At 66.9% G+C, this 228,157-nt stretch carries 223 protein-coding genes and 2 pseudogenes (2 of these 225 only partly in view); 146 read left to right on the top strand and 79 right to left on the bottom strand.

The annotated features are described in order from the left end of the window. Positions 1–819: the 5' portion of a KPN_02809 family neutral zinc metallopeptidase gene (gene ypfJ / locus G6N43_RS19210; RefSeq protein WP_083149694.1), read on the bottom strand. The gene continues 72 nt to the left of window position 1, outside the view; the window shows 819 of its 891 coding nt (coding positions 1–819); it begins with the start codon at positions 817–819; its stop codon lies off the left edge, out of view. Positions 820–894: 75 nt separating this feature from the next. On the opposite strand from ypfJ, the gene G6N43_RS19205 reads away from it, so the two are divergent. Next, on the top strand, positions 895–2,400 hold the full coding sequence (locus tag G6N43_RS19205) for a carboxylesterase/lipase family protein (RefSeq protein WP_083149693.1): 1,506 nt from the start codon (positions 895–897) through the stop codon (positions 2,398–2,400). A gap of 54 nt (positions 2,401–2,454) precedes the next feature. Here G6N43_RS19205 and G6N43_RS19200 read toward each other — a convergent pair whose 3' ends face one another. Both G6N43_RS19200 and G6N43_RS19195 read right to left on the bottom strand, forming a co-directional pair. After that, positions 2,455–2,964, bottom strand: coding sequence for an SRPBCC family protein (locus tag G6N43_RS19200; RefSeq protein WP_083149692.1), 510 nt, complete (start codon positions 2,962–2,964; stop codon positions 2,455–2,457). 35 nt (positions 2,965–2,999) lie between these two features. Then, complete coding sequence (locus G6N43_RS19195) at positions 3,000–3,887, bottom strand: oxidoreductase (RefSeq protein WP_110810302.1); 888 nt, start codon at positions 3,885–3,887, stop codon at positions 3,000–3,002. Positions 3,888–3,963: 76 nt separating this feature from the next. On the opposite strand from G6N43_RS19195, the gene aspS reads away from it, so the two are divergent. Next, a complete protein-coding gene (aspS, locus tag G6N43_RS19190; protein WP_083149691.1) occupies positions 3,964–5,730 on the top strand; it encodes an aspartate--tRNA ligase in 1,767 nt (588 codons plus the stop codon). Positions 5,731–5,748: 18 nt separating this feature from the next. Here the strand turns inward: aspS and G6N43_RS19185 are convergent, their stop codons facing one another. Further along, positions 5,749–7,266 (bottom strand): aldehyde dehydrogenase family protein, encoded by a 1,518-nt coding sequence (locus tag G6N43_RS19185; RefSeq protein ID WP_083149690.1) that lies wholly within the window; start codon positions 7,264–7,266, stop codon positions 5,749–5,751. Between the two features lie 215 nt (positions 7,267–7,481). Between G6N43_RS19185 and G6N43_RS19180 the strand changes: the two genes are divergently transcribed. From G6N43_RS19180 to G6N43_RS19155, 6 genes are all read left to right on the top strand, one after another. Then, positions 7,482–8,453 carry a PDR/VanB family oxidoreductase gene (locus tag G6N43_RS19180; RefSeq protein WP_083149689.1) on the top strand — a complete coding sequence of 324 codons (972 nt, stop codon included), beginning with the start codon at positions 7,482–7,484 and terminating at the stop codon, positions 8,451–8,453. Positions 8,454–8,546: 93 nt separating this feature from the next. After that, positions 8,547–9,845, top strand: a complete 1,299-nt coding sequence (locus G6N43_RS19175; RefSeq protein ID WP_083149688.1) for a cytochrome P450 — start codon at positions 8,547–8,549, stop codon at positions 9,843–9,845. A gap of 45 nt (positions 9,846–9,890) precedes the next feature. Then, positions 9,891–10,289, top strand: coding sequence for an SCP2 sterol-binding domain-containing protein (locus G6N43_RS19170; RefSeq protein ID WP_083149687.1), 399 nt, complete (start codon positions 9,891–9,893; stop codon positions 10,287–10,289). Positions 10,290–10,315: 26 nt separating this feature from the next. Then, positions 10,316–11,467: an NAD(P)-dependent alcohol dehydrogenase gene (locus G6N43_RS19165; protein WP_407664804.1), complete on the top strand. Its 1,152-nt coding sequence runs from the start codon at positions 10,316–10,318 to the stop codon at positions 11,465–11,467. Between the two features lie 96 nt (positions 11,468–11,563). After that, the gene (locus tag G6N43_RS19160) at positions 11,564–12,829 is read left to right on the top strand and encodes a PucR family transcriptional regulator (protein ID WP_133056535.1); all 1,266 of its coding nucleotides are present in this window, start codon (positions 11,564–11,566) and stop codon (positions 12,827–12,829) included. 78 nt (positions 12,830–12,907) lie between these two features. Further along, positions 12,908–14,179 (top strand): LuxR C-terminal-related transcriptional regulator, encoded by a 1,272-nt coding sequence (locus tag G6N43_RS19155; protein WP_083149685.1) that lies wholly within the window; start codon positions 12,908–12,910, stop codon positions 14,177–14,179. A 32-nt stretch (positions 14,180–14,211) separates the two neighbouring features. On the opposite strand, the gene G6N43_RS19150 is transcribed toward G6N43_RS19155, so the two are convergent. Beyond that, on the bottom strand, positions 14,212–15,009 hold the full coding sequence (locus G6N43_RS19150; protein WP_083149684.1) for an SDR family NAD(P)-dependent oxidoreductase: 798 nt from the start codon (positions 15,007–15,009) through the stop codon (positions 14,212–14,214). 55 nt (positions 15,010–15,064) lie between these two features. Here G6N43_RS19150 and G6N43_RS19145 point away from each other — a divergent pair, with 55 nt between their 5' ends. Then, the gene (locus tag G6N43_RS19145) at positions 15,065–15,487 is read left to right on the top strand and encodes a nitroreductase family deazaflavin-dependent oxidoreductase (protein WP_083149683.1); all 423 of its coding nucleotides are present in this window, start codon (positions 15,065–15,067) and stop codon (positions 15,485–15,487) included. 52 nt (positions 15,488–15,539) lie between these two features. Here the strand turns inward: G6N43_RS19145 and G6N43_RS19140 are convergent, their stop codons facing one another. Then, positions 15,540–16,721, bottom strand: a complete 1,182-nt coding sequence (locus tag G6N43_RS19140; protein ID WP_163658153.1) for a thiolase family protein — start codon at positions 16,719–16,721, stop codon at positions 15,540–15,542. A gap of 94 nt (positions 16,722–16,815) precedes the next feature. On the opposite strand from G6N43_RS19140, the gene G6N43_RS19135 reads away from it, so the two are divergent. Beyond that, a complete protein-coding gene (locus tag G6N43_RS19135) occupies positions 16,816–17,286 on the top strand; it encodes a winged helix-turn-helix transcriptional regulator (protein WP_083149681.1) in 471 nt (156 codons plus the stop codon). Here the strand turns inward: G6N43_RS19135 and G6N43_RS19130 are convergent. Further along, a pseudogene (locus tag G6N43_RS19130) lies at positions 17,283–17,674 on the bottom strand (MmcQ/YjbR family DNA-binding protein). The gene G6N43_RS19135 and the pseudogene G6N43_RS19130 overlap by 4 nt on opposite strands. Before the next feature lie 52 nt (positions 17,675–17,726). Between G6N43_RS19130 and G6N43_RS19125 the strand changes: the two are divergent. The 4 genes from G6N43_RS19125 to G6N43_RS19110 are packed head-to-tail and all read left to right on the top strand — an operon-like array spanning position 17,727 to position 25,651. Next, entirely contained in the window at positions 17,727–21,044 is a 3,318-nt protein-coding gene (locus G6N43_RS19125) for a transglutaminase family protein (RefSeq protein WP_083149680.1), read from the top strand. Beyond that, positions 21,044–23,686: a circularly permuted type 2 ATP-grasp protein gene (locus G6N43_RS19120; protein ID WP_083149679.1), complete on the top strand. Its 2,643-nt coding sequence runs from the start codon at positions 21,044–21,046 to the stop codon at positions 23,684–23,686. Before G6N43_RS19125 ends, G6N43_RS19120 begins: the two co-directional genes overlap by 1 nt. After that, complete coding sequence (locus tag G6N43_RS19115; RefSeq protein ID WP_083149776.1) at positions 23,683–24,615, top strand: transglutaminase family protein; 933 nt, start codon at positions 23,683–23,685, stop codon at positions 24,613–24,615. The genes G6N43_RS19120 and G6N43_RS19115 overlap by 4 nt, the downstream gene beginning before the upstream one ends. After that, positions 24,608–25,651 (top strand): zinc-binding metallopeptidase family protein, encoded by a 1,044-nt coding sequence (locus G6N43_RS19110; RefSeq protein WP_083149678.1) that lies wholly within the window; start codon positions 24,608–24,610, stop codon positions 25,649–25,651. The genes G6N43_RS19115 and G6N43_RS19110 overlap by 8 nt, the downstream gene beginning before the upstream one ends. Before the next feature lie 3 nt (positions 25,652–25,654). Here the strand turns inward: G6N43_RS19110 and G6N43_RS19105 are convergent, their stop codons facing one another. From G6N43_RS19105 to G6N43_RS19090, 4 genes are read right to left on the bottom strand one after another with little or no spacing between them, the layout of a single operon-like run. Beyond that, a complete protein-coding gene (locus tag G6N43_RS19105; protein ID WP_083149677.1) occupies positions 25,655–26,434 on the bottom strand; it encodes an SDR family NAD(P)-dependent oxidoreductase in 780 nt (259 codons plus the stop codon). Further along, positions 26,431–26,910 carry a nuclear transport factor 2 family protein gene (locus G6N43_RS19100; RefSeq protein ID WP_083149676.1) on the bottom strand — a complete coding sequence of 160 codons (480 nt, stop codon included), beginning with the start codon at positions 26,908–26,910 and terminating at the stop codon, positions 26,431–26,433. The genes G6N43_RS19105 and G6N43_RS19100 overlap by 4 nt, the downstream gene beginning before the upstream one ends. A gap of 15 nt (positions 26,911–26,925) precedes the next feature. Continuing rightward, positions 26,926–27,717 (bottom strand): SDR family NAD(P)-dependent oxidoreductase, encoded by a 792-nt coding sequence (locus G6N43_RS19095; protein ID WP_083149675.1) that lies wholly within the window; start codon positions 27,715–27,717, stop codon positions 26,926–26,928. A 4-nt stretch (positions 27,718–27,721) separates the two neighbouring features. Next, a complete protein-coding gene (locus tag G6N43_RS19090; protein ID WP_083149674.1) occupies positions 27,722–28,303 on the bottom strand; it encodes a hypothetical protein in 582 nt (193 codons plus the stop codon). Positions 28,304–28,326: 23 nt separating this feature from the next. Between G6N43_RS19090 and G6N43_RS19085 the strand changes: the two genes are divergently transcribed. From G6N43_RS19085 to G6N43_RS19070, 4 genes are all read left to right on the top strand, one after another. Beyond that, the gene (locus G6N43_RS19085) at positions 28,327–29,163 is read left to right on the top strand and encodes a DUF3097 domain-containing protein (protein ID WP_083149673.1); all 837 of its coding nucleotides are present in this window, start codon (positions 28,327–28,329) and stop codon (positions 29,161–29,163) included. Between the two features lie 20 nt (positions 29,164–29,183). Beyond that, positions 29,184–30,512, top strand: a complete 1,329-nt coding sequence (locus tag G6N43_RS19080) for a replication-associated recombination protein A (RefSeq protein WP_083149672.1) — start codon at positions 29,184–29,186, stop codon at positions 30,510–30,512. 140 nt (positions 30,513–30,652) lie between these two features. Next, positions 30,653–31,012 (top strand): ArsR/SmtB family transcription factor, encoded by a 360-nt coding sequence (locus tag G6N43_RS19075; RefSeq protein ID WP_179967892.1) that lies wholly within the window; start codon positions 30,653–30,655, stop codon positions 31,010–31,012. Next, positions 31,009–31,482, top strand: coding sequence for an SRPBCC family protein (locus G6N43_RS19070; protein ID WP_083149670.1), 474 nt, complete (start codon positions 31,009–31,011; stop codon positions 31,480–31,482). The genes G6N43_RS19075 and G6N43_RS19070 overlap by 4 nt, the downstream gene beginning before the upstream one ends. Before the next feature lie 57 nt (positions 31,483–31,539). Here the strand turns inward: G6N43_RS19070 and G6N43_RS19065 are convergent, their stop codons facing one another. Then, a complete protein-coding gene (locus tag G6N43_RS19065; RefSeq protein ID WP_083149775.1) occupies positions 31,540–31,848 on the bottom strand; it encodes a GlsB/YeaQ/YmgE family stress response membrane protein in 309 nt (102 codons plus the stop codon). Positions 31,849–31,960: 112 nt separating this feature from the next. On the opposite strand from G6N43_RS19065, the gene G6N43_RS19060 reads away from it, so the two are divergent. The 5 genes from G6N43_RS19060 to G6N43_RS19040 all read left to right on the top strand — a co-directional run bounded on the left by G6N43_RS19060 (position 31,961) and on the right by G6N43_RS19040 (position 37,792). After that, positions 31,961–32,362, top strand: a complete 402-nt coding sequence (locus G6N43_RS19060) for a secondary thiamine-phosphate synthase enzyme YjbQ (protein ID WP_083149669.1) — start codon at positions 31,961–31,963, stop codon at positions 32,360–32,362. A 124-nt stretch (positions 32,363–32,486) separates the two neighbouring features. Further along, positions 32,487–35,177, top strand: coding sequence for an alanine--tRNA ligase (gene alaS, locus G6N43_RS19055; protein ID WP_083149668.1), 2,691 nt, complete (start codon positions 32,487–32,489; stop codon positions 35,175–35,177). 4 nt (positions 35,178–35,181) lie between these two features. Then, the gene (gene ruvX / locus G6N43_RS19050) at positions 35,182–35,727 is read left to right on the top strand and encodes a Holliday junction resolvase RuvX (RefSeq protein ID WP_083149667.1); all 546 of its coding nucleotides are present in this window, start codon (positions 35,182–35,184) and stop codon (positions 35,725–35,727) included. Beyond that, the gene (locus G6N43_RS19045) at positions 35,720–36,991 is read left to right on the top strand and encodes an endolytic transglycosylase MltG (protein ID WP_083149666.1); all 1,272 of its coding nucleotides are present in this window, start codon (positions 35,720–35,722) and stop codon (positions 36,989–36,991) included. The genes ruvX and G6N43_RS19045 overlap by 8 nt, the downstream gene beginning before the upstream one ends. 3 nt (positions 36,992–36,994) lie before the next feature. Then, positions 36,995–37,792 (top strand): shikimate dehydrogenase, encoded by a 798-nt coding sequence (locus G6N43_RS19040; protein WP_083149665.1) that lies wholly within the window; start codon positions 36,995–36,997, stop codon positions 37,790–37,792. Here the strand turns inward: G6N43_RS19040 and G6N43_RS19035 are convergent. Next, on the bottom strand, positions 37,737–38,639 hold the full coding sequence (locus G6N43_RS19035) for an EamA family transporter (RefSeq protein WP_234810010.1): 903 nt from the start codon (positions 38,637–38,639) through the stop codon (positions 37,737–37,739). The genes G6N43_RS19040 and G6N43_RS19035 overlap by 56 nt on opposite strands. Before the next feature lie 68 nt (positions 38,640–38,707). On the opposite strand from G6N43_RS19035, the gene G6N43_RS19030 reads away from it, so the two are divergent. The 9 genes from G6N43_RS19030 (at position 38,708) to G6N43_RS18990 (ending at position 45,135) form a co-directional block, all read left to right on the top strand. Beyond that, complete coding sequence (locus tag G6N43_RS19030; RefSeq protein WP_407664803.1) at positions 38,708–39,139, top strand: prepilin peptidase; 432 nt, start codon at positions 38,708–38,710, stop codon at positions 39,137–39,139. 44 nt (positions 39,140–39,183) lie between these two features. After that, entirely contained in the window at positions 39,184–39,567 is a 384-nt protein-coding gene (locus tag G6N43_RS19025; protein WP_234810009.1) for a nuclear transport factor 2 family protein, read from the top strand. Beyond that, positions 39,564–40,055, top strand: coding sequence for a DUF3237 domain-containing protein (locus G6N43_RS19020; RefSeq protein WP_083149664.1), 492 nt, complete (start codon positions 39,564–39,566; stop codon positions 40,053–40,055). Before G6N43_RS19025 ends, G6N43_RS19020 begins: the two co-directional genes overlap by 4 nt. A 31-nt stretch (positions 40,056–40,086) precedes the next feature. Then, a complete protein-coding gene (locus tag G6N43_RS19015; RefSeq protein ID WP_083149771.1) occupies positions 40,087–40,719 on the top strand; it encodes a TetR/AcrR family transcriptional regulator in 633 nt (210 codons plus the stop codon). A 47-nt stretch (positions 40,720–40,766) separates the two neighbouring features. Then, on the top strand, positions 40,767–41,978 hold the full coding sequence (gene aroC / locus G6N43_RS19010) for a chorismate synthase (protein WP_083149770.1): 1,212 nt from the start codon (positions 40,767–40,769) through the stop codon (positions 41,976–41,978). Beyond that, positions 41,978–42,625 (top strand): shikimate kinase, encoded by a 648-nt coding sequence (locus tag G6N43_RS19005; RefSeq protein WP_083149663.1) that lies wholly within the window; start codon positions 41,978–41,980, stop codon positions 42,623–42,625. The genes aroC and G6N43_RS19005 overlap by 1 nt, the downstream gene beginning before the upstream one ends. Continuing rightward, positions 42,618–43,694: a 3-dehydroquinate synthase gene (gene aroB / locus G6N43_RS19000; protein ID WP_083149662.1), complete on the top strand. Its 1,077-nt coding sequence runs from the start codon at positions 42,618–42,620 to the stop codon at positions 43,692–43,694. Before G6N43_RS19005 ends, aroB begins: the two co-directional genes overlap by 8 nt. A 7-nt stretch (positions 43,695–43,701) precedes the next feature. Continuing rightward, positions 43,702–44,133 (top strand): type II 3-dehydroquinate dehydratase, encoded by a 432-nt coding sequence (aroQ, locus tag G6N43_RS18995; RefSeq protein WP_083149661.1) that lies wholly within the window; start codon positions 43,702–43,704, stop codon positions 44,131–44,133. A gap of 108 nt (positions 44,134–44,241) precedes the next feature. Further along, positions 44,242–45,135, top strand: coding sequence for a DUF5995 family protein (locus tag G6N43_RS18990; protein WP_133056534.1), 894 nt, complete (start codon positions 44,242–44,244; stop codon positions 45,133–45,135). On the opposite strand, the gene G6N43_RS18985 is transcribed toward G6N43_RS18990, so the two are convergent. The 4 genes from G6N43_RS18985 to G6N43_RS18970 all read right to left on the bottom strand — a co-directional run bounded on the left by G6N43_RS18985 (position 45,136) and on the right by G6N43_RS18970 (position 51,168). Continuing rightward, positions 45,136–46,281: an oxygenase MpaB family protein gene (locus G6N43_RS18985; protein ID WP_163658151.1), complete on the bottom strand. Its 1,146-nt coding sequence runs from the start codon at positions 46,279–46,281 to the stop codon at positions 45,136–45,138. A gap of 74 nt (positions 46,282–46,355) precedes the next feature. Then, the gene (locus G6N43_RS18980; RefSeq protein WP_083149658.1) at positions 46,356–49,553 is read right to left on the bottom strand and encodes an ATP-binding protein; all 3,198 of its coding nucleotides are present in this window, start codon (positions 49,551–49,553) and stop codon (positions 46,356–46,358) included. Positions 49,554–49,664: 111 nt separating this feature from the next. Continuing rightward, positions 49,665–50,576 (bottom strand): hypothetical protein, encoded by a 912-nt coding sequence (locus tag G6N43_RS18975; RefSeq protein ID WP_083149657.1) that lies wholly within the window; start codon positions 50,574–50,576, stop codon positions 49,665–49,667. A 43-nt stretch (positions 50,577–50,619) separates the two neighbouring features. Further along, complete coding sequence (locus tag G6N43_RS18970; RefSeq protein ID WP_083149656.1) at positions 50,620–51,168, bottom strand: B-4DMT family transporter; 549 nt, start codon at positions 51,166–51,168, stop codon at positions 50,620–50,622. A gap of 33 nt (positions 51,169–51,201) precedes the next feature. Here G6N43_RS18970 and G6N43_RS18965 point away from each other — a divergent pair, with 33 nt between their 5' ends. The 4 genes from G6N43_RS18965 to G6N43_RS18950 are packed head-to-tail and all read left to right on the top strand — an operon-like array spanning position 51,202 to position 53,961. After that, positions 51,202–52,326: an aminopeptidase P family protein gene (locus tag G6N43_RS18965; RefSeq protein ID WP_083149655.1), complete on the top strand. Its 1,125-nt coding sequence runs from the start codon at positions 51,202–51,204 to the stop codon at positions 52,324–52,326. An 18-nt stretch (positions 52,327–52,344) separates the two neighbouring features. Beyond that, positions 52,345–52,908, top strand: a complete 564-nt coding sequence (gene efp / locus G6N43_RS18960) for an elongation factor P (RefSeq protein WP_083149654.1) — start codon at positions 52,345–52,347, stop codon at positions 52,906–52,908. Next, positions 52,901–53,407 (top strand): transcription antitermination factor NusB, encoded by a 507-nt coding sequence (gene nusB / locus G6N43_RS18955; RefSeq protein ID WP_083149653.1) that lies wholly within the window; start codon positions 52,901–52,903, stop codon positions 53,405–53,407. Before efp ends, nusB begins: the two co-directional genes overlap by 8 nt. Further along, a complete protein-coding gene (locus G6N43_RS18950) occupies positions 53,407–53,961 on the top strand; it encodes a hypothetical protein (protein WP_083149652.1) in 555 nt (184 codons plus the stop codon). Before nusB ends, G6N43_RS18950 begins: the two co-directional genes overlap by 1 nt. 1 nt (position 53,962) lies before the next feature. On the opposite strand, the gene G6N43_RS18945 is transcribed toward G6N43_RS18950, so the two are convergent. The 3 genes from G6N43_RS18945 to G6N43_RS18935 all read right to left on the bottom strand — a co-directional run bounded on the left by G6N43_RS18945 (position 53,963) and on the right by G6N43_RS18935 (position 57,858). Next, positions 53,963–55,180, bottom strand: coding sequence for an FAD-dependent monooxygenase (locus G6N43_RS18945; protein WP_083149651.1), 1,218 nt, complete (start codon positions 55,178–55,180; stop codon positions 53,963–53,965). A gap of 15 nt (positions 55,181–55,195) precedes the next feature. Next, positions 55,196–56,401 (bottom strand): serine hydrolase domain-containing protein, encoded by a 1,206-nt coding sequence (locus tag G6N43_RS18940; RefSeq protein WP_083149650.1) that lies wholly within the window; start codon positions 56,399–56,401, stop codon positions 55,196–55,198. A gap of 215 nt (positions 56,402–56,616) precedes the next feature. Continuing rightward, positions 56,617–57,858, bottom strand: coding sequence for an acyltransferase family protein (locus G6N43_RS18935; protein ID WP_083149649.1), 1,242 nt, complete (start codon positions 57,856–57,858; stop codon positions 56,617–56,619). A gap of 387 nt (positions 57,859–58,245) precedes the next feature. On the opposite strand from G6N43_RS18935, the gene pyrR reads away from it, so the two are divergent. From pyrR to pyrF, 7 genes are read left to right on the top strand one after another with little or no spacing between them, the layout of a single operon-like run. Continuing rightward, the gene (gene pyrR, locus G6N43_RS18930; protein ID WP_083149648.1) at positions 58,246–58,818 is read left to right on the top strand and encodes a bifunctional pyr operon transcriptional regulator/uracil phosphoribosyltransferase PyrR; all 573 of its coding nucleotides are present in this window, start codon (positions 58,246–58,248) and stop codon (positions 58,816–58,818) included. Next, positions 58,815–59,762 (top strand): aspartate carbamoyltransferase catalytic subunit, encoded by a 948-nt coding sequence (locus G6N43_RS18925; RefSeq protein WP_083149647.1) that lies wholly within the window; start codon positions 58,815–58,817, stop codon positions 59,760–59,762. The genes pyrR and G6N43_RS18925 overlap by 4 nt, the downstream gene beginning before the upstream one ends. After that, entirely contained in the window at positions 59,759–61,063 is a 1,305-nt protein-coding gene (locus tag G6N43_RS18920) for a dihydroorotase (protein ID WP_083149646.1), read from the top strand. The genes G6N43_RS18925 and G6N43_RS18920 overlap by 4 nt, the downstream gene beginning before the upstream one ends. Then, positions 61,060–61,557 (top strand): PH-like domain-containing protein, encoded by a 498-nt coding sequence (locus G6N43_RS18915; protein WP_083149645.1) that lies wholly within the window; start codon positions 61,060–61,062, stop codon positions 61,555–61,557. Before G6N43_RS18920 ends, G6N43_RS18915 begins: the two co-directional genes overlap by 4 nt. Then, positions 61,554–62,690, top strand: a complete 1,137-nt coding sequence (gene carA / locus G6N43_RS18910) for a glutamine-hydrolyzing carbamoyl-phosphate synthase small subunit (protein ID WP_179967889.1) — start codon at positions 61,554–61,556, stop codon at positions 62,688–62,690. Before G6N43_RS18915 ends, carA begins: the two co-directional genes overlap by 4 nt. Continuing rightward, positions 62,691–66,029: a carbamoyl-phosphate synthase large subunit gene (gene carB / locus G6N43_RS18905; protein ID WP_083149644.1), complete on the top strand. Its 3,339-nt coding sequence runs from the start codon at positions 62,691–62,693 to the stop codon at positions 66,027–66,029. Continuing rightward, positions 66,026–66,841 (top strand): orotidine-5'-phosphate decarboxylase, encoded by an 816-nt coding sequence (pyrF, locus tag G6N43_RS18900; RefSeq protein WP_083149643.1) that lies wholly within the window; start codon positions 66,026–66,028, stop codon positions 66,839–66,841. The genes carB and pyrF overlap by 4 nt, the downstream gene beginning before the upstream one ends. Here the strand turns inward: pyrF and G6N43_RS18895 are convergent. After that, positions 66,838–67,908, bottom strand: coding sequence for a DUF2330 domain-containing protein (locus G6N43_RS18895; protein ID WP_234810008.1), 1,071 nt, complete (start codon positions 67,906–67,908; stop codon positions 66,838–66,840). The two genes, pyrF and G6N43_RS18895, sit on opposite strands and share 4 nt — an antisense overlap. A gap of 578 nt (positions 67,909–68,486) precedes the next feature. On the opposite strand from G6N43_RS18895, the gene mihF reads away from it, so the two are divergent. The 5 genes from mihF (at position 68,487) to metK (ending at position 72,411) form a co-directional block, all read left to right on the top strand. Further along, complete coding sequence (gene mihF / locus G6N43_RS18890) at positions 68,487–68,801, top strand: integration host factor, actinobacterial type (RefSeq protein WP_014213586.1); 315 nt, start codon at positions 68,487–68,489, stop codon at positions 68,799–68,801. A 15-nt stretch (positions 68,802–68,816) separates the two neighbouring features. Beyond that, complete coding sequence (gmk, locus tag G6N43_RS18885) at positions 68,817–69,392, top strand: guanylate kinase (protein ID WP_083149642.1); 576 nt, start codon at positions 68,817–68,819, stop codon at positions 69,390–69,392. Between the two features lie 85 nt (positions 69,393–69,477). Then, positions 69,478–69,792: a DNA-directed RNA polymerase subunit omega gene (gene rpoZ, locus G6N43_RS18880; RefSeq protein ID WP_083149641.1), complete on the top strand. Its 315-nt coding sequence runs from the start codon at positions 69,478–69,480 to the stop codon at positions 69,790–69,792. Positions 69,793–69,835: 43 nt separating this feature from the next. Further along, positions 69,836–71,089 carry a bifunctional phosphopantothenoylcysteine decarboxylase/phosphopantothenate--cysteine ligase CoaBC gene (gene coaBC / locus G6N43_RS18875; protein WP_083149640.1) on the top strand — a complete coding sequence of 418 codons (1,254 nt, stop codon included), beginning with the start codon at positions 69,836–69,838 and terminating at the stop codon, positions 71,087–71,089. Positions 71,090–71,202: 113 nt separating this feature from the next. Beyond that, positions 71,203–72,411 (top strand): methionine adenosyltransferase, encoded by a 1,209-nt coding sequence (gene metK / locus G6N43_RS18870; protein ID WP_083149639.1) that lies wholly within the window; start codon positions 71,203–71,205, stop codon positions 72,409–72,411. Positions 72,412–72,469: 58 nt separating this feature from the next. Here the strand turns inward: metK and G6N43_RS18865 are convergent, their stop codons facing one another. The 3 genes from G6N43_RS18865 to G6N43_RS18855 form a co-directional block, all read right to left on the bottom strand. Beyond that, positions 72,470–73,951 (bottom strand): flavin-containing monooxygenase, encoded by a 1,482-nt coding sequence (locus G6N43_RS18865; RefSeq protein ID WP_083149638.1) that lies wholly within the window; start codon positions 73,949–73,951, stop codon positions 72,470–72,472. 126 nt (positions 73,952–74,077) lie between these two features. After that, positions 74,078–74,473, bottom strand: a complete 396-nt coding sequence (locus G6N43_RS18860; RefSeq protein WP_083149637.1) for an ester cyclase — start codon at positions 74,471–74,473, stop codon at positions 74,078–74,080. Further along, positions 74,470–75,420 carry an alpha/beta hydrolase gene (locus tag G6N43_RS18855; RefSeq protein ID WP_083149636.1) on the bottom strand — a complete coding sequence of 317 codons (951 nt, stop codon included), beginning with the start codon at positions 75,418–75,420 and terminating at the stop codon, positions 74,470–74,472. Before G6N43_RS18855 ends, G6N43_RS18860 begins: the two co-directional genes overlap by 4 nt. Between G6N43_RS18855 and G6N43_RS18850 the strand changes: the two genes are divergently transcribed. From G6N43_RS18850 to ribD, 8 genes are read left to right on the top strand one after another with little or no spacing between them, the layout of a single operon-like run. After that, positions 75,383–76,147, top strand: coding sequence for a lysoplasmalogenase (locus G6N43_RS18850; protein ID WP_083149767.1), 765 nt, complete (start codon positions 75,383–75,385; stop codon positions 76,145–76,147). The genes G6N43_RS18855 and G6N43_RS18850 overlap by 38 nt on opposite strands. Before the next feature lie 54 nt (positions 76,148–76,201). Beyond that, a complete protein-coding gene (locus G6N43_RS18845; protein ID WP_083149766.1) occupies positions 76,202–78,148 on the top strand; it encodes a primosomal protein N' in 1,947 nt (648 codons plus the stop codon). A 37-nt stretch (positions 78,149–78,185) separates the two neighbouring features. Beyond that, the gene (locus tag G6N43_RS18840) at positions 78,186–80,006 is read left to right on the top strand and encodes a DUF2207 domain-containing protein (protein WP_083149635.1); all 1,821 of its coding nucleotides are present in this window, start codon (positions 78,186–78,188) and stop codon (positions 80,004–80,006) included. Further along, positions 80,000–80,536 carry a LemA family protein gene (locus tag G6N43_RS18835; protein WP_083149634.1) on the top strand — a complete coding sequence of 179 codons (537 nt, stop codon included), beginning with the start codon at positions 80,000–80,002 and terminating at the stop codon, positions 80,534–80,536. Before G6N43_RS18840 ends, G6N43_RS18835 begins: the two co-directional genes overlap by 7 nt. Before the next feature lie 19 nt (positions 80,537–80,555). After that, positions 80,556–81,485 (top strand): methionyl-tRNA formyltransferase, encoded by a 930-nt coding sequence (gene fmt / locus G6N43_RS18830; RefSeq protein WP_083149633.1) that lies wholly within the window; start codon positions 80,556–80,558, stop codon positions 81,483–81,485. Further along, complete coding sequence (locus G6N43_RS18825) at positions 81,482–82,867, top strand: RsmB/NOP family class I SAM-dependent RNA methyltransferase (protein WP_083149632.1); 1,386 nt, start codon at positions 81,482–81,484, stop codon at positions 82,865–82,867. The genes fmt and G6N43_RS18825 overlap by 4 nt, the downstream gene beginning before the upstream one ends. Before the next feature lie 5 nt (positions 82,868–82,872). Beyond that, the gene (gene rpe / locus G6N43_RS18820) at positions 82,873–83,550 is read left to right on the top strand and encodes a ribulose-phosphate 3-epimerase (protein ID WP_083149631.1); all 678 of its coding nucleotides are present in this window, start codon (positions 82,873–82,875) and stop codon (positions 83,548–83,550) included. Next, on the top strand, positions 83,547–84,548 hold the full coding sequence (gene ribD / locus G6N43_RS18815) for a bifunctional diaminohydroxyphosphoribosylaminopyrimidine deaminase/5-amino-6-(5-phosphoribosylamino)uracil reductase RibD (protein ID WP_083149630.1): 1,002 nt from the start codon (positions 83,547–83,549) through the stop codon (positions 84,546–84,548). The genes rpe and ribD overlap by 4 nt, the downstream gene beginning before the upstream one ends. Here the strand turns inward: ribD and G6N43_RS18810 are convergent. The 5 genes from G6N43_RS18810 to G6N43_RS18790 form a co-directional block, all read right to left on the bottom strand. Then, complete coding sequence (locus G6N43_RS18810) at positions 84,529–85,536, bottom strand: ABC transporter ATP-binding protein (protein WP_083149629.1); 1,008 nt, start codon at positions 85,534–85,536, stop codon at positions 84,529–84,531. The two genes, ribD and G6N43_RS18810, sit on opposite strands and share 20 nt — an antisense overlap. Before the next feature lie 3 nt (positions 85,537–85,539). Then, positions 85,540–86,589, bottom strand: a complete 1,050-nt coding sequence (locus G6N43_RS18805) for an ABC transporter permease (protein WP_083149628.1) — start codon at positions 86,587–86,589, stop codon at positions 85,540–85,542. A gap of 60 nt (positions 86,590–86,649) precedes the next feature. After that, entirely contained in the window at positions 86,650–87,213 is a 564-nt protein-coding gene (locus G6N43_RS18800; RefSeq protein ID WP_083149627.1) for a type 1 glutamine amidotransferase domain-containing protein, read from the bottom strand. A 360-nt stretch (positions 87,214–87,573) separates the two neighbouring features. Beyond that, on the bottom strand, positions 87,574–89,280 hold the full coding sequence (locus G6N43_RS18795) for an MFS transporter (protein ID WP_083149626.1): 1,707 nt from the start codon (positions 89,278–89,280) through the stop codon (positions 87,574–87,576). Next, complete coding sequence (locus G6N43_RS18790; protein WP_083149625.1) at positions 89,280–89,972, bottom strand: LppX_LprAFG lipoprotein; 693 nt, start codon at positions 89,970–89,972, stop codon at positions 89,280–89,282. The genes G6N43_RS18795 and G6N43_RS18790 overlap by 1 nt, the downstream gene beginning before the upstream one ends. Positions 89,973–90,035: 63 nt before the next feature. Between G6N43_RS18790 and G6N43_RS18785 the strand changes: the two genes are divergently transcribed. The 5 genes from G6N43_RS18785 to G6N43_RS18765 all read left to right on the top strand — a co-directional run bounded on the left by G6N43_RS18785 (position 90,036) and on the right by G6N43_RS18765 (position 93,473). Then, complete coding sequence (locus tag G6N43_RS18785) at positions 90,036–90,527, top strand: GNAT family N-acetyltransferase (RefSeq protein ID WP_083149624.1); 492 nt, start codon at positions 90,036–90,038, stop codon at positions 90,525–90,527. Between the two features lie 9 nt (positions 90,528–90,536). After that, positions 90,537–91,157, top strand: a complete 621-nt coding sequence (locus tag G6N43_RS18780) for a riboflavin synthase (protein WP_083149623.1) — start codon at positions 90,537–90,539, stop codon at positions 91,155–91,157. A 65-nt stretch (positions 91,158–91,222) separates the two neighbouring features. Beyond that, positions 91,223–92,548, top strand: coding sequence for a bifunctional 3,4-dihydroxy-2-butanone-4-phosphate synthase/GTP cyclohydrolase II (locus G6N43_RS18775; RefSeq protein WP_083149765.1), 1,326 nt, complete (start codon positions 91,223–91,225; stop codon positions 92,546–92,548). Then, positions 92,545–93,027 carry a 6,7-dimethyl-8-ribityllumazine synthase gene (gene ribH / locus G6N43_RS18770; protein ID WP_083149622.1) on the top strand — a complete coding sequence of 161 codons (483 nt, stop codon included), beginning with the start codon at positions 92,545–92,547 and terminating at the stop codon, positions 93,025–93,027. The genes G6N43_RS18775 and ribH overlap by 4 nt, the downstream gene beginning before the upstream one ends. After that, positions 93,024–93,473, top strand: coding sequence for a PH domain-containing protein (locus G6N43_RS18765; protein WP_083149621.1), 450 nt, complete (start codon positions 93,024–93,026; stop codon positions 93,471–93,473). Before ribH ends, G6N43_RS18765 begins: the two co-directional genes overlap by 4 nt. Here the strand turns inward: G6N43_RS18765 and G6N43_RS18760 are convergent. Both G6N43_RS18760 and G6N43_RS18755 read right to left on the bottom strand, forming a co-directional pair. Beyond that, the gene (locus G6N43_RS18760) at positions 93,460–93,930 is read right to left on the bottom strand and encodes a GNAT family N-acetyltransferase (RefSeq protein ID WP_083149620.1); all 471 of its coding nucleotides are present in this window, start codon (positions 93,928–93,930) and stop codon (positions 93,460–93,462) included. The two genes, G6N43_RS18765 and G6N43_RS18760, sit on opposite strands and share 14 nt — an antisense overlap. Continuing rightward, positions 93,927–95,870: a gamma-glutamyltransferase family protein gene (locus G6N43_RS18755; RefSeq protein ID WP_083149619.1), complete on the bottom strand. Its 1,944-nt coding sequence runs from the start codon at positions 95,868–95,870 to the stop codon at positions 93,927–93,929. Before G6N43_RS18755 ends, G6N43_RS18760 begins: the two co-directional genes overlap by 4 nt. A 53-nt stretch (positions 95,871–95,923) precedes the next feature. Between G6N43_RS18755 and uvrC the strand changes: the two genes are divergently transcribed. The 4 genes from uvrC to whiA are packed head-to-tail and all read left to right on the top strand — an operon-like array spanning position 95,924 to position 100,822. Then, a complete protein-coding gene (uvrC, locus tag G6N43_RS18750) occupies positions 95,924–97,906 on the top strand; it encodes an excinuclease ABC subunit UvrC (protein WP_083149618.1) in 1,983 nt (660 codons plus the stop codon). After that, positions 97,903–98,829 carry an RNase adapter RapZ gene (gene rapZ / locus G6N43_RS18745; RefSeq protein ID WP_083149617.1) on the top strand — a complete coding sequence of 309 codons (927 nt, stop codon included), beginning with the start codon at positions 97,903–97,905 and terminating at the stop codon, positions 98,827–98,829. The genes uvrC and rapZ overlap by 4 nt, the downstream gene beginning before the upstream one ends. After that, positions 98,826–99,848: a uridine diphosphate-N-acetylglucosamine-binding protein YvcK gene (yvcK, locus tag G6N43_RS18740; protein WP_083149616.1), complete on the top strand. Its 1,023-nt coding sequence runs from the start codon at positions 98,826–98,828 to the stop codon at positions 99,846–99,848. The genes rapZ and yvcK overlap by 4 nt, the downstream gene beginning before the upstream one ends. Continuing rightward, positions 99,845–100,822 (top strand): DNA-binding protein WhiA, encoded by a 978-nt coding sequence (gene whiA / locus G6N43_RS18735; RefSeq protein ID WP_083149764.1) that lies wholly within the window; start codon positions 99,845–99,847, stop codon positions 100,820–100,822. The genes yvcK and whiA overlap by 4 nt, the downstream gene beginning before the upstream one ends. 75 nt (positions 100,823–100,897) lie before the next feature. On the opposite strand, the gene G6N43_RS18730 is transcribed toward whiA, so the two are convergent. Further along, positions 100,898–101,287 carry a hypothetical protein gene (locus G6N43_RS18730; protein ID WP_083149615.1) on the bottom strand — a complete coding sequence of 130 codons (390 nt, stop codon included), beginning with the start codon at positions 101,285–101,287 and terminating at the stop codon, positions 100,898–100,900. Positions 101,288–101,586: 299 nt separating this feature from the next. Beyond that, positions 101,587–101,692 (bottom strand): annotated as a pseudogene (locus tag G6N43_RS31090) (hypothetical protein); the annotation flags it as partial. 163 nt (positions 101,693–101,855) lie between these two features. Here G6N43_RS31090 and G6N43_RS18720 point away from each other — a divergent pair. From G6N43_RS18720 to ppc, 6 genes are all read left to right on the top strand, one after another. Beyond that, on the top strand, positions 101,856–102,566 hold the full coding sequence (locus G6N43_RS18720) for an ABC transporter substrate-binding protein (RefSeq protein WP_083149613.1): 711 nt from the start codon (positions 101,856–101,858) through the stop codon (positions 102,564–102,566). Positions 102,567–102,638: 72 nt separating this feature from the next. Then, positions 102,639–103,661 (top strand): type I glyceraldehyde-3-phosphate dehydrogenase, encoded by a 1,023-nt coding sequence (gene gap, locus G6N43_RS18715; RefSeq protein WP_083149612.1) that lies wholly within the window; start codon positions 102,639–102,641, stop codon positions 103,659–103,661. A 5-nt stretch (positions 103,662–103,666) separates the two neighbouring features. After that, positions 103,667–104,893: a phosphoglycerate kinase gene (locus tag G6N43_RS18710; protein ID WP_083149611.1), complete on the top strand. Its 1,227-nt coding sequence runs from the start codon at positions 103,667–103,669 to the stop codon at positions 104,891–104,893. A gap of 13 nt (positions 104,894–104,906) precedes the next feature. Further along, a complete protein-coding gene (tpiA, locus tag G6N43_RS18705) occupies positions 104,907–105,692 on the top strand; it encodes a triose-phosphate isomerase (protein ID WP_083149610.1) in 786 nt (261 codons plus the stop codon). Positions 105,693–105,722: 30 nt separating this feature from the next. Beyond that, positions 105,723–105,959 carry a preprotein translocase subunit SecG gene (secG, locus tag G6N43_RS18700; RefSeq protein WP_083149609.1) on the top strand — a complete coding sequence of 79 codons (237 nt, stop codon included), beginning with the start codon at positions 105,723–105,725 and terminating at the stop codon, positions 105,957–105,959. A 55-nt stretch (positions 105,960–106,014) separates the two neighbouring features. Further along, on the top strand, positions 106,015–108,804 hold the full coding sequence (gene ppc, locus G6N43_RS18695) for a phosphoenolpyruvate carboxylase (protein WP_083149608.1): 2,790 nt from the start codon (positions 106,015–106,017) through the stop codon (positions 108,802–108,804). Here the strand turns inward: ppc and G6N43_RS18690 are convergent. The 8 genes from G6N43_RS18690 to tkt form a co-directional block, all read right to left on the bottom strand. Further along, the gene (locus G6N43_RS18690) at positions 108,801–109,094 is read right to left on the bottom strand and encodes a hypothetical protein (RefSeq protein ID WP_083149607.1); all 294 of its coding nucleotides are present in this window, start codon (positions 109,092–109,094) and stop codon (positions 108,801–108,803) included. The genes ppc and G6N43_RS18690 overlap by 4 nt on opposite strands. Before the next feature lie 9 nt (positions 109,095–109,103). Further along, positions 109,104–110,414, bottom strand: a complete 1,311-nt coding sequence (locus G6N43_RS18685) for a cytochrome P450 (RefSeq protein ID WP_083149606.1) — start codon at positions 110,412–110,414, stop codon at positions 109,104–109,106. Then, positions 110,414–110,791 carry an ATPase gene (locus G6N43_RS18680; protein WP_083149763.1) on the bottom strand — a complete coding sequence of 126 codons (378 nt, stop codon included), beginning with the start codon at positions 110,789–110,791 and terminating at the stop codon, positions 110,414–110,416. The genes G6N43_RS18685 and G6N43_RS18680 overlap by 1 nt, the downstream gene beginning before the upstream one ends. Before the next feature lie 210 nt (positions 110,792–111,001). After that, positions 111,002–111,739 carry a 6-phosphogluconolactonase gene (gene pgl / locus G6N43_RS18675; protein ID WP_083149605.1) on the bottom strand — a complete coding sequence of 246 codons (738 nt, stop codon included), beginning with the start codon at positions 111,737–111,739 and terminating at the stop codon, positions 111,002–111,004. Continuing rightward, positions 111,736–112,647 carry a glucose-6-phosphate dehydrogenase assembly protein OpcA gene (gene opcA / locus G6N43_RS18670; protein ID WP_083149762.1) on the bottom strand — a complete coding sequence of 304 codons (912 nt, stop codon included), beginning with the start codon at positions 112,645–112,647 and terminating at the stop codon, positions 111,736–111,738. The genes pgl and opcA overlap by 4 nt, the downstream gene beginning before the upstream one ends. Further along, positions 112,644–114,170 carry a glucose-6-phosphate dehydrogenase gene (zwf, locus tag G6N43_RS18665; RefSeq protein ID WP_083149604.1) on the bottom strand — a complete coding sequence of 509 codons (1,527 nt, stop codon included), beginning with the start codon at positions 114,168–114,170 and terminating at the stop codon, positions 112,644–112,646. Before zwf ends, opcA begins: the two co-directional genes overlap by 4 nt. Further along, complete coding sequence (gene tal / locus G6N43_RS18660) at positions 114,167–115,285, bottom strand: transaldolase (protein ID WP_083149603.1); 1,119 nt, start codon at positions 115,283–115,285, stop codon at positions 114,167–114,169. The genes zwf and tal overlap by 4 nt, the downstream gene beginning before the upstream one ends. 20 nt (positions 115,286–115,305) lie before the next feature. Further along, a complete protein-coding gene (gene tkt / locus G6N43_RS18655) occupies positions 115,306–117,399 on the bottom strand; it encodes a transketolase (protein ID WP_083149602.1) in 2,094 nt (697 codons plus the stop codon). A gap of 177 nt (positions 117,400–117,576) precedes the next feature. Between tkt and G6N43_RS18650 the strand changes: the two genes are divergently transcribed. Next, positions 117,577–118,509, top strand: coding sequence for a heme o synthase (locus tag G6N43_RS18650; protein ID WP_083149601.1), 933 nt, complete (start codon positions 117,577–117,579; stop codon positions 118,507–118,509). 9 nt (positions 118,510–118,518) lie between these two features. Then, complete coding sequence (locus tag G6N43_RS18645) at positions 118,519–119,469, top strand: DUF1254 domain-containing protein (protein WP_083149600.1); 951 nt, start codon at positions 118,519–118,521, stop codon at positions 119,467–119,469. Here the strand turns inward: G6N43_RS18645 and G6N43_RS18640 are convergent. Continuing rightward, entirely contained in the window at positions 119,466–120,437 is a 972-nt protein-coding gene (locus G6N43_RS18640) for a quinone oxidoreductase family protein (protein WP_083149599.1), read from the bottom strand. The genes G6N43_RS18645 and G6N43_RS18640 overlap by 4 nt on opposite strands. Positions 120,438–120,454: 17 nt before the next feature. Between G6N43_RS18640 and G6N43_RS18635 the strand changes: the two genes are divergently transcribed. Next, positions 120,455–121,405 (top strand): ATP-grasp domain-containing protein, encoded by a 951-nt coding sequence (locus G6N43_RS18635; protein ID WP_083149598.1) that lies wholly within the window; start codon positions 120,455–120,457, stop codon positions 121,403–121,405. Here G6N43_RS18635 and G6N43_RS18630 read toward each other — a convergent pair. Together G6N43_RS18630 and G6N43_RS18625 are read right to left on the bottom strand one after the other, a co-directional pair. Continuing rightward, the gene (locus G6N43_RS18630) at positions 121,301–122,311 is read right to left on the bottom strand and encodes a COX15/CtaA family protein (RefSeq protein WP_083149597.1); all 1,011 of its coding nucleotides are present in this window, start codon (positions 122,309–122,311) and stop codon (positions 121,301–121,303) included. The two genes, G6N43_RS18635 and G6N43_RS18630, sit on opposite strands and share 105 nt — an antisense overlap. 105 nt (positions 122,312–122,416) lie before the next feature. After that, on the bottom strand, positions 122,417–122,995 hold the full coding sequence (locus tag G6N43_RS18625; RefSeq protein WP_083149596.1) for a TetR/AcrR family transcriptional regulator: 579 nt from the start codon (positions 122,993–122,995) through the stop codon (positions 122,417–122,419). 89 nt (positions 122,996–123,084) lie between these two features. On the opposite strand from G6N43_RS18625, the gene G6N43_RS18620 reads away from it, so the two are divergent. Then, positions 123,085–123,771: a hypothetical protein gene (locus G6N43_RS18620; protein WP_083149595.1), complete on the top strand. Its 687-nt coding sequence runs from the start codon at positions 123,085–123,087 to the stop codon at positions 123,769–123,771. Here the strand turns inward: G6N43_RS18620 and G6N43_RS18615 are convergent. From G6N43_RS18615 to G6N43_RS18600, 4 genes are read right to left on the bottom strand one after another with little or no spacing between them, the layout of a single operon-like run. After that, positions 123,685–124,458, bottom strand: coding sequence for an ABC transporter permease (locus tag G6N43_RS18615; RefSeq protein ID WP_083149594.1), 774 nt, complete (start codon positions 124,456–124,458; stop codon positions 123,685–123,687). The two genes, G6N43_RS18620 and G6N43_RS18615, sit on opposite strands and share 87 nt — an antisense overlap. Next, positions 124,455–125,363: an ABC transporter ATP-binding protein gene (locus tag G6N43_RS18610; protein ID WP_083149593.1), complete on the bottom strand. Its 909-nt coding sequence runs from the start codon at positions 125,361–125,363 to the stop codon at positions 124,455–124,457. The genes G6N43_RS18615 and G6N43_RS18610 overlap by 4 nt, the downstream gene beginning before the upstream one ends. 29 nt (positions 125,364–125,392) lie before the next feature. Then, positions 125,393–127,096 (bottom strand): polyprenol phosphomannose-dependent alpha 1,6 mannosyltransferase MptB, encoded by a 1,704-nt coding sequence (gene mptB, locus G6N43_RS18605; RefSeq protein WP_083149592.1) that lies wholly within the window; start codon positions 127,094–127,096, stop codon positions 125,393–125,395. A 16-nt stretch (positions 127,097–127,112) separates the two neighbouring features. Further along, entirely contained in the window at positions 127,113–128,120 is a 1,008-nt protein-coding gene (locus G6N43_RS18600; RefSeq protein WP_083149591.1) for an NADP-dependent oxidoreductase, read from the bottom strand. A 76-nt stretch (positions 128,121–128,196) separates the two neighbouring features. On the opposite strand from G6N43_RS18600, the gene G6N43_RS18595 reads away from it, so the two are divergent. Genes G6N43_RS18595 through G6N43_RS18565 form a run of 7 tightly spaced genes read left to right on the top strand, consistent with a single transcriptional unit; the run spans position 128,197 to position 134,329 of the window. Beyond that, positions 128,197–128,913, top strand: coding sequence for a helix-turn-helix transcriptional regulator (locus G6N43_RS18595; protein WP_083149590.1), 717 nt, complete (start codon positions 128,197–128,199; stop codon positions 128,911–128,913). After that, complete coding sequence (sufB, locus tag G6N43_RS18590) at positions 128,910–130,337, top strand: Fe-S cluster assembly protein SufB (protein WP_083149589.1); 1,428 nt, start codon at positions 128,910–128,912, stop codon at positions 130,335–130,337. Before G6N43_RS18595 ends, sufB begins: the two co-directional genes overlap by 4 nt. Continuing rightward, positions 130,337–131,521, top strand: coding sequence for a Fe-S cluster assembly protein SufD (gene sufD / locus G6N43_RS18585; protein ID WP_083149588.1), 1,185 nt, complete (start codon positions 130,337–130,339; stop codon positions 131,519–131,521). The genes sufB and sufD overlap by 1 nt, the downstream gene beginning before the upstream one ends. Further along, positions 131,521–132,291 carry a Fe-S cluster assembly ATPase SufC gene (gene sufC, locus G6N43_RS18580; protein ID WP_083149587.1) on the top strand — a complete coding sequence of 257 codons (771 nt, stop codon included), beginning with the start codon at positions 131,521–131,523 and terminating at the stop codon, positions 132,289–132,291. Before sufD ends, sufC begins: the two co-directional genes overlap by 1 nt. Before the next feature lies 1 nt (position 132,292). After that, entirely contained in the window at positions 132,293–133,537 is a 1,245-nt protein-coding gene (locus tag G6N43_RS18575) for a cysteine desulfurase (RefSeq protein WP_083149586.1), read from the top strand. Then, on the top strand, positions 133,534–134,004 hold the full coding sequence (gene sufU, locus G6N43_RS18570; protein ID WP_083149585.1) for a Fe-S cluster assembly sulfur transfer protein SufU: 471 nt from the start codon (positions 133,534–133,536) through the stop codon (positions 134,002–134,004). Before G6N43_RS18575 ends, sufU begins: the two co-directional genes overlap by 4 nt. Beyond that, positions 133,982–134,329 carry a metal-sulfur cluster assembly factor gene (locus G6N43_RS18565; RefSeq protein WP_083149584.1) on the top strand — a complete coding sequence of 116 codons (348 nt, stop codon included), beginning with the start codon at positions 133,982–133,984 and terminating at the stop codon, positions 134,327–134,329. Before sufU ends, G6N43_RS18565 begins: the two co-directional genes overlap by 23 nt. Before the next feature lie 76 nt (positions 134,330–134,405). Here the strand turns inward: G6N43_RS18565 and G6N43_RS18560 are convergent, their stop codons facing one another. The 5 genes from G6N43_RS18560 to G6N43_RS18540 all read right to left on the bottom strand — a co-directional run bounded on the left by G6N43_RS18560 (position 134,406) and on the right by G6N43_RS18540 (position 137,714). After that, the gene (locus G6N43_RS18560) at positions 134,406–134,753 is read right to left on the bottom strand and encodes a hypothetical protein (RefSeq protein WP_133056533.1); all 348 of its coding nucleotides are present in this window, start codon (positions 134,751–134,753) and stop codon (positions 134,406–134,408) included. Between the two features lie 92 nt (positions 134,754–134,845). After that, positions 134,846–135,523: a haloacid dehalogenase type II gene (locus tag G6N43_RS18555; RefSeq protein ID WP_083149583.1), complete on the bottom strand. Its 678-nt coding sequence runs from the start codon at positions 135,521–135,523 to the stop codon at positions 134,846–134,848. Further along, positions 135,516–135,950, bottom strand: a complete 435-nt coding sequence (locus G6N43_RS18550; protein WP_083149582.1) for a VOC family protein — start codon at positions 135,948–135,950, stop codon at positions 135,516–135,518. The genes G6N43_RS18555 and G6N43_RS18550 overlap by 8 nt, the downstream gene beginning before the upstream one ends. Continuing rightward, positions 135,947–136,825 carry a DUF427 domain-containing protein gene (locus tag G6N43_RS18545; protein WP_083149581.1) on the bottom strand — a complete coding sequence of 293 codons (879 nt, stop codon included), beginning with the start codon at positions 136,823–136,825 and terminating at the stop codon, positions 135,947–135,949. Before G6N43_RS18545 ends, G6N43_RS18550 begins: the two co-directional genes overlap by 4 nt. A gap of 19 nt (positions 136,826–136,844) precedes the next feature. Then, on the bottom strand, positions 136,845–137,714 hold the full coding sequence (locus G6N43_RS18540; protein ID WP_083149580.1) for an alpha/beta fold hydrolase: 870 nt from the start codon (positions 137,712–137,714) through the stop codon (positions 136,845–136,847). Between the two features lie 85 nt (positions 137,715–137,799). Between G6N43_RS18540 and G6N43_RS18535 the strand changes: the two genes are divergently transcribed. From G6N43_RS18535 to G6N43_RS30550, 10 genes are all read left to right on the top strand, one after another. Beyond that, a complete protein-coding gene (locus tag G6N43_RS18535; protein WP_083149579.1) occupies positions 137,800–138,315 on the top strand; it encodes a CGNR zinc finger domain-containing protein in 516 nt (171 codons plus the stop codon). Continuing rightward, complete coding sequence (locus tag G6N43_RS18530; RefSeq protein ID WP_083149578.1) at positions 138,312–140,027, top strand: MOSC and FAD-binding oxidoreductase domain-containing protein; 1,716 nt, start codon at positions 138,312–138,314, stop codon at positions 140,025–140,027. The genes G6N43_RS18535 and G6N43_RS18530 overlap by 4 nt, the downstream gene beginning before the upstream one ends. 28 nt (positions 140,028–140,055) lie before the next feature. Beyond that, positions 140,056–140,610, top strand: coding sequence for a hypothetical protein (locus G6N43_RS18525; protein WP_083149577.1), 555 nt, complete (start codon positions 140,056–140,058; stop codon positions 140,608–140,610). A 24-nt stretch (positions 140,611–140,634) separates the two neighbouring features. Continuing rightward, positions 140,635–141,279, top strand: coding sequence for a hypothetical protein (locus G6N43_RS18520; protein ID WP_234810007.1), 645 nt, complete (start codon positions 140,635–140,637; stop codon positions 141,277–141,279). After that, on the top strand, positions 141,276–141,911 hold the full coding sequence (locus tag G6N43_RS18515) for an RNA polymerase sigma factor (RefSeq protein WP_083149575.1): 636 nt from the start codon (positions 141,276–141,278) through the stop codon (positions 141,909–141,911). Before G6N43_RS18520 ends, G6N43_RS18515 begins: the two co-directional genes overlap by 4 nt. Continuing rightward, positions 141,908–142,147: an anti-sigma factor family protein gene (locus G6N43_RS18510; RefSeq protein ID WP_179967887.1), complete on the top strand. Its 240-nt coding sequence runs from the start codon at positions 141,908–141,910 to the stop codon at positions 142,145–142,147. The genes G6N43_RS18515 and G6N43_RS18510 overlap by 4 nt, the downstream gene beginning before the upstream one ends. Positions 142,148–142,225: 78 nt before the next feature. After that, positions 142,226–142,591 (top strand): thioredoxin, encoded by a 366-nt coding sequence (trxA, locus tag G6N43_RS18505; RefSeq protein ID WP_083149574.1) that lies wholly within the window; start codon positions 142,226–142,228, stop codon positions 142,589–142,591. Between the two features lie 18 nt (positions 142,592–142,609). Next, positions 142,610–143,467 (top strand): enoyl-CoA hydratase, encoded by an 858-nt coding sequence (locus G6N43_RS18500; RefSeq protein ID WP_083149573.1) that lies wholly within the window; start codon positions 142,610–142,612, stop codon positions 143,465–143,467. A gap of 12 nt (positions 143,468–143,479) precedes the next feature. Further along, positions 143,480–145,108 (top strand): ABC-F family ATP-binding cassette domain-containing protein, encoded by a 1,629-nt coding sequence (locus tag G6N43_RS18495; RefSeq protein ID WP_083149572.1) that lies wholly within the window; start codon positions 143,480–143,482, stop codon positions 145,106–145,108. Positions 145,109–145,207: 99 nt separating this feature from the next. Continuing rightward, positions 145,208–145,405, top strand: coding sequence for a helix-turn-helix domain-containing protein (locus G6N43_RS30550; protein WP_083149571.1), 198 nt, complete (start codon positions 145,208–145,210; stop codon positions 145,403–145,405). Here the strand turns inward: G6N43_RS30550 and G6N43_RS18485 are convergent. After that, positions 145,396–145,977, bottom strand: a complete 582-nt coding sequence (locus G6N43_RS18485) for a TetR/AcrR family transcriptional regulator (protein WP_083149570.1) — start codon at positions 145,975–145,977, stop codon at positions 145,396–145,398. The genes G6N43_RS30550 and G6N43_RS18485 overlap by 10 nt on opposite strands. Before the next feature lie 3 nt (positions 145,978–145,980). Continuing rightward, complete coding sequence (gene acnA, locus G6N43_RS18480) at positions 145,981–148,785, bottom strand: aconitate hydratase AcnA (RefSeq protein WP_083149569.1); 2,805 nt, start codon at positions 148,783–148,785, stop codon at positions 145,981–145,983. A gap of 160 nt (positions 148,786–148,945) precedes the next feature. On the opposite strand from acnA, the gene G6N43_RS18475 reads away from it, so the two are divergent. The 11 genes from G6N43_RS18475 (at position 148,946) to G6N43_RS18425 (ending at position 159,171) form a co-directional block, all read left to right on the top strand. Next, a complete protein-coding gene (locus G6N43_RS18475) occupies positions 148,946–149,503 on the top strand; it encodes an Rv1476 family membrane protein (protein WP_083149568.1) in 558 nt (185 codons plus the stop codon). 202 nt (positions 149,504–149,705) lie between these two features. Further along, a complete protein-coding gene (gene ripA / locus G6N43_RS18470) occupies positions 149,706–151,127 on the top strand; it encodes an NlpC/P60 family peptidoglycan endopeptidase RipA (protein ID WP_083149567.1) in 1,422 nt (473 codons plus the stop codon). Between the two features lie 53 nt (positions 151,128–151,180). Next, entirely contained in the window at positions 151,181–151,843 is a 663-nt protein-coding gene (ripB, locus tag G6N43_RS18465) for an NlpC/P60 family peptidoglycan endopeptidase RipB (protein WP_083149760.1), read from the top strand. A 175-nt stretch (positions 151,844–152,018) separates the two neighbouring features. Continuing rightward, on the top strand, positions 152,019–153,167 hold the full coding sequence (gene moxR1, locus G6N43_RS18460) for a chaperone MoxR1 (RefSeq protein WP_083149566.1): 1,149 nt from the start codon (positions 152,019–152,021) through the stop codon (positions 153,165–153,167). After that, positions 153,164–154,120 carry a DUF58 domain-containing protein gene (locus G6N43_RS18455; RefSeq protein WP_083149565.1) on the top strand — a complete coding sequence of 319 codons (957 nt, stop codon included), beginning with the start codon at positions 153,164–153,166 and terminating at the stop codon, positions 154,118–154,120. The genes moxR1 and G6N43_RS18455 overlap by 4 nt, the downstream gene beginning before the upstream one ends. A 28-nt stretch (positions 154,121–154,148) precedes the next feature. Beyond that, the gene (locus G6N43_RS18450) at positions 154,149–155,156 is read left to right on the top strand and encodes a VWA domain-containing protein (protein WP_083149564.1); all 1,008 of its coding nucleotides are present in this window, start codon (positions 154,149–154,151) and stop codon (positions 155,154–155,156) included. Positions 155,157–155,171: 15 nt separating this feature from the next. Beyond that, the gene (locus G6N43_RS18445) at positions 155,172–156,182 is read left to right on the top strand and encodes a VWA domain-containing protein (RefSeq protein WP_083149563.1); all 1,011 of its coding nucleotides are present in this window, start codon (positions 155,172–155,174) and stop codon (positions 156,180–156,182) included. A 43-nt stretch (positions 156,183–156,225) separates the two neighbouring features. Further along, positions 156,226–156,942 (top strand): 3-oxoacyl-ACP reductase FabG1, encoded by a 717-nt coding sequence (gene fabG1 / locus G6N43_RS18440; RefSeq protein WP_083149562.1) that lies wholly within the window; start codon positions 156,226–156,228, stop codon positions 156,940–156,942. 16 nt (positions 156,943–156,958) lie between these two features. Beyond that, positions 156,959–157,768, top strand: coding sequence for an NADH-dependent enoyl-ACP reductase InhA (gene inhA, locus G6N43_RS18435; protein WP_083149561.1), 810 nt, complete (start codon positions 156,959–156,961; stop codon positions 157,766–157,768). A gap of 8 nt (positions 157,769–157,776) precedes the next feature. Continuing rightward, positions 157,777–158,790, top strand: a complete 1,014-nt coding sequence (locus tag G6N43_RS18430; RefSeq protein ID WP_083149560.1) for a ferrochelatase — start codon at positions 157,777–157,779, stop codon at positions 158,788–158,790. A gap of 99 nt (positions 158,791–158,889) precedes the next feature. After that, the gene (locus G6N43_RS18425) at positions 158,890–159,171 is read left to right on the top strand and encodes a hypothetical protein (RefSeq protein ID WP_133056532.1); all 282 of its coding nucleotides are present in this window, start codon (positions 158,890–158,892) and stop codon (positions 159,169–159,171) included. Positions 159,172–159,190: 19 nt separating this feature from the next. Here G6N43_RS18425 and G6N43_RS18420 read toward each other — a convergent pair whose 3' ends face one another. Continuing rightward, on the bottom strand, positions 159,191–160,048 hold the full coding sequence (locus tag G6N43_RS18420) for an Rv1486c family protein (RefSeq protein ID WP_083149558.1): 858 nt from the start codon (positions 160,046–160,048) through the stop codon (positions 159,191–159,193). A gap of 59 nt (positions 160,049–160,107) precedes the next feature. Between G6N43_RS18420 and G6N43_RS18415 the strand changes: the two genes are divergently transcribed. Together G6N43_RS18415 and G6N43_RS18410 are read left to right on the top strand one after the other, a co-directional pair. Next, the gene (locus tag G6N43_RS18415; RefSeq protein WP_083149557.1) at positions 160,108–160,539 is read left to right on the top strand and encodes an NfeD family protein; all 432 of its coding nucleotides are present in this window, start codon (positions 160,108–160,110) and stop codon (positions 160,537–160,539) included. 31 nt (positions 160,540–160,570) lie between these two features. Beyond that, positions 160,571–161,803, top strand: a complete 1,233-nt coding sequence (locus G6N43_RS18410) for an SPFH domain-containing protein (protein WP_083149556.1) — start codon at positions 160,571–160,573, stop codon at positions 161,801–161,803. A 6-nt stretch (positions 161,804–161,809) separates the two neighbouring features. On the opposite strand, the gene G6N43_RS18405 is transcribed toward G6N43_RS18410, so the two are convergent. After that, positions 161,810–162,553: a TVP38/TMEM64 family protein gene (locus G6N43_RS18405; RefSeq protein ID WP_083149555.1), complete on the bottom strand. Its 744-nt coding sequence runs from the start codon at positions 162,551–162,553 to the stop codon at positions 161,810–161,812. 147 nt (positions 162,554–162,700) lie between these two features. Here G6N43_RS18405 and mutA point away from each other — a divergent pair, with 147 nt between their 5' ends. Genes mutA through lipL form a run of 4 tightly spaced genes read left to right on the top strand, consistent with a single transcriptional unit; the run spans position 162,701 to position 169,137 of the window. Beyond that, complete coding sequence (mutA, locus tag G6N43_RS18400; RefSeq protein WP_083149554.1) at positions 162,701–164,557, top strand: methylmalonyl-CoA mutase small subunit; 1,857 nt, start codon at positions 162,701–162,703, stop codon at positions 164,555–164,557. Position 164,558: 1 nt separating this feature from the next. After that, positions 164,559–166,817 (top strand): methylmalonyl-CoA mutase, encoded by a 2,259-nt coding sequence (gene scpA / locus G6N43_RS18395; protein WP_083149553.1) that lies wholly within the window; start codon positions 164,559–164,561, stop codon positions 166,815–166,817. An 11-nt stretch (positions 166,818–166,828) separates the two neighbouring features. Next, positions 166,829–167,806, top strand: coding sequence for a methylmalonyl Co-A mutase-associated GTPase MeaB (meaB, locus tag G6N43_RS18390; RefSeq protein WP_083149552.1), 978 nt, complete (start codon positions 166,829–166,831; stop codon positions 167,804–167,806). 59 nt (positions 167,807–167,865) lie between these two features. Continuing rightward, positions 167,866–169,137 carry an esterase/beta-lactamase LipL gene (gene lipL / locus G6N43_RS18385; RefSeq protein ID WP_083149551.1) on the top strand — a complete coding sequence of 424 codons (1,272 nt, stop codon included), beginning with the start codon at positions 167,866–167,868 and terminating at the stop codon, positions 169,135–169,137. Between the two features lie 11 nt (positions 169,138–169,148). Here the strand turns inward: lipL and G6N43_RS18380 are convergent, their stop codons facing one another. Then, the gene (locus G6N43_RS18380; RefSeq protein WP_083149550.1) at positions 169,149–169,886 is read right to left on the bottom strand and encodes a hypothetical protein; all 738 of its coding nucleotides are present in this window, start codon (positions 169,884–169,886) and stop codon (positions 169,149–169,151) included. Positions 169,887–169,929: 43 nt separating this feature from the next. Next, positions 169,930–170,301, bottom strand: coding sequence for a transcriptional regulator (locus G6N43_RS18375; protein ID WP_083149549.1), 372 nt, complete (start codon positions 170,299–170,301; stop codon positions 169,930–169,932). A gap of 137 nt (positions 170,302–170,438) precedes the next feature. Between G6N43_RS18375 and G6N43_RS18370 the strand changes: the two genes are divergently transcribed. After that, positions 170,439–171,104, top strand: a complete 666-nt coding sequence (locus tag G6N43_RS18370; protein WP_083149548.1) for a hypothetical protein — start codon at positions 170,439–170,441, stop codon at positions 171,102–171,104. A 281-nt stretch (positions 171,105–171,385) separates the two neighbouring features. Further along, the gene (gene ileS / locus G6N43_RS18365; protein ID WP_083149547.1) at positions 171,386–174,502 is read left to right on the top strand and encodes an isoleucine--tRNA ligase; all 3,117 of its coding nucleotides are present in this window, start codon (positions 171,386–171,388) and stop codon (positions 174,500–174,502) included. On the opposite strand, the gene G6N43_RS18360 is transcribed toward ileS, so the two are convergent. Further along, the gene (locus G6N43_RS18360; protein WP_083149759.1) at positions 174,480–175,511 is read right to left on the bottom strand and encodes a TIGR03617 family F420-dependent LLM class oxidoreductase; all 1,032 of its coding nucleotides are present in this window, start codon (positions 175,509–175,511) and stop codon (positions 174,480–174,482) included. The two genes, ileS and G6N43_RS18360, sit on opposite strands and share 23 nt — an antisense overlap. Further along, complete coding sequence (locus tag G6N43_RS18355; protein ID WP_083149546.1) at positions 175,502–176,257, bottom strand: hypothetical protein; 756 nt, start codon at positions 176,255–176,257, stop codon at positions 175,502–175,504. The genes G6N43_RS18360 and G6N43_RS18355 overlap by 10 nt, the downstream gene beginning before the upstream one ends. Positions 176,258–176,290: 33 nt before the next feature. Between G6N43_RS18355 and G6N43_RS18350 the strand changes: the two genes are divergently transcribed. Continuing rightward, positions 176,291–177,646 (top strand): DNA polymerase IV, encoded by a 1,356-nt coding sequence (locus tag G6N43_RS18350; protein ID WP_083149545.1) that lies wholly within the window; start codon positions 176,291–176,293, stop codon positions 177,644–177,646. 14 nt (positions 177,647–177,660) lie between these two features. On the opposite strand, the gene G6N43_RS18345 is transcribed toward G6N43_RS18350, so the two are convergent. After that, entirely contained in the window at positions 177,661–178,581 is a 921-nt protein-coding gene (locus G6N43_RS18345) for an asparaginase (protein WP_083149544.1), read from the bottom strand. A gap of 42 nt (positions 178,582–178,623) precedes the next feature. On the opposite strand from G6N43_RS18345, the gene lspA reads away from it, so the two are divergent. The 6 genes from lspA to G6N43_RS18315 all read left to right on the top strand — a co-directional run bounded on the left by lspA (position 178,624) and on the right by G6N43_RS18315 (position 185,702). Then, positions 178,624–179,235: a signal peptidase II gene (gene lspA / locus G6N43_RS18340; protein WP_083149543.1), complete on the top strand. Its 612-nt coding sequence runs from the start codon at positions 178,624–178,626 to the stop codon at positions 179,233–179,235. Continuing rightward, positions 179,235–180,164: an RluA family pseudouridine synthase gene (locus tag G6N43_RS18335; RefSeq protein WP_083149542.1), complete on the top strand. Its 930-nt coding sequence runs from the start codon at positions 179,235–179,237 to the stop codon at positions 180,162–180,164. Before lspA ends, G6N43_RS18335 begins: the two co-directional genes overlap by 1 nt. Positions 180,165–180,202: 38 nt before the next feature. Further along, entirely contained in the window at positions 180,203–181,048 is an 846-nt protein-coding gene (gene rarD / locus G6N43_RS18330; protein ID WP_234810014.1) for an EamA family transporter RarD, read from the top strand. 46 nt (positions 181,049–181,094) lie between these two features. Then, positions 181,095–181,277, top strand: a complete 183-nt coding sequence (locus G6N43_RS18325) for a hypothetical protein (protein ID WP_083149540.1) — start codon at positions 181,095–181,097, stop codon at positions 181,275–181,277. A 73-nt stretch (positions 181,278–181,350) separates the two neighbouring features. Continuing rightward, positions 181,351–184,893 carry a DNA polymerase III subunit alpha gene (gene dnaE / locus G6N43_RS18320; RefSeq protein ID WP_083149539.1) on the top strand — a complete coding sequence of 1,181 codons (3,543 nt, stop codon included), beginning with the start codon at positions 181,351–181,353 and terminating at the stop codon, positions 184,891–184,893. Beyond that, complete coding sequence (locus tag G6N43_RS18315) at positions 184,893–185,702, top strand: isocitrate lyase/PEP mutase family protein (protein ID WP_083149538.1); 810 nt, start codon at positions 184,893–184,895, stop codon at positions 185,700–185,702. The genes dnaE and G6N43_RS18315 overlap by 1 nt, the downstream gene beginning before the upstream one ends. Here G6N43_RS18315 and G6N43_RS18310 read toward each other — a convergent pair. Together G6N43_RS18310 and G6N43_RS18305 are read right to left on the bottom strand one after the other, a co-directional pair. After that, positions 185,699–186,532 carry a class I SAM-dependent methyltransferase gene (locus G6N43_RS18310; protein WP_083149537.1) on the bottom strand — a complete coding sequence of 278 codons (834 nt, stop codon included), beginning with the start codon at positions 186,530–186,532 and terminating at the stop codon, positions 185,699–185,701. The genes G6N43_RS18315 and G6N43_RS18310 overlap by 4 nt on opposite strands. Positions 186,533–186,567: 35 nt before the next feature. Further along, the gene (locus tag G6N43_RS18305; RefSeq protein WP_110810287.1) at positions 186,568–187,308 is read right to left on the bottom strand and encodes a hypothetical protein; all 741 of its coding nucleotides are present in this window, start codon (positions 187,306–187,308) and stop codon (positions 186,568–186,570) included. A gap of 29 nt (positions 187,309–187,337) precedes the next feature. Between G6N43_RS18305 and G6N43_RS18300 the strand changes: the two genes are divergently transcribed. Both G6N43_RS18300 and G6N43_RS18295 read left to right on the top strand, forming a co-directional pair. Further along, the gene (locus G6N43_RS18300) at positions 187,338–187,751 is read left to right on the top strand and encodes an SRPBCC family protein (RefSeq protein WP_083149536.1); all 414 of its coding nucleotides are present in this window, start codon (positions 187,338–187,340) and stop codon (positions 187,749–187,751) included. A gap of 136 nt (positions 187,752–187,887) precedes the next feature. Beyond that, the gene (locus G6N43_RS18295; RefSeq protein WP_083149535.1) at positions 187,888–188,127 is read left to right on the top strand and encodes a hypothetical protein; all 240 of its coding nucleotides are present in this window, start codon (positions 187,888–187,890) and stop codon (positions 188,125–188,127) included. A gap of 54 nt (positions 188,128–188,181) precedes the next feature. Here G6N43_RS18295 and G6N43_RS18290 read toward each other — a convergent pair whose 3' ends face one another. After that, positions 188,182–188,376, bottom strand: coding sequence for a hypothetical protein (locus tag G6N43_RS18290; protein WP_083149534.1), 195 nt, complete (start codon positions 188,374–188,376; stop codon positions 188,182–188,184). 155 nt (positions 188,377–188,531) lie between these two features. Between G6N43_RS18290 and ilvA the strand changes: the two genes are divergently transcribed. Beyond that, positions 188,532–189,812, top strand: coding sequence for a threonine ammonia-lyase IlvA (gene ilvA / locus G6N43_RS18285; protein WP_083149533.1), 1,281 nt, complete (start codon positions 188,532–188,534; stop codon positions 189,810–189,812). On the opposite strand, the gene treZ is transcribed toward ilvA, so the two are convergent. The 4 genes from treZ to G6N43_RS18265 are packed head-to-tail and all read right to left on the bottom strand — an operon-like array spanning position 189,800 to position 198,064. Next, positions 189,800–191,533, bottom strand: coding sequence for a malto-oligosyltrehalose trehalohydrolase (gene treZ, locus G6N43_RS18280; RefSeq protein WP_083149532.1), 1,734 nt, complete (start codon positions 191,531–191,533; stop codon positions 189,800–189,802). The genes ilvA and treZ overlap by 13 nt on opposite strands. Next, positions 191,526–193,739: a malto-oligosyltrehalose synthase gene (treY, locus tag G6N43_RS18275; protein WP_083149531.1), complete on the bottom strand. Its 2,214-nt coding sequence runs from the start codon at positions 193,737–193,739 to the stop codon at positions 191,526–191,528. Before treY ends, treZ begins: the two co-directional genes overlap by 8 nt. A gap of 3 nt (positions 193,740–193,742) precedes the next feature. Further along, complete coding sequence (gene glgX / locus G6N43_RS18270; protein ID WP_083149530.1) at positions 193,743–195,893, bottom strand: glycogen debranching protein GlgX; 2,151 nt, start codon at positions 195,891–195,893, stop codon at positions 193,743–193,745. Further along, positions 195,893–198,064, bottom strand: a complete 2,172-nt coding sequence (locus G6N43_RS18265; protein ID WP_083149529.1) for an acetyltransferase SucT — start codon at positions 198,062–198,064, stop codon at positions 195,893–195,895. The genes glgX and G6N43_RS18265 overlap by 1 nt, the downstream gene beginning before the upstream one ends. A gap of 23 nt (positions 198,065–198,087) precedes the next feature. On the opposite strand from G6N43_RS18265, the gene G6N43_RS18260 reads away from it, so the two are divergent. The 4 genes from G6N43_RS18260 (at position 198,088) to G6N43_RS18245 (ending at position 201,767) form a co-directional block, all read left to right on the top strand. After that, on the top strand, positions 198,088–199,383 hold the full coding sequence (locus G6N43_RS18260) for an adenosylmethionine--8-amino-7-oxononanoate transaminase (protein ID WP_083149528.1): 1,296 nt from the start codon (positions 198,088–198,090) through the stop codon (positions 199,381–199,383). Between the two features lie 61 nt (positions 199,384–199,444). Further along, entirely contained in the window at positions 199,445–200,593 is a 1,149-nt protein-coding gene (locus G6N43_RS18255) for an 8-amino-7-oxononanoate synthase (RefSeq protein ID WP_083149527.1), read from the top strand. Beyond that, positions 200,590–201,258, top strand: coding sequence for a dethiobiotin synthase (bioD, locus tag G6N43_RS18250; protein WP_083149526.1), 669 nt, complete (start codon positions 200,590–200,592; stop codon positions 201,256–201,258). Before G6N43_RS18255 ends, bioD begins: the two co-directional genes overlap by 4 nt. A gap of 2 nt (positions 201,259–201,260) precedes the next feature. Continuing rightward, positions 201,261–201,767, top strand: a complete 507-nt coding sequence (locus tag G6N43_RS18245) for a 2'-5' RNA ligase family protein (protein ID WP_083149525.1) — start codon at positions 201,261–201,263, stop codon at positions 201,765–201,767. A 3-nt stretch (positions 201,768–201,770) separates the two neighbouring features. Here the strand turns inward: G6N43_RS18245 and G6N43_RS18240 are convergent, their stop codons facing one another. Beyond that, positions 201,771–202,106, bottom strand: coding sequence for an MmcQ/YjbR family DNA-binding protein (locus G6N43_RS18240; RefSeq protein WP_083149524.1), 336 nt, complete (start codon positions 202,104–202,106; stop codon positions 201,771–201,773). Between the two features lie 81 nt (positions 202,107–202,187). Between G6N43_RS18240 and G6N43_RS18235 the strand changes: the two genes are divergently transcribed. Next, complete coding sequence (locus G6N43_RS18235) at positions 202,188–202,943, top strand: hypothetical protein (RefSeq protein WP_083149523.1); 756 nt, start codon at positions 202,188–202,190, stop codon at positions 202,941–202,943. Here the strand turns inward: G6N43_RS18235 and G6N43_RS18230 are convergent. Further along, positions 202,940–203,503 (bottom strand): TetR family transcriptional regulator, encoded by a 564-nt coding sequence (locus G6N43_RS18230; protein WP_083149757.1) that lies wholly within the window; start codon positions 203,501–203,503, stop codon positions 202,940–202,942. The two genes, G6N43_RS18235 and G6N43_RS18230, sit on opposite strands and share 4 nt — an antisense overlap. Positions 203,504–203,555: 52 nt before the next feature. On the opposite strand from G6N43_RS18230, the gene bioB reads away from it, so the two are divergent. The 3 genes from bioB to G6N43_RS18215 are packed head-to-tail and all read left to right on the top strand — an operon-like array spanning position 203,556 to position 205,381. Next, positions 203,556–204,551: a biotin synthase BioB gene (gene bioB, locus G6N43_RS18225; RefSeq protein WP_083149522.1), complete on the top strand. Its 996-nt coding sequence runs from the start codon at positions 203,556–203,558 to the stop codon at positions 204,549–204,551. 12 nt (positions 204,552–204,563) lie between these two features. Then, positions 204,564–204,755 (top strand): biotin synthase auxiliary protein BsaP, encoded by a 192-nt coding sequence (bsaP, locus tag G6N43_RS18220; RefSeq protein ID WP_083149521.1) that lies wholly within the window; start codon positions 204,564–204,566, stop codon positions 204,753–204,755. Further along, positions 204,752–205,381: a DUF2567 domain-containing protein gene (locus G6N43_RS18215; protein WP_083149520.1), complete on the top strand. Its 630-nt coding sequence runs from the start codon at positions 204,752–204,754 to the stop codon at positions 205,379–205,381. The genes bsaP and G6N43_RS18215 overlap by 4 nt, the downstream gene beginning before the upstream one ends. On the opposite strand, the gene G6N43_RS18210 is transcribed toward G6N43_RS18215, so the two are convergent. Together G6N43_RS18210 and G6N43_RS18205 are read right to left on the bottom strand one after the other, a co-directional pair. Beyond that, positions 205,347–206,684, bottom strand: a complete 1,338-nt coding sequence (locus tag G6N43_RS18210; protein WP_083149519.1) for a lipase family protein — start codon at positions 206,682–206,684, stop codon at positions 205,347–205,349. The two genes, G6N43_RS18215 and G6N43_RS18210, sit on opposite strands and share 35 nt — an antisense overlap. A gap of 43 nt (positions 206,685–206,727) precedes the next feature. Continuing rightward, a complete protein-coding gene (locus G6N43_RS18205) occupies positions 206,728–207,420 on the bottom strand; it encodes an NUDIX hydrolase (protein ID WP_083149518.1) in 693 nt (230 codons plus the stop codon). Positions 207,421–207,485: 65 nt separating this feature from the next. On the opposite strand from G6N43_RS18205, the gene nadA reads away from it, so the two are divergent. The 3 genes from nadA to nadC are packed head-to-tail and all read left to right on the top strand — an operon-like array spanning position 207,486 to position 210,930. Continuing rightward, the gene (gene nadA / locus G6N43_RS18200; protein WP_083149756.1) at positions 207,486–208,511 is read left to right on the top strand and encodes a quinolinate synthase NadA; all 1,026 of its coding nucleotides are present in this window, start codon (positions 207,486–207,488) and stop codon (positions 208,509–208,511) included. Beyond that, a complete protein-coding gene (locus tag G6N43_RS18195) occupies positions 208,508–210,064 on the top strand; it encodes an L-aspartate oxidase (RefSeq protein ID WP_083149517.1) in 1,557 nt (518 codons plus the stop codon). The genes nadA and G6N43_RS18195 overlap by 4 nt, the downstream gene beginning before the upstream one ends. Then, complete coding sequence (gene nadC / locus G6N43_RS18190) at positions 210,064–210,930, top strand: carboxylating nicotinate-nucleotide diphosphorylase (protein WP_083149516.1); 867 nt, start codon at positions 210,064–210,066, stop codon at positions 210,928–210,930. The genes G6N43_RS18195 and nadC overlap by 1 nt, the downstream gene beginning before the upstream one ends. Before the next feature lie 10 nt (positions 210,931–210,940). On the opposite strand, the gene G6N43_RS18185 is transcribed toward nadC, so the two are convergent. Together G6N43_RS18185 and G6N43_RS18180 are read right to left on the bottom strand one after the other, a co-directional pair. After that, entirely contained in the window at positions 210,941–211,903 is a 963-nt protein-coding gene (locus G6N43_RS18185) for an IS481 family transposase (protein WP_163658147.1), read from the bottom strand. A gap of 106 nt (positions 211,904–212,009) precedes the next feature. Continuing rightward, positions 212,010–212,579, bottom strand: a complete 570-nt coding sequence (locus G6N43_RS18180) for a TetR/AcrR family transcriptional regulator (RefSeq protein ID WP_083151024.1) — start codon at positions 212,577–212,579, stop codon at positions 212,010–212,012. Positions 212,580–212,644: 65 nt separating this feature from the next. Between G6N43_RS18180 and G6N43_RS18175 the strand changes: the two genes are divergently transcribed. Next, entirely contained in the window at positions 212,645–213,670 is a 1,026-nt protein-coding gene (locus G6N43_RS18175) for an alcohol dehydrogenase catalytic domain-containing protein (RefSeq protein WP_083151026.1), read from the top strand. 4 nt (positions 213,671–213,674) lie between these two features. Here the strand turns inward: G6N43_RS18175 and G6N43_RS18170 are convergent, their stop codons facing one another. Beyond that, on the bottom strand, positions 213,675–214,085 hold the full coding sequence (locus tag G6N43_RS18170) for a nitroreductase family deazaflavin-dependent oxidoreductase (RefSeq protein ID WP_083151480.1): 411 nt from the start codon (positions 214,083–214,085) through the stop codon (positions 213,675–213,677). Between the two features lie 83 nt (positions 214,086–214,168). Beyond that, a complete protein-coding gene (locus tag G6N43_RS18165) occupies positions 214,169–215,485 on the bottom strand; it encodes a hypothetical protein (RefSeq protein WP_083151028.1) in 1,317 nt (438 codons plus the stop codon). 653 nt (positions 215,486–216,138) lie between these two features. Here G6N43_RS18165 and G6N43_RS18160 point away from each other — a divergent pair. From G6N43_RS18160 to G6N43_RS18110, 11 genes are all read left to right on the top strand, one after another. Continuing rightward, positions 216,139–216,645, top strand: a complete 507-nt coding sequence (locus tag G6N43_RS18160) for a hypothetical protein (protein WP_083151030.1) — start codon at positions 216,139–216,141, stop codon at positions 216,643–216,645. A gap of 67 nt (positions 216,646–216,712) precedes the next feature. After that, positions 216,713–218,047: a histidinol dehydrogenase gene (hisD, locus tag G6N43_RS18155; RefSeq protein WP_083151032.1), complete on the top strand. Its 1,335-nt coding sequence runs from the start codon at positions 216,713–216,715 to the stop codon at positions 218,045–218,047. Next, entirely contained in the window at positions 218,044–219,174 is a 1,131-nt protein-coding gene (locus tag G6N43_RS18150; protein WP_083151034.1) for a histidinol-phosphate transaminase, read from the top strand. Before hisD ends, G6N43_RS18150 begins: the two co-directional genes overlap by 4 nt. A gap of 2 nt (positions 219,175–219,176) precedes the next feature. Further along, positions 219,177–219,785 (top strand): imidazoleglycerol-phosphate dehydratase HisB, encoded by a 609-nt coding sequence (gene hisB, locus G6N43_RS18145; protein WP_083151036.1) that lies wholly within the window; start codon positions 219,177–219,179, stop codon positions 219,783–219,785. Then, the gene (hisH, locus tag G6N43_RS18140) at positions 219,782–220,399 is read left to right on the top strand and encodes an imidazole glycerol phosphate synthase subunit HisH (RefSeq protein WP_083151038.1); all 618 of its coding nucleotides are present in this window, start codon (positions 219,782–219,784) and stop codon (positions 220,397–220,399) included. The genes hisB and hisH overlap by 4 nt, the downstream gene beginning before the upstream one ends. 67 nt (positions 220,400–220,466) lie before the next feature. Continuing rightward, complete coding sequence (gene priA / locus G6N43_RS18135) at positions 220,467–221,144, top strand: bifunctional 1-(5-phosphoribosyl)-5-((5-phosphoribosylamino)methylideneamino)imidazole-4-carboxamide isomerase/phosphoribosylanthranilate isomerase PriA (RefSeq protein WP_234810087.1); 678 nt, start codon at positions 220,467–220,469, stop codon at positions 221,142–221,144. After that, complete coding sequence (locus G6N43_RS18130) at positions 221,145–221,960, top strand: inositol monophosphatase family protein (protein WP_083151042.1); 816 nt, start codon at positions 221,145–221,147, stop codon at positions 221,958–221,960. Beyond that, positions 221,961–222,734: an imidazole glycerol phosphate synthase subunit HisF gene (gene hisF, locus G6N43_RS18125; RefSeq protein WP_083151044.1), complete on the top strand. Its 774-nt coding sequence runs from the start codon at positions 221,961–221,963 to the stop codon at positions 222,732–222,734. It begins immediately after the preceding gene. Next, positions 222,731–223,081 (top strand): phosphoribosyl-AMP cyclohydrolase, encoded by a 351-nt coding sequence (gene hisI / locus G6N43_RS18120; RefSeq protein WP_083151046.1) that lies wholly within the window; start codon positions 222,731–222,733, stop codon positions 223,079–223,081. The genes hisF and hisI overlap by 4 nt, the downstream gene beginning before the upstream one ends. A 9-nt stretch (positions 223,082–223,090) precedes the next feature. Beyond that, positions 223,091–224,092, top strand: a complete 1,002-nt coding sequence (locus G6N43_RS18115) for an alpha/beta hydrolase (protein ID WP_234810081.1) — start codon at positions 223,091–223,093, stop codon at positions 224,090–224,092. Further along, the gene (locus G6N43_RS18110; protein WP_083151048.1) at positions 224,092–225,081 is read left to right on the top strand and encodes an alpha/beta hydrolase; all 990 of its coding nucleotides are present in this window, start codon (positions 224,092–224,094) and stop codon (positions 225,079–225,081) included. Before G6N43_RS18115 ends, G6N43_RS18110 begins: the two co-directional genes overlap by 1 nt. On the opposite strand, the gene G6N43_RS18105 is transcribed toward G6N43_RS18110, so the two are convergent. Continuing rightward, positions 225,065–225,868 carry an ABC transporter ATP-binding protein gene (locus G6N43_RS18105; protein WP_083151050.1) on the bottom strand — a complete coding sequence of 268 codons (804 nt, stop codon included), beginning with the start codon at positions 225,866–225,868 and terminating at the stop codon, positions 225,065–225,067. The genes G6N43_RS18110 and G6N43_RS18105 overlap by 17 nt on opposite strands. Continuing rightward, on the bottom strand, positions 225,865–226,329 hold the full coding sequence (locus G6N43_RS18100) for a peroxiredoxin (RefSeq protein WP_083151052.1): 465 nt from the start codon (positions 226,327–226,329) through the stop codon (positions 225,865–225,867). Before G6N43_RS18100 ends, G6N43_RS18105 begins: the two co-directional genes overlap by 4 nt. 67 nt (positions 226,330–226,396) lie before the next feature. Between G6N43_RS18100 and G6N43_RS18095 the strand changes: the two genes are divergently transcribed. Further along, entirely contained in the window at positions 226,397–227,107 is a 711-nt protein-coding gene (locus G6N43_RS18095; RefSeq protein ID WP_083151054.1) for a phytanoyl-CoA dioxygenase family protein, read from the top strand. Positions 227,108–227,110: 3 nt separating this feature from the next. Continuing rightward, a protein-coding gene (locus G6N43_RS18090; protein ID WP_083151056.1) for an anthranilate synthase component I crosses the window boundary here: on the top strand, positions 227,111–228,157 show its 5' portion. 480 nt of this gene lie beyond the right edge of the window; the window shows 1,047 of its 1,527 coding nt (coding positions 1–1,047); its start codon is at positions 227,111–227,113; the stop codon falls past the right edge of the window.

Raw genomic sequence — 228,157 nt, 5'->3', positions numbered from 1 at the left:
CTTCTGCCGTTGCGCCGACGAACCGTGGGTCCACGCTTCGGGATTGACGCGTCCGGTCGCCGCCTTCTGGATGCGGTCGTCGCCCACCGAAGCCGCTGCCGACAACGCATCGGCAATATCCTGGTCGCTCAACGGTTCCAGATAAGGCACACCGGTGCTTTCCTGTTTAATGATGGCGGCGTAGTGCGCCCAGACGCCGGCATAGCAGTCGGCCTGTAGTTCGGTGCGCACACCGCCGCCGGTCGCGCCCTGCGGATCCCGCTGTGCGTTGACGAGCGATCCCTGTAGATCCTGTACGTGGTGGCCGAACTCGTGGGCGACCACGTACTCCTGTGCCAACGGTCCACCGCTCGAACCGAATTGGTCTTTGAGCACCTCGAAGAAGTCGGTGTCGAAATACGCGGTTTGATCGCCGGGGCAGTAGAACGGACCGACATCGCTCGTCGCGGGCCCGCAGGCGGTGTTCACCTGACCGTGGAAGAGCCTGGTGTGCGGTGGCGTGTAGCCGGGAAGAATCTGGCTCCACACGCCGTCAAGGGAATTCGTTGTCGCGGCGACCCGGCACTCGACGTACTTGTTGGCATCAGCGCCGGTCTTGCAGTGGCTGAGGTCGTAGCCGGGGGCTTCGACGCCGGGGTCGATCTGTTGCTGCTGCGGCGGCATGACCGAACCGGGGTCAACGCCGAGGAACAGCGCCACGACCAGAATCAGCAGACCGCCGAACCCGCCGCCGATCGCGATTCCACGGCCGGGGCCACGACCTCCTCCGCTGGTGGAGATGTTGCTCGTGTCGATCTGCATACCCTCGTTGAAGGTCATCCCACCGCTCCAAACGCACTCGCAACATGGGTCTGGCACCCAGGTCTGTCCAGCTTTGCACACTACGATTCAGACGTGTCAGTCGTCGTCGGACATTCTCCCGTCGTACATACCGACCTGGGCGATCTGCGTGGCACGACCGAGAGCGGCGTCGGGGTCTGGCGTGGTGTGCCGTATGCCGAGCAGCCGGTGGGGGACCGTCGTTTCCTGGCGCCTGCGCCACTGCGGCCCTGGACCGGTGTGCGCGACGTGCTCGAACACGGGCCGCTTCCGCCGCAGAGCAAGTCGTTCGTCGGCGGCGGCCGCGACGATCCGAAGGTCCGCGACGAAGCCTGTCTGACGCTGACGGTGTGGTCGCCGGACACCAACGCGTCGCTTCCGGTGATGGTGTGGATTCCCGGCGGTGCGTTCGTTTACGGCGCCGGGCAGTTCCAGCTGTACAACGGTTCACGGCTGGCGGCCAACGGCAACGTCGTGGTCGTCAACATCACGTACCGGATCGGGGTGTTCGGGGGATTCGAGCTTTCCGACCTGGGCGACGGATTCGACGACAACCTCGCGCTACGCGACCAGATGGCGGCGCTGCGCTGGATCCGCGACCACATCGCGGCGTTCGGCGGCGACCCCGACCGGGTGACGGTGTTCGGTGAGTCGGCAGGCGGCACGTCGGTGTTGGCCCTGCTGGCCAGTCCTGCCGCCAATGGGCTGTTCAGCAGGGCGATCGCACAGAGTCCCGCGCTGCCGCTGATCGCCGACCGCGAGACGCGGGCCAGACAGGCACACGCCTTCCTGAAACGGCTGGGCGTCGAGGCGTCCGAGGTCAAGGCCCTGCCGCAGCGCCAACTCCGACGCGCGGCGGGCATGCTGCAGCTCAAGAGTGCGTCGCGGACACCGACTCTCGCGTACGGCTTGACGTACGGGGTCGACCTGCTGCCGCAGCATCCGGTGGATGCCGCCCGCGACGGTGCGATCGAGCGGATGCCCTTGATCATCGGGACCAACAGCCACGAGGCGTCGATGTTCGCGTGGACGAAGCCGCCGATGCTCCCGACCACGAAGGCGTCCATCGATGCGTATTTCAAGCGCGCCGCACCGGATGCCAAATCCGAGGTGCTGGCCGCATACCCCGACTATCCGAGGCGGCGGGCGCTGATTGCGTTCGGCTCCGACGTGATGTTCGGCGGCCCGACGTGGGCGTTCGCCGACGCGTACAGCGCGATCGCCCCGACCCACATGTACCGGTTCGACCATGTCGGCTGGAGTCTGCGCGTGCTGGGCCTGGGCGCCACCCACGGCAGCGAGATCGTGCACATCCAGCACAGCTACGCGTCGTTCGTCGGGCGAAAGCTGCATCCGCTCGGACGTCGGCTGCAGCCGCCGGTCGGCAAGCGCATGCAGCGGGCCTGGCTGGACTTCGCGGCCAAGGGATGGGACACGGGGGAGATCGGGTGGTCGAACGGCCACGACTGGCCGGTCTACGACACCGACCGTCGCTTCACCCGCATCATCATGACGACCCGCGACACCGTCGTAGAGGATCCCGACGCCGCGCGGCGCAAGGCATGGGCGGGGCTGTACTGACCTCCGCCAACCTGAACCTACGCAGGCCGCTTCTCGGACTTTCGCTGTGTAACTTCAGTTTCGGCGCAGGGGATATCGCTCGTCGGTGTAGTCGCGCAGGTTGTAGAGGAACTTCTGGAAGGTGCGCGCCATGATCGGCTTGCCCAGCGTCATGCCGATGCGGCCGGCAATTCCCTTGGGCTTCATCGCCATCACCCACGTCAGGTGGCAGCCGTCGTCGGTCTCGACGACCCGGTAATCCTCGGCGAACGCCGCGATGGATGTGCTGGAGGCCTCGTTGAACCGAAAAGCCATGTGGGTGAAGGGTTCCCAGGCCAGGAACTCCTCGTCGCCGACGATCCCGCCGCGCATGTTCACGGTGCGGGTGGTGCCGACGCCGCGGGGCTCCGGACTGGTCCACGTGACCTTGGTGATCGCCGTCGCCCACTGCGGCCACGACTCCGCGTCCGCGAGCACCTCGAACAACTGCCCGGGAGTGATGTTCAGGTCGACGGTGCTGACGAACCGAAACGGTGCGCTGTCGATGAAGTCGAGGTCAACCAGCTCGCATGCGTGCATGGCCATACACGGTAGAACATTGTGTCTAGCCTGGGTCTGGATCAGCCGGGACCGTCGCTAGCCGCAGCCAGCAGCGGCACCAGGACGTCGCTGATTGGCGCGGCCAGGCCGTATTCGGCGGCTTTACGGGAAATGACGCCGTTGCGGATGTCCCATTCCAGCGGCTGGTGCGCCTCGCGGTCGGTGAGCATCGACGTCGTCATGTCCGGAGACAGGTTGACGAGCAGATTCATGATCTCGTCGATCACCTCGTCGCCCAGTTTCGCGCCATCCGCGCGCGCAACCGCGACGCATTCCGTGAGATAGCGCCGCGCCAGGGCGGAGACGTCGTCGCGCCGGAACATCCCCGCGCGTCGCCCGGCCAGTACCGGCAACCCGAACACGGCGTTGAGCAGGAGTTTGCGCCACGCAGCGCTGATGAAGTCGGGGTCGAGTGCGACCGAGATGCCCGCGCCGTCGAACAGCTTGGCGAGCTTCTCCGCGGCATCGGAGATGGGGAGCACGATGCGTACGCCGGTGCGCAACTGTACGAAGCCCTGTGGGTCGGGTTCCGCCGAGACCCACAGAGCCGCCGGCACGACCGTCGACGACGGGCAATACCGGCCCACCCGCTCCACCTGCTCGACGCCGTTCTGCAGCGCACATACGACCGTGCGATCGTCACACAGCCGGGCCAGCCACGCGCCTGCCTGCTCGTTCTGGGTGTCTTTGACTGCCACCAGCACCACGTCGACGGGCTGGTCGATGACTGCGGGGTCGGTCAGCACCGGCCCCGGTACGACGATCGGGTCGCCCTCGTGGGGTCTGACCTCGATGGACTCACGTGCGGTTCGCCCGCACAGGGTCACCTGATGGCCTGCGGCATACAGCAGGGCGGCGACCGTCGACCCGATCGCACCGGGACCGACCAGTGCGATGCCGCCAGCCACGAACGCCAAGCTACCGCCCCCGGCCGCCCCACTACACTGTGGCAGTCATCCCAACAGGCCATTCTCAGGAGAGTTCGTGCTGCGCAGTCATCCCGCCGGTTCGTTGCGGTCCGCCGACGCCGGTCAGAAGGTGACGCTCGCCGGCTGGGTAGCGCGTCGCCGCGACCACGGCGGAGTCATCTTCATCGACCTTCGTGATTCGTCCGGAGTGTCGCAGGTGGTGTTCCGTGAGGCGGATGTGCTGGCGGACGCGCACCGGCTGCGCGCCGAGTACTGCGTCGCCGTCGAGGGCGTTGTCGAGGTTCGACCCGAGGGCAACGCCAACCCCGAAATCCCCACGGGCGACATCGAAGTGAACGCGACGTCGTTGACGGTGCTCGGTGAGAGCGCGCCGCTGCCGTTTCAGCTCGACGAGCAGGCAGGTGAGGAAGCCCGGCTGAAGTATCGCTACCTCGACCTGCGTCGCGAGGGTCCCGGAAATGCGATTCGCCTGCGTTCCAAGGTGAATGCCGCCGCACGCGAGGTGTTGGCACGCCACGACTTCGTCGAGATCGAGACACCGACGATGACGCGATCGACCCCGGAGGGCGCGCGCGACTTCTTGGTGCCCGCGCGTCTGCAGCCCGGCAGTTTCTACGCGCTGCCGCAGAGTCCGCAGCTCTTCAAGCAGCTGCTCATGGTCGCAGGCATGGAGCGCTACTACCAGATCGCGCGCTGCTATCGCGACGAGGACTTCCGCGCCGACCGGCAGCCGGAGTTCACCCAGCTCGACATGGAGATGAGCTTCGTCGAAGCCGACGACGTCATGGCGGTGTCCGAGGAGATCCTCAAGGCGGTGTGGGCGCTCATCGGCTACGACCTGCCGACGCCGATCCCGCGGATCACCTACGCCGACGCGATGCGGCGATTCGGTACCGACAAACCCGACCTGCGGTTCGGTCTGGAGCTCGTCGAGTGCACGGAATACTTCTCCGACACCACTTTCCGGGTCTTCCAGGCGCCGTATGTGGGCGCGGTCGTCATGCCGGGCGGAGCGTCGCAGCCGCGTCGTACATTGGACGGCTGGCAGGAGTTCGCCAAACAGCGCGGCCACAAGGGTCTGGCGTACGTCCTGGTGGGTGAGGACGGCACGCTGGGTGGGCCCGTCGCGAAGAACCTCACCGACGCCGAACGCGATGGCCTCGCAACGCATGTCGGCGCGAAGCCGGGGGACTGCATCTTCTTCTCGGCCGGCCCCGCGAAGTCCGCGCGGGCACTGCTCGGCGCCACCCGCATCGAGATCGCCAAGCGTCTCGACATGATCGACCCGAAGGCGTGGGCGTTCACCTGGGTGGTCGACTGGCCGTTGTTCGAGCCCGCCGACGAAGCCGCGGCAGCAGGCGATGTGGCCGTGGGTTCGGGCGCATGGACCGCGGTGCACCACGCGTTCACCGCGCCACAACCGCAGTCGGAGGCCACCTTCGACAGCGATCCCGGCTCGGCGCTGGCGAATGCCTACGACATCGTCTGCAACGGCAACGAGATCGGGGGCGGTTCGATCCGTATCCATCGTCGTGACGTTCAGGAACGGGTGTTCGCGATGATGGGCATCGACCACGACGAGGCGCAAGAGAAGTTCGGATTCCTGTTGGAAGCCTTCACCTTTGGCGCCCCGCCGCACGGCGGCATCGCGTTCGGCTGGGACCGCATCACCGCGCTGCTCGCGGGCTTCGACTCCATCCGGGAGGTCATCGCCTTCCCGAAGTCCGGTGGCGGTGTCGATCCGCTGACCGGCGCGCCCGCGCCGATTACACCGCAGCAGCGCAAGGAATCCGGCATCGACGCCAAACCGAAGACGGACTAGGAGCGCAGGGCGGTACCCTTAGCGAAGCGGCTCGGACAAGAGCGCCCCGAAGATGTGCCGCTCGACCCGTTGCGTCAGATCGATGTGCACATGTTTGGTTTCGGTGTACTCATCGAGCGCGTGCTCACCGAGTTCGCGACCCACGCCGCTCTGCTTGAATCCGCCGAAGGGTAACGCCGCATCGATCTGATGCCAGTTGTTGATCCACACGGTGCCGGCACGCAGTTGGGCCGCTATGTCGATCGCTCGTTCGTAATCGGTGCTCCACACCCCGGCGCTCAATCCGTACTGGGTGTCGTTGGCCTGACGGACGGCATCGGCCTCATCGGCATAGCGAAGGACGCACAGTACCGGCCCGAATATCTCCTCGCGCGCGACTTCCATGTCGTTGCTGACCTCTGTGACGATCGTCGGCTCGATCCAGTACCCCTCGGCGAAGCGGCTGCCGTGCGGAACGCCGCCACCGAGGACGATCTTCGCCCCGCTCGCCCTGGCGCTGTCGAGAAAGCCCAGCACGCGGTCGCGTTGTCTCGCCGAAATCAGTGGTCCCACATCAGTATCGAAGTCAGTGGTGTCGCCCAACTTCAGTGCGGACGCACGGTCGACCAGGCGATCGACCACCAGGTCATACATGTCATCGGGCACCAAAAGACGCGTTCCGGACTCACAGATCTGCCCGGAGTACAGCATGCACCCGAACAGCGCCCCGTCGATGGCGACGTCGAGGTTGGCGTCATCGAGCAGGATCTGCGCCCCCTTGCCGCCGAGCTCGAGCGAGATCCTCTTGACCGTTCCGGACGCCAGGCGCATGATCTCGCGGCCCACCGGAGTCGATCCGGTGAAGGCCACCTTGTCCACATCGGGATGTTCGGCCAGCCGCGCCCCAACGGTCGGGCCGGGGCCGGTGACAAGGTTGATGACACCGTCGGGCACCCCGCATTCCTGGGCGATCTCACACAGCCGCAGCAGCGTCAACGGCGCCTTCTCGTCGGGCTTGACGACAACCGAATTGCCGGCAGCCAGTGCCGGCCCGATCTTCCATATACCAAGCAGCAGAGGAAAGTTCCACGGCACGATCGCGGCGCAGACACCGAGGGGCTCCTGCCGGATCACGTTCGTCGACAGGGTCGGGTAGGCCTGCGTCGGTACTTGGCGCTCCCACTGGTAAGAATCGGCGAGTTCGGCGAAGTGCAGGAGGTGTGGCGCCGCATAACCGATGTGAAAGGCCGTTGCCTGCCTTACCGTGGCGCCGTTGGCGTGAATCTCGAGATCAACGAGCTCGTCGAACTCCTTGCCGATCCGATCGGCCATTTCGCGCATCACCTTCGATCGATCAGCGGGTGCAAGGCGTGACCATGAACCGGCCTCGAAGGCGGTGCGGGCAGCCGAGACTGCCGCGTCGGCGTGTTCGACGTCCCCACGGGCAATCGTGGCGAAGACCTCCCCGGTGGCGGGGTCGCGGATCTCGTCAGATTCCGGCGAGTCGACATGCTTTCCGTTGATGAACATCTCATGGTGTCTGATGTGCGGCGCCATGGTGACTCCTTCGACTCGGTCGACATGTAGTCAACGGGCACGCCCCCAGGCCTCGCCATCGCCCAAAGGGAGGGTTCAGATCGCCCTCTTGTGAGATCGAACCCCCGTCAGAGGTGCGCGGCACCATTTCTGCGCTGTCCACCACCTCATTCGGAGTATGACGATCCACCCTCCGGCGGCTTGTCGTCGCGCCTCGCGCGTCGCACGCTCGCTCAATGCGGGTCGTGCAGAAGAATGAGCGCGCGATCGAACTGATCGTCACCGCCCGTGAAGACCTCGCGGACGATGTCGTGGGGCTGGTGCTGGAAGACCCGCGCGGCACGGAATTGCCGGAGTGGAATCCCGGCGCCCACGTCGACGTGGTGTTGACCGAGGAGTTGGTCCGTCAGTACTCGCTGTGTTCCAGTCCTGCTGATCGACGACGGTGGAAGATCGCCGTGCTGCTCGAGCCGGCAGGGCGCGGGGGATCGAAAGTCGTCCACGACACGGTCCACAGCGGCAGCAGAATCCGAGTTCGCGGTCCGCGCAACCATTTCCCGCTGCGGCGATCGCGGCGCTACCAGTTCATCGCCGGCGGAATCGGCATCACACCGATCATGCCGATGATCGAGGCTGCCGAGGCCGATGGCGCCGAATGGCACCTGCTCTACGGCGGTCGCCGGCGAACATCGATGGCTTTCATCGAAGAGCTGACGAAATACGATGAGCACGTTACGGTTTGGCCGCAAGACCAGGACGGTCTGCTCGACCTTTCCAGGGTGCTCGGCCGCCCGCGCGACGACACCTTGGTGTACTGCTGCGGACCCGAAGGATTGCTCACCGCGGTTGAGGCGGCCTGCGGCCCATGGCCGAGATCCGCGTTGCACTATGAACGATTCACCGCCAAGCCCGGCACGAGAGAACCCGCCGGCGGCGCCGTCGACAGGTTCGAGGTCGTGTGTCGGCGTTCGAGGATAAGTGTCGATATCGGACCCGGTGAATCCATCCTGGAAGCGTTGCGGGCGCGGGGAATCTGCACGTTGTCGTCCTGTATGGAAGGCATCTGCGGCACCTGCGAGACACCGGTGCTGGAGGGCAGACCCGACCATCGCGATTCGGTGCTCAGTGACGAGGAAAAGGCGGCCAACGACTGCATGATGCTGTGCGTGTCACGCTCGCTGTCGGACCGGCTGGTGCTCGATCTGTGATCGGCACCGGGTTTGTGGCCACCCCTAACGAGAGATGTACGTGCCCCGTGCGCGGGATCCTCAGGGGTCATTGCCGATGGCAACCTGCTCGTCATGAGCACCGTTGCCGAGCACCCCTTGCTGATCAGCGACCCCGAGCTGGACCTGTCGGCCAGGTCGTTCTGGGCCCAGGATTTCGAAGTGCGCGAAAAGGCCTTCGCCCGTTTGCGCACCGAGTGCCCCGTGTCCTACCACCGCCCCTACGAGTCGACACTTCTGCCGCCCGTGGAGGACACACCCGGCTTCTGGTCAGTGACCAAACACACGGACTGCCGTTACGTGTCGCGCAACCCGCAGTTGTTCTGCTCGCGCAGGGGCGTGCTGATGGAGGACATGCCCGAGATCGTCATCACCGCCACGGCAGGTTTCCTGGTGATGGACGGCGAGCAACACCGCAAGATGCGTGGCGTCGTCGAGCAGGCCTTCACCCCGCGAAACATCCGCAATATCTCGGAATGGATTGCGCAGCACGCCCGCGACCGCCTCGACGAGATCATCGACCAGGGTGAAGGTGACTTCTGCGAGGACTACGCGAAATACATTCCCGGACGCATCTTCGCGCACTTCTTCGGACTCGAACGCGACAGCGAGGAACAGCACATCGTCATGGAGGCGGCCGAACGCATGCTTGCGTGGGACGACCCCCGGATGGCACTGGGCCGCGATGCGCTTACGACGCACGCCGAGGAGGCCGAGCGGATTCAGGACATCGCGCTGAGGCTGGCCCCGCAGCGGCGCACGGATCCCAGGGACGACCTGCTCAGCTGGGTGGTCAACGCCGAGTTCGAGGGCAACAAACTCGATGACTGGGAGGTCGCGGCCTTCTTCTCGTTGCTGGGCTCGGCCGCCAACGACACCACACGACACTCGATCGCCCACGCCGTTCGCCTGTTCTCCGACAACCCAGACCAGCGCGACCTGCTGCTCGAAGACCTGCCTGGTCGCGTCGGAATGGCGGCAGAGGAAGTCATCCGGCACGCCAGCCCGGTGATGCACTTCCGGCGTACGGCCACCCAGGATGTGGTGATCGGCGATGCGGAGATCAAAGAAGGTGAGCACGTCGTCATGTGGTACTGCTCGGCCAATCGCGACCCCGAGGTGTTCACCGACCCAGCGAAGTTCGACATCCTGCGCAGCCCCAACGATCACGTCGGCTTCGGCGCTGGCGGCCCGCACTTCTGCCTCGGCAATGCGTTGGGTCGGCAGATGCTCCGATCGGCGTTGACCGAGATCTATTCCCGCATACCGGATATCACGCTGACCGGTGAACCCGATTTCCAGATCAACAACTTCATCCGTGGTGTGCATCGCTTACCCGTGCGTTGGACACCGCCCACCAAGAAGGCCGACTGACGGTCCTGCGACTAACGGAACCGGCTACACCACTGGAGAGGAATCATGGCCTACTACAACAACGCTGAAGAAATCTACAAGTACCTCGGCGGCGTCTTCCACGCCGCCAACGACACCGAAGTGGGGCCGAAACTCAAGGCCGCCGAGATCGATCTGCAGGTGTACTACACCGATCCGGATGCAGCGATGACGGTGCGGTTGCGGGAACCGACCATCGAGGTTGTGCCGGGAGGCGATAACAGCGACGCCGACGTGAAGCTCTATATGCCGGCCGACATCGGCGACAAGTTCTGGCGGGGCGAGTACAACCTCGGCGTCGGACTGGCCAAGGGACAAGTCAAGGCAAAGGGACCCGTCAACAAGATCCTCAAGCTGGTGCCACTCACCAAGCCGTTATTCCCCGTTTACCGCGAGCTCGTCGCCGAGAAGGATGCGTCCGTCTGAGACGGCGCGAACAACAGGAGCCTGCCTTGACCGATGCCGCAACCAGCGTCTCCGCAGCGGACCCTAGCGCCACCAACCGCACCGTACGGGCGGCGATTTTGCGCCAGGAGGGCGGGCCGCTGTCGCTCGAGGACGTCGAGCTCTCCGCGCTGGCCGACGACGAAGTGCTGGTACGGATTGCCGGCGTCGGCATCTGCCATACCGACATCTCGGCTTCCGAAGGACTGATACCCCTGCCGCTCCCTGCGGTGTTGGGCCATGAAGGCGCAGGCGTCGTGGAGGCCGTCGGCGCGGGGGTCAGCACCCTGGCCCCCGGCGATCACGTCGTGTTGAGTTTCGGCTTCTGCGGCGAGTGCGACACCTGCACAAACAACACTCCGGCCTACTGCGACCTGTTCGGGCCGCTGAACTACTTCGGCGAGCGGCTGGACGGCACCGTCACCATGCACTCCGGCGACGAGGACATCCACGGCAACTGGTTCGGCCAGTCCTCTTTCGCGAGCCTGGCGATCGCCAGCGCGCGCAACGCCGTCAAGGTGCCGAACGACCTGCCGTTGCATCTACTGGGGCCGCTCGGGTGCGGTCTGCAGACCGGCGCCGGCGCGGTGATGAATGTGCTGCGCCCGAGCGCGGGGCAGAGTCTGGCGGTGTTCGGGATGGGCGCGGTCGGGCAGGCTGCGATCATGGCGGGCAAGGCGCTGGGCTGCGACCCGATCATCGCGATTGATCTCAACACGGCGCGGCTGCAGACCGCTCACGTGTTGGGAGCCAGTCACTTGATCAACCCGACGCAGACCACCGACCTGGTGTGGGACGTGATGCATCTGGCGCCGACGGGTGTCGACCACTCACTTGACGCGGTCGGCTCGAATTCGGTTATCCGCCAGGCGTTGGAGATTCTGCGCTCGCCGGGGCATTGCGTCACCGTGGGGTTTGCGGGGATGCAGCACGACATCACGATCGACCAGGGACATCTGCTTCTCGGCCGGCGGCTCTCGGGCGTGATCGAAGGCGATGCTGATCCGCGAACCTTCATTCCCGCATTGATCCAGCTCTACCGAGACGGCAGGTTCCCCTTCGACCAGCTGATTGCGACGTTCCCGTTCAGCCAGATCAACGACGCGATCGCCGCCTCCCGGCGGGGCGACGTCATCAAGCCCGTCGTCGTCTTCGACTGACGGAGTCGGCCCTGCAAATCATGCCTCCGCACGGGGCCCGAGTTGCTACCGTCACCGTGTCTGGACGCGCGATCTGGGGGCGCAGTGGCTCAAGAGGTGTCTGACGGAGCTGCCGAAGTTGCGGCCTCGGTTGACGAAGCCGAGTTGGCCGAGCGTATCGGTGTGCGCGCCGTCACCGTCATCGCCGACCTGCACGACGCCAACGACAAGGACCTCGAGCAGCTGACGATCGAGGCGGCCCTCAGCAACGTGCAGACGGTGATGCGGGGCTTCGGGGCCTTGGAGTCGCCGTCGGAGGCCCAGGTTCCCAAGGTGACGTTGAACTGGGTCTCCGTCTTGGCGCAGCGAGGCATTACCGTCGCCGCGATACCGCGCTGCTATGTGATCGGGCTGGGCATATGCGACGCGGTGCTGCGCGATGCGATTTACCGTCGACAGGCGCCCGAAGAGGTCAAATGGCAGCTCGCCAGTTCGGCCTCGCAGTACCTGTTCGGATACTGCGAGAAGGCCTCCGGTGAACTGGTCGACCATTATCAGCGTGAACGCGAACTATGGGTGCGGGGCGCGGACTCGGTGCGGGCGGAACTCGTGCTCGCGATTCTGTCGGGACGGCCCGTCGACCTGCACGCCACCAGCGCGGCACTGGGATACAACCTCGACCGGCCCCACATCGCCATGATCGTGTGGAGCGATCCGCGCAGCCCGGACAACCCGCCGCTGCAGGCGTTGAAACGTGCCGCCGCCGAGATCGCCCACCGGTTGGGGGGCATCGAGCTGCTGGTCGTTCCCGCCGGCGAAGCGATGGTGTGGGCCTGGACGAGTGGGCCCGCCATCGGCGCACACCCGCCCCCGCACATCGACATCGACGCCCCGCTGATGGCGGCGGTCGGCGGCCTATGTCATGGGTTGGAGGGCTTCGTTGAATCTCATCGCCAAGCACGCGACGGTCGTCGCACGAGCCGGGTGTTCTCCCAGCGTGCGGGCACCGTCGCCCACCACCGCGACGTGGCGCTGGCAGCACTGATGACCCACGACCTTTCGGCGGCTCGACAATTCGCCAAAGAAGAACTCGGCGAACTCAGCTCAGACACCGAACGCAGCCGAAGGCTGCGGGAGACGCTCCTGGTGTTCTTCGAGGAGAACATGAGCTGGGTCAGGACCGCAGAGCGTTTGGGCGTGCACCAGAACACCGTGATGTATCGGGTCCAGCAGGCCAAGGAAATACTCGGATGCTCGTTCGACGGACGTCGCCTCGAGCTGGAGGTGGCGTTGCGGCTCGCCAACGCCGGTGCCAACCTCAGTCCGGGTGGACTGGCCAGTGCCGGGCAACCCGATTGGCCCGTTCCGCAAGACGGCCTGTGATGAGCTTCCAGTGCCCGGCCCAAGATTTGGAAGCCGCTTACATGTCGAAGTGACCGCCGTCTACTTACCGTCGATCACGTGAGCACTGCCACCATCGATATCGCAGGCGACGTCAGACTCTGGCCGACCCGCGCCCGCAATCTCCGAGTGGTGCCGATTCGCGCCCGGGATGAGGAGGAATGGCACGTCGTCGGTGAACCGTTGCGCGACAACGAGTTGCGCGACCGGATCGTCGCGGTGCTCCATGAGGCCGCCACACTACCGGGTCTCGGCGACGTGGCAGCGGTCGGCGACGGCCGCGACTTCACCCGCATCCAGTCGGCTCTCGGCTCGGCCCACGATCGGTTGGCCGCGCTGGCCTCGGGAGCCGAGATCCCGGCGGCACGGCTCATCGGGCTGCTCACCGAGATCGGGCAGCTGCGGGTTCAGGTCGGTCAGACACAAATCAAGCAACGCAATGACCGCTACGGCGCCGTACGCAACGCCCTGTCCCGGTTGCACAGCATCGACTCGATCGAGCAGATGCTCGAGCGGGCGCCGGCGGAACTGTGCCGCTGCGGGTTTGACCGCGTCATCATCTCGCGGGTCGAGGAATCGACGTGGTGGGTCGAAAGCGTCCACGTCACCGCCGACCCCGAATGGGCCGCCGAAATCGCCCGCGCCGGACGCGAACACCCGATGCACATCGACCACACGCTCGTCGAAAGTGAGATCCTGCGCCGCCGCGCCCCAGTTCTTGTTCGCGACGCCCAGCGCGACCCCCGCACCAACGCCGTCATCGGGCAGGCGTCCCTGTCTCGGTCCTACGTGGCCGCACCGATCATGCCCAACGGCCGCATCATCGGCCTGCTGCACGCGGACTGCTACAACAGCCGCCGCCACGTCGACGAAGAGGACCTGGCCACGCTCTGGATGTTCGCCGAGGGTTTCGGTTACGCATACCAGCGCACCGCACTCAGCGAGCGATTACGCCTTGCGCGCAACGAGATTCAGCGCATGGCACGGGACATCGCCACAGCTGCCGACGATCTGTGCACCTCCAGGGCGATACTGGGTCGCCCACAGCGACATCTAGACGAAAGACACGCGCCGGTGGCCGCCTCCCTGGCCGCCTGCACCAGCATCGAATCGCGATTGTCACCCCGCGAAATCGAGGTCGTGTCGCTGATGGCCGAAGGCAAGAGCAACCGCGAAATCGCCACCTGCCTGGTGATTTCCGAGGGAACGGTCAAGACGCACGTCAAACACATTCTGCGCAAGCTCAAGGCATCGAATCGAGCCGAAGCGGTGTTTCGCTACGTGCGGATCACCGCAGTACACGGAGCACCACCGACGACACCGCAACGCTAGAAGCGTTGCTCACCAACGGATCTCGCGATCGACTACGCAACCGACCAGTCGCAGTCCGTCAGCTCGGCGGACAACTCCCACAACCGGCGGGCCGTCACGCGATCGACCGCCTTGGGACGCAACTTCGTCACCTTCGGTGGGCCCAGCTGATTGAAGCGCGGAGCAATATACGTCCCGCTGGGCAGCTCGGTCGATACCGCCTGCAGGCTGGCGCGCGCACCCTGCGCGGGGGTGTGCAGCAGGCGCCGTATCCGACGGTGCTCACCCATGCCCATCGACCTGGCGATGTCGGTGTCGGTCGCGCCGGGATCGGACGCGTAGGCGCGGATGCCGCGGGCGGCGAGTTCGTTGACGAACAGCAGGTTGGCCAGTTTGGATTCGCCGTACGCGCTCCACTTCGAGTACCTGCGGGTATGCCAGTTGAGGTCCTCGAGGTGCAGCGTGGTCAACAGGTACGTCGCACTCGCGACGGACACGACGCGGTCCTTGATCCGGTCGCCGAGCAGGCAGGTCAACGCGAAATGCCCGAGGTGGTTCGTGCCCATGTGGGCCTCGAAACCGTCCGCGGTGCGGGTCAACGGCAAGCCCATCACACCGGCGTTGTTCACCAGCACGTCAACGGATTCCACCGAATCGGCGAACGCCCGAACACTGGCTAGGTCGGCCAGATCGAGCGCGGCCACGTCGACGTCACCGCCTATCTCGGTGGCGGCGGCGCGGCCCTTGCCGACATCGCGGCAGGCGATCAGCACGCTGTGTCCGTCGGCGGCCAATGCTGCCGCCGTCGCTTTACCCACGCCGCTGTTGCCTCCGGTCACGATCACTCGCATGGCTGTTGATTATGCGGTGCGGAATACCGGAGGCCGCGCGCGACTTGGATGAACAATGACCGAGATATCCGATTTCAAGGCGTTCAACGAAGGCATCGTCGAGGAGTTCCGCGCCAACAACGGCAAGGTCGGCGGCCCGTTCGAGGGCGCAGCGCTGCTGATATTGCACACCACGGGCGCGAAGTCCGGCCAGCTCAGGCTCTCGCCGCTGGCCTACTTCGAGATCGAGGGAAAGATCTATATCGTCGGCTCGTACGCCGGCGCCGACAAGGATCCGGCGTGGGTGCACAACCTGCGGGCCAACCCGAATGCGCACATCGAGTTGGGGACGACCGAGTACGACGTCGTCGCCCGGGAAGTGCCGGGTGCGGAGCGCGACGAGCTTTATCCGAAGGTGGTGGAGCACGCGCCGGTGTTCGCCGAGTATCAGGCCAAGACCAGCCGGATCATCCCGATTTTCGAGCTGCAGCGCGCGTGATTTCGGCGTGCTAAGTCACGCTGAGCGAGACCCAGCACGCCGAAACCGCCAATTAGAGCCGCTCGATGATCGTGGCGTTGGCCATGCCGCCGCCCTCGCACATCGTCTGCAGCCCGTAACGTCCGCCGCGCTGTTCCAACGCGTTGACGAGCGTCGTCATCAGGCGTGCACCGGAGGCGCCCAGCGGGTGGCCGATCGCGATCGCACCGCCGTTGACGTTCGTCTTCGACAGATCCGCGCCGACGTCGTGCGCCCATGCCATCACCACCGGCGCGAACGCCTCGTTCACCTCGAACAGGTCGATGTCGGCGAGCGTGAGTCCCGCTCTCTGCAAAACCTTTTCGGTCGCCGGGATAACACCGGTCAACATGTACAGCGGATCGGATCCCACGACCGTCGTCGTGTGAATACGGGCCAGCGGGCGCAGGCCCAGCCGCTTGGCGACCTCGCTCGTGGTGATCAACACCGCCGCGCTGCCGTCCGACAGCGGCGACGAGTTACCCGGCGTGATCTCCCATTGGATCTGGGGGAAACGCGCCTCGTAGGCGGGGTTGTAGAACGCGGGCTTCAGACCCGCCAGCGTCTCCACTGTCGTTCCGGGACGAATGATCTCGTCAGTGGTGAGCCCCGCGATCGGAATCAGCTCATTGTCGAAGCGGCCCTCTTTGGTTGCCTGCGCTGCCTTTTCGTGGCTGCCCGCGGAGAACTCGTCGAGCTGCTGACGCGAGAAACCCCATTTCGCCGCGATCAGTTCGGCGCTGATGCCCTGCGGCACCAGCCCTTCGGGATACCGCTGCGCCATGGCGCCGAACGGGTCGCTGCCGGGCAGCACGCTCGAACCCATCGGCACCCGCGACATCGACTCGACACCGCCCGCGACGACGATGTCGTACGCGCCGGCGAGCACGCCCTGAGCCGCGAAGCTGATCGCCTGCTGGCTGCTGCCGCACTGGCGGTCGACGGTGGTGCCGGGTACGGATTCGGGGAAGCCCGCCGCCAGTAGCGCGTTGCGCCCGATGTTGACGGCCTGATCGCCCACCTGGGTGACGGCGCCGGTGATGACGTCGTCGATCTGCGCCGGGTCGATACCCGTGCGGTTCACCAGTTCCTTGAGGCTGTGAGCCAAGAGGTCGACGGGCAGCACGTCATGCAGTGCGCCGCTGGCCTTGCCCTTCCCGATCGGTGTGCGTACCGCCTCGACGATGACCGCATCGCGGCCCGCATATCCAGCCATTTCAGCCTCCTGAACTCACCACTGAGTAATGCTTCCTATACCCAGCTATATCACCTGGGTATACTTAGAACAACTCAGAGGGAGGGGACATTCCGTGACGATGCTGCAGGGCCGGCTGGCCGACCGCGACGCCTGGTCCGCGGTCGGGCAGTGCCCAGTGGAGAAGACGATGGCCCTGCTAGGGACCAAATCGGCCATGCTGATCATGCGCGAGGCCTACTACGGCACCACCCGCTTCGACGACTTCTGGCGCCGCGTCGGTGTGACCAAGGCCGCAGCCGCCGCCCGGCTCGCCGAGTTGGTGGAGGCGGGCCTGCTCGAACGGCGGCCCTATCGGGAGCCGGGCCAGCGCAGCCGGGACGAATACGTGCTGACCGAGGCGGGCATCGACTTCATGCCCGTGGTCTTCTCGATGTTCGAGTGGGGTCGACGCCACCTGACCGACCACCTGCCGCTACGGCTGGCGCACGCCGGCTGTGGTGCCGAAGCCACCGTCGAGATCCACTGCGAGAAGGGCCATCGCGTGCCCGCCGACGAGCTGATTCTCCGGGCGGTGCGAAGCTAGCGCTCCTCGGCGAGGTAGGCCTTCACGAGCGTCTTCGGCGCCCGCGCCAGCCAGGCCTCGGTGACCAGCTCGGTGAGTTCGGCACGAGAGATCTCGGCCAGCCGGACGAGCACGATCGGGTAGCCGTCGAAGTGCGTTGTGGTCGCGATGTGGTGAAGTACACATCAGGGGAGTCGGCGATAAGCGCAAACTTCACCCCCTCGTCCGGAACGTGCGCCGCGAGGACGTCGCCGTCGGGTGCCTGATCGCCCAGCGCGGCATAGTCGGCCGTGCGCAAAGGCCGCTCCCAGACCATGAGTTTCTTGCCCACGCGCCATGACCTCGGTTCCGTCTCGGAGGCCTCAGGTAGCTTGACGGCGATGCGCTCGACGTCCGTCCAGGTGGCCACGGACTCGATTGTGCGCCATGCATACCCGGCCACCGTGTGATGGGATCGTGCGATGGGCATCAAGGTGGCGCTGGAGCACCGCACCAGCTACACATTCGATCGACTGGTGCAGGTGCATCCGCATGTCGTTCGGCTTCGCCCTGCCCCGCACTGTCGGACCCCGATCGAGGCCTACTCGTTCGCCGTCGAGCCCGCCGACCACTTCATCAACTGGCAGCAGGACGCCTTCGGCAACTTCCTCGCCCGGCTGGTTTTCCCGAACCGGGCACGTAGCCTGACGATCACCGTCGGCCTGATCGCCGACATGAAGGTGATCAACCCGTTCGACTTCTTCATCGAGGAGTACGCGGAGAAGTTCGGCTTCGCCTACCCCAAGTCCCTCGCCGAAGACCTCAAGCCCTACCTGCGCCCGGTGGACGAGCACGGGGAGGGCAGCGGACCCGGCGACCTCGTCAAGGCCTGGGTCGCGAACTTCTTTGTTCCGCCCGGGACCCGTACCATCGACTTCCTCGTCGCGCTCAACCGCGCGATCAACGCCGACGTGGGCTACAGCCTGCGGATGGAACCCGGCGTGCAGGCGCCCGACTACACCCTGCGCACCGGGATCGGCTCGTGCCGCGACTCGGCCTGGTTGCTGGTGTCGATCCTGCGCCAGCTGGGGCTCGCGGCCCGCTTCGTGTCCGGCTACCTCGTCCAGCTCACCTCCGACGTCGAGGCGCTCGACGGACCGTCGGGGCCGCCCGCCGACTTCACCGACCTGCACGCATGGACCGAGGTGTACATCCCCGGCGCTGGCTGGATCGGCCTCGATCCGACGTCGGGCCTGTTCGCCGGTGAGGGCCACATCCCGCTGTCGGCGACACCGCATCCGGAGTCCGCGGCGCCCATCACCGGCGCCACCGAGCCGTGTGAGACGACGCTGGACTTCACCAACACCGTCACGCGGATCCACGAGGACCCCCGGGTCACGCTGCCCTACACCGAGTCGGCCTGGGAGGCCATCTGTGATCTGGGCGCCCGCATCGACGAGCGGCTGGCCGCAGGCGATGTGCGCCTGACGCTGGGCGGTGAGCCCACGTTCGTCTCGATCGACAACCAGGTCGACCCCGAGTGGACCACCGACGCCGACGGGCCGCACAAACGCCAACTAGCATCCGCGCTCGCCGCCCGCCTGAAGAAGGTGTGGGCGCCGCAGGGGCTGATACATCGCAACCAGGGCAAGTGGTATCCGGGAGAACCGTTGCCGCGCTGGCAGATCGGACTGTACTGGCGCACCGACGGTGGTCCGCTGTGGCGCGACGACAAGTTGTTGGCCGACCCGTGGCCGTCGACGCCGGAACGAATCGACGTCGCGCCCGACGCCGGGCTTGAGTTCCTCGGCGCCCTCGCCGACGACCTCGGGCTGCCCGCCTCTCAGGTTCGGCCCGCGTACGAGGACGCGTTGAGCCACCTGGCCGCCGCGACGCGGCTGCCGGAGGGCGAACCCGTCAGCGCCGCAGACGATCTCGAGACCGACACCCCCGATGCCCGCGCAGCCCTGATGGCGCGGTTGGACGAATCCGTCACCGAACCCGCCGCGTATGTGCTGCCGTTGCACCGCACCGAAGACGGATCAGGATGGGCGAGTGCCAACTGGCGGCTGCGGCGCGGCCGGATCGTGCTCCTGGAGGGCGACTCACCGGCCGGGTTGCGGCTGCCGCTGAAATCGATCAGCTGGCACCCGCCGAAGCCGACGCCCGGGGCGGATCCCTTGGCGCAGCAAGGGCCGCTGCCCGACGAACCCGGCGCCGATGATGCGGTCGTCGTGGAGGCCGACGCCGTGCCGACCACCGCGGTCGTGGCCGAGATCCGCGACGGGCTGCTCTACATCTATCTGCCGCCGACCGAGGACGTCGAGCACTTCGTCGACCTGATTCACCGGGTGGAGGCCGCGGCGGCCAAGATCGCGTGCCCGGTCGTCCTCGAAGGCTATGGACCGCCGCCGGATCCGCGGATCACGTCGATGACCGTCACCCCGGACCCGGGGGTCATCGAGGTCAACGTCGCACCCGCCGCCAGCTTCGCCGAGCAGCGCAAGCAGCTGGAAACCCTCTACAGCGAGGCCAGGCTCGCCCGGCTGTCGACCGAATCCTTCGACGTCGACGGCACCCACGGCGGCACCGGCGGTGGTAACCACATCACCCTCGGCGGCAGCACCCCGGCGGATTCGCCACTGCTGCGCCGTCCCGACCTGCTGGTGTCGATGCTGACCTACTGGCAGCGCCACCCGGCGCTGTCCTACCTATTCGCGGGGCGGTTCGTCGGCACGACGTCGCAGGCGCCCCGGGTCGACGAGGGCCGCGCGGAGGCGCTGTACGAGCTCGAGATCGCGTTCGCGGAGATCGCGCGGCTGTCGGCGGGCGAGGGCGGGCCGCGGCCGTGGATCGTCGACCGGGCGCTGCGGCACCTGCTGACCGACATCACCGGAAACACCCACCGGGCCGAGTTCTGTATCGACAAGCTGTACAGCCCCGATGGTCCCCGCGGCCGGCTGGGTCTGCTGGAGCTGCGCGGGTTCGAGATGCCGCCGCACTACCAGATGGCGATGGTGCAGTCGCTGCTCGTGCGGTCGCTGGTCGCGTGGTTCTGGGATGAGCCGCTGCGCGCACCGCTCATCCGCCACGGCGCGAACTTGCACGGTCGATATCTGTTGCCGCACTTCCTGATTCACGATATCGCCGACGTCGCCGCTGATCTGCGAGCGCACGGCATCGACTTCGAGACCAGCTGGCTGGACCCGTTCACCGAGTTCCGCTTCCCGCGCATCGGGACGGCGGTGTTCGACGGTGTCGAGATCGAGCTCCGCGGGGCCATCGAACCGTGGAATGTGTTGGGGGAGGAGTCGACCGCGGGCGGGACGGCACGTTACGTCGACTCGTCGGTCGAGCGCATCCAGGTCCGGCTCATCGGCGCCGACCGCCAGCGCTACATCGTGACCGCCAACGGCTACCCCGTGCCCCTGCTGGCCACCGACAACCCCGACGTCCAGGTGGGCGGGGTCAGGTACCGGGCGTGGCAGCCCCCGAGCGCACTTCATCCGACCATCACCGTCGACGGCCCGCTGCGCTTCGAGCTGGTCGACATCGCCGCGGGGGTGTCGCGTGGCGGCTGTACCTACCACATCTCACACCCCGGTGGCCGGTCCTACGACACTCCGCCCGTCAACGCCGTCGAGGCAGAATCGCGACGCGGCCGCCGTTTCGAGACGACCGGCTTCACCCCCGGCAGGGTGGACATGGCCGACATCCGCGAGAAGCAGGCGCGCCAATCCACTGACGTGGGCGCGCCGGGGATATTGGACCTGCGCCGGGTGCGTACCGTTCTGCAGTGATGGTCCTACCCGCAGCGAGTCCACACGACATCGACAACCTGCTCTCCCGGTATCGCACCGCGCGAGCCCAGCAGGCGCTGTTCGACGTCCGCGGCGGGGCGGGCACCGGCTACGACGAATTCGTCGACGCCGCAGGCAATATCCGCCCGGCCTGGCAGGAGCTGGCCGAATGCGTAGGCGAGCGTGGGCGCACCGGCCTGGACCACCTGCGCTCGACGGTGCGCAGCCTGGTCGACAACGACGGCATCACCTACGTCCAGGTCGACCGCCACGGGGACGCCGTCACAAACGGCAGCGGGGCAGCCGAACCCGGCCCGTGGCACCTCGACGCGCTGCCGCTGGTGATCTCCTCGTCCGACTGGGACATCCTGGAAGCCGGTCTGCTGCAACGTTCTCGGATCCTCGACGCGGTCCTCACCGACCTCTACGGCCCACGGATGTCGGTCACCAGCGGTGTGCTGCCGGCGCCGTTGCTCTTCGCGCATCCCGGCTACATCCGGGCGGCGCGCGGTATCGAACTGCCCGGCAGGCACCAGCTTTTCATGCACGGCTGCGACATCAGCCGCACGCGCGACGGCAGCTTCCAGGTCAACGCCGACTGGACGCAGGCACCGTCGGGGGCCGGCTATGCGCTCGCCGATCGCCGGGTCATCGCACACGCGATTCCGGACCTGTACGAACGCATCGGGCCTCGGCCGGCCTCGCCCTGGGCGCAGGCGCTGCGCCTCGCGTTGATCGACGCCGCACCCGAGTCCGCGGAGGAGCCGGTGGTCGTGGTGCTCAGCCCCGGCATCCACTCCGAGACGGCCTTCGACCAGGCCTACATCGCCAGCGTGCTGGGCTTCCCGCTGGTGGAGAGTGCCGACCTGGTGGTCCGCGACGGCAAGCTGTGGATGCGCTCGATGGGCACACTCAAGCGCGTCGACGTGGTGCTGCGCCGGGTGGACGCGGACTACGCGGATCCGCTTGACCTGCGGGCGGATTCGCGCCTCGGTGTCGTCGGACTCGTCGAGGTGCTCCGGCGCGGTGCCGTGACGGTGGTCAACACGCTGGGCAGCGGCATCCTGGAAAGCCCTGGGGTGCTTCGCTTTCTGCCCGAACTCGCCGAGCGGCTGCTCGGGGAGACGCCGCTGCTGCGTACCGCGCCGATGTACTGGGGTGGCATCAACACCGAACGCTCGCATATGTTGAGCAACCTGTCGACGCTGCTGATCCGATCGGTCACGGGCGGCGACACCATCGTCGGCCCCGCGCTGACCTCGACACAGCGCAAGGAACTCGGCGTCCGGATCGAGGCGACACCGTGGCAGTGGGTGGGCCAGGAGCTGCCGGAGTTCTCGTCGGCGCCCAGCGACTACTACCCGGGCGGACTGTCGGCGGCCAACGTGGGCATGCGGTTGTTCACGGTGTCGCAGCGCAGCGGGTACGCGCCGATGGTCGGTGGACTGGGATACCTCGTCGCGGCTGGAAACGCCGGGTTCAGACTGAATAGCGTTGCCGCGAAGGATATCTGGGTGCGCACGCCCACGCGGGTGACCGCCGAGCGCATCCCCACCGCGCCGCCGATGGAGCTGCCCGCCATCACGCCGAGCCCCACCGGTGCGGTCAGCTCGCCGCGCGTGCTGTCGGATCTGTTCTGGATGGGCCGCTACTCCGAGCGTGCGGAGAGCATGGCCAGGCTGCTCACCGTGACCCGCGAGCGCTACCACGAATTCCGCTACCGCAGGGAGTTGGCGGGCAGCGAATGCGTGCCGGTGCTGCTCGCCGCGCTCGGTTCGATCACCGGGACCGGGTTGGGCGACGGTGACTACGACGACCTGGTGGCGACCGCGCCGACCACGCTGTGGTCGCTGACCGCCGACCGGAACCGGTCGGGTTCGCTCGCGCAGTCGGTCGAGCGTCTCAGCCTCAACGCCCGCGCGGTGCGCGACCAGATGTCCAACGACACCTGGATGGTGCTCGCGGCGGTCGAGCGCGCACTGCTGCACCCCGAGGAGAACGAGCCACCGTCGTCCAAGACCGAGGGCGACGCCTACCTGGCGGCGACAAGCAACCTGACGCTCGCGGGCATGCTCGCGCTGTCGGGGGTGGCGGCCGAATCCATGGTCCACGACGTCGGCTGGACGATGATGGACATCGGCAAACGCATCGAACGTGGGTTGGGGTTGACAGCGTTGCTGCGTGCGAACCTTACCACGGTCCGCAGCCCCGGCGCCGAGCAAACCATCACGGAGTCCACGCTGGTGGTGTGCGAATCGTCGGTCATCTACCGACGACGCAATCCCGGCACCGTTAGTGTTGCTGCCGTGGCCGACCTGGTTCTGTTCGACGCGGACAACCCACGGTCGCTGGCCTACCAGCTCGAGCGGCTCCGCACCGGGCTCAAGGCGCTGCCGGGATCGTCGGGTTCATCACGCCCCGAACGGCTCGTCGACGAGATCATCACCCGGCTGCGCCGCATCGAGCCCGCCGATCTCGAAGAGGCCACGCCGGACGGCCACCGTGCGGAGCTCGCCGCATTGCTCGACGATGTGCACGCCGAGATGCGCGAGCTGTCCGTGGTCATCACCGCGACGCACCTGTCGCTGCCGGGCGGCATGCAGCCGCTGTGGGGACCCGACGAGCGCCGGGTGATGCCGTGACGGCGTTCCCCGACGGGCCGACACCCTCGATCTCGAGCCGGTGCTATCAGGTGGCGCACCGCACGGTCTACCACTACTCGGACGTCGTGACCAGCAGTTACGGGCGCGGCTTCCTCACCCCGCGCGATTCCGCGCGCCAGCGCTGTCTGTCGCACGAATTGATCATCGAACCGGAGGCCGCCGACAGCTCGACCAGCCGCGATGTCTACGGGAACATCAGCTCGTATTTCCATGTCACCGAGCGGCACCGCACCCTGGCGATCACGAGCCGGTCGGTGGTCGAAGTCGATCCGCCGCCCCCGGACCTGTACGAGGGCGGGTCGGCGCGCGCGCCGTGGGAGATCGCCAGGCCAGTCGGCACCGACGGTGCCCTGGCGACAGAATTCACCCTGGATCTGCGGCCGCCCGAGATCACCGACGAGGTCCGCGAGTACGCCGCACCGAGTTTCGTTCCGGAGCGCCCACTGATCGAGGTGCTGCGCGACCTGTCATCGCGGATCTTCAACGACTTCACCTATCGGTCCGGTTCCACAACGGTGTCCACTCAGGTGAGCGAGGTTTTGGCGGCGCGAGAGGGGGTATGTCAAGACTTCGCGCGGCTGGCGATCGCCTGCCTGCGTGCCAATGGATTGGCTGCCAGCTACGTGTCCGGGTACCTGGCGACCGACCCACCTCCAGGAAAGGAACGCATGGTGGGCATCGACGCCACACACGCGTGGGCATCGGTATGGACGCCGCAGAATCAGTGGCTTGGTTTCGATCCCACCAACGACCAGATGGTCGACGAGCGCTATATCACCGTGGGATTCGGCCGCGACTACGCCGACGTGCCCCCGTTGCGCGGCATCATCTACACCGACTCCGAGAGCAGTGTCATCGACGTCTCCGTGGATGTGGCGCCGTATGAGGGTGGCGTTCTGAATGCGTGACTTCACCTGTCCCAACTGCGGCCAGCGGTTGGCGTTCGAGAACTCGCTGTGCCTGTCGTGCGGAAGTTCGTTGGGCTTCTCGCTGGAGGACATGGCGCTGCTGGTGATCGCCCCCGACGACGAGAGCGACCATGCGGGTGCGGTGCCATCCAGCGACTACCAGCTGTGCGCGAATCTGTATACCGCCCAGTGCAATTGGCTGGTCGAACGTGCCGCGACCCGGAGGCTGTGCACGTCGTGTGCGCTGACGCGGACGCGGCCCAACGACGCCGACACCAAGGCCATGGCGGCCTTCGCCGATGCGGAGAAGGCCAAGCGTCGCCTCATCGCCCAGTTGCACGAGATGAAGCTGCCGATAGTCGGACGTGATGAGGACCCGCAGTTCGGCCTCGCATTCGACCTGCTGTCCAGCGAGACCGAAAAGGTGTTCACCGGTCACGAGAACGGCGTGATCACACTCGATCTCGCCGAGGGCGACGACGTGCACCGCGAGCAACTGCGGGTGTCGATGGAGGAGCCCTATCGCACGCTGCTCGGCCATTTCAGGCACGAGATCGGGCATTACTACTACTACCGGCTCGTCGACCCGTCAGAGAACTACAAGGCTCAGTTCCGCGAGCTGTACGGCGACCCTGATGCCGACTATCAGGCCGCGCTGGACCGGCACTACAACGAGGGCCCGCCGAAGGAATGGCAGAAGGACTACGTATCCTCCTATGCCACCATGCATCCGGCCGAAGACTGGGCCGAGACCTTCGCCCACTACCTGCACATCCGCGACACCTTGGACACCGCCGCGGCGTTCGGGCTGGCGCCGGCCAGCGCCACCTTCGAGCGGCGGGTGTTGGGCCCCAGCGGATTCGACACGACCATCGATATCTGGCTGCCCCTCACCTGGGCGCTGAACATGATCAACCGGTCGATGGGCAAGGAAGACCTCTACCCGTTCGTGCTGCCTGCGAAGGTGCTGGACAAGATGCGCCTCGTGCACACGATCATCGACGAGATCGTCTCGGATCCCGCCAAATCCCGGTAGGCGCTAGCCGGCGTCGAGCTCGGGCGCCCACGGCGTGCCGTTGATGTGCCCGCCGCCGTCGACGAACAACGTGTTCCCGGTCAGGTACCGCGAGCCCTCGCCCGCCAGGAACACGGCCACGGGTGCGATGTCGTCGTACGGATCGCCCATGCGCCCCATCGGATTCGCGGCGTCGGCCATCGCCTCCAACTCGGGGTAGTCGCCGATGGCGCGAAAGAACGCCCGACTCTTGGCGGCCGGGCAGATCGCGTTGACCGTGACGCCCGTCGGCGCCCACTCGCGTGCCGCGGTACGGGTGAGCGCACGCAGCGCTTCCTTGGCGGCGTTGTACTCAAGCGTGCCCATATGGGCGTTGACGCCGTTGAGGCTGCACATGTTGATGACGCGGCCCCAGCCGTTGTCCTTCATGTGCGGGAAGGCGGCCCGCATCGCCCAGTACGGACCGTAGTAGCCGACGGCGATGCCCTGTGCCAGTTGTTCATCGGTCTTCGCCTCGACCCGGCCGATCGCCCCGCCGCCCCATGCGTTGTTCACGACGATGTCGATCGACCCGTACGTCGACACCGCGGTCTGCACCGCCGACTCGACCTGTTCGCGGTCCGACACGTCCACGCGGACGAACGTGCCACCGATCGCGTCGGCGACGGTTTCTCCTGCCGCCGTGTCGATCTCGGCAACCACCACCCGTGCACCCTCGTCGGCGAAACGCCGCGCGATGCCCTCGCCGATGCCGGCCCCCGCCCCGGTCACCAGTGCCACCTTGCCGTCCAGCTGACCACTCATGCGCCGGCCACTCCCGACGCCAGCAGGGCGCGCGCCTCGGCCTTGCCGTCCAGCGTTCGCGTCTTACGCTCCACGATCTGCCAGCGGTCGTCGATGTACTTCAGCCGGAAGTGGTTGGCGCCCGCCCGGGCGACGACGAAGCCGTCGCCGCGGTGCAGCAGGAGGATCGATTCGCACACCGCCACGGCGTCCGATCCATCCACGGTCACCACGGCCGGGCCGAGAAAATGGCTGGCGCCCCGGCTGATCAAGCCCTGATGGGCGTCGGAGCGCACCATCGCGGCCACGTCGTCGCGGCTGCGCATGGGCCAGCCCTCGACGTCGTAGCTGCCGTCTGTCGCCCAGAGCTGTGCGGCGGCGTCTGCCTCGCCCGCATCGACGAGGGGACCGTAGGACGCGATGATCCGCTCGATCGCGCGTTCGGCCTCGATGCGTTCCAGGCGGCGTTCCAGCTCGGCCAGTCGCTCGTCGGTCATCGGAAGTCCTTTCGGCTAGCGGGATCCCATCAACTTCTCCATGAACTTGTGGGTGCCGAGCACCACCTTGGCGCGGTCGGGGTCGTTGCGCCGGGCGACGTCGTCGCCGTTGCCGCCCGCGATGTGCACGGGACCGTGGGGCAGGTGTTCGAGGCCTTCGCGTGCGACGTCCGCTGGCTGGGCGACCCGCATGCCCGGCACGTCGAAGTTCAGGCCGACGCGCTCCATCGCGGGTGTGCGGGTCACGCCGAGCACCAGTTCGAGCACGTCGACGTCGTAGTCGCGCAACTCGAGCCACAGGCTTTCGGCGAAGATGCGTCCGAAGGCCTTGACGCCGCCGTACACCGTGTGGCGCATCGAGCCGAGGTAGCCGGCCATCGAGCCGACCATCAGGATGCCGCCGCGTCGGCGCTCCCGCATCGGGCGGCCGAAGTGCTGCACCAGCGTCAGCATGGTGTTGATGTTCAGGTCGATCACCCGGCCGAACTCGCTGAGCCCACCGTCGAGGAAATGCTCGCTGCAGGTGTTGGCGCCTGCGTTGTAGATCAACAGGCCCACCTCGATGTCGGAGGTGGCGTCGGCGATCTGGTCCACGGCGTCGGTGGACACCAGATCCACTGCGAGAGTGCGTACTTCGGCACCGAGCGCGCGACACGAATCCGCCGTCTCGGCCAGTGGTCCCGGCTTGCGGGCGATCAGCACGAGATTGACGCCGGCGTCGGCCAACTGCCGCGCGAACTCCGCGCCGACGCCCTCCGAGCCGCCGGCCACCACGGCCCACGGCCCATATTTCGATAGGTCTGTCACCGTCTCATCCTCGCTCAGACATTCGTAGGAACACCCGGCCCCGTGGGGACAGGCGGTAGCCGACCTCGAGGCTGATCGTCAGCCCGAGCGACTTGAGCTGTCGAACACGCCTCTTGAACCGTGGCACATCCAGCCCGACGCGCTCGGCCAGATCCGGTGCGCGCACCGCCTCGTTGGCTCCGATCATCGTCAGATACTGCCTCGTCCATGGCTCGGTCGCGGCATCCCATCGGTCCAGGCGCGCGGTGATCGCGGCCACGTCGTCCGCCGACAGGCGATCGTCGGCGGCAAGTTCGAGTCGTTCGTCGGGACCCAGGTAGGACACCGCGATGGCGTACGTGTGCCGCGCGGGTCGGCGGTCCAGATCCTTTTGCGCGGCTGCGGCGTCCGGATAGCCGGCGGCGCGGGCCTGCGCCGCGGTGACCCGATGGTCGCCCGGGTATTCGGTGACGTCGTCGATGCGGATCGTGCCCGCCGAGGTGCGTTGCGTGCCGCCCGCCTTCGCCCTCGGCGCGTCCCAACGCCGAAGCACGAGTGTGATGCTGCCGTTAACGATTCCCTCGGCCGTGTCGCGGTTCAGCAGCACGGTGCTGACCCTACGATCACCCGGTGGCTGACCGCTATGGCTCCGATGTCCTCGCATCCAATCCCCATCGCAAGGCTCCGCGCTCCGTCGAAGTCCCGGCAGAGATCGGGTTGGTCGTCGAGGACGCTGCGACAGGGTTCGTCGGCGCGATCGTCCGCATCGAATACGGCCGGATGGAACTTGAGGACCGCCGCGGCCGCCGGAAGCCGTTCCCTGTCGGCCCCGGCTATCTCGTCGACGGGAAACCGGTCATCCTCACCCCGCCCAAGCGGGCCGCGCCGAAGCCGTCGCGCACCGCGTCCGGATCGGTGGCGGTGCCCGGCGCCCGCGCGAAGGTCGCGTTGCCGAGCCGCATCTACGTCGAGGGCCGTCACGACGCCGAACTCGTCGAACAGGTCTGGGGTGACGACCTGCGCATCGAGGGTGTCGTCGTCGAATACCTCGGCGGCGTCGACGATCTCACCGCGATCGTCGAGGAGTTTCGTCCGGAGCCAGGCCGACGGCTTGGCGTGCTCGTCGACCACCTGGTCGCCGGTTCGAAGGAGGCCCGCATCGCTGAGGAGGTGCGCCGGGGCCCAGGCGGCGCGCACACGCTGGTGGTCGGTCATCCGTTCATCGACATCTGGCAGGCGGTCAAACCCGGCCGGCTGGGGCTGCAGGCCTGGCCCGTCATCCCCAAGGGCATGGACTGGAAGAAGGGCGTGTGCCGCAAGCTGGGGTGGCCGCACACCGAGCAGGCCGACATCGCCAGGGCGTGGCAGCGGATCAGGAGTCGCGTGCGCGACTGGAACGACCTCGAGCCCGCGCTGATCGGACGGGTCGAGGAACTGATCGACTTCGTGACGGCGCCAGCGTCATAGCTCCGTGGTAAAGAGGGTGCGTGGCGGACGGTCTGTTTGACGTCCCCGGCGACGAACTGTCGTCCGGGGTGGCACCCGTCGGCGCGTCGACCCCGCTGGCCGTACGGATGCGGCCCGCCACCCTCGACGAGGTCGTCGGTCAGGACCATTTGCTGCAGCCTGGTGCGCCGATGCGCCGCATGGTCGAGGGCTCCGGCGCGGCGTCGGTCATCCTGTACGGCCCGCCGGGGACCGGCAAGACGACGCTCGCATCGCTGATCTCGCAGGCGACGGGCCGCCGGTTCGAGGCGCTGTCGGCGCTTTCGGCCGGTGTGAAGGAGGTCCGCGCCGTCATCGACGTTGCCCGGCGGGCGGCCGCGCACGGTGAGCAGACCGTCTTGTTCATCGACGAGGTGCACCGGTTCTCCAAGACGCAACAGGACGCCCTGCTGTCCGCCGTCGAGAACCGCGTCGTGCTGCTGGTGGCCGCCACCACCGAGAACCCGTCGTTCTCGGTCGTTGCACCGCTGCTGTCGCGATCGCTGATCCTGCAGTTGCAGCCGCTGGACTCCGATGCCGTGCGCACCGTGGTGCGTCGAGCGATCGACGACGAGCGCGGACTCGGCGGCAAGGTCAAGGTCACCGACGACGCGATCGAACTGCTCGTTCAGCTGTCGGCAGGCGACGCCCGGCGGGCGCTGACGGCGCTCGAGGTCGCGGCCGAAGCGGGGGAGGACGTGACCGTCGGGGTCATCGAGCAGTCGCTGGACAAGGCGGCTGTGCGGTACGACCGCGACGGGGATCAGCACTACGACGTGATCAGCGCGTTCATCAAGTCCGTCCGCGGCTCGGACGTCGACGCTGCGCTGCACTACCTGTCCCGGATGTTGGTGGCGGGCGAGGACCCGCGGTTCATCGCGCGCCGGCTCATGATCCTGGCGAGCGAGGACATCGGCATGGCGGATCCGTCGGCGCTGCAGACCGCTGTCGCCGCGGCGCAGACGGTGCAGTTGATCGGGATGCCGGAGGCGCAACTCACGCTCGCCCATGCCACGGTGCACTTGGCGACGGCGCCGAAGTCGAATGCGGTCACCACCGCGCTGGGGTCCGCGATGGCCGATATCAGGGCGGGTAAGGCGGGGTTGGTGCCCGCGCATCTGCGCGACGGTCACTACTCGGGTGCCGAGAAGCTGGGCAACGCGATCGGCTACAAGTACGCGCACGACGACCCCGATGGTGTTGTGCCCCAGCAATATCCGCCCGACGAGCTGGTCGGCGTCGACTACTACCGCCCGACCACGCACGGTGCGGAGCGCGAGATCGCGACGCGGTTGGACAAGTTGCGTGCAATCATCCGCAGGAAGCGCTGACGCTATCCACGTTCTGCAGGCCGCTACTCGCGTCTTTCCCGCAGCTCATTGACAGCGATGTAGGTCCACCCCTTGACACCCCTCACGAACCTTCCTACCGTTGTAATCAACCAAAGTATTGATCAAATAAAAGGTTGATAATGGGGAGTGGTGACGATGAGGATGCGCGACTCGACCGCGCCTTCCTGGCGCTCGCGGACCCGGTTCGACGCGCCATCGTGGCGCGGTTGTCCAGGGGGTCGGCCACGGTCAACGAGCTGGCTGCCCCGTTCGACATCACCAAACAGGCGGTCTCCAAGCACATTCAGGTGCTCGAGCACGCGGGCCTTGTCACTCGGACCCGCGACGCGCAGCGACGGCCCGTCCATCTCGACGCCGCCGCGCTGGAGAGGCTGACCGCATGGATCGACCGATATCGGCTTGACGCCGAACGCAGTTACCGCCGGCTGGATGCGCTACTGGCCGACATGACCGACACACCGAAGGGAAAACAGAAATGACGAACGCATTGGACCTCAAGGCCCCGGTGGACACCCTGGCCATGGAATTCACCCGGGAATTCGACGCGCCCGTCGAGGCACTGTTCCGCGCACACGCCGAACCGGAGCTGGTGAAGCAGTGGCTGGGCCCGCATGGCCTCGAGATGGACGTCAGCGAGTGGAACTTCAAAAGCCATGGCGGCTACCGCTATACCCACACCAACGAGCGAGGGACGTTCGGTTTCAACGGCACCTTCCACACCGTGCGCGACAACGAGTTCATCCTGCAGACCTTCGAATTCGAGGGCGCACCGGACATGGTGAACCTCGAGTTCATGTGGTTCGACGATCTGGGCAACGGTCGCTCCCGGCTGCGGGGTCGCTCGATCTGTCCCAACACCGAGGCTCGCGACGCGCTGTTGTCGTCCGGGATGGAAGGCGGTATGACCGAGGGCTACGAGAAGCTCGACGTGCTCCTCAAAAGCCTCTAGAAAGGGGCGATCCCGGCCGCAGGGGTCTCAGCCGGGATCGCCATCGGGGGTATGAGGTCAGCGCAGCAGCCCTGAGCGCCTGCGGCCCATCAGGCCGGTGCGCCTGCGTCCCATCAAGGACGCCACCAGGGCGACGCCCAACGCGGCGACGACGACCTGAACCAGCAGTTCCAGCCAGTCCACGCCGTTGGTCGCGGTGGGGATTCCGATCGCCCTCGCGATCGCGGTGCCGATGAACGCGGCCACGATGCCGACGAGGACCGTCAACACCATGCCGATCGGTTGCTTGCCAGGCACTACCAGCCGGCCGAGGACGCCGACCACGATGCCGATGAGGATTGCGGTGATAACGCTGGTGATGGTCACGGTGTCTCCAAGCTCTCGGGTCTGATCACGTTGTGTGATCCGGGACATACCCGCGGCCCAGACCCAATAAACGCACGCGTCAATCAATGCTCGCGCTCGTAGGCTCGGTGACGTGGACACCGCCGTACTCGACATCGACACCGCCCGCCGCCGCATCGTCGACCTGACCGACGCCGTGCGCGCCTTCTGTAGCGGGCACGAGGACGGCCTGTGCAATGTGTTCGTCCCGCACGCCACGGCGGGTGTCGCGATCATCGAAACCGGCGCCGGATCCGACGACGACCTGCTCGACACGCTCGAACGCCTGCTGCCCCGCGACGACCGCTACCGCCACTCCCACGGCTCGCCGGGTCATGGTGCGGATCACGTGATGCCCGCGCTGGTCGCCCCGTCGGTGACGGTGCCTGTCCAGGGCGGAAAACCGCTGTTGGGGACGTGGCAGAGCGTGGTGCTCGTCGATCTGAACCGCGACAATCCACAGCGGAAGGTGCGACTGAGCTTCATTTCCGGGTAACCCGGCACCGGACGGCCCGCCGGTTCGTTGGGCTTTCAGGTGCGACAACCGCGACCGGTACTGTAGTGCGGTCGAATAGTCGCAGGTAATTGCAGACCACTCCCAGTGCGAGGAACAGTAGAACGTGCAGACACATGAGATCAGGAAGCGTTTCCTTGATCACTACGTGAAGGCGGGTCACACCGAGGTGCCCAGCGCCTCGGTGATCCTCGACGACCCCAATCTGCTGTTCGTCAACGCCGGCATGGTCCAGTTCGTGCCCTACTTCCTCGGGCAGCGCACCCCGCCGTGGAAGCGCGCCGTCAGCGTCCAGAAGTGCATTCGCACCCCCGACATCGACGAGGTCGGCATCACCACCCGCCACAACACCTTCTTCCAGATGGCGGGCAACTTCAGCTTCGGCGACTACTTCAAGAAGGGCGCCATCGAATACGCCTGGAGCCTGCTGACCAACCCCGTCGGGGAGGGCGGCTACGGCCTGGACCCCGAAAGGCTCTGGGCGACGGTCTATCTCGACGACGACGAGGCGATCGGCCTGTGGCAGGAAGTCGCCGGGTTGCCGCTGGAACGCATCCAGCGCCGCGGCATGGCCGACAACTACTGGTCCATGGGCATCCCCGGACCGTGCGGGCCGTCTTCGGAGATCTACTACGACCGCGGGCCCGAATACGGCGTGGACGGCGGGCCTGTCGCCAACGAGGACCGCTACATCGAGATCTGGAACCTCGTGTTCATGCAGAACGAGCGCGGCGAGGGCACCTCGAAGGAGAACTTCGAGATCCTCGGCCCGCTGCCCCGCAAGAACATCGACACCGGCATGGGCATCGAGCGGGTGGCCTGCATCCTGCAGGGCGTCGACAACGTCTACGAGACCGACCTGCTGCGTCCGGTCATCGACCTCGTCGCGGCGGTCGCACCACGGGGATACGCCCAGGGCAACCACGAGGACGACGTCCGCTACCGCATCATCGCTGATCACAGTCGGTCCTCGGCGATCATCATCGGCGACGGCGTCAGCCCCGGCAACGAGGGCCGCGGCTACGTCCTGCGCCGGCTACTGCGCCGGATCATCCGCTCGGCGAAGCTGCTGGGCGTCGAGCAGCCGATCATGAGCCAGCTGATGGCGACGGTGCGCGACACCATGGGCCCGTCGTACCCCGAACTCGTCGACGACTTCGAGCGCATCGAGCGCATCGCCGTCGCGGAGGAAACCGCGTTCAACCGCACGCTCGCCTCGGGCTCGCGGCTGTTCGAGGAGGCGGCGGGCGCGACGAAGGCGGCGGGCGCCAAGGTGCTGTCCGGAAGCGACGCGTTCACCCTGCACGACACCTACGGGTTCCCGCTGGAGCTGACGCTGGAGATGGCGGCCGAGGCCGGCCTGTCCGTCGACGAAGAGGGCTTCCGCAGTCTGATGGCCGAGCAGCGGCAGCGCGCCAAGGCCGACGCGGCCGCCCGTAAACAGGCGCACTCCGATCTGTCGGCCTACCGCGAACTCGTCGACACCGCACCCACCGAATTCACGGGCTTCGACGAATTGACCTCCGAGGCAAGGATTCTCGGCATCTTCGTCGACGGCAAGCGGGTACCGGTCATCAGTCACGGAGCCCAGGACGCCGACCGCATCGAAATCATTCTCGATCGCAGCCCGTTCTACGCGGAGTCCGGCGGACAGATCGCCGACGAGGGCGCGATCAGCGGAACCGGCGCATCCGCGGCGGCCAAGGCGGCGGTGACCGACGTGCAGAAGATCGCCAAAACCCTGTGGGCACACCGCGTCAACGTCGAGTCCGGCGAGTTCGTCGAGGGCGACACCGTTGTGGCCGCCGTCGACCCCAAGTGGCGCCACGGCGCGACCCAGGGACACTCGGGTACCCATATGGTGCACGCCGCGCTGCGGCAGGTGTTGGGCCCCAACGCCGTTCAGGCGGGCTCGCTGAACCGGCCCGGATACCTGCGGTTCGACTTCAACTGGCAGGGCCCCCTCAGCGAGGATCAGCGCACCCAGATAGAAGAGGTCACCAACGAGGCGGTCGAGGCCGACTTCGAGGTGCACAGCTTCACCACCGAGTTGGAGAAGGCCAAGGCGATGGGCGCGATGGCGCTGTTCGGCGAGGCGTATCCCGATGAGGTGCGGGTGGTCGAGATCGGCGGCCCTTTCTCACTCGAACTCTGCGGCGGAACCCACGTGCGCAGTTCGGCCCAGATCGGGCCCGTCACGATTCTGGGCGAATCGTCGATCGGCTCCGGTGTGCGACGGGTGGAGGCCTACGTCGGGCTGGACTCGTTCCGGCACCTGGCCAAGGAGCGCGCCCTGATGGCCGGGTTGGCGTCGACGCTGAAGGTGCCGTCGGAGGAGGTGCCCGCCCGCGTCGCCAACCTCGTCGAACGCCTTCGTGCCGCAGAGAAGGAACTCGACCGGATGCGGCTGGCGAATGCGCGCGCCGTGGCCGCCAATGCCGCCGCAGGCGCCGAGCAGGTCGGTAAGGTCCACCTCGTGGCGCAGCGGATGGCCGGCGGGATGTCGGCGGCGGATCTGCGCACGCTCGTCGGCGACATCAAGGGCAGGCTGGGCAGTGATCCCGCGGTCGTCGCGTTGATCGCCGAAGGCGAGGGTGACGCGGTTCCGTTCGTCGTCGCCGTCAATGCGGCGGCGCAGGACCTCGGCCTGAGCGCCAACGAGCTGGTGAAGACGTTGGGAGCGCCGGTGAACGGCCGCGGGGGCGGCAAGGCTGACCTGGCACAGGGCTCCGGAAAAGGGGCGGCGGGGATCGACGCGGCACTGGCCGCGCTGCGCGCCGAACTGGACCGGAGCTGACCGCGTGGCGAATACCGACGACCGTCTGCCGGATCGGCCGGGTCCAACCCTGACTCCGCCCGATCCCGGCCGCGGCCGACGGTTGGGCATCGACGCGGGCAGCGTCCGCATCGGCGTGGCGGTCAGCGACCCGGACGGAATCCTCGCGACGCCGGTGGAGACCGTCGCGCGCGATAGGCGAAAAGGCAGTAGAGGTTCGGACAGACATCTGCGTCGGCTGGCGGCGTTGGTCGATGAACTCGAGGTGGTGGAGGCGATCGTGGGCCTACCGCGGACACTGGCCGACCGGTCGGGCACCGCGGCCCAGGACGCGATCGCGCTCGCCGATCAATTGGCGGCGCGTATCGCGCCGGTCCCGGTGCGACTGGCCGACGAGCGGCTAACCACCGTCGCGGCCCAGCGGTCGCTACGCGAGGCCGGGATACGTGCGAAGGGGCAGCGATCGATGATCGACCAGGCGGCCGCGGTCGGCATCCTGCAGAACTGGCTGGACCAACGGCGTGCGGTGGCCGCGCACGGGGACATCGAGGGCGTGGTCTCCGATGTCTGACGACTGGGGCCGGGAGCGCGTGGAGTCCGACTGGCGCCGCGAACGGGTCGAGCCCATGGCCGTCGGCCCGCCCCGGCATCGCAAGAGTCGAGCGGCCCGGCTGAGGGAGGCACGTAACCGCCGTCGGCGCCGCATGGCCACCGCTGGGGCGCTCGGCATCCTGGTCGTGGTCGTGATCGGCGCAGTGTTCCTGGGATCGAGGCTGTGGCACAGCATGTTCGGCACGAGCAACGACTTCACCGGTGACGGTGTCACCGACGTGGTGATCCAGATCCACGACGGCGACTCCACGACCGCAATCGGCCAGACGCTCCAGGAGCAGAACGTCGTCGCCACCTCGGCCGCGTTCGTCAACGCCGCACAGGGCAATGCCGCGATCTCGTCGATCCAGCCGGGGTTCTACAAGGTGCGCACGGAGATTCCCGCCGCCAATGCCGTTGAGCGGCTTGCCGATCCGCAGAACCGCGTCGGCAAGCTGGTGATCCCCGAGGGTCGTCAGCTCGACGACGTCCAGGACGTGAACACGAACGCCGTCACCGACGGCATCCTCACCCTGATCTCAAAGGCGACGTGTGTGGATCTCGACGGCGAGAGCAAGTGTGTCGCCGCTGACGCGCTCAAGGAGGCGGCGGGCACGGTCGACCCGACGGCGCTTTCGGTTCCGCAATGGGCGCTCGGACCGGTCAAGGCGATGGGCACCGACCACCGCCGGCTGGAGGGGCTCATCGCCCCGGGGACGTGGAACATCGACCCGTCGGCGACGCCACAGGAGATCCTGTCGACGTTGATCGGCGCCAGCGCAACTCAATACGAGCAGGGCGGGCTGCTCGACACCGCGCAGGCGATGAACATGTCGCCCTACCAGATCCTGACCGTCGGGTCGCTGGTGCAGCGCGAGGCCACCCCCGAAGACTTCGCCAAGGTGGCGCGGGTCATCTACAACCGGCTGGGTGAGAAGCGCACGCTCGAGTTCGACTCCACGGTGAACTATCCGCTCGACCGGATCGAAGTGGCGACCACCGACGCTGACCGCGCGCAGCGCACACCGTGGAACACCTATGTGCGGCCGGGACTTCCGGCGACGCCGATCTGTTCGCCCGGACAGCCGGCGCTTGCGGCCGCTGAACAGCCGGCACCGGGGGACTGGCTGTACTTCGTGACGATCGACAAGCAGGGCACCACCCTATTCACGCGGGATTATGAGCAGCATCTGGCGAACATCGAGCTCGCGATGCACAACGGTGTTCTCGACTCCGGACGGTAAGTCATGACGGCGGGGCATGGTCCGCGCAAGGCCGCGGTGCTCGGTTCGCCCATTGCGCATTCCCGCTCACCGCAGCTGCACCTTGCCGCGTATCGCGCGCTGGGGCTCGAGGGCTGGACCTACGAACGGATCGAGTGCACAGCCGAGCAGTTACCCGCCCTCGTGGGTGGTTTGGGGCCGGAATGGGTCGGCGTGTCGGTGACGATGCCTGGCAAGTTCGCGGCCCTGGAGTTCGCCGACGAACGGACCGCCCGCGCCGAGCTGGTGGGTTCGGCCAACACCCTGGTGCGGACAGAAAAGGGCTGGCGCGCCGACAACACCGACGTCGACGGGATCATCGGCGCGCTGGGCCAGGTGTCGGGCAGGGCTGCGGTGGTGGGCTCGGGCGGTACGGCCCCCGCCGCTGTCGTCGGGCTGGCAGAGCTTGGCGTGCAGGATATTTCGATCGTCGCCCGCAACCGGGCCAAGGCCGGGCCGCTTGTCGGGCTCGCGGCTCAGGTCGGTGCGCAGGCGCGCTGGATCGAGCTGGGCGCACCGGTGGGTGATGTCGACGTGGTCGTGAGCACCATCCCGGCCGACGTGGCAGCCGCGCATGTCGAGACCCTGGCGGCGACGCCCGTCCTGCTCGACGCGATCTACGACCCGTGGCCCACTCCGCTGGCGGCGGCCGTCGAATCCGCAGGCGGACGGGTGATCAGCGGGCTGGAGATGCTGTTGAACCAGGCTTTCGCTCAGGTCGAGCAGTTCACGGGGCTGCCTGCGCCCAAGGAAGCGATGAGGGCGGCGATCGCCGACCGCTAGTCGCGCGCACCGCGCCGATGCTTGCCAGCGTCACGAGCACGATCGCGACATACCCGGTGAGCGCGAGGTGTTGTCCGAGGACCAGCCAGCCGGCGAGCGCGGCGACGACCGGAGACAGACACGTCACCACCGCGAACGTCTCGGGCGGCAGATGTCGCAGCGAGATCAGCTCGAGGGAATACGGGATGACCGAGGACATCACGCCCACCGTGACCCCGAGTCCCACCACCTCCCACCGCAATGCCGCGTGCGGATCGACGGACAGCATCGCGAACGGTGCGGTGGCGAGAGCGCCGAGCATCGTGGCGATGGCCAGCGCATCGAGGCTGGGAAAACTGGCCGCCGCGCGCGACGAGGCGATGATGTAACCCGCCCAGCCAAGTGCAGCGCCCGCGGCGAATGCCAGTCCGACGAGGTCCAGGTGGCCGAACCGCACGCCCGTGAGGCTGAGCATGGCGACGCCGGCCAATGCCAGTCCGGCCCACAACCATGCGCTGGCGCGCTTGCTCACCACCACCGAAAGCGCCAGCGGGCCAAGCACTTCCACCGTGACGGCGACACCGAGCGGTATCCGCGTCAGCGCGAAGTAGAAGCACACGTTCATCGCGGTCAGGGTGAGCGCGAGAGCCGCGACCGAGAACCAGGCGGTCGACGTCGGGCCCCGCATGCGTGGCCGGACGAAGACGCCGAGCAGCACTCCGGCGACCAGGAAGCGCGCGAACACCGCGCCGACCGCGCCCAAGGCCGCGAACAGACCGACGGCGAACGCGGCGCCCACTTCCTGGCTCACCGCGGCCGCCGCCACGAGCAGCGCGGGTCCGGCAGGGGATCGGGCGGCGGCGAGCACGTCCTCGACTATGCCGCACCGCGAAAGTGGTGCAGATGGCCGCCGAGCAACGGACTTAGCCTCGATTTGTGGAGGTGGGGGTGGCCGGTGTCGGCGTGCTGGCCTGGTTCGTCGGGTTGAGTTGGTACGACGTCCGGGAGCGTCGGTTGCCCAACTGGCTGACGGTTCCTGGCGCGGCCACGATCCTGGCGGGTGCCGTCGTGGCCGGCCATGGCACGTCCGCCGCGGCGGGTGCCGCCTCGCTGTTCGCGATCTATCTCGCGCTGCACCTGACGGCGCCCACGGCCATGGGTGGCGGTGACGTCAAGCTCGCGATCGGAATCGGGGCGCTGACCGGGGCCTTCGGCGTCGACGTTTGGTCGCTCGCCGCGTTGGGGGCGCCGTTGCTGACCGCGGCGGTGGCGGTGGTCGCCGGGGTTGGCAGCACAGCCCGAACCGTCCCGCACGGGCCCTCGATGTGTGTGACCGCGGCGGCAGCGTGCGGTCTGGCGATCCTGTGATCTCTCTATTGCATACTCTGAGTAGGTTAATGCATACTCTTGGTATGCAAATGTCCCAGCAGGACCTCAAATCCCTTTCCGAGCGCTATTTCGCGGCGTGGGCGGCGCACGATCCCGACGCGATCGTGGCGCTGCACACCCCGGACACCCAGTTCTGGATGCACATGGACGGCGAGCCCGTCGTTGGCCGCGATGCCGTGCGTGCCGCCTTCGCTGAAATCTTCACGCAGTTCCCCGATTTCACGTGGGAGACCTACCGCGTGCTCTACGGCGAGAACCACTGGATCCTCGACTGGGCGCTGATCTCCGGCGACATCCGGTTCGACTGCCTCGACGTCGTGAGTATCTCGCCGAACGGGCTTGTCGCGCGCAAGGACAGCTTCATCGATGCGGCGCAACTGCAGGCGGCGCTGGGGTCGGTCGCATGACGACCGCAACCCCGGTGGACCAGCTACCGCTCGTCGACGCGATGCCCGTCGAGCATCTCTTCGACATGCACGTCGATCTCGCTCCCGCACAACCGATTACGACTCCGGTCGGTACGAGGATGACCTTCGTCACGACCGGCGGCGTCATCGACGGGCCGAAGCTCGCCGGCGAGATCCTGCCCGGCGGGGGAGACTGGCTGCTCGTCGGGGCCGACGGCGCCGGACGCGTGGACGTCCGTGCGACCCTGCGTACCCACGACGGTGTGCTCATCCACTATGAGGCGCGCGGCATCATCAAGGTTCCCGCCGACGGGCTTGCGCGGCTGGCGGCGGGCGAGGTGTTGCCGTTCGACGAGACGTACGTACGGACCACGCCGACGTTCGAGACCGCCGACGAGCGTTACGCGTGGCTGTCCGATCTCGTCGCGGTCGGCTATAACATCCTGTCGCCGAACCACATCGACTACCGCATCTATCGGCTGCTGTGAACCCGCCTTGATGTTCGGCTATGGTCGGCCAGTGGCGACACGGGTGGCCAGACGATCCCAGGCGGAGCGCACGGAGGCGACGACGGCCGCACTCGTCCACGCCGCACGTGAACTGTTCGCCCGCGACGGCTACGACGCGACCTCTCTCGACGCGGTGGCGGCGCGCGCAGGCGTGACGAAGGGCGCCGTTTACCACCACTTCGCCGGTAAGCGGCAGCTGTTCGAGGCGGTGTTCAGCCGTGAGGTCGAGCGGATGATCGCTCCGCTCACGGCGGCCTACAACCGCAAGAAGGACCCGTGGGACGCGTTCAAGGCGGCCACCGGCGCCTTCCTCGAGGAGTGTCTGGAGCCCGGAGTGCAGCGCATCGTCCTGCTCGATGCGAACGCCGCGATCGGCTGGGAGGGCATGCGCCGACTCGAGGCGCCGCTGCTGGCGATGATGGAGCTCGGGATCTCGCGAGCCGTCGAAGCCGGTCGTATCGCCCCGAGGCCACCCGGTCCGCTTGCACACTTCCTCTTCGGGGCCACCTGCGAGGTGGCGATGGTCGTCGCCCGCGCCGACGACCAGAAGGCGGCGCAGCGTCAGGCCGTCGCCGAGATCGGCCGCGTCCTGGACAGCCTCACCAGCGATTTGTGTGCAAAATCGAGCGCTCAGCGCTCCTAAACGCACACAAATCGGGCCCGTACGCGCGACGTGGGAAGATGGGACGCGTGTTGCGATGGACTACAGCTGGTGAATCCCACGGCCGCGCCCTGGTGGCCGTGGTTGAAGGCATGATCGCCGGGGTCCACGTCACCTCCGAGGACATCGCCGGCCAGCTGGCCCGACGCCGACTGGGCTACGGCCGCGGCGCCCGGATGAAGTTCGAACAGGACCAGGTCACGATGCTGGCCGGGGTCCGCCACGGCGTCACGCTCGGCGGTCCGATCGCCATCGAGGTCGGCAACACCGAATGGCCGAAGTGGGAGACGGTGATGGCCCCCGACCCCGTCGACCCGGCCGTGCTGGCCGAGAGCGCCCGCAATGCACCGCTGACCCGGCCGCGGCCCGGCCACGCCGACTATGCGGGCATGCTCAAGTACGGCTTCGACGACGCGCGACCGGTGCTCGAACGGGCCAGCGCCCGCGAGACCGCAGCCCGGGTCGCCGCGGGCACCTTTGCGCGGGCGCTGCTGCGGGAGGCGCTCGGCGTCGAGGTGCTGTCGCACGTCATCTCCATCGGCGCCTCGAAGCCCTATGACGGGCCGCCGCCGCAGTTCTCCGATCTGGCGGCCATCGACGAGAGTCCTGTGCGCGCGTTCGACGAAGCCGCCGGGGCCTCGATGATCGCCGAGATCGAGGCGGCCAAGAAGGACGGCGACACGCTCGGCGGCATCGTCGAGGTGGTGGTCCATGGTTTGCCCGTCGGGCTCGGCTCCTTCACCAGCGGTGACAACCGCCTCGACAGCCAGCTCGCGGGCGCGGTGATGGGCATCCAGGCGATCAAGGGCGTCGAGATCGGCGACGGCTTCGAGACCGCTCGCCGTCGCGGCAGCGTCGCCCACGACGAGATGTATCCCGGCCCCGACGGAGTGATGCGCTCGACCAACCGGGCCGGCGGCCTGGAGGGCGGGATGACCAATGGTCAGCCGCTGCGCGTGCGGGCGGCGATGAAGCCGATCTCGACGGTGCCGCGGGCGCTGGCCACGGTCGACATGGCCACCGGTGACGAGGCCGTCGCGATCCATCAGCGCTCCGACGTCTGCGCGGTGCCCGCCGCCGGCGTGGTCGTCGAGACCATGGTGGCGCTGGTCCTGGCGCGCGCGACCCTGGAGAAGTTCGGTGGCGACTCGCTGTCGGAGACCCGCGCCAACATCGACAACTACCTGCGGGCGGTCTCGGAGCGCGAACCGTCGTCGCAGCCGGTCCAGGCGTCGCACTGATGGCGCCGAAGGCTGTGCTGATCGGCTTGCCCGGGTCCGGCAAGTCGACCATCGGCCGTCGGCTGGCCAAGGCGCTGGACCTCACCCTGCTGGACACCGACGCCGCGATCGAGGAGACCACCGGCCGCACCATCGCCGACATCTTCGCCACCGACGGTGAGGCGGAGTTCCGCCGCATCGAGGAGGAAGTCATCCGCTCGGCGCTGGAAACCCATGACGGAGTGCTGTCGCTCGGCGGGGGAGCGGTCACCACGCCGGGCGTGCGGGAGGCCCTCGCCGGACACACGGTCATCTATCTGGAGATCAACGCCGCCGAGGGCGTGCGCCGCACCAGCGGCCCCACGGTGCGCCCGCTGCTCGCCGGCGGCGATCGCAGCGAGAAGTTCAAAGCCCTGATGACCCAACGTGTTCCGCTGTACCGACGGGTCGCCACCATGCGCGTCAACACCAACCGCCGCAATCCCGGTGCGGTCGTGCGGTACATCGTCGACCGACTGGAGAACCCCGAGACGCCGCGGCCACAGCGGCGCAGGCGTCGTCGTCCCCCGTGGCGCCGAACCCCCACCACGCTGACCGCGACGGCGAACACGGATGCGCCACCGTCGCCCGCGGAACTGGCCGCCAAGAAAGCGGGTCCCCATGGCTGAACCGGTCACTGTTGAGGTCCTCGTGGACCCGCCGTACCCGGTGATCATCGGCACCGGGTTGCTTTCCGAGCTGGAACGTACCCTCGCCGGTCGGCACAGGGTCGCCATCCTGCACCAGCCGGTGCTTGCGCAGACCGCCGAGGCCATCCGGAACACCCTGGCGGACAAGGGGATCGACGCGCATCGCATCGAGATCCCGGACGCCGAGAAGGGCAAGGATCTCCCGGTCGTTGGCTTCATCTGGGAAGTGTTGGGCCGCATCGGTGTTGGCCGCAAGGACGCGATCGTCAGCCTGGGCGGCGGCGCGGCCACCGATGTCGCCGGTTTCGCCGCCGCGACGTGGCTACGTGGTATCGACATCGTGCACGTGCCTACCACGCTGCTGGGTATGGTCGACGCCGCGGTCGGCGGTAAGACCGGGATCAACACCGATGCGGGCAAGAACCTCGTCGGCGCATTCCACCAGCCGGCCGCCGTGCTCGTCGACATCGCGACGCTGGAGACGTTGCCGCGCAACGAACTTGTCGCAGGGATGGCCGAGATCGTGAAGGCGGGATTCATCGCCGACCCGGTCATCCTCGACACGATCGAAGCTGACCCAGAGGCCGCGCTGGACCCGAAGGGCACGGTGTTGCCCGAGTTGATCCGGCGTGCGATTGCCGTCAAGGCAGAGGTCGTCGCGGCCGACGAGAAGGAGTCGCAGCTACGCGAGATCCTCAACTACGGCCACACCCTGGCCCATGCGATCGAGCGCCGGGAGCGCTACGAGTGGCGCCACGGGGCGGCGGTTTCCGTCGGCTTGGTGTTCGCCGCCGAACTCGGCCGGCTGGCCGGCCGGCTGGACGACGGCACCGCGGACCGGCATCGCACTGTTCTTACGGCACTTGGGCTTCCGGTCGAATACGATGCCGATGCGTTGCCGCAGCTGCTGGAGTACATGGCGGGTGACAAGAAGACCCGCGCCGGGGTACTGCGTTTCGTGGTGCTCGACGGCCTGGGCAAGCCCGGACGCCTCGAAGGGCCGGATCCGTCGCTGCTGGCGGCGGCGTACTCGGTGATCGGAAGGTGACCTAGCGATGACGACCGTGCTGGTCCTGAACGGGCCCAACCTCGGCCGGCTCGGCAAGCGTGAGCCGGATGTTTACGGCAGCACCACCTACGAGGATCTGGTGGCGCTGATCGAGGCCGAAGCCGAAGACCTCGGCCTCACCGCGGTGGTGCGGCAGAGCGACAGCGAAGCGGAACTGCTCAACTTCATCCACGCGGCCGCCGACGCAGGAGACCCGGTCATCCTGAACGCCGGCGCGCTGACGCACACCTCGATCGCTCTCCGCGACGCGTGCGCGGAGCTGACTGCCCCGCTGATCGAGGTGCACATCTCGAATGTGTACAAGCGCGAAGAGTTTCGGCACAACTCCTACATCAGCGCGGTGGCTTCCGGGGTCATCGTCGGCCTCGGCGTCCAGGGCTACGTCCTGGCCTTGCGGTACCTCGCCAGCCTCGGATAGAGACAGGTAGTCCACTACTCACGTCCGGGACGCCGGTTCGTGCAATCCTGATCTCGTCAAACCCGCTGCGGCGGGGCCGGTGGGTACTAGCAAACGTGGTGGTCGGCTATGACTTTGCAGCAGAACGTGCAGAAGGAAGCTGATTCGGGCGCCCACACGGCGATCCCGCATGGGAACGAGCAGCATTACTCGCAAATATCTCCCCGCAAGCGTCCGACTCCCGGCACTTCGTGGACACCTCTCCAACCAGCGAGCGACATCGATGGCGTATTGCGAAATCTCGATCAGATCATCGATTGGGCGATTCGAGAACAGAGCACCATCGGCTACTTCGCGGTGCTCTACCGAAGGTCCACCCTGGCGATTCGCGATGCGCTCGAGGCGGGCAAATTCAAAGAGCCGCAGCTGATGGAACGCTTCGACGCGGTATTCGCCCAGCGCTACTTCGATGCGTTGAATGCGTACTTCGATCCTGCCGAGTCCGACGGGCTGACCCTTCCGTGGGAGGTTGTCTTCGTCGGACACGAGCTGGGGCATTCGACGATGCTGCAGCACATGATCGCGGGGCTGAACGCGCACATCCAATTCGATTTGGGCCTTGTCGTCGCTCAGCTCGCACCGACCACCATGCAGACGTTCGAGCCTGATTTCAAGCTCATCAACGACCTGGTGATCGGCGAAGTTCGCGGCATGCTGAAGATCGTCGACCGGCTTTCGCCGTCGATCCGATGGATCCGCTTACCGTTACCCGCTCACGGGCTGATCGGAAGAGTGTTCCGGAAGTTCCGCACGAGCGCTTGGCTCTTCGCCATCTCTCTGGCCATGCATCCGCAGAAGGTGAGAGAGCAGACGGTGAATCAGATGTCGTGGGCGGCGGCGTTGTGCGCCTGGTACCTGCATCCGCCGGAGTACTGGCGACTCACTCCGACTGTCATCCGGCTGATCGCGAAGTACGAGAGCAGGGATACCGCAGGCAACTTGCGAGCCCTCAACCAGACGTGATCACACCCCGAGATTCCACTTCTTGGCGAGCTGGTCGGGAATCGCGAACGGTGGTCGCTCGCCACGATGTTGCTCCCGCAGCATCTGTCTGAGTACCTGACGCGATATTTTGCGGGCCACGCGCGGTACCCGGTCCGGCCGACGAAAGACATGTACCAGAAGCCAATCGACCAGTCGCGTCAGCCGGCCGAGGTCGTCGACCAGACTCGACGACGGTACGCAGAGCATGTCGGCCACCTCGTCGGTGATCAGATGTCGGATCAACGCGGGGTAGAACGCGTGATCGAGGCGGCCCGGCGTGATTTCGTATAGGAATTCGAGCAGTGCCTTCGTCATCCGAATTCCCGGATCGGACCGACTGTATTGGCGTACTCGGATGGCGTCGGCCAGTGCGAAGGCGTCGTCGCGATCGTGCACCAGCAATTCGTCGTCGACACCCATCAGATGACCGATGACATTCCAGAGATGCAGATAGGCGTCGACGTCGTCGGGACTCATCCGAAAACCGAGGCGCGGCAGAAACTCAACGACTGCGGCGGCGAAGACCAGGCGCGTACCCGCGAGATCCTCTTGATTGATGGGTTCACCGTGGGTGTCGAAGTTCCACACCCTTGGATCCTGCTGGGCGCGGGACTTGATCAACTGGCGGACGGCGGCGTGCATCAGACGGACCTTCTGGATGGTGCGAAGTCCTGCACCGTCTTCACCGAGTCCGCCGACGTAACACGCGTCGACCAGGAACAGGCCGGTCTCGGTGATGCGGCGCTTTCTGGTGGTTCTCCGCTCGAGCTCGGCGGTCCGATCGAGCACCGCGACTCCGTTCGCCGCTGCATACGACGCCGGCAATGACCCGCAGAAAAGGCAGAGGGTGATCTGGGGCCACCACTCCTCGAAAAGCACTTGCCCCCGTTCGATTTTCGCGGGGTCCGCCCAGTCCGGTAGGGCTAGTGTCCGGCCCAGGTAGGCTTCGAGCTCGTTGGGTAGCTCCGCCGGTACTGGCTGACGGACCCGAATGAGCGTCGACATCAAGGCGTTGATTTCGTCGAGGCCGCCCCGCGCGAGAAGCTCCCGTACCGGCTCGTCGGCGACCTCGTCACCGACCCCCCGCATGCGATCGAGTACGTCGTCTGTCCATCTCGAAGACACTCGTACCCCCGTCATGCGCAGAGCCTCTCAGAATCGCGGTGGGAATGCAGTGATCCAGCAGAAGTCGACATCGATCACGACAGAATTCTTTCTGCGCGGACGCGTTCGGGCCATCGCGCGTCGCCGGGGAAACGGCACAGAACTTCCGCGAGAGCCGATCGATCACCATCTCCGAGCAGCTCGAAACCATCCAGCAGACAACGCAATTCAAAAAGCATCGCGCCCTGGCGGCGCGCAAATGCCAGCGCGTCCGCCAGCGCATTCCGCTGTGCGTCCGGCGCGGCGAGTGCGTGGGCGCGCAATCGCATCAACTCGGCGTCGTGGAAATGCATTCCGCTTCGCTCGGCGAGTTCCAAGGACATGTCGAGCCGCTCGCAAGCCTTGTCATGGCTGCCCGCCGCAATCAGGAGGCGCGCGATCACCGCATCATGGAAGGTGAGGTACACATTGAGCTCCATGAGCCGCGACGCGTCCACCCGCCGCACGATGTTCTCGGCTCTGGACGTCAGGACCGCGTCGTCGGCGCCTGCACTCAGTTCCGCCAATGCCTTCGTGGTGGCGTTTTGTGTGGCGCTGACCCACAGCCACAGATCTAGGCCTGAAGCCTCTGCGTGACTACGCATTCCGGAGACAAGGGTGGCGGCCTCGTCGACTCGGCTCGATTCGAGGCGCACCCAGATCTCATGGAAGTACGTCATCGCCCTGTTGAATGCATTCTGGGGATATTCCAGCTCCTCGCAGCGTCGGACCGACTGGGCCAGTTCGATATCCGCGCGGTCCAAGTCACCGGACATGATGTAGGTCAGTGCGAGATAGTTGTGGGCAGCCGAGATCGGATCGGTGGCTACCCACCAAGCGGTTGCGAGTTCGCGCGGATCGGCAGCGGAGCGAGCGTCAAGTGCGTCCAGCAGGTGGCCGCGCGCGGCTTCGAAGTCGCCCTCCAGCCACAGAACGGTACCCAGTGTGGAGGACAGTGCAGGAGCGCTCCACGCGCGCTCAGCAGTGACGGGTTGTTGCGACAAGGAGTCCAGCAGATCGTGCGCACGGCGCAGTTCTGCGCGCGGGTGGTAGTAGCCGATCAATGAATACAGCGACGCGAACAACTCGTCTTCGTGCATCCCCGCACTTGCAAGCTCCAGGCACCGTTCGAGGTCGGCGGGGCCCTCGCCGCTCCAGCTACCCTGTGCGGCACCGGCCAGAAAACCACGCTCCAGCCGGATGTGAATCTCCGCGCGGTCCCGTGCCGGTCCCGGCTTGCACTGCGTGAGCCGGTCGAGCGCGTTGGTCAGGCAGATCAGCGCCTCCTGAAGGGCACCACGGCGCCGCGCGTCGATGGAAGCTTTCTGATAGGCGGTGACCGCGTCGTCGAAGCGTTGCGCGAATTCGAAATGACGCGCCACCACACGCCAATCGGGTTCAATCCCGGCAGCACCCTCGATCAAGGCGCGCGCAGCGCGGGCGTGCAGAACTCGCCGCAAGGATGGTGGTGCCAGCTCGGAAGCCACTTCACGCAGCAGTTCATGTCGAAATCGCCACCCATCGATCCCATTTGGCTCGAGGACACGGGCCCGCACGAGTTCGGCGACGATGTCCTCGACGTCGTTGATCTCGGGGTCCACAACGGACCTGAGCAGGACATGGTCCCCGGCACGCCCGATGGCCGCCGCGGCCTCGACCACAGGCACAACATCGTTGCGGGCATGTAGGCGGGCGAACAGCGGTTCGTACAGTGCGTCGGGAACCTGCTGCTCGTACTCGGCCTCATTCAACCCGGCCACCACGTGCTCGATGTAGAACGGGACTCCATCACAGCGGCTGCGCACCGCCGCACGTTGCGCTTCGGTCACCGTCGGGTTCAGGGCATCGATCAGTGCGTCCGACTCGTCATCGGAAAGTGGACTGAGCTCGAAAAGCGACACCGGCCACTCGTTTTGCAGCCACGGACCTTCGCGCCCAGTCAGCACAACCATCAGCGTCCCGTCGGCGGAGGACAGCATCGACTTGAGCAGCTCGATGGTCGACGGATCGAACCAGTGCACATCCTCGGCGATGACCAGGCCCGCGCCGTCGCCGAGACACTTCAACACGTATTGGTGCGCGGCCGCGCCGATCAACTCGTACAGTGTGCGGCCTTCAACAGCCGCCGGCTGGTAACCGTGTTCTGGCCCTACACCCAGCACGGGTGCCAGTAGCGGCACCACGTTGGCCGGATCCATCCCGCACCCGCGTAGTTCGGCCTCCAGCAGCCGCAACCTGTCGGGGCCGTCGGTGAATCGCGTAATGCCACAACGACGTTCCAGGAGCCTGCGGACAGGGTGCAGGCCCGCGTCATCGTGCAGCGGCGAGCCTCGGAGCTCGACGACCGTGCCGCCGGATTCCTGTGCCTGCTCCGCAGCCGCATGCGCCAGCCTCGTCTTGCCGATGCCCGGTTCACCGTGAAATGCGACGCCGGGCGTCGTCGACCGCCCCGCGAGTGCTTCCTGCCATGCCTTTTCCAGCCATGTCCGCTCCCGCTCACGCCCGACAAGAGGTGTCGACAGCAATAGGGTTGGCGCATTTGAGCGTTCGCCGACGACACGGTGATAGGGGACCGGTTCGATCATTCCCTTCACCCGGGCCGGCGGGCATTCGACAAGTTCGAAGACATCGCCCACCAGTGCGGCGGTGGCGTCGGAAACGGCTACCGAGCCCGGCTCCGCCAACGATTCGATCCGTTGGGCAAAATTGGCAGCGAATCCGTAGACGTCGTTCTCTTCGGGGTCGAGGTAGACCAGGCCTCGGTGGACGCCGACACGCGCGCTCAACGTGACACCGAACCTGCGCTCTGCCTGGTCGCTGAGTCGTGCGACGGCCCGGGTGATGTCCGAACCTGCCGCGACAGCGCGACGTACGTCGTCCTCATGGGCCTTGGGATGACCGAACATCGCCAGTAATCCGTCGCCCTTTGTCGAATGTATATGGCCCTCATACTGATTGACTAGTCGCACCACCTCATCGCGATAGCGGCCCACCAAGGTGCGGTACGTCTCGGGCTCGACGCGGGTCGACAGCACTGTCGAATCCACGAGATCCACGAACATCAGTGTCAGACGGCGTATCTCGCCGTGCTTGGCCGATACCGCGAGCAGATCCTCGGCCTCGGGATTACCGCGGTCGACGGCAAGCACCTGACTGGCGAGCGCAGCGGCTGTCGCGCGGTCGCCATGGTTGATAGCTCGTACCGCGCGGTCCAGCAATTCATCGATCGATAGACCGGACTCGTCAGAGCTCACCCTGCCCCTCCCGCATCGAACGGGCTAAGAGTATCGCGCGCAGGCCTTCCCGGCGGTATGAACTGAACCCGGTGATCGGCGGACGCCGGTAGTTGCCTTGCCTTTCCTAAGTCAGTGGCGTGGCCGGCGCAACGATATCCAGCCTCGGATAGAGATGTGCTCGTCGGTGCTGGCCACCGAGTAGCAGATCGCGATCGACACGATCGTCGGCAGCACGAAGGTGAGTATGAGGACGAAGACGACGAGGCCCAGGTTCGGCTCGATCAACCACGGCTTGGGGAATCGGGCCAGACTCATGGCAAGCCATGACGCGACGATGGCGAGGCCCAGAGTGGTCACGGTCGCGACCTTGATCGACCGAAGCGCCAACCGGGTCGGCTCGTCCGGGTCGGCCAGTGACTTACGCAGGGTCCTGGTTCGCACGTACACCAGCACGAAATTCACGAAGATAATCACTGCGGCGCTCGTGACGATCAGGCCGGTGACCCAAAGCTCGGGGCGACGGCCGTACATGAAATGCAGGTAGTCGACCGACGTTTCGGACAGGATCAGCGTGGCAGCCATCGCCGCGGCGAACGTGAGCCAGCCGCCGAGGTCGGCGAGGAAGCTGTAGGCGCCCGCGTCCTCGGCCTCCTCCACCGAAATCTTCCTGACGGCGTGACTGGCGAGCATCCAGCCGAGGCCCCCGAACAACGCCACAGCGCCCGCGGCCAGCATCCCCGTCGACACCGCGCCCTGAGTCCACGCGATCGCGCAGATGCCGCGCCGGTCGCCCTCGGAGGGCACCTGCGTGCCGGTGATCAAACTGAACAGGAAGCTGTCCAGCATGAGGATCAGCACCGCGGAGGAGAACAGCGCAAGCGTGTGCACACTCTCGCGGCTGTTCCTGTCCATCAGCAGGGCGATGGCGGTGATCAGGAATCCGCCCAGCACACCGGCGAATTGGGAATGCGACGCCGCAGACGTCAATGCACTCCACTGGTCGGACGTACAGAATTCGTCCGGATTTCCGTCGGGATTCATGAGACCCGATGCTCAGGGGTGCGACCGTCAGGAGCCGGCGGGACTAGGTGTTGCGATTGCCTTCGGTCGTGTCGTACTCAACCGTCTGGTCGCTGTCCGACCGGACCGCGGCGAACACATCCGTGTCGGCCCGCTCGTCGTCATGTCCATGGCCGTGGTGGGGCACCTCGGGGGCCTTGCGGTCGATGAGATACCGGCCGAGCGCGACGCCGGCGATGGCCACCAGGAACGTCAGCAGCGCCGTGAACGCTGCGAAGGTGGTCAGTTCGTTGATCAGGCCCTCGACGTAGAGGCTCTTGTAGAAGAGGTGAATGAACCAAGCGACGGCGCCGCTGACGATGCCGGCGAACAGACCGGCGAGAAGCCATGTCATCGCCAGGTCGCCGCGGCGGTCGGGATCCGGGTTGGCGCGGGCGTCGGCGCGGCCGTCGGCAATACCCCACAAGAAGACCGCGATGGCGTAGAGCGCCACCAGAATGATGCTGATCAGCCCGGCCCTGGTCTCCCAGGTGTTGATCAACGCTCCCTGGAGCAGTCGCACTATGACCATCAGGGCCGCGAACACCAGTCCGCGCAGCAACCACTTACTCATGGGGCCTCACCTTAGCGAGTAGGTTCACTAACCGTGACTATTTCACAGCGTCGGGAGCGGCTCCGTCAGCGGCTTGTCGACGCCGACCTCGATGCGATGTTGGTGTCGGACCTGGTCAACGTCCGATATCTGTCGGGGTTCACCGGGTCGAACGCCGCGCTGCTGATCCGGGCTGAGGACCCGACGCCGGTGCTGGCCACCGATGGGCGCTACCGCACCCAGGCCGCGCAGCAGGCACCCGACGCCGAACTCGTCATCGAGCGGGCGTGCGGCCCGCATCTGGTCGCCCGCGCGGCGGCCGACGGCGTCGCGCGGTTGGGCTTCGAAAGCCACGTGGTGACCGTCGACGCCTTCAGCGTGCTGACCAAAGCCGCAGGCGAGCGGACCGAACTGGTGCGCGCCTCCGGGACCGTGGAGGCGTTGCGCGAGGTCAAGGACGCCGGCGAGATCGCGCTGCTGCGGTTGGCGTGCGAAGCGGCCGACGCGGCGCTGCACGATCTGGTCGAGCGGGGCGGGCTGCGGCCGGGACGTACCGAGAAAGAGGTGGGCCGGGAACTCGAGGCGCTCATGCTCGATCACGGCGCCGACGGTGTGTCCTTCGAGACGATCGTGGCGGCCGGGCCCAACTCGGCGATTCCGCACCATCGGCCCACCGATGCGGTGTTGGCCGCCGGGGACTTCGTCAAGATCGACTTCGGCGCGCTGGTGTGCGGCTACCACTCCGATATGACGCGCACGTTCGTGCTCTCGCCCGTCGCGCAGTGGCAGCGCGAGATCTATGACCTGGTGGCGACCGCTCAGCGCGCGGGCAGAGAGGCGCTGGCGCCCGGGGCGTCGCTCAAGGACGTCGACGCGGCATCGCGGCAGATCATCGCCGACGCGGGCTACGCCGAGAACTTCAGTCACGGACTCGGCCACGGCGTGGGTCTGCAGATACACGAAGCGCCGGGGATCAGCGCGTCGTCCGCCGGTACACTGCTTGCTGGCTCCGCGGTGACCGTGGAACCCGGTGTTTATCTGCCAGACCGCGGTGGCGTCCGAATCGAGGACACGCTTGTCGTCGGCAGTGACTCGCACCCGAACCCGGAGCCGGGCAGCCGGCAACATCAGACCGCTGACTTGCTCACTCGGTTCCCCAAGGAACTGGCGATCCTCTGAACAGGAGAACAACCGACCGTGGCATCGACCGCCGACTTCAAGAACGGACTCGTCCTTCAAATTGACGGCCAACTGTGGCAGATCGTGGAATTCCAGCACGTCAAGCCCGGTAAAGGCCCCGCATTCGTGCGCACCAAGCTCAAGAACGTGATCTCGGGCAAGGTCGTCGACAAGACCTACAACGCGGGCGTCAAGGTCGAGACGGCCACCGTCGACCGCCGCGATGCCACATATCTGTACCGCGACGGCTCTGACTTCGTGTTCATGGACTCCGAGGACTACGAGCAGCATGCGCTGCCGGAGTCGCTGGTCGGCGACGCCGCCAAGTTCCTGCTGGAGAGCCTGCCGGTGCAGATCGCGTTCCACGACGGCGTCCCGCTGTACCTCGAGTTGCCGGTGACCGTGGAGCTCGAGGTCACGCACACCGAGCCCGGCCTGCAGGGCGACCGCTCCAGCGCCGGCACCAAGCCGGCGACGGTGGAGACCGGTGCCGAGATCCAGGTGCCGTTGTTCATCAACACCGGCGACAAGCTGAAGGTCGATTCGCGCGATGGCAGCTACCTGGGAAGGGTGAATGCCTAATCCCCGGGGCGACGGGAAACGTCGGCCGGACAAGGGCCGTCACCAGGCCCGCAAGCGGGCCGTTGACCTGCTCTTCGAGGCCGAGGCGCGCGGGCTCACCGCCGCCGAGGTAGCGCACGCACGAAATGAGTTGGCGCAGAAGCAGTCCGACGTATCACCGCTGAACCCGTACACGGTGACGGTCGCGCAGGGGGTGACCGATCACATCGCGCACATCGACGATCTGATCTCGGCTCACCTTCAGGGCTGGACGCTGGACAGGCTGCCCGCCGTCGACCGCGCGATCCTGCGGGTGGCGGTGTGGGAACTGCTGCACGCCGACGACGTTCCCGAACCCGTCGCCGTCGACGAAGCCGTCGAGTTGGCCAAACAGTTGTCGACCGACGACTCACCTGGTTTTGTCAACGGTGTGTTGGGCCAGGTGATGTTGGTGACCCCGCAGATCCGGGCTGCCGCTCAGGCGGTGCGGGGGGCCGGCGATTCGGGTGCGGATACCTGATGGGGGTGCCGCAGGACTGGGCGCCGTACTCGAACCTCGACGAGGCGGCCAAGGTTTACCTGCGCGATCCCGAGCTGGCACTGGACCAACTGCGTTCGGTGATCGGCTTTCCCGAGATCAAGTCGTTCGTCATGTCGCGGGGCACCACCGAGGGTTCCTGGGGCGAGACGGACGAGAGTCCGCTGTGGCAGGAGATCGTGCTCACCGACGGCCACCGGCTGATCATCTGGCGCGCCGACGACGAGACGTCGACCGTGGACGAGCGTGAGCGCCGGGTACTCAACGCCGCGGTCCGCACGATCCTGCTGTCGACGATCACCGATCACGTGCTCACCACCGAGTACGAGGTGTTCGACGACGGCACCCGCCGGCTGTCCGAGGTCCGGCTGCGGATGTACACCCAACTGATCACGCGCTCACGCCAGAAGTCGGTCACCGAGACCGACATCTTCTGCGAATCGTTCCGCTACTACAAGTCCGTCGACAACGGCGGCCTGGCGCAGATGCAGCGGCTGCTGCAGTTCGGCCGCGTGCTCTCGCGCAGTATGCAGTGACCTACCGATTGACTGATGCGTAGTTCGGCAGGTCGATCGAATCCGCCGTCGTGAACCAGAGTTTGGCCGCCAGGGGCCGAAACGGCCAGCGCTGCATCCACTTCATCACGAACGCGTTGGCCGCGATGTCGGACGCCGTCTTCGGCGCGTACCGGTCGATGGAGTTGGGCAGGTCCTGGCACTTGTCGACATACGGGCGCATGACGGTCTCGTAGCGGGTCAGCTTCGCCGGAAGTCCCTCGGCGTCAAACGAATCCGCGGGCCCGAGCTCACCGGCGAGAATGTAGGCGCCGACGAGCGCAAGGCTGGTACCCATCCCGGACAGCGGTGACGCGCAGTAACCGGCGTCGCCCACCAGCGTGACGCATCCCGACGACCAGGTCGGCATGTGGATCTGGGCGAAGGAGTCGAAGTAGAAGTCGTCGGCCTCCTGCGCCGCGGCCAGCAGGGCGTCGCATTCCCACCCCGCGCCCGCGAAGCGCTCGACGAGGATCTGGCGCTGCTCGTCGAGGTTGTGCCGGTCGTAGGTGATGGGTTCGGACTGAAAGGCCAAGCCCGCCTTGGCGATCGCCGGATCATGCGACGGCCGCATCGAGGCGTTCAGACCGCCCGGCGCCTGATAGAGCAGATACCAGCCGTCCAGGCCGACGGTGTCCGGGGCCGAGAACCACGCGTTGTAGCCGCCGATGGGCTTGACGAACTGCTCCTCAGGTCCGAAGACCAACCGCCGAACACCCGAGTGCGGGCCGTCGGCGCCCACGACGAGGTCGGTGTGCAACACAGTGCCGTCGGAGAGGGTGGCCTCGGCGCCGTCGTCACCCGGTGCCACCTCCGAAATGCTGGTTCCGAAGCGGTATTCGGTGGTGTCCTTGGTGGCTTGGTACAGCACGTCGACGAGATCGCCGCGCAGAATCTCCAGTTTGGACACCAGGCCGTTGCCGTTGAACGCCGTCACCGGCATCTCGGCGCGCCGATTGCCGTCGGAGCGCACCCATGCCGCGCCGCGTTGTTCCAGTGCCCGGTCGCGCATCTGGTCGATCAGGCCCATGCGCTCGACGACGTCGCCGCCCGCGCCGCGCAGGTCGACCGTCTGCCCGCCGGGGCGGATTCCTTGCGCGATCTCCACCACGATGACCCGGTATCCGTTGCGCGACAGCCAGAACGCCAGCGTAGGCCCCGCGATCCCGGCGCCGCTGATAACCACCGTGCGTTGTGTCATGGCGTCACCGTAGCGCTAGATGTCGAGGGCCTGGTAGGTCCGCCGGACGAATTTGGGTTGCGCGCTTTGCAGTTTCGCCAATGAGGTGTTGCCCGCGATGGCGGCTGCCGCGTCGGCTGTCAGGTCGGGGAGGTTCTGAATCAGATAGATGAGAATGAGATCGGCGCTCGGATCCGCCTGCCACCAGGTGCCGTACGCGCCCGGCCAGCCGAAGGTGCCCATGCCGCCCGGTCCGAACAGCGGCCGCGACTTGGCCGGGTCGGTGACGACCGACAGGTTGAGTCCGAAACCCCTGCCGAGCCAGAACGGTGCCCCGAGAAAGTCATACCGCTTCTGCTCGTCGGTCAGCCGATCCGTGCGCATCGATTGCACGGACTGTTCCGACAGCACGCGCACACCATCGAGAGTGCCGCCCGCCAGCAGCATCCGGGCGAACCGGAGGTAGTCGTCGACGGTCGACCACAGCCCGCCGCCGCCCATGCAGAACGGGGGATCGGTGATCGGGGCCGGACCCATCACGTCGTGCTGCAAGGTCATGTCCGCGTTGAGTTTGTACATCGTCGCGGCACGACGCCGTCCCTCGACGCCGACCGAGAAGCCGGTGTCGGACATTCCCAGCGGTTCGAAGATCCGCTCGGACATCACATCGGCCAACGACTTGCCCTCGATTCTGGACAGCGCGATGCCGAGCACATCGGTGGCGTGACTGTAGGTGAGGCGGTCACCGGGCTGGTGTACCAGCGGCAACGCCGCCAGTTCCGTGAGCCAGCGGTCCTGGTCCTGTCGGACGGACATCCGGCCGTACGCCTTACTCAGCGGACCGGTGATGAAGAACGGATAGGCCAGACCGGCGCGGTGGGTCATCAGATCCTCGACCGTGATCTGCCGCTGGGCCGGCACGGTCCTCTCGAGCGGGCCGAGCGGGTCGACGAGCACCCGCATGTCCGACAGCTCAGGCAGCCACTCCGCCACGGGGTCGGTCAAGGCGAGCTTGCCCTCCTCGACCAAGCTCATCGCGGCGGCGATGGTGACGGGTTTGGTCATGGAGGCGATGCGGAAGATGGTGTCGCGCTCCATCGGCACGCCCGCGTCGACGTCCCGGTATCCGAGTTCGTTGACCTGAAGGACCTCGCCCGCCCGGTACACCAGGGTGACCGCGCCCGCGAGGAGTCCGGCGTCGATGGCCTCTTGTATGGATGCGTGGTTGCCGTCGAGTTTCATCGGCGTCAGCGTACTGAAGCGCCCATGATCTGGGGCCCCACGTCATGCGTACGACGGCCAACGACCGCGACCTTGCGGCTATGGAGCTGTCGCCTGACGGACTGGGGAGCGGCGCGCCGTCCTCGTCGGCGCGGGATATCAGGAGGTGAACCCGCTCTTGTCCAGGCTTTTCGACCGATGTTTCCACTAAAGACGAGGATGGCAATTCGATTGGTTCAAGACGTGGCCAGTGACGAACCGGATGTTGCATCGGGCCCGCCCTCATCGGCGCGGGCGGGTGCTTCGGTGGCGGGTCGAGTGTTGTCCGCGAGCGCGGTGGATTGCGACTTGGTGCGGTACTTGAACTTCCGACCCCAGGTCCGGATCGGCCGTTCGAGAAAGATCTGCGAAATATATGAAAGGACGAACACAATCGCCACAGAAAGGCAAGTTACGCCGAAGGTCGACCAATTCGTGATCCGTGGCTCGTCATTGAATATCAGCATGTGCAAGGTGCCGTTGGTCCCCTGGTGATACATGTACATCGCATACGATATGAGACCGCTGAACACGAGGAACTTCGATTTGAACAGGCGCGACAAGAACATATTCGGATCGAGCACGCTCACCCAGATGACCATCGCGTAGGCGAACGCGATGGCGGACGTTTGCGTCGGGAAAAAGAATATCTTGAACACCGAATCGACCTGGAGTAGCAAGACCAGAGTAATAAGAACGGTATAAACGGCTCTCCGGTGCTGCCTGAAGAATGTGACGGCTCTATCGCTGCGCACCAATTGGGCGACGATAACGCCCATCATGAGTGTGTCCATCCGGCATGGCAACCAGACATAGCTTGCGTAAAAACCGTATTGAGCGAAGGCCATGGCGCGGAGGACGAGCGCTACCGGGAGTGCGGCGCACGTCACCCACCAGAGGTACCTTCTTGGCACCAGGAACACGATGAGTGGGAACAGCAGATAAAACTGCTCCTCCACCGCCAGCGACCATGTAATTCCCATCCAGTGGGCGCCGATGTCGTTACGGAACCCCTGAAAGATGTTCTGAGTGAAGGTCGCATAACTCCAAAGCGGCATGGGTTTGTCGAACAACCACTCCGAGCCAGCGATACGCTGTGGAATTCCCGAAAGCAGAATCAAGACAAAGCTTCCGAGGAGAAGATAGGCCACGGGAAAGATGCGGCATACTCGCCGAATATAAAAGGTGGAGAAGAAATTCGACGAACCTTTATGGTCGAGAAGGATGCCGCCGATCAGAAAACCCGAGAGGACGAAAAAGAGATCGACACCCGATACGAGGAATGGTTGGATGACCTGAAGGACACCGGCGGCCACGCTCTTGTCGGGCGGTTCCCAGATTCCCGTGAAGTAGTGATGTACAAGGACGAATAGAGCCGCCAAGCCTCGCAAGCCGTCGAGCTGCGGGATGTGCTTCGGCGCCGACCATGCCGCTGGCAAGTTCTGCCTCCAAGCCGTGGTTAAGTTTCTCGGGGCCGGCGCAACCGCATCGGATGACGGCTACGCGCATCAATGTCTACTTCTCAGCGATCGAATCGAGATCGTTCAAGGAACGGATCAAGATCGTATAGCAGCTGTGCCCCGGGTATGGCTCATTTCCCATTGCCCGATGAACAGGTCGTTCCAACGTCCTAGACATGTCGCGTGCGTTGTGATGTGCACCCTGCAGTCGACAGTGGACGGCAGTATTGCGTCGTGGCCGGCGCGGCGCTCACCCGCCAGGTCGAGTCCCGCACGGTCGCGCCATCCGGCTGGTGCTAAGCTCGCCGCAGTTTCGACGTCCTTTAAAGAGCCGTCCAGAGAGGCGGAGAAGGAGGTCAGGGTCACTTGGGCGCGCCTGGCACCGACCGGGAACTGATGTCCGCAGCGGACGTCAGCCGGACCATTTCCCGCATCGCCCATCAGATCATCGAGAAGACCGCCCTCGACGGTCCTGATGCGCCGCGCGTCATCCTGCTCGGCATTCCCACCCGCGGCGTCACGCTGGCCGCGCGGCTCGCCGAGAAGATCAAGGAGTTCTCCGGTGTCACGGTTGCCCGTGGCGCCCTGGACATCACGCTCTACCGCGACGATCTCGACAGCAAGCCGCCGCGACCGCTCGAGGACACTTCGATACCCGAGGGCGGCATCGACGGCGCACTCGTGATCCTGGTCGACGACGTGCTCTACACCGGTCGCTCTGTCCGCTCGGCGCTCGACGCGCTGCGCGACATCGGTCGGCCGCGCGCCGTCCAACTCGCCGTCCTGGTCGACCGCGGCCACCGCGAGTTGCCGCTGCGGGCCGACTACGTCGGCAAGAACGTGCCGACGTCGCGCAGCGAGAACGTCAAGGTGCGGCTCGCCGAGGACGACGACATCGAGGGGATCTGGATCGCACCGCAGGGAGGCCCGCCACGATGAAGCACCTGCTCTCGGCAGCCGACCTGTCGCGCGAGGACGCCGTGGCGATCCTGGACAACGCCGACCGGTTCAGCCAGGCGCTGCTGGGCCGTGAGGTCAAGAAGCTCCCGACGCTGCGCGGCCGCACCATCATCACGATGTTCTACGAGAACTCCACCCGCACCCGGGTTTCGTTCGAGGTGGCAGGGAAGTGGATGAGCGCCGACGTCATCAACGTCAGCGCCTCCGGATCCTCTGTCTCCAAGGGCGAGTCGCTGCGCGACACCGCCCTCACCCTGCGCGCCGCAGGCGCCGACGCGCTGATCATCCGTCACCCCGCGTCGGGGGCGGCCCAGCAGCTCGCGGAATGGACCCTCACCGAGCACGGCGGGCCCGCGGTCATCAACGCCGGCGACGGCACCCACGAGCACCCGACGCAGGCGCTGCTGGATGCGCTGACCATCCGCCAACGGCTGGGCGACATCGAGGGCAAGCGCGTGGTCATCGTCGGCGATGTCCTGCACAGCCGGGTAGCGCGGTCCAACGTGCTGCTGCTGCACACGCTCGGCGCGGAGGTGGTGCTCGTCGCACCGCCCACCCTGCTGCCGGTCGGGGTGGCCGACTGGCCGGTAACCGTCTCACACGACCTCGACGCGGAACTGCCCATCGCCGACGCGGTGCTGATGCTGCGTGTGCAGGCCGAGCGGATGAACGGCGGGTTCTTCCCGTCCCCGCGCGAGTACTCGGTGCTCTACGGACTCTCGGAGAAGCGGCAGGCGATGCTTCCCGGCAATGCGGTGGTGCTGCACCCCGGCCCGATGGTGCGCGGTATGGAGATCGCGTTCTCGGTCGCCGATTCCTCGCAATCGGCGGTCCTGCAACAGGTTTCCAACGGCGTGCATGTCCGAATGGCGGTTCTGTTCCACCTGCTGGTGGGCACTGAGCAGGAAGCGATCAGCGCATGAGCGTCTTGATCCGCGGGGTGCGGCTCTACGGCGAGGGGGACCGCGTCGACGTCCTGGTGTCGGACGGGCAGATCGCCGACATCGGGCCTAATCTGGCAGGGGCCGGAGGACCTGAAAAGGACTGGGATGTGGTCGACGCCACCGGTCAAATCCTGCTGCCCGGTTTCGTCGACCTGCACACCCACCTGCGCGAACCCGGCCGCGAATACGCCGAGAACATCGAAACCGGCTCGGCTGCAGCGGCTTTGGGTGGATACACCGCGGTGTTCGCGATGGCCAACACCAATCCGGTCGCCGACAGCCCGGTTGTCACCGACCACGTCTGGCACCGCGGCCAGCAGGTCGGTCTGGTCGACGTCCACCCGGTCGGCGCCGTCACGATGGGCCTGGCAGGCACCCAGCTCACCGAGATGGGCATGATGGCCGCAGGTGCCGCCCAGGTACGGATGTTCTCCGACGACGGCATCTGCGTGCACGACCCGTTGATCATGCGCCGCGCGCTCGAGTACGCGACCGGCCTCGGGGTCCTCGTCGCCCAGCATGCCGAGGAGCCACGGCTGACCGTCGGCGCCGTCGCGCATGAGGGGCCCAACGCCGCGCGGCTGGGACTGGCGGGCTGGCCCCGCGCCGCCGAGGAATCCATCGTCGCCAGAGACGCGCTGCTGGCCCGCGATGCCGGAGCCCGCGTGCACATCTGCCACGCGTCCACGGCGGGCACCGTCGAGATCGTCAGATGGGCCAAGGAACAAGGTATTTCGATCACCGCCGAGGTGACGCCGCACCATCTCCTGCTCGACGACGGGCGGCTGGCCACCTACGATGGCCGCAACCGGGTGAACCCGCCGCTTCGCGAGGCGTCCGACGCCGAGGCGCTGCGCCAGGCGCTCGCCGACGGTGTCGTCGACTGCGTGGCCACCGACCATGCCCCGCACGCCGAACACGAGAAGTTCTGCGAGTTCTCCCTTGCGCGGCCGGGGATGCTGGGCCTGCAGACCGCGCTGTCCGTCGTCGTCGAGACGATGGTGCGGCCCGGCCTGCTGAGCTGGCGTGACGTGGCACGGGTGATGAGCGAGAAGCCCGCCGAGATCGTGGGATTGCCGGATCAGGGTCGTCCGCTGGCGATCGGCGAACCGGCCAACCTGACCGTCGTCGATCCCGACGCCACCTGGACGGTCGAGGGTTCGGCACTGGCCAGTCGGTCCGACAACACCCCGTACGAGTCGATGACGTTGCCCGCGACGGTGACGCTGACGCTGTTGCGCGGCAAGGTCACCGCGCGTGACGGCAAGAGCCCGGCATGAACACCGGAACCCTGGTCGGGTCGCTGATCATGGCCGCGGTGGTGGTCGTGCTCATCGCAGTCATCATCCAGGCGATGCTGCGCGGCTGGCGTCGCCGCGCGGAGCGTCAGGCCGAACTGATCGGCACGCTGCCGCCCCTGCCCGACACCGTGGGCCCGGCGATCATCCCCGCCACCAAAGGCCTCTACGTCGGCAGCACGCTCGTGCCGAATTGGAACGACCGCGTCGCGGTCGGCGATCTCGGGTTCCGCCACAAGGCGGTCCTGACCCGTTACCCCGAAGGAATCATGTTGCAGCGCAACGGTGCAGGACCGATCTGGATACCCGACGAATCCATCACCAGTATCCGCACCGAACGCGGAATCACCGGCAAGGCGCTGACCCATGAGGGCATCCTGGCGATCAGGTGGCGCCTGCCCTCGGGGACCGAGATCGACACCGGCTTCCGTGCCGACAATCGCGCCGCATACGAGCCGTGGCTGGAGGTGGCGTGAGCAAGGCAGTGCTGGTCCTCGAGGACGGACGCATCTTCACTGGTACCGAATTCGGGGCCGTCGGCCAGACGCTGGGTGAGGCGGTCTTCTCCACCGGCATGTCCGGTTACCAGGAGACGCTGACCGATCCGAGTTATCACGGCCAGATAGTGGTGGCCACCGCGCCGCAGATCGGCAACACCGGCTGGAACCAAGAGGACGCCGAGAGCCGCGGCGACAAGATCTGGGTGGCGGGCTACGCGGTGCGCGACCCGTCGCCGCGGGCGTCGAACTGGCGCGCGACCGGCACCCTTGAGGACGAGCTCGTCCGGCAGGGCATCGTCGGGATCGCCGGGATCGACACCCGTGCGGTGGTCCGCCACCTGCGCAGCGCCGGCTCAATGAAGGCCGGCGTGTTCTCCGGACCCGCCCTGGCGCACGCCGACGAACTGCTGGCGCGGGTGCGTGCCCAGCCGTCGATGCTGGGTGCCAATCTGGCGGGCGAGGTCAGCACCGACACCGGCTACGTCGTCGAACCCGATGGACCGCAACGCTTCACGGTCGCGGCCATCGACCTCGGTATCAAGACCAACACGCCGCGCAACTTCGCGCGCCGCGGTATCCGCAGCCACGTCCTGCCGTCGTCGGTCACCTTCGATCAGATCGCCGAGCTCAAACCCAACGGCGTGTTCCTGTCCAACGGCCCGGGCGATCCGGCCACCGCCGACCACATCGTCGGTGTGACGCGCGAAGTCCTCGAAAACGGGATTCCGCTGTTCGGGATCTGCTTCGGCAACCAGATCCTCGGCCGCGCCTTGGGACGGTCGACCTACAAAATGGTGTTCGGCCACCGCGGGATCAACGTGCCCGTCATCGACCACGCCACCGGACGCGTCGCGGTGACCGCGCAGAACCACGGCTTCGCGCTCGAGGGCGAGGCGGGCGAGCGGTTCGACACCCCGTTCGGTCCCGCGATCGTCAGTCACACCTGCGCCAACGACGGGGTGGTCGAGGGCATCAAACTTGTTGACGGGAGAGCCTTTTCGGTGCAGTACCACCCGGAGGCCGCCGCGGGCCCGCACGACGCCAATTACTTGTTCGACCAGTTCATCGACCTGATGTCGGAGGACGGTCGCGGGGGAGGGAAGCACTAGATGCCGCGCCGCACTGATCTCAACCACGTGCTGGTGATCGGCTCCGGGCCGATCATCATCGGCCAGGCGTGTGAGTTCGACTACTCGGGAACGCAAGCCTGCCGGGTGCTGCGCGCCGAAGGCCTCGAGGTGAGTCTCGTCAACTCGAACCCGGCGACGATCATGACCGACCCGGAGTTCGCCGACCACACCTACATCGAGCCGATCACACCGGAGTTCGTCGAGCGCGTCATCGCACAACAGGCCGAGCGGGGCAACAAGATCGATGCGCTGCTGGCCACCCTCGGCGGCCAGACGGCACTGAACACCGCCGTCGCGCTGTACGAGAACGGGGCGCTCGAGCGCTACGGCGTCGAGCTCATCGGCGCTGACTTCGAGGCGATCCAGCGCGGCGAGGACCGGCAGAAGTTCAAGGACATCGTCAGCAAGGTCGGCGGCGAATCCGCGCGCTCTCGGGTGTGTTTCACGATGGACGAGGTGCGCGAGACCGTCGCCGACCTCGGACTGCCGGTGGTCGTGCGGCCGTCGTTCACGATGGGCGGTCTCGGCTCCGGCATGGCCTACTCCGCCGAGGACGTCGAGCGCATGGCCGGGGATGGACTCGCGGCTTCCCCGTCCGCGAATGTGCTGATCGAGGAATCGATCTTCGGCTGGAAGGAATTCGAGCTCGAGCTGATGCGCGACGGCCACGACAACGTGGTGGTCGTCTGCTCGATCGAGAACGTCGACCCGATGGGTGTGCACACCGGTGACTCGGTCACGGTCGCCCCGGCGATGACGCTGACCGACCGCGAGTACCAGAAGATGCGCAGCCTGGGCATCGACATCCTGCGCGAGGTCGGCGTCGACACCGGCGGCTGCAACATCCAGTTCGCCGTCAACCCGGTCGACGGCCGGCTCATCGTCATCGAGATGAATCCGCGGGTGTCGCGTTCGAGCGCACTGGCCTCCAAGGCCACCGGCTTCCCGATCGCCAAGATCGCCGCCAAGCTCGCGATCGGCTACACGCTCGACGAGATCGTCAACGACATCACCAAGGAGACGCCGGCCTGTTTCGAGCCGACGCTGGACTATGTGGTGGTGAAGGCGCCCCGTTTCGCCTTCGAGAAGTTCCCCGGCGCCGATCCGACGCTGACCACGACGATGAAGTCCGTCGGCGAGGCGATGTCGTTGGGCCGCAACTTCATCGAGGCGCTCGGCAAGGTGATGCGCTCGCTGGAAACGAGCCGCGCCGGGTTCTGGACCAAACCAGATCCTGACGTCACCGTGGACGAGCTGCTCACGCGGCTCAAGACGCCCACCGACGGGCGGCTCTACGACATCGAACTGGCGCTGCGCCAGGGCGCCGCCGTCGAGCAGGTCGCCGAGGCCTCCGGTGTCGATCCGTGGTTCGTCGAACAGATCGCCGGGCTGGTCACGCTGCGCGCCGAACTGCTGGACGCACCGGTGCTTGACGAGGCGCTGCTGCGTCGCAGTAAGTACCACGGCCTGTCCGACCGTCAGATCGCCGCCCTGCGACCGGAATTGGCCGGCGAGATCGGGGTGCGCGCACTGCGTACCCGCTTGGGCATCCACCCGGTGTACAAGACCGTCGATACGTGTGCGGCCGAGTTCGAGGCCAAGACGCCCTACCACTACAGCAGCTACGAACTCGACCCCGCCGCGGAGACCGAGGTCGCACCGCAGACCGAGAAGCCCAAGGTGCTGATCCTGGGTTCAGGGCCCAACCGCATCGGGCAGGGCATTGAATTCGACTACAGCTGTGTGCACGCCGCCACCACGTTGAGCGAGGCCGGCTTCGAGACGGTCATGGTCAACTGCAACCCGGAGACCGTGTCCACCGACTACGACACCGCCGACCGGCTGTACTTCGAACCGCTGACGTTCGAGGATGTGCTCGAGGTGTACTACGCCGAATCCGTCTCCGGTGCAGGCGGTCCCGGTGTCGTCGGTGTGATCGTGCAACTCGGCGGCCAGACTCCGCTCGGGCTCGCCGAGCGGTTGGAGCAGGCGGGTGTGCCGATCGTCGGCACGAGCCCCAAGGCGATCGACCTGGCCGAGGACCGGGGCGCGTTCGGTGAGGTCCTCAATTCCGCCGGACTGCCCGCGCCGCGGTTCGGCACCGCGACGAGCTTCGAGCAGGCCCGCCGGATCGCCGCGGACATCGGCTACCCGGTGCTGGTCCGCCCGTCCTACGTGCTCGGCGGCCGCGGGATGGAGATCGTCTACGACGAGGAGACGCTGCAGGGCTACATCACCCGGGCCACCGAACTCACCCCTGAACATCCGGTGCTCGTGGACCGGTTCCTCGAGGACGCCATCGAGATCGACGTCGACGCGCTGTGTGACGGCACCGAGGTGTACATCGGCGGCATCATGGAGCACATCGAGGAGGCGGGCATCCACTCCGGCGACTCGGCGTGCGCACTGCCGCCGGTGACGCTGGGCCGCAGCGATATCGAGTCCGTCCGGCGTGCGACCGAGGCCATCGCGCACGGTATCGGGGTGGTCGGACTGCTCAACGTGCAGTACGCGCTGAAGGACGACGTGCTCTACGTGCTGGAGGCCAATCCGCGCGCCAGCCGCACCGTGCCGTTCGTCTCGAAGGCCACTGCGGTGCCACTCGCGAAGGCCTGTGCGCGAGTCATGTTGGGCGCCACCATCGCCCAGCTGCGCGAGGAGGGCATCCTGGCGCAGACCGGTGACGGGGCGGCCACCGCGCGCAATGCTCCGGTGGCGGTCAAGGAAGCGGTGCTGCCCTTCCATCGCTTCCGGAAGTCCGACGGTGCGCAGATCGACTCGCTGCTCGGCCCCGAGATGAAATCGACGGGCGAGGTCATGGGTATCGACCACGACTTCGGCAGTGCCTTCGCCAAGAGCCAGACCGCGGCGTACGGATCGCTGCCCGCCGAGGGCACCGTCTTCGTCTCGGTGGCCAACCGCGACAAACGCTCGCTGGTGTTCCCGGTGAAACGGCTCGCCGATCTAGGGTTCCGGGTGCTGGCCACGGCGGGCACAGCGGAGATGTTGCGGCGCAACGGTATTCCCTGCGATGAGGTGCGCAAGCACTTCGAGCACCCGGGGGAGGGCCGGCCCGCCTCGTCCGCGGTCGACCTGATCCTGTCCGGCGAGGTGGACATGGTGATCAACACCCCGTACGGAAACTCCGGTCCGCGCATCGACGGCTACGAGATCCGGTCGGCCGCAGTGTCGATGAACATCCCGTGCGTCACGACGGTGCAGGGCGCCTCAGCCGCCGTGCAGGGCATCGAGGCGGGAATCCGAGGCGACATCGGTGTGATGTCGCTGCAAGAGCTGCACAGCGTGCTGGGGTCGTGACGTTCGGGGTCCGCCTCGCGGCGGCGATCACATCCCGTGGCCCACTGTGCCCGGGTATCGATCCCCATCCGGAACTGCTGAGCGCATGGGGGCTGACCGTCGACGCCGAAGGATTGGCCCGGTTCTGCGAGACCTGCGTCGAGGCATTTTCTGGCTTCGCGATCGTCAAACCACAGGTGGCGTTCTTCGAGGCGTACGGCGCCGCGGGATACACAGTGCTGGAGTACACGATTCGGGCGCTGCGGGACGCCGGTGTGCTGGTACTGGCCGACGCCAAACGCGGTGACATCGGCTCGACGATGGCCGCCTACGCCGAGGCGTGGGCCGGTGATTCGCCGCTGGCCGCCGACGCCGTCACCGCATCGCCCTATCTGGGCTTCGGGTCGCTGCAACCGCTGCTCGACACTGCGCATGCCAACGATCGGGGCGTGTTCGTCCTCGCCGCCACGTCGAACCCGGAGGGCGGCACGGTCCAGCGCGCCGACACCGGCGGGCGGACCGTCGCACAGTCGATCGTCGATGCGGCCGCCGCCGTCAACCGCGACCGCGCGCCCGGGCCGGGTGCGGTAGGCGTCGTCGTCGGTGCGACGCTCGCGGACCCGCCGGACGTCAGCGGCCTGGGCGGGCCGGTCCTGGTTCCCGGCGTCGGGGCGCAAGGCGGCCGTCCAGAGGCGCTGGGAGGCCTCGGCGGCGCCCGCCGCGGGCAACTGCTGCCCGCGGTGTCGCGGGAGGTGCTACGCGCCGGACCAGGCGTCGATGCGGTGCGCGCTGCGGCGGAGAAGCTGCGCGACGCGGTCGCCTACCTGGCTTAGCTGTTACGGCCAGACGTCTTCTTCGGCAGCAGCCGCACCAGCACGACGATCGCCACGATGCCGGCGACGGCGAGCGCGCCGAGAAGTATCAGATAGGTCACTTCGCCCCGGTCGCGCGTGCGGTAGATGACCTGCTGGAAGGGCGTATCCGAGGCCGCCTGCTCGAAGATGTAGTCACTCCCGATGGTGGCCGGTTCGCGGATCGTGTTCTTCCAGTGGGTGAGGAACGCTCCGTCGCCGACGTAATCGGCGAGTGCGGGGGAGTCGCCGGGGTCGATGTGTCCGGCGAACTCCAGCGTCGGCTTGTCCGCGGGGACGGGGACCGCGCTCGGATCCATCCGATGGTCGGCAAGCACGTACAAGTCGATGTACTGCGGCACCGTGGCCGATCGGGACAGACGCATCGGGTAGACGACGGTGTCGGAGGCGAACGACAGGCGCAGCGGCTGAAGGGCTCCCGACAGCGAGCCGCCGGCTTCGGCCGGAACCAGTTGCACCGCAACGATTTCCCAGCCGTCCTCGACGTAAGGAGCGAGGTTCTCGTCCAGACCGTCGGGATGGGGAAACCCGTTGTCCCGCAACCAATCAGCCAGCGCGGTCGGGTCGTTCGCCGCCAGCCGGGTGACATCGAACGGGCCAAGGCGTTGCCGGCCGAGCACGTTGACCACACCGCCGGGTGCACCCACGGTCTCAGGCTCGGCTCCGGCCCAGATCAGCCACGGAATCGTCGGCCACCACGAGTCGCGGTACTCGATGCGCGGCGCGGTGAGCTTGCCGAGCTCCTCGAACGCAGCGGTATCGCCGAGGGTGACCTCGGCAGCCGAGGGCACCGGCATCACCCACGCGGCACGGTCCGAACTGCCCATCACCGACAACGACATCAGGATGTCCTCGGTGGTGCCGTCCCAGGCGATCAGCGCGCGCTCGTCGGCGATCGTGGAGCCGGGGTTGTCGGGGACGTAGGCGCCGCAGCCGCAGGCCCATGCCGGGCTCGCGACGCTGAACAGCACGGCCCCGGCCAGCATGGCGAGCACAAGGGCGATCGACCGACAGGCTCGAGCGACCACGAGCACCTCCTCGCGGTGAATCCTAGGTTCGCGCTGGAGGGGATCGGAGGGTTTGGAGAGCTCCGCAGCGTGGGCGAATCGAGCCGTCGCGTCACATCTGTCTCGTCAATAACTCCTGCCACATCAACCCCGGCAGACGCGCCAAAAAAAAGCCCTTCACCTGGGCGTTTTTTGAATTCAACGCGACATCGACGGTCGCGGTGTCTCGCGGATCGGCGCCTTCGGCGGCTGCGACACGCCCGACACGCGGTGACCAGGAAAAATCTTAGTTTTTGATCTTTCGACGCCCTCACGGTGTGGTACAGGCCACACGGAAACCGCCTCGGGCGGCTACCCATCGGCGCTCGAAATGCCTTGATATGCAGGAAAATCCGGCGGCGGCCGAGTCGGGAGCAAAGCCGCGGAGCCGAGTGCGACGCTTGGGAACTCGGCGCGGCTCCGCCTTACACGCTGGGCTTTTGACCCCGGAACCAGGGGGTGGGGTTAGCTTTCGTCAGGTTGCGTGGGTACGGTCGTCGTCGCTGGCTGTTCTGCATCAGCCCAGACAAAATATTGAATGGTGAGAGACGGAGGAACCCGTGGCCCTTCCCCAGTTGACCGACGAACAGCGCGCGGCAGCGTTGGAGAAGGCTGCTGCCGCTCGTCGAGCGCGAGCTGAGCTCAAGGATCGGCTCAAGCGTGGCGGCACCAACCTCAAGCAGGTCCTCAAGGACGCCGAGTCCGACGAGGTCCTGGGCAAGATGAAGGTTTCTGCCCTGCTGGAAGCCCTGCCCAAGGTGGGCAAGGTCAAGGCGCAGGAGATCATGACCGAACTCGAGATCGCCCCCACCCGCCGCCTGCGCGGTCTGGGCGATCGCCAGCGCAAAGCGCTGCTGGAAAAGTTCGACCAGTAATCCCGGGCGCGTAAGTTGAGCGCCGGCCGGGGGGCCGGCCGGGTAATGGTGCTGTCCGGCCCCTCAGCCGTCGGGAAATCGACCGTCGTCCGCTGCCTGCGCGACCGCATTCCCGACCTGCACTTCAGCGTGTCCGTCACCACCCGGGCCCCGCGTCCGGGCGAGGTAGACGGCGTCGACTATTCGTTTGTCACCCCCGAGCGGTTTCAAGAGCTGATCGATCACGGTGCCCTTCTGGAGTGGGCCGAGATCCACGGCGGCCTGCACCGCTCCGGCACTCCCGCAGAGCCCATCCGCGAGGCCACCGAGGCGGGTCGGCCCGTGCTCATCGAGGTGGATCTGGCCGGGGCCCGCGCCGTCAAGAAATCCATGCCGGGGGCCCTCACGGTGTTTCTCGCGCCACCAAGCTGGGAGGCGCTGGAGAGCCGGCTGATCGGGCGCGGCACCGAGAGCGCCGAAGCGATCGCCCGTCGGCTGGCCACGGCGCGCGAAGAACTGGCAGCTCAGGGCGACTTCGACGTCGTCGTCGTGAACCGCGAATTGGAATCTGCGTGCTCGGAATTGGTATCCTTGCTGGTGGCCCACAAATAACCCCAGCGCCGGGCACGGTGCGATCAGGCCAAGATCTATTTCCAAGCCGTACACATTTTCACGCAAACCGCAGGAGATCTTCTACGTGAGCACCCCTCATGCCGACGCCCAGCTGAGCGCTGTCGACGACCTCGAGTCCGGCGCCGGCGCCTACGACACGCCGCTGGGTATCACCAATCCGCCCATCGACGAGCTGCTCGACCGCGCGTCCAGCAAGTACGCGCTGGTCATCTACGCGGCCAAGCGTGCGCGGCAGATCAACGACTACTACAACCAACTCGGTGACGGCATCCTCGAATACGTCGGCCCGCTGGTGGAGCCCGGCCTGCAGGAGAAGCCGCTCTCCATCGCGCTGCGCGAGATCCACGCAGACCTTCTCGAACACACCGAAGGCGAGTAGCGGAGGAGGCCGGTCGCGATGAGCCTCGAGGGCGAAAGCTGAAGTGACCGAACGCAAGCGGATCGTCGTCGGCGTCGCCGGCGGCATCGCCGCGTACAAGGCGGCCACCCTGGTCCGTCAGCTGACGGAGGCCGGCCATTCCGTTCGGGTCATCCCCACCGAATCGGCGCTGCGATTCATCGGCGCCGCCACATTCGAAGCGCTCTCGGGCAACCCGGTGCATACCGGTGTCTGGGACGACGTCCACGAGGTTCCGCATGTCCGGATAGGGCAGGAGGCCGACCTCGTCGTGGTCGCCCCGGCGACCGCCGACCTGCTGGCGCGGGCCGTCGCGGGCCGCGCCGACGACCTGCTGACCGCCACCCTGCTCACCGCCCGATGTCCGGTGCTGTTCGCACCCGCGATGCACACCGAGATGTGGTTCCACCCGGCCACCGTCGAGAACGTGGCGACGCTTCGCCGCCGGGGTGTGGTGGTACTCGAGCCCGCGTCAGGGCGGCTCACCGGCGCCGACAGCGGCGCGGGCAGGCTCCCCGAGGCCGAGGAGATCTCCACGCTGGCCCAATTGCTGCTGGAACGCGGCGATGCGTTGCCCTATGACATGGCGGGGGTCCGCGCCCTGGTCACCGCGGGCGGCACTCGCGAACCGATCGACCCGGTGCGCTTCATCGGCAACCGGAGTTCGGGTAAGCAGGGCTACGCGATGGCCCGGGTGATGGCCCAGCGGGGGGCCGACGTCACGCTGATCGCGGGCAATACCGCGGGACTCGTCGATCCGGCGGGGGTCGACGTGGTCCACATCGGGTCGGCCGCTCAGCTCAAGGACGCCGTCTCGAAGCACGCGCCCGACGCCCATGTGCTGGTCATGGCCGCCGCGGTCGCCGACTTCCGCCCGACGCAGTTCCAGAGCAGCAAGATCAAGAAGTCCGCCGACCCCAACGCCGCGACACCGGTCATCGAACTCAGCCGCACCGACGACGTGCTGGCGGGTGCGGTGCGGGCGCGCCGGGACGGCCAACTGCCCAATATGCGGGCCATCGTCGGGTTCGCCGCCGAGACCGGCGACGCGAACGGAGACGTCCTCTTCCACGCCAGAGCCAAATTGCAGCGCAAGGGCTGCGATTTGCTCGTGGTCAACGCCGTCGGCGAGAATCGGGCGTTCGAAGTGGACAACAACGACGGATGGCTGCTTGCGGCCGACGGCGCCGAGTCTGCCCTGGAGCACGGTTCGAAAACTCTCATGGCCAGCCGTATCGTTGACGCGATCGCGGCGATCCTGCAGAGCGGCGGCGTGTAACGCGAATTACATGCCCGGCCGCGTGAAAGGGTTGTGCGAATCGGACGCACACGCTTGGGTGCACCTGGGCACGCATATAATTTGACTACCTAAGTTTTGAGAGGATCAACACCGTGAGTGAAGCTCGGCTGTTCACCAGCGAGTCGGTGACCGAGGGCCATCCCGACAAGATCTGCGACGCCATCAGCGACTCGGTGCTCGACGCGTTGCTCGCGGGCGATCCCAAATCCCGCGTCGCGGTGGAGACGCTGGTGACCACCGGGCAGGTGCACGTCGTCGGTGAGGTGACCACGCAGGCCAAGGAGGCGTTCGCCGACATCACGAACACCGTTCGTGAGCGGATCCTCGAGATCGGCTACGACTCCTCGGAGAAGGGCTTCGACGGCGAGACCTGCGGCGTCAACATCGGCATCGGCAGGCAGTCGCCCGATATCGCGCAGGGTGTCGACACCGCCCACGAGACCCGGGTCGAGGGCGCCGGTGACCCGCTGGACGCCCAGGGCGCCGGCGACCAGGGCCTGATGTTCGGCTACGCCATCAAGGACACGCCCGAGCTCATGCCGTTGCCGATCGCGCTGGCACACCGGCTGTCTCGCCGACTGACCGAGGTTCGCAAGAACGGGGTGCTGGACTACCTCCGCCCCGACGGAAAGACCCAGGTCACCGTGCAGTACGACGGCACAACGCCGGTGCGCCTCGACACCGTCGTCCTGTCGACCCAGCACGCCGCGGGCATCGACCTGGAGGCGACGCTGACGCCCGACATCCGCGAGAAGGTCGTCAACACCGTCCTGGCCGACCTGAACCACGACACGCTCGATACGTCGGACTTCCGCCTGCTGGTCAACCCGACCGGCAAGTTCGTGCTCGGCGGGCCGATGGGCGACGCCGGCCTGACCGGCCGCAAGATCATCGTCGACACCTACGGCGGATGGGCTCGTCACGGCGGCGGCGCGTTCTCGGGCAAGGATCCGTCCAAGGTGGACCGTTCCGCGGCGTATGCGATGCGCTGGGTGGCAAAGAACGTGGTCGCCGCCGGCCTGGCGGAGCGCGTCGAGGTGCAGGTCGCGTACGCGATCGGCAAGGCGGCCCCGGTCGGCCTGTTCGTGGAGACCTTCGGTAGCGAGACCGTCGACCCGGCCCGCATCGAGAAGGCGATCACCTCGGTGTTCGACCTGCGGCCCGGCGCGATCGTCCGCGACCTCGACCTGCTGCGGCCCATCTACGCGCAGACCGCCGCCTACGGCCACTTCGGCCGCACGGATGTCGACCTGCCGTGGGAGCAGCTGAACAAGGTCGACGAGCTGAAGGCCGCAGTCTAGGGATTTGTGTGCATCGAGGAGCGCTCACCGCTCCGAAACGCACACAAATCGCTCGGATTCAGGCCGTGAACTCGTAATCGTCGATCGGGAAGCGGCGGGCGCGCCAGTACGTGTGCAACGTGGTGGCCGGCCGTAACGGCACATCGCCGTTCTTGTCGAAGTAGTAACTCCTGGCGTCCTTGCAGGTGTCCTGCCAGAAGATCTGCCGGTGCCGTTTGCGCATCATCTCGGCGAAATAGCGGTCGTTGGCCTCCGGTTTGACCTCGACGCGTCGCGCACCCCTGCGGCGGGCGTGTTTGAGGCAGCGCACGATGTGGTGCGTCTGCGCCTCGATCAACGCGAAGTACGAGTTGCCGACGTACCCGTAGGGGCCGAACACCGTGAAGAAGTTGGGGAAACCGGGCACGGAGACGCCCTCGTAGGACTGCAGCCGCCGATCGCTGAAGTACTCGCTCCACGATCGGCCGCCCGATCCGGTCACTGGATAGGTCGGATTGTCCTCGACGTCCATCACCTTGAAACCCGTTGCCAGGATGAGCACGTCGACGTCGCGGGTCTCACCGTCGACGGTCGCCACCCCCGATCCGGTGATCTTGTCGATCGGCTCGGTCACCAATTCGACGTTGTCGCGGTTGAACGTCGACAGATACGTGTTGTGGAAGCCGGGGCGCTTACAGCCGACGGCGTAGCGTGGGGTCAGCTTGTCGCGCACCTCCGGATCGTGAACCTCTTTGCGCAGGTACGACTCACCGAACTTCGCCATGTTCTTGGCCATCGGATTCAGGGTGAAGTACTGCGCAGGCAGGGTGAACGTGAGCTCGACGTAGATCTGGCTGAGCACGCGCTGCACAAGATGGCCGCCGGGCAGCCGCATCATGCGTCGCGCCATCGGCGACAACGGCATATCGAGTTTGGGCAGACACCAGATGGGGGTGCGCTGAAAAACGCTGAGCCGCTCCACGATTGGCGCGATCTCCGGAATGACCTGCACCGCGGAGGCGCCTGTACCGATGATGGCCACCCGCTTACCCGCCAGGTCCTGCTCGTGGTCCCACCGCGCGGTGTGCATCGTGACACCCCCGAACGAGTCCACACCGTCGATGTCGGGATAGTTCGGCGTGATCAGCACACCGCTGGCATTGACGAGGAATCGCGCGGTGACCGACTCGCCGGTGTCGAGCTCGACGCGCCACAAACTGTCGTCATCGTCGAACCTCGCGCCAAGCACCTTGGTGTTGAAGCGGATCTTGGGGCGCAGGCCGTACTTGTCGACGCAGTGCTCGGCGTAGGCCTTCAGCTCCTGTCCGGGTGCGTAGGTGCGCGTCCAGTTCGGGCTCTTCTCGAAGGAGAACTGGTAGGAGAACGACGGAATGTCCACGGCGATACCGGGATACGTGTTCCAGTACCAGGTGCCGCCGGGGCCCCCGCCCGCCTCGATCACGAGGTAGTCACCCATCCCGGACTTGTCGAGTTTGATCGCGGTGCCGATACCGGAGAATCCGGCGCCGACAATGACGGTGTCGTAGTCGGGTGCTGTCATCGCGGGCACTCCTGCCGTCGTCGGGCGATGATGTGCGCGCCGTTTTGGGCCGCAACATCACCGTTGCTCCATGGCCCACGCTAAACGCCCGCCCCTCTGTTCGGTAGCCCTGCGTCTATCCCGCGCTCAAACGCTGATACTGCTCCAGCGCGGACCGCTCACGTGGTTGCTCAGCAGCTTGCCGTCCTCACGCACCGCCCACACCGCCGTGCCGGTCATCTCGATCGGCTGCTGATCGGGCGCGGTGCCCGCGAAACCGTTGTTCCGGCCCGTGAGCAGCCACCTCGAGACCACCCGGCTGCCGTCCGCGTTCTGAAACGACTCGGTGACCTCCAGGTGCAGATCGGCCATCTTGGCGAGGAATCCGTCGATCCACTTCTTGAAGTTCTCGCGGCCGGTGACCGCCTGACCGCCGGTGACGATCACGAAATCGTCGACGACGAACCGGTCCACCGCCGACGAGTCGTGGGCATTCCACACCTCGTCCCAGAAGCGGTGCACGATATCGACGGAATTGGTCACGTGGAGTGCAACGCCGCCCGTAGGGCGTTCATGCCCCGCTCGACGGCCTCGGTGGCCGCCGGCACCACGCCGTCATACCCGGCATAGCCGTGGATGAGCGTCTCGGCATTGTGCAGCTCAACGGGCACACCTGCGGCGGAGAGCAGCTCGGCGTATCGCACACCGTCGTCGCGCAGCGGGTCGTGGCCCGCGACCGCGATGTAGGCAGGCGGCAGTCCCGTCAGGTCGCCGGCACGGGCGGGCGCCAGCGTCGCGGGAATGTCCGTCATGTCGAGATCGCCGATGTACCAACGGCTGCAGCCCTTGCAGCCCTCCAGGTCGAGGAGCGGCGCGTTGGCATTCTCGCTGAACGACGGCAGCGACGTGTCGAACGTCGTCGCCGGATACCACAACAGCTGGAACACAATTCGCGGTCCACCGGCATCGCGCGCCAGCTGAGACACCACGGCGGCCAGATTGCCGCCCGCGGAGTCGCCTGCGACGGCCAGCCGACCCGGATCGGCACCGAGCTCGGCGGCGTGCTCGGCCACCCATCGCGTTGCCGCCCAGGCGTCGTTGACGGCGGCGGGGTAGGGATGCTCGGGCGCCAACCGGTAGTCGATCGACACGACGATCGCGTCCCCGCCGACCACGTGCCGCCGCGCGAAGCCGTCGTAGGTGTCCAGATCGCCGACCGACCACCCGCCGCCGTGGATGAACAGCACCACCGGCAGCGGGGTGTCGTTGTCGGCGGCCGGACGGTACACCCGAGCCGGAATCGGACCCCCGGGTCCGTCGATCGCGCGGTCCTCGCTGCGCACCTCGGGATGGACCTCGAGACGGGGGATCTCGCGGAACCGCCGCCGCGCCTCCTCGACTCCTCCGTCGGTTGTCAATTGAAACGGAACCGCTTCCATTACCTTCAGCAGAATGGCGTCGACGGCCGGCTTCTCCTCAGCGATTGACATGGGGACACGGTACGCACACCCGCGAACCAGGCTTCTGTGGGTGGCGGCCGCGGTCGTCGGCGCCGTTTACGGCGTATTTCTGATCGTCACGGCGCTGCGCCTGCCGTCCGGCGCCGAGCTGACCGGCCAGTTCGCGCTGCAGCCCGCGGTCAAGGCGGCCGCGGCGGTGCTGCTGGCCGGTGCCGCGCTGACGCATCCGATCGCCCGCGAGCGGCGCTGGCTCGTTGCGGCGCTGATCTTCTCGGCCGCGGGTGACTACCTGCTGGCGATGCCGTGGTGGGAGCCGTCGTTTGTGCTGGGTCTCGGGGCCTTCCTGGTGGCGCATCTGTGCTTCCTGGCCGCGTTGCTTCCATTGGCCCGCCGGTCGGGGCCCCGGTTGGCGGCCGCAGCGGTCCTGGTGGCCGCCTGCATCGCCCTGCTGGTGTGGTTCTGGCCGCGGCTGATCGCCGAGGGGATGGCGGTACCGGTCACGTTGTACATCGCGGTCCTCGGCGCGATGGTGTGCGCGGCGCTGATGGCCCGGCTGCCCACCCCGTGGACCGCACTCGGCGCCGTGTGTTTCGCGGTGTCCGATTCCATGATCGGCATCTCGAAGTTCGTGTTGGGGAACGAGGTGCTCGCCGTGCCGATCTGGTGGGCCTATGCGACGTCACTGGTGCTCATCACCGCGGGCTTCTTCTTCGGCCGCGGGACAACGCCGTCGGTGCGGTCTGCTACCACTTCATAGGTGGTGACCGACCGGCAGCAGGCCGAGCACGAGCCGATCGCGCGCGTGCTCCCGATGCTGACGGTGCCGCACCTCGACCGCGAGTTCGACTACCTGGTGTCCGCGGACCAGTCCGACGACGCCCAGCCCGGCGTGCGGGTGCGGGTGCGGTTCCACGGTCGGCTGGTGGATGCGTTCGTCCTCGAAAGACGTTCGGGCACAGACCATGTCGGCAAGCTCGGTTGGCTGGACCGCGTCGTGTCGGCCGAACCGGTACTCACCCCCGACGTGCGCAGGCTGACCGACGCCGTCGCCGCGCGCTATGCGGGCACCCGTGCCGACGTCCTGCGCCTCGCGGTTCCGCCGCGGCATGCCAACGTCGAGAAGCAGACGCCCCCCGAGCTGAAGCCGCCGTCCGCCACCGTGGTGGACACCTCGGCGTGGCTGGCGTACCGGGGCGGCGAACAGTACGTCGCTGCCCTGCACGAGGGGCGTGCCGCGCGGGCGGTGTGGCAGGCCCTGCCGGGCGAGCGTTGGGCGCAGCGCCTCGCTGAACTGGCCGCCGTGACGGCCGATTCCGGCCGCGCCGCCCTGGTGATCGTGCCGGATCAGCGCGATGTCGATGCGGTGCACGCCGCCGCCGTCGCCCTCTACGACGAGTCTCGTGTGGTGGCGTTGTCCGCCGGTCTCGGTCCCGCACAGCGCTACCGGCGGTGGCTGTCGGTGCTGCGCGGCGCTGCCCGCATCGTGATCGGAACCCGCAGCGCGGCGTTCGCGCCGGTGACCAACCTCGGCCTGGTGATGGTGTGGGACGACGGCGACGACACGCTCGCCGAGCCACGCACGCCTTACCCGCACGCCAGGGAGGTGGCGATGCTGCGCGCCCACCAGGTGCGCTGTGCCGCCCTCATCGGCGGGTACGCCCGCACCGCGGAGGCGCAGGCGCTGGTCCGTAGCGGCTGGGCGCACGATCTGGTGGCCACACGGCAGGAGGTGCGCGCTCGGTCGCCGCGGATCGTCGCGCTCGAGGACAGCGGATACGAGCAGGAACGCGATCCCGCCGCACGAACAGCCCGGCTGCCGTCGATGGCGCTGCAGGCCGCCCGCACGGCACTCGGGTCGGGTCGCCCCGTGCTCGTCCAGGTGCCCCGCCGCGGCTATGTCCCTGCGCTGGCGTGCGGTCGCTGCCGCACCGTGGCGCGCTGCCGGTACTGCACCGGTCCGCTGTCGCTGCCCGCGCGGGACTCCGCGGGGGCGCTGTGCCGGTGGTGTGGCCGAGAAGAGCCCGCGCTGCGGTGTACCCGCTGCGGATCTGACGCCGTCCGCGCCGTCGTCATCGGTGCCAGGCGAACCGCCGAGGAACTGGGACGCGCGTTTCCCGGTGTGCCCGTGGTGACATCGGGTGGCGACGCGATGGTGGCCGCAGTGCCGGGGGAGCCGGCGGTCGTGGTGTCGACACCGGGCGCGGAACCCGTCGCAGCGGGCGGCTATGGCGCCGCGCTGCTGTTGGACACGTGGGCGCTGCTCGGACGCCAGGATCTCCGCGCCTCCGAGGACGCACTGCGCCGGTGGATGGCGGCCGCCGCGCTGGTCCGCAACCGCGGCGACGGCGGAATCGTGGCCGTCGTCGCCGATTCGGCGATACCGACCGTGCAGTCGCTGATCCGCTGGGATCCCGTCGGCCATGCCGACGCCGAACTCGATTCCCGCGCCGAGGTCGGTCTACCGCCAGCTGTGCACATGGCGGTCATCGACGGCTCGCCCGATGCGGTGCGCGCGATGGTCGAAACCGCGGACCTGCCCGCCGGTGCCGAGCCCCTCGGACCCGTTGACTTGCCGCTCGGTGTGCGTCGACCGCCCGGCACTGCGCCGGAGAAACCGGTCGTTCGGATGCTGGTGCGGGTGCCGCGCGACGCCGGACTACCCCTTGCCGCGGCGCTTCGACGCGCGGCGGGTGTGCTCAGCGCGCGACGCGATAACGAGCCAGTTCGTGTGCAAATCGACCCGTTGCACATAGGGTAATCCGGGCACCTATCGGCGCATCGGACAGGAGGTCGGCGTGCGGCGTTTGTTCTCGATGCTGTTTCCGTTGGCGCTCATCGCCGTTGGCGTGCTGTGGCCGGTGGTGTTCCGGCCCGGCGCCGACGCGTCCGAGGTTTCCGACCCGGTGGTTTTCAGTCACTACGAGGTCGACTTGATCGTCAGCGCGGGCGGGCGCCTCGACGCGGTCGAGACCATCACCGCCGAATTTCCGAGTGGACGGCACGGGCTGTTCAAGTACTGGGCGGTCGACAATCCGAATGATCCTGGGGTGCGCCAGATACCGGAGGTCACCTCGATCCTGCTCGACGGGCAACCAGCGCCCTACCAGATGCTCTGGGAGGGCGGCGAACGATTCCGGGTGGCGAAGATCGGCGATCCGGACGAGTACCTGAGCTACGGCACGCATGTCTTCGAGATCCGCTACAACATCGATGGCGTGCTCGATCCCGGAAGCACCGGCGCGGGCAAGTTGTTCGCCTCGTCGACCGGACAAGCGACCGATTCGCCGTCGGTCTTCTACTGGAATGTCATCGCGCAGGCGTGGAACAACGAGATCGAACGCGCGGATGTCACGGTCACCCTGCCCGGTGCGGTCGACCGCGCCCAGTGCTCGGTGGGCTTCGGCGTCGGCAGCGCCTGCGAGGACCTGACCATCGACGGAACCAGGGTCAGGCTGTCGGCGACGGATCTGCCGCCGCGAACCCCGGTGACGCTGCGCGCCGGTGTCGACGTGCCGACCCCACCCCGGGCCGAGGTGCCGTGGTCCTACGTGTGGGACCGCGTGCTCGGCCAGTCGGTGTCCGGCGTGGTGTGGGTGCTCGCGCTCACCGTCGCGGGCGCGATCGGCGGAATCCTGTACTACCGCACCACTGTTGAGCCCTCACCCGGCTTTCCGTTGCAGTACGCGCCGCCGCCGGGTCTCGGGCCCGTGCAGACCGAGTACATCCGCACCGAGAGCGTGCCGAAGAAAGGCCTGACCGCCACGCTGTTCTACCTCGCCGAACGAGGGCTGATCGATATGCGGCAGATCAGTGAGAAGCACTGGAAGATCCGCAGCAACGTCACCGAATGGGGTCCCTGGGCCGACGTCGACCCGGTCAGCAATGCCGTCGCTTCGGCGCTCAACGTACAGGGCCCTGGCAGAGATTTCGACGCCAAGCCGACCGTCAAAGCCGGCAAGAAGCTCGAGAGGGCGAAGACGGATATGACCGCGGCGGTGACCAAGTGGGCTTTCGGCGACGGGCTCATGGTCAAGCGCAAGAAGGAACTGTGGGTGCGCACCGCCAATGCGATCGCCTTCATCCTCATGATCTTCGGGTTCTTCCGCTGGGGCTTCCCTACCACCATGTGGGCGCTGCCTTTCGCGGCATTCTTCCTGTTCTCCGCGGCGTCTTGGAAAGACGGGGTAGGAACCCGGCGCACCGAGGCCGGCCGCGAATTGTGGTCTCGTGCAGGCGGATTCCACCGGATGCTGACCACCGACTCGGCCGAGGCCCGCTTCGACTTCGGCGCCCGCAAGGACCTGTACTCGGCCTACGTCCCGTATGCGGTGGCCGCGGGTGCCGCGGCGTTGTGGGCGAAGAAGTACGAGATGGCGACGGGTACCCCTGCGCCGCAACCGGATTGGTATCACACGACGTCCCCTACCGGCGCAGCCTTCGTCGGCAGCTCCGGCGGGGCGGACTTCGACAGCTTCGAGTCGGCATTGACATCGTCGATCGGCGCGTACACCGCATCCCAGGCGTCGTCCTCCAGTGGCGGCAGCAGTAGCAGCAGCTTCAGCAGTGGCGGCGGTGGAGGCGGCGGCGGAGGAGGAGGAGGAGGCGGATCATGGTGAGATTGCTGCTCGTCATCCTGCTGGTCATCGCGTTGACGGCGCTGATCGTATTCGTGCTGGGCTACAACAAGATCCGCTCCGCGGATGTGCGGGTGAACGAGGCGCTGTCGGGTATCGACGTCGAGCTGACGCGGCGGGCCTCACTGATCCCCAGCCTGGTGCACACGGTGCAGACGTTCGCCTCGCATGAGAAGGGCATCCTCGATCACGTCACCAACGCCCGCGCCGCGCTGACGTCGGCCACCAGCGGCAAGTCGGTGGCGCAGCGCAGCGCCGCCGAGAAGGAGTTGGACAACGCATTGGTGCCGCTGCTGGCGCTCGGCCAGAACTACCCGCAGCTCAATTCGTCGAACAACTTCCTCAACCTGCAGGACAACCTGGCCGATACCGAGAACAAGCTGGCGTTCGCCCGGCAGTACTACAACGATTCGGTGGCTACCCTGAATCGGCTGCTCAGCTCCATCCCGTGGATGTTCGTCGCACCGCTGACCGGCGTGGAAGAGCGCGAGTACTACCAGACGCCGAAATAGGCGCTTCTAGACTGGCTCGGTGCGCCTCGTCTTCGCCGGTACCCCCGAGCCCGCCGTGCCCTCGCTTGCGCGGCTCGTCGAATCGCCGCGTCACGACGTCGTCGCCGTACTGACCCGCCCTGATGCCGCGTCGGGCCGGCGCGGCAAGCCGTCACCGTCACCCGTGGCGCGCTACGCGCTCGAGCACGGCATCCCGCTGCTGCGCCCGAGCAGACCTAACTCCGAGGAATTCGTCGCCGAGCTTGCCGCACTGGCGCCCGAGTGCTGTGCCGTCGTCGCATACGGCGCACTGCTGAAAGAGCAACTGCTCGCCGTGCCGGAACGCGGCTGGATAAATCTGCATTTCTCGCTGCTGCCCGCGTGGCGCGGGGCAGCCCCGGTGCAGGCGGCCATCGCCGCGGGCGACACGGTGACGGGGGCCACGACCTTCCAGATTGAACCGGCGCTCGACTCCGGGCCGGTGTACGGCGTGGTGACCGAGACCATCCAGCCCACCGACACCGCAGGCGAACTCCTTGAGAGGCTGTCCATTTCGGGGGCGCAGCTGTTGGCGACTACCCTCGACGGCATCGCCGACGGGTCGCTGACACCCGTGCCGCAGCCGGCCGACGGCGTCACCATCGCACCGAAGATCACCGTCGAGGAGGCCCGCGTGCGGTGGGACCTGCCCGCCCACGTCGTCGAGCGACGGATCCGCGCCGTCACGCCTAATCCGGGCGCCTGGTCGATGATCGGTGACCTGCGCGTGAAGCTCGGGCCCGTGACTGTCGACGAAGCCGCGGACCCGTTGCCGCCCGGCGCAATCCAGGTTGGGCGGAAGGAGGTGCGCGTCGGCACCGGCTCGCAACCGGTCGTGCTCGGCGTCGTCCAGGCCCCGGGAAAGAAGCCGATGAACGCCGCCGACTGGGCCCGCGGCGCTCGGCTCGACGGAACTAGGCGCGCCGAATGACCCCGAAGACCAACAAGCCCCACAAGAACAGGCGACCCCCGCGGCGCAAGCAACTCGACCCGGCGCGCCGCGCCGCCTTCGACGTGCTGCGCGCGGTCTCCGAAAAGGACGCGTACGCCAACCTTGCACTGCCCGCGATATTGCGCGATCGCGGAATCACCGGCCGCGACGCCGCTTTCGCGACCGAACTCACCTACGGTACGTGCCGCACCCGCGGGTTGTTGGACGCGATCATCGGTGCGGCAGCGGGACGTTCGACGGACAAGATCGACCCCGTACTGCTCGACCTGCTGCGCCTCGGCACCTACCAGTTGCTGCGGACAAGGGTCGAACAACACGCCGCGGTGTCGACCACCGTTGAACAGGCAGGTGTCGAATTCGACTCGGCCCGAGCGGGTTTCGTCAACGGCGTACTGCGCACCATCGCCGGACGCGACGAGCAGTCCTGGGTCGACGAACTCGCGCCGGACGCGCAGACCGATCCGATCGGCCACGCGGCCTTCGTCCACGCGCACCCGCGCTGGATCGCACAGGCCTTCGCCGATGCGCTGGGCGCCGACGCCGGGCAGTTGGACGCGTTGCTCGCCAGCGACGACGAGCGGCCGTCGGTGCATCTGGCCGCCCGACCCGGGGGGCTGACCGCGGAGCAGTTGGCCGAGCAGGTCGGCGGCACCGTGGGCCGCTACTCGCCGTACGCGGTGTATCTGTCCGGCGGTGACCCCGGTCAGCTCGCCCCGATCCGCGATGGTGCCGCACTCGTGCAGGACGAGGGCAGCCAGTTGGTGGCCCGTGCGCTGGCGCTGGCCGAACTGGACGGCCCGGATACCGGACGGTGGCTCGACCTCTGCGCCGGGCCGGGCGGCAAGACCGCGCTGTTGGGGGCGCTCGTCGGGGATGGGCGGGTCACGGCCGTCGAGCCCGCCCCGCGGCGCGCCGACTACGTCGAGCAGAACACCGCCGGACTTCCGGTCGACGTCCGGCGTGTCGACGGCCGGGATCCGGGGCTGGACCCCGGCTTCGACCGGGTCCTTGTCGATGCGCCGTGCACCGGGCTGGGGGCGTTGAGGCGCAGGCCCGAGGCGCGCTGGCGGCGGGTGCCTGCCGACGTTCCGCAGCTGGCCAAGTTGCAGCGCGAGCTGTTGGCCTCGGCGATCCGGCTGACGCGCCCCGGCGGTGTGGTGCTGTACGCGACCTGCTCGCCGCACCTTGCCGAGACCGTCGGCATCGTCGCGGATGCGCTGCGCAGGCATCCGGTGTCCGCGATGGACACGCGGGAACTCTTCGCCCCCGTGGCAGGGCTCGGGGACGGACCGTATGTGCAGTTGTGGCCGCATCGGCACGGCACCGATGCGATGTTCGCGGCCGCACTCAAAGTAGGGTGAGGCGCATGTCGAAGCCGATGATTGCGCCGTCGATTCTGGCCGCCGACTTCGCGGAGCTGGCCGATGAGGCCGCTGCGGTGGCCGGTGCGGACTGGCTGCACGTCGATGTCATGGACAACCACTTCGTGCCCAACCTCACGATCGGGCTGCCGGTCGTCGAGGCTCTGCTCAAGCGGACCGACATCCCGATGGACTGCCATCTGATGATCGACAACCCCGACCGGTGGGCGCCGCCGTACGCGGAGGCGGGCGCCTACAACGTCACCTTCCACGCAGAGGCGACCGACAACCCGGTCGGGGTCGCGCGCGACATCCGCGCCGCGGGCGCGAAGGCGGGCCTGTCCGTCAAGCCAGGCACACCCATCGAGCCCTACCTGGAAATCCTGCGGGAGTTCGACACGGTCCTGATCATGTCGGTGGAACCGGGATTCGGTGGCCAGAAGTTCATCCCCGAGGTGCTGCCGAAGGTCGGCATTGTCCGCCGTCTGGTCGATTCCGGTGAGTTGACGATCGTGGTCGAGATCGATGGCGGCATCAACGCCGACACCATCGAACAGGCGGCCGAGGCCGGCGTGGACTGCTTCGTCGCCGGTTCGGCGGTTTACAGCGCCGAGGACCCCGCCGCCGCCGTGGAGTCGTTGCGCCGCCAGGCGGGTGCGGCGTCCAAGCATCTATGCCTATGAACCTTGAGGCCGCGATGCGGCTGGCGATCGAGCAGTCCGAACGGGTCAAGGGCGCCACGTATCCCAACCCGCCGGTCGGCGCGGTGATCCTGGACAGCGACAACGAGGTCGCCGGGGTGGGAGCGACCGAACCGCCCGGGGGAGCGCACGCCGAGGTGCTTGCCCTGCGTCGAGCCGGGCAGCGCGCCGTCGGCGGCACGGCGGTGGTGACGCTAGAACCGTGCAATCACCACGGCCGCACCCCGCCCTGCGTGGACGCCCTTGTGGCGGCCGGGATTTCGGCGGTGGCATACGCGGTCACCGACCCGAATCCGGTCGCGGCCGGGGGTGCGGCGCGACTGGTCGACCTCGGGCTCGAGGTGGTCGGGGGCGTGTTACGCGACGAGGTCTCCCGCGGACCGCTGCGCGAGTGGCTGCACAAGCAGCGCACCGGGTTACCGCACGTGACTTGGAAATTCGCGACCAGCGTGGACGGCCGCAGCGCCGCGGCGGACGGTTCCAGTCAGTGGATCACCAGTGAGGCGTCGCGGGCCGATGTGCACCGCAGGCGCGCCGTGGCGGATGCGGTGCTGGTCGGCACGGGCACCGTGTTCGCCGACGATCCCTTGCTGACCGCGCGGCTGCCCGACGGATCTCTCGCTGAACGGCAGCCGTTGCGCGTCGTTGTCGGGGAGCGCGAGATCAATCCCGAGGCAAAGATTCTCAACGATGACTCCCGGACGATGGTGATTCGGACGCGGGATCCGCACGAGGTGATCAAGGCGCTTTCGGATCGCACCGATCTGCTGCTCGAGGGCGGGCCGACGCTCGCGGGTGCGTTTCTGCGTGCCGGTGCGATCGACCGGATCCTGGCCTACATCGGGCCGATTCTGTTGGGCGGCCCGATCACCGCGGTCGACGACGTCGGGGTGTTGTCGATCGCACACGCACAGCGCTGGCGTTTCGACGGTGTCGAGACGATCGGTCCGGACGTCCTGCTCAGTCTGGTACCGAACTAGTCGGTTTCAGCGGCCGGTGCTCGATCAGGTCGCGTATACCGTTGGCGCCCAGACGTTCCCGGAATGCACGCACGGTGTACCCGATGACCGTCGCGGCGGTGCGCGCCCGCACCGTCGCCGAACGCGGCAGATGGAACACCGGGCCGATCTCGCCGAGGTAGTCCCCGGCCTTGGCGACCTTCTGCAGTTCCTCACCGCCGCTGGGCAATTCGCGGACGATCTCGAGCTCGCCGTCGGCGACGACATAGATCAGGTCACCCATCGTGCCCTGTTCGAACAACACCTCGCCGGCTTCCAGCTCGACGGTGTCGGGGGGCCGTTCCGTCGACGCGAACTCCGGAACGAGCTCGACGACGCGGTCGGCCAACGGCAGAATCCGGCTGTCGTGGGTCGCCACGACCACCATCCGGTCGCCGCTGGCGAGTTCACGGATGAGTTTCAGCACCTCCTCGACCTGGATGAAGTCCAGGTGCGCGGTGGGCTCGTCGGCCAGGATCAGCGGGGGATCGAGCGCGATCGCACGCGCTACGGCGACCCGTTGCTGCTGGCCTCCGCTGAGATCACCCGGCCGATGAGATACCCGGTCCTCGAGGCCGACCCGCGAGAGCAGCTGTCCCGCACGTTTGCGCGCCGCCCGGCGCGGTTGACCCGCCGCCAGCAGCGGCACCATGACGTTCTCCAACGCGGTCAGGCTCGGCACGAGATTGAAGGCCTGGAAGACGATGCCGACGGTCTCGCGGCGGTACTTGGTCAACTCGTGTCCGGTGAGCGACGCCACGTCGACATCGCCGAACTTGATGGCGCCCGAGGTGGGTTTCAGGATGCCGCCGAGGCACGACAACAGCGTCGTCTTGCCGCACCCACTGGGGCCCATCAGGATCACTAGTGAACCGGCGGACACATCGAGGTTGAAACCGTTGATGGGACGGACGGTGTCGGCGCGGCCCTTGTACTCGACCACCAGGTTCTGGATGCTGAGATCGCCCACGGCTCAGGGACCTCCGAACGCGATGGCTGGGTCGACCGAGACGGCCCGGTGCAGCCCCGTCGCACTGGCGATGAGCCCGATCACGATGGCGAGGACGGGAAGCGCGATGAACGCCTGGCTTGGAATGATGACCTGCATCGGGAACAGCGGTCCGAGCAACATCGAAAGTCCAGCCCCGACAAGCGCCGCCAGCAGGGCGACGATGACCGCCTGCAGCGCGAGCCCGGCGGCGATGCTCTTGGTGGAAACCCCAATCGCCTTGAACACCGCGAAATCTCGCAGCCGTTCCAGCGCCGACAGGTAGATCACCGACCCCACCACGAGCGCCGCGACCACCCACAGCAGAACGGCCACGATCGTGATCGAGTTCACGGCAACTTTCAAGGGGCGCAACAGATCTTCGACGGCGCCGGCGCGGTCGATCGCGCGGTAGCCGGGCGGTGGCTGCTCGAGCGTGCCGCGCACTCCGATCGATGCCACCAACGGCTCCCCACCGTAGACAAGCTGCTGTGCGCCCTCGGTGGTGAGGAACACGTTGGGCAGGTTGGCCAGCGCAGTGGAGTTCTCCACGATGCCGACGATACGCAGCGTGCGCGAGGCGATCTCCACCTCATCACCGATCCCTCGGCCCAGCGTGCTCGATACCGCCACCTCGTCGCGCGTCGACGGCGGGCGTCCCTCGGAGACCGCAGGCATGCCCGGACCGTTCTCGGGGGCACCGAAGATGTCCACGTTGCGCGTCGAGCCGTCGAGGGTGGCCGTACCCCCCGCGTAGGCGAGGGGAGCGGCCGCCTCCACGCCGGGAGCCTGCGCGACTCTGCGTAATTCCACCGGGGCGAAAGGCGTCGCCCCGACGAATGGGCCCGAGGCGCCCGCCTTGACGAGATACAGGTCCACGCCGAGGGAGTCGACGGTCTTGTCCGCTTCGACCCGGAACCCGTTGGCCAGACCGGTCAGAACGAGGGTCATCGCGAAGATGATGGCGGTGGACAGGATCGCGATGACGAATCGCCGTCGTCGCCACTGCATGTCGCGCAGCGCGGCCATCAGCATGGCGGCGACGTTACCGATGCCGACACGTTCGCGGGACGGGTTTGGCTTGGATGTGACCTTCTACGATGTGACCCCGCCGACGACCTTCACCAAGGCATTGCAGAATGCGGGCAGGTCGTCCGGCTTACGGCTGGAAACCAATGTGTTTGGGCCGCGCGAGCATTCGACGACCTCGTTGTCGACCCAATTCGCCCCGGCATTGACGAGGTCGGTTTTGACGCTGGGCCAGGACGTCATCGTCCTGCCGCGTACCACGTCGGCCTCCACCAGGGTCCAGGGTGCGTGGCAGATGACGGCGACGGGTTTACCCGCGTCGAAGAAGTCCTTGGCGAAGGCGACGGCGTCGCCGTTCGTGCGCAGAAAGTCCGGATTGGCAACTCCGCCCGGCAGCACCAACGCGGCGTAATCCGATACGGAGACGGCGTCGGCGGATTTGTCCGCCTCGAACGTGTCGGCCGGAGTGAGGTGGTTGAAAGCCTGGATCTTGCCGACTTCCGTCGATACGAGTTCGGGTGTGCCGCCCGCCTCCTGCACGGCTTTCCAGGGCTCGGTCAACTCGACCTGCTCGACACCCTCGGGGGCCACCAAAAAGGCGATCTTCTTGCCGCTAAGTGAACTTGCCATTGATTCTCGTCCTCCGAAAATTGTTGCCTTCCTCACGCGCATACCCGGCGTGCTGAGCAGCAAACCGGAGCCCCGGCGTCGGTACACTCGTACCAGAGTCAGGCATCGAGGCCTGGCCGTGTTTATCGCCGTATCGCGCTTTCACCGACGAGTTGCGCGTGTGAGCACGAAACGAAGGACGACGAGCATGACTGCATTGCAAGATTGGCTCAGCGATCGCCCCGCGAATCCGTTGCATCCGCGAAATCTCAAAGCCTTGATTTGCGACGCATTTCGGGGCGGTACTGATGACGAGCCGCAAAAGCTTTCCGAACCCACCCTGATGGGGCGGGGACTCGAGCGCTGCTGATCTCCGGCGGATCAGTCCGCTCGGTGGTGGCCGCGCGGCTCCTCGAGTCGCGCGGTCTCGTCGGCGGCCCGACCCGATATCCGCTGGGTAGGCGCTTCAAAGGCCTGCGTCGGCTTGTCGTCGGCCGGTGAGCCCACACGCGAGGCCACCGGTTCGACCACTGGCTCATCGGCGTGCTCATGGCGTCCGCTGATCAGCAGCGCCAGCAGGGCACCGATCACGCACACGACGGCTGTGATCTTGAAGATCTCGCCGTACTGCATCACGTAGGCCTCGACGGAGGCCTGCGCCAGCCGTGTGGTCTCGGCAAGGAATCGGCCACCGGGGGTGTCGGCGTTGATGGGTGGCAGGGCCGCCAGCCGTTCCTCCAGGTACTGGTTGAACTTGTAGAGCCCCCATGCGGACAGCGCCGCGAGGCCGATCAGCATGCCGATCATCCGCGCGACCACGACCGCGGCGGACGCGATGCCGTGCTGAGCGGCCGGGACCACCCGCAGGGTCGCCGAGGTCAACGGACCGATGACCAGGCCAAGACCCAGGCCGGCGATCACCAGGTCGGTGTCCAGCATGGGCAGCGTGATGAACCCGAGGTCGTGATGGGCCGACAGCACATCGGCGCGCCAGCCCGCGACCAGGTAATAGCCGCCCGCAGCGATCAGCAGCCCGGCGCACGCGACGATTCGGTCGCCGACCTTGGTGGCGATCCAGCCGCCGAGCAGCGCACCGATCGGAAGAGCGATGAGGAAGCGCAGCAGCAGGAAGGCGGCCTGGTTCTGGTCCTGGTTGAGCACGCCCTGGCCGAACAGTTCGACGTTGACCAGGGTCACCATCAGCGCCGCCCCCGCAACCAGGGAGGCGCCCAGCGCGGCGAGGAACGGCCGGAAATGCACGCCTGCGGGTTCGATCAGCCGGGTGCGCGCGAACCGCTCCCACACGAAGAACGCCACGGCCGCAACCACTGCGCCGATGATCAACGGCGGACCGTAGCTGGGCAGCACCTGCTTACCGTCGGGGGCCGGGTTGTACAGGCCCCAGGTCGCCAGGCCGAGGGTGATCGCGAGCAGCAGACCGCCGACGACATCGACCTTCTCCGGATGGTCGGTCTTCAGGCGCGACGGCAGGCTGAACTGAATCATCACCATCGCGATCAGCGCGAGCGGCACGTTGACCCAGAACACCGACTGCCAATGGTGGAAAAGCCAGACCAGGCTGATGCCGTAGATGGGTCCGAGCACGCTGCCCAGTTCCTGCGCCGCACCCACACCGCCGAGCACGGCCGCACGATTGCGGGCGGCCCACAGGTCGGCGGCCAGCGCCAGCGTGACCGGTAGCAGAGCGCCGCTGGCGATGCCCTGGATCAACCGGCCGATGACGAGGATGTCCAGATCTGTCGACATCGCCGTGACAACCGAACCAACGGCGAAACCCGCAAGACTGGCTTGTAGCAACAACTTTCGACCGAACCGATCCGACGCCCGACCGAGCAGCGGCATCGCCGCGATGTAGCCGAGCAGATACACGGTGACGATCGGCGTGACCCGCTGGATCTGATTGATGCCGATGCCGACGTCGACCATGATGTCGCGGATGATCGTGACCACGACGTAGGTGTCGAGGGCACCGAGCAACACCGCAAGGCTGCCCGCGCTGATCGCGATGCGCCTGCCCTTTGCCGCCGGGGCGGCGACCTCGGTCGGGGCTTCGGGCGAGGCGGCCATCAGACGGCCGGCTTGGTGACCGTCACCGGCTTACCCCAGTCCGACAACGTCATCGTGAGGCTGGTGTCCTTGCTCGGGTCCAGCTTGGCCTGCACCAGTTCGTGGTTGCCTTCCTCGGCGATCCAGGCGGTCCCCGGCACCGGGCCGGTGGCCCCGACCTGCGGCACGATCTTGTCGACGGCGTCCTTGCTGACGGTGCCCGTCACGCGGACCGTCTTGACACCGTTGATGGTCTCGCGGCCCTCGGCCTTGGGGTCGGAGAAGTTGGACAGCACGTTGGCCAGACCCTTGTCGGGTGACAGGAGCACCGAGGCGTCGTAGATGTCGGCGGCCGGGCCGAAGTCCTGGAACGTGCCGGCCGTGATGGCGCCGTACAGGATGCCGTCGACGACGACGAAGTTCACGCCCTGCAGCTTCTGACCGAGGAACAGGATGTCGGCCTTGCCCTGTGCGGCGACCGCAGGCTGGGTCGTCAGGTCACCCTCGAGGGTTTCGATCGGAAACGAGGCGATGGAACCCTGCACCGTGAGCAGGAGATGCACGCTCGTCTGAGCCTTGGTGGTTTCGGCGGACTGCTTGAGCAGCGTCGCGGCGTCGGGCAGGTTCTTGTTGTCCTCGGACCCGGAGCACCCTGCGAGGAGAGCGGCGGCGGTGACGAGGGCGGCGAAGATCGCCAAGAGGCGGGTCGGCATGACTGCATCGTAGTGGGTCGGCTCACGTGGACGGGGTCGGCGGGCGCGGGTAGAAGTGGAAATATGGCTGCTGAGCTGGAGTTTCGTCATGTCTCCTCGGAGCACGGCGACGGCGCTGCGCTACTGGCCGCGATGGTCGAAGAGATTCGCGAGCTTTACTGGGACGTGGGTGACGGACTCGACCTCACAGCGCCGGACATGCCTGCGGCGGGGCCGGCGGAGCTCAGCCCGCCCACCGGGACGTATCTGGTCGGGTATCGCGATGGTCAACCCGTCTGCGGCGGCGGAATCAAACGCCTTTGCGACGGCGCATGCGAGATCAAGCGGATGTATGTGGTCCCCGCCGCGCGCCGCCAGGGCATCGCGAAGGCGCTCCTGCGCGCTCTCGAGGACGCGGCGCAACGCATCGGCTATGACGTCGTCCGGCTCGACACCGGACCGCGGCAGCCACACGCCCGCGACCTCTATCTCGCCCAGGGCTACCGGGAGATCGACAACTTCAACGGCAATCCGGTGGCGACGTTCTTCGGTGAGAAGCGCCTGTCCGGGGATTAGTCTGGCGGCGTGTTCACCGGAATCGTCGAAGAAATGGGCGAAGTCGTCGGCAAGGAAGACCTAGGCGATTTCGCTCGGTTTGCCATCCGGGGGCCCGTCGTCACCTCGGATGCCAGCCACGGCGACTCCATTGCGGTGAACGGTGTTTGCCTCACCGTGGTCGAGGTGCGTCCGGACGGTGCGTTCACCGCCGACGTCATGGGCGAGACGCTGAACAGATCCAGCCTGCGACGCGTCGGTGTGGGCAGCCGGGTCAACCTGGAGCGCGCCGCTGCCGTGAACAGCCGCCTGGGCGGTCACATCGTGCAGGGCCACGTCGACGGAACCGGCCACGTGATCGCGCGTACGCCCGCCGAGCACTGGGAGGTGGTGCGGATCGCGCTGCCGATGGCCTTGAGCCGGTATGTGGTCGAGAAGGGCTCGATCACCGTCGACGGGGTATCGCTGACGGTCTCAGCGGTGGGCCACGACTGGTTCGAGATCTCCCTGATTCCGACGACGCTCGAGTTGACGACGCTCGGGCAGGCCGAGGTGGGCACTCCCGTCAACCTCGAGGTCGACATCATCGCCAAGTACGTCGAGCGGTTGCTGGACGCCAAGGACGGCACCATCGACGCCATGGGTGACTGACCGCCGAAGTCGCTGGTCAGGGGAGTGGCAATAAGACTTGGCCTCCGGTGGTTCATACTGATGTGGTGACGAGGCTGGACACCGTGGAGCGGGCGGTTGCCGATATCGCCGCGGGGAAGGCCGTGGTGGTCATCGACGATGAGGATCGCGAGAACGAAGGCGACCTGATTTTCGCCGCCGAGAAGGCGACTCCGGAGCTCGTCGCGTTCATGGTCCGCTACACGTCAGGCTACCTGTGCGTGCCGCTTGACGGTTCGATCTGCGACAAGCTCGGCCTGCTGCCGATGTACGCGGTGAACCAGGACAAGCACGGCACCGCCTACACCGTCACCGTCGATGCGAAAAAGGGTGTGGGAACGGGTATTTCGGCTTCCGACCGCGCGACCACGATGCGGTTGCTCGCCGATCCGACCAGCGTCGCCGACGATTTCACCCGCCCCGGCCATGTCGTCCCGCTGCGCGCCAAGGACGGTGGCGTGTTGCGTCGTCCCGGGCACACCGAGGCCGCGGTCGATCTGGCCCGCCTCGCCGGTCTGCAGCCCGCCGGTGCGATCTGCGAGGTCGTCAGCCAGAAGGACGAAGGCGCGATGGCGCAGACCGACGAGCTGAGGGTCTTCGCCGACGAACACGATCTGGCCCTGATCTCGATCGCCGACCTCATCGAGTGGCGACGCAAGCACGAGAAGCACATCGAGCGCATCGCCGAGGCCCGCATCCCGACCCGCCACGGCGAGTTCCGCGCCGTCGGCTACACCAGCATCTACGAGGACGTCGAGCACGTCGCGTTGGTGAAGGGCGACATCGCGGGACCGCACGGCGACGGCCATGACGTATTGGTGCGTGTGCACTCGGAATGCCTCACCGGTGACGTGTTCGGTTCCCGGCGCTGCGACTGCGGCCCGCAGCTGGACGCCGCGCTGGCGATGGTCGCCCGCGAGGGTCGCGGTGTCGTGCTGTACATGCGCGGACACGAAGGCCGCGGCATCGGCCTGATGCACAAGCTGCAGGCGTATCAGCTGCAGGACGCAGGCGAGGACACGGTCGACGCCAACCTGAAGCTCGGCCTGCCCGCCGATGCGCGCGACTACGGGATCGGCGCCCAGATTCTCGTCGACCTGGGTGTGCGGTCGATGCGGCTGCTGACCAACAACCCCGCCAAGCGGGTCGGGCTCGACGGTTACGGACTGCACATCATCGAGCGTGTGCCGCTGCCGGTGCGCGCCAACGCCGAGAACATCCGGTACCTGATGACAAAGCGCGACCGGATGGGTCACGACCTCATCGGTCTCGACGAGTACCACGAAGCCGTCACCATGGACTCCTACGAAGAGGGCGTGTATCTGCTCGGCGATCGCACACCGCCGGAGCGCGATCTCGGCGGAGCCCTGTGAGTCCTGCCGCAGGCGTCCCCGATCTGCCCCAGCTCGACGCCGCTGGATTGAAGCTGGCCATCGTCGCCAGCACGTGGCACGAAACCATCTGCGACGCGCTGCTCGACGGCGCACGCAAGGTCGTCGCAGACGCCGGAATCGAGAACCCGACCGTCGTCCGTGTCCTCGGTGCGATCGAAATCCCCGTCGTCGCACAGGCATTGGCGGCCAACCACGATGCGGTGGTGGCGCTGGGTGTGGTGATTCGCGGTCAGACGCCGCACTTCGACTACGTCTGCGACGCCGTCACACAGGGGCTCACCCGGGTGTCGCTGGACTCGTCGACCCCGGTCGCCAACGGGGTGCTCACCACGAACACCGAAGCGCAGGCCCTCGATCGCGCCGGACTGCCGGATTCGACCGAGGACAAGGGCGCTCAAGCGGCGGCGGCGGCGATCTCCACCGCGCTGACGTTGCGAGACCTGCGTGAACGATCATGAGTGACTGGGATGTGGAGATACGACCCCATCTCACAACGTATTTCGCCTACGGCGCGGCGGCGCTCATCCTCGCGGCGCACATCACGATGGGTGCGCTGCTGAAGATCGCGTCGACGGGCGTCATCTTCCAGACCGCCGATCAGGTGGCGATCGCCGTGCTGGGCGCCGTCATCGCCGGAGTGGTCCTGCTGTTCACCCGCCCCAGACTGCGGGTTGGCGCCGGCGGCATCGCGGTGCGAAACCTGTTCACCTATCGGCTGATTCCGTGGTCGGACGTCGTCGATGTGTCATTCCACCGAGGCGCGCGCTGGGCGCGTGTCGACCTGCCCGACGACGAATACGTTCCGGCGCTGGCGATACAGGCCGTCGACAAGGAACGTGCGGTCGAGGCGATGGACACCGTGCGTAAGCTCATCGAGTGCTACAAGGCCATCAACTCACGCTGAGCGTCATCGCGACTTCGTCGTGCGCCCCGGCATTTTCGGCCGTCGCAGCGATGGCGAACCCCAAGCTGCGGTACACGGCGCGAGCCGGCGCATTGTCGGAGGCCACCCGCAGCGTGATGGTCCGCGCGCGTTGTTCGCGTGCCCAGTCCACCGCCGCGGCGACCAGGTGGCGGGCCAGGCCGCGTCCTCGCGCGGCGGGGTCCAGCCACAGCGAGTACAGGTAGACCGAGTCCGGGTTCTCCCGCTGGGCGGCGATCAGTCCGACGGGGCGGTCGTCGATCAGCGCCGCGAACTGTGCGTGGTCCCGGAGTCGGCGCCGCCACTGCGCAGCGGTGAACGCGACCTCCTTCCGGTACTGGGGATCCTTTTCGCCCAGCGATTCTGTCAACGCGCGCAACCGAATCACGGCGAACGCCCGCCAGTCGGACTCGGTCAGGCGGGTGATCCGCACGGTCACTTGGTGTCGCCCATCACCAGCCCCTCGCGGCGAGGGTCGGCACCACCGATCAGGCCCGTGTCGGTGCGGATGATCGCGGATAAACCGCTGAACTGATCCGCGAGATCGACTTGATGCCCGAGTTCTCGTAAACCGGTCACCAGTGGATCGTGATCGCCGTTGTCGGAGGTGTCGATGACGGGATGCTCACCGCCGATGTTCGTCTTGGGCGTGTTCGCCGCCCCGAAATCGACGGCGGACACCGCCTGCTGCGGATCGAGGCCCCAATCCAGCATGGCGACAATCGTTTTCACGACGAACTGGATGATGACGGAACCGCCCGGCGAACCGAGTACCGAATAGAGCCGGCCGCCGTTCGCGACGGGGCCGTCGAAGATCAGTGTCGGCGCCATCGAGCTGCGCGGCCGCTTGCCGGGCTGGATCCGGTTGGCGATCGGAGCACCGTCGGGTCCGGCCGGTTCGGCAGAGAAGTCGGTGAGCTGATTGTTCAGGATGAACCCGTCGACCATGTGGTACGACCCGAATGCCGATTCGACGGTCGTGGTCAGCGACGCCGCGTTGCCGTATGAGTCGATGATGCTGACCTGACTCGTGCCGTGCTCCGGGGTCGGTGGTGCCGGGCTGGTCGGCGGGCCGAATACGCCCGGCTGAGCCGTCCCCATCGAGCGTTGTTCGGAGATCAGCCGCGCGCGGCCCGCCAGATAGTCACTGTTGATCAACGTGTTCGGCGAGCCGCCGGGCAGCGGCACGAAATCGGTGTCGGCCACGTACTTGTCGCGGTCGGCATAGGCCAGCCGTTCGGCCTCCGAGGTCAGGTGGACACCCATCACCGATGGTCTGCCACCGTTGAGATCGACGTCGCTCGGCCCCTGCTCGGCCATGGCGAAATGCTCCAATATGCCCAGCGTCGCAGCGACCGTGATCCCACCCGACGACGGAGGCGGCATGCCGCAGATCTGCCTGCCGCGGTACGGCGCACAGAGCGGTTCGCGCTTCTTGACGGTGTAGCGGGCGAGGTCCTCAGTGGTCATCAGGCTCGGCGTCCGGCCGCCGGACGTGTCGGCCGCCGCGTCGACGATGGCGTCGGCGATCGCACCGGTGTAGAACGCCTGCGGATCAGATGCGATGGCGCCCAACGTCTTTGCATAGGCAGGGTTGGTCAGCCGAGTCTCTTCGGTCTTTGGGCTGTCATCGGGATTGAGGAAGTACTCGCTTGCCTGGGGGTCCGTCTTGAGCCCTGGTGCGGCATCGGCGATGGCCGCCGCCAGCCGCGGGCTGATGTCGAAGCCGTCGTCGGCGAGGGTGATGGCCGGGGTGAACAGGTCGCGCCAGCCGGCCTTGCCGTGTTCGGCGTGGACGTCCTGCATGAGGCGGACGATGCCGGGCACGCCGATGGAACGTCCCGATGCGCGGCCGTCGGGTTTGGGTTCGGTGCGGTCGGTATCGGAGACCCAGCGCAGGTAGTTCTCGGTCGCGGCGGCGGGTGCGACCTCGCGTCCGTCGTACGCTTCCAGCGAACCCGCTGACGCGTCGTAGTACAGCAGGAACCCGCCGCCGCCGATGCCGGAGGACTGTGGCTCGACGAGCCCCAGCACCAGCTGTGCGGTGACCAGGGCGTCGGCGGCGGTCCCGCCGTCGCGGAGCACCTCACACGCGGCCTGGGTGGCCAGCGGGTTGGCGGTGACCACCGAATAGTGGCTGGTGTGCACCGCGGTCATGTCCGTGCGGTAGCCGGTCGCCACCTCGGGGTTGGTGGAGATGTCCCGGGGTCCGGTGGCCGGCGCCGAGGCGGACGTCTTGGGCGCCGGGGTTCCGCTGGCCACGATCGCGCACGGCCCCGCGGCGCTCGGCCGGGAGCTGTCGTCGGCGGCGCAGCCGGCCAGCACCAGCGCAACCCCGGTCAGCGGTGCCATCACCTTGGTCAGCGATGAGATCCGCATCACCCGACGGTAGTTGATCGGACGCGTCCGAGGTCGGCAGTAACCTGGAATCCGTGCCCGATCCAGCGACGTACCGACCTGCCCCAGGGTCGATTCCCGTCGAACCGGGCGTCTACCGATTCCGCGATCCCCACGGCCGGGTGATCTACGTCGGCAAGGCCAAGAGCCTGCGTAGCCGGCTGAACTCCTACTTCGCCGACCTCTCCGGCCTGGCGCCGCGCACCCGTCAGATGGTGACGACGGCCGCAGGGGTCGAGTGGACGGTGGTCAACACCGAAGTCGAGGCGCTGCAACTCGAGTACAACTGGATCAAGGAATTCGATCCACGGTTCAACGTGCGATACCGCGACGACAAGTCGTACCCGGTGCTGGCGGTGACGTTGAACGAGCAGTACCCGCGGCTGATGGTCTACCGCGGGGCGCGCCGCAAGGGAGTCCGCTACTTCGGGCCCTACTCACACGCGTGGGCCATCCGCGAGACGTTGGACCTCCTTACCCGGGTGTTCCCGGCGCGTACCTGCTCTGCGGGAGTCTTCAAGCGGCACAGTCAGATCGACCGGCCATGCCTGCTCGGATACATCGACAAGTGTTCGGCACCGTGCGTCGGGCGGGTCAGCGCCGAGGAGCACAGGCGCATCGTCGACGACTTCTGCGATTTCCTTGCTGGCAAGACCGACCGGCTGGTCCGCGACATGGAGCAGGAGATGAACCAGGCGGCCGAACTGCTCGACTTCGAACGGGCAGCTCGGTTGCGGGACAACATCTCTGCGATGAAGCGGGCGATGGAGAAGCAGGCCGTGGTGTTCGGCGACGGCACGGACGCGGACGTCGTCGCCTTCGCCGATGACGAGCTGGAGGCGGCCGTGCAGGTGTTCCACGTGCGCGGCGGCCGGGTGCGCGGCCAGCGCGGCTGGATCGTCGAAAAGTCGGGGGAGCCCGGCGAATCCGGTCAGGGTCGCCTCGTCGAACAGTTCCTGACGCAGTTCTACGGCGACCAAGCCGAACTCGACGGTGCCGCGGATGTGTCGTTGACCCCGGTGCCCCGGCAGGTGTTGGTGCCCTGTCTGCCCGACAACGCCGAGGAGTTGGAGACCTGGCTGTCTCAGCTGCGTGGCTCACGGGTGTCGCTGCGGGTGCCGCAGCGGGGCGACAAGCGCGCACTCGCCGAGACCGTGCGCCGTAATGCGCAGGATGCGCTGGCGCAACACAAACTCAAGCGGGCGGGCGACTTCACCGCGAGAAGCGCTGCACTGCAGAACATTCAGGACTCGTTGGGGCTCGCCGATGCGCCGTTGCGCATCGAATGCGTCGACATCAGCCATGTGCAGGGCACCGATGTGGTGGCGTCGCTGGTGGTGTTCGAGGACGGGCTCCCGCGGAAGTCGGACTACCGTCACTATGCGATCAGGAGCGCCGCAGGCGACGGCCGCTCCGACGACGTCGCATCGATCGCGGAGGTCACCCGGCGGCGTTTCTACCGCCACCTGCACGACATGCAACACCCGACTGAGCTTGCGCCGGAGGGTAAGTCGCGCAAGTTCGCCTATCCGCCGAACCTGTACGTGGTCGACGGCGGCGCCCCGCAGGTCAATGCCGCGCAGGCGGTGCTCGACGATCTCGGCATCGACGACGTCGCCGTCATCGGGCTGGCGAAGCGGCTGGAGGAGGTGTGGGTACCGGCCGAGCCCGACCCCCTGATCATGCCGCGCAACAGCGAGGGCCTGTATCTGCTGCAGCGGGTGCGCGACGAGGCGCACCGGTTCGCGATCACCTACCACCGCAGCAAGCGGTCCAAGCGGATGACGGCGTCGGCGCTGGATTCGATCCGCGGTCTGGGCGAACATCGCCGCAAGGCGCTGGTGACGCACTTCGGATCGGTGGCGCGGCTGAAAGAGGCCAGCGTCGAGGAGATCACCGCGGTGCCCGGCATCGGGGTCGCGACCGCCAAGGCCGTCCTGGAGGCGCTCGGAGTCCCGCCCGATTCATCTCCGTCCGCAACGGGTATCGGCGATGATCAGAGCAGAGCATCCGGATGACAGATCAGGGCATGCACGAAGAACTCCACGATGGCGCACCCGCCGGCGATGGCGCTGAATCCGGCATTGACGTCGTACTGGTCACCGGGCTGTCCGGCGCGGGCCGGGGCACCGCCGCAAAGGTGCTGGAGGATCTGGGCTGGTACGTGGCGGACAACCTGCCACCGGAGCTGATCGCGCGGATGGTGGAGCTGGGGCTCGCGGCCGGGTCGCGCATCACCCAGCTCGCGGTGGTCATGGACGTGCGCTCGCGCGGGTTCACCGGTGACCTGGACTGGGTGCGCAACGAGCTGGCCACCCGCAACATCACCCCACGGGTGCTGTTCCTCGAGGCCTCCGACGACATTCTGGTTCGGCGGTATGAGCAAAACCGCCGCAGCCACCCGCTACAAGGCAATCAGACACTTGCAGAAGGCATTGCGGCCGAGCGGGCGATGCTCGCGCCGGTACGGGCCGCGGCCGACCTGGTGATCGACACGTCGACACTGCCGGTTCCCGCACTGAGGGAGAGCATCGAGCGGGCCTTCGGCGGGGAGACCGTCGCGCACACGAACGTGACCGTGGAGTCGTTCGGATACAAGTACGGGCTGCCCATGGACGCCGACACGGTCATGGACGTGCGTTTTCTGCCCAACCCGCATTGGGTGGACGAGCTACGGCCACACACCGGGCAGGACCCGGCGGTGCGGGACTATGTGCTCGGTCAGCCGGGCGCGACGGAGTTCCTCGAGACCTATCATCGACTGCTGGACTTCGTCATCGACGGATACCGTCGCGAGGGAAAGCGCTACATGACTGTTGCCATCGGCTGCACGGGCGGCAAGCATCGCAGCGTCGCCATTGCCGAGGCGCTGGCGGCGCGGCTACAGAGCGGAGACGACCTGACGGTGCGGGTACTGCACCGGGATCTGGGCCGCGAATGAGTCCGCGGATCGTCGCCCTGGGGGGTGGGCACGGCCTGTATGCGACGCTGTCGGCGGCCCGCAGACTCTCCCCGCACGTCACCGCCATCGTCACGGTGGCCGATGACGGGGGTTCCTCGGGCCGGCTGCGCAGCGAACTGGATGTGCTGCCCCCCGGCGACCTCCGAATGGCGCTGGCGGCGTTGGCATCTGACAGCCCGCACGGCCGGCTGTGGGCGACTATCCTCCAGCACCGCTTCGGGGGCAACGGTGCGCTCGCGGGCCATCCGATCGGCAACCTGATGCTGGCGGGTCTCAATGAGGTGCTGGCCGACCCGGTCGCGGCGCTCGACGAGCTCGGCCGCCTGCTGGGCATCCACGGCCGGGTGTTACCGATGTGCCCGATGGGGCTCGAGATCGAGGCCGACGTTGCGGGTCTGGATTCCGACCCGCGGATGAGCCGGGTGATCCGCGGTCAGGTGGCGATCGCAACCACCGTCGGCCAGGTGCGCCGGGTGCGGCTGATACCGGGTGATCCGCCGGCCACCCGCCAGGCCGTCGATGCGATCATGGCCGCCGACCTGGTGGTGCTGGGGCCAGGCTCGTGGTTCACCAGCGTCATCCCGCACGTGCTGGTTCCGCAGCTCGCGGCGGCCCTGCAGGCGACGACGGCGCGGCGGGCTCTGGTCGTGAATCTGGTCGCCGAACCGGGGGAGACGGCGGAGTTCTCCGCGGAGCGGCATATCCACGTGTTATCGCAGCACGCGCCAGGTTTCACAATGCACGAGGTGATCGTCGATGCGAGCCGTGTGCCCAGTGAGCGCGAACGTGAGCAGTTGCGCCGCACCGCCAGAATTTTGGATGCCCAAGTTGAGTTTGCCGATGTGTCCAGACCTGGTACACCTTTACATGACCCGGCGAAGTTGGCCGCGGCCCTGGAAGGTGTGAGGTTGCGCGGGACGGCGCCGCCGACGCCCGCAGCGCCGACTGTGCCCACACCGACAGCGAACGGACCGAGAGGTGACGACCAGTGGCGATGACAGCCGAGGTCAAAGACGAGCTCAGCCGCCTGGTGGTCAATTCGGTGAGTGCTCGTCGTGCCGAGGTGGCCTCACTGCTGCGTTTCGCCGGTGGGCTGCACATCGTGTCGGGGCGGGTGGTCGTCGAGGCCGAGGTCGATCTGGGCATCATCGCGAGGCGCCTGCGCAAGGACATCTACGACCTCTACGGCTACAACGCGGTGGTGCACGTGCTGTCTGCCAGCGGTATCCGTAAGAACACCCGCTACGTGCTGCGGGTCGCGAAGGATGGCGAAGCGCTCGCGAGGCAGACCGGGCTGCTCGATCTGCGTGGCCGACCGGTGCGGGGGCTGCCCGCGCAGGTGGTCGGCGGAAGCGTGGCCGACGCCGAAGCCGCCTGGCGCGGTGCATTTTTGGCGCATGGTTCGCTGACGGAGCCGGGCCGGTCGTCGGCGCTGGAGGTCAGTTGTCCCGGGCCGGAGGCGGCGCTGGCGCTCGTCGGCGCGGCCCGACGGTTGGGGGTCAGTGCGAAGGCCCGCGAGGTCCGCGGCGCGGACCGGGTGGTGGTGCGCGACGGCGAGGCCATCGGTGCGTTGCTGACGCGGATGGGAGCCCAGGACACGAGGTTGACGTGGGAAGAGCGGCGGATGCGTCGCGAGGTGCGTGCGACCGCGAATCGGCTGGCCAACTTCGACGACGCCAACCTGCGGCGGTCGGCGCGGGCGGCGGTCGCCGCTGCCGCGCGAGTGGAGCGGGCGCTCGAGATTCTCGGCGATACGGTGCCCGACCATCTGGCCGCCGCGGGCAAACTTCGCGTCGAGCATCGGCAGGCGTCGCTGGAGGAGTTGGGTCGCCTTGCCGACCCGCCGATGACGAAAGACGCTGTGGCGGGGCGTATTCGACGGTTGCTTTCGATGGCCGATCGCAAGGCCAAGCAGGAAGGCATTCCCGATACGGAGTCGGCTGTCACCCCGGATCTGCTCGAAGACGCCTGAGATTCTGTCGCCGACTGCACGCTCGTTGTACGTATCCGTCGAGTAGGCCTGCAAATAAGCGTGCACTCGAGGCAGTCAGTCGGTCATCTCCTCGAGCATGTCCTGGTCGCCTCGGGACAGCTGCTGCAGAAGCGTGGCGAGTTCGCGCTCTGCTTGGATGAAGTTCTCAAACGCACTGAGTGTCACCGTATCTGACATGGCGGCTTCGTCGTGCGGTGCCATGGGTAGGTGTCGGTAGCTGGCCATCTGCCCGGCGAGGGCCGTCAACCGATCGGCGATGTCGCGGTGTGCAACCACCAGCGCCGCATAGGCATCGAGTTCATGTCTGGCCTGAAGGTCTTCGGGGTCGAGTGCCCTTGCATGGGTCTCAAGAATCGTTGCTTGCGCTGCGAACAACTCGCCGAGCTTGGCGCCCAGAGTGGAGCGGCTGGCCAATCCCTGGCCACAGGTCGATGGTTCGTCCATAGCGAAGAGTCTGCCCAATACGGGCGGTACTCAATCAGTCGGACGGTCGCGGTCGCGAAAGCCGATTATCAGATCCTTTAGTTCGGCGAACTGCTCGTCGACTGACCGGAAGTTCGCCCGCGTTTCTTGCCGAAAGTCGATGAACTCGATCTTGAATGCGGCCACATCCGTCTTGAGCGCCGCCACATCGGTCTTGACGGCCGCGACTTCGGTCTTCAGTTCGGCGCCATCGGTCTTGACAGCCGCAACCTCTGACCTGACGGTTTCGAGTTCGGAGCTGGCGCGCGCCAGGCCAACCGAGTGCTCGCGTTGATTCGCGCCGAGCGCGTTGACCGCGGCTAGGACGGCGCGGTAGTCGGCGTGCGAGGCCTCCAACGCAGCCACTCGCGCCTCCAACTCGTCCATCCTGGCCACACCCTGATCGTAACGGCACAAAGCGGACTCCTCCTGCGGTTATCCACAGGGTCTACTGCGTTCTGTGAGATTCTTGCTCGTGTCAGTGGGGACGGGTGGCAGCGCGAGTCGAAAATGCTTGCAATAAACCCATGTTCGGCGAAGATTGAAACCCATGGAGACGCTGAGAGTCGGTGCGGCTTTTCCCGATCCGCCGTTCAACGGCATGCCGAACAACGGGGGCCTCGACATCGACCTGATGGAGGAGATCGCCAAGAAGCTCGGCGCCACAGTCGAATTCATCGCCTATAAAGACGCCGACTTCAACGGCGTCTTCGACGGGCTCGGAACGGATTACGACTGCGTCACCGCCGGCACCACCGTCACACCCGAACGCGAACGCAAGGCCCAGTTCGTTCCGCCCTACCTCATCTCCGGACAGTCACTCGCCGTCGACACCAGGCGCCTGCCGAACGTCACCTCCATCGACGACCTCGACGGCCTCACCATCGGCGTGCAGCAGGGCAACACCAGCCAGCCGATCGCCGACAAGCTCGTCGCCGACGGCAAGGCCAAAGCGGTCCGCGTCTACGACTACGGCACCATCCGCACCGCGCTGACCGACCTGACCACCGGTGCATGCGATGCCTTCATGAAGCTCGCGCCCGTGCTGACCGAACTCGTCAAGCCGATCCCGGGCGTCGAGGTGGTACAGCGCGGCATCTCGGTCGAGAACATCGCCATCGCCGTCCCCCTGAACGACCAGGCGCTCCTGAGCCGCATCACCGTCGCCCAGGCCGAATTGGAAGACGACGGCACACTGCAGCGGATCCGCCGAAAGTGGCTGGGTAACCCCTATACCGACCAGAGTCTGGCCGTGCACTGACCAGCCCGCACGTGTCGACTGTCACAGCACTAGGCTGACCTCTGAGCATCAAGGCAAAAAAGGGAGAAACACGTGACCATCCGGGTTGGCGTTAACGGCTTCGGCCGAATCGGACGCAACTTCTACCGAGCCCTCGCAGCGCAGAAGGCCGAGGGCAAGAGCACCGACATCGAGATCATTGCGGTCAACGACCTCACTGACAACGCCAGCCTGGCGCACCTGCTGAAGTTCGACTCGATCCTGGGCCGCTTCCCTGAGGACATCACCCTCGAGGGTGACGACACCATCGTCGTCGGCAGCACCAAGATCAAGGCGCTCGAGGTCAAGGAAGGTCCGGCGGCGTTGCCCTGGGGTGACCTCGGCGTCGACGTCGTCGTCGAGTCCACCGGCATCTTCACCGCCCGCGCCAAGGCGCAGGGCCACCTGGACGCCGGCGCCAAGAAGGTCATCATCTCCGCGCCTGCCAGCGACGAGGACATCACCATCGTGCTCGGCGTCAACGACGACAAGTACGACGGCAGCCAGAACATCATCTCCAATGCGTCCTGCACCACGAACTGCCTCGGGCCGCTGGCCAAGGTGCTCAACGATGAGTTCGGCATCGTCAAGGGCCTGATGACCACCGTCCACGCCTACACGCAGGACCAGAACCTGCAGGACGGCCCGCACAAGGACCTGCGCCGTGCCCGCGCCGCCGCGCTGAACATCGTGCCGACCTCGACCGGCGCCGCCAAGGCCATCGGCCTGGTCCTGCCCGAGCTCAAGGGCAAGCTCGACGGCTACGCACTGCGCGTGCCGATTCCAACGGGCTCCTGCACCGACCTGACCGCCGAGCTGAAGAAGACGCCCACCGCCGAGGAGATCAACGCGGCGTTCAAGGCGGCCGCAGACGGTCCGCTCAAGGGCATCCTCAAGTACTACGACGCGCCGATCGTGTCCAGCGACATCGTCACCGATCCGCACAGCTCGATCTTCGACGCCGGCCTGACCAAGGTCATCGACAACCAGGCCAAGACCGTGTCCTGGTACGACAACGAGTGGGGTTACTCGAACCGCCTCGTCGACCTGGTCGCGCTCGTCGGCAAGTCGCTCTAGTCGTCATGGCCGTCAAGACCCTCGACGATCTGCTCACCGAGGGCGTCGAGGGTCGGGGCGTCTTGGTGCGCTCCGACCTCAACGTCCCGCTCGACGACGATCGCAACATCACCGATCCGGGACGCATCATCGCGTCTGTGCCGACGCTCAAGGCACTGTCGGACGCCGGTGCGAAGGTGGTCGTCACCGCTCACCTCGGCAGGCCCAAAAACGGCCCGTCGCCGGAGTTCTCGCTCGCCCCAGTTGCCAAGGCGCTGGGGGAGCAGCTCGGCAGGCACGTCCAGTTGGCCGGCGATGTCGTCGGCACCGACGCGCTCGCACGTGCCGAGGGGCTGACCGACGGCGACATCCTGCTGCTGGAGAACATCCGGTTCGACCCCCGCGAAACCAGCAAGGACGACGGCGAGCGCCTCGCACTGGCCCGCCAGCTCGTCGAACTCGTCGGTGGCCCAGACGGTTCGGGGGGCGCTTTCGTGTCCGACGGCTTCGGGGTGGTACACCGCAAGCAGGCGTCGGTCTACGACGTGGCCACCCTGCTGCCGCACTATGCCGGCACGCTGGTGGCTGCCGAGATCAAGGTGCTCGAACAGCTCACCAGCTCCACCGAGCGGCCCTACGCGGTGGTCCTCGGCGGCTCGAAGGTGTCGGACAAACTGGCCGTCATCGAGAACCTCGCGACGAAGGCCGACAGCGTCGTCATCGGCGGCGGAATGTGCTTCACATTCCTTGCGTCCCAGGGTGTTTCGGTGGGCAGCTCCCTGCTTGAAGAGGGCATGATCGACACCTGCCGCAAGTTGCTCGAGGACTACGGCGACGTGATCCACCTGCCGGTGGACATCGTCGTGGCTGAGGAGTTCAAAGCCAACTCGCCGGCGGAGACCGTTGCCGCCGACCGTATTCCGGACAACAAGATGGGCCTGGACATCGGGCCCGGGTCGGTCGAACGGTTCACCACGCTGCTGTCCAACGCCAAGACCATTTTCTGGAACGGCCCGATGGGTGTGTTCGAATTTCCTGCGTTCGCGGCGGGCACCAAGGGGCTGGCGGAGGCCATCATCGCGGCGACGGGTAAGGGCGCATTCAGCGTCGTCGGCGGTGGCGACTCGGCCGCTGCCGTGCGCCAGCTCGGACTGCCCGAGGACGGCTTCTCTCACATTTCCACCGGCGGCGGCGCCTCCCTGGAATACCTTGAGGGCAAGACGCTCCCGGGTATCGACGTGCTCGACGACTGAAAGGCGCTAGACCATGAGCCGTACGCCGCTGATCGCCGGCAACTGGAAGATGAACCTCAACCACTTCGAGGCGATCGCGCTGGTCCAGAAGATCGCCTTCTCGCTGCCGGACAAGTACTTCGACAAGGTCGACGTCGCGGTGCTGCCGCCGTTCACCGATCTGCGCAGTGTGCAGACCCTGGTCGACGGCGACAAGCTGCGCCTGACGTACGGGGCGCAGGACCTGTCCCAGCACGATTCGGGCGCCTACACCGGTGAGATCAGCGGGGCGTTCCTCGCCAAGCTGGGCTGCACCTACGTCGTCGTCGGCCACTCGGAGCGCCGCACGTACCACCACGAGGACGACGCCCTGGTGGCCGCCAAGGCGGCCGCCGCCTTCAGGCACGGCATCACCCCCATCATCTGCATCGGTGAGCAGCTCGAGGTCCGCGAGGCGGGCAACCACGTCGAGCACAATGTCGAGATGCTGCGGGGGTCGCTGGCCGGGTTGAGCGCCGAGCAGATCGGCCAGTCCGTCATCGCTTACGAGCCGGTGTGGGCGATCGGCACCGGCCGGGTGGCGAGCGCCACAGATGCGCAAGAGGTGTGCAAGGCGATCCGCGACGAGCTGGGCACGCTGGCGTCACCGCAGCTCGCGGCGGGGGTGCGGGTGCTGTACGGCGGCTCGGTGAACGCCAAGAACGTCGGCGAGATCGTCGCGCAGGAGGATGTCGACGGTGCGCTGGTCGGCGGCGCGTCGCTGGATGGTGAGCAGTTCGCCACCCTGTCGGCCATCGCCGCTGGTGGGCCGTTGCCGTAGGGGTCCTTTCCGGCCTGTAGGCTGTCGCCCATGCTTCTTGCCCTGCAGATCACGCTCATCGTCACCAGCTTGCTCGTGGTGTTGCTCGTGTTGCTGCACCGCGCCAAGGGCGGCGGTTTGTCGACCCTGTTCGGCGGCGGCGTCCAGTCCAGCCTGTCGGGCTCGACCGTCGTGGAGAAGAACCTTGACCGGTTGACGTACTTCGTCACCGGCATCTGGGTGGTCTCGATCATCGGCGTCGCGCTGCAGATCAAGTACGGCGTCTAGCCCCGCGGCGCGCCCTCGGCCTGCAGCCGACGGCGGTCGCGCCGATACTGGGGTCATGGCAGAGGTCGGCGGACTGGAACCCATCGGTGCGGTACGGCGCACGAAGGTGGGCCGCGAGGCCACCGAGCCGATGCGCGAGGACATCCGACTGCTGGGCACCCTCCTCGGTGAGACGGTCTGTGAGCAGAACGGCGAAGAGGTGTTCGAGCTCGTCGAACGCGCTCGGGTGGAATCGTTTCGGGTGCGACGCTCCGAGATCGACCGCGCCGAGCTGGCCTCCATGTTCGACGGCATCGACATCCACCAGGCCATCCCCGTCATCAGGGCGTTCACCCACTTCGCGCTGTTGGCCAACGTCGCCGAGGACATCCACCGCGAGCGCAGACGGCAGATCCACGTCGCCGCGGGTGAGCCGCCACAGGACAGCAGCCTGGCCGCGACCTATGTCAAACTCGAATCGGCCGAACTCGATTCGGCGACGGTGGCCGACGCGCTGGCAGGTGCTCTGGTCTCACCGGTGATCACGGCGCATCCCACCGAGACGCGGCGGCGCACGGTCTTCGACACCCAGCACCGAATCACCCAGCTGATGCGGCTGCGCATGCGGGGCCATCACCACACCGACGACGGCCGCGAGATCGAGCGTGAGTTACGTCGCAACATTCTCACCCTGTGGCAGACGGCACTGATCCGGTTGTCCCGGTTGAAGATCCAGGACGAGATCGAGACCGGCCTGCGCTATTACCCCGCGGCGTTCTTCGAGGTCGTGCCGCAGGTCAACGCCGAGGTGCGCAACGCGCTGCGGTCCCGGTGGCCCGATGCGGACCTGCTGCACGAGCCGATCCTGCGGCCAGGTTCGTGGATAGGCGGGGACCGCGACGGCAACCCGAACGTCACCGCCGACGTCGTGCGGCTGGCGACTGGCGGTGCGGCCTACACGGCGCTGGAGCACTACTTCAACGAGATCACCGCGCTGGAAGAGGAGCTGTCGATGTCGGCGCGGCTAGTGAAGATCAGCGACGATCTCGCTGCGCTGGCGGACCAGTGCCATGAGCCCGCCCGCGCCGACGAACCATACCGGCGGGCCCTGCGCGTCATCCACGCGCGATTGACCGCCACCGCGAGCGAGATCCTCGACCGCCAACCCGAACACATACTCGACCTCGGACTCGAGCGTTACCAGACGCCGGACGAACTGCTGGCCGACCTCGACATCGTCGACAACTCACTGCGCGCTAACGGCAGCGCGGTGCTCGCCGACGATCGGCTGTCGCGGCTACGGGAAGCCGTGCACGTCTTCGGGTTTCACCTGTCCGGTCTCGACATGCGACAAAACTCCGAGGTCCACGAGGAGGTCGTCGCCGAACTGCTGGCGTGGGCCGGTGTGCATCCCGACTACCGGTCGCTGCCGGAACCGGATCGCGTCGAGTTGCTCGCGGCCGAGGTGGCGACGCGGCGCCCACTCATCGGGGACGGCGCCGAGCTCTCCGAGTTGGCGCGCAAGGAACTCGACATCGTCGCCGCGGCCGCCTGCGCCGTCAGGGTGTTCGGGCCGCAGGCCGTGCCGAACTACATCATCTCAATGTGTCAGTCGGTGTCGGACATGCTCGAGGCCGCCGTCCTGCTCAAAGAGGTCGGCCTACTGGACGTCTCGGGGCCGCACACCTACACACCGGTCGGGATCGTGCCGCTCTTCGAGACCATCGACGACCTGCAGCGCGGTTCGTCGATTCTCGAACAGGCACTGGACCTTCCGGTGTATCGCGCGATCGTGTCGGCACGCGGGGACAGCCAGGAAGTGATGCTCGGCTACTCCGACTCCAACAAGGACGGCGGATACCTCGCGGCGAACTGGGCGCTGTATCGCGCTGAACTCGACCTCGTCGAGTCCGCGCGCAAGACGGGAATACGGTTGCGCCTCTTCCACGGTCGCGGCGGCACCGTCGGGCGCGGCGGCGGACCGAGCTACGACGCGATCCGGGCGCAGCCGCCCGGCGCGGTGAACGGGTCACTCCGGATCACCGAGCAGGGTGAGGTGATCGCGGCCAAGTACGCGGAGCCGCAGACCGCCCGCCGCAACCTCGAAACCCTGTTGGCCGCGACGCTGGAAGCCACGCTCCTGGACATCGAGGGCCTCGGTGATGCCGCCGGTCCCGCCTATGAGGTGCTCGACGATCTGGCGGCTCGGGCGCAGCGGGCGTACTCCGAATTGGTGCACGAGACAACGGGATTCGTCGAATACTTCAAGGCGTCGACGCCGGTCAGCGAGATCGGGGCGCTCAACATCGGCAGCCGACCGACCTCACGCAAGCCCACCACGTCGATCTCCGATCTTCGCGCCATCCCGTGGGTGCTCGCCTGGAGCCAGTCGCGGGTGATGTTGCCGGGGTGGTACGGCACCGGAACGGCGTTCGAGAGCTGGATCAACGAGGGCGACGGACGCCTCGAGGTCCTGCAGGACCTGTACGAACGGTGGCCGTTCTTCCGCACCGTGTTGTCGAACATGGCGCAGGTGCTGGCGAAGGCCGATATGGGGCTGGCGGCGCGCTACGCCGAGTTGGTCTCCGATGAGCAGTTGCGGCGGCGGGTGTTCGACAAGATCGTCGACGAATACCAGCGCACGCTGCGGATGCACAAGCTCATCACTGGCCAGGACGATCTGCTCGCCGACAACCCGGCGCTGGCGCGGTCGGTCTTCAACCGGTTCCCGTACCTCGAACCGCTGAACCATCTACAGGTGGAGTTGTTGCGCCGCTACCGGTCTGGCGATGACGACGAACTGGTGCAGCGCGGCATCCTGCTCACGATGAGCGGCCTGGCGACCGCCCTGCGCAACAGCGGCTAGGAAACCGCGCTGTCGCGGGCCTTCTCGAGCGCGGCGATCAACGCGTCTACTTCGGCGCGCTTCTCCGCGGGCACGATCAGTGAGTAGAACGTTCCCACGCTGATGGTCAGCTGAAGCAGTTCTTCCCGCTCACCGCCGAACAGCTTCTTGCGACGGCTGATCTCTTTGATATCGGTGCCCGAGTACTTATCGGCAGGGTTGCGTCCCTGCGACGTGTTCGCCCGCAGCTTCTCGACCCAGTTGCCGTCGACCACGATGCTCTCGCCGTTGATCCCGTCGATCCGAAACATCCGGCGATCCTATCGGCCCGTGGAGGGTAAAGCCGGATGAAGCCGCGTGTACGCGACGGGACAGGCATCCGCCGATCGCGCAACCCCGCCGATCTGCGCCGGCACCGGTCGCGGGTGCGTCGGCCACCCTGGCGTCATGTCGTACGTGGCAAGCAAATGAATCATCGCCGCACTCATGGCTGCGAGCGAAAACGGCTGGGCGGGGCACGAGTGCTTACCGTGTCCGAACGCTGTCACGAGGACGGGGGACGGCAGGGCCACCGTGTCGGCGAGACGGTGGCGCTGCCAACGGTCGGGGTCCCACGTGTCCAGGCCAGGTGCCGCCGAAGTGTTGAGCAGCGGTAGCAGCGTGGCGATGGTCCAGCCGGCGGGTACTCGGTAGACGACGTCGCCGGTGTCGAGGTCCACGGGTGCCAGCACTGCCCGCGACATGATGGATCGCTGTGCCAACCGGGTGCTCTCCAACGCACACCGCTGAGCGAAGTCACGGTCACCATTGGCCACGCGCTGTCGTTGTTCGGGGTGCTTGAGCAGGTCGACCAGTGCCCAGCCGAGCGCGGCCATCAAGTTGGACATCGAGGCGATGTGGATGAGTGCGACGTCGAGCGCGATACCGCGCAGCCGCACATCTTCCGGTTCCGAGGACCAGGCAGTCACGATACGTCCGAACAGATCCGTTTCGCCGGAATCCGATGTACGCATGGAGGTTTCGATGACGGCGACGACCTCCTCGAGGGCTGCCCGCTCAGCCCGCTTGCCCGAGGCCGCGACGGCTGCCATCGCGTCGGGATGCACGAACGCATCCGAACCGTCGAGGGTCTCGAAGGCCCGGACCACACGCTCGAATGCGGTTCCCTCGCTACATCCGGGTCCCGCCCAGGACGCCAGGCCCATGCGGTGCCCGAGACGGCGGGTGAGCGCGAACAGATCGACGGTCCCCTCGTCGCCCAGCTCGGCCACCGTCTGGATCAGCGACCGGTCGAGGTTCGCGAGATAGGAGGTGACGTCGTCGCGGCGGAACAACGACGTCGGAAGAATGCGTCTGCCGTCGAAGATCTCGTCGGGGAGCTTTCGTCGCAGCATCAGGTAGTCGGCGACGCCCTTACTCGCCTTCCCCTCGGGGAGCCGATAGAACGCCTCGACACCGGCGGGGGAGAACGTGAACAGGTAATGGTCGTCGCCACTGTGCACGGCGAAGGTGTCTCCGTATCGGGCGCGTGCCGCGGCGATGGTGGCAACGGCGTCGTCGACGGACACGTCCCACGGGAGCCCGACGCCCTCGGCGACCGGGGGCGTCGGAACCGGGTCGCTCTGGGGCACTACAAACCGGTGGTCTTGCGCACCCTGTTGACCGCGCCGCGGACCACCTGTTCGGTCGCGGCCAGGGGAGAGATCACGGATTCGCCGAGACCCACGATGCGCTCGACACGGTCGACGATGCCCTCGAGGCGGTCCACCATCGCGATGAGACGCGGCGCGAGTTCGTTGATGCGGCTGATCGTCTCGTTGAACCGCTCCAGCGTCGTGTCGAGCTTCTCGGTCGACTTGTCGAGGTCGACGAGCGTCTCGCTCAGTCCCTCGAGGATGGTGTCGACCTGCTCGACCGTGACGTCGGCGTTCAGTGCAGCCTGTGCCAGTTTCTGGATCCGCTCCCGTCCACTGCGCGGGGCGGACTTACTAACACCCTTGTCTGCCATGACGGCCATTGGACCACACGCGGGGGAACCGCCGGGGCGGAGTGGTCGTCTGACTCAGATGTGACGACGCGCGAAGGGAACACGATGTCCCGCCACTGCCCAGCTGACTCGTGGCGCAGAACCGGTGCATCAGAGGCGACCAGGCAGCGTACGGACTATGACGCCGGCTTTCGCGATGGTGAGCGTGATCGCGACGCGCGATGAGCCGCGCTACAGCTTGGAAGCGGCCGCCTCGTCGAGCAGCCACACCGTCGCATCACGACCGACCGCCCCGGCGGCGGGCACGTCGACAGGCTTGGCGCCCCCGATCGCCGCCGCGACAGCATCGGCCTTCGCTTCGCCCGACACCACCAACCACACCTCACGGGATCGCTGCACAGCGGGCAGGGTCAACGTGATCCGTCGCGGCGGCGGTTTGGGGGAGTCGGTCACGCCGACCACCATCCGGGTGGTTTCGCGGACGGCGTCGGTGTCGGGGAACAACGAGTTGATATGCCCCTCGCCGCCCATGCCGAGGAGATGCACGTCGAAGTCGGGGGCGGGCTGACCCTCATCGGCGTTCTCGGCCACCACTTGCGCATACGCGGCCGCGGCCGCATCGAGGTCGTCGCCGAACGCGCCGCCGCTGGGTGCCATCGGATGCACGTTGGCTGCCGGGATGCCGACGTGGTCGATCAGCGCTTCGCGGGCCTGCTTCTCATTGCGCTCATCGTCGTCCGCGGGCACGAAGCGGTCGTCGCCCCAGAACAGGTGGACCTTGGACCAGTCGATCCCATCGGCCTGCTCACGGACCCGCTTGAGCAGCCCGATCCCGGTGCCGCCGCCGGTCAGCACGATGAGCGCACGGCCTCGTTGGCTGATCGCATCGGTGATCGCGGCCACCAGCCGGTCGCCGGCCGCTGCGACCAAAGCGGCTGTGTCCGGGTACTTTTCGACGACTGTGCTCATACGTACTGCACCTTCTCGATTCCCTGCAGGGCCTCGTGGTAGATCTCGTCGGCGTCGAGCCTGCGCAGATCCTCGGCGAGGCACTCCTTAGCCTCTCGGCGCGCCAACGGGATCAGCGAGTCCGGTTTGGCGGTTCTGCTGATCGTCGCGGTCACCCCGGTCTGCGGCCGCCGCAGCGTGATGGTCTCGGTGTTGCGAATCAGCTCCACCTTCAATTCGCCGACCACCCTCTGCACCGGACCGTCGATCCGAGCGGCCAGCCAGCCGGCGAGGACATCCAACGAGGGTTCGTCGCGCAGACCTGACACCACGGCTGACGTGACGGGTTCGAAGGGCGGCTGATCGAGTGCCGCCGTCAGCAGCGCCCGCCAGTAGGTGATGCGCGCCCACGCGAGATCGGTGTCACCGGAGGTATAGCCGGCGAGACGGCTCTTGATCGCGGCCATCGGGTCGGCGCAGTCCGTGGCGTTGGTGATCCGTCTAACCGCCAACTGTCCCAACGGGTCCCGCGCGGGAACATCGGGGCCGCCGGCCGGCCACCATGCCACCACCGGGGTGTCGGGCAACAGGAACGGCAGTACGACGCTGCTGGCATGGTCGGCCATCTCGCCGTGCAGATGAAGCGCGACGACCTCGCCCGCTCCCGCGTCGGCGCCGACGCGCAGCTGCGCATCCAGCCGAGGCTGCTCCGCATCCCGATCGCCGGCGACGACGACAATCACCCGGCACGGATGCTCACGGCTGGCGAAGGTGGCCGCCCCGATGGCGTCCTCGAGCAGATTGTCCGAGTGCAGCGAGATGACAAGTGTGAGCACCCGGCTCAGTGTGATCGCGCCGCCCTCCTCGCGGAGCCCGGTGATCTTCTTGTTGATGTCGTTGGTGTTGGTGTCGGGCAGGTCGACGATCATGGCCGCCTCCATTCCCGGCCCATGCGATGCAGCATCTCGTCGGCCGACTGGGGGCCCCAGGTGCCCGACTCGTAGGCTTCGGGCTTACCCTGCGAGGCCCAGTATTCGAGTACGGGATCCAGTATCTCCCAAGAGAATTCAACCTCACGGTTGACCGGGAACAACGATGGTTCGCCGAGCAGCACGTCGAGGATCAGCCGCTCATAGGCTTCGGGGGAGTCCTCGGCGAACGCCGAGCCGTACGAGAAGTCCATGTTGACGTCACGGACCTCCATGGCACTGCCCGGCACCTTGGAGCCGAACCGCGTGGTGATGCCTTCGTCGGGCTGCACCCGGATCACCAACGCATTCTGGCCGAGTTCCTCCGTCATCGTCTTGTCGAACGGCAGGTGCGGAGCGCGCTTGAAGATCAGTGCGATCTCGGTGACCCTGCGGCCCAACCGTTTCCCAGTGCGAAGGAAGAACGGCACCCCGGCCCAGCGGCGGGTGTCGATCTCCAGGGCGATCGCCGCGTAGGTCTCTGTGGTGGAGTCCTTGGAGAAGCCCTCTTCCTCGAGCAGTCCGACCACCTTCTCGCTGCCCTGCCATCCCGCGGCGTACTGACCGCGTGCGGTGGTCTGGTCCAGCGGCTGCATCACCTGAGTGGCGGAGAGCACCTTGATCTTCTCGGCCTGCAACTCGCCGGGGCCGAAGTTGACCGGTTCCTCCATGGCCGTCAACGCCATCAGCTGCAGCAGGTGATTCTGGATGACGTCACGGGCCGCGCCGACACCGTCGTAATAGCCACCGCGGCCGCCGAGGCCGATGTCCTCGGCCATGGTGATCTGGACGCTGTCGACGTAGTTGTTGTTCCAGATCGGTTCGTACAGCTCGTTGGCGAAGCGCAGCGCCAGGATGTTCTGGACCGTCTCCTTGCCGAGGTAGTGGTCGATGCGAAACACCGACTCTTCCGGGAAGACGCTGTTGACCACCGCGTTGAGATCGCGCGCGCTCTGCAGATCGTGACCGAATGGCTTCTCGATGACGACCCTGCTCCATGAGCCCTCGCGCTGGTTGGCCAGTCCGGACTGCTTGAGCTGTTCGCAGACGACCGGAAACGCGTTCGGCGGGATCGACAGGTAGAACGCGTGATTGCCGCCGGTGCCACGCTCGGCGTCCAGCTTCTGCAACGTCTCCGCGAGCCGTTCGTAGCCCTTCGGATCATCAAAGGTGCCCTGGGCGAAGCGGATTCCCTCCGCCAGGCGGTCCCAGACCTCCTGGCGGAAGGGTGTGCGGGCGTGTGCCTGGACGGCCTCGTAGACCAGCTTGGCGAAATCCTCGTCCGCCCAGTCGCGCCGGGCGAACCCGACGAGGGCGAAGTTGGCCGGCAGCAGCCCCCGGTTCGCGAGGTCGTAGATCGCCGGCATCAACTTCTTGCGCGCCAGATCACCCGTCACACCGAAGATGACCACCGCGCAGGGGCCTGCGATATGGGGCATCCGCTTGTCGCGCTTGTCGCGCAGCGGATTGCGCCACTCGCTCATTTCTTGGCGGCGTCGAGCTGACCCTGCGTCGCTTCGAGAAGTTCTAGCCACGACTTCTCGAATTTCTCCACACCCTCGTCTTCGAGGACCCTGAAGACATCCGGCAGATCGATTCCGACCGCGTCGAGCTTGTCGAACACCGCCTGTGCCTCGCCGGCCGTTCCGGTGACGGTGTCTCCGGTGACGACGCCGTGGTCGGCCACGGCCTCGATCGTCTTCTCCGGCATGGTGTTCACGGTGTGGGGCGCGACGAGCTCGGTGACATACAGGGTGTCGGAGTAGTCCGGGTTCTTCACACCGGTCGACGCCCACAGCGGCCGCTGGACCCGCGCGCCGTCGGCCTTGAGGGCCTCGTAACGCGAACCGCCGAGGAACACCTCTTCGTACGCGGCGTAGGCGAGTCGGGCGTTGGCCACCCCCGCCTTGCCGCGCAGCGCGAGCGCTTCATCGGATCCGATCTTCTCCAGCCGCTTGTCGATCTCGGTGTCCACCCGGGACACGAAGAACGATGCGACCGAATGGATCTTGGAGATGTCGTGGCCGGCCTCCTTGGCCTTCTCCAAGCCCTGGAGATACGCGTCCATCACCAGGCGGTGACGCTCGACGGAGAAGATCAGCGTGACGTTCACCGAAATGCCTTCGGCGAGAACAGAGGCAATGGCTGGAATGCCGGCTTCGGTGGCGGGGATCTTGATCAGCAGGTTGGGCCGGTCGACGATCTTCCACAGCTCGATGGCCTGCAGGATCGTCTTGTCGGTGTCGTGCGCCAGCCGCGGGTCGACCTCGATCGACACCCGGCCGTCGACACCGTCGGACAACTCGTACTGCTTGGCCAGCACGTCGCAGGCGTTGCGCACGTCGTCGGTGGTGACGGTGCGGATCGTCGCGTCGACGTCGGCGCCGCGCTCAGCCAACTCCTTGACCTGATCGTCGTAGGCGTTGCCCTTGGACAGCGCAGCCTGGAAGATCGACGGGTTGGTGGTCACTCCGACCACGCTGCGAGTGTCGATGAGCTCCTGCAGGTTTCCGGTTTGCAGCCGGTCACGTGACAGGTCGTCGAGCCACACGGAGACGCCTGCGGCGCTCAAGGCGGCCAGATTCGGGTTCTGCGTCATGATGTTCGCCCTTCTTCGGTCTAGTTCTCTATGGATCGCTCTGCCGCAGCGGCGACGGCCTCGGGGGTGAAGCCGAACTCGCGGAACAACGTCTTGTCGTCGGCCGATTCGCCGTAGTGCTCGATCGACACGATCTCGCCGGTGTCCCCGACCAGCTTGTACCAGCTCTGTGCGACCGCCGCCTCGACCGCCACCCGCGCCGAAACCGTTGGCGGCAGAACCGAATCGCGGTATTCCTTCGGCTGCGATTCGAACCACTCGACACACGGCATGGACACCACATACGCGGTGATGTCCTTCTCGGCCAACAGCTTCTTGGCCTCCACCGCAAGCTGCAGTTCCGAACCGGTGGCGATGATGATCACGTCGGCATCATCGGCAGGGTTACCGCCGCCGAGCACGTAACCGCCCTTTGCGACACCCTCGGCGTCGGTGCCCTCCAGCACCGGAATGCCCTGACGCGTGAGAATGAAACCCACGGGCCCGCTGCCGTTTCCACGGGCGAGGATGCTGCGCCAGGCGTAGGCCGTCTCGTTGGGATCCCCGGGCCGTACCACCGAGAGGTTGGGGATCGCCCGCAGCGCTGCGAGGTGCTCGATCGGCTGATGTGTCGGCCCGTCCTCACCGAGCCCGATGGAGTCGTGGGTCCAGATGTAGATGGTGTCGATGTCCATCAGCGATGCCAGCCGGACCGCGGGGCGCATGTAGTCGGAGAACTGCAGGAACGTTCCGCCGAAGGCGCGCGTCGGACCGTGCAGCACGATGCCGGACAGGATCGCGCCCATGGCGTGTTCGCGGATGCCGAAGTGCAGCACCCGGCCGTACCAGTCCGCGGTGAAGTCCTCGGTCGAGATCGACGGCGGACCGAACGACTTCACCCCCTTGATGGTGGTGTTGTTGCTGCCCGCGAGATCGGCTGAGCCGCCCCACAATTCGGGCAGCTTCGGCGCCACGTCGTTGAGCACCTGACCGAACGCGGCGCGGGTGGCGATCGCCTTGCTGCCCGGCTCCCAGTACGTCAGGTCGGCGTCCCAGCCCTCGGGCAGCTCCTGGGCGAGCAGCCGGTCCAGCAGCGCCTTGCGCTCGGGTTCGCGCTCGGCCCAGGCGTCGAACTGCGGCTGCCACTTCTCGTGGGCCTCCCGCCCGCGGGCCACCAGCTTGCGGGTGTGTTCGATGACCTCCGGGCGCACCTCGAACGTCTTGTCCGGATCGAAGCCGAGCACCTTCTTGGTGGCCGCGACCTCCTCCTCGCCCAGCGCCGACCCGTGCACAGCGCCGGTGTTCATCTTCGTCGGCGCGGGGTAGCCGATGATCGTCCGCAGCGCAATGAACGACGGCTTGTCGGTCACCTTCTTCGCCTCGGCGATCGCCTGCTCGATCCCGACGACGTTCTCGCCGCCCTCGACCTCCTGCACATGCCAGCCGTAGGCGCGGTAGCGCGCAGCGACGTCCTCTGACAGCGCGATGTTGGTGTCGTGCTCGATCGAGATCTGGTTCTTGTCGTAGAACACGATCAGGTTGCCGAGCTGCTGGGTGCCCGCCAGCGACGACGCCTCGCTGGTGACGCCCTCCTCGATGTCACCGTCCGAGGCGATCACGTAGATGTAGTGGTCGAACGGGCTCTCGCCCCACGGCGTATCCGGGTCGAACAGACCGCGCTCATAGCGCGAGGCCATCGCCATCCCGACGGCCGAGGCCAGGCCCTGCCCCAGCGGTCCGGTGGTGATCTCCACACCCTTGGTATGGCGGAACTCCGGATGGCCGGGGGTCTTGGACTTCCACGTCCGCAGCGACTCGATATCGGACAGCTCCAACCCGAAGCCGCCGAGGTAGAGCTGGATGTACAGCGTCAGGCTGGAATGTCCGCAGGACAGCACGAAACGGTCGCGGGCCAGCCAGTGCACATCGCTGGGGTCGTGGCGCATCTGGCGCTGGAACAACGTGTACGCCAGCGGCGCCAGGCTCATCGCCGTCCCGGGGTGCCCGTTGCCCACCTTCTGCACCGCATCGGCGGCCAGCACCCGCACGGTGTCCACGGCCAGCGAGTCGACGTCGGTCCAGTCATCGGGGTGATGAGGACGGGTCAGGGTGGAAATCTCTTCGAGCGTGGTCACAGGCGCCCTCTCCAGGTCGAATGTTGAGCTGCACAAGCTGCCTCTTCGACCACCCTAGTGCGGGACCGTCTTCGGCCGCAGTCTGCTAGGGGGACGATTAGGCCGCCGTTCAGGAGCGGTCTACCATCCTCTGTAGTAGACGCCGCGTGCGCTGCAGCCATTTCAAGGAGTCACTGCGTGGATATTCGCGAGAGCCAGCTCCCCGTCGGGACGCACGGCCGTGTGCGCACCACGCTGCTGGGCTACCTCTCGCTGACGAAGCCGCGGGTCATCGAGCTGCTTCTGGTCACCACCATCCCGGCCATGCTGCTGGCCCACCGCGGCAGCGTCGATCCACTGCTGATCCTGAACACGCTCTTCGGTGGTCTGCTGGCCGCGGCGGGCGCCAACACGCTCAACTGCGTGGCCGACGCCGACATCGACAAGAAGATGAAGCGCACCGAGCGCAGGCCGCTGGCCAGGGACATCGTCCCGCGCAGTCACGCGCTGGTCTTCGGGCTGATGCTCTCCGTGGGCGCGTTCTTCTGGCTGTGGTGGACGACGAACATGCTGTCGGCCCATCTGGCCGGCGCGACGATCGCGTTCTACGTGCTCGTCTACACGCTGCTGCTCAAGCGCCGCACGACGCAGAACGTGGTCTGGGGCGGCGCGGCGGGCTGCATGCCGGTGATGATCGGCTGGTCGGCCGTCACCGGAACCATCCAATGGCCCGCGCTCGTCATGTTCGCGATCATCTTCTTCTGGACGCCGCCGCACACCTGGGCGCTGGCGATGCGCTACAAGGAGGACTACGCCGCAGCCGGAGTGCCGATGCTGCCCGTCGTCGCCACCGAGACCCAGGTGACCAAGCAGATCCTGATCTACACGTGGCTCACGGTGGTGGCCACCCTCGCGCTGACGCTCGCCACCGGTTGGCTGTACGCCGCCGTGGCCATCCTCGCCGGCGCGTGGTTCCTGGTGATGGCCCATCAGCTCTACGGCGGTGTGCGACGCGGCCAGGCGGTCAAGCCGCTGCGGCTCTTCCTGCAGTCGAACAACTACCTCGCGGTCGTGTTCCTCGCCCTGGCCATCGATTCGGCGCTCGACCTCCCGACGCTCCTGCACCTTTAGCTGTCGGCCATGTCCGGTGTCCGTGTCACCCCAGACAATTTCGCCCGAGCCGAGAGCGATCTCTATTTCGGAAACATCGTCAAGGACGGTGGTTTCGGCAGGTACTTCCACGTTCGTGAGCTCACCCCGATCGACCATCAGCTCGTCATCCGGTCCAACCGGGACACGCTCTACTCGGCTGCGATCTTCGACCTGGATGCGGGTCCGGTAACCGTCACGCTGCCCGACGCAGGTGAGCGGTTCCTGTCGATGCAGGTGATCGACGAGGACCACCACACCGCCGAGGTCGTCTACGGCGCGGGCGAGCATACCTTGGCCAAGGAGCAGATCGGCACCCGATACGTCGCCACCGTGGTGCGCATCCTGATCGACCCCGACGACCCCGACGACCTCCCGGCGGTGCACGCCCTGCAGGACGCCATCGCGGTCAGCCAGGAGGACCCCGGATCCTTCGACGTGCCGAATTGGGATCCGGTGAGCCAGCGGACGGTTCGCGACGCGCTGATCACGCTGGCGACGACGCTGACCGACACCAGGCGGGCATTCGGCACCAAAGCCGACACCGACCCCGTACGCCACCTGATCGGGACGGCCAACGCCTGGGGCGGCAATCCGGAGAAGGACGCGCTGTACCTCACCGTCATCCCGCCCGCGAACGACGGTGCGACGGTGCACCGGCTGGTCGTCGGGGAGGTGCCGGTGGACGGGTTCTGGTCGGTGACCGTCTACGACAAGGACGGCTATTTCGCGCCGAATCCGCACAACGCGTACTCGTACAACAACGTCACCGCGCAGCCGGGCCCCGACGGGACCATCGCCATCCAGTTCGGCGGGTGCGACGGCGTGACGCCCAACTGCCTGCCGATCACGCCGGGCTGGAACTACACCGTCCGGCTGTACCGTCCGCGGCGCGAGATTCTCGACGGCACGTGGACCTTTCCGCAGGCGCAGCCCATCTAGGGGACCAGTACCACCGAGCCGATGGTCTTGCGGCCGTGCAGATCGCGGTGGGCGTGGGCGGCGTCTTCGAGGCGGTAGCGCTCGCTGACGGTGACGGTGATGGTGCCGTTGGAAATCGCATCGAGCAGTTCACCTGCGCGCCAAGCGAACTCGTCGGGCGTGCGGGTGTAGTGCACGAGCGTCGGCCGGGTCAGGAACAGTGAACCTGCGGCGTTGAGGCGCTGCGGGTCGAACGGTGGGACCGGTCCGCTGGACGCGCCGAACAGCGCCAGGGTGCCGCGGACGGCGAGGCTCGCGAGGCTGGCGTCGAACGTGGCCGCGCCGACGCCGTCGTAGACCACGGCGACCCCGCCGTCGGTGAGTTGCTTGATCCTGGCGCCGAACTCCGCGGGATCGTCGGGGTAGTCGAGCACCTCGACGGCTCCCGCTTTGCGCGACAGCTCGGCCTTCTCGGGCGTGGACACCGTTGTGATAACCCGCGCCGCGAGGCTGGTGGCCCACTGCGTCAGGATCAGCCCCACGCCGCCCGCGCCCGCGTGCACCAGGACGGCGTCGCCCTGCTGCACCGGATACGTGGAGAAGATGAGGTAGTGCGCTGTCATCCCTTTGAGCAGGGCTGCGGCCGCGACATCGGCGCTGACGCCATCGGGTACGTATGCGCAGAAATCCGCTGTGGCCAAGGAGTATTCGGCGTAGGCGCCGTTGGCCTGGGCGGTCACCACCCGGTCGCCGACCGACAGCGCGGCCACCCCATCGCCGACGGCCTCGACCGTCCCGCACACCTCGTTGCCGAGGATGAAGGGCAGCTCCCGCGGATACTGCCCCGAGCGGAAGTACGTGTCGAGGAAGTTCACCCCGATCGCCTCGGCCTTGATCAGCACCTCGCCGGGCCCGGGGGTGGGCTGTGGCTTCTCGACGTAGGTCAGGACTTCTGGTCCGCCGGTCTCGGCGATTTCGATGGCGTACATCCTTCTATCCTGCCTTGGTGAAACTTGCCCGACCTCTTGCCCGACCCGATGTGTTCCATCCCCGCCTCGTACTGGCCGGCTGCCAGGCGTTACCCGAGGGCGACGGGGACGACGCCGGGCTGGTCGCCGCGCTGCGCAAACACGGTCTGCACGCACGCTGGCTGCCATGGGACGACCCGGCCACGCTGGACGCCGACCTGGTGATCCTGCGGGCGACGTGGGACTACATCGACCGCCTCGACGAGTTCCTGGACTGGACGACGAAGGTCAAGAACCTCGTCAACGCGCCGCAGGTGGTGGCGTGGAACACCGACAAGCGGTATCTGCTCGACCTCGCTGACGCCGGGGTGCCGATCATCCCGAGCCACTTCGCCGCGCCGGGGGAGCGGGTGCGCCTGCCTGCTGGTGAGGTCGTGGTCAAACCGGCTGTCGGCGCGGGATCTGTTGGGGCACAGCGCTTCAGCGATAGCGACGCCGTCCGTCGCCATGTCGATGCGCTGCACGCCGACGGCCGGACTGCGCTGGTGCAGCCGTATGACCGAAGGGTCGAGGACGGTGAGACGGCCTTGGTCTTTCTCGGCGGCCGCGAGTCGCACGCGTTCACCAAGGGGCCGATCCTGCCTGCACCCGGTCGCCGGCCAGCGTTCGACGATTCGGGCACGTACGCCGAGGAGTCGCTGACGCCGGCCGAGCCGGACTTCGAGCTGTGGGACGTCGGCCATGCGGCGCTGGCCGCCGCTGCGGATCACCTCGACATCGAGGTGGCCGAGCTGCTGTACGCCCGCGTCGACGTGATCGGCGGACCGGCCGATCCGCAACTGCTGGAGCTCGAGCTCGTCGAGCCGTCGCTGGGTTGGCGGCAGCTAGACGCCACCACCAGGGCGCGCAGGCAGCGCGACTTCGTCGTCGGAGTCGAGGACACCCTGGAGCGTCGCGGCCTCGGTCCGCTCTCGCATCGACGCCCATAGCGCGGCGGTGGCGGCGGTGCACGCGGCCGCGCCCGCGACGTGGATGGCGACCAGCGCCGCGGGGACGTTGTTGTAGTACTGCACGGCGCCGACGAGTCCCTGGGCGCACACCAGCGCGACGAGCACCCCGAGTCGCAGCATGACCGGCCGCGGCGCGCGCACGGCGAGCAACCCGAAGCCCAGCGCGACGAGCAGCGACAGGTAGGCGACGAGCAGCGTGGAGTGCATGTGCACGAGCGTGGTGATCTCGACCTGGAGCCGGGGGACCTGCTGGGTGATGCTCTTGTCGCCCGCGTGCGGGCCCGCCCCGGTGACGAACGTCCCGGTGACCAACAAGGCGGCGAGCGTCAGCGCGCTCAGAACGGTCAACTGGCGCAAGGGTTTCGGAACCCGGTGCCGGACGACGCCGGTGTCGGGCTCGCCGATCTTGACGTAAAGCAGCACCGCGACCCAGACCATGGTCATCGATGCCAGCAGATGGATGGCGACCGTCCACCACAGCAGGCCGGTGAGCACCGTGATGCCACCGATGACGGCCTGCATCACCGTCGATGCGGGCATCAGCCACGCGTATATCAGCACCTCGCCGCGTCGGCGGGCCCGGGTGACGGCGAGGACCGCGAGCGCGGCCGTCAGGACCACCAAGAACGTCAGCATCCGGTTGCCGAACTCGACGGCCTGGTGGATGCCGGCGACCTCGGGGTGGGGGATCGGCGTGAAGCTGCCGTGGAAGCACTGCGGCCAGGTCGGGCAGCCGAGGCCCGAGGCGGTGACGCGGACGATCGCGCCGGTGACCGCGATACCGCCCTGGGTCAGAATGACGGCGGCGGCGATGGCGCGCTGGACTCGCAGGCTCGGCATGGGCAGAAGGTCGACGAGCCGCAGGAAGATTCGTCCGACGGGCACGGATCGATCGTAGAGCAGCTGGAACTACAGCCCGTAGTAGGGCCGCTGGTCCGCGCCGAAATAGCATTCCGGGTCGCTCGCGGGCCGTTTCTGCCGCCTGGAACGCTATTTCATGGGTCGAGGGGACACGAACGGCACCAGCACCTCGTCGACCAGCTGGACCACCAGTTCGTCGGTGATCGGATCGCCGGTGATCAGCAACCGGTGCCACAGCACGCTTTGTCCCAGCTCGCGGGCGATCTCGACGGGGACGTCCGGTCGCACATCGCCGCGTTCGATGCCGCGGACCAACAGCGCGGCCATCTCCTGCTTGCGCCAGCCGATGACGTCCTGCTGAAAGGTCGCCATCAGCTCAGGATCGTGGACCGCCGCCGCGACGGCGGACCGCAACACGTCGGCCTGCGGTCCGGTGAACAGCGCTGCCCATCCGCGCAGGATCGCCAGCATGTCGGTGCGGTAGCTGCCGGTGTCCTCGTGGGGGATCGCGGTCGTCGCGATGCGCAACAGCGTGTGCCGTAGCAGGGCGGCGCGGTCGGGCCATCGCCGATACAGCACCGGCTTGCTCGTCTGCGCGGCCGCGGCGACGGCCTCCATCGTGACCCCGGCTGGGCCATGCGAGGCCAGCAGGTCGAGCACGGCGGTGCGGATCGCTGCATCCAGTTCGTCACCGCGACGTCGACGCATCGGCCCTCCTGAAAGAAACGCTTGCGTATCTTACGCCCACAGCCTAACCTGACGACATAAGAAACGCTACCGTATCTTGGAGGTCTACGATGAGCCGTCCAGTGCTCTACCCACTGCGCGCCGTCGACACGGCGACGGTCCAGTACAGCGAGCATCCGCATGGGCGGCGCCGCATCACGATCGACCACCGCCCGCTGCCGGGCATCACCCCGGCGATGCTGCTCGACTGGTTCACCCACCTCGGCGGCACGATCTCCTACGGCGGCGAGGTCATCGATCGCTACCTCGCCTGGCACCCCATCGACCACATCAAGTGGGAACTCGCGCGGGAGGCACCGGGCGGGGGCGCGGCCGAGGGGGCGCGGTTCCGCATGGTTGAGGCGTTCGGCGCCAGGCCCGAGTACACGATCGACGAGGTCGCGCGGGTCGAGAAGCTCGATGAGACGGGCATCCGACTCGTTAAGCGGGTGGCCGGAATCCCCGTCTTCCAACTCGAGCACACCTGGTCGGCGGGCAGCGGCGGCGCGCACTATGTCTCGGTGATGGACCTCGGCGTCCGTTCCGCGTCGCTGGCCCCGATCAACGGCATCGTGCACCGGCTGTTCCCCGAAGACAAGATGCGGGCCTGGGTCAAGCACAACATCGAGGAAGTCGGGCAGCTGGAATACCTGCTGCCGCAACTGGAATCGTCAGGTGAAACGGAACCAGTGCAGGGCGCACAGCGCCGCGACGCCGCCCCACACCGCGAGTACCGCCAGGCCGAACCAGTCAACTGACGGCGTCATCGCCTGCGACAGCGCCTCGGTCAGTGCGCCAGACGGTGTCAGTCGCGCCACCCACGCCAGCGCGGTCGGCACCATGCCGCTCTCCACGGTCAATGCTCCGAGTCCGGCGAAGACGAACCACAACAGGTTGGCCACCGCCAGCACGATCTCGGCGCGCAGGGTGCCGCCCAGCAGAAGGCCGAGCGCGGCGAAACCGGCGGTGCCCAACGCGATGATCACCGCGCCAAGGGCCAGGCCGACGAGGTTCGGACGCCAGCCGAGCGCAAAACCTATGACGCCCAGGATGATTGCCTGAAGGAACACGACCGCGACGACGGCCAGCGACTTGCCCGCGATGATGCCCCACACCGGCAGCGCGGTCGCGCCCAGCCTCTTGAGTGCGCCGTAGCGGCGATCGAAAGCCACGGCGATCGCCTGCCCCGTGAAGGCGGTCGAGATCACCGCCAGCGCCATGATCGCGGGGACGAACGTCGCTGCCCGGTTGTCGCCGAATGACCCGAACGGCAGCAGCGTCAGTCCCACCAGCAGGGTGATCGGGATGAACATCGTCAGCAGCAGCTGTTCGCCGTTGCGTAACAGCAACTTCAGCTCGAGGCCGAACTGCGCGGTCAGCATCTTCCGGACCGTCGCCGGACGCGGGTCGGGCGTAAACGTCCCTGGCGCAAAGCGATTCGTCACGGTCGCAACTCCCGCCCGGTGAGGTCCAGAAACACGTCTTCGAGGCTGCGTTGTTCCACCCGCATGTCGGTGGCCAGCACGTTGACCCGCGCACACCAGGCGGTCACAGTGGCCAGCACCTGCGGGTCGATGTCGCCCTCGACCAGATATTCGCCCGGCGCCGTCTCTTTCGCCGTGTACGTCTCGGGCAGGGCCGACACCAACAGCGACAGGTCGAGCATGCGCGGTGCGCGGAATCGTAGCTGGTTCTCGGCCCCGCTGCGCATCAGCTCCTGCGGCGTTCCGGTCGCCACCGCGACGCCGTGATCGATGATGACGATCCGATCGGCCAGTTCCTCCGCCTCGGCCAGCTGATGGGTGGTCAGCACGACGGTTACACCGTCGCGCCGCAGTCCGTCGATCAACTCCCACACCACGATTCGAGCGTGTGCGTCCATGCCCGCGGTGGGCTCGTCGAGGAACACCAGCTCGGGCCGTCCCACCACGGCGCATGCGAGCGCTAGCCTCTGCTGTTGGCCACCGGAGAGCCTGCGGTACGTGGTTCTGGCCGAGTCCGTCAGACCCAGTGTGTCCATCAGCCACTGCGGGTCGAGCGGGTTGGCGGCATAGGAGGCGACGAGGTCGAGCATTTCGCCTGCGCGGGCGGCGGGGTAGGCACCGCCGCCCTGCAACATCACGCCGATGCGTTCGCGCACCGCGGCGTTGTCGGCGACCGGATCGAGTCCGAGGATCTCGATCGTGCCCGAGTCGGGCTTGATGAAGCCTTCGCACATCTCGACGGTCGTGGTCTTACCTGCGCCGTTGGGGCCGAGCAGGGCGAGCACCTCGGCGCGCGCGACCTCGAGGTCGAGCCCTGCCACCGCCGTCGTCGACCCGTACCGCTTAGTCACGCCGCGTAGGCGCACAGGGACGGGGAAGGTCCCCGATGGGTCAGTCACGGGGATTCAGCGTAGGCGTCGGGCTGCACCTGTTGTGGCGGCGGTGGCGACGATTGCTCCGGAGCGGGAGCGGCGTCCTCCGTTTCGACGGGCACGTCACGCCACGGCAGATGACGGTAGGTCAGCGCGATGAGTAGCAACACGATCACAGTGCTCGCCACGACGGCCAGCAGGATCTGGAACAACGTGAACCGGTCACCGTTGGCGGTCGGGCCGAAGATGCCGACGACGAGGGTCACGACGATCGTCGTCGTGCGGAATGCCGGGCGGGTGGCCCACGCGGCCAGCGGAATGACCGCCCACAGCACATACCAGGGTTGGACCACCGGGAACAGCAGGACTGTCAACCCGAGGGCGACGCCGAGCCCGCCGACCGGATGCAGGCGTCCGCGCAGGACGGCCAGCAGCAGCCAGGTCACCAGGATCGCGATGACGACGACACCGATAGCACGGGTCAGGCCGAGTATCGCGGTGGTGTGGTCGCCCAGCCCGAGCAGAATTCCGATCTGCCCGGTGCCCAGCGCGACCAACGTCGGCAGCGACATCCAGCTGCGCACGACGTTCGCGGTGCCCAGCGTGAAGAGCCAACCGAACCCAAGGCCGCTGGCCCAGCCGATCAGCGCTATCACCGCCACTGACACCGCGGTGAGCGATCCGCTCGCCAGGATGAACGCCTTGAACGTGCCACCCCAGCGCCATGCCAGCGCCATCGCCACGAAACCGAGGGCAAGCAGCGACGGCAGTTTGACCTGTGAGGACATCGTGATCAGCACGACGCCCACCAGGAGCATGAGCGACGGCCGCCAGCGTGCCCACGCCTCGGGTCCCTGCGGCCAGGCCAGCGGTCTCGGAATCAGCGGGCGGGCGGCGTCGATGCCCCGCAACGCGAACTCGGTGCCCGCGAGCATCAAGCCCAGCATCAACGCCTCGTTGTGGATGCCCGCGACCAGATGCATGAGCAGCAGCGGGTTGGCCGCGCCCAGCCACAGCGCGCTCACCTCGGCCACCCCGCACCGCCGCGCCAAACGCGGTGTGGCCCAGACGATCAGGCCGACACCCAGCAGCACCACCAGTCGGTGACACAGCACCGCGGCGACGATGTTCTCACCGGTGATCGCCGAAATGCCCTGCCCGATCCAGAGGAACAGCGGGCCGTACGGCGCGGGCGTCTCGCGCCACATGTTCGGCACCGACAGCGTGAAGACGTGATCGAGGCCGAGGCCCGGCGCGGGTCCGACGCGGTAGGGATCGAGTCCCTTCATCGCGATCTCGCTCTGCGCCAGGTACGAGTAGACATCGCGGCTGTACATCGGGGGCGCGATGAGCAGGGGCAGGACCCACAGCAGCAGCGTGCGATCCAACTGGCTGCGCGACATCCGCCGTTGGCCGAGCGCGAAGCGCCCGAGCATCAGCCACGCGAGCGCCATCATCACCGCGCCGGTGGTGGTCATGGTCAGCGACACCGTCTGGATCCGCGACGGCAGGTTGAGCAGCCGAACGCCGAACGTCGGGTCCTGTACCACCGGGCGGGCGCCGACACCGAGCGCGCCGATCGCCATCAGCACCGTGCCCGTCGCGCCGAACAGGCGCGTCCGGCGCATCGCGATGACTTCGGAGTCGTTGAGCGGCGAGCCCACGGCGCGTTCGTCGGCATGCCATTTGGCAATCGACGAGCTCAGGGACCGGGGGCGGGCGGCCATCAATGCAGCGTAACCGTCAAAGCGCGACGATCACCTTTCCGGTGTTTCCGCCGCTGAACAACAGATTCAGTGCCTCGGGCGCCTTCTCGAGGCCCTCGACGATGTGCTCGGACGACTTGATCTTGCCCTTGGCGATCCAGCCGGCCATCTCCAGCTGTGCGGCCGGGAAGCGGTCGAGGTAGTCGATGATGATGAACCCCTCCATACGCCCACGGCGCACCAGCAGGTTCAGGTAGTTGCTCGGGCCCGGCGGCGGACCGTCCTCGTTGTAGGTGGAGATGGCCCCGCAGAGCACCACCCTGCCGCGTTGCGCGATGTTGGCCAGGCAGTCGTTGAGGATCGAGCCGCCGACGTTGTCGAAGTACAGGTCGATGCCGTCCGGGCAGGCTTCGCGAAGCCGCGCCGCGACGTCCTCGTTCTTGTAGTCGATGGCCTCGTCGAAGCCGAGCTCGTCGACGATGTAGGCGCACTTCTGCGGGCCGCCGGCGATGCCGACCACCTTTTTCGCGCCCTTGATCTTCGCGATCTGGCCCGCCGCCGAGCCGGTGGCGCCTGCCGCTCCGGAAACGACCACCACGTCGCCCTCGGCGACGCGGCCCACATCGGTGATGCCGAAGTAGGCCGTCATGCCGGTGACGCCGAGGATTCCGATCGCCATGCCCGGCGAGACGCCCTCGGGCAGCACCTGCATCGTCCGCTCGCCGGCATCGACGAGCACGTAGTCCTGCCAGCCCGTCATGCCGAACACCAGCTGCCCGGGCTGATAGGCGTCGGTCCGGCTCTCGATGACCTCACCGACACCCCCGCTTCGGACGACCTCGCCGATCTGGATCGGCGGCAGGTAGCTCGGCACATCGTCCATCCACGTCCGAATCGTCGGGTCGATCGACAGATAGCGGACCTTCACCAGGGCCTCGCCGTCGGCGGGTACCGGTGCCGCCTCGGGCTCCAGGCGCACCGTCTCATCGTCGACGAGCCCGGAGGGCCGCTTGGCCAGGATCAGGCGCCGATTCGCTTCGCTCATTGGCCGATCCTATGACGGGCGTCACGTAAGGCTGCCCTTGCTAGACCCGGTTTCGGAATTCCGTCACAATAGTGTTGTGAAATTCAGCCCGGACGGCACCGACCGCCACACGCGTGGCGCGATCGTCCAGCTCCTGCTGGAGTCCGGGCCCATCACCGCAGGCGAGATCGGCGATCAGCTGGGCATTTCGGCCGCGGGCGTTCGCAGACATCTCGACGCGCTCATGGAGGCGGGTGACGCGCAGTCCAGCGCAGCGGCGGCGTGGCAGCACAGCGGTCGCGGCAGGCCCGCCAAGAGGTATCGACTCACTGCGGCCGGTCGCGCCAAGATGGGTCACGCCTACGACGATCTGGCGGCCGCGGCGATGCGTCAGCTGCGCGAAATCGGTGGTGACGACGCGGTGCGCACGTTTGCGCGCAGACGCATCGACACCATCCTCTCGGGAGTAACCGAGGGGACCGATGACGTTGAGACAGTCGTCGATCGCGTGGCAGATGCGCTGACCGAGGCCGGTTACGCTGCGACCGCGACCAAGGTGAGCGGACCCCTCCACGGGATCGAGCTGTGTCAGCATCACTGCCCGGTATCGCACGTCGCCGAGGAGTTCCCCGAGCTGTGCGAGACCGAGCGGGAGGCGTTCGCCGAGATCCTGGGCACCCACGTCCAGCGGCTCGCCACGATCGTCAACGGTGACTGCGCGTGCACCACGCACGTGCCGCTCACCGAGAGCAAGAACCTTCGGCGCGCAGCCCACGCCGAAGAAACCACGAGCAAGCTAGGAGCGTCGACATGACGACCACCCCAGAGGCCCTGACCCAGGAGCAGACCATTGAGTCACTGGGTCGCTACGGCTATGGCTGGGCGGACTCCGACGTCGCGGGGGCCAGTGCCCAGCGTGGCCTGTCCGAGGCAGTGGTGCGCGACATCTCCGCCAAGAAGAGCGAGCCAGAATGGATGCTGCAGACCCGGCTCAAGGCGCTGCGCACATTCGAGAAGAAGCCCATGCCCAACTGGGGGTCCAACCTCGACGGCATCGACTTCGACAACATCAAGTACTTCGTGCGCTCCACCGAGAAGCAGGCCGCCACGTGGGACGACCTGCCCGAGGACATCCGCAACACCTACGACAAGCTGGGCATCCCGGAGGCGGAGAAGCAGCGGCTGGTCTCGGGTGTCGCCGCGCAGTATGAGTCCGAGGTGGTCTATCACCAGATCCGCGAGGACCTCGAGGCCCAGGGCGTGATCTTCCTCGACACCGACAGCGCGCTGAAGGAGCACGAGGACATCTTCAAGCAGTACTTCGGCACCGTGATCCCCGCCGGTGACAACAAGTTCTCCGCGCTGAATACCGCTGTGTGGTCGGGTGGTTCGTTCATCTACGTGCCCAAGGGTGTCCACGTCGACATTCCGCTGCAGGCCTATTTCCGGATCAACACCGAGAACATGGGCCAGTTCGAGCGCACGCTGATCATCGTCGACGAGGACGCCTACGTGCACTACGTCGAGGGCTGTACCGCGCCCATCTACAAGAGCGACTCGCTGCACTCCGCGGTAGTGGAGATCATTGTCAAGCCGGGCGGCCGCTGCCGGTACACGACCATCCAGAACTGGTCGAACAACGTCTACAACCTGGTGACCAAGCGGGCGCGGGCCGAGGCCGGCGCCACGATGGAATGGGTCGACGGCAACATCGGCTCGAAGGTGACGATGAAGTACCCGGCCGTGTGGATGACGGGCGAGCACGCCAAGGGCGAGGTGCTCTCGGTGGCGTTCGCAGGCGAGGGCCAGCATCAGGACACCGGTGCCAAGATGCTGCACCTCGCACCGAACACGTCGAGCAACATCGTGTCCAAGTCGGTCGCCCGCGGCGGCGGCCGCGCGTCCTACCGCGGCCTGGTCCAGGTCAACAAGGGTGCGCACGGCTCGCGGTCCAGCGTGAAATGCGATGCGCTGCTTGTCGATACGGTCAGCCGCAGCGACACCTACCCGTACGTCGACATCCGCGAGGACGACGTCACGATGGGCCACGAGGCCACAGTGTCGAAGGTCAGCGAGGACCAGCTGTTCTATTTGATGAGCCGCGGCCTCACCGAGGATGAGGCGATGGCGATGGTCGTGCGCGGCTTCGTCGAGCCCATCGCCAAGGAACTCCCGATGGAGTACGCGCTGGAGCTCAACCGGCTGATCGAGCTGCAGATGGAAGGTGCGGTCGGCTAGTGAGCAACTTGACTGAGGCAGTGGAGGGTTCGGCCCTCACTGCCGTCAACAAGGGTGAACTGTTCTCGTCGTTCGACGTCAACGCGTTCGAGGTACCCGGCGGCCGCGACGAGATCTGGCGGTTCACGCCGCTTAAGCGGCTGCGCGGCCTGCACGACGGGTCGGCGACACCGTCCGGCGCCGCGGCCGTCACCGTCACCGACCGTCCCGGCGTCACCGTCGAGGCCGTCGGGCGTGACGACGAGCGGCTCGGCCAGGCCGGCAAGCCGTCCGATCGCGTTGCCGCGCAGGCATTCTCGTCGTTCGAGACGGCGACCATCGTGACAGTCGCGCGGGACACCGAGGTCGCCGAGCCGATCGAGATCGTCATCGACGGACCGGGTGTGGACGCCGTCGCCTACGGCCACCTGCAGATTCGGGTTGAAGAACTGTCGCGGGCCATCGTCGTCGTCGACCTGCGCGGCAGCGGGGTCTGTGCCGACAACGTCGAGCTGATCGTGGGCGACTCGGCAGGCCTGGGTGTCATCTGGATCGCCGACTGGGCCGACGACGCCGTGCACGTCAGCTCTCACCACGCTTTGTTGGGCAAGGACGCGACGCTCGGTCACGTCAACGTCACCCTCGGCGGCGACGTCGTGCGGACGACGGCTACCGTGCGCTACACCGCGCCCGGCGGCGAGGCCAAGATGCTCGGCACCTACTTCGCCGACGACGGCCAGCACTTCGAATCGCGTCTGCTCGTCGACCACTCGCAGCCCAATTGCAAGTCCGACGTGCTGTACAAGGGTGCGCTGCAAGGTGATCCGGAGTCGCGCAAGCCCGACGCGCACACCGTGTGGGTCGGCGACGTGCTGATCCGCGCCGAGGCCACCGGCACAGACACCTTCGAGGTGAACCGCAACCTGGTACTCACCGACGGCGCCCGCGCTGACTCGGTACCCAATCTGGAGATCGAGACGGGCGAGATCATCGGCGCCGGACATGCGAGTGCGACTGGGCGTTTCGACGACGAGCAGTTGTTCTACCTCCGGGCCCGCGGCATTCCCGAGGATCAGGCACGCCGCCTGGTGGTGCGCGGCTTCTTCAACGAGATCATCGCGAAGATCGCCGTCCCCGCCGTGCGCGAGCGCCTGACCGAAGCCATTGAAAAAGAACTAGCTATCACGGAATCGAGTACGTCCTAATGACCACACTGGAAATCAAAGACCTGCACGCATCGGTCTTCACGCCGGAAGGCGAAGAGGTGCCGATCCTCAAGGGCGTCAACCTGACGGTGAAGTCGGGGGAGACCCATGCGGTCATGGGGCCCAACGGATCCGGAAAGTCGACGCTTTCGTACGCGATCGCCGGTCATCCCAAGTACACCGTCACCTCCGGATCGATCACGCTGGACGGCGAGAACGTGCTCGACATGAGCATCGACGAGCGCGCCCGCGCCGGCCTGTTCCTTGCGATGCAGTACCCGGTCGAGGTGCCCGGCGTTTCGATGTCGAACTTCCTGCGCACCGCCGCCACCGCCGTCCGCGGTGAGGCGCCGAAGCTGCGTCACTGGGTCAAAGAGGTCAAGGGCGCCATGTCCGATCTGGACATCGACCCGTCATTCGGTGAGCGCAGTGTCAACGAAGGCTTCTCCGGTGGCGAGAAGAAGCGCCACGAGATCCTGCAGCTCGGCCTGCTCAAGCCGAAGATCGCGATCCTCGACGAGACCGACTCGGGCCTCGACGTCGACGCGCTGCGCGTCGTCAGCGAAGGGGTGAACCGCTACAAGGAGGCCGAGAACGGTGGCGTCCTGCTGATCACGCACTACACGCGGATCCTGCGCTACATCAAGCCGGAGTTCGTGCACGTGTTCGTCGACGGCCGCATCATCGAGTCCGGCGGTCCGGAGCTGGCCGACGAGCTCGAGGAGAACGGCTACGAGCGCTTCACCCAGGCAGCAGCCGCGGGGGCCTGACGTGACGGCCGCGAAGACGCTCGACCTGACGGCGATACGGGAGGATTTCCCGATCCTGAGCCGGGTGATGCGCGGCGGAAAACAGCTGGCGTACTTGGACTCCGGCGCGACGTCACAGCGGCCGCTGCAGGTCCTCGACGCCGAGCGTGAGTTTCTGATCACCTCCAACGGGGCGGTGCATCGTGGTGCGCATCAGTTGATGGAGGAGTCCACCGATGCCTACGAGCAGGGTCGCGCAGACATCGCCGCCTTCGTCGGCGCGGACACCGACGAGCTGGTGTTCACGAAGAATGCCACCGAGGCCATCAACCTGGTGTCGTACGCGGTCGGTGACGATCGCTTCCCATCAGCGGTCGGCCCGGGCGACGTCATCGTCACCACCGAGCTGGAGCACCACGCAAACCTGATCCCGTGGCAGGAGCTGGCGCGGCGCACTGGTGCGACGTTGAAGTGGTACGGCGTCACCGACGACGGGCGCATCGATCTCGATTCGCTTGAGCTCGACGAGCGAGTGAAAGTCGTTGCCTTCAGCCATCATTCCAATGTCACGGGCGCGATCGCGCCGGTGGCCGAACTCGTGGCGCGGGCGAAGGCGGTCGGTGCGCTGACGGTGCTCGACGCCTGCCAGTCGGTGCCGCATCAGCCGGTCGACTTCCATGCTCTCGACGTCGATTTCGCAGCGTTCTCCGGGCACAAGATGTTGGGCCCGAACGGCATCGGTGTGCTGTATGGCCGACGCGAGCTTCTCGACAAGCTGCCCCCGTTCATCACCGGCGGATCGATGATCGAGACGGTGACCATGGAGCAGACCACGTACGCCCCCGCCCCGCAGCGGTTCGAGGCGGGCACGCCGATGACGTCTCAGGTCGTCGGCCTCGCGGCCGCCGCACGGTATCTGACCGAGGTTGGCATGGAGGCCGTCGATGCGCACGAGGCCGAATTGGTGGCGGCTGCGCTCGAGGGGCTCGCAGCCGTCGAGGGTGTGCGCATCATCGGCCCGACGTCGCTCGAAAACCGCGGTTCGCCAGTGTCATTCGTGCTCGACGGAGTGCACGCCCACGACGTGGGCCAGGTACTGGACGACGAGGGTGTCGCGGTGCGAGTCGGGCACCACTGTGCGTGGCCGTTGCATCGCCGGTTCGGCATCGCGGCGACCGCGCGGGCGTCGTTCGCCCTCTACAACACCCGCGACGAGATCGACCGCCTCGTCGCCGGCGTCAAACGGGCGGCGGAGTTCTTCGCGTGAGACTCGAGCAGATGTACCAGGAAGTGATCCTGGATCATTACAAGCACCCGCATCACCGCGGGCTGCGCGAGCCGTATCACGCACAGTCGTATCAGGTGAACCCGACGTGCGGTGACGAGGTCACGCTGCGCGTCACGCTGTCCGACGATGGCGAGCAGATCGCCGACATCTCGTATGACGGGCAGGGCTGTTCGATCAGCCAGGCGTCGACCTCGGTGCTCACCGATCAGGTGATCGGACAGGACGTCGGCACGGCACTGAAGACCGTCGCGGCGTTCACCGAGATGATCTCGTCGCGCGGGGCCGTCGAGGGCGACGAGGATGTGATCGGAGACGGCATCGCTTTCGCGGGCGTCTCGAAGTACCCGGCGCGGGTGAAGTGCGCGCTGCTGGGTTGGATGGCCTTCAAGGATGCACTAGCGCAGGCCAGTGAGGAGATTTCAGATGAGCGACACCGCAGTGCCTAGCGACGAACTGCTCGCCGACCTCGAAGAGGCGATGCGCGACGTCGTCGACCCGGAACTGGGCATCAACGTCGTCGATCTCGGTCTGGTGTACGGCCTGAACGTCGAGAAGGGGGACGAGGGGAACGTCGCGTTGATCGACATGACGCTGACGTCGGCTGCGTGCCCCCTGACCGATGTCATCGAGGACCAGTCGCGCACCGCGCTGGTGGGCAGTGGCCTGGTCAAGGAGATCAAGATCAACTGGGTGTGGAACCCGCCGTGGGGCCCGGACAAGATCACCGAGGACGGCCGCGAACAACTGCGCGCGCTGGGCTTCACAGTCTGAGGTTCGCGGCCGTCCCGGTCATCGTTCAGCAGACGACCTCGTTCAACAGACGACCTCGTTCAACAGACGACCTCGTTCAACAGACGATCTGTCCGCCGAACAGGCCGGTGCCGCACTCGAAGGCCGCACCCGGCGGGACGTTCGGGCCATCCCAGACATTGCTCGGGCCGTAGTCGACCGAGCCGTCGAGGTTCCTGGTCGCCACATTGCCCGTGCCGTAGCTGACGTACTGCCAGGTGTGGCAGACGTTCATGTCCCAGACATAGACGCCTCCGGGCCCGGACGGCGGGAGCATGGATTGCCCCGGGCACCACTGATGTGGCACTGATGGCGCGGCCACCGCAGTGCCCGTGGTCACGCCCAAGCCTGCCGCGGCGAGACTGACCGACGCAAGCGCGCCGACGAGTATCCGTTTGGTAGACATGTACTTCCTCTTGTTCGGGCGTCGCTCTGATAGCGACGTCGTTCAGCCGAAGTACACCGCCTGGCCTTGGAATATTCTTGACGCAGCCGTAACTAGCTAAGTCGCTCGGCGAGTTCGCTCAGGTCCGCGGCCATCACATCAGGCGCAGGAACCCCACTGGCCGGCAGTGGCGCATTACCAGGACGGGTGATCAGCGCGGCGCCGAAACCCGCCGATTGCGCCCCCATGATGTCCCAAGGGTGGGCGGCCACCATCATGCATTGCGACGGCGCAACCCCCAGCGCTTCGGCCACTCCGGTGTAGAGGTGCGGGGCCGGCTTGAACACCCGCCAGGCGTCGACGCTGAACTGTTTCTCGAAGAACTCGGCGACGCCCGCGTTGTCCAGGGGCGTCGGCGCACCAGAACCGGTCGGGGAATTGGTCAGAGTGACAAGGCGAAAACCCTGCGCGCGCAGCGCGGCCAACCCGTCCGCCACGTCGGGGTGGGCGGGCATGGTGCGCATACCGTCTGCGAAGTCGTCGAGATCTCCGTCGGTGACCGGAATCCGTCGAATGTCACCGAGCATCCGCAACACGGCCTGTCCGAGCGTGAAGAAGTCGACGTAGTTCTCCGACAGGGTGACAGCCATGGAGTACATGACGAGCTGGTTGTACCACTCGCGAACCACGCTGCGGTCGCCGAACAGCCGCTCGAAATGCGGTTCGAGTGCGTCGATGTCGAGCAGGGTCTCGTTCACGTCGAACACCAGAACCGAAGGGCGGTCAGCCATTCCGATGGCCCCGCTCCTGAAGGACCCAGTTGTTGCCGTCGGGATCGTCGAAGTCGGCGAAGCTGGCGTAGTCGGACCGTTGCGGGTCGAGGCCCAGGCGATAACGACCCCGCCACGACCCGTTGTCGATGTCCTTGTGGCGAATGGACGTCACACCGACACCGTGGTCGACGAGCTCATCGCGCGCCGCGCCGATGTCGTCCACAACGAGATACAGGCCCTGCACAGAGCCGGGGTGCGCGTCGGTGAGCCCGACGCCGAACTGAATCGAGGTGCTGGATCCGGGCGGCGTCAGCTGCACGACGCGAAAGTCAGGCGCGGGTGCATAGTCGACGTCGAGCGTGAAACCGAGCCTGTCCCGGTAGAAATCCAGCGACTTGTCGACGTCAGAGACCGGCAGGATCACAACCTCCAGTGTCGCCCTCACGATGCGCTCCGCGCGGTGTTCTGCAGCACCTCGTCGGCGTCCAGTCCGCGGTCGATGCCGTGGGCGACCACGGTCTGGCCCGGTTCGAGCCGCAGGCGTCGATCGTCGAGCCATACCTCGATCTTGTCAGGTTCGAAGGACACCAGCCCGCTCACCCGGCCGGACTCCGGCCACGCGTTGAGGTAGGACCAGGCGGCCTTCTGGTTCTCGCCGACGGTGTAGTAGTCGGCCAGGCCTTTGTATGGGCAGAACGTCTGGCCCTCAACGTGGTCGAGTTGTGTCTCGTCGATGTCCTCGCGCGGCACGTACCAGCGCGGCGCGAAACCCGACTCGTACAGCACCACCGGCCGGTGGGTGTCGGCGACGACCCGTTCGCCGTCGCGGACGACGAGATGGCGTGACGTGTTCCGGATGTCGATCCGGTGGTACGGATCCGCCGCATGCCCGACGATGCGGTCGTCCTCCTCGTAGAAACCGTCCATCGCCCGCCACGCGAAGGCGACGCGGTTCGTCAGCTCGACGGCGTAGTCCGGAAGCGTGATGTGCTCCCACGCCGCGTGGGGGAGGCGTCGATCGCCGACCACCACGGTGTACCACTGCATGTCTCCCAGATCGCCGTGCTGGGTGACGCGGTTCTCGGCGATCAAAATCCCGTCGACGATGTCGTCGCGCGGAAAGTAGGCGACGGGGTAGCGCCCCGGTTCGTGCAGCGCCAGCACGTTCTCGCTGTCGGCGATCCACTCGTCACCCACGCGCACCCGCATCCGGCGGCGCAGCGGCTCGGCGAACAGCAGGTGTTCGGGTATCGGTTGTGCGGTCAGGAAACGTCCGATCGAACCCGCGGCCAGCGGGCTTTGCTGCCATGCCAGTCCCATTGTCGTGTCCCTTCTTTCGCTATGTAGTGGTTCGATGCAGGAAGTCGCGGATCAGGCCGGTGACCTCCTCGGCAGCGGTCTCCAACAGGAAGTGGCCGCCGTCGAGCAGGTGGATCTCGGCGTCCGGCGCGTCCTTACCGAAGGCACGGGCGCCGTCCGGCCCGAAGATCGGGTCGCCCTCACCCCACACCGCGAGCACCGGCACTCCGCTGGTGCGCAGGTACTCGTGCAGGGCCGGGTACATGGGCGCGTTGGTCGCGTAGTCGCGGAACAGCTTGAGCTGGATCTCGTCGTTACCGGGCCGACTCACCAACGCGAAGTCATGCATCCAGGTGTCAGGGCTGACGAGCGATTCGTCACTGACGCCGGTCACGTACTGCCACCGGATTCCCTCGACGCTGAGCGCCGTGCGCACGGTCGCCTCGGTTTCGGGGTTCTGCTCGCGGTGGTAGTCCCACACCGAGGCCCAGAAGCTCTCGACGAAGCCGTCGTCGTAGCCGTTGCCGTTCTGCGTGACGATCGCGGTGATCGCCTGCGGGCGGCGTAGGGCCAACCGCCATCCGATCGGGGCGCCGTAATCCTGGACGTAGATCGCGTACCGGGTCAGTCCCAGCTGGTCGAGCAGTCCGTCGGTGAGATCGGTCAACGCATCGAAGGTGTAGTCGAATTCGTCGACGCCGGGTGCGTCGGACAGTCCGAAGCCGAGGTGGTCCGGTGCGATCACGTGGTAGTGATCGGCCAGCCGGGGGATCAGGTCGCGGAACATGAACGAACTCGTCGGAAAGCCGTGCAGCAGGACCAACGCCGGCGCGTCCGCTGGACCCGCCTCGCGGTAGAACAGCCGATGGCCGCCGACGGTGGCGTAGCGATGGTGGACCTGGACTCCCATGACTAACTCCTTTAAGTAGTTTTAGCAGTTAGTGACAGTGAACTCCTCGTGATGTAACCTGTCAATAGCACTTTGGAGGTTAGACATGGATCTGGTGGCAGTAGGCCCGTCCGACGAGGCGTTATTGCTGGACCTACTCAACACAACGCCTGTGGTCGACGGCATCGTGCACGACGGCCTCGCGAATTCGACTGCGGCGAAAGCCTGGATGCGTGCCCACGGCATCGCCGCCACAAAAGACGAGGAAGCCTCGCTGCTCGAGGCGCGATCCGCATTGCAGAGGGTGGTGCGTGGCGAGATCGGGCCCAAAGCGCTCAACCGATTCGTGGCGGACGTTCGTTTGCGACCCGTCGTGGACGGCGACGGGTTGGACTGGCGACTCGAGGGGGGTGCCACCGGTGCGGCGCGCGCCGTGCTGGCCTGGGATGCCCTGCGGATCTCGAGTCCCGGCCGGCTACGGCCGTGTGCGAATACCGAATGCCAGCTGTTCCTCATCGACCGCAGCAAGCCCAATACCGCCCGCTGGTGTTCGATGGCCATCTGCGGAAACCGGATGAAGGCCCGTCGGCACTACCGTCGCGCACGTGCGGTCGACGCATGACGGCGCCGGGCCCACCGACGGTGGTGTCTGTCAACGTGGGCATGCCCACCGATGTGGCGTGGCGGGGCAGGACCGTTCACACCGGCATCTACAAGAAGCCCGTGGCGGGCCCGGTGATGGTGCGTCGGCTCAACATCGACGGCGACGGCCAGGGCGACCTGGCCGGCCACGGCGGCGAACAACGCGCGGTGATGGTGTATCAGACCGAGTCATACGACCATTGGCGGCGTCACTTCGGACGCGACGACCTGCGCCCCGGGATGTTCGGCGAGAACTTGACGATCACCGGGCTGAGCGATGAGGAGGTCTGCATCGGCGACAGGTATCGGATCGGCCACGCCGAGTTCGAGGTCACTCAACCACGGGTGACGTGTTTTCGGGTCGGCATGCGCCTCGGCGAACCCGAGATGCCCAATCTCCTTGTGGCCCACCATCGCCCGGGCTTCTACTTCCGCGTCATCGAAGAAGGTCTTGTCGCGGCGGGCGACGAGATCGTACGGACACGGCGTGGCCGCCACGAACTGAGCGTCGCCGACATCGATGCGCTGTTGTATCTGCCCGACCGCGACGTGGGCATGCTCCGGCGCGCGGTCGACGTACCCGCGCTGAGCCCGGGCTGGCGGCAGTCCTTCGCGGAACTCCTCGCGGAGAACGACAAGCCGGCGATGCCACCGCCGATCGGCGTCGAACCGGGGTGGAGCGGCTTTCACACCCTGCGTGTCGCGCAAACCCGCCGGGAGAACTCCGCCGTGCTGTCGATCGAGCTGGAAGCCACCGACGGTGCCGCATTGCCGGTCGCGCGTCCTGGCCAATTCCTGACGCTGCGGTTCCCTGCCGGTGATCCCGCACCGCTGCGCAGCTACTCGTTGTCGAACTCCGGTGCGGGGACGCGCTACCGGATCAGCGTGAAACGCGAAGAACACGGTCACGTCAGCAGCTGGATTCACGACAACGTCCGCGCAGGCACCCTTGTGCAGGCCGCTGCCCCGCGCGGTGACTTCTATCTGACCGACGGGGCGGAACCGGTCGTGCTCGTGTCGGCGGGAATCGGCATCACACCCGTGCTCGCGATGCTGCATGAGCTCGCAACGCGGCGCAGTGCGCGGGAGATCTGGTGGCTGCATATCACCCGCGACGCCGAAAGCCTCGCGTTCAGCGAGGAAGTCGGCGAGCTGATGGAGTCGCTGACCAACGCGCATCAGCGCGTGTTCTTTACGGCGGAGTCCGGTCGACCCGACGCGGCGGCGATCGCCGCGCTCGGCCTGCCCACCGACGCCGCCGCCTATCTGTGTGGGCCCGTGCTCTTCATGGCGGACATGCGCGACGCGTTGGCGTCGGCGGGTATCGATCAGACCCGGATCCGCACCGAACTGTTCGGCGCGCTGCCGCCGATCAACCCGGGCATCACCGATACGCCACACACGGCACCGCACCTGCCAGCCGCGCCGCCGGGCACCGGGCCGCCGGTCGCATTCGCGCGCAGCGGGATCACCGTCAACTGGTCGGACAGCTACGACAGCATCCTCGAACTCGCCGAGGCGTGTGACGTCCCGACACGGTTCTCCTGCCGCAGCGGCGTATGTCATGTCTGCGCCACCGCGCTCGTGGACGGCGCGATCACCTACACGCAGCAGCCGCTCGAAACACCGACCGACGGGACCGTGCTGATCTGTTCGGCCCAACCGCGGGCGGAAGTCGTGTTGGACCTGTGAAACCGCCGACGTCCGTCACACTTGTCCGGTGGTCACGATTCCAGCCGTCGTGTGGCGCGGTGGGTTCGTCGTTCGGACGCTGACGATCGGCGTCGTCGTCGGACTCTGCCTCGGAATGTTGGCGTGGCTCGATTCGGGTTTCTGGCTTGCCGCGGTGATCGTGTTCGTCGTCGTCGGCACGTTCTACGGAATCTGGATGGCCCGCCGCATGGCGCGGTACTGGCCCGGCGCGAAGGAGTTGACCGGCGACGTGCGCGTCAGAGTGGCACGGGCGGTGCGGCGCGGCGAGGCTATCGATGACGCCCGGCTGGCGCAACCCGTCATCGACTACAGCCGCGGACTACACGCCGCCGCCGAGAAAAGGATGTGGCGCTGGTTACTCATCGTGATTCTCGCCGTCGCGGTGGGGACGGCGATCTGGGATTCGGTGGCCGGCTCATGGGGCAACACCGTGGCATCGGTCATCTATCTCGCGGCACTGCTGGTCGAATTGTTCTGGGTGCCGAAATGGCAGGCGCAGTTGTTGACGAACGCCGACCGGGCCGCCGCATCGGCCGCAAACGCAGCGGGAAACGCCCTGTAACGCCGGGCGCGATCTGGTAACTCAGTGAGTGTGAGCTTCGAGGCGACCTACGTCGGCACCCGCCGCCAACTGCGTGGGGTGGCCGAAAGCCTGATCGCCGGTCCGCAGTACCGATCGTCGGGAACGATCCGGCTGGCCGTGCGCCCGGACGGCTTCGCGGCGGTGACCATCCCGGTCGCGGTGCACGGCATCGATCTGGTGCTGCCCAACGACGCGGTGCGGCTGGAGGGACCGATGAGTTGGATCGCCGACGCTGCGGGCATCGTCGCGGGTCCACCCGATGACGTGTATCCGATCGTCGATCCGCTTCCTCCCGACATCGATCTGCGGCTCGACCCCGAGGCCGCGGAATGGGTCAACCGAAGCCACTACGCCGGCGGCTACGCGCTGAAGACCTTTCTGCCCCAATGTCATCCGGTGCTCTGGCCCGAGCACTTCGATGTGGCTGTGACCGACAACGAGGTGAACTACGGCGTCTCCGCGGGCGACGACCAGCACCCGCTGCCGTACGCGTACGTGGGCCCGTGGACGGTGCCGACGGGCCCGTTCTGGAATGCACCGTTCGGCGCGCTTTACCCGCTGGACCACGCCAGGAATGTCGACGATCTCACCAGCAGCATCGTCGACTTCTTCGAACGCGGCCGTCGTGAGTTGTCGAAGGCATCTTGATCGCCGCCGTCGACGAATCCGGACTCGTCGCCGCGCTACGCGCCGGTGACGAGACCGTCTTCGCGCACCTGGTGGACCAACACACACCCGCCCTGCTGCGCGTGGCCCACGGATACGTGTCCAGCCACGAGATCGCCGAAGAGGTGGTCCAGGAGACGTGGATCGCGCTGATCAAGGGGATCGACGGATTCGAAGGCCGATCCTCTTTGCGCACTTGGCTTTTCAGCGTGATGATCAACATCGCCAAGGCCCGCGGGAAGAGGGAGCGCCGCGACGCGGACGCGGCGATCGCGGCGTACACCGGCGGCACGGTGGACCCCTCCCGTTTCCGGGACGCCGACGACCCATATCCCGGTCACTGGAAACCGGACCAGGTGCCGCAAACGTTCCCCGACACCCCCGAGGGCTCGGTGTTGGGTGGCGAGCTCGTCGAGGTGGCCCGCCGTGAAATCGACAAGCTGCCGCAGCGGCAGCGGATCGTGGTCGCGCTGCGCGACATGCTCGGGTTCGACTCGAAAGAAGTGTGCGAGTTGCTCGACATCAGCGTGGCCAACCAACGGGTGCTGTTGCACCGCGGCAGGGCCGTCGTCCGGCTGGCGCTCGAGGACTATCTGGCGGAGGCCGCATCATGACCGACTACGCGATGGACTGCAACGAACTCGTCGAGCTGGTGACCGCCTACCTCGACAGGGCGCTGGATCCGGACACCCGGGCCCGTTTCGACCGTCACCTACTCGAATGCGAAGGCTGCGAGAACTACCTTCAGCAGTTCCGTGAGACCGTTGAAACCGTCGGCAGGATCCGCGACGACGAGCTCGATCCGGCCTTCCGGAAACGTCTGCTCGACGCCTTCAGGGACTTCCACTGAACCGGCCGAACGGCCATGGCTGTTTTGCCTTGACCACATACTGGGAACAGAGTGCTCGAGCCCGACGTTAGGAGAAGCGTGGCTACCAGAGACATCACCGCTGAAGAATTCAACGACACCATCACGGGCAACGACATCGTGCTGGTGGACTTCTGGGCGTCCTGGTGCGGCCCGTGTAAGGCTTTCGCCCCGACGTTCGCTGCATCCTCTGAGCAGCATCCCGACGTCGTCTACGCGAAGGTCGACACCGAGGCCGAGCAGCAGCTGGCGGCCGCAGCTGAGATCCGCTCCATCCCCACGCTGATGGTGTTCAAGAAGGGAAAGCTGGTGTTCAACCAGGCCGGCGCCCTTCCGCCCGCCGCGCTGGAGGACCTCGTTCAGCAGGTGAAGGCGTTCGACGTGGACGCGGCGATCGCCGCGCAGGAGAACGGTCAACCGAACTAAGCGGTTGCACGCGATAGCGTGCAGTCCGTGAGCGAGCACTCAGGCCCTCAGTCAGGCCCTGCAGAAGACCGTTTCGTCCTCGTCGACCGGCCGCGGCCCAACGTCGCGCTGGTGACGCTCAACCGCCCCGAGCGGATGAACTCTATGGCGTTCGACGTCATGGTTCCACTGAAGAAGGTCCTCGACGACCTCAACTACGACAACTCCGTGCGGGTGATAGTCCTCACAGGGGCGGGGCGTGGTTTCTCGTCGGGTGCGGACCACAAGTCGGCCGGCTCGGTGCCGCACGTCGACGGCCTGACCCGGCCCACCTTCGCACTGCGGTCGATGCAGGTGCTCGACGACATCATCCTCGCCCTGCGCAAGATGCATCAGCCCGTCATCGCGGCGGTCAACGGTGCGGCCATCGGCGGGGGACTGTGTCTTGCGCTGGCCTGCGATATCCGCATCGCCGCAGCTGGGGCGTATTTCCGCGCCGCCGGCATCAACAACGGCCTGACCGCCAGCGAGCTGGGGCTGTCCTACCTGCTGCCCCGCGCGATCGGGACGTCGCGGGCGTTCGAGCTGATGCTCACCGGACGCGACGTCGACGCCGGGGAGGCCGCGCGCATCGGGCTGGTGTCGCAAGCCGTACCCGACGCCGACCTGCTCGAGGTCTGCTACGAAATGGGCGAGCGGATCGCGTCGTTCTCCCGGCCAGGAATCGAGTTGACCAAGCGCACGCTATGGAGTGGACTGGACGCCGGTAGCCTTGAGGCTCATATGCAGGCCGAAGGCCTGGGACAACTCTTCGTCCGACTGCTCACCGCCAATTTCGAAGAAGCGGTAGCCGCGCGCGCCGAACGACGGTCCCCGGTCTTCACAGACGACAAGTAACGGGAGAGCAGCGTGATCACCGCAACGGACCTCGAGGTCCGCGCAGGCGCGCGCACGCTGCTATCGACCGAAGGTGCCGCGCTGCGGGTGCAACCCGGTGACCGCATCGGGCTGGTCGGCCGCAACGGCGCGGGCAAGACGACCACGATGCGGATCCTGGCAGGCGAAGGTGAACCGTACGCGGGCTCGATCAGCCGCACCGGCGAAATCGGTTATCTGCCACAGGATCCCAGAGAGGGCGATCTCGACGTCCTGGCCCGCGACCGCGTGTTGTCCGCCCGCGGACTGGACACGCTGCTGGCCGACCTGGAGAAGCAGCAGGCGTTGATGGCCGAGGTCGCCGACGACGCCGCACGCGACAAGGCGGTTCGGCGTTACGGCCAACTCGAAGAACGGTTCGCCGCGCTCGGCGGATACGCCGCCGAAAGCGAGGCCGGTCGTATCTGCGCGAGTCTCGGTCTACCCGAACGGGTTCTGACCCAGCCCCTGCGCACGCTGTCCGGCGGGCAGCGCCGACGGGTGGAGCTGGCGCGCATCCTGTTCGCCGCGTCGGACACCGGGGCAGGGTCGTCCACCACGCTGCTGCTCGACGAACCCACCAACCACCTCGACGCCGACTCGATCGGCTGGCTGCGCGAGTTCCTGCATCAGCACAAGGGCGGGCTCATCATCATCAGCCACAACGTCGACCTGTTGGCCGAGGTCGTCAACCGGGTCTGGTTCCTCGACGCGGTGCGCGGTGAGGTCGACGTCTACAACATGGGTTGGCAGAAGTATCTCGACGCGCGCGCCACCGACGAACAGCGTCGCCGCCGCGAACGGGCCAACGCCGAACGCAAGGCCACCGCGCTGCGTAACCAGGCCGCCAAGATGGGCGCCAAGGCCACCAAAGCTGTTGCCGCGCAGAACATGTTGCGCCGCGCCGACCGGATGATGGCCGCGTTGGACGAGGAACGGGTCGCCGACAAGGTGGCCCGGATCAAGTTCCCGACGCCCGCGCCCTGCGGTCGCGTCCCGCTTGTCGCGAAGGGTCTGACGAAGAACTACGGCTCGCTGGAGGTGTTCACCGGCGTGGACCTGGCCATCGACCGCGGATCGCGTGTCGTGGTCCTTGGCCTCAACGGCGCGGGTAAGACGACGCTGCTGCGGCTGCTGGCGGGCGCCGAGACACCGGACGCGGGCACGCTCGAACCCGGGCACGGACTGAAGCTCGGCTACTTCGCACAGGAGCACGACACGCTCGACGACCGCGCGACGGTGTGGGAGAACATCCGTCATGCGGCACCCGACACCGGCGAGCAGGATCTGCGGGGCCTGTTGGGCGCGTTCATGTTCAGCGGTCCGCAGCTCGAGCAGCCTGCCGGCACGCTGTCGGGTGGTGAGAAGACCAGGTTGGCCCTGGCCGGCCTCGTCGCGTCGACGGCCAACGTCCTGCTGCTCGACGAGCCGACCAACAACCTCGATCCCGCCTCGCGTGAACAGGTGCTCGACGCGCTGCGCAGCTATGTCGGCGCGGTCGTACTGGTGACGCACGATCCGGGCGCGGCCGAAGCGCTGAACCCGCAGCGGGTGGTGCTGCTGCCCGACGGCACCGAGGACTTCTGGTCCGACGACTACCGGGATCTCATCGAGCTGGCCTGAGCCGGAAAAGCAGAACCGTTTCACCGATTTTCGCCTCCGCGGTGTAACTGCTTCCTACGCTGGGTATGCGTCGGGAATCAATCGCACGGGGAGGTGTCGATGAAGAAACTGACCAAGGACAGGGATGAACTTCTCAACGAATTGAGGAGTGCATACGAAGGGGGCGCGAGCATTCGCACGCTGGTGGCGTCGACTGGTCGTTCATACGGATCGATTCACAGCATGCTGCGTGAGTCAGGGACTACGATGCGCAGCCGCGGGGGTCCGAATCACCGCAGCCGCAAACATTACGGCTGACCGTCGGGCTGCGCCTGACGCAGCGACGCCTCTACGAGGTCCAGTACGCCGCTGAGCTTTTCGGGATCGTCGCCCGAAGCCAGCCGCGCCACGAGGCCGTCGAGGACGAGATCGAGGTACGTCTGCAACACCGCACTCGGCACGTCGTCGCGTAGCCGGCCCGCCTGTTTCTGGCGGCGCAGCCGCGCGGTGGTGGCCGCCGACAGTTCGGCAGAGCGCTCCATCCAACCCCGGTGGAACTCGGGGTCGTTGCGCAGCTTGCGTGCGATCTCCAATCGGGTGGCCAGCCAATCGAACTGCTCAGGCGCCGCGAGCATGTCCCTCATCACCTGGACGAGGCCTTCGCGTGACGCCACGTCCGCCATCCGTTCGGCGTCCTCGCGCGCCAGCTCGAAGAACAGTGTGTCCTTGTCGCGGAAGTGGTGAAAGATGGCGCCGCGCGACAGCCCGATCGTCTGCTCGAGCCGTCGCACGGTCGCCTTGTCGTAGCCGTACTCCGCGAAGCACCGCCGGGCACCGTCAAGAATCTGCCGACGGCGCGCCGCCAAATGGTCGTCGGTGACCCGCGGCATTGCTTACGACCGCAGCATGTTGCGCAGGACGTACTGCAGAATGCCGCCGTTGCGGTAGTAGTCGGCCTCACCGGGTGTGTCGATGCGCACCACCGCGTCGAACTCGACCTTCGTGCCGTCGTCCTTCGTCGCCGTAACGTGCACCGTTTTGGGCGTCTTGCCGTTGTTGAGCTCCTCGATCCCGGTGATGTCGAACGTCTCGGTGCCGTCCAGCTTCAACGACGCCGCCGATTCGCCCTCCGGGAACTGCAGCGGGATGACACCCATACCGATCAGGTTCGACCGGTGGATGCGCTCGAACGATTCGGTGATCACCGCGCGCACACCGAGCAGCGACGTGCCCTTGGCCGCCCAGTCGCGCGACGATCCCGATCCGTACTCCTTGCCGCCGAGCACGACCAGCGGGATCCCCGCCGCCGCGTAGTTCTGCGCGGCGTCGTAGATGAACGCCTGCTCGCCGCCCTTGGTGAAGTCGCGGGTGTACCCGCCCGACACGTCGTCGAGCAGCTGGTTGCGCAACCGGATATTGGCGAACGTGCCCCGGATCATCACCTCGTGGTTGCCGCGGCGTGAGCCGTAGGAGTTGTAGTCCTTCTTGTCGACGCCGTGCGAATCGAGATACTGCGCGGCCGGGGTACCCGGCTTGATGCTGCCCGCAGGGGAAATGTGGTCGGTGGTCACCGAATCACCTAGCAGGGCGAGCACTCTGGCGCCCTTGATGTCGGTCACCGGCTCCGGCTCGGCGGGCATCCCGTCGAAGTACGGTGGCTTGCGCACGTACGTCGACTTGTCGTCCCATTCGAAGGTGTTGCCGCTGGGCGTCGGCAGGTTGCGCCAGCGGTCGTCACCCTTGAACACGTCGGCGTAGTTCTTCCGGAACATCTCGGTGTTGATCGCCGAGGCGATGGTGTCGTCGATGTCCTTCTGCGACGGCCAGATGTCCTTGAGGAACACGTCGTTGCCGTCGTTGTCCTTGCCCAGCGGCTCGGACTCGAAGTCGAAGTCCATGGTTCCCGCGAGCGCGTAGGCGATGACCAGCGGCGGGGACGCCAGATAGTTCATCTTCACGTCGGGGTTGATGCGTCCCTCGAAGTTGCGGTTACCCGACAGCACCGCGGTCACCGACAGGTCGGCGTCGTTGATCGCCTTGCTGATGTCCTCGGGCAGCGGACCCGAGTTGCCGATGCACGTCGTGCAGCCATAGCCGACGAGGTAGAAGCCGAGCTTCTCCAGATACGGCCACAGGCCGGCCTTGTCGTAGTAGTCGGTGACGACCTGAGAACCGGGCGCCATCGTGGTCTTGACCCACGGCTTGGTGGCCAGGCCTTTCTCGACTGCGTTCTTGGCGAGCAGGGCGGCGCCGAGCATCACCTCGGGGTTGGAGGTGTTGGTACAGGACGTGATCGCCGCGATCACCACGGCGCCGTGATCGATGATGCAGTCGCCCCGTTCGGAGTTCTTGATCTCCACGGGCTTGCTCGGCCTGCCGTTCGAGTTGGCCGCCGCGGACGGCACGACGGCGTCCTCATCGGCGAAGGACAGCGACACGGGATCGCTGGCCGGGAACGATTCCTCAACGGCCTCATCGACCTTGGTGTGCTCGACGGGCAGGTTCTCTTCGACGTAGTTGTGGATGTCCTTGCGGAAGGCGTTCTTCGCGTCGGTCAGCTCGATGCGGTCCTGCGGACGCTTGGGCCCCGCGATCGACGGCACCACGTCGGACAGGTCCAGCTCGATGTACTCGGAGAACTTCGGCTCGCGCGACGGGTCGTGCCACAGCCCCTGCTCCTTGGCGTACGCCTCGACGAGCGCCAGCTGCTCGTCGCTGCGGCCGGTCAACCTCAGGTAGTCGATGGTGACCTCGTCGATCGGGAAGATCGCTGCGGTGGAACCGAATTCGGGGCTCATGTTGCCCAGCGTGGCGCGGTTGGCGAGCGGCACCTCGGCGACGCCTTCGCCGTAGAACTCGACGAACTTGCCGACCACGCCGTGCTTGCGCAGCATGTCGGTGACGGTGAGCACGACGTCGGTGGCGGTCACGCCGGGACGGCGCTCACCGGACAGCTTGAAGCCAACGACGCGCGGGATCAGCATCGACACCGGCTGACCCAGCATGGCCGCCTCGGCCTCGATGCCGCCGACGCCCCAGCCCAGGACGCCGAGCCCGTTCTCCATCGTCGTGTGGCTGTCGGTGCCCACGCAGGTGTCGGGGTAGGCCACGCCGTCGCGCGACATCACCACGCTGGCCAGGTACTCGATGTTGACCTGGTGCACGATGCCGGTGCCCGGTGGCACGACCTTGAAGTCGTTGAAAGCGCCCTGGCCCCAACGCAGGAACTGATAACGCTCACCGTTGCGCTCGTACTCGATTTCGACGTTGCGCTCGAAAGCGTTGGCGGTACCGAACAAGTCGGCGATCACCGAGTGGTCGATCACCAGGTCAGCGGGCGCCAGCGGGTTGACCTTGTTCGGGTCGCCGCCGAGCTCGGCGACGGCCTCGCGCATGGTGGCGAGGTCGACGATGCACGGCACGCCGGTGAAGTCCTGCATGATCACCCGGGCGGGGGTGAACTGGATCTCGACGCTGGGATCGGCTGATGGATCCCAGTTCGCGATCGCCTCGATGTGGTCCTTGGTGATGTTGGCGCCGTCCTCGGTGCGCAGCAGATTCTCGGCGAGCACCTTGAGGCTGTAGGGGAGTTTCTCGGTACCGGGCACTGCGTCCAGGCGATAGATCTCGTAGCTGGCGTCCCCAACCTTCAGCGTGTCGCGGGCTCCGAACGAATTAACCGAATCTTTGCTGCTCACATCAACTCCCGGCTAGATCTCGCCGCGACGGGCTGTGTCTGCGGCGCTCCTCGACTCTAACAGTACGCTTGTCCTGTAAATAAACCCAGGGTGGTCTTAGTCTTCTCCACGTGCGCGCGTGCTGCCACCCAGTCCTATACCCATCACGTACGGTTCTCGTGTGATCGGACCGCAAGAAATTCCGTTCCTGCCGACGTACATCCCCACCGATGTGTGCGGGCCGGTCGGTAAGGATCCGGCGACGACTCCGGTCGACGAGTGTATGAACCTCGTCATCGCCGACATCAAGGACGACGGCGTGAGCGCATCGCCGACTCCGGAGAACGCCGGCCTGGCCGACGTCGTCGCCGAGGCCAAGCAGAAGGGCATCGACCTCAAGATCGTCGTGGTCGATCAGAACCCGCCGATCGACACCCCGCTGCGCGACGTCGCCACCGAAGTGGGGGAGGCATACCCGGGGTCGACGGTGTTGGTGCTCAGCCCGACGGAGTCCGGCACCTTCAGCACCACCTATGACCGGGTGACGTTGGAAGCGGGCCAGGACGTCGCGGAGGGCCGCGGTGCGGTGCAGGGATCGAAGAATTTCGTCAGCGAGTTGACGACCCAACATTTCCCGTGGACGACCTTCACGATTGTGGTCGTATTGCTGGTGATTGCGGCGGCCGTGGCTACGCGAATGTTGCAGAACCGCGCTAAACGGCAGAACACCCACTCATAGCCGAAAAGCGCCATGGCGCTGGGCTTTTGCGTAATTCCAGCGAAGCGAATATCACGGCCCGATAACGCTATTCGCAATTACAAACTTGTAGTTTGTGACTAAAGTTTCCTTGGCGTCAGTTGTGACGTACGGTGCATTCTGTAGCTGATGTTGCAGATGTGACTTCTGTGACTTCGCGTTTAGCCATAGGAGACCTTGTCCAATGAGACGCACCTCTAGCGCCTCTGCTGCGCAGCTATGCGGGCGGGTCTGCGCGATTCCCCTCACCGCCGGCATGCTGTTCGTCACACCGGGATTGGCCGTGCCGCCACCGGCTGCCGCAGACAGCATCGGGTCGCTGGTCGCCGCGGTCGCCAACGTCAACCAGAAGCTGGAGGACCTCGGCGCAGCGATCCTGCAGAAGCAGGAAAGCGTCAACAAGGCGATCGTCGATGTGCAGACCGCGCGTGACAACGCCGCCGCCGCGCAGCGCGAACTCGACGCCGCGACACAGCGCGTCAAGGACGCCGACATCGCGATCGAGGCCGCGCAGCAGCGGTTCGACACGTTCGCGGCCGCGACCTACATCAACGGTCCGTCGAGTTCGTATCTGACCGCCACCGACCCGAGCGACATCCTCAAGACCGCGGCAACCGGACAGACGCTGGCGGTCAGCACCCAGCGGGTGATCGCCGACCTGAAGCGCGCGCGCACCGAGCAGGTGAACAAGGAGTCGGCGGCGCGACTGGCCAAACAGAACGCCGACCAGGCGGTTCTCGACGCGGAGGCCAGCCAACAGGACGCGGTAGATGCGCTCACCGAGGCGCAGGAGACGTTCCGTGCTCAGCAGGTCGAAATGGACCGCCTGAAGGCCGAACGCGCTGCCGCACAAGCGAAGCTGGACGAGGCCCGCAAGTGGGCGGCCCCAGCAGCGAACGCCCCCGCCCAGCCGGCATCGGCCGCGACGGGCCCGTCGAACCCCGCGGCGGACTGGGACCGCGGCCCACAGCGGGTCGACCCGGCCACGGGCAACTGGGACACGCCGTGGGATCCGTTCCTGCCCGCGATCCCCAGCGCCTTCGTCAGCGGGGACCCGATTGCGATCATCAACCAGATCCTCGGCTACGCGGCGACCTCGGCACAGGTGACGCAGGACCTCGGGCGCAGCTTCCTGCAGAAGCTCGGCCTGTTGCCCACTCCGACCGGCTACACCAACAACGGCGCCATCCCGCACGTCTACGGGAGGCAGGCAACCGAATACGTGATCCAGCGCGCCATGTCGCAGCTAGGGGTGCCGTACTCATGGGGTGGCGGTAACGCCGCGGGCAAGAGCCGGGGCATCGACTCCGGTGCCAACACAGTCGGTTTCGACTGTTCGGGGCTGATGCTCTACGCGTTCGCGGGTGTCGGTATCAAGCTGGACCACTACTCGGGTTCGCAGTACAACGCGGGCCGCAAGGTGCCCTCTGCGGAGGCACGCCGTGGCGACATGCTCTTCTGGGGACCCAACGCCAGTCAGCACGTCGCCCTGTATCTCGGCGACGGAAAGATGATCGAGGCCCCGTACACCGGTTCGGTCGTCAAGGTCTCGCCAGTGCGCACCAGCGGCATGACCCCGTACGCGACACGTCTCATCGAATGGTGACGAGAAGGGTTGTTTTGCACTTCAGGCGATTTCGGTTCCTGTCCGGCATTCTGATGGTGGTTGCAGCGATAGCTGTCGCCGTCGGCGCGGCACTGCCCGCCGCGGCGGCGCCCGATGACGGTCAATGGGATCCCACGCTGCCGAAGATCCTCAGCGCGGGCGCGCCGGGGGATCCGCTGTCCATCGCCAACGCGTCACTGGCGGCGACGGCACAGGCCACCGAGGCCACGATGGATCTCGGCCGCAAGTTCCTAGCCACGCTCGGCTTCGGCCCGCCGGCGACGGCCAGCGTCGCGCCCGGCCGGGTGCGCGGGCCCCAGGCCATCGAGTACGTCATCCGGCGCGGCGCCTCCCAGATCGGCACCCCGTACTCCTGGGGCGGCGGCAAGCCCACCGGGCCGAGCACCGGCGTCGACTCCGGCGCCAACATCGTCGGCTACGACTGCTCTGGCTTCACCCAGTTCGCGTTCGCGGGCGTCGGCGTGCTGATCCCGAAGTACTCCGGCGATCAATACAACACCGGGCGCAAGGTGCCCACGAGCCAGGCCAAGCGCGGCGATCTGTTGTTCTGGGGCCCCGGCGGCAGCCAGCACGTCGCGCTCTACCTCGGCGGCGGCAAGATGCTCGAGTCCGGTGGCAACGCAGGCAAGGTCACCGTCAGCCCGGTGCGTACCGCGGGCCTGCAGCCGTATGTGGCGCGAATAATCGAAACCTGAGCGACAGCTGAGCAAACCCTGAGCTGCTGCTAGCAATGCTGCTCATGTGGGCGCCACGCGGCCGGGCAACGTCGACGGATGCCCACGTGCCTGGAATAGTTGACGACGAGCATGCGGCGGACAAGGTGCCGCCGAGGCCGAAGACCGGCCATATACCGATGTGGGAGGACCGTTGATGACGTCACCGAGTGGGCCGCCGCAGGGCGCCGGAGGGTATTCCGGGCAGGGCCCCGCGCAGGGTTACCCCCCCGGCCCGGGCGGATCGCACTCCGCACCGGTCAACAACGGGGGCCTCCAACAGGAGGTCCACACCCTCGAGCGCGCGATCTTCGAGGTCAAGCGGATCATCGTGGGCCAGGACCAGCTGGTCGAGCGGATGCTCGTCGGCCTGCTCGCGAAGGGCCACGTGCTCCTCGAAGGCGTGCCCGGCGTGGCCAAGACGCTGGCCGTCGAGACGTTCGCCAAGGTCGTGGGTGGCACGTTCGCGCGTATCCAGTTCACCCCCGACCTGGTGCCCACCGACATCGTCGGCACCCGGATTTACCGCCAGGGCAAGGAGGAGTTCGACATCGAACTCGGTCCCGTCGTGGTGAACTTCCTGCTCGCCGACGAGATCAACCGTGCCCCGGCAAAGGTGCAGTCGGCGCTGCTCGAGGTCATGGCCGAGCGCAAGATCTCGATCGGCGGCAAGACGTTCCCGCTGCCCGCGCCGTTCCTGGTGATGGCCACGCAGAACCCGATCGAGCAGGAGGGCGTCTACGCGCTGCCCGAGGCGCAGCGCGACCGCTTCCTGTTCAAGCTCAACATCGACTATCCGACGCCCGAGGAAGAGCGCGAGATCATCTACCGGATGGGTGTCAAGCCGCCCGAGCCCAAGCAGGTGCTCGGCCCCAACGACCTGCTTCGCCTGCAGGACGTCGCCTCCAACAACTTCGTGCACCACGCGCTGGTGGACTACGTGGTGCGGGTCGTCACCGCGACGCGCGAGCCCGAGAAGTTCGGCATGCCGGATGCGAAGGCGTGGATCGCCTACGGCGCCTCACCGCGTGCCTCGCTGGGCATCATCGCGGCGTCCCGTGCGCTCGCGCTGGTGCGTGGGCGTGACTACGTCATCCCGCAGGACGTCGTCGAGGTGATCCCGGATGTGCTGCGCCACCGCCTAGTGCTGACGTACGACGCGTTGGCCGACGAGATCTCGTCCGAGACGGTGATCACCCGGATCCTGCAGACTGTTGGCCTGCCGCAGGTCAATGCCATTCCGCAGCAAGGACATTCGGTGCCGCCCGTGATGCCTGCTGCGGCGGCTGCGGCCAGCGGTCGGTGACTCAAACACCAGGCCGACCGACGCGCCAAGTCGATCTGCCGTCGCTCAAGCGCGGGGAGATCCGTGATCCCGCGCTGACGGCGGCGCTGCGCAAGCTCGAGCTGACCGTGCGTCGCAAGCTCGACGGCGTGCTGCACGGTGACCACCTCGGCCTGCTGCCCGGCCCGGGTTCGGAACCCGGCGAATCGCGGCTGTACCAGCCCGGCGACGACGTGCGCCGGATGGACTGGTCGGTCACCGCCCGCACGACGCATCCGCATGTGCGCCAGATGATCGCCGACCGCGAACTCGAGACCTGGCTCGTCGTCGACGTTTCGGCGAGCCTGGACTTCGGCACCGTGGGCTGCGAGAAGCGCGACCTGGCCGTGGCCGCGGCGGCGGCGATCACCTTCCTCAACAGCGGCGGAGGCAACCGGATCGGCGCCATCATCGCCAACGGCGACACGATGCGCCGGGTTCCCGCGCTGTCGGGGCGGATGCACGAGCAGGAGGTGCTGCGGGCCATCGCCACGATGCCGAAGGCGCCCCCGGGTGTGCGCGGCGATCTGGCGGCCGCCATCGACGCCCTGCGCAGGCCCGAACGTCGCCGCGGCATGGCGGTCATCATCAGCGACTTCCTCGGCCCGATCAACTGGATGCGCCCGCTGCGGGCCATTGCCGGTAGGCACGAGGTGTTGGGTATCGAGGTGCTCGATCCGCGCGACGTGGAACTGCCGCCCGTCGGTGACGTCGTCCTGCAGGACACCGAGACCGGCCGGACCCGTGAGTTCACCATCGATCCGCAGCTGCGCGACGACTTCGCGAAGGCGGCGGCGGCCCACCGGGCCGAGGTGGCGCGGACGCTGCGACGCTGCGATGCACCGCTGCTGTCGCTGCGCACCGACAGGGACTGGATCGCCGACGTGGTCCGGTTCGTCGCCACCCGGCGCCTGGCCCTGGCTGGCCGCGCCTGAGGGCTCGACGTGAAATGCTAAGGCGTACATGACATTACCGATACTTGGACCGATAACACTTTCGGGTTTCGAGCACGCATGGTTCTTTCTGTTCCTGTTGGTCGTGCTCGGTGTCGTCGCGCTCTACATCGTGGTCCAGCTGGCCAGACACCGGCAGATGCTGCGGTTCGCCAACATGGAGTTGTTGGAAAGCGTTGCGCCCAAACGGCCGACGCGACGGCGGCACCTGCCCGCGATCCTGCTCGTCATCGCCTTGGTGTTCCTCACGGTGGCGATGGCAGGCCCGACGCATGACGTCCGGATTCCGCGCAACCGCGCCGTCGTGATGCTCGTCATGGACGTCTCGCAGTCGATGCGCGCCACCGACGTCTCACCCAATCGCATGGCCGCCGCGCAGGAGGCCTCCAAGCAGTTCGCCGACGAGCTCACCCCCGGCATCAATCTCGGGCTGATCGCGTACGCCGGGACGGCGACGGTGCTCGTCTCGCCGACCACCGGCCGCGAGGCCACCAAGGCGGCGATCGACAAGCTGCAGTTCGCCGACCGCACCGCAACGGGTGAGGGCATTTTCACTGCGCTGCAGGCGATTGCCACCGTGGGCGCGGTGATCGGGGGTGGCGACGAACCGCCGCCTGCGCGCATCGTGTTGTTCTCCGACGGTAAGGAGACGGTGCCGTCGAACCCGGACAACCCGAAGGGTGCGTTCACCGCTGCCCGCACCGCCAAGGACCAGGGCGTGCCGATCTCGACCATCTCGTTCGGCACCCCGTACGGCTACGTCGAGATCAACGACCAGCGTCAGCCGGTGCCTGTCGACGACGAGATGCTCAAGGAGATCGCCGATCTGTCCGGCGGCGAGGCGTTCACCGCGTCCAGCCTCGAACAGCTGCGCCAGGTGTACGCCAACCTGCAGCAGCAGATCGGCTACGAAACGATCAGGGGCGACGCGAGTATCGGCTGGCTGCGGCTGGGTGCGCTGGCCCTGGCGCTCGCGGCGCTGTCGGCACTGTTCATCAACCGTCGTCTGCCGAACTAGGGATGACGATCTGATATGACGCTTCCGTTCCTGGGCCCGGTCTCACTCACGGGCTTCCAACACGTCTGGTGGCTGCTGTTCTTCCTTGTCATCCTGGCCGGTTTGGTGGGGCTGTACGTCGCCGCCCAGATCGCCAGGCGTAGGCGGCTTCAGCAGTTCGCGAACACCGAACTGCTCGACAGCGTGGCACCCAAACGTCCGAGTCCGTGGCGCCACGTTCCTGCGGCGCTGCTAGGGATCTCGTTGCTGCTGTGCACAATTGCGCTCGCAGGCCCCACCTACGACCAACGGCTGCCACGCAACCGCGCGGTCGTGATGATGGCCATCGACGTGTCACAGTCGATGCGGGCCACCGACGTGGAACCCGACCGGCTGACCGCGGCCAAGGAAGCTTCGAAACGATTCGTCGACGAGCTCACCCCGGGAATCAACCTGGGCGTGATCGCCTATGCGGGCACCGCCACGGTGCTGGTCTCGCCGACCACCAACCGGGACGCCAGCAGGCGCGCCATCGACAATCTGCAAGTCGCCGACCGCACCGCCACCGGCGAAGCGATCTTCACCGCACTGTCGTCGATCTCCACCGTCGGCGCGGTCATCGGGGGCGGCGATACACCCCCGCCCGCACACATCGTGCTGTTCTCCGACGGCAAGGAGACGGTGCCGAACAACCCCGACAATCCGAAGGGCGCGTTCACCGCCGCGCGCACCGCGAAGGACCAGGGTGTGCCGATCTCGACCATCTCGTTCGGTACCAAATACGGCGAGGTCGAGGTCAACGGCGAGAAGGTGCCGGTCCCCGTCGACGACGCGATGATGAAGAAGATCGCCCAGCTCTCCGGCGGTGAGTCCTACACCGCGTCCAATCTCGAGGAGCTCAACAAGGTCTACTCGACGCTGCAGGATCAGATCGGCTACGAGACCGTGCGCGGTGAGGCGACCACCGGCTGGCTGCGCCTCGGAGCCCTGATGGCCGCCATCGCGGCGGTGGCGGCCCTGCTGATCAACCGCCGGCTGCCTTTCTGAGGCGATTTCTTAAGAATGCTGTCGAGGCGATAGGTTGGCGGGCATGCCGGAATTCGTATCGCGTTCTGTACTCGTCACCGGTGGCAATCGCGGCATCGGACTTGCCATAGCTCAGCGGCTCGCGGCCGACGGCCACAAGGTCGCCGTCACGCACCGCGGATCCGGTGCACCGGAGGGGTTGTTCGGCGTGGTGTGCGACGTCACCGACAACGCGTCCGTCGATCGCGCCTTCAAAGAGGTCGAGGAGCACCAGGGCCCGGTCGAGGTGCTGGTGTCCAACGCAGGGATCTCCAAGGACGCCTTCCTCATCCGGATGACCGAGGAGCGGTTCGAAGAGGTCATCAACACCAACCTCACCGGCGCGTTCCGGGTGGCTCAGCGAGCGTCGCGCAGCATGCAGCGCAAGCGGTTCGGCCGGATCATCTTCATCGGGTCGGTCTCCGGCATGTGGGGCATCGGCAATCAGTCCAACTACGCGGCCGCCAAGGCGGGTCTGATCGGCATGGCCCGGTCGATCTCCCGGGAGCTCGCCAAGGCCGGCGTCACCGCGAATGTGGTGGCGCCGGGCTACATCGACACCGAGATGACCCGTGCGCTGGACGAGCGCATCCAGGAGGGCGCGCTGGACTTCATCCCGGCGAAGCGGGTCGGCACGGCGGAGGAGGTGGCCGGCGCGGTCAGCTTCCTGGCCTCCGAGGACGCGAGCTACATCGCCGGCGCGGTGATCCCGGTCGACGGCGGCATGGGCATGGGCCACTAGAAAGGAAAACCACAACATGGCAGGACTTCTGGAAGGCAAGCGGATCCTCGTCACGGGGATCATCACCGACTCGTCGATCGCGTTTCACATCGCCAAGGTCGCGCAGGAGGCGGGTGCCCAGCTGGTGCTGACCGGCTTCGACCGGCTGAAGCTGATCCAGCGCATCGCCGACCGGCTCCCGGAGAAGGCGCCGCTGCTCGAGCTCGACGTGCAGAACCAGGAGCACCTCGACTCGCTGGCCGGCCGCATCGCGGAGGTCATCGGCGAGGGCAACAAGCTCGACGGCGTCGTGCATTCGATCGGCTTCATGCCGCAGACCGGGATGGGCATCAACCCGTTCTTCGACGCGCCCTACGAGGACGTGTCCAAGGGCATCCACATCTCGGCGTACTCGTATGCGTCCCTTGCCAAGGCTACGCTGCCGATCATGAACCCGGGCGGCTCGATCGTCGGCATGGACTTCGACCCGACCCGCGCCATGCCCGCCTACAACTGGATGACCGTCGCCAAGAGTGCGCTGGAGTCGGTGAACCGGTTCGTGGCCCGCGAGGCGGGTCCGCACGGTGTCCGGTCGAATCTCGTTGCCGCGGGGCCGATCCGCACGCTGGCGATGAGCGCCATCGTCGGCGGTGCGCTCGGCGAGGAGGCCGGGGCCCAGATGAAGCTGCTCGAAGAGGGCTGGGATCAGCGGGCGCCGATCGGCTGGAACATGAAGGACCCGACGCCGGTCGCCAAGACTGTGTGCGCTCTGCTGTCGGATTGGCTGCCCGCCACGACGGGGACCGTCATCTACGCCGACGGCGGAGCCAGCACACAGCTGCTGTAGCTCGCTCGATGAGCGCTCGCGCTGAGAGCACCGACGTCGACGCCGTCCTGCTGCTGTCGTTCGGCGGCCCGGAGGGTCCGGACGACGTGATGCCGTTCCTCGAGAACGTCACCAGGGGCCGCGGGATCCCGCGCGAGCGGCTCGCTTCCGTCGCCGAGCACTACCTGCACTTCGGCGGCGTCTCGCCGATCAACGGCATCAACCGCGCGCTCATCGATCAGCTGCGTGGCCTCATCGACATCCCGGTCTACTTCGGCAACCGCAACTGGGAGCCGTATGTCGAGGACGCGGTCACCGCGATGGCCGGTGACGGGATTCGCCGCGCCGCGGTGTTCAACACGTCGGCGTGGGGCGGCTACTCGGGCTGCGCGCAGTACGTCGAGGACATCGCGCGCGCCAGGCGCGCGGCGGGGGATGCCGCGCCGCACTTGGTGAAACTGCGGCAGTTCTACGACCATCCGCTGTTCGTGCAGATGTTCAGCGATGCGATAACGGCGGCCGCGCAGACCGTGCCCGACGATGCGCGGTTGGTGTTCACCGCACACTCCATCCCGCTGTCGGCCCGATCCCGTTGCGGCACAGAGCTGTACGAGCGACAGGTGGCGCACGCCGCGAAACTCGTCGCCGCCGCGGCGGGCTACGACGATTACGACCAGGTCTGGCAGTCGCGCTCCGGGCCGCCGCAGGTGCCGTGGCTGGAGCCCGACGTCGGTGATCATCTCGCCGCGCTCGCCGAGACGGGCACCCGCGCGGTGCTCGTCTGCCCGATCGGCTTCGTGGCCGACCACATCGAGGTGGTGTGGGATCTCGACAACGAGCTCAAGGGGGAGGCGCAGCGGTACGGCATGGCGTTCGCACGGGCAGCGACCCCCAACGCCGATCTCGCGCGCGTCGTCGCCGATCTGCTCGACGAACTTCGCAACGGCCGCGATCCGGTCCGTGTCGCCGGCACGGAAGCTCCACCGCTTCAGGGCTTCTCGATCGACGGGGCGTTCTGCACCTCTGCGTGCGATACCAGGTAGCCGGGAGACCGGCTTGGGTGGCTCCCGCAACGACATAGCGGGGTGCGCGCGCAACTCTGGAAGTGCAGCAGAAACATAGATATTCGAAGGAGTTTCGCGATGCGACCAGGGTTGAAGCAGATTCTTGCGGCGATCATGACGGGCGCGGCGGCGGTGGTGATCGGGGCGGCGCCGGTCGCCGCGGCGGACACCGTACCGACCTCACCGGCTGTGGTGTCGACCGTGCATCCGGCAACCGACCTGACGGTCATTCCGGCGGGCCATGGCTATGGCGGTCACGGATACGGGCACATCGGCCACTACGGATTCCACGGCCCAGGCGTTGTCGGTCCTGGATATGGGTTCGGCTACTACCGGCACTGGTGGCCCTGGCGTTGGTAAGTGAGCGCTGGTGAGTGAGTCAGTGCTTCCAGGCGGACTGCAGGATCGCGCTGACCGCCGCCAGCCGCGCCGACCGGACGACGTCGTTCAGCGGACGTAGCGCTTCGCTGGCGGTCTGCACGTCCGCGGAGCTGTTCAGTCCGATCGGGATCAGCCCCGAGCTCACGGTGATGATCGCGTCGATGTACGCCGCGTTGTCCAGTACGCGCAGGGCAGGTGTCGGGGCGTGATCCGGAATGCTGTGTTGGCGTTCGGATTCCACGACCTGTTCGACGAGGCTCCGCGGATCCTCGATGTCACTGCCCGCCGCCTCGGCGTGGAGTGCGCCGAGCGCATCGGCCGCCGACCGCACGGCGGACCGCATCGCGTATTCCGCTTCGCCGAGGTCCAGGCCCTCCATCGGCCTCGCTCCGGGTACCGAGTACACCGTCCACGACATGCCGCACGGATCGGGCGCCGCATCGGGGTCGTCGCTGTCGTCGACGTCCGGGTACTCGTAGTCGGGCACCAAACCGATGGCCTCGGCCGGGTCGCTCGCGATGACGAGTGCCTCACCGGCGGTCACAGCGTCGCGCTGAAACTGGGTACCCGCGGGCAGTCCACGGACGTCGCCGGGCACTGGCAGGACGACGCCCATCGCGGGTGACGAGCCGCCACGCCCCGCGCCAGTGCGCAGCGTCTGCAGCAACGAGACGGCGCCCGCGTCGGTCAGGTCGGGCCAGGGCAGTCCGGTGCGTCCGGCCGCCACCGAGTCGTATGCGGTGACGGAATGTCTTGGCGCCCACAGCGATAGGGCGTCCAGCACATCGTCGGGTGCGGCGGCGCCTGCCAGCCAGGCATTCGCCCACACCGACAGCGACACACTCGGACACCACATAGTTTTCGCAGTGTAGTTGTTAGCGGCTCATCGGGTCGGCTACGCGCTAGGCTGACGGCATGCCTGCTGCGTTGATCTGGCTAGTCGCCGCACTGGCCCTGGCCGGGGCCGAGGCACTGACAGGCGATCTGTTCCTGCTGATGCTCGGTGGCGGGGCCCTGGCGGCCGCGGGCTCCAGCCTCGTCTTCGATGACGTGTGGGTGCACGGTGCGGTGTTCGCCGTCGTGTCGGTGCTCCTGCTGGTGCTGGTGCGGCCCGCACTGCGCAGGCACTTCCAATCGGGCAAGGGTCTGCCCGAGCCGGCAAAGGCGTTGGAGGGCAAGAGCGCGTTGGTGCTGGACCGCGTCGGGCGCCACGAAGGACAGGTGAAACTCGAGGGCGAGGTGTGGACCGCGCGCCCGCTGAACGAGAACGAAGTCTACGAGCCGGGCGACCACGTGACCGTCGTGCACATCGACGGTGCGACGGCGGTGGTCCAGAAAGTCGTCTAGAGAACACTGGACAACTAGGGAAGGAACGTTCATGGATGGTGCGGTAGCCGGCCTCGTTCTGCTGGCCGTGCTGGTGGTGTTCGCTGCCATCGTCGTGGCCAAGTCCGTCGCATTGATCCCACAGGCCGAAGCTGCGGTGATCGAACGCCTCGGCCGCTACAGCAAGACGGTCTCGGGACAGCTGACACTGCTGCTGCCGTTCATCGACAAGATCCGTGCCCGTGTCGACCTGCGCGAGCGCGTCGTGTCGTTCCCGCCCCAGCCGGTCATCACCGAGGACAACCTGACGGTCAACATCGACACCGTCGTCTACTTCCAGGTCACCAACCCCCAGGCCGCCGTCTACCAGATCAGCAACTACATCGTCGGCGTCGAGCAGCTGACCACCACCACGCTGCGCAACGTGGTCGGCGGTATGACGCTGGAACAGACGCTGACCTCCCGCGATGCGATCAACGGTCAGCTGCGTGGCGTGCTCGACGAGGCCACCGGCCGCTGGGGTCTGCGCGTGGCGCGCGTCGAGCTGCGCAGCATCGACCCGCCGCCGTCGATCCAGGACTCGATGGAGAAGCAGATGCGTGCCGACCGCGAGAAGCGCGCGATGATCCTGACCGCCGAGGGCACCCGGGAGGCCGCGATCAAGCAGGCCGAGGGTCAGAAGCAGGCGCAGATCCTGGCGGCAGAGGGCGCCAAGCAGGCCGCCATCCTGGCCGCCGAGGCCGACCGGCAGTCTCGCATCCTGCGCGCCCAGGGTGAACGCGCTGCGTCCTATCTGCAGGCCCAGGGCCAGGCCAAGGCCATCGAGAAGACGTTCGCCGCGATCAAGGCCGGCCGGCCGACGCCCGAGATGCTGGCCTACCAATATCTGCAGACCCTGCCGCAGATGGCCAAGGGCGAAGCCAACAAGGTGTGGCTCGTGCCCAGCGACTTCGGCTCCGCGCTGCAGGGGTTCACGAAGCTGCTCGGGGCGCCCGGTGAAGACGGCGTGTTCCGGTATCAGCCGTCCCCGGTCGAGGAGGATCTGCCCAAGCCCGAGGACGATTCGGCCGAGGTGGCCGAGTGGTTCAACACACAGACCGACCCCGAGATCGCGCAGGCCGTCGCGCAGGCGGTGGCCGAGGCGCGCACTCCGGTCGACAGTCCGGGATCGATCGAACCGCCGAAGCAGTACCCGCCGCTGTCCCAACAGCAGCCGCCGCCCTCGGCCTACACTCCGCCGCCTGCGCCGGGACCGCGCGGCGACGGGGGAGCGCACTCTCTCTGAGACTGTTTATCTGACCGCCGGCTCGGTGCTTTCCTCCGCGTCGGCCAAGCGTTCGCGGTGATGGCGGCGATGGGCGCGAATCTCGTAGACCAGCCCGGTCACGCCGATACACGCGGTACAGAACGAGATCAGGAAGAGCAGCGGGCTGACGTTCCCGGTCAGCGCATCACCGAGGATCACTACGGCCGCGGTGCCGGGCACCAGCCCGACGAGCGTGGCGAGCGTATAGGGAACCACCCGCACCGCTGACGCACCCGCCGCGTAGTTCAGCACCGAGAACGGCACCGCGGGGATCAGTCGCATCGACACGATCGCGGGCCATCCGCGTTCGCGCAGCCGGGCGTCCAGGGAATCGATGCGGGGGTGGCGCACCAGCTTGTTGAGCTGCCACCCGGCCGCGCGCACCAGCAGCAGGGCGATGACGGCGCTGACCGTGGCCGCCCCGACGGCCAGCGGAATTCCGAGCACCGGACCGAACAGCAGGCCCGCGGCCAGGGTGAATGCGGTACGCGGAAACGGGAACACCGTCACCACGATGTGCGCGCCTAGGAACGCGAGCGGGAACCACGGGCCGACGGAGGTGGCCCAGTCGCGCAGCTGCACCGCGGTCGGCACAGGCAAAAACAGTGCGATTGCGACGAGAATCACAATCGCGGAAAGGATGGTGAACACCCGCTTGCGGGGCAGCGCAGAAGCCGTCGCCACCACCGACGCAACGACGGCGCGCAGGGTGCTGACGACGGTATTCACGCCTACCAACCCTACGTGGCGTCGGTCGGTAACACCGGACGCCGTGTGCGTGAGTCCGCCGACCGACCGTCAACGCCATGATGGCGATCATTTAGCCTGATGAGCGGTCGTGTTAGACACAGAGGTCACACGTTGGGACAACAGGAGATGCCGGTGTCGGTAGGTACGTCCGTGGGATCCGAATCGGATCGCGAGCAATGGCGCGCGGCCGTCGCCGCGGTGCTCGCCAAGAGCAGCCGCAAGGATCCTGCGGAACTCGGCGATGCGCCTGAGCACCTGCTCGACTCGCCCACCTATGAGGGCTTCCCGATCCGACCGCTGTACACCATCCTCGACTCCCAGCCCGAGGCGCCGCTGCCGGGCCGCTGGCCGTACACCCGTGGTTCGGATGGGCTGCGCGACGTCAAATCCGGCTGGAAGGTCGCCGAGACGTTTCCGGCGCCGGGGCAGGTCTCGGTGACGGACGGAAACGGTGCGGTGCTCGCCGCGCTGACCGAGGGCACCAGCGCGCTGATCCTCGAGGTCGGCCCCAAGGGGGTCGGCGCCGACGAAACCGACCGGCTGCTCGAGGGTGTGTTCCTCGAACTCGTGCCCGTGGTGCTCGACGCGGGTGCCGACTACACCGCCGCCGCCGACGCGCTGCTGGCGCTGGTGACCGACCTGGATGCCGAACGGCGTGAACGCCTTTCGATCGATCTCGGCGCCGACCCGTTGACCGCCGGGCTGAGCGGCCGCAGCGCGCCGTCGACCGACGAGGTGGCGGCGGTCGCCGCCAAGGCCGTCGCCTACGGCGGCGGCGTCCGCGCCATCACGGTCGACGGTCCGGCCTTCCATGACCGCGGCGCCAACGCGTCGTTGGAGCTGGCCGGCGCGATCGCCGCGGGTGTCAACTACCTGCGTCTTCTGGTCGAGCACGGCATCTCGGTGTTGGATGCGTTGCGGCAGATCAGCTTCCGGTTCGCCGCCGACGACGACCAGTTCATGACCATCGCCAAGATGCGTGCCGCACGGCAACTCTGGGCGCGGGTTGCCGAGGTGGCGGGCACGCCCGACGCCGGTGCGGCGACCGTGCATGCGGTGACGTCCAAACCCATGATGACGCAACGTGATCCATGGGTGAACATGCTCCGCACCACCGTCGCCGCGTTCGCCGCGGGTGTCGGGGGAGCCGACACCGTCACGGTCCACCCGTTCGACAGCGCCATCCCCGGCGGATGGCCAGGCACCTCAGCCAGTTTCGCGCGCCGGATGGCCCGCAACACCCAGCTGCTGCTATTGGAGGAATCGCACATCGGCCGCGTGCTCGATCCGGGCGGCGGCTCGTGGTACATCGAAGACCTCACCCGGGAACTCGCCGAACAGGCATGGAAGCACTTCCAGGACATCGAATCCCGCGGCGGCTTCGCGGCCGCACGCGACCATCTGACCGCGCAGATCGCGCAGGTGAGCGAGAAGCGCCAAGACGACATCGCCCACCGGCGCACCGCGATCACCGGCGTCAACGAGTACCCGAATCTCGCGGAAACGCCGCTGCCCCACGCCGATCCGGACCCCGCCGTACAGCGCTACGCCGCCGGTTTCGAGGCGCTGCGCGACCGTTCGGACGCGTACCTTGCCGACCACGGAGTCAGGCCGAAGGTGCTGCTCCTTCCGCTCGGTCCGCTGGCCGAACACAACATCCGCACGACGTTCGCGGCGAACCTGCTGGCGTCCGGCGGGATCGAGGCCGTCAACCCGGGTCCGCTGGACGCCGCCGGCGTCGCGCAGGCGGTGTCGTTCGCTGACGGCGCCGACGTGGCCGTGATCTGCGGTACCGACACCCGGTATGCCGCAGAGGCGTCCGGCGTCGTCGACGCGGCACGGGCGGCCGGCGTTTCGCACGTATATCTCGCCGGGCCGGAGAAGGCGGTCGCCGACGCGGCCAGCAAGCCGGACGAGTATCTGACCGCCAGGATCGACGCGATCGCCGCGCTGTCGGCGCTGCTCACACGATTGGGAGCGTGACATGACCGTATCCAATGTCGCAGGGGCAATCGCCAACTTCGCCGAGGTGCCGCTCTACGGGGAGAAGACCGCCGAGCCCGCAACCGAAGCGGCGGTGACCGAGCACGTCGCGGCCGCCGCCGCGGCGCACGGGTACACCCCCGATCAACTGGCCTGGGTCACCCCGGAGGGCATCGACGTCAAACCGGTGTACATCGCTGCCGACCGCGACGCCGCCGTCGACGCCGGTTACCCGTTGGACAGCTTCCCCGGCGCACCGCCGTTCGTCCGCGGGCCGTACCCGACGATGTACGTCAACCAGCCGTGGACCATTCGCCAGTACGCCGGGTTCTCGACCGCGGCGGAGTCCAACGCGTTCTACCGACGCAACCTCGCCGCTGGGCAGAAGGGCCTGTCGGTGGCGTTCGACCTCGCCACCCACCGTGGCTACGACTCCGACCATCCGCGCGTTCAGGGTGACGTCGGTATGGCCGGTGTGGCAATCGATTCCATCCTCGACATGCGGCAGCTGTTCGACGGTATCGACCTCTCGACCGTCTCGGTGTCGATGACGATGAACGGTGCGGTGCTGCCGATCCTCGCGCTCTACGTGGTCGCGGCCGAGGAGCAGGGGGTGCCGCCGGAGAAGCTGGCCGGGACCATCCAGAACGACATCCTCAAAGAGTTCATGGTCCGCAACACCTACATCTATCCGCCGAAGCCCTCGATGCGGGTGATCTCCGACATCTTTGGCTACACGAGCGCGAAGATGCCGAAGTTCAACTCGATCTCCATCTCCGGGTACCACATCCAAGAGGCCGGTGCCACAGCGGATCTCGAGCTCGCCTACACGTTGGCCGACGGCGTCGAGTACATCAAGGCGGGTCTCGACGCGGGGCTCGACATCGACAAGTTCGCGCCGCGGCTGTCGTTCTTCTGGGGTATCGGCATGAACTTCTTCATGGAGGTCGCCAAGCTGCGTGCGGGCCGGCTGCTGTGGAGTGAGCTCGTCGCGGAGTTCAATCCGAAGAATGACAAGTCACTGTCGCTGCGCACCCACTCGCAGACGTCGGGCTGGTCGTTGACGGCACAGGACCCGTTCAACAACGTCGCTCGCACCTGCATAGAGGCGATGGCCGCAACCCAGGGACACACCCAGTCGCTGCACACCAATGCGCTCGACGAGGCGCTCGCCCTGCCGACCGACTTCTCGGCGCGCATCGCCCGCAACACCCAACTGCTGCTGCAGCAGGAGTCGGGGACCACGCGTCCGATCGACCCGTGGGGCGGTTCCTATTACGTCGAATGGCTGACCCATCAGCTCGCCGAGAAGGCCCGCGCGCACATCCGCGAGGTGAACGAGCACGGCGGTATGGCGCAGGCGATCAGCGACGGCATCCCGAAGATGCGCATCGAGGAGGCCGCCGCGCGTACCCAGGCACGTATCGACTCGGGCGCCCAACCCGTCATCGGGGTGAACAAGTACCAGGTCGACGAGGACCACGAGATCGAGGTGCTCAAGGTCGAGAACAGCCGGGTACGCGCCGAGCAGATCGCCAAGCTGCAGAAGCTGCGCGCCGAGCGCGACGAAGCCGCCACGCAGGCCGCATTGGCCGAATTGACCAGGGCCGCAGGAGAATCCGAGGCAGCGGGCGAGGACGGCCTCGGGAACAATTTGATGGCGTTGGCCATCAACGCGGCGCGTGCGCATGCGACGGTTGGCGAGATCTCCGACGCGTTGGAGAAGGTGTTCGGGCGGCATCAGGCCGAGATACGTACGATCGCAGGCGTCTACCGAGATGAGGTGGGGACGGTCAGCAATATCTCTACCGCAACGGAACTCGTGAACAAGTTCGCCGAGGCGGACGGACGTCGGCCGCGCATCCTGGTCGCCAAGATGGGCCAGGACGGTCACGACCGCGGACAGAAGGTCATCGCGACGGCGTTCGCCGACATCGGCTTCGACGTGGACGTCGGGTCGCTGTTCTCGACGCCGGAGGAGGTCGCGCGCCAGGCCGTCGACAACGACGTGCATGTGGTCGGGGTGTCGTCACTGGCGGCGGGCCACCTGACGCTGGTGCCCGCACTGCGTGAGGCACTCGCCGAGGCGGGCCGACCCGACATCATGATCGTGGTCGGCGGCGTGATCCCGCCGGGTGACTTCGACGAGTTGTACGCGGCGGGTGCGACCGCGATCTTCCCGCCCGGCACCGTCATCGCCGACGCCGCCATCGGCCTGCTGCAGAAGCTGGCCGACCGGTTGGGCTACAAGCTGGCATAGCCCGGGGGTTGATGAACGCCATCGAGGACTTGGCCGCCGCGGTGCGCAACGGCGACCGTGCGGCGCTGCCCAAGGCCATCACGCTCGTCGAGTCCACCCGGGCCGACCACCGCGAACAGGCGCAGCGGCTGCTGCTGGACCTGATGCCCGACGCGGGCAGCGCCATGCGCGTCGGGATCACCGGGGTACCGGGGGTCGGAAAGTCCACGACCATCGAGGCGCTCGGCATGTACCTGATCGAGCAGGGCCACCGCGTCGCCGTGCTGGCGGTCGACCCGTCCTCGACGCGCACCGGGGGATCGATCCTCGGGGACAAGACGCGGATGGCGAAACTGGCCGTGCACCCCGACGCCTACATCCGGCCGTCGCCGACCTCGGGCACCCTGGGCGGCGTCGCGCGGGCCACCCGCGAAACGATCGTGTTGCTCGAAGCGGCAGGGTACGACGTGATCCTGGTCGAGACGGTCGGCGTCGGGCAGTCCGAGGTGGCCGTTGCCAACATGGTCGACACCTTCGTGTTCCTGACGCTCGCGCGCACCGGCGATCAGCTGCAGGGAATCAAGAAGGGTGTGCTGGAGCTGGCCGACATCGTCGTGGTGAACAAGGCCGACGGTGAGCACGCGGTGGAGGCCAAGGCCGCGGCCCGCGAACTGACCGGCGCTATCCGGCTGATCTACCCCCGCGAAACCCTTTGGCGTCCACCGGTTCTCACGATGAGCGCGCTCACGGGCGACGGACTGGTCGAGCTGTGGAACACCGTGCTCAAACACCGCGAGGTGCTCACCGAGGCCGGCGAGTTCGAGGCGCGGCGGCGCACGCAGCAGGTCGAGTGGACCTGGTCGATGGTTCGAGACGCGGTGCTGGACCGTGTGCTGTCCCATCCCGCGGTTAAGCAGATCCGGGCCGACATCGAGCGCCAGGTACGCGACGGTGAGCTGACTCCAGCGCTTGCTGCGCAGCGCATCCTGGATGCCTCCGACCTGCAGTAACTTAACTTTTCGGTAACGCTTCGTTTATTAGCCGGGGGGCCGGGTAAATTTAATTCATTGTGACGGGTGTCAAATCCGTGGAGCGCAGCGCGGCGCTTCCACGAGGGATCCAGGGCGCAGCGGACTCGAACTTTGCCTGCACCCTGCGAGCGTTCTCGAACCTGTTTCCCGGCCGCCGTTTCGGCGGCGGCGCCCTGTGCGTCTATCTGCACGGTGAGCCCGTCGTAGATGTCTGGACCGGGTACGCCGACCGCCGCGGCACCGAGTACTGGACGGCCGACACCGGCGCCATGGTCTTCTCGGTCACCAAGGGTCTCGCGTCGACCGTGATCCACCGGCTCGCCGATCGCGGCCTCGTCGACTACGACACTCCCGTCAGCGAGTACTGGCCCGAGTTCGGTGCCAACGGCAAGGCCCACATCACGGTGCGCGACGTCATGCGGCACCGCGCCGGGCTGTCCCAGCTCAACGGTGTCAGCAAGGCCGAGCTGCTGGATCACCTCGCGATGGAGCAGCGGATCGCCGCCGCACCGGTCAACCGCCTGCTCTACGGCCACCAGGCGTACCACGCGTTGACCTATGGCTGGCTGATGTCGGGGTTGGGCCGCGCCATCACCGGCAAGGGGATGCGCGATTTGATCCGCGAGGAACTCGCCGAACCGCTCGACACCGACGGGCTGCACCTGGGCCGCCCGCCCGCCTCGTCGCCGACCCGCCCCGCCCAGATCCTCGCTCCGCAGGGCACATTCGCCAATCCGGTCTTCAACTTCATCGCCCCCCGGGTGGCCGCGCTCGGCATCTCCGGGGCGTTCGGCTCGATGTACTTCCCGGGCATGAAGGCCGTCGTGCAGGGGGATACGCCGTTCCTGGACGCCGAGATTCCGTCGGCCAACGGGGTGGCCACCGCGCGAGCACTGGCCAAGTTGTACGGCGCGATCGCCAACGGCGGCCGCGTCAACGGCACGCAGTTGCTGTCCCGCGAGCGGGTCGAGGGCCTGACCGGCGAGCGCAGCTTCGCGCCGGACCGCAACCTCATCGTGCCGCTGTCCTTCCACCTCGGATACCACTCCGTGCCGATCCCCGGCGTGATGCCGGGCTTCGGACACGCGGGGCTGGCCGGCTCGGTGGGATGGGCCGATCCGGAATCCGGGATGGCCTTCGGGTTCGTGCACAACCGGTTGCTGACCCGCATGGTGCTCGATCAGGCGACGTTCGCCGGTCTGCAGACCTTGATTCGCCGTGATGCCGCCCGCGCACGCAGGCGGGGATACGACACGGTGCCCGCACTGGGTGCGCCGTACAAGAAGGTCACCCGGCCGGTGGCCGGATAGGCGGGTTGAGTTCAGCGGTCGGCTGTCGAGAACCACCTGGTCTTCTTGCGCCACGATTCCGCCGAGGTGATGGCGAAGCCGGCGCCGCACATGCACGCGAACACCCACACCAGCGTGGAGCCGGCGTCCAGCGCCTGGAGCTGCGGGATGAAGGCGGTGGCCAGCCGGGTCAGACAGGCGGCGACGCCTGCGGCCGACGAGACCAGGTAGATGTTGGCGACCTTGCGGGAGCGCGGATCCTGGCGCAGCACGAGCAGTGCACGGGAGCCGTAGCCCAGCAGGTAGATGAGCGTGCCGCACAGCAACAGCCAGTAGATGTTCAGCCAGAAGTCGGTAGGCACCTGGAAGAAGTCGGCCTTATAGATCTTGGCGCCGTTGCCCAGGCTGAACGCGACAAGGAGCAGCGGTATGCACAGCGTGGCGGGGTACTCGACGTACTGCTTGAACGACAGCCGCAGATCGTGGTCCTGCTGCAGCCGGCCGAGAGCGTTGTAGACCACCGCGGACGCGGCGACGATGTAGAGGTCGTGACCGATATAGTCCTCGAGGTTCCATTTACCGGTCAGGGAATGCAGAAAGACGCCGAGCGTTTCCGAGGCCCATGGCGACATGAGCAGTACGGCGCCGCCCTGCAACGCGATGTTCAACGTTGCCGCGAACTCCCAACGCGACGACCACGTGACGCGCCTAATCCACAGGCTCCATGCGATACAGCAAAGCGTTATCGCGATCAGAGAAGTGAGAGCCATAATTGTCGCTTTCGAGCCGCAATGTACTCAGCAAAGTATAGGGCTACAGCGGCGGTGCGTCACTGCGCGGTTTGAGCTCGGACAGCTTCGGAGCGCGCGTCCGTTGGGTGGTGCGAGTGGCGGTGGCCTCGCGCAGGGCAGTGGGAGCGAAGGGTGAGGACTCGAGGTAGCTCCACACTTCCTGCTCGCTCATCAGGCCGAAACGAATCTGCAGGTCGGGGTAGCTGAGGCCGAATCGATCGGCTACCCGGCGCAATTCTTCGGCGTCGGGATAGTCGGATTCCTTGATACGCCGGTAGTACGTGCTGCTCGATGTACCGAGCGCGTCGTAGATGTCCTTGGCGTCGATGTCGCCGTCCAGGAGGTAGTCGAGCAGGGCTTTTAGCTGTCGGCCGTTCTCGTCTGTTCGGGGCACCTTACCTACGATAAAGCAATTTCCGGTGAATGGGCAGGGGCAACCGCAAACTGGAAAGCTTTGCTTTAATTGACACTGGCGTCACAGTTTCGGGACCACTATCCCAAATTTGGGACACCTGAGCTATCGTTGGCATTATGGTTGCTCCCCAGTTGCCGACCACGGCCAATGAGGTTTTCGAGGCTGTTTCCGACGCTGTTTCCGAACGTGCAATTACTGCGATCCGCATCGTCGATTACGACACTGTCGATGATTCTCGTCCCGCGGGCATGGCGCGGGTGTCGACGACGGACATCGAAGACCTCACCGCCGAACTGGACGGGGCCACTGAGTGGCTGGGCGTCGCAGCCGACGAAATCCTGCTCGCGGCCCTGGCCCGCTCTATCGCCAGGACGCTCGGTGAGGGCACCGTCGCCGTCGACATCGCCAGCTTGCGCGGCAGCATGCTCGATGCCGTGCCCCTGACCTGTGTCAGCGGTCGGGAGGTCGACGCGACCGAGCTGCTGCAGGGCGTTTCGGCCGTCCTCGCCGCGGCCAAGGAGAGCACTGCCGAGGGAATGTCGGAGCTGTATTTCAACTACCTCGGTGAGGTGCCCGAGGACGCGGTACCGGTGCCGGTGCAGGAGACGCCGCCCGGGCTGGGCCACGCGCTGGAGATGCGGGTGTACCGCACCGGCGGTCAGGTGCATGTGGACTGGTGGTACGACACGAGCCAGTTCGAGCCCTACACCGTCGAAGAGCTCGCCGAGCAGTTCCCGCGTGCGCTCTACGAGATGACCACGGACGCGCTACCGACCGTATAAGCGCCGACGACCGCGCATTTCGCAGGATTTGCAGTCGTCATTAGAATCGACGCCACGGCATTGATCCGGCTATCACCGGGGAGCCTTCGGAAGAACGGCTGTTCCAGCTCAGTAGAACCGAACGGGTGGGCCCGTCATCGCCCTAAGTGAGCGGCGTACGTCATCGATGTGCGCAAGCGGGGTGGTACCGCGGCGTTCGCGCACCGCGCGAGGTCGTCCCCGTGCCTTAGATGTGATGGGGCCTCCGAAGGCGGGGGTCGCAGATTGGGCACAGGAGACACGTGACCGCCTATCCGAAGCCGGCCGCCGGGGCGCCCAACTTCCCGGAGCTGGAAGCCGACGTCCTTTCGTACTGGGAGTCCGACGACACGTTCCGCGCCAGCATCGCGCGGCGTGAGGGGTCGCCCGAGTACGTGTTCTACGACGGTCCGCCGTTCGCCAACGGCCTGCCGCACTACGGCCACCTGCTGACCGGCTATGTCAAGGACATCGTGCCGCGCTACCGCACCATGCGCGGCTACAAGGTGGACCGCCGTTTCGGCTGGGACACCCACGGCCTGCCCGCCGAACTCGAGGTGCAGCGTCAGCTCGCGATCACCGACAAGGCGCAGATCGAGGAAATGGGCATCGAAAAGTTCAACGAGGCCTGTCGTGCGTCCGTGCTCAAGTACACCAACGAATGGCGAGCCTACGTAACCCGCCAGGCCCGCTGGGTGGACTTCGAAAACGACTACAAGACACTGGATCCCGGCTTCATGGAGTCGGTGATCTGGGCGTTCAAACAACTGTGGGACAAGGGCCTCGCGTATGAGGGCAACCGGGTGCTGCCGTACTGCTGGAATGACGAGACGCCGCTGTCCGCCCACGAGCTGCGCATGGACGACGATGTCTACCAGAGTCGCCAGGATCCCGCGATCACCGTCGGTTTCCGGATCAGCACAGGCGATTTGGCGGGCGCTTACCTCCTGATCTGGACGACGACGCCGTGGACGCTGCCGTCCAACCAGGCCGTCGCGGTGCACCCCGACGTCACCTATGTACAGGTGCAGGGTCCCGACGGAAACCGCTACGTGCTGGCGCAGGCCCGGCTGGCGGCCTACGCGCGCGAACTCGGCGACGAGCCGGCGATCCTCGGCACCTACACCGGCAGCGCTCTGCTCGGTGTGCAGTATCTGCCGCCGTTCCCGTATTTCATGGATGCGCCGAACTCGTTCCGGGTGCTGCCCGCCGACTTCGTCAGCACCGAGGACGGCACCGGAATCGTGCACATGTCGCCGGCCTACGGCGAGGACGACATGGCCACCGCTGCGGCGGCGGACATCGTCGCCGTCACGCCCGTCGACTCGAAGGGCCGGTTCGACGCGACCGTGCCCGACTACGCGGGCCAGCACGTCTTCGACGCCAATCCGCAGATCATCCGCGACCTCAAGAACCAGGGCCGAGCCGCCGCCGCGAACGGGGCTGTGCTGTTGCGCCACGAGACCTACGAACACTCGTACCCGCACTGCTGGCGGTGCCGGAACCCGTTGATCTACCGGGCCGTATCGTCGTGGTTCATCAAGGTCTCCGAGTTCCGTGACCGCATGGTCGAGCTCAACCAGGAGATCACCTGGTATCCCGAACACGTCAAGGACGGCCAGTTCGGCAAGTGGCTGCAGGGCGCGCGCGACTGGTCGATCTCGCGAAACCGCTACTGGGGCAGTCCGATTCCGGTGTGGAAATCCGACGACCCGGCGTATCCGCGCATCGACGTCTACGGCAGTCTCGACGAGCTGGAGCGTGATTTCGGGGTGCGCCCGACGGATCTGCACCGGCCGTTCATCGACGAGCTGACACGGCCCAACCCCGACGACCCGACCGGGCGCTCGATGATGCGGCGCATCGAGGACGTGTTCGACGTGTGGTTCGACTCGGGTTCGATGCCCTACGCCCAGGTGCACTATCCGTTCGAGAATGCCGATTGGTTCGACACCCACTTCCCTGGCGACTTCATCGTCGAGTACATCGGCCAGACCCGCGGCTGGTTTTACACCATGCACATCCTGGCCACCGCGCTGTTCGACCGTCCCGCGTTCAAAACCTGTGTCGCACACGGCATCGTGCTGGGCAACGACGGCCAGAAGATGAGCAAGTCGCTGCGAAACTACCCCGACGTCACCGAGGTGTTCGACCGCGACGGCTCCGATGCGATGCGCTGGTTCCTGATGGCGTCGCCGATCCTGCGCGGCGGCAATCTGATCGTCACCGAACAGGGCATCCGCGAGGGCGTCCGCCAGGTGCAGTTGCCGCTGTGGAACGCCTACACGTTCCTGGCGCTCTACGCGCCGAAGAAGGGGACATGGCGCACCGACTCCACGCACGTGCTGGACCGCTACATCCTGGCCAAGCTCGCCGAGCTGCGTGACGACCTCACCGAGTCGCTGGACGTCTGTGACATCTCCGGGGCGTGCGACCAGCTGCGCCAGTTCACCGACGCGTTGACGAACTGGTATGTGCGACGGTCGCGTTCGCGGTTCTGGGACGAGGATCCCGACGCCATCGACACGCTGCACACCGTGCTCGAGGTGACGTGTCGGCTGGCCGCGCCGCTGCTTCCGCTCGTTACCGAGATCATCTGGCGGGGGGTGACCGGCGAACGCTCGGTGCATCTGACCGACTGGCCGGAAGCCGATCTGCTGCCGAAGGATTCGCAGTTGGTGGCCGACATGGACCTGGTCCGGGTGGTCGCCTCGGCGGGGTCGTCGCTGCGCAAGGCCAAGAAGCTGCGGGTGCGGTTGCCGCTGCCGAAACTCACGGTGGCCGTTGATGATCCGGGGCGGCTCGAGCCGTACCGCGACATCATCGCCGATGAGCTGAACGTCAAGGCGGTCGAGCTCACCGACGACATCGCCACCTACGGCCGCTTCGAGTTGACCGTCAACGCCAAGGTGGCCGGACCTCGGCTGGGCCGCGACGTACAGGCCGCCATCAAGGCCGTGAAGGCGGGCGAGGCGGTGGTGAACGCCGACGGAACGCTGACGGCAGGACCGGCCGTGCTGCAGCCCGACGAGTACAGCTCCCGACTGGTGGCCGCCGACCCCGAGTACACGGCCGCGCTGCCCGACGGAGCCGGCCTGGTGGTGCTCGACGGCACGGTCACCGAGGAGTTGGAGGCCGAGGGCTGGGCGAAGGACCGCATCCGCGAACTCCAGGAGCTGCGGAAGTCGACGGGGCTGGACGTGTCAGACCGCATCTCGGTGGTGATCAAGGTGTCGCCCGCTCATCAGGACTGGGCGCGCGCCCACAGCGAGCTCATCGCGCGCGAAATCCTGGCCACCAGTTTCGAATTCGGTGAGCCGGAGAACGGCACCGAGATCGGCGACGGCGTTTCCGTGGCTATCGAGAAGGTATCGACTTGATGCGCCTGATCATCGCGGCGAACTCGTCGTCATCGTCGGGGTTGGGCGGTGTGTCGAGTGCGATCCCGTCGCACACGCCGTCGTACCAGGACGCCAGCACGTCGGGCAGCTCGGCGTAGGTGCCCTGCGGAACGAGGCGGTCCACCACGTCGTCGGAGAGCACACCGGCCAGCGCGGACCATTCCTTGCGGCGGGTGTGCTCGCTGAGGCGGGCAGCGACGTCGTGCAACCCGAACAGCTCGAGCGTGCGTTGATAGGCCGGCGTCGAGTAGAGGAACGCGAGTTCGGCGCGTAGGTCGTCGCGCGCGGCGGCTACGGCCGCCTCGTCGCGGCCCGCGATCACCCGCGGCACCACCACCAGGTGCGGTCCGCCGTCTGTGCGGTCCGCCTTGGCCGCGCCCGCGGCGAGCGCGGGCAGCACGTACTCGCGCAGCACCGCCGGATGCGAACTGGTGGTGTGGGCGACGAAACCGTCGGCCACCGCGCCGGCCAGTGTGCACATCCTGCGGTTGACGCCGCCGGTCCAGATCTGCGGGGGAGCCGTACCGGTCGGGCCGGGGTTGAAGTACGGCTGCAGCCGCGTGAATGTGTAGTGGCTGCCGTGGTAGTCGAGATTCCCGCCCTCGGCGAACGTGGTGAAGATCGCGCGCAACGCCGCGACGTAGTCACGCAGCTGCGCGGCGGGGTCGCTCCACGGCATCGAGAAGCGTCCGACGATGTTTCCCCGCACCTGCGTGGCGATCCCGAGCTGGAAGCGGCCGCCGGAATAGCGTGCCAGCTCCCACGCGGCATAGGCGGTCACCATCGGGCTGCGGGCGAATGCGACGACCATGCTGGTCCGCACCACCAGCGTCGTGGTGTGCTCCAGCGCGAGCGTGCACACGGCGAACGGATCGCGCACGGTCTCGGAGATGTGGACGCCGTCGAAGCCCATGTCCTCGATCCGCTGCACCTCGTCGGCCACCTCGCTCAGGTGCATGCTGGCCGGAAGGGACGTGACTACGTCCACGACGCCCACCTCCTGCGAGACATCACGGCCGCGGCCAGGCGGGCGAAATCGCCGAGCACGTCGCGGACGAACCTGGTGCGGCGATAACCGATCGCGTCGAGCACTCCCCGGTGATCGAATGCGACCACCACGGTCGCGCCGACGGCGACCACCCACCACAGGGCGAGGGCAAGCGCGCGCAACGGCGCCGGTGAATCGGCGAACCCTTCACTCAGCCGGTCCCGCTGAAACCGCACGTGGGCGTGTTCGTCGTCGACGATGCGCGCTGCCACCGCGCGGGTGACCGGGTCGGGACCGGCTGCCGAGAGACCGCCGTAATACGACAGCGCGACGACCTCGGCGACGGTCAGCACCATCAACTCGGTGCGCAGTCCCATCAGCCGGCGCAGGCGCACGAACACGGCATCGGACCAGTGCCTGCTCATGAGTGTGCCGCCGAGGTAGCCGAGCAGGCGCAACAGCAGCGCGGCGTGCTGCTGCTCCTCGGCCACGAAAAGGCTGATGGCGCGCACGTATTCGGGGTCACCCGCCCGCTCGGCGTTGCGCAACAACTGTCGCCCGTCGCCGCTTTCGCCGAGCTGGAACCGCCGCACCGAGTTGATCAGCGGACGCCGCACGGGGTCGGGGACAACGCAGTCGGCCCCGAAGTCGATGGCAGCGTCCACCTCGGCGTGCACGGCTTCGTTCGCCTCGAAGTGATCGACCCATCGGCCGAAGGTGCTGAGCCGACCGACAGGTTGCGTCATGCACGTCAGGCTAGCGAAATAGCATCGGCGGATGTGGACGGTCGATGGGTGCTGCATCTCGACATGGACGCATTCTTCGCGTCCGTCGAGCAGCTGACCCGTCCCACCCTGCGGGGCCGGCCGGTTCTGGTCGGCGGTCTTGGCGGCCGCGGTGTCGTCGCGGGCGCCAGCTACGAGTCCAGGGTGTTCGGCGCCCGCTCCGCGATGCCCATGCACCAGGCCCGCCGGATGGTGGGCGCCGCGGCCGTCGTGCTGCCGCCGCGCGGCGTCGTCTACGGCGTCGCGAGTCGCCGGGTGTTCGACACCGTGCGCAGTTTCGTGCCGGTACTGGAACAACTGTCGTTCGACGAGGCGTTCGCCGAACCCGCCGAGCTCGCCGGTGCGTCGGCCGACGACGTCGAAGCGTTCTGCCGGATGGTGAAGGCGCGGGTGCTCGACGAGACCGGATTGATCGCATCCGTGGGCGCCGGATCGGGTAAGCAGGTCGCCAAGATCGCCTCGGACCTCGCCAAACCCGACGGCGTCCAGGTTGTGGACCGCAGCGAGGAGCGCACGCTGCTCAGCGGACTGCCTGTGCGCAGGCTGTGGGGCATCGGACCGGTGGCCGAGGAGAAGCTGCACCGGCTCGGTGTCGACACCATCGGCGCGTTCGCGGCGCTGAGCGAGGCCGAGGTCGCCGACATCCTCGGCGGTGCCGTCGGCGCGGCACTGCATCGTCTGGCTCGGGGGGTCGACGATCGGCCGGTGACCGAGAATTCGCCAGCCAAACAGATCAGCGCCGAATCGACGTTCCCGGAGGACCTCACCACGATCGATCAGCTCCGTGAAGCGGCGGCGCGTATCGGCGAACACGCGCATACCCGGCTGCAGAAGGACGGCCGCGGGGCGCGCACCGTCACCGTCAAGCTGAAGAAGTCCGACATGAGCATCCTCACCCGGTCGGCCACCCTGCCGTATGCGACCACCGATGCGCCCACCCTGATCGCCACCGCGCGCCGGCTGTTGTTGGATCCGATCGAGGTCGGTCCTATTCGCCTTGTCGGCGTTGGCTTTTCGGGTCTCTCCGAGGTACAGCAGGAATCGCTGTTCCCAGATCTGGAGCTGGTGGCGGAGGAGGTGTCGAGCACCGGCCTGCCGCCCACGCTGACGGAGGCCGCCGCGACACCGCCTGCTTGGCGCGTCGGCGACGACGTCGCCCACGCCACCTACGGGCACGGATGGATTCAGGGTGCCGGCCATGGCGTGATGACCGTGCGTTTCGAGACGCGCAGCACCGGGCCGGGGCCGGTGCGCACACTTCCGCAGGACGATCCCGACGTCGTCCGCGCCAACCCCGTCGACAGCCTTGACTGGCCGGCCTTCGTCGAGGAGCTCAGCCGCCAGAACTAGCCGACGGCAAGGTCTCAGCCCCAGCGTGCGAGCACGTCGCCGACCGGTGCTCCGGCCGCCAGCGTGGCCATCAGCAGGACTCGGGCCTGCGGCGGACGCAGCCGCGGCACGAAAACCGCTCCGGCATCGGCGAGTTCGCGACCGGGACCGTAGCCGGGACTGACCCGTCCGCCCGGCACCCGCGTCGACACCGCCACCGTCACGCCGTTTCGGCAGTGCCGCCGCACACCGTCGATCACCGCCGCGCCCGCGTTGCCGGACCCCAGCGCCTCGAGCACCAGACCCCGCGCACCGGCGGCCACGCAGGCATCCATGGCCGCGGTATCGCTGCCCGGATACACCGCGACGGTGTCGACCCGTGGCGCGTCGGCCGCCGGGCCTGCCGCCAGAAGCGCGCGATCCTTCGGCGCGTATGACGTGAACGTCTCCGCCACCGACCCGACCGCGACACCGCTGAAGCTCTGTAGGTCGTCCGTCGCGACCTTGTGCAGACCGAGCGGTTGCCACACCGTGCCTGCGAAACTGACGAGCACTCCGAGCCCGTGGGCCTGCGGGCTCGCCGCCACCGTCAGCGCGTCGCGCAGATTTCGGGGCCCGTCGGCATCGGGCGCGTCGGCGCCGCGCTGGGCACCGGTGAGCACGACGGGCATCGGTCCGTCGTACGTGAGCTCCAGCCACAGCGCGGTTTCCTCCATGGTGTCGGTGCCGTGGGTGATCACCACGCCGTCGGCGTCGCGCAACTCGCCGACCGCCGCGCCGATCCGATCCCAGTCGGCGGGCGTCAGCATCGAACTGTCCACCGCCATCAGGTCGACGACCTGCACGTCGAGCCCGGCCACCAGGTCGGCTCCGGTGCGGGTCGGGCGCTTCACCCCGTGGTCGTCGGTGCTAGTGGCGATGGTGCCGCCAGTGGTCACGACGACGAGGCGAGTCATGGGTGGAATTGTCGTTCATTGTGGCTTTGGAATGATGGGGGAGTGACTGATGAATCCCCGGCGCCTGATGAGCCGCTGACGGACACCGGGGCTCCGGCCGCCGAGGAGGCGCCCCCGCCGAGGCGTCGACTGCGCATGCTGCTGACCGTGGCCGGGTTGGTGCTGGTGGCCGACATCGTCACCAAGGTGCTCGCCGTCAAACTGCTGACCCCCGGGCAGCCGGTGTCGATCATCGGCGACACCGTGACCTGGACGCTGGTCCGAAACTCGGGCGCGGCGTTCTCGATGGCGACCGGCTACACCTGGGTGCTGACGTTGATCGCGACCGCTGTCGTGATCGGCATCATCTGGATGGGCCGCAGGCTGGTGTCGCCGTGGTGGGCGGTGGGGCTCGGCATGATCCTCGGCGGGGCGATGGGCAACCTGGTCGATCGATTCTTCCGGTCGCCCGGCCCGCTGCGCGGCCACGTCGTGGACTTCCTCTCGGTCGGCTGGTGGCCGGTGTTCAACGTCGCCGACCCGTCGGTGGTCGGCGGCGCGATCCTGCTCGTCGCGCTGTCGGTGTTCGGCTTCGACTTCGACACGGTCGGCAGGCGGACCAACAAACCTGCGACCGCCGACGCCAACGGCGCTGGGGATGGTGGCGCGGGCTAATGGCCACCCGCTCGATGCCGGTCCCCGAGGGGCTGGCGGGTATGCGCGTCGACGCCGGACTGGCGCGGCTGCTCGGGCTGTCGCGCACCGCGGCCGCGGCCATTGCCGAAGAAGGTGGCGTCGAGGTCGACGGTGCCCCGGCGGGCAAGTCCGACAAGTTGACCGCCGGCGCCTGGCTCGAGGTCCGGCTGCCGGAACCGCCTGCGCCAGTGGAGAACACGCCCGTCGAGATCGAGGGCATGTCGATCCTGTATTCCGACGCCGACATCGTCGCGGTCGACAAACCGCCCGGCGTCGCGGCGCATGCCACGGTCGGGTGGAGCGGTCCGACGGTGCTCGGTGGACTGGCCGCGGCGGGCTTCCGCATCAGCACATCGGGAATCCATGAGCGCCAGGGGATTGTGCATCGTCTCGATGTGGGTACCTCCGGTGTCATGGTGGTGGCGCTCTCCGAACGCGCGTACACGGTGCTCAAGCGTGCCTTCAAGCAGCGCACCGTCGAGAAGCGTTACCACGCACTGGTCCAGGGCCACCCCGACCCGTCGAGCGGAACCATCGACGCGCCGATCGGACGCCACCGCGGCCACGACTGGAAGTTCGCGGTCACCGAGGGCGGCAGGCACAGCGTCACCCACTACGACACGCTCGAGGCGCACCGGGCCGCAAGCCTGCTCGACATCGAGCTGGAAACGGGCCGCACCCACCAGATCCGGGTGCACTTCGCCGCACTGCACCATCCGTGCGTCGGTGACCTGACCTACGGTGCCGACCCAACGCTGGCACGCAAACTCGGACTCGAGCGTCAATGGCTGCACGCCAGATCGCTGGCGTTCGCCCACCCCGCCGACGGGCGGCGCATCGAGATCACCAGTCCTTACCCGGCGGACCTGCAGCATGCGCTCGATGTGCTGCGGCATGGCGAACTGTGAGGACGACCGGACTCCTCTTCGGTATCGGCGCCTACGCGATGTGGGGTGTGTTCCCCGCATTCTTCCCACTGTTGGAACCGGCGAACCCGCTCGAGATCCTCGCCCACCGCATCGTGTGGACATGTCTGCTGATGGTCGTCGTCATCGCGGCGGCCAGGCGGCTGCGCGATATCCGCGCGATCACCGGCCGGGTCTGGCTGCTGCTGGTGGGCGCGTCGGCGCTGATCTCCATCAACTGGGGCATCTACATCTACGCCGTCAACAATGGTCACGTCGTCGACGCCGCGCTGGGGTACTTCATCAACCCCCTGGTCACTGTGGCGTTGGGGCTGTTGATCTTTCGCGAACGGCTCAACAGCGCCCAGTTCACCGCGCTGGCCATCGCGCTGGTGGCCGTCGTCGTGCTCACCGTCGAGGTCGGCACACCGCCGGTGATCGGGCTCGGGCTGGCGCTGTCGTTCAGCCTCTACGGCGCGGTAAAGAAGGTGGTGCCAACCGATCCGCGGGTCAGCGTCGGGGTGGAGGCCGCCGTCGCCGCGCCGTTCGCGTTGGCCTACATCGCGGTGCTGGAGGGCGGCGGGCCGGGAACGTTCACCGATTTCGGTGCCGACCACATCGCGTTGCTCATTCTGTCGGGCGTCGTGACCGCGCTGCCGTTGCTGCTGTTCGCCGCCGCGGCCCAGCGGCTGCCGCTGGTGACGATGGGGCTGATGTTCTATCTGACCCCGGCGATGCAGCTGACCTGGGGCGTGCTCGTCGGCCATGAACCGATGCCGCCCGCGCGCTGGTTCGGCTTCGCGCTGATCTGGCTCGCGCTGGCGGTGTTCAGCGCGGACGCCCTGTGGCGGGCGCGGGCCGGCCGCGCTGCACCCGACGCGATATAGGGAAACACCCGATTCCTCGAGCCCTGATGCGTCCTAGCGTGGAGCCATGAACGGGGTCTGGTTCGCGGCGATGGTCGCGATCCTCGTAGGGGCCGGTGTCGTCGCCCAACTGGGCTGGCAGCTGCCCGAAAAGGCCGAGGTCAAGCGGGTGTTCCGGCTGCATCGGCCGCGGTCGGGCCTGGTGCGGGCCGCGGCGTCCACAACTGCCGCGGCCGCCGACCCGCGGTAGCCGACATCCGGCTAAGGACACGCACCGCGACACGCCGAGATCTGTCGGGGCACCGCAATAGACTGACGACCCTATGACCAGTCCGTCGAGCGCGTCCTTCGTGCACCTGCACAACCACACCGAGTACTCGATGCTGGACGGTGCTGCGAAGGTCAAGCCGATGCTGGCGGAGGCGCAGCGGCTGGAGATGCCCGCGATCGGGATGACCGATCACGGAAACATGTTCGGCGCCAGCGAGTTCTACAACGCCGCGACCGAGGCGGGCATCAAGCCGATCATCGGTGTGGAGGCGTACATCGCGCCCGGCTCGCGGTTCGACACCAAGCGCGTGCTCTGGGGTGACCCGTCGCAGAAGTCCGACGACGTCTCGGGCAGCGGGTCCTACACCCACATGACGATGGTCGCCGAGAACGCGACGGGGCTGCGCAACCTGTTCAAGCTGTCGTCGCTGGCGTCGTTCGAGGGTCAGCTCGGCAAGTGGTCCCGAATGGACGCCGAGCTGATCGCCGAGCATTCGGCGGGCATCATCGCCACGACCGGGTGCCCGTCGGGTGAGGTGCAGACCCGGCTGCGGCTGGGGCACGACCGGGAGGCGCTCGAGGCGGCCGCGAAGTGGCGCGAGATCTTCGGCCCGGACAACTTCTTCCTCGAGTTGATGGACCACGGCCTCGACATCGAGCGCCGCGTCCGCGACGGGCTCCTCGAGATCGGCCGCAAGCTCGGCATCCCGCCGCTGGCCACCAACGACTGCCACTACGTCACGCGCGACGCTGCCCGCAACCACGAGGCGCTGCTATGTGTGCAAACCGGTAAGACCCTGTCGGACCCGAACCGGTTCAAGTTCGACGGCGACGGCTATTACCTGAAGTCGGCCGCCGAGATGCGTGCGTTGTGGGACGCGGAGATCCCGGGCGCCTGCGACGCCACGCTGCAGATCGCCGAGCGGGTGCAGAGCTACGCGGAGGTCTGGACGCCGAAGGACCGGATGCCGATCTTCCCGGTGCCCAAGGGACACGACCCCGATTCGTGGCTGCGGCACGAGGTCGACGCCGGCCTGAAGCGGCGCTTCCCCGATTCGGAGGTGCCGGCCGAATACCGCGAGCGGGCCGACTACGAGATCAAGGTCATCTGCGAGAAGGGCTACCCGTCCTACTTCCTGATCGTCGCGGACCTGATCAACTACGCGCGTTCGGTGGACATCCGGGTGGGGCCCGGCCGAGGTTCGGCGGCGGGGTCGCTGGTCGCCTACGCGCTCGGCATCACCAACATCGACCCGATCCCGTACGGGCTGCTGTTCGAGCGGTTCCTCAACCCCGAACGCGTATCGATGCCCGATATCGACATCGACTTCGACGACCGTCGCCGCGGCGAGATGCTGCGCTATGCCGCCAACAAATGGGGCAGCGACCGGGTCGCCCAGGTCATCACCTTCGGCACCATCAAAACCAAAGCAGCGCTCAAGGATTCGGCCCGAGTCAACTACGGCCAGCCCGGCTTCGCCATCGCCGACCGGATCACCAAGGCGCTGCCTCCGCCGATCATGGCCAAGGACATTCCGCTCTCGGGTATCACCGACCCCTCCCATGAGCGGTACAAGGAGGCCGCCGAGGTTCGCGGGCTGATCGACACCGACCCCGACGTGCGCACCATCTACGAGACCGCCCGCGGCCTCGAGGGTTTGGTGCGCAATGCGGGCGTGCACGCCTGCGCGGTGATCATGAGCAGCGAGCCGCTGGTCGACGCGATTCCGCTGTGGAAGCGGCCGCAGGACGGCGCCATCATCACCGGCTGGGACTATCCGTCGTGTGAAGCCATCGGCCTGCTGAAGATGGACTTCCTCGGCCTGCGCAACCTCACCATCATCGGCGACGCCATCGAGAACATCCGGATCAACCGGGGTATCGACCTCGACCTCGAGTCGGTGCCGCTCGACGACAAGCCCACCTTCGAACTGCTGGGCCGCGGTGACACGCTCGGGGTGTTCCAGCTCGACGGCGGGCCGATGCGCGACCTGCTGCGCCGCATGCAGCCGACGGAGTTCGAGGACGTCGTCGCCGTCATCGCGCTGTACCGGCCGGGGCCCATGGGCATGAACGCCCACAACGACTACGCCGACCGCAAGAACGGCCGCCAGGCCATCAAGCCGATCCACCCGGAACTCGAGGAGCCGCTACGCGAGATCCTCGCCGAGACCTACGGCCTGATCGTCTACCAAGAGCAGATCATGCGCATCGCGCAGAAGGTGGCCAGCTATTCGCTCGCCCGAGCAGACATTCTGCGTAAGGCGATGGGCAAGAAGAAGCGCGAAGTCCTGGAGAAGGAGTTCGAGGGCTTCTCGGAAGGCATGAAGGCCAACGGCTTTTCGGCCGCGGCCATCAAGGCGCTATGGGACACGGTGCTGCCGTTCGCCGACTACGCGTTCAACAAGTCGCACGCCGCGGGTTACGGCCTGGTGTCGTACTGGACGGCGTATCTGAAGGCCAACTATCCGGCCGAGTACATGGCCGGCCTGCTGACGTCGGTGGGCGACGACAAGGACAAGGCCGCCGTCTACCTCGCCGACTGCCGCAGGCTCGGCATCACCGTGCTGCCGCCCGACGTCAACGAGTCGAGCCTGAACTTCGCCTCCGTCGGCGAGGACATCCGCTACGGACTGGGTGCGGTGCGCAACGTGGGCGCCAATGTGGTGGCCTCACTGATCAATTCGCGCACCGACAAGGGCAAGTTCATCGACTTCTCCGACTACCTCAACAAGATCGATATCGCGGCCTGCAACAAGAAGGTCACCGAGTCACTGATCAAGGCGGGTGCGTTCGACTCGCTGGGACATCCGCGTAAGGGCCTGTTCCTGATTCACACCGACGCGGTCGATTCGGTGCTCGGCACGAAGAAGGCCGAGGCGATGGGCCAGTTCGATCTGTTCGGCGGCGCGGACACGGCCACCGATGCGGTGTTCAGCATCAAGGTGCCCGAGGAGGAGTGGGAGGACAAGCACAAGCTGGCGCTCGAGCGCGAGATGCTCGGCCTCTACGTGTCCGGGCATCCGCTCAACGGCATCGCCCATCTGCTGTCCGCCCAGGTCGACACCGCGATCCCCGCGATTCTCGACGGTGACATCCCCAACGACACGCAGGTGCGGATCGGCGGGATCCTGGCGTCGGTGAACCGGCGGGTCAACAAGAACGGATTGCCCTGGGCGTCAGCGCAGTTGGAGGATCTCACCGGCGGCATCGAGGTGTTGTTCTTCCCGCAGACCTATTCCACGTTCGGGGCCGAGATCACCGACGACGCGGTGGTCCTGATCGGTGCGAAGGTCGCCATCCGTGACGACCGGATCTCGGTGATCGCCAACGACCTTGTCGTACCCGACTTCTCGAGCGCGCAGATCGACCGCCCACTGGCGGTCACGCTGCCGACGCGGCAGTGCACGGTCGACAAGGTCACCGCGCTGAAGCAGGTGTTGGCCCGCCATCCCGGCACCTCGCAGGTGCATCTGCGGCTGATCAGCGGTGAGCGCATCACCACGCTGGAACTGGATGCGTCGCTGCGGGTGACGGCGTCGTCGGCGTTGATGGGTGATCTGAAGGCGCTGCTGGGCCCCGGCTGCCTGGGCTGATGTCGTTCCGCGAACTGCACGAGCGGGGCTGCTTCGTCATTCCGAATCCGTGGGATCGCGGCACGGCGATCGCGTTGGCAGCCATGAGTTTTCCGGCGCTGGCCACCACCAGTGCGGGCGCGTGCTTCGCGCAGGGATTGCCGGACACGCCGAGCGCACTGGGTGTCGACGCTGCGCTGCGCAACATCGAAGAGATCGTGGGTGCAGTCGATCTGCCGGTCAACGCCGACTTCCAGGCCGGCTACGCCGACGATCTGGACGGGCTCGCGGCCAACGTCAGGCGGTGCGTGGCGACCGGGGTCGCCGGCCTGTCCATCGAGGATGCCCGCGGCGGCGCCCAGGATCCCCTGTACCCGCTGCCCGAGGCGGTGGAGCGGATCCGCGTCGCGCATGCGGCGATCGACGGGGCCGACGTGCTGCTGACCGCCCGCGCCGAATGCTTCCTGTACGGCCATCCGGATCCGTTGCGGGAGGCGATCATCCGGCTGCAGGCCTACGCCGAGGCGGGGGCCGAAGTATTGTACGCACCGGGGGTGCGGACCCGGGAGGACATCGCCGCGATCGTCGACGCGCTGCGACCGTGGCCGGTCAACGTGTTGATGTCCTCGGATACCGGACTGACGGTCGACGACCTGGCGCAGCTCGGGGTGCGGCGGATCAGCGTCGGGTCCGCGTTGACGCGCGTCGCGTGGGGTGCGTTCCTGTCCGCGGCCCGGCGGATTGCGCACGACGGTTCCTTCGCGGGGCTGTCCGGTGCCGCCGACTTCGGCGAACTCAACAGCCTGTTCGAGGCGTACCGCCTGCGCTAGAACGCGTAACGCAGGATGCGCGCCTTGCGGGCGCAGGCTTTCGTCTTGCCCATCAGCTTCGTCGGGATCCGGATCCAGGGCGGGAACAGCTCGACCTCCGGCGCGCTCGTCAGGCTGGCCTCCTCGACCAGCCGCATCCGCGGGTTCCAGGTCTGCGGGTAGTGCGCGTCCTTGAAACCGGCGTAGCGCCACTGGCTTTCGACGTCCTTGAACATCTTCTGCGGGGTGAGCTTGACCGCGAGGCGGCTGACCCAGCCGATGCGGCCGTAGTCGTTGAACGCCAACTCCCCGGTCGCGAAGTGCTCGGTGATGCGGCGGAAGATCCCGGCGATCTGTGATTCGGCCAGGAAGGCGAACAGTCCGTCGGCAATCAGCATGGTCGGCCGACCGGCGGGAATGGCGTCGGGCCAGTGCGCGTCGGCCAGCGATACGGGCACGGAGTGCGAGTGCGCGTCGGCGGGGAGGACGTGGTCGCGTAATGCTGTGATTCCGGGGAGGTCGACGCTGTACCAGTCGACCGACGGCGGCGGGTCGACGCGATAGAACCCGCTGTCGAGACCGGCGCCGAGGTCGACGACAACCGCGTCGGGATTCTTGGCGATGAACGCCCGCACCCGGTCGTCGAGCATCTTGGCCCGCAGCGCCGTCTGGCATACCACGCTGGTCTGCACACCGAGCCCGACGAAGTCGTAGTCGATCTTGCCGATGACCTCGTAGGCCAGCCGGTCGCCCAGGATCGGCCGCGGCCACTGACTGTCCAGCGCGCGGGCGTATTCGGTGAGAAAGGCGGTCTGCTCGATCGGTGTCAGTTCGGCGGTGGCGAGACCCATGACATCGACGGTACTCCGGTTTCGCCGCTGAACGTTCAGCCCAAAACGTTCACCGCTCTTGCGATTACGAGTCCCAACGTGGTGAACGAGAGGATCGCCTGACTCGCCATCATCGCCTTCGCCCGCCGCGTCATCGGCATGGTGTCGGTCGGCGAGAACGCCACCACGTTCGTGATGCTGACGAACAGGTAGTCGAAGAACTCCGGTCGCCAGTTCGGCGGTGCCAGTTCAGGTTCCGTCATCTGCGGGAACATGAAGTCGGGGTAGGGCCTGCTGCCCTCGCGTCGGGCGAACGGTCCGCCTCGGTCGATCTCCCAGTACCAGACCCCGAAGGCGATGACGGTCGTCACGTAGATTGCGCCGCCGCTGCCGAGTAGCACCGCAGCGTTGTTGCTCACGTCGCCGCTGAGGATGCGGATGTCCAGCACCAGTGCGGACAGCGAGTTGTCGAGGGTGATGGCGGCCAACAGCAGATAGCTGGCCCCCTGGCCGAACTTCGTGCGCCTCGTCAGCCGAAGCGGATTCAGCCCGACCAGCACGACGACGAGCAGAATCTCGAGCAGGATGAGCGGCCACCGCGGCACCACGGTGTAGCCCTTGGGGATGGCGAGCTGCAGGCCGATCGCCACGAGCAGAGCTATCAACACGGGTATCCGGCTCTCCGGATCGCCGGAACGCAGCCACGAGGGGACGTGTTCTTCGGCGTCGGAGGCCAGGCGCTCGGCGCGACGGACGAAATCCTCTACCGGGTTCTCAGGTTCGGGGGTCGTGTCCACCAGGAAAGTGTGTGCGCCACGATGAAGGTATGCAGTCGCGACACGTCAGTATTTGGATCGATGTTGCACCAGAGGTGGTCTACGAGTTCGCTGCGGATCCGCACACGTGGCCGCAATGGGCCGCCGGGCTGGCCGAGGGCGGTTTACGGCAGGAGGCCGACGGTTGGGTGGCCGACTCGCCGATGGGCATCGTGACGGTGGAGTTCTCACCGCCGAACGCGTTCGGGGTGCTGGATCACGTGGTCGGGATGCCGTCGGGGGAGAAGGTGTACAACCCGATGCGCGTCGTCCCCGCGGGTGTGGACGAGGACCGGTGTGAGGTGATGTTCACCGTGCGTCGCCGCGAGGGGATGACCGACGAGCAGTTCGACGCCGACGCCCAAGCGGTCGCCGCGGACCTCGCCACGCTGAAGCAACTGGTGGAGGCATCTCCGGCCCTCTAGCCGGTCCCCCGATCGGTGGACGCGGGAATTCCGCCGGTGGGTGTCCGATCAGCGGACAGACCGAAAGGCGTGACCACGGCACTCTTGAGTCATCGCCGGGACGACCGGGAGAGCAACTCAACGAGGAGAAGCCGAAATGACGAACACCACCATCACTCACCGGATCGCCCGCTACATCGCCCTGCCGATCATGTCGGCCGGCATCGTCGGAGGGGCCGCCCTTGGCATGGCGGGCATGGCCAATGCCGCTACGACCACGCCGAGCGGGCCGGGGTACTCGTACGCGCCGTCCGTGAAGGCCCCCGCCGGCGGGCAGCTGCACCACCATCATGGCGTGAATCACGTCGAGACAGTGGAGCCGCTTTACCAGCGCTGAGTCCAGACATACGACAGGCCCTCCCGGCGGGAGGGCCTGTCGGTCGTTACGGGTTCACTCGTGCGAGTGGAAGGCGCCAAGGCCCAGCCACACGACCGTGCCTGCGGCAGCTGCCGCGAGCACGGCCGGCGCGGCGCTCGCTGTGGCGACGGCGACGATCACTGCGACGATGGCCGCCACCGCGAGCGCAAGCACCTTGTACACCGGCCAGGGCACCCCGGCGATGCTGACTTGGTCGCGTACGGTCATGATTTGACGATAGCTCGTAAGGAAGTTTTCGGGCAACCGAAACACGGGTTGAGGGCAATCAATTTCCCTAGTCAGGCTATGAATCGGGCCCGGCTGACCCGTTCGTGGCGACGGCCCATTTAAGAAAAAGGCCGGGTTGGTGGCACCATTGTTCGGTGACCGCTGAACTGAGCCAGACCTCGAGAACGTCGCCGCTGTCCGCGGCCGACATCGATGAGGCTGCTCAGCGAATTTCCGGCGTCGTGCGGCGCAGCCCGCTCGAGTACAGCGAGCGGTTGTCGGAGGTCACCGGCGCGAACGTCTACCTCAAGCGCGAAGACCAGCAGGCCGTGCGGTCCTACAAGCTGCGTGGCGCCCACAACCTGCTGATGCAGCTGTCGCCCGAGGAGATCGCGGCAGGCGTCGTGTGCTCGTCGGCAGGTAACCACGCGCAGGGTTTCGCGATGGCATGCCGGTCGATGGGTATCCACGGCCGGGTCTACGTGCCGGGCAAGACCCCCAAGCAGAAGCGCGACCGCATCCGCTACCACGGTCGCGAGTTCATCGAGCTGATCATGGTCGGCCACACGTATGACGAGGCCGCGGCGGCCGCGCTGGAGGATGTCGCACGGACGGGCGCGACGCTGGTTCCGCCGTACGACGATCTGCGCACGATCGCGGGGCAGGGGACGATCGCCGCCGAGATCCTCGACCAGCTCGACGACGAACCGGACCTGGTCATCGTGCCCGTCGGCGGCGGTGGCTGCATCGCGGGCATCACGACCTATCTCGCAGAACGCACCACCAACACGTCGGTGCTCGGCGTCGAGCCCGCGGGTGCGGCGGCGATGATCGCGGCACTGGCCGCGGGGGAGCCGGTGACCCTGGACGAGGTCGATCAGTTTGTCGACGGTGCGGCGGTGAACCGCGCGGGCGATCTGACGTTCGCCGCGCTGGCGGCCGCCGGGGACATGGTGTCCATCACGACCGTCGCCGAGGGCGCGGTCTGCACCGCGATGCTCGACCTCTACCAGAACGAGGGCATCATCGCCGAACCCGCGGGCGCACTGTCGGTGGCGGCGCTGATGGAGGCGCAGCTCGAACCCGGATCGACTGTGGTGTGCGTGATCTCCGGCGGCAACAACGACGTGTCCCGCTACGGCGAGGTGCTCGAGCGCTCGCTGGTGCACCTCGGGCTCAAGAAGTACTTCCTGGTGGACTTCCCCCAGGAACCCGGTGCGCTGCGGCGGTTCCTGGACGAGGTCCTCGGCCCCAACGACGACATCACGCTGTTCGAGTACGTCAAGCGCAACAACCGTGAAACCGGCGAGGCGCTGGTGGGTATCGAGCTGGGTTCGGCCAGTGACTTCGACGGTCTGATGGCACGGATGCAGGCGTCCGACATTCACGTCGAGGCGCTGGAACCGGGCTCGCCCGCGTACCGCTATCTGCTCTGAGGACGCCGCAGAATCGCGAACGAATGACGGGGCACCGTGGTCGATTCCGGGCCCACCCTCGGTTCGTCCCAGGCCAGCACCACGTCGCCGGTGACCGGTAGGTCGACTGCGTCTGTACCGAGGTTGCACGCGATCGCCAGCGTTCCGCGGTGCATGACGAACCAGTGCTGATCTTCGTCGTAGTCGACCCGCAGGTGATCCAGCCACGGGTCGGCCAGATCGGGTTCGGTCCGTTTGAGTGCGATCAGCCGCTGGTAGACGCGACGCAGGCGGCCGTGCTCACCGTCGTCGATCTCATCCCAGTTCAGTTTGGAGCGTTCGTAGGTCTGCGGGTCCTGCGGATCCGGGATTTCGTCGGCGTCCCATCCGTGTTCGGCGAACTCGCGTTTACGGCCCTCGGCGGTCGCTCTGGCCAGTTCGGGCTCCGGATGTGAGGTGAAGAACTGGAACGGCGACGACGAGCCCCATTCCTCGCCCATGAAAAGCATTGCGGTATAGGGCGATCCGATCGCCAGCGCGGCCTTGACCGCCAGCTGGCCGAACGTCAGGTTCTGCGACGGCCGGTCGCCGCAGGCTCGGTTGCCCACCTGGTCGTGCGTGAGTGTGTAGGCCAGCAGTCGGGTACCGGGAATGGTCGCCGTGTCCAGTGGTCGCCCGTGTCGACGGTGCCGGAACGACGAGTAGGTGCCCGCATGGAAGTATCCGTGCTTCAGCGTCGACGCCAGCGCCTCGAGCGAACCGAAATCCGAGTAGTAGCCCTGGCGTTCACCCGAAACCGCGGTGTGGATCGCGTGGTGGATGTCGTCGTCCCACTGCGCGGTCATCCCGAGACCGCCGCGGTCGCGCGGCGTGATCAGCCGCGGGTCGTTGAGGTCGCTTTCGGCGATCAGTGACAGCGGACGGCCCAATTCCTCGGCCAGCGCGTCGGTTTCGGCGGCCAATTCCTCGAGAATGTGAATGGCCGTGGTGTCGACGAGGGCGTGCACCGCGTCCAGACGCAGGCCGTCGGCGTGGAAGTCGCGCATCCATCGCAGCGCGCAGTCGAGGATGTAGCGCCGCACCTCGTCGGCTTCGGGCCCGGAGATGTTGATCGACTCGCCCCACGGATTGCTGCCCGACGACAGGTAGGGACCGAACCGCGGCAGATAGTTACCCGACGGGCCGAGATGGTTGAACACCGCGTCGATCAGCACACCGAGACCGCGCCGATGGCACGCGTCGACGAATCTCACCAACGCGTCGGGGCCGCCGTACGGTTCGTGCACGGCGTACCACAGCACCCCGTCGTAGCCCCAGCCGTGCGTACCGCCGAATGCGTTGACAGGCATCAGTTCGACGAAGTCGACGCCGAGATCGACCAGATAGTCCAGCTTCTCGATCGCCGAATCGAGCGTCGCGCCGGAGGTGAAGGTTCCGATGTGCAGCTCGTAGATGACCTTGCCCTCGATCGAGCCGCCTGCCCAGTCGCCGTCGGTCCAGGCGTCGGGATCCGGCTGCCACAGCGCCGACCGCTCGTGAACGCCGTCGGGTTGGCGCGGCGACCGCGGATCCGGCAGCACCGTCGGATCGTCGTCGAGCACGAACCCGTAGCGCGCCCCGGCAGGCGCCTCGACGTCGGCGCGCCACCAGCCGTCGTCGGACCTGGTCATTTCGTGCAGCGTGCCGTCCACGTCGAGCCGGACCCGGTCGGGGATGGGCGCCCATACCGAAAACTCAGTCATCGGTCCGCTCCAAAAGGACGACCGGCAGATCCGCGAACAGTTCGGCCGCCAGCGTGCTGCCGCCGAACTCCCTACCCGAGATGCGGTCGGTCCACCGTCCGTCCGGCAGCGTCAATGCCGTTTCCCCCCAACCGGTTTCCGACAGCATCACCGTGTGCCGGCTCACCGCGGTCAGCACGTCGTCGCCGCGCAGGAACGCCACCAGGTGGTCGGCGGCCGGGCCGTCGGCCTGCACGGGGGTGTAGCTGCCGTCGGTGAAGCTGGCCGCGCGCTCGCGCCGCAGCCGCAACGCCGCGGCGACCACCCGGATCTTCGGATGCCGCAACGTCTCGAGCGCCTCGAGGCGGGCCGCGTAGTCGACCGGGCGGCGGTTGTCCGGGTCGACCAGGCTGTCCTCCCACAGTTCTGTGCCCTGGTAGACGTCCGGCACACCGGGCGCGGTGAGCGAGATCAGCTTCTGGCCGAGGGCGTCGCTGCGCGCATGGAGGTCGAGTCGGGCGACGAGTGCGGTCATCTCGGTGCCGATCGGACCGTCGAGCACGGTGTCGATCCAGCCGTGCACCGCCGACTCGAACTCCTCGTTCGGATCGTTCCAGCTGGTGTGCAGCGCAGCTTCCCGGATCGCCTTCTCGGCGTACGCGTGCAGTCGTTCCCGCAGCGACGGCCGGATCTCGCCGCCCACCGGCCACACGCCGAACATGTTCTGCAGCAGGAACAGTCCGGTGGCCGCATCCGGTGGCTGGGCCGCGTGCGTCCACTTTCCGACGAGCTCGGCCCACAGCGACGGCACCTGCGACAGCACCCCGATTCGCGCGCGCACATCCTCGCCGCGCTTGGTGTCGTGGGTCGACAGCGTCACCATGGCGTGCGGCCACATCTTGGCCCGCACGGCCGCGCGGTGATGGAACTCGGCGACGCTCACGCCGAACCGGCGCGGCTCACCGCCGACCTCGTTGAGCGACACCAGCCGCGCATCGCGGTAGAACAGGCAGTCCTCCATCGATTTCGCCGTCGCAGCACCGCACAACTGCTGCAGCCGCACGTTGGCCTCGTCGCTGAGCGCCAATGCGGATGCGACGACCGCCATCGGGGCGGCGAACTCCGGTCGCTCCGTGACTGCGGCGGCGATCGCAGTGGGCAGCACTGCCGAAAGTGCTTGGTAGTCAGAGCGATAGACCTCGATATGGCTGATCAACGTAGCCACGGCGGCAGGCAGTTCGGGGTGGTCGGTGCCGGTGGCCGCGACGATCACCCGACACAGCCGCGCGAGTTCGCTCTCGAGGGTGTCGGTGACGGCCTCGGCCTTGAGCCGACGGGCGACCTCCGGCATCGAGCTGTATGCGACGCCCGCGGAGTCGTAGAGATCGGTGAGCACCTGTTCACCTGCGGGATCGATGAACACGCCGCCGATTTCGCGCAGCGCGTCGTAGCCGGTGGTGCCCTCCACCGGCAGCGTGGGCTCCAGCGCCTCGTCAACGGCCAGGATCTTCTCGATGACGATCCACGCCTGTGGTCCGGTCAATTCACGCAACCACGCGAGATAGCCTGTCGGGTCGGATAATCCGTCCGGATGGTCGATGCGCACACCGTCCACCAGCCCTTCGCGAAACCAACGTGCGACCTCCACGTGGGTCGCGTCGAACACCGCGCGATCCTCCTGACGCAACCCGGCCAGTGACGTGATGGAGAAGAACCGCCGGTATCCGCAGATTCCGTTGCGCCAGCCGATCGCCCGATAGTGGGGGCTGTCAGCCGGGTATGACGGCGGCGGTTCGTCGCCGTCGTCGCCGAGGACGGGCAGCACAATCCGCCCGTCCGGATCCAGGTCCCAGTCGATGTCGAAATACGACGCATAGGGCGAATTCCGGCCGTGCGTCAGGACATCCAGCCACCAATGGTTCTGCTGCGGGTCGTCGACCCCGACATGGTTGGGCACGATGTCAACGATCAGGCCAATGCCGCGAGAGCGCGCCGCCGCCGACAACCGAGCCAAACCCTCGGGGCCACCCAGTTCGGCGGACACGGTGGTGGCATCGGTGACGTCGTAACCGTGCGTCGACCCCTGCGAAGCGGTCAGGATCGGGGACAGGTACAGATGCGACACCCCGAGTGCGTCGAGGTAGTCGAGGAGGTTTTCGGCGTCGGCGAAGGTAAAGGAGTCTCCGCGCATCTGTAGCCGATACGTCGAGAGCGGGCGAATCGGCATGCGTTACGCGGTCTTACGCAGCACCAGCAGGGACCGCGCCGCGAGCGTGAGCTTCTCGCCAGCGGCGACGACCAGATCCGTCTCGCCGGTCGGGTCGGCGGTGTCGAACGCCGCGGTCCACTGGGCGGCGTAGCCGATGTCGGGGGCGACGAAGTCCACCGCCTTGCTGTGCGAGTTGAAGCACAGCAGGAACGAATCGTCGACGACGCGCTCACCGCGTTCGTTCGGCGCGGGGATCGCGTCCCCGTTGAGGAAAACCGCGACGCACTTGTCGAAGCCGGAATCCCAGTCCTCGGGGGTCATTTCGGTGCCTCCCGGGGTCAGCCAGGCGATATCGCGCACCTGATCGCCGGTGCGGATGGGCGCACCCTCGAAGAACCGCCGCCGCCGGAACACCGGGTGCCGTTTGCGGAACTCGATCACCTTGCGGGTGAACGCGAGCTGGTCGGCGTTCTTCTCGCACAGCGACCAGTCCATCCAGGAGATCTCGGAGTCCTGGCAGTACACGTTGTTGTTGCCCGACTGGGTGCGGCCGATCTCGTCACCGTGGGCGAGCATCGGCGTGCCCTGCGACAGCATCAGTGTCGCCATGATGTTGCGCATCTGCTTACCGCGCAGGGCGAGGATCTCGGGATCGTCGGTGGGCCCTTCGACACCGCAGTTCCACGACCGGTTGTGGCTCTCGCCGTCGCGGTTGTCCTCGCCGTTGGCCTCGTTGTGTTTCTCGTTGTACGACACCAGGTCGGCCAACGTGAACCCGTCATGGCAGGTGACGAAGTTGATGGACGCGCTCGGCCGCCTACCGGTCGCCTCGTAGAGGTCCGATGACCCGGTCAGCCGGGACGCGAATTCACCCAGGGTTGCGGGCTCGCCCCGCCAGTAATCACGCACAGTGTCGCGATATTTCCCATTCCACTCGGTCCACAAACCAGGAAAATTTCCGACCTGATAGCCACCCTCGCCGATGTCCCACGGCTCGGCGATGAGCTTGACCTGGCTGACCACCGGGTCCTGCTGCACCAGGTCGAAGAACGCCGACAGCCGGTCGACGTCGTAGAACTCGCGGGCGAGCGTCGCGGCCAGGTCGAAGCGGAATCCGTCGACGTGCATCTCCAGCACCCAGTACCGCAGCGAGTCCATGATCAACTGCAGTGTGTGCGGGTGACGCGCGTTGAGGCTGTTGCCTGTGCCGGTGAAATCCTTGTAGAACCTCGGGTCGCCGTCGAGCAGCCGGTAGTACGCGGCGTTGTCGATGCCGCGGAAGTTGATCGTCGGGCCGAGGTGGTTGCCTTCGGCGGTGTGGTTGTAGACCACGTCGAGGATGACCTCGATGCCCGCCTCGTGGAACGACCGCACCATCGTCTTGAACTCCGCGACGGCGCCGCCCGCGTGCTTGTTTGCCGCGTATTGGTAGTGCGGTGCGAAGAAGCCGAAGGTGTTGTAGCCCCAGTAGTTTCGCAGTCCGAGGTCGAGGAGCCGGTGGTCGTGCATGAACTGGTGCACCGGCATGAGTTCGATCGCGGTGACGTTCAGCGACTTGAGGTGGTCGATGATCACGGGGTGCGACAGGCCGGCATAGGTTCCGCGCAGCTCCTCGGGAATGCCGGGATGCGTCTGCGTCATGCCCTTGACGTGTGCCTCGTAGATCACGGTCTCGTGGTACGGCGTACGCGGTGCGCGGTCGGAGGCCCACTGGAAGAACGGGTTGATCACGACGCTGGTCATCGTGTGGCCGAGGGAGTCGATCATCGGTGGGGTGCCGCCGGTCGCGAGGTCCTCGGCGTTCATGTCGTACGAGAACAGCGCCTGCGTGAACTCGAAGTCACCGTGGAAGGACTTCCCGTACGGGTCGAGCAGCAGCTTGCTCGGATCGCAGCGATGCCCCGCGGTCGGCTCCCACGGCCCGTGCACCCGGAACCCGTATCGCTGCCCGGGCGTGACGGTAGGCAGATAGCAGTGCCAGACGAAGCCGTCGACCTCTTCGAGGTTGATCCGCTCCTCGCTGCCGTCCTTGCCGATGAGGCACAGCTCCACCCGGTCGGCGATCTCGGAGAACAGCGAGAAGTTGGTGCCTGCGCCGTCGTAGGTGGCGCCAAGAGGGTAGGGGGTGCCCGGCCAGACGGTGGGTACCGACGCCGGTGCGTCGGACGCCATCAGTCGACCCACCAACCAGTGGCGGCCGCGATCTGTCGCCCGAGTTCGGGCGTCATGGTGCGCATGTAGGTACTCGAGATGTGGTGGGCATCGTGATACAGCAAGACATTTCCCTCCACCGCGCGACAGATGTCCTTGCGGCACATCGCATCGCTCATGTCCAGGGGCTTGAGCAACGGGAACCGCTTGACGAAATCGAGTGCGGGGTTCTTGGGAGACAATACGTCGGATCGCTTTACTCCGCAGGAGATGGCGTCGCCGCCCTCGGCCAGGCAGTCGGCTGGAAAGTACGGCTGCCCGTTGCGCACCAGCCACGGAGTGTCGCGCATCGCCAGGATCGGAATGTTGTTGTCGGACAACGTCTGCCAGATACCGATGTAGTTGGCTGGCATGACGTCGCCCGGCTTGATGTTCCACGGCCGTGTCGCGGTGGTGAACACGTAGTCGGGACGGTCGGCGATGATCTTGTCCATCACCCGCTCGTTCCACTCGTGGCACTTCGGGTAGGGACGGTTGTCGCCCATGACCAACGGGACTTCCTCGGTGGTCAGCGGACAGCCCATCTTCAGATAGGTGACCACCTTGAAGTGGTGCATCCGGCCAAGGAGGTCAAGCGCGGTGATCCAGTGCTCGGCGTGCGAACCACCCGCGAGAGCGATGGTGCGCGAAGCGGTTTCGTCACCGTAGTTACAGGTGATGACGCCGACGTTGTCGAAGTCGCTGATGCAGCCGTCCTCGGTGGTGGGGGGCAGGTCCTTCCTCGCTTCGAGCACGGTCGGGCGCATCGGCAGCTTCGGCACCTTCACCTTGTCGATGAGGGCGCGGGCGCCGGGGTAGTCACGCGACGAAAGACCGCTCAGCTCTTTTCCTGAGGCGCGTTCGATGACCACGTGCTCACGCCAGGTGAACGATGTCGCCGTCAACGCCACCGCCAGCAGTACGACCACCGAGCCGAGCGCCATCGTCGGCCTGCGCAACCGGGCCCGCAGCGGGACGGCGGTCGAGGAGGCGGGGCGATAACGCAGTGGGTTCTCGACGTACTTCGTGGTCAGCCACGCCAGCACACCGGACACCAGCAATATGACGGCACCCTCGACGAAGTTGACGCGTCGATGGCCCGTGTAGGACAGATAGAAGATCAGCAGCGGCCAGTGCCACAGGTACAGCGAGTACGCCATGGCGCCCAGCGCGACGAACGGCGCCGTCGCCAACAGCCGGTTGGGGGAGGGCATGCGACCCGCGGTGTGCGGATCGGCCACCCGGTTGGCGGCCGACAGGATGAACAGCATCGTGGCGCCCACCGGCACCAGCGCCCACGGGCCGGGGAACTCGTGCACGCCGTCGAGCACGGCGCCGCACGCCAGGATCGCAACCAATCCGATGACCGCGGCCGCGGTGCGCAGCCACATCGGCCAGCGCAGATTCGTGACCAGGGCGCCGACCAGCGCTCCGAGCAGCAGCTCCCAGGCCCGCGCGAAGCTGTTGTAGTAGGCGGTGGCCTGATCGGTGTTGTGGGCGTGGATCGCGTAGACGAAGGACGCGATGGTCAACGCGCTCAGCAGCACGATGAACGCGATCCGCATGTGGCGGCCGAAGACGCGGCGGAACAGTACGGCGAACCCGAAGATCAGCGCCAGGAAGGCGATGTAGAACTGGCCCTGCACCGACATCGACCAGATGTGCTGCAGCGGACTGACCGCCTCACCGGCGCGCAGGTAGTCCGAGGCGGTGTTGGCCAACTCCCAGTTCTGGTAGTAGCCCAGACTCGCCAGACTTTGGTCTGCGAATGTCTCCCAACGGGTTTCGGGCTGAATGAGGATCGTCAACACGGCCGCCGCCGCGAGGACGACCACCAGCGCGGGCAGCAGGCGGCGCACCAGCCGGGTGACCTCGGGGACCGGCCACAGGGATGCGCCTGGCGTCATCGCCGTGCGCAGGATGCGGCCACCGAAGAAGAAGCCCGACAGCGCCAGGAAGACGTCGACCCCGCCGGAGACGCGGCCGAACCACACATGGAACACGGCGACGAGGAGGATCGCCACGCCGCGCAGGCCGTCGAGATCGTGCCGGTAGTAGCCCGATGCACGTGCCGGCGTAGCAGCATTCGCTGCGCGTGACGGAGGTCCCGGGTCGGTGGCTGGTGCCGGCCGGGCAGGGGCGAGGGTCATCATGGTCGACCGATAATCTACCCAAGGTGGCTTCCTTGACGCCTGCCGAGATCAGCGCCATTGACGCCGCCCACGTCTGGCATCCCTACAGCACGATCGGCGCGGAAGCGTTCGCGCCGCTGGTTGCCGCCGGCGCGCGCGGCGCGTGGCTGACGCTGCACCGCGACGGGCGGGACGTGCAGGTTCTCGACGCGATGGCGTCATGGTGGACCGCGATCCACGGCCACGGCCATCCGGTCCTGGATGCGGCGATCACCGACCAGCTGGCCACCATGAACCACGTCATGTTCGGCGGACTGACCCACGAACCCGCCGCTCGGCTGGCACAGCTGCTGGTCCAACTCACACCGGACGGTCTCGACACCGTCTTCTTCAGCGATTCGGGCTCGGTCTCGGTCGAGGTCGCGGTCAAGATGGCGCTGCAGTACTGGCGCAGCATCGGCCGCGGCGGCAAGCACCGGCTGATGACCTGGCGCGGCGGCTACCACGGCGACACCTTCACTCCGATGAGTGTCTGCGACCCCGACGGCGGCATGCATTCGCTGTGGACCGACGTGCTGGCCCGTCAGGAGTTCGCACCTGCGGTGCCCAGCGAGTACGACGCCGGCTATGTGAAGGCGTTCGAGAAGCAACTCGTCGAACACGTCGACGAGTTGGCCGCCGTCATCGTGGAACCGGTGGTCCAGGGGGCGGGCGGGATGCGGTTCCACGATCCGCGGTACCTGCTCGACCTGCGCGAGATGTGCACCCGCCACGGGGTGCTGTTGATCTTCGACGAGATCGCCACCGGCTTCGGGCGCACGGGGGAGTTGTTCGCCGCCGACCACGTGGGGGTGACGCCCGACATCATGTGTGTCGGGAAAGCGCTCACCGGCGGCTACATCACCCTGGCGGCGACGCTGTGCACCCGCGAGATCGCCGAGACGATCAGCACGCACGAACCCGGCGCGCTGATGCACGGGCCGACCTTCATGGCCAACGCGCTGGCGTGCGCGGTCTCGGTGGCGTCGGTCGAACTGCTGCTCGCCGGCGACTGGCGGTCGTCGGTGCGCGCGATCGAGGCGGGCCTGCGTGACGGCCTGTCGCCCGCGGCGGATCTCGCCGGGGTGGCCGACGTCCGGGTGCTGGGTGCGATCGGCGTGATCGAGATGGATAGGCCCGTGGATCTGGGGGTGGCGACGCCTGTCGCGCTGGATCACGGGGTCTGGCTGCGGCCGTTCCGCAACCTCGTCTATGTGATGCCGCCGTACATCTGCACGCCGGAGGAGATCGCGCAGATCTGCTCGGCCATGGTCGCCGTGGCGGCTGCGTTGGCGGGTTAACGGTCTGACCGCGCTCTGCGTTAGCCTGAACACCGTTCAAGTCGGCTCGCCGGAGGCACACGTGACATCACGCACTGGTCTTTCGCCGCTGGCGTGGCTCGACGACGTCGAGCAGCAGCGCCGCGCGGCGGGCCTGCGGCGGTCGCTGCGCACGCGCGCGCCCGTCGGTGCCGAACTGGACCTGGCCTCGAACGACTACCTCGGTCTGTCGCAGCATCCCGACGTGATCGAGGGCGGGGTGACCGCGCTGCGTACCTGGGGTGCCGGGGCGACGGGTTCGCGGCTGGTGACCGGTAACACCGAAATCCATGAGGGCTTCGAGCATGCGCTCGCGGACTTCGTCGGCGCCGAGTCGGCCCTGGTGTTCTCGTCGGGGTACACCGCGAATCTGGGCGCGGTCGTCTCGCTGTCCGGCGCGGGTTCGCTGTTGGTGTCTGATGCCCTGACGCATGCGTCTCTCGTCGACGCCTGTCGGCTTTCGCGGGCCCGGGTGGTGGTGACACCACATCGCGACGTCGCGGCCGTCGAGGCGGCGCTGACCGCCCGCGACGAGGAGCGCGCGGTCGTGGTGACCGATTCCGTGTTCTCCGCGGACGGCGTACTCGCCCCGCTGCGGACGCTGCACGACGTGTGCCGCCGCCACAACGCCCTGCTGATCGTCGATGAGGCGCACGGGCTCGGGGTGCGGGGGACCGGCGGTCGAGGGCTGTTGCACGAGGTCGGGCTGGCGGGCGCGCCGGACGTCGTGATGACGACGACGATGTCCAAGGCGCTGGGCAGTCAGGGTGGCGTCGTGCTTGGGCCGACGGCGGTACGCGACCATCTGATCGACGCCGCACGTCCGTTCATCTTCGACACGGGGTTGGCACCCGCCGCCGTGGGTGCGGCGTGGGCGGCGCTGAATGTGCTGATTGCCGAGCCGTGGCGGGCGCAGGCGGTGCTGGACCACGCGGCGGCCCTCGCGACCGTGTGCGACGTCGCCGAGCGACCCGACTCCGCGGTGGTGTCGGTGATAATGGGCGAGCCGGATGTGGCACTGGCCGCTGCGGTGGCGTGTTTGGACCGCGGTGTACGCGTCGGCTGCTTCCGGCCACCGACCGTCGCGCCGGGCACTTCGCGGCTGCGGCTGACGGCCCGCGCATCGCTGTCGGAGGACGAGATGGCCTTGGCTCGTGAGGTTCTCGTCGACGTGCTCTTTCCCGGCACGTGAGCACGCTCGTCATCACCGGGACGAACACCGGTGTCGGCAAGACGGTGGTGACGGCGGCGCTGGCGTGTCACGCCCGGCTCGCGGGCATCGACGTGGCGGTGTGCAAACCCGTGCAGACCGGAAGCCCGCACGACGACGACCTGGCCGACATCGGTCGGCTGTCCGGGGTGACCGACCTGCGTGGGGCGTGGCGTTACCCGGAACCGCTGGCGCCGGTCGCCGCGGCGCAGCGGGCGGGTCTGCCGTTGCCGACGCGCGCTGAGCTCGTCGAATCGGTACGTGCGGCGGAGGCGAAGCTGGTTCTGGTGGAAGGCGCCGGCGGCCTGCTCGTCGAACTGGGGGAGGGTGGCGTGACGCTGCGCGATGTCGCGAAGGATCTGGGCGCATCGGTGCTGGTCGTGGTCGCTGCGGGCCTCGGCACGTTGAACCACACCGCGTTGACACTGGAATCGCTTGCTGCACACGGGATTCCATGTTCGGGACTTGTCATCGGCGCATGGCCGTCCGATCCCGGCCCGGCCGAGGAGGGCAACCGCGAGGCGCTGAGCAGGCTCGCCCCGGTTCGGGCGGTGCTGCCCGCAGGCCTGGGTGCGGTGAGCGCGGAAGAGTTCGAGGTCGTGAGCGCGTCGGCGTTCGACTCGGTGTGGGTCGCCGGTCTGGGGTAGCGATGGTCCATTCCGTCGAGCTGATCTTCGATACGGACACCGAGGCAACCGTCCGGCACATCTGGGATGAGTTGCGTGACGCAGGAATTCCCAGCCAGGCACCTGCCAGCCGTCCGCACTCGACGCTGACGGTCGCCGAACGGATCGACCCCGAGGTGGACGACGTGCTCTCATCGCTGTCCGACCGGTTTCCGATGCCTTGCCGCATTGGTGCACCGCTGTTCTTCGGCAGGGCCAAGGCCGTACTCGCCCGCCTAGTGGTGCCGACGACCGCGCTGCTGGCTGTGCACGCCGAGGTGTACGAGATGTGCCTGCCTTACCAACATCCGGGCCCGATGGCCAACGCGCAGCCGGACGGCTGGACACCCCACGTGACGGTGGCTCGCCGCGTCGTGCCCGCTCAGATGGGCCGCGCCGTCAGGGTTGCGGGGACACCAATCGAGATCGTCGGCGCCGTCGTCGGACTGCGCCGCTGGGACGGCAACGCCAAGCGCGAATATCCGGTCTAGTCGCTACGGGACCGTCGCCGCAACGCTTTTCGGCACGCACATCCGCCATGCGTCGATGATGAATTCGCGCAGCTCGTCGAGCTCGATCGCGTCGAGCCGGACCGCGACCCAGTTGTATCGCATTTCGGAAGTCCTGGGCATCAGGAACTTGTCGGGCTCCGAGGCCACTAGCGCGGCCCGCTCTTCCTTGGGAAACCCGAAGCCCATCGTGGTTTCGTCGCGCGAGAACGCCACAAAGACCAGGCGTCCGACCTTGAACCTGATCCGGTCGGCGACGACGGCCTCGTACGCCCTCGGTAATGCCAGGGCGATGGGCCGCACATCGTCGACCGTGATCATCTCGCTGACGCTAGCCGGTACCCCCGACAATGTCGGTGATCTGCTGATTCGATCCGGTGAAGTCCGGTAATTTCCGCCTCGGTGGCCAAGAAATCGGACGACGAAACCGACCGAGCCTCCCACTGGAGCCCCGGCCGATACCATTGGCTCACGACCACGTCGATCGCGGTCATCGGCGCCATTGTCGGCGCCACATCGCTGTTCATGAACTTCTTCTACAAGCCCGCTCCACCACCGACCACCATCGAATCCGGCCACTCCGAGTTCATGAAGTTGAGCTACTCCGACCGCATCGACCGATGCATGCCGTATGCCTCCGAGCACCCGGCCGACTGGCGGAACCGATGGCGTGATGCGCTCGAGGATGCCGGTGGATCAGAGCAGAAGCCGCCGGTGCCGTTCGCGGACCTCGACGAGGTTTCGGCCAACGGCCAGGCGATCGTCAACACGTATCTGACGCTGACGAACTACGCGGAGAAGCTCGCCCCGACCGACGAAGGGGAGAACCTGTTGTCGTGCGTTTACTCCCCGGCGCTGAAGAAGGATGTGGACGCGCTCGTCGGGACGGGAAACGACGTGCCGAAGGCCGACAACATCGTCGTCCGCGAGAGCCCCGTCTATGACCAAGGTGAATTCGCAGGTGTCACCGCAGAGGGCCGTCCGAACAAAATCGTTGAGGTGATCATCCGACCCGGGCCCAGCGAGACACACCGCCAACTGGGATTTGCGATGGTGTCGGGCCACGACCCCGGTGTCCGCATGTGGACGCTCACCGCGTCGGTGGACGCGGGCAGCCCCGGATGGATGAAGGACATCGAGAACTACCGGGGCTTCTAGACCGGTTGCGCCCGCCTGGCGAGAATGCCGTCGACCAACAACTGCACGCCGAAGTCGAACCTGTGGGTGGGGTCTTCGGAAAGGACAGACTGGTCGACCGGCAGCTCGGCGCCTGCCGCGTCCCACTGCAGACGTGACTGTTCGTCGACCGTGAAGCCCAGCACGTAGTAGACGACCGTGCGGGCGGCCAGTTCGGCATGTGCGACGTCGACACCGACCTCGGAGACCGCTTCGGTCAAGAGCGCCAGGATCTCTTTCATCACCGGTGACTGCCCGGCCGCGAAGCTGGCCGACACCAGTTCGGCACCGTCGGTATGTGACAGCAGCGCATCGCGCAGCCGGTTGCACAACTCGACGACACCCCTTGCCGATGGGACGCCGTCGAGAATGCGGTCGCTGATGGCGCCCAGCAACTCTTGCTTGTTCGCGAAATGCCAGTAAAGGGCGCCGGGGGACACGTTGAGCTCGCGCGCGAGCCGCCGCATCGTCAGATCGGCGATGCCGTACTCGTCCAACAGCGACGCCGCCGCCTCGACCACGTCCCGTTTGGTCAGCTGCACGCCCATACCCTAGCCTGAACACCGTTCAAGTTCTCAAGGAGAGTGGTTACGGGTGAGCGACATTCTGGCGGAGGCTCGCGAACAGGTATTGGAGCGCGGCGAAGGCCTCGACCAGGACCAGACGCTGCGGGTGCTGCAGCTTCCTGACGACAAGCTCGACGAACTCCTGGAACTCGCCCACGAAGTCCGGATGAAATGGTGCGGCCCCGATGTCGAGGTCGAGGGCATCATCAGCCTCAAGACCGGCGGCTGCCCCGAGGACTGCCACTTCTGCTCGCAGTCGGGGCTTTTCGCCTCGCCCGTGCGCAGTGCCTGGCTGGACATCCCGAGCCTCGTGGAGGCCGCCAAGCAGACCGCCAAAACCGGTGCCACCGAATTCTGCATCGTCGCAGCTGTGCGCGGCCCCGACGAGCGACTGCTGGCCCAGGTCGCAGCGGGCATCGAGGCGATCCGCAACGAGGTCGACATCCAGATCGCCTGCTCGCTGGGCATGCTGACCTCAGAACAGGTCGAGCGCCTCGCCGAGATGGGCGTGCATCGCTACAACCACAACCTGGAGACCGCACGGTCGTTCTTCACGAACGTCGTCACCACTCACACCTGGGAAGAGCGCTGGGACACCCTGCAGATGGTCCGCGACGCCGGCATGGAGGTCTGCTGCGGCGGCATCCTCGGCATGGGCGAGACGCTCGAGCAACGCGCGGAGTTCGCCGCCAACCTGGCCGAACTCGACCCGCATGAGGTGCCGCTCAACTTCCTCAACCCGCGGCCGGGCACGCCGTTCGGCGACCTCGAGGTGCTGCCCGCTTCGGAGGCGCTGAAAGCCGTCGCGGCGTTCCGGCTCGCGCTGCCGCGCACGATGCTGCGGTTTGCCGGCGGCCGCGAGATCACCCTCGGCGACCTGGGGGCAAAGAAGGGCATCCTCGGCGGCATCAACGCCGTGATCGTCGGCAACTACCTGACGACGTTGGGACGCCCGGCCGAAGCCGATCTCGAGCTGCTCGACGATCTGCAGATGCCCATCAAGGCGCTCAACGCCAGCCTGTAGCACCATCAAGAGATGGCGTTCAACGTCTACACGGGCGAACCCGACGGCACGGCGTTGCCGACGGCGGCCCGCCTCGGCCTCGAACCGCCGCGGTTCTGCGCGGAGTGCGGCCGCAGGATGATTGTGCAGGTGCGTCCTGACGGCTGGTCGGCGAAGTGCTCGCGGCACGGCGTCACCGACTCGAAGGATCTTGATCAGCGATGAATAACCCAGCGCCATCCCGTATCTCGCGCGGACGGGCGGCAGTGCTCGTGATCGTCGCCCTCACGATCACCGGCGTAGTCGTCGGCGCGCTGTGGGCGTGGCTGGCGCCGCCGGCTCACGGCGTCGTTGCGCTGACCAAGGACGGTGAACGCGTCCGGGCGTATCTCGGCAACGAGGCCGATCACTTCTTCGTCGCCGCCTTCCTGGTGGTCGGCATGCTGTGTGCGGTGGCCGTCGTCGCGTCGGTTTTGGTGTGGCAGTGGCGTGCGCACCGTGGCCCGGTGATGGTCGCGGCGCTCAGCATCGGAGCCGCCGCGGCGGCAGGTGCGGCGGCGGGAGTCGGTGCGGCACTTGTGCGTTGGCGGTACGGGACGATCGATGTCGGCAGCGCGCCGGTTTCACCCGAGCACCGCGTGCACTACGTGACCGAGGCGCCCGCGGTGTTCTTCGGGCATTCGCCGCTGCTGATCGCCCTGACGATCCTGTTTCCCGCAGCGATTGCGGCCCTGGTGTACTCGCTTATCGCGGTGTCGATCGCGCGTGACGACCTGGGCGGGTGGCCGCCCGCCGAACGCGACGAACCCGCTCCGGTTACAGCGGAGAACGCTCTACCGTCCGGCCAGTGACCACCTTGGCGACGATCTTCGCCAGCCGCGCCATCCCGACATAGGTCATCGGATTCAGCAGCGTCGGCCACTTGGTCCGAACCATGTGCTCAGACAAGGGCTTTCCGTTGAAGCGATCGATCAGCCAGCGCAGCGTCATCGGTGCGGACAGCGGGTGCAGCAGCATGTGCTCGCTGAACAAGTCCCGGTGGTAGGTCACCGACGCGCCGCCGGATTTGTAGGTGTCTGCCAGTTCATCGATGTCGTGAACGTCGATCAGGAGGTCGTGGACGGCCTGCACTATGAGCACCGGCGGGGTCGGCACGGTCGCGCCCAGCTTGATCTCATCGAAAACCCGCTGCACCGCCGGGGTGCTGAGGATCTGCTCCAAGGGTGCGTCGAGCATGTTGCCCATGTCCCGCCGGAACAGCCGGACCACGGCCTCGACGGTGGTCATGTCGTGCAGCCGCTCCAGGAGTGTCTTGCCCTCCTCGGTGACGTGCTCCTGGATGACCTCGTTCAGGTCGGGGTAGATGTCGGCGAGCGCCGCGACCACCAGGGCGGGCAGGCCAGCCATGTGGCTGCCGTTGAGCCGGCGGAACGTGTGGCCGAGATCGCCCACCGGGGATCCGAGCACCGCGCCGACGACGTTCAGTTCCGGCGCGTAGGTGCCGCTTACTTCCGCCGCCCAGGCCGTCGCCAGTCCGCCGCCGGAGTAGCCCCAGAGGCCGACCGGTGCGTCGGACGACAACCCCAGCCGCTTGGAGCCGAGCGCCGCACGCACGCCGTCGAGAACGTGGTAGCCGGGTTCGAACGGGGCGCCCCACATGCCGAGGCGGCCCTCATGGTCGGGTACCGACACCGCCCAGCCCTCGGCGAGGCACGCGGCGACCAGCAGGAACTCGAACTGAGCGATCGAACCCGTCGCGTGCGCGTGACGCCGTAGGGCATACGACGGGAAGCAGCGCGAGGTCACCGCGTCGATGGCGCACTGGTAGGAGATCACCGGCGTCACCGCGCCAGGGGCGCGCTCAGCAGGCACGATCACTGTCGTCGCGGCGGCGTCGGGCGCGCCGTGCATGTCGGTGGTGCGATACAGCAGCTGGGTGGCGCGAACGCGCTGCGGAATCAGGCCCATGAACGCCAGCTCGACGTCGCGGCTGCGCAGGACCGTTCCCGGGGTGGCGTGCTGGAAACCGTCCGGGGGCTCGTAGAACGGGTCGTCACACGGCAGCTGGGGGCGGGTACCGCGGACCAGGTCCTCGTGCGGGACTTGCCCGATCCACTCTGCACCTGCTGCTGGTGCGACGCTGCCCAGATCCATCCGGCCATTCTTACTTAAGAAAGCGTTAAGAAGCCAGCCCGACTCACCCGGGTGGGCGCAATGCGGCGAATTCGTCGGTGACGCGATAGTGGGCGTCGGTGAACCGGTACAGCGCGGCCGGGCGGCCGCCGCTGCGGCCTGATCGCGCGGTGGTGCCCGTGCGGGTGATGACGTTTCGTCGCTCGAGCACGCGTTGCAGATTGGTCGCGTCCACTGGGTGGCCGAGCGCGGCGCTGTAGATGTCGCGCAGCGACGACACCGCGAATTCAGTTGGGGCCAAGGCGAACCCGATGTTGGTGTAGGACAGCTTGGCGACGAGTCGAGCATGCGCGTGTTCGACCATCGGGCCGTGATCGAATGCCATCGGTGGCAGATCGCTGACCGGGTGCCAACGCGTGTCCGAAGGCAGCTCGGGGGTCGCGGGGGAGGGCACCAACCCGAGGAACGTCGATGCGATTGTGCGGGGGCCGGGCACCCGCTTCGGATCCGAGAAAACCGCAAGCTGTTCGAGGTGAGCAACCTCACGCAGGTCGACTTTTTCCGCGAGTTGTCGTCGGACGGAGCTGGTCAGGTCCTCGTCGTCGCGCAGCCGACCGCCCGGAAGTGCCCATTTTCCCGCCTCCGGTTCCAGTGCACGCTGCCACAACAGCACGTGAAGTGCAGGTTTCGGTGAGTCGACGGCCCGTACTTGGAACACAGCAGCGAGGACCTCGTGCGCGGTGCTAGTATGAGCCATGTTTTCGATTATAAGTCGAAAACCTCGACGGAATGAAGGAGCCGGCTGTGACAGTTTTGGATCGCATGCCCGCTAACGATCTCGCGGACCGCATCACGTCCGGGCCCGCTGGATTCTCCGGCGTCGACGGCGACCAGGAGTGGGCCGACGAGGTGCGTCGGCTCGCCGATCTGCGCGGCGCGACGCTACTGGCGCACAACTACCAGCTGCCTGCCATCCAGGACGTCGCCGACCACGTCGGCGACTCGCTCGCGCTGTCGCGCATCGCGGCCGAGGTGCCCGAGGACACGATCGTGTTCTGCGGCGTGCACTTCATGGCCGAGACGGCGAAGATCCTGTCCCCAGAGAAGACCGTGCTCATTCCCGACCAGCGGGCGGGCTGCTCACTGGCCGACTCGATCACCGCCGACGAACTGCGCGCCTGGAAGGCCGAGCATCCCGGGGCGGTCGTCGTGTCCTACGTCAACACCACCGCGGCGGTGAAGGCCGAGACCGACATCTGCTGCACCTCGTCGAACGCGGTCGAGGTGGTCGCGTCCATCCCGGCGGACCGCGAGGTGTTGTTCTGTCCTGACCAATTCCTCGGCGCGCACGTGCGGCGCGTCACCGGTCGCAAGAACCTCCACGTGTGGGCGGGCGAGTGCCATGTCCACGCGGGCATCAACGGCGACGAGCTGGCCGATCAGGCACGCACCCACCCGGACGCGGAACTGTATGTGCATCCCGAATGCGGTTGCGCCACTTCGGCTCTGTATCTGGCCGGGGAAGGCGCCTTCCCTGAGGAACGGGTGAAGATCCTGTCGACCGGCGGCATGCTCGACGCCGCCAGGGACACCCGCGCGCGCCAGGTTCTGGTGGCCACCGAGGTCGGCATGCTGCACCAGTTGCGCCGCGCCGCACCGGAAGTCGACTTCCGCGCGGTCAACGACCGCGCATCGTGCAAGTTCATGAAGATGATCACCCCCGCCGCGCTGCTGCGCTGCCTCGTGGAAGGTAAGGACGAGGTCCACGTCGATCTGGAGACCGCCCGGCTGGCCCGCGCCAGTGTGCAGCGGATGATCGAGATCGGTCAGCCCGGCGGCGGCGAATGAGCGCGCAGGCGGCCTGCGGCGGGCGCGGCTACTGGCAGCAGCGCGCCGACGTCGTGGTGATCGGCACCGGTGTCGCGGGTCTGGTGGCGGCCCTTGCGGCGCATCGCCGTGGCCAGAAGGTGATGGTGCTCAGCAAGGCCGGTGATACGGCCACGTTCTACGCGCAGGGCGGAATCGCGGTCGTGCTCCCCGATGCCCTACGCGAAGACGGAGATTCGGTGGAGGCGCATGTCGCCGACACGTTGGCCGCGGGTGCCGGACTCTGCGTTCCAGAGGCGGTGTGCTCCATCGTCGGCGACGGATACCGCGCAGTGCGCGACCTGGTCGACGACGGTGCCCGCTTCGACGAGGCCTCGCCGGGACAGTGGTCACTGACTCGCGAGGGCGGCCACTCGAGGCGGCGGATCATTCACGCCGGCGGCGACGCGACCGGCGCCGAGGTGCAGCGGGCTCTCGACGTCGCCGCGGCCATGCTTGACATTCGGCGCAACCACGTCGCGCTCGAGATCCTGCACGACGACGGCGCGGTGACAGGTGTGCTCACACTCAACGACGACGGCCTCGGCATCGTCCATGCGCGATCGGTGATCTTGGCGACCGGTGGGCTGGGCCATCTGTACTCGGCGACCACGAATCCGGAAGGGTCCACGGGCGACGGTGTCGCGCTGGCGATGTGGGCCGGACTGCCGGTGGCAGACCTCGAGTTCATCCAGTTCCACCCCACCATGCTGTTCGACGGGCACGCCGGTGGCCGGCGACCGCTGATAACCGAGGCTGTGCGCGGTGAAGGTGCGGTTCTCATTGACTCCCAGGGTCGTTCGGTCACGCACGGCGTGCACCCGATGGGGGATCTGGCACCGCGCGACGTCGTCGCCGCAGCCATCGACGCGCGGATGACCGCGACCGGTGAGCCCTGCGTCTTTCTCGATGCGACGGGCATCAAGGGCTTCAAGAAGCGCTTCCCGACGGTCACCGCGGCGTGCCGCGAGGCGGGCATCGATCCGACGCGCCAGCCCATCCCCGTCGTTCCCGGTGCGCACTACAGCTGCGGTGGTGTGGTCACCGATGTGCACGGCCGTACCGAAATGGCAGGCCTTTTCGCCGCGGGTGAGGTGGCCCGCACCGGATTGCATGGTGCGAACCGGTTGGCGTCCAACAGTCTGCTCGAGGGACTCGTGGTCGGTGGCCGCGCCGGGCGGGCCGCCGCAGCACACGCCTCGGAGGCCGGGCCGTCGACCGCTCGGCTGCCGGAGCCCGCCGTGCGGCGTGCACTGCCTCGGCCGGATTTGCAGCGGGCGATGTCCCGTTATGCGTCGGTGGTTCGTGACGATGCCGGTCTGCGTGCGCTGTCGCAAGTGTTGGAGGCCGCGACTCCGCGGAAGATCAACTCGCGCAAGGATTTCGAGGATGTCGCGCTGACGACGGTGGCGGGCGGTGTGATGGCGGCCGCGTTGGCGCGGACCGAGACGCGCGGGTGCCATCATCGCGCCGACTATCCGGACACCGATCCGGCGATGGCCTTCACCCTGGAACCCGTGGTGGCGTGCGTCTGATGGAACTGACTGCCGACGAGTTGACCGAGGCGCGGCGGGTTATCGCCCGCGCCCTCGAAGAGGACCTGCGGTACGGACCCGATGCCACCACGCTGGCGACGGTGGGTGCGGATGCGACGACGACGGCGTCGATGGTCGCCCGGCAGCCGGGCGTCATCGCGGGGGTCGACATCGCCTTGCTGGTGCTCGACGAGGTCTTGGGCTCCGGCGGTTACGTCGTCAAACACCGCATCGACGACGGCGAACGGCTCGACGCCGGTGGACTGGTGCTCGCGGTCGAGGCGCCGACGCAGGGGCTGCTGACAGCCGAGCGGACCATGCTGAACCTCGTGTGCCACCTGTCGGGGATCGCGACGACGACCGCGGCCTGGGTGGCCGCCGTCGAGGGCACCAAGGCCAAGATCCGCGATACCCGCAAGACGCTGCCGGGGCTGCGGGCGCTGCAGAAGTACGCGGTACGTGCCGGCGGTGGCGTGAACCACCGGATGGGGCTGGGCGACGCGGTGTTGATCAAGGATAACCATGTCGCCGCCGCGGGCTCGGTGGTCGCCGCGCTGCACGCGGTGCGGGCGGCCGCCCCCGATCTGCCGTGCGAAGTCGAGGTCGATTCGTTGGAGCAACTCGATGAGGTGCTCGGCGAGAACCTGGGGGATGAGGCACTCATCCTGCTCGACAACTTCCCCGTCTGGCAGACGCAGATCGCGGTGCAGCGTCGCGATTCACGGTCGCCGGCAACAAAATTGGAGTCCTCTGGCGGGCTGTCGCTCGACACCGCCGCCGAATACGCGGGCACCGGCGTGGACTACCTGGCTGTCGGAGCGCTGACCCACTCGGTGACGGTGCTCGACATCGGTCTCGACCTCTAGGTGTTCTCGGTCATGACGTTGGTTGCAGTCGGCTGATGGGTGGTACCCCGTCGAGTGCGCTGTGGCGGCGTTGAGTGTTGTAGAACTCGACCCAGGGCGCAAGTGCTCGGGCGCGGTCTGCGTTGGAGGCGAACACCCGGCGATAGGACCATTCGCTTTGCAGGGTGCGGTTATAGCGTTCCACCTTGCCGTTCTGCCATGGGCAGTGCGGCTTGATGAACAGGTGTTTGGCGTGCAGTTGGTCGATGACGGCAGCGACGTGGGCCGAGCGCCGATAGCTCAGATGGTTGTCGGTGATCACGCGCTCGATACGCGAAATGCCCTGCGATTGAAAGTATTGCGCCGCCCGAGCAATGAACCCGGCACACGTCGGACCTTTCTCATCGGCATGGATCTCTGAGTACGCCAGCCGGCTGTGGTCATCGACCATCGAGTGCACGTAGTCATACCCGATACCGCGCCTGCGGACCTGTTCACTACGCCCGTGAGCGCGCCACCCACCCCCGTCGGGGATACGACCGAGCTTTTTGACATCGACATGCACCAGCTCGCCAGGCCGTTGTCGCTCATAGCGTCGTGTCGTGGCCTTCGACGACTTGATCACCGCACCGGTCATCGGATCGCAGTCACGCAGGTAGGGCACAGCGCGACGGCGCAGAATCCGTCCCACGGTCCGGGGCGCAATGCCCAGTTCAGGACCCAGCCAGTCCTGGCCCCGACGATGTTTGCGCCGCGCGGCGATCACTTGGCGCTCCACCCGCGCCGAGGTCCGCGAGGGGCTGTGGTGCGGTCGTGAGGACCGGTCATGCAGTCCGGCCTCACCTTCAGCGGCATAACGGCTGATCCAGGTGTGGACGCATTTGCGGGAGATGCCCATCGCCGCGGCGATATGGGCCTGCGGCCACCCTTGCTGGTGGCGCTGCACGATCAGCATTCGGCCGTGCAGCGTGGTGCGGGCATTACGGTGGGACACGAGAACCTCCGGGGTGGTGATGGGCCTTCGACAAGCCACACCTCACCCGGAGGTTCTCCTCACATCAAGCCAACACGCCTGCTACCAACGTCATGACCGAGAACATCTAGGGTCTGTCGACCAGCCTGCGCGAAGCGCCCTTCGCGGCATTGAGGGCGGTGTCGTCGCCCGCGATCCGCGACAGGATCAACGCCCCTTCCAGGAGTGCGATGACGGCGAGCGCCGTCTGTTCGGCGTCCGCATCGGTCCAGCCGTCGCGGCGCAGTCGGTCCTCGATCGCGTTGCGCCAGCCACGAAACGCTCGTGCCGATGCTTCGCGGACGACGGGGCTCGCGTTCACGGATTCGGTCGCGATCGGTTCGATGGGACAGCCGTCGCGCCGATCCGATGCGAGCCCGGCAGACATCAGGTCGATCCAGCCGTCAACGATGTCGGTGACCGCCAACTCGCTGTCGAGGAACTGCCGAAGGCGCGCTTCGATGTCGGCGCCCGCGCTTTCCACCACGGCCGCGGCCAGCTGCTGCTTGCCGTCGGGGAAGTGGTGATACAGCGACCCGGCCTTGACGTCGGCGGTCTCCAAGATCTGGTTCACGCCGGTCGCCGCATAGCCCTGTCTGCGAAAGAGCAGGGCGGCGGCGTCGACGAGCGCGGTGCGGCTGCGATCCGGACGAGGCATCCCTTGACTTTACTTGAAAGATCGCTCAAGAATACTTGAACACTCACTAAAGAACGGAGCCGACGATGCGGCAGCTGGTGTTCGAGAAAGCGCACTCCTATGGCTGGCATGAGGTGGCGGACCCTGAAATCCAGGCCCCCGAGCAGGCCATTGTGCGGCCACTGCTGGTGGCTTGTTGCGACCTGGATGTAGCGGTGGCCGAGGGGAGGCTCCCGTTGCCGCCCGGCCATGCCGTGGGCCACGAGGGCATCGGTGAGGTCGTCGCCGTGGGCGATGCCGTGCAGGGTGTGCGGCCCGGCGACCGTGTCGTGGTCCCGTTCCAGATCAGCTGCGGGCAATGCCGGGAGTGCCAACGCGGGGTGACGGGGTCGTGCGCGGCGCTGCCGCTGATGGCGATGTACGGCATGGCGCCGTTGGCCGGCCTGGACGGCGGCGGGTTCATGGCCGACCTGGTTCTGGTGCCGTACGCGGACGCGATGCTCGTGCCGATTACGAGCGGTGTCGACCTCGTCGGTATCGCGTCGCTGTCGGACAACATCGTCGACGCCTGGCGGGCCGTGGGGCCATACCGAACCGAGCTCGCCGCACTCGATGAAGCCGACCGTCGGGTGCTCGTCGCGGGACGGCAGTCGATCGGTCTGTACGCGGCGGGACTGGCCGCGGCACTCGGCTATGACGTCGACTACGTCGACATCGATCCGCAACGTCTCGCGGCGGCCGAAAAGCTCGGCGCCACAGTCCATGACAGGCCCAAGCCGGACAAGTCGATGGGGCCCTATCCGGTTACCGTCCACACGTCTGCGGACCCGGCTGCGCTCGCGGCGACGTTGCGCGTGACGTGGCCGGACGGAGTGTGCACCGACACTGGGATCTACTACCAGGGTGCGGTGGAGATGCCGCTGCTGCCGATGTACACCCGCGGGGTGAGGTTCGTGACGGGCCGGGTGAACGCACGTGCCGTCATTCCGGAAGTCGTCGAACTGCTCGAGGCCGGCTGCGATCTGACACCGGTGGTCGACCGCGTAGTGCCATGGGACGACGCCGCGGAGGTCTGGCCGACGATGACGGGCAAGACCGTATTCACGCGGTAGCGCATCAGGCGATGTCGGCGACGAACACCGCCATCTTCTTCGCCTGAACGCGGGCCATGAAGGGCAGGCCTTCGGCATCGCCGCCCGCGGGGATGATCCGGGGATTGACGAGGTGGACTGTACGCGAGCCGAAGAGGATGTCGGCCTCGTTGGCGGCGAGCACGTTTTTCACCCAGTCGGTCTTGCCGTGGCCGAGCGCGATCGCGAGGGTGTTTCCCTTGCGGAATGGGGTGACGACGGTTTCGTATGTCTTGCCGGACTTGCGGCCGCGGTGCTGGATCTTGGCGAGACCCGGCATGAGCCGCGCGACCCGCTTGACGACGGGGTTCATGTACTTGATCTGCAGGCGCTCGAACGCGGGCGGATAGATCATCGGGACGCCGGGAGCGTTGTTGGGGTGATCCTTGGCGGACATGAACCTCAACATTACGTGACGATGCCCGCCCCACAAGGGGACGGGCATCGCCATTTCTGTTGCGGTGTCAGCCGTTTCGACGACTACGGATTGCCGTCGCTGCCGTCGCTGCCGCTGTTACCGCCGACACCACCGCCGCCGCCGGATCCCCCGTCTCCGCCAGTTGCGTTGCCGCCGTTACCGCCGACGTTTGGCCCGACGACAGACCCATTGCCGCCGTTACCGCCGTTGCCGCCGTCGGAGGCGACTGTGCCGCCGTTGCCGCCGTTGCCGCCGTCACCGCCGTTCGCGTTGCCACCTGCACCGTTGGCAGTTCCGTTTCCGCCGACGCCGCCATTGCGGCCGTCACCGAACACGACGCCGCCGCTACCGCCGTCGCCGCCCCTGCCGCCGTTGGCTGTGCCGGTAGTCGTGGTTGCATTGCCACCGGTGCCGCCATTGCGGCCATTCCCGAAGACGACGCCGCCGTTGCCGCCGCTGCCGCCGTTGCCGGCTTGAGCTACGCCGGTAGTGGAGTTCGCGCCGCCAGCGTTTCCGCCTGCACCGCCGTCGCCGACGAAATCGGCGTCACCGCCGGTACCGCCGTTGCCGCCAGTCGCGTTGCCGCCGATCGCGGTGCCTGTGCCGCCATCGCCGCCATCGCCGCCACCGGTGCCGCCGCCGGCGCCGGCACCACCAGCGCCGCCTTCAGCCGTGCTGGTCGCGCCGAGGGTCGACGCATCACCGCCGTTTCCGCCATCGCCGCCGATGCCGACATAGCCGCCAGTGCCGCCTTGGCCGCCCGCGCCGCCGCTCGCATTACCGAGGTTGTTGAGGTCATTGCCGCCGTTACCGCCGGCCCCGCCATTACCGAACATCCCGGCGCTGCCGCCGTTGCCGCCATCCTGCGCTCCGGAGAGGAGGTTCGCATCTGCGCCGTTACCACCGCGGCCACCGTTGCCGCCGAAGAAGCCGGCGTTGCCGCCGTTGCCCGCTCGGGTAACGCCCGCAAGGGCCACAGGCGGGCTGTAGCCGTCGCCACCGCTGCCGAACAGCCAGCCGCCATTGAAGCCGTCGGGGTGCAGCACATTGCCGTCGGCGCCGTTGCCGATCGCCCCGAACGTGAACGCCATGGTCAGCGGGTTGTCGAGGATTGGGTCAAACGCGTTGATGAAGGGGGCCGGGTCAAAGGCACCGTTTCGGGTGAAATCCGCGCCGTCGCCGAACCCGAAGAAATCAGTCGGTAACAGGCACGGCAAATTACCGCACTGGTCCTGCGCTTGCGCCGTGCCGATTGACCCGAAGCCGACGAATCCCGCCGTTATCGCACCTCCGAGCATGGCTCCGCCGACCGCGCGCCGCGCGACGGTACCTCGTGACGAGGCTGCGCGGTGTTTACCGGCGACTATTGTCCTGGACATTTTTCTCCCCTTCTGTCGACCTGGATCTGGCGATCCAGTTACCCCGACGACTCCGACATTCGTTCGCGAAGGCTGTGGCCGAGTGGCTGGACCGGGTGCTCGCTCTCGTAGTCAGCTAATCAGCGGATGCCGATCACAGACATACTGGCACCTGTTTCAGAAATTTCCTAGCAACTTCTCAAAATTGCTAAGAGATTTCTATTCACTCTAGCGTCAATTGTGACCACGGCGTAAATTTTCTTGCGTAATCCACTTGCGAATGCAAGTACTCAAAGTCTGGGGGTAGGACCTTTCAGCAACTTGCTCGGCAGATCTTGTCAAGCCTTAGTCGCCATCAAGTACCAGCAAAAATGGCAACATGCTGCCGAAACTCAGACGGTGGGGCTAATGGAAAGGAGCCGTCGCTACGCCATCGTCCAGTGGCATCCACGGGATTCGTATGCTGGATATTGACTTTGTGGTTAATTGGCAGCGAGTGATTTACAAGGTCGTCAAATATTCTGCTACAGCTAACATCACAAGATCATATAGTTGAGTAAGCAATCATTATTAAGGCGAACATAGACAAATTGATCGTGTAATCGACGCACCGATCAGATGTGTGGAACCGAGTTAGCTGTGCCAGGCGCGAGCAACCCGCTAGTATCGGCCGCATGTCTGAGCCAACGCAGTCTTCACGGGGGTCCATTGTGTCGGTCGTAGCGCTCGTTGTGGCGCTCGTAGCGGTAGGGGTGGCCGTCTGGGCGCTGGTCAAACAGCCCACGTTGCCGTCCGAGTCCGCTGGTCCGTCTTCGGTTTTCACCGGCACCACGACAGACGACCCCAAGGGCAGCATCTGCGAGGCCTTCGACCTCGTACACAAGGGCGTCCAGCTCAACACGAACCTGCAGCCTCCGGGTGGGCCGGAAGATGTCACCGGAACCTTGGCGGTGGGTGCAAACGCGCGATTGTCACTGTTCGAGGGCGGCCAGTACCTACTGGCCCGACTCCAGCCGGACACACCGTCGGAGCTGGCGGACCCGATGCGCAAGTTCGGAAATCAATTGATGGACATCGGCGCACGGTCGATTGCCGGCATCGCGAACGCCGATCCCGACCAGGCTGCGCGGCTGAAGGACGCCGACCAGACGGGCGGCATGATCACGAATCTCTGCAAGTGAACGTGGCCTGAGACGCCTGTCGCTGCCGCGGCGATATCGATTTGGCCTGTTCTGGGACAATGGGTGCGTGAACGCGCCGTCATCCTTGATCGCCCGCATCGACCTGCGCGGCACTGAGCTTTCGGCTGCCCAGCTGCGGTCGGCTCTGCCGCGCGGCGGTGTCGACGTCGACGCGGTCGTTCCGAAGGTCCGACCCATCGTCGACGCGGTGGCCGAGCGCGGCGCGGAGGCCGCCCTGGAGTTCGGGGAATCGTTCGACGGAGTCCGGCCCGTGAAGGTCCGAGTGCCCGAGGAGCGGCTGCAGCAAGCGCTGGATGCGCTGCCCGACGACGTCCGGACTGCGCTCGAGGTAGCGATCGAACGCACCCGCGCGGTGCACGCGGACCAGCGGCGTACCGATACGACGACAACGCTCGGCCCGGGTGCCACGGTCACGGAGCGTTGGGTGCCCGTCGAACGCGTCGGCCTCTACGTGCCGGGCGGCAACGCCGTCTATCCCTCCAGCGTCGTGATGAATGTCGTGCCCGCGCAGACCGCTGGCGTCGACTCGTTGGTGATCGCCAGCCCGCCGCAGCGCGACTTCGACGGTCTGCCACACCCGACGATCCTGGCCGCCGCGCGGCTGCTGGGCGTCGACGAAGTGTGGGCGGTCGGCGGTGCGCAGTCGGTGGCACTGCTGGCGTACGGCGGCACGGACACCGACGGTGCCGAACTGGCGCCGGTCGACATGATCACCGGCCCGGGGAACATCTACGTCACCGCCGCCAAGCGGATCTGCCGTTCGCAGGTGGGCATCGACGCGGAGGCGGGCCCGACGGAGATCGCGATCCTCGCCGATCACACCGCGGACCCTGTGCACGTCGCGGCGGATCTGATCAGTCAGGCCGAACACGACGAGATGGCCGCGAGCGTGCTCGTCACGCCCAGCGCCGATCTGGCCGACGCCACCGACAGGGAACTCGCGAACCAGCTCGAGACCACCTTCCACAAGGAACGGGTGCGGGCGGCACTGGGCGGCAAGCAGTCTGCGACGGTGCTCGTCGACGACCTCGATGCGGGTATTCGCACCGTCAACGCCTACGCCGCCGAGCACCTCGAGATCCAGACCACCGATGCCCGTGAGGTGGCGGGCCGAATCCGTTCGGCGGGTGCGATCTTCGTCGGCGCGTACTCACCTGTGAGCCTTGGTGACTACTGCGCCGGGTCCAACCACGTACTGCCCACCGCCGGCTGCGCCCGCCACTCCAGCGGGCTGTCGGTACAGACGTTCCTGCGCGGTATCCACGTCGTCGACTACGACGAGGCGGCCCTGAAGGACGTATCCGGTTACGTGATCACGCTCGCTAAGGCCGAGAACCTGCCCTCGCACGGCGAAGCGGTGCGGCGGAGGTTCGAAAGGTGACGCCTGGCAAGAAGGTGACCCTGGACGATCTGCCGCTGCGCGAAGACCTGCGCGGCAAGTCGCCCTACGGGGCGCCGCAGCTGCAGGTTCCGGTGCGGCTCAACACCAATGAGAATCCGCACCCGCCGACCAAGGCTCTCATCGACGACGTGACCGCGTCGGTGCAGGCGATCGCGGGGGAGTTGCACCGCTATCCGGACCGAGACGCGGTCGCGCTACGTACCGATCTCGCGGCGTACCTGACCGCGCAGACAGGTGTCGACCTCGGTGTCGAGAATCTGTGGGCGGCAAACGGTTCCAACGAGATCCTGCAACAACTGCTGCAGGCGTTCGGGGGGCCGGGTCGCAGTGCCATCGGGTTCGTGCCGTCGTACTCGATGCATCCGATCATCTCCGACGGCACACAGACGAAATGGCTGGTGGCCAATCGCGCCGCCGACTTCAGTCTGGACACCGACGTCGCGGTGCAGGCGATCAAGGAACGCAACCCGGACATCGTGTTCGTAGCAAGCCCCAACAATCCGTCGGGACAAAGTGTTTCACTTGACGACCTGCGGCGCCTACTGGACGCGATGACCACCGGCCTGCTGATCGTCGACGAGGCCTACGGCGAGTTCTCCAGCCAGCCCAGCGCGGTCAGCCTCATCGACGACTATCCGACCAGGCTGGTCGTGACCCGAACGATGAGCAAAGCATTCGCGTTCGCCGGGGGACGGCTGGGCTATCTCATCGCCGCCCCCGCGGTGATCGACGCGATGTTGCTTGTCCGGTTGCCCTATCACCTGTCGTCGATCACGCAGGCGGCCGCGCGGGCGGCGCTTCGCCATGCCGACGACACACTGGGCAGCGTCTCGAAGCTCATCGCCGAACGTGAGCGTGTGTCAGAAGCATTGACCGGCATGGGCTTTCGCGTCATCGAGAGCGATGCCAACTTCGTGCTGTACGGAGAATTCGCCGACGCGCCCGCCACGTGGCAGCGCTACCTGGACGCCGGAGTCCTCATCCGCGACGTGGGCATCCCCGGATTCCTGCGGGCCACCATAGGCCTTCCCGAAGAGAACGATGCGCTGCTGGATGCGAGCGCTCGCCTCGCGAACACCGAACTCGTATCCATAGGAGCATCGTGACCATGTCTCGTATCGCAAAGATCGAACGCAAGACCAAGGAATCCGACATCGTCGTCGAGCTGGACCTCGACGGCACCGGCGTCGTCAGCGTCGAGACGGGCGTGCCGTTCTTCGACCACATGCTGACCTCGCTCGGCAGCCACGCGAGCTTCAATCTGTTTGTCCGCGCCAAGGGTGACGTCGAGATCGAGGGTCACCACACCATCGAGGACACTGCGATCGTCTTCGGCCAGGCACTGGGCCAGGCGCTCGGCGACAAGACGGGTATCCGGCGGTTCGGCGACGCGTGGATCCCGATGGACGAGTCCCTGGCGCATGCGGCCGTCGACGTGTCCGGACGGCCGTACTGCGTACACACCGGCGAACCGGATCACATGCTGCACTTCACAATCGCGGGATCCGAGGCGCCGTATCACACAGTGGTGAACCGGCACGTGTTCGAAACGATCGCGATGAACGCACGCATCGCCCTGCATGTCCGGGTGCTGTACGGCCGCGATCCGCACCACATCACGGAGGCCGAGTACAAGGCCGTCGCTCGCGCGCTGCGCCAGGCCGTCGAGTTCGACGACCGTGTCACCGGTGTGCCGTCGACGAAAGGCACACTGTGACAGCCAGAGTCGTCGTCCTCGACTACGGCTCGGGAAACCTTCGGTCCGCCCAGCGCGCGCTGGAACGCGTCGGCGCGAATGTCGAGGTGACCGCCGACGTCGACGCGGCGATGAACGCCGACGGACTGGTGGTCCCCGGCGTCGGTGCGTTCGAGGCGTGCATGGTGGGCCTGCGAAAGATCGGCGGGGAGAAGATCATCGCCGACCGCGTCGCCGCCGGCCGTCCGGTACTCGGCGTGTGCGTCGGTATGCAGATCCTGTTCGCGCGCGGTGTCGAATTCGGTGTGGAGACCGCCGGCTGCGGCCAGTGGCCGGGTTCTGTGATCCGGCTGGATGCGCCGGTGATCCCGCACATGGGATGGAACGTCGTGGACGCGCCGGCCAATACGAGGCTGTTCAAGGGGCTGGACCCGAACACCCGCTTCTACTTCGTGCACTCCTACGCGGCCCAGCAGTGGGAGGGCAATCCGGACGCGCTGCTGACGTGGGCGACCCACACCGTGCCGTTCCTGGCCGCGGTCGAAGACGGTCCGCTTTCGGCGACGCAGTTTCACCCGGAGAAGAGCGGCGACGCCGGCGCATCGCTTTTGGGCAATTGGGTTGAGGGGCTCTAGGTTGACGGCTGTGAAATTGATACTCCTTCCCGCCGTCGACGTGGTGGAGGGCCGCGCCGTCCGGCTCATGCAGGGAAAGGCGGGCAGCGAGACCGAGTACGGTTCGGCGCTCGACGCCGCGATGACGTGGCAGCGCGACGGCGCGGAGTGGATCCACCTGGTGGACCTCGACGCCGCCTTCGGCAGGGGTAACAACCGGGAGCTCCTCGCGGAGGTGGTCGGCAGGCTCGACGTCGCGGTGGAGCTGTCCGGCGGGATCCGCGATGACGATTCGCTCAAGGCGGCGCTGGATACCGGCTGTGCGCGTGTGAACCTCGGCACCGCGGCACTGGAGAACCCGCAGTGGTGCGCGAAGGTTGTCGCCGAGCACGGCGAGAAAGTCGCCGTCGGGCTGGATGTGAAGATCGCGGGCGACGATTACCGGTTGCGCGGTCGCGGATGGGAAACCGACGGCGGCGACCTCTGGGAGGTGCTGGAACGCCTTGACCGCGAAGGCTGTTCACGCTTCGTCGTCACCGACGTAACCAAGGACGGCACGCTCAACGGTCCGAACCTCGATCTCTTGCAGAAGGTCACCGACCGCACCGAGGCGCCGGTGATCGCCTCGGGCGGGGTGTCGAGCATCGATGACCTGCAGGCGATTGCGACCCTCACCGATCGCGGCGTCGAAGGTGCGATTGTCGGAAAGGCGCTCTACGCGGGACGGTTCACGCTTCCGGAAGCGTTGGCTGCGGTGGCGCAGTAGATGGCGCTCAACACGGCCGACCTGGATGCTCTGGTCGACGTGGCCGCCAAGATCCTCGACGAGGCGGCCAAGCCGTTCATCGAGGGCCACCGAGCCGATTCGGCGGTGAAGAAGAAGGGCAACGACTTCGCCACCGAGGTCGACCTCGCGATCGAACGCCAGGTGGTCGAGGCGCTCACCCGCGAGACCGGCATCGAGGTGCACGGCGAGGAATTCGGCGGTGCCGACGTCGAGTCGCCACTCCTGTGGGTCCTCGACCCGATCGACGGCACGTTCAACTATGCGGCCGGTTCGCCGCTGGCGGCGATCCTGCTCGGCCTCGTGCGCGATGGCGAGCCGGTGGCGGGGCTGACGTGGGTTCCGTTCACCGGTGAGCGATTCACCGCCGTTGTGGGTAAGCCGTTGCGCAGCAACGGTATCGAGCAGCCGCCGCTGCAGCCCGCGCGGTTGGCCGACTCCGTCGTAGGGGTCAGTACCTTCAACGTCGATTCGCGGGGCAAGGTGCCGGGACGGTACCGGCTTGCCGTGATCGAGAACCTGAGCCGCAAGTGCTCCAGGATGCGGATGCACGGCGCGACCGGAATCGACTTCGCCTACACCGCGGCCGGAATCCTCGGGGGAACCATCAGCTTCGGCGCACATCTGTGGGATCACGCGGCAGGCGTCGCGTTGGTGCGCGCGGCCGGGGGCATAGTCACCAACTTGGACGGCAGCGATTGGACCATCGAGTCGCGCTCGGCCCTGGCCGGTGCGCCCGGCGTGCACGCCGAGCTGCTCGAGCTACTGCAGTCCGTGGGCGCACCGGAGGATTTCTAGATGGATCTCGCGGTCCGGATCATCCCATGCCTGGACGTCGACGACGGCCGGGTGGTCAAGGGCGTGAACTTCGAGAACCTGCGCGACGCCGGTGATCCCGTCGAACTCGCGGCCGCCTACGACGCCGAGGGTGCCGACGAGCTCACCTTCCTGGACGTCACCGCATCGTCGTCCGGCCGGGCCACCATGCTCGAGGTCGTCAAACGCACCGCCGAGCAGGTGTTCATCCCGTTGACCGTCGGTGGTGGAGTGCGCTCGGTCGCCGACGTCGACGTGCTGTTGCGCGCGGGCGCGGACAAGGTCGCCGTCAACACCGCCGCCATCGCCAGGCCGGAACTGCTCGCCGAGCTGTCCCGCCAGTTCGGATCGCAGTGCATCGTGCTCTCGGTCGATGCGCGCACCGTTCCGGAGGGTGAGCAGCCCACGCCGTCAGGGTGGGAAGTGACCACGCACGGCGGGCGGCGGGGCACCGGCATCGACGCCATCGAATGGGCCACGCGGGGAGCAGAACTCGGTGTCGGCGAGATCCTGCTGAACTCGATGGACTTCGACGGCACGAAAGCAGGGTTCGACCTGCCGATGATCGCGGCGGTCCGTGGTGCGGTAAACGTCCCCGTGATCGCCAGCGGCGGCGCGGGAGCGGTCGAACATTTCGCGCCCGCCGTCTTTGCCGGGGCCGACGCGGTGCTGGCCGCCAGTGTCTTCCATTTCCGTGAGCTCACGATCGGCCAGGTGAAGGCTGCCATGGCGGCAGAAGGGATCGTCGTCAGATGAGCGCGTTGGACGAAAGCATCGCCTCGCGGTTGAAGCGCGACGCGAACGGGCTGTTCACCGCGGTGGTGCAGGAACGCGGTACCGGTCAGGTGCTGATGGTCGCGTGGATGGATGACGATGCGCTGGCGCGGACGCTGGAAACCCGTGAGGCGACGTACTATTCACGTTCCCGCGGCGAGCAGTGGATCAAGGGCGCGACCTCGGGACACACGCAGCGCGTGCATTCGGTGCGGTTGGACTGCGACGGGGACACCGTTCTGCTCGAGGTCGATCAGGTCGGCGCGGCCTGCCACACCGGTGATCACAGTTGTTTCGATGCGGACGTGTTGTTGGCGCCGGAGGCCTAAGCTGCGGGCGTGAAACGCGCTCTGGCGGTCGCCGCGGTGGCGCTGGCGACTGCACCGGCCGCCCGGCGGTACTTCGCGAAGCGTGGTGCGCTGGCCGAGGTGGCTCCGGAGCTCCGGAGCCCCTTGCTGTTGCTGCTTTCGCCGCCGTCCAGCACGCGATTGCTGCCACTGCAGCGTTTCAATGCTCGGCTGCGCACCCCGTCCGGTGGGGGTGTGAAGATCACGAAACATCAATCCGGCGACCCTGCTGTCCGGATCGTCGTCACCACACCGTCGCGGGGCGACCGGCCTCGCCCCGCGGTGTTGTGGATCCACAGTGGGGGTTTCGTGGTGGGGTCGCCGGAGTTCGAATCATTCCTGACGGGCCAGATCGCGCGTGAGGTCGGCGCGGTGGTGGCGTCTCCGGACTACCGGCTCGCGCCTGAGCATCCCTTTCCCGCGGCGCTGGACGACTGCATGACCACGCTGACGTGGATGCACGCAAACGCTGACGCGCTCGGCATCGACACTCATCACATCGCCGTCGGGGGCGCCAGTGCCGGTGGCGGGCTTGCGGCTGCGGTGGCGCAACGCTGCCACGATGATGGCATTCCGCTGGCAGCTCAGGTGCTCGTGTATCCGATGCTTGACGACCGCACTGCGCTACGGGACGACCATGGCGGGCGCGGACATTTTCTGTGGACTCCCGCATCGGACCGATTCGGCTGGACGTCGTATCTGGGTCGTGAGCCGGGAGCGTCGGACGTGCCCGAATACGCGGCACCCGCACGCCGATCCGACCTCACCGGTCTTGCGCCGGCATGGGTCGGGGTAGGCGATCTTGACCTGCTGTACGACGAGAGCGTGACCTATGCCGAGCGATTGCGCGAGTCTGGCGTGGACTGCGAACTGGTCACCGTCCCAGGGATGTACCACGCCGCGGACGGCATCGCTCGAAAAGCACCATCGATGCTCAGTTTTCGCGCCAGCATGCTTCAGCATCTACGAACGCACGTCGCGGAGGTTCAGTGATGGTGAAGCGGATCGCAGCGATCCTTGGTTTAGGATTCGTTGCTACGACGGTGCGCAGTTACCTCAAAGTCCGCGATGCCTTGTCGGAAGTCGCACCCGAGTTACGCAGCCCCGTCTTGCCGCTCGTCGCGGTGGCGTTCACCCAGCGCAAACTGTGGTTCAGCAGGCGACTGATGAGCATTCCCACGAAGCCCTGCGCTGGCGTCACGATGGCCAAACGCCGCGTCGGCGATCCGTCGGTCCCGGTCCTCGTCTTCACGCCCGATCACCGTGCCACGCCCGCGCCCGCGGTGCTGTGGCTCCACGGCGGCGGTTACGTCGTCGGGACCCCGGAGTTCGAGGCGGCGGGTTCGGCGCGTCTCGCTCGCGACCTCGGCGCCGTGGTGGTGTCACCTGACTACCGGCTGGCTCCAGAGTATCCGTTTCCCGCGGGTCTCGATGACTGCATGGCGGTGCTCAGCTGGATGCGTGAGAACGCCGACGAATTGGGAATCGACGCGGCTCGCATTGCGGTGATGGGGGCCAGTGCCGGCGGGGGAATGGCGGCCGCAGTCGCGCAACGTAGCCACGACGAAGGGACCACTCTGCGGGCGCAGATCCTGGTGTACCCCATGCTCGACGACCGCAGCAGCCTGGTCGCGGACCACGCGGGCCGTGGCCGCTTCGCGTGGACACCCGAATCGAACGTGTACGGATGGACGGCGTATCTGGGCCATCCGCCACGCATGTCCGATGCACCCGAATACGCCTCTCCGGGTAGACGATCCGACCTGTCCGGCCTATCACCGGCGTGGGTCGGTGTCGGCGAGCTCGACGTCTTTCACGATGAGGACGTCGCCTATGCCGAGCAGCTGAAGTCCTGCGGTGTGCCGTGTGAGCTCGTCACCGTGCCCGGTATGTATCACGGCGCGGACTTCGTGCGGCCGAATGCGCAGTCCATGAAGGACTTCCACTCCGGCATGCTCGGTTTTCTCAAGCGCTACCTATGATGCGCGTCGCCTTGGCGCGCGCGGTCCACCGACCTTCGTCGTAGCCGACGATCACCGGGTGAGCGAATGCGTCGCTGACGTTGTCGGTGGTCACGGTCTCCCGCGCCGTCCCGACGGCGACGGTTCGCCCCTCTGCGATGAGCAAGGCGTGCGTGGTGGTGGTCGGCAGCTCTTCGAGGTGGTGGGTGACGAGGATCGACGCCACGTCCGGATGCGTCTCGTCGAGCGAATCGATGGTCTCCAGTAGCTGTTCGCGCGCAGCCACGTCGAGACCCGTTGTCGGCTCATCGAGCAGCAGCAGCCGCGGCTCGGACACCAGCGCCCGTGCGATGAGCGTCCGACCACGCTCACCCTGTGACAGAGTCGGCCACACATCGGTTGCCTTGTGCGACAACCCGACCGCATCGATCATCGCGTCCGCCCGGTCAAGCTCCTCGTCGCTCGGTGTCCATCGCATCGGTGTGTCGATCGTCGCCGTGATACCCGTCAGCACCACTTCGCGCACCGTCAACGAATACTGCAGCCGGTGACGGGGATTCACGTGACCGATGAACCGACGCAACCGCGCGAGCTCCACGCGGCCCATCTGCTCGCCGAGGATATGCACGGTGCCCGAGGTGGGGAACATGACTGCCGCACAGAATCCCAACAGCGTGCTCTTACCCGCACCGTTCGGACCGAGCAGCGCCCAATGCTCACCGGCGTTGACCTTGAGCGAGATGCCATCGATGATCTGCTTGCCGTCGCGACGAAACGTCACGTCGGCCAGTTCGAGCGCCGGCGTCACGCGGACTGCCGTTGGCGCAGCACCTCCAGCGCCTTGTCGGCGTGGGTGTCCATGCTGACCTCGCTCGCGATGACCTCGAGCACGGTGCGGTCGGTGTCGATCACGAACGTCGTCCGCTTGACCGGCATGAACTTGCCGAGCAGGCCGCGCTTGACCCCGAACTGCGTGGCGACGGTCCCGTCGGCGTCCGACAGCAGCGGGTAGTCGAACTTCTGCTTGTCGGCGAACTGCGCCTGCTTCTCGACGGGATCGGTGCTGATGCCCACCCGGCTGGCACCGACCGCGGCGAACTCCGAGGCCAGATCGCGGAAGTGACACGCCTCCTTGGTGCATCCCGGCGTCATCGCGGCGGGGTAGAAGAACAACACGATGGGGCCACCTGCGAGCAACTCCGAAAGGCTTCGCACGGTGCCTGTCTGGTCCGGCAACTCGAACTCTGCAACCTGGTCACCACGTTTCATAGCTCCTCACGCTACGCCGACTCGAAAATCGTTGGCGCTGGTTGTCGTATCTGTGAGAACGTGCCGAATGCTCGACATCTTCATGTCCGACGGCTACGTCAAGGTCGAGCACGCCGTTCCCCACGGCGTCGCGGATGCGGCGCGCGCTGCGCTGTGGCAGCAGTTGGGTCTTTCGCCCGACGATCGTGACGAGTGGTCAAAACCCGTGCGGTGGGCCTCAGATCTGATGGGCCACGGGCCTTTCGGTGAACTTGTTCGAAGTCCGGCGTTGGCGGCGCTCGATGCGGTGTGCGGGCGCGGTGGGTGGGTGCCGCGAGGCTCGCTGGGCAACGTGCCCGTCCGTTTCCCGGTGTCGCCGCCCAACGACGACCGCGGGTGGCACATCGACGCCAACACGCCGCAACCCGACGGGACGTGGGCGGTGACCGGACGCCCGCACATCGTGTTGCTGCTGACCTTGTTGTCGGAGGTCGGCCCGGACGACGCTCCGACGCGGATCCGGGTGGGCTCACACCGCGACGTGGCCCGCGTGCTGGGGCCGGACCCCGTCGAATTGGCCCAGATGGGTCGCCTGGTCGACGCCGCCAGCGCCGACCGGCCGGTGGCGCACGCGACCGGCGAGCCCGGCGACATGTACCTGCTGCACCCGTTCACAGCGCACGCGGCCGACGAACACCGTGGCAACACGCCGCGGTTCATGGCGCAGGCGCCCGTCGTGCTGACCAGTCCACTGACACCCACGTCGTCGTCGCCCTTGGCGCGCGTCTGGGAGGATTGATGGGTGCAATCGACCGCCAACCTCGCGCTCACCACGTCACGCGAGGACTTCCGGGCGCTAGCCGCCGAGCACCGCGTGGTGCCGGTGACCCGCAAGGTGCTCGCCGACAGTGAGACGCCACTGTCGGCGTACCGCAAGCTGGCCGCCAACCGGCCCGGGACGTTCTTGCTGGAATCGGCCGAAAACGGCCGCTCGTGGTCCCGCTGGTCGTTCATCGGTGCGGGTGCGCCGTCGGCGCTGACCGTCCGCGACGGCGAGGCGGTGTGGTTGGGCACCACGCCGAAGGACGCCCCCAAGGAGGGTGATCCGCTTCAGGCCCTGCGGGCGACGCTCGAGCTGCTGAAAACCGAGCCTGTGCCGGGTCTGCCGCCGCTGTCGTCGGGCCTCGTCGGGTTCTTCGCGTACGACATGGTGCGACGCCTGGAACGGCTGCCGTCGCTGGCTGTCGACGACTTGGGCCTGCCCGACATGCTGCTGCTGCTGGCCACCGACATCGCCGCCGTCGACCACCACGAGGGCACCATCACGCTGATCGCCAACGCCGTGAACTGGAACGGCACCGACGAGCGCGTCGACTGGGCGTACGACGACGCGGTGGCCCGGCTCGATGTGATGACCGCGGCCCTCGGCGAGCCGCTGCCGTCGACGGTGGCGACGTTCAGCAGGCCCGAGCCGGTGCACCGGTCACAACGCACCGTCGAGGAGTACACCGCGATCGTCGAGAAGCTCGTTGGCGACATCGAAGCGGGCGAGGCTTTCCAGGTGGTGCCCTCGCAGCGTTTTGAGATCGATACCGACGCCGATCCGCTCGACGTCTACCGGATGCTGCGGGTGAGCAACCCCAGTCCGTACATGTATCTGCTCAATGTGCCCAATGATGCTGGCGGGCTGGACTTTTCGATCGTCGGTTCGAGTCCCGAGGCGTTGGTGACGGTCAAGGACGGCAGGGCGTCGACGCACCCCATCGCCGGCACGCGGTGGCGCGGGGAGACCGAGGAAGAGGACCTGCTGCTCGAGAAGGAGCTGCTGCACGACGAGAAGGAGCGGGCC

The sequence above is a fragment of the Mycolicibacterium moriokaense genome (assembly GCF_010726085.1).
Taxonomy (GTDB): domain Bacteria; phylum Actinomycetota; class Actinomycetes; order Mycobacteriales; family Mycobacteriaceae; genus Mycobacterium; species Mycobacterium moriokaense.
The sequence above is the reverse complement of the archived record's forward strand: the minus strand, read 5'-3'. Positions and strand labels throughout refer to the sequence as shown.

Excerpts from the sequence above, each read along its gene's own strand:
- G6N43_RS19200 (WP_083149692.1), bottom strand. The coding sequence starts at position 2,964 with ATGGCCATGCACGCATGCGAGCTGGTTGACCTCGACTTCATCGACAGC.
- G6N43_RS19185 (WP_083149690.1), bottom strand. The coding sequence starts at position 7,266 with ATGGCGCCGCACATCAGACACCATGAGATGTTCATCAACGGAAAGCAT.
- G6N43_RS19180 (WP_083149689.1), top strand. The coding sequence starts at position 7,482 with ATGCGGGTCGTGCAGAAGAATGAGCGCGCGATCGAACTGATCGTCACC.
- G6N43_RS19175 (WP_083149688.1), top strand. The coding sequence starts at position 8,547 with ATGAGCACCGTTGCCGAGCACCCCTTGCTGATCAGCGACCCCGAGCTG.
- G6N43_RS19170 (WP_083149687.1), top strand. The coding sequence starts at position 9,891 with ATGGCCTACTACAACAACGCTGAAGAAATCTACAAGTACCTCGGCGGC.
- G6N43_RS19150 (WP_083149684.1), bottom strand. The coding sequence starts at position 15,009 with ATGCGAGTGATCGTGACCGGAGGCAACAGCGGCGTGGGTAAAGCGACG.
- G6N43_RS19145 (WP_083149683.1), top strand. The coding sequence starts at position 15,065 with ATGACCGAGATATCCGATTTCAAGGCGTTCAACGAAGGCATCGTCGAG.
- G6N43_RS19140 (WP_163658153.1), bottom strand. The coding sequence starts at position 16,721 with ATGGCTGGATATGCGGGCCGCGATGCGGTCATCGTCGAGGCGGTACGC.
- G6N43_RS19125 (WP_083149680.1), top strand. The coding sequence starts at position 17,727 with ATGGGCATCAAGGTGGCGCTGGAGCACCGCACCAGCTACACATTCGAT.
- G6N43_RS19120 (WP_083149679.1), top strand. The coding sequence starts at position 21,044 with ATGGTCCTACCCGCAGCGAGTCCACACGACATCGACAACCTGCTCTCC.
- G6N43_RS19110 (WP_083149678.1), top strand. The coding sequence starts at position 24,608 with ATGCGTGACTTCACCTGTCCCAACTGCGGCCAGCGGTTGGCGTTCGAG.
- G6N43_RS19105 (WP_083149677.1), bottom strand. The coding sequence starts at position 26,434 with ATGAGTGGTCAGCTGGACGGCAAGGTGGCACTGGTGACCGGGGCGGGG.
- G6N43_RS19100 (WP_083149676.1), bottom strand. The coding sequence starts at position 26,910 with ATGACCGACGAGCGACTGGCCGAGCTGGAACGCCGCCTGGAACGCATC.
- G6N43_RS19075 (WP_179967892.1), top strand. The coding sequence starts at position 30,653 with ATGGGGAGTGGTGACGATGAGGATGCGCGACTCGACCGCGCCTTCCTG.
- G6N43_RS19070 (WP_083149670.1), top strand. The coding sequence starts at position 31,009 with ATGACGAACGCATTGGACCTCAAGGCCCCGGTGGACACCCTGGCCATG.
- G6N43_RS19045 (WP_083149666.1), top strand. The coding sequence starts at position 35,720 with ATGTCTGACGACTGGGGCCGGGAGCGCGTGGAGTCCGACTGGCGCCGC.
- G6N43_RS19040 (WP_083149665.1), top strand. The coding sequence starts at position 36,995 with ATGACGGCGGGGCATGGTCCGCGCAAGGCCGCGGTGCTCGGTTCGCCC.
- G6N43_RS19025 (WP_234810009.1), top strand. The coding sequence starts at position 39,184 with ATGCAAATGTCCCAGCAGGACCTCAAATCCCTTTCCGAGCGCTATTTC.
- G6N43_RS19020 (WP_083149664.1), top strand. The coding sequence starts at position 39,564 with ATGACGACCGCAACCCCGGTGGACCAGCTACCGCTCGTCGACGCGATG.
- G6N43_RS19005 (WP_083149663.1), top strand. The coding sequence starts at position 41,978 with ATGGCGCCGAAGGCTGTGCTGATCGGCTTGCCCGGGTCCGGCAAGTCG.
- aroB (WP_083149662.1), top strand. The coding sequence starts at position 42,618 with ATGGCTGAACCGGTCACTGTTGAGGTCCTCGTGGACCCGCCGTACCCG.
- aroQ (WP_083149661.1), top strand. The coding sequence starts at position 43,702 with ATGACGACCGTGCTGGTCCTGAACGGGCCCAACCTCGGCCGGCTCGGC.
- G6N43_RS18990 (WP_133056534.1), top strand. The coding sequence starts at position 44,242 with ATGACTTTGCAGCAGAACGTGCAGAAGGAAGCTGATTCGGGCGCCCAC.
- G6N43_RS18975 (WP_083149657.1), bottom strand. The coding sequence starts at position 50,576 with ATGAATCCCGACGGAAATCCGGACGAATTCTGTACGTCCGACCAGTGG.
- G6N43_RS18970 (WP_083149656.1), bottom strand. The coding sequence starts at position 51,168 with ATGAGTAAGTGGTTGCTGCGCGGACTGGTGTTCGCGGCCCTGATGGTC.
- nusB (WP_083149653.1), top strand. The coding sequence starts at position 52,901 with ATGCCTAATCCCCGGGGCGACGGGAAACGTCGGCCGGACAAGGGCCGT.
- G6N43_RS18950 (WP_083149652.1), top strand. The coding sequence starts at position 53,407 with ATGGGGGTGCCGCAGGACTGGGCGCCGTACTCGAACCTCGACGAGGCG.
- G6N43_RS18945 (WP_083149651.1), bottom strand. The coding sequence starts at position 55,180 with ATGACACAACGCACGGTGGTTATCAGCGGCGCCGGGATCGCGGGGCCT.
- G6N43_RS18940 (WP_083149650.1), bottom strand. The coding sequence starts at position 56,401 with ATGAAACTCGACGGCAACCACGCATCCATACAAGAGGCCATCGACGCC.
- G6N43_RS18925 (WP_083149647.1), top strand. The coding sequence starts at position 58,815 with ATGAAGCACCTGCTCTCGGCAGCCGACCTGTCGCGCGAGGACGCCGTG.
- G6N43_RS18920 (WP_083149646.1), top strand. The coding sequence starts at position 59,759 with ATGAGCGTCTTGATCCGCGGGGTGCGGCTCTACGGCGAGGGGGACCGC.
- G6N43_RS18915 (WP_083149645.1), top strand. The coding sequence starts at position 61,060 with ATGAACACCGGAACCCTGGTCGGGTCGCTGATCATGGCCGCGGTGGTG.
- carB (WP_083149644.1), top strand. The coding sequence starts at position 62,691 with ATGCCGCGCCGCACTGATCTCAACCACGTGCTGGTGATCGGCTCCGGG.
- G6N43_RS18865 (WP_083149638.1), bottom strand. The coding sequence starts at position 73,951 with ATGACAGCACCCGACTACGACACCGTCATTGTCGGCGCCGGATTCTCC.
- G6N43_RS18850 (WP_083149767.1), top strand. The coding sequence starts at position 75,383 with ATGGCGTCGACGGCCGGCTTCTCCTCAGCGATTGACATGGGGACACGG.
- G6N43_RS18855 (WP_083149636.1), bottom strand. The coding sequence starts at position 75,420 with ATGTCAATCGCTGAGGAGAAGCCGGCCGTCGACGCCATTCTGCTGAAG.
- G6N43_RS18845 (WP_083149766.1), top strand. The coding sequence starts at position 76,202 with ATGCTGACGGTGCCGCACCTCGACCGCGAGTTCGACTACCTGGTGTCC.
- G6N43_RS18835 (WP_083149634.1), top strand. The coding sequence starts at position 80,000 with ATGGTGAGATTGCTGCTCGTCATCCTGCTGGTCATCGCGTTGACGGCG.
- G6N43_RS18825 (WP_083149632.1), top strand. The coding sequence starts at position 81,482 with ATGACCCCGAAGACCAACAAGCCCCACAAGAACAGGCGACCCCCGCGG.
- rpe (WP_083149631.1), top strand. The coding sequence starts at position 82,873 with ATGTCGAAGCCGATGATTGCGCCGTCGATTCTGGCCGCCGACTTCGCG.
- ribD (WP_083149630.1), top strand. The coding sequence starts at position 83,547 with ATGAACCTTGAGGCCGCGATGCGGCTGGCGATCGAGCAGTCCGAACGG.
- G6N43_RS18805 (WP_083149628.1), bottom strand. The coding sequence starts at position 86,589 with ATGCTGATGGCCGCGCTGCGCGACATGCAGTGGCGACGACGGCGATTC.
- G6N43_RS18800 (WP_083149627.1), bottom strand. The coding sequence starts at position 87,213 with ATGGCAAGTTCACTTAGCGGCAAGAAGATCGCCTTTTTGGTGGCCCCC.
- G6N43_RS18795 (WP_083149626.1), bottom strand. The coding sequence starts at position 89,280 with ATGGCCGCCTCGCCCGAAGCCCCGACCGAGGTCGCCGCCCCGGCGGCA.
- G6N43_RS18790 (WP_083149625.1), bottom strand. The coding sequence starts at position 89,972 with ATGCCGACCCGCCTCTTGGCGATCTTCGCCGCCCTCGTCACCGCCGCC.
- G6N43_RS18785 (WP_083149624.1), top strand. The coding sequence starts at position 90,036 with ATGGCTGCTGAGCTGGAGTTTCGTCATGTCTCCTCGGAGCACGGCGAC.
- G6N43_RS18765 (WP_083149621.1), top strand. The coding sequence starts at position 93,024 with ATGAGTGACTGGGATGTGGAGATACGACCCCATCTCACAACGTATTTC.
- G6N43_RS18755 (WP_083149619.1), bottom strand. The coding sequence starts at position 95,870 with ATGCGGATCTCATCGCTGACCAAGGTGATGGCACCGCTGACCGGGGTT.
- rapZ (WP_083149617.1), top strand. The coding sequence starts at position 97,903 with ATGACAGATCAGGGCATGCACGAAGAACTCCACGATGGCGCACCCGCC.
- yvcK (WP_083149616.1), top strand. The coding sequence starts at position 98,826 with ATGAGTCCGCGGATCGTCGCCCTGGGGGGTGGGCACGGCCTGTATGCG.
- whiA (WP_083149764.1), top strand. The coding sequence starts at position 99,845 with ATGACAGCCGAGGTCAAAGACGAGCTCAGCCGCCTGGTGGTCAATTCG.
- G6N43_RS18730 (WP_083149615.1), bottom strand. The coding sequence starts at position 101,287 with ATGGACGAACCATCGACCTGTGGCCAGGGATTGGCCAGCCGCTCCACT.
- G6N43_RS18720 (WP_083149613.1), top strand. The coding sequence starts at position 101,856 with ATGGAGACGCTGAGAGTCGGTGCGGCTTTTCCCGATCCGCCGTTCAAC.
- G6N43_RS18710 (WP_083149611.1), top strand. The coding sequence starts at position 103,667 with ATGGCCGTCAAGACCCTCGACGATCTGCTCACCGAGGGCGTCGAGGGT.
- tpiA (WP_083149610.1), top strand. The coding sequence starts at position 104,907 with ATGAGCCGTACGCCGCTGATCGCCGGCAACTGGAAGATGAACCTCAAC.
- secG (WP_083149609.1), top strand. The coding sequence starts at position 105,723 with ATGCTTCTTGCCCTGCAGATCACGCTCATCGTCACCAGCTTGCTCGTG.
- ppc (WP_083149608.1), top strand. The coding sequence starts at position 106,015 with ATGGCAGAGGTCGGCGGACTGGAACCCATCGGTGCGGTACGGCGCACG.
- G6N43_RS18690 (WP_083149607.1), bottom strand. The coding sequence starts at position 109,094 with ATGTTTCGGATCGACGGGATCAACGGCGAGAGCATCGTGGTCGACGGC.
- G6N43_RS18680 (WP_083149763.1), bottom strand. The coding sequence starts at position 110,791 with ATGGCAGACAAGGGTGTTAGTAAGTCCGCCCCGCGCAGTGGACGGGAG.
- pgl (WP_083149605.1), bottom strand. The coding sequence starts at position 111,739 with ATGAGCACAGTCGTCGAAAAGTACCCGGACACAGCCGCTTTGGTCGCA.
- opcA (WP_083149762.1), bottom strand. The coding sequence starts at position 112,647 with ATGATCGTCGACCTGCCCGACACCAACACCAACGACATCAACAAGAAG.
- zwf (WP_083149604.1), bottom strand. The coding sequence starts at position 114,170 with ATGAGCGAGTGGCGCAATCCGCTGCGCGACAAGCGCGACAAGCGGATG.
- tal (WP_083149603.1), bottom strand. The coding sequence starts at position 115,285 with ATGACGCAGAACCCGAATCTGGCCGCCTTGAGCGCCGCAGGCGTCTCC.
- G6N43_RS18645 (WP_083149600.1), top strand. The coding sequence starts at position 118,519 with ATGTCCGGTGTCCGTGTCACCCCAGACAATTTCGCCCGAGCCGAGAGC.
- G6N43_RS18640 (WP_083149599.1), bottom strand. The coding sequence starts at position 120,437 with ATGTACGCCATCGAAATCGCCGAGACCGGCGGACCAGAAGTCCTGACC.
- G6N43_RS18625 (WP_083149596.1), bottom strand. The coding sequence starts at position 122,995 with ATGCGTCGACGTCGCGGTGACGAACTGGATGCAGCGATCCGCACCGCC.
- G6N43_RS18620 (WP_083149595.1), top strand. The coding sequence starts at position 123,085 with ATGAGCCGTCCAGTGCTCTACCCACTGCGCGCCGTCGACACGGCGACG.
- mptB (WP_083149592.1), bottom strand. The coding sequence starts at position 127,096 with ATGGCCGCCCGCCCCCGGTCCCTGAGCTCGTCGATTGCCAAATGGCAT.
- G6N43_RS18600 (WP_083149591.1), bottom strand. The coding sequence starts at position 128,120 with ATGAGCGAAGCGAATCGGCGCCTGATCCTGGCCAAGCGGCCCTCCGGG.
- sufB (WP_083149589.1), top strand. The coding sequence starts at position 128,910 with ATGACGACCACCCCAGAGGCCCTGACCCAGGAGCAGACCATTGAGTCA.
- sufC (WP_083149587.1), top strand. The coding sequence starts at position 131,521 with ATGACCACACTGGAAATCAAAGACCTGCACGCATCGGTCTTCACGCCG.
- G6N43_RS18565 (WP_083149584.1), top strand. The coding sequence starts at position 133,982 with ATGAGCGACACCGCAGTGCCTAGCGACGAACTGCTCGCCGACCTCGAA.
- G6N43_RS18560 (WP_133056533.1), bottom strand. The coding sequence starts at position 134,753 with ATGTCTACCAAACGGATACTCGTCGGCGCGCTTGCGTCGGTCAGTCTC.
- G6N43_RS18555 (WP_083149583.1), bottom strand. The coding sequence starts at position 135,523 with ATGGCTGACCGCCCTTCGGTTCTGGTGTTCGACGTGAACGAGACCCTG.
- G6N43_RS18545 (WP_083149581.1), bottom strand. The coding sequence starts at position 136,825 with ATGGGACTGGCATGGCAGCAAAGCCCGCTGGCCGCGGGTTCGATCGGA.
- G6N43_RS18540 (WP_083149580.1), bottom strand. The coding sequence starts at position 137,714 with ATGGGAGTCCAGGTCCACCATCGCTACGCCACCGTCGGCGGCCATCGG.
- G6N43_RS18535 (WP_083149579.1), top strand. The coding sequence starts at position 137,800 with ATGGATCTGGTGGCAGTAGGCCCGTCCGACGAGGCGTTATTGCTGGAC.
- G6N43_RS18530 (WP_083149578.1), top strand. The coding sequence starts at position 138,312 with ATGACGGCGCCGGGCCCACCGACGGTGGTGTCTGTCAACGTGGGCATG.
- G6N43_RS18510 (WP_179967887.1), top strand. The coding sequence starts at position 141,908 with ATGACCGACTACGCGATGGACTGCAACGAACTCGTCGAGCTGGTGACC.
- G6N43_RS30550 (WP_083149571.1), top strand. The coding sequence starts at position 145,208 with ATGAAGAAACTGACCAAGGACAGGGATGAACTTCTCAACGAATTGAGG.
- G6N43_RS18485 (WP_083149570.1), bottom strand. The coding sequence starts at position 145,977 with ATGCCGCGGGTCACCGACGACCATTTGGCGGCGCGCCGTCGGCAGATT.
- ripA (WP_083149567.1), top strand. The coding sequence starts at position 149,706 with ATGAGACGCACCTCTAGCGCCTCTGCTGCGCAGCTATGCGGGCGGGTC.
- ripB (WP_083149760.1), top strand. The coding sequence starts at position 151,181 with ATGGTGGTTGCAGCGATAGCTGTCGCCGTCGGCGCGGCACTGCCCGCC.
- moxR1 (WP_083149566.1), top strand. The coding sequence starts at position 152,019 with ATGACGTCACCGAGTGGGCCGCCGCAGGGCGCCGGAGGGTATTCCGGG.
- G6N43_RS18450 (WP_083149564.1), top strand. The coding sequence starts at position 154,149 with ATGACATTACCGATACTTGGACCGATAACACTTTCGGGTTTCGAGCAC.
- G6N43_RS18445 (WP_083149563.1), top strand. The coding sequence starts at position 155,172 with ATGACGCTTCCGTTCCTGGGCCCGGTCTCACTCACGGGCTTCCAACAC.
- fabG1 (WP_083149562.1), top strand. The coding sequence starts at position 156,226 with ATGCCGGAATTCGTATCGCGTTCTGTACTCGTCACCGGTGGCAATCGC.
- inhA (WP_083149561.1), top strand. The coding sequence starts at position 156,959 with ATGGCAGGACTTCTGGAAGGCAAGCGGATCCTCGTCACGGGGATCATC.
- G6N43_RS18430 (WP_083149560.1), top strand. The coding sequence starts at position 157,777 with ATGAGCGCTCGCGCTGAGAGCACCGACGTCGACGCCGTCCTGCTGCTG.
- G6N43_RS18425 (WP_133056532.1), top strand. The coding sequence starts at position 158,890 with ATGCGACCAGGGTTGAAGCAGATTCTTGCGGCGATCATGACGGGCGCG.
- G6N43_RS18420 (WP_083149558.1), bottom strand. The coding sequence starts at position 160,048 with ATGTGGTGTCCGAGTGTGTCGCTGTCGGTGTGGGCGAATGCCTGGCTG.
- G6N43_RS18415 (WP_083149557.1), top strand. The coding sequence starts at position 160,108 with ATGCCTGCTGCGTTGATCTGGCTAGTCGCCGCACTGGCCCTGGCCGGG.
- G6N43_RS18410 (WP_083149556.1), top strand. The coding sequence starts at position 160,571 with ATGGATGGTGCGGTAGCCGGCCTCGTTCTGCTGGCCGTGCTGGTGGTG.
- mutA (WP_083149554.1), top strand. The coding sequence starts at position 162,701 with ATGCCGGTGTCGGTAGGTACGTCCGTGGGATCCGAATCGGATCGCGAG.
- scpA (WP_083149553.1), top strand. The coding sequence starts at position 164,559 with ATGACCGTATCCAATGTCGCAGGGGCAATCGCCAACTTCGCCGAGGTG.
- meaB (WP_083149552.1), top strand. The coding sequence starts at position 166,829 with ATGAACGCCATCGAGGACTTGGCCGCCGCGGTGCGCAACGGCGACCGT.
- G6N43_RS18380 (WP_083149550.1), bottom strand. The coding sequence starts at position 169,886 with ATGGCTCTCACTTCTCTGATCGCGATAACGCTTTGCTGTATCGCATGG.
- G6N43_RS18370 (WP_083149548.1), top strand. The coding sequence starts at position 170,439 with ATGGTTGCTCCCCAGTTGCCGACCACGGCCAATGAGGTTTTCGAGGCT.
- G6N43_RS18355 (WP_083149546.1), bottom strand. The coding sequence starts at position 176,257 with ATGACGCAACCTGTCGGTCGGCTCAGCACCTTCGGCCGATGGGTCGAT.
- G6N43_RS18345 (WP_083149544.1), bottom strand. The coding sequence starts at position 178,581 with ATGACTCGCCTCGTCGTCGTGACCACTGGCGGCACCATCGCCACTAGC.
- G6N43_RS18335 (WP_083149542.1), top strand. The coding sequence starts at position 179,235 with ATGGCCACCCGCTCGATGCCGGTCCCCGAGGGGCTGGCGGGTATGCGC.
- rarD (WP_234810014.1), top strand. The coding sequence starts at position 180,203 with ATGTGGGGTGTGTTCCCCGCATTCTTCCCACTGTTGGAACCGGCGAAC.
- G6N43_RS18325 (WP_083149540.1), top strand. The coding sequence starts at position 181,095 with ATGAACGGGGTCTGGTTCGCGGCGATGGTCGCGATCCTCGTAGGGGCC.
- dnaE (WP_083149539.1), top strand. The coding sequence starts at position 181,351 with ATGACCAGTCCGTCGAGCGCGTCCTTCGTGCACCTGCACAACCACACC.
- G6N43_RS18315 (WP_083149538.1), top strand. The coding sequence starts at position 184,893 with ATGTCGTTCCGCGAACTGCACGAGCGGGGCTGCTTCGTCATTCCGAAT.
- G6N43_RS18310 (WP_083149537.1), bottom strand. The coding sequence starts at position 186,532 with ATGGGTCTCGCCACCGCCGAACTGACACCGATCGAGCAGACCGCCTTT.
- G6N43_RS18300 (WP_083149536.1), top strand. The coding sequence starts at position 187,338 with ATGCAGTCGCGACACGTCAGTATTTGGATCGATGTTGCACCAGAGGTG.
- G6N43_RS18295 (WP_083149535.1), top strand. The coding sequence starts at position 187,888 with ATGACGAACACCACCATCACTCACCGGATCGCCCGCTACATCGCCCTG.
- G6N43_RS18290 (WP_083149534.1), bottom strand. The coding sequence starts at position 188,376 with ATGACCGTACGCGACCAAGTCAGCATCGCCGGGGTGCCCTGGCCGGTG.
- treZ (WP_083149532.1), bottom strand. The coding sequence starts at position 191,533 with ATGACTGAGTTTTCGGTATGGGCGCCCATCCCCGACCGGGTCCGGCTC.
- treY (WP_083149531.1), bottom strand. The coding sequence starts at position 193,739 with ATGCCGATTCGCCCGCTCTCGACGTATCGGCTACAGATGCGCGGAGAC.
- glgX (WP_083149530.1), bottom strand. The coding sequence starts at position 195,893 with ATGGCGTCCGACGCACCGGCGTCGGTACCCACCGTCTGGCCGGGCACC.
- G6N43_RS18265 (WP_083149529.1), bottom strand. The coding sequence starts at position 198,064 with ATGATGACCCTCGCCCCTGCCCGGCCGGCACCAGCCACCGACCCGGGA.
- G6N43_RS18245 (WP_083149525.1), top strand. The coding sequence starts at position 201,261 with ATGGTCCATTCCGTCGAGCTGATCTTCGATACGGACACCGAGGCAACC.
- G6N43_RS18240 (WP_083149524.1), bottom strand. The coding sequence starts at position 202,106 with ATGATCACGGTCGACGATGTGCGGCCCATCGCCCTGGCATTACCGAGG.
- bsaP (WP_083149521.1), top strand. The coding sequence starts at position 204,564 with ATGGCGTTCAACGTCTACACGGGCGAACCCGACGGCACGGCGTTGCCG.
- G6N43_RS18215 (WP_083149520.1), top strand. The coding sequence starts at position 204,752 with ATGAATAACCCAGCGCCATCCCGTATCTCGCGCGGACGGGCGGCAGTG.
- G6N43_RS18210 (WP_083149519.1), bottom strand. The coding sequence starts at position 206,684 with ATGGATCTGGGCAGCGTCGCACCAGCAGCAGGTGCAGAGTGGATCGGG.
- G6N43_RS18205 (WP_083149518.1), bottom strand. The coding sequence starts at position 207,420 with ATGGCTCATACTAGCACCGCGCACGAGGTCCTCGCTGCTGTGTTCCAA.
- nadA (WP_083149756.1), top strand. The coding sequence starts at position 207,486 with ATGCCCGCTAACGATCTCGCGGACCGCATCACGTCCGGGCCCGCTGGA.
- G6N43_RS18195 (WP_083149517.1), top strand. The coding sequence starts at position 208,508 with ATGAGCGCGCAGGCGGCCTGCGGCGGGCGCGGCTACTGGCAGCAGCGC.
- nadC (WP_083149516.1), top strand. The coding sequence starts at position 210,064 with ATGGAACTGACTGCCGACGAGTTGACCGAGGCGCGGCGGGTTATCGCC.
- G6N43_RS18180 (WP_083151024.1), bottom strand. The coding sequence starts at position 212,579 with ATGCCTCGTCCGGATCGCAGCCGCACCGCGCTCGTCGACGCCGCCGCC.
- G6N43_RS18175 (WP_083151026.1), top strand. The coding sequence starts at position 212,645 with ATGCGGCAGCTGGTGTTCGAGAAAGCGCACTCCTATGGCTGGCATGAG.
- G6N43_RS18170 (WP_083151480.1), bottom strand. The coding sequence starts at position 214,085 with ATGTCCGCCAAGGATCACCCCAACAACGCTCCCGGCGTCCCGATGATC.
- G6N43_RS18165 (WP_083151028.1), bottom strand. The coding sequence starts at position 215,485 with ATGTCCAGGACAATAGTCGCCGGTAAACACCGCGCAGCCTCGTCACGA.
- G6N43_RS18160 (WP_083151030.1), top strand. The coding sequence starts at position 216,139 with ATGTCTGAGCCAACGCAGTCTTCACGGGGGTCCATTGTGTCGGTCGTA.
- hisB (WP_083151036.1), top strand. The coding sequence starts at position 219,177 with ATGTCTCGTATCGCAAAGATCGAACGCAAGACCAAGGAATCCGACATC.
- priA (WP_234810087.1), top strand. The coding sequence starts at position 220,467 with ATGCAGGGAAAGGCGGGCAGCGAGACCGAGTACGGTTCGGCGCTCGAC.
- G6N43_RS18130 (WP_083151042.1), top strand. The coding sequence starts at position 221,145 with ATGGCGCTCAACACGGCCGACCTGGATGCTCTGGTCGACGTGGCCGCC.
- hisF (WP_083151044.1), top strand. The coding sequence starts at position 221,961 with ATGGATCTCGCGGTCCGGATCATCCCATGCCTGGACGTCGACGACGGC.
- hisI (WP_083151046.1), top strand. The coding sequence starts at position 222,731 with ATGAGCGCGTTGGACGAAAGCATCGCCTCGCGGTTGAAGCGCGACGCG.
- G6N43_RS18110 (WP_083151048.1), top strand. The coding sequence starts at position 224,092 with ATGGTGAAGCGGATCGCAGCGATCCTTGGTTTAGGATTCGTTGCTACG.
- G6N43_RS18100 (WP_083151052.1), bottom strand. The coding sequence starts at position 226,329 with ATGAAACGTGGTGACCAGGTTGCAGAGTTCGAGTTGCCGGACCAGACA.
- G6N43_RS18095 (WP_083151054.1), top strand. The coding sequence starts at position 226,397 with ATGCTCGACATCTTCATGTCCGACGGCTACGTCAAGGTCGAGCACGCC.